Below are 227,731 nucleotides of genomic sequence, written 5' to 3'. Positions count from 1 at the left end.
GGATATGGTTGAGGGCAGCGTGCTTTACCTGCCAGTGGAGGTGGACGGCGCGCTACTCTCGATCGGCGACACCCACGCCGCGCAGGGTGATGGCGAGGTCTGCGGCACCGCGATCGAAACGCCGATAGAGGTAACGGTGCGGCTCGACCTGGAGAAGGGCAACGCGAGCACCTACCCACGCATCATCCGGCCCCACGCCGAAACGGCGCCCCCTGGCCCCGTCGACGTGACGATGGGGATCGGCCCCGACCTGCATCAGGCCGCGCGCGACGCGGTACGCGGCATGATCGACCTGCTCGCAGCCCGTCACGGTCTCGCGCCCGTGGACGCATACATGCTGTGCAGCGTGGCGGGCGGCCTGCGGATTAGCCAGATCGTCGACGCGCCGAACTGGACCGTCAGCTTTCACATGCCGCGCGGCATCTTCGCCGATTAGAAGCGCCGATAGAACGCCAGCGCACCGTAGCCGCCTGTTTCCTCGTCGTAGTTGCCAGCAACGCCGCCGGAGATGGTTACATCGCATCCGCCGCAATGCCAGCGCGCAAATGCTCCGAGCCGGTGCGCGTCGAACTCCCGGTTGCCGAAGACGGACCCCTCCGGGCCGAACGAGATCGCGGCATGAGGATTGAGCCCCAGCTTCACTGCACCGGAATACGCGTCAAGCGTTGTCGCATAGGACGCATCCGCGCTGAGCCAGGCCCACGGCGCAAGATCAAACCAGGTCTCCACCGCCGCCTTTGCGCCGACGTGCTCACCGGCGATAGGGTTCTCAGGGTCAGCCGGGGCGATGACCTGCTCCTCGTAAGCTACGCCGGCGAACAGCTTGGCGGTCATCGCGCCAACGCTGGCCTGCCAGCCGACCAGCGCCTCCGCCTGCAGCACATCGGCGCGCCGGTCGAACTCGATCAGACCAGCCACCGACTCGACGCTCGACCTGTAGGTGTAGTGCCCAACGCCAGCATAAAGGCGAAAGCGCCATCCGTCGTGGTCGCGTCCGCCGGGCGCCAGCGTGAAGCCGCCATAGCTGAACAGCGCGCTGTCCGTGACATCTACGCCAGCGAAGGTGTCAGCACCACCCATCCAGTCGACGGCAGCGAGATCGGGCATGAGTAGCGCAGGGAGATCGAAGGCCCGTGCGGGTGCTGCGGCGAGACATGCTGCAAACCCGATGCCAAATACGACCAGTAGCTTCTCGAACGGGCGCGCGCGTCGGCGCAGCCGCCTGCCCCCCATCGGCCACATGACTTTACGCTTACGCTATACTCTTACCCGCTCACATTTACGCATTTCGTTAACGGACTGTCAAACCAGCACCTCGCATCTGAGCCGACGCATTCGCGCCACAACCTCGGAGCATGATAAAGAGTTTAGAACTTCCGCGCGTGAAAATGGCTTGACGCGCGGGGACCGCAGCCTTTGGTTTGGCGCGGCTTTCTCAGGGCCAGCAAGAACGGGCACGGTAGCGCGTATGCGTTTGATAGGATGGGTGAGGATGCGCCGGGTAGCAGGCGTGATGGCAACGATGGCGCTTGTCGGTGGGCTGTCGGGCTGCGGCTCCGGCCTTGCGGATTTGTCCACCGCCACGGAAGCGGCGGCGCCCACCCAAACTTTCATGGAAGTCGGCGATCCGCCCGTGCGCCTCGCAGTGAACGACGTGGGCGAGGGGCGACCGGTGGTCCTGATCCATGGACTCGGGACAAACAGCTACACCTGGCACGAGGTCGCCCCCGCCCTGGCCGAGCAATACCGCGTCGTCACGATCGACCTCAAAGGCTTCGGCGCATCGGAAAAGCCGCTGGAAGGGCCCTACACCGTCCGCGCCCAGGCTGATCTGGTGCAGGAGGTCATCGACCGTAAGGGACTGCGCGATGCCACGCTTGTAGGCCATTCCTATGGCGGCGGCGTATCGCTGCTGCTCGCACTCGACGACGCGAAGGCACCCCGCCAGCGCATCAGCCGACTGGTGCTGCTCGACAGCATCGCCTATCCGCAGGACACCCCGCTGTTCTTTGATCTGCTTCAGGTGCCGGTCATCGGAGATCTGAGCATGTCCGTTATCCCGGCAGATGTGCAGATCGAGCAGGCCTTGCGACTCGCCTACGAGCAGGAACACGCGATTACGGAGGAGGCGATCGCAAGGTATTCCGCTCCGCTGGCCACGGCGGGCGGCAAACATGCCGTCGTCGAGACAATCCGGCATATCGTGCCGGAGGATATCGAAACCATCGCGCGGCAATATCCCAACGTCACTGCGCCAACGCTGATCGTCTGGTGCGACCGTGACCGGGTCGTGCCCATCGAAATGGGGCGGCGGCTCGCCGCGAACATGCCGAACGCTGCCATGCGGATCGTGCGCGGCTGCGGACACGCGCCGCAGGAGGAGAAGCCCGCCGAAACGCTGGAGGTCATCAAGGCGCACCTGCGCGGCGCCTATGACGCCCAGCTCGGAGTCCAGACGAACTAGCGTGCCGGCTTCTGGCCGAACAGCGTGGCATGCATGATGTCGTAGATCTCGGTGTTGTCCACCACGCCGCGGACCATGTGCGCGTTCAGGCCCGCCCCGCGCACGAGAATGCCACCAGAGACATCGAAATAGCTCGCCCAGGCGATGGCGAAGGGCCAGCGCTTGCCGCGGCGGTCGGGGGCCGACATGAAGGGCGGCGTGCCCGTGCCCGCCTTCCCATCGAGCGGCGCGCCGTTCGGCCCGGATCCCGGCACCACGTCGCCTGGCGCCACGGCGTAGCGCGGATCGGGACCCAGCACCTGCATGCCGCCGGCGTCGCTGTCCGAGGTCATCAAAAGGAGCGTGTCCGGGTTTTCCCGCACGAAGTCGTGCAGCACGCCTACGGCCTCATCAGCACGGCGAAGCGCCTCCAGCGTCCCGCGCGCGTTGTTGGCGTTGGCGAGATTGTCGCTGCCTTCCTCCTCCACGACGAGGAAGAAACCGTCATCGGATCGCGAGAGAACTGCGAGCGCGGCCTCGGCCATCTGCGCGACCGTCGGGGCGCCGGCCACATACGCCCCCTTGCCCTCCCGCGCATTTTCCTGCTCGGCCTGGTCGTTGAAGGTGTGGCCGGAAGCGAACACGCCCAGTAGCTTCTCGACTTCCGACAGATCAAGCGCGGCGAGCTCCGCGGCGTTATAGACGACGGTGTAGCCTGCCGTTTCCGCCTCCTGGATCAGGTTGCGGCCATCGGTGCGCTGGCCCTCGCCATGCGCGCCCTCGACGCCTTCGGGCAGCAGATACTTCTCACCACCGGCCATGATGACCTGCGCCCCGGAGGCAATCACCTGCGCGGCGATATCCTGACGGTTCCCGCGATCCTCCGACGAGGCCAGGAACACGGCCGTGCCCGGCTCCGCGATATGGCCGGTCTGGACGACGCCGACCGCTCGCCCCGCGTCGCGCGCCTGCTCCATCAACGACTGGTCCGCGCCCGAGGCCGCAGTGATCGGTCGGTCGCCGTGCATACCGAAGCTGTCACCCGGCACCTTGACCCCGTAGGCATGCGTGGTGGCGCCGCCATGGGAGGTGCCGGTCAGGGCGTCCTTCATGTGCCCGGTGTAGATCGCCATCGCCGGCAACGCGTCATAGTTCAGCCGGCCGTCCGGTCCGACCTCCCTCATGCGCAGCGCGGTCCAGTGATTCAGACCCGCGCCATCAGGGTGGAAGAAAATGACGTTGCCATGCCGTTGCGCGTGAACGATGTCGAGCGGCGCGATCACGGCGATCAGCAATGCGAGCACCAGACCTTTCATGGCTTTCCCCTTGACTGCCTTCGCGGTGAGGGCGCGAGTGTAGCGAAGATCGCATGACAGTTTAATGTCGCGGCGCGGCGGCGCACACGGTTGACTCGCCAGCACAGCGGGCCGTAAGCCTTGCTGCAACCTCTCCGTGTCAACTGCAGTGTTAGCAAAGGGTTAACGGTCATGACGACGCCTGCGCGCCCGGACATTCGCCCGGCCAATCCGCATTTCTCTTCCGGCCCCTGTGCGAAGCGGCCCGGCTGGTCACCCGAAGTGCTGAGCGGCGCGCTGGTGGGCCGGTCGCACCGCGCAAGTGACGGCAAGGCGCGGCTCAAGGCGGTCATCGAGAAATCGCGAGAGATCCTGCGCATCCCCGCCGACTATCGCGTCGGCGTCATGCCGGGCTCCAACACCGGCGCGTTCGAAGCGGCCATGTGGTCGCTGCTTGGCGCGCGCGGCACGGACATTCTCGCCTGGGAAAGCTTCGGCAAGACCTGGGCGAAAGACGCCGTCGACCAACTCAAGCTGGAGGACGTGAACGTCTACGAAGCGGATTACGGCCAGCTTCCCGACGTGACACAGGTGAGCTTCGACCGCGATGTGGTCTTCACCTGGAACGGTACCACGTCCGGCGTTCGCATTCCCAGTGCCGACTGGATCACCGACAACCGCGAAGGGCTGACGATCTGCGACGCGACCTCAGCCGTCTTCGCGCAGGAACTGGACTGGTCAAAGCTCGATGTCACGACCTGGTCCTGGCAGAAGGTGCTCGGCGGCGAGGCACAGCACGGCATGATTGCGCTCAGCCCGCGCGCTGTGGAGCGGCTGGAAAGCTACACACCACCCTGGCCGGTGCCCAAGCTGTTCCGGCTGACCAAGGCCGGTGCGCTGATTGATGGCATTTTCGAGGGCGCCACGATCAACACCCCTTCGATGCTCTGCGTCGAGGACCATCTGGACGGGCTGGCCTGGGCGGAGCGTATTGGCGGGCTGCCCGCGCTGATCGATCGCGCGAACACGAATCTGGGCGTTATCAAGGACTGGGTGTCGCGCGCCGAGTGGGTCGATTTTCTGGCCGAAGCGCCGAGCGTCCGCTCCAACACCTCGGTCTGCCTGAAGATTGTCGATCCAGAGGTCGCCGACATGGAGGCCGCCAGCCGCGATGCCGTTGCGCGCGACATTGCCGCGCTGCTGGCCGAGGAAGGCGTGGCGTACGACATCTCCTCCCACCGTGACGCGCCGGCCGGCCTGCGCATCTGGACGGGCGCGACGGTCGAGAAAGCCGATCTGGAAGCCCTGACCCCGTGGCTCGACTGGGCCTTCGCAACGGTCAAGCAGCGCCATAAGGAAGCCGCCTGAGGCGTTGCGCCGCGCGCATCCGCGCCTTACCTCACTCACGAGAGGAGGCGGCATGACCGAAGCCGAATTCATGGAGATCGCGCAGCAGACCTGGGAGGCCCTGCCGGAGGAGTTCCGCGCGGCCACCGGCAACCTCGTGACGCAGGTGCAGGACTACGCGGACCGCGAGACTATGGACGCGCTCGGTATTCACCATCCTATGGGCCTGCTCGGGCTTTATCACGGCATCGGCCTGCCCTTCAAAAGCGTGCTGCAGAGCGGTGACGGCCCAGACATGATCTTTCTGTATCGCCTGCCGATCCTGAATTATGCCCACGAGACCGGCGAGCCGATAGACGCCGTGATCCGCCACGTCTACATTCACGAAATCGGCCATCATTTCGGCTTTTCTGACGCCGACATGGAAGCCATCGAACAGGACGCGGACTAAAGCGGTATGCGATCAGATCGGATCGGTACAACCTTCGTCGTTCCGGGCTTGCTTGTGCTCGGGCCTGACCCGAGTAACACGGCAACCCAGGCAACAAATCCAAAAACCTGGATGATTGATGCCAGTGTCCCCCGGGTCGAGCAGGGGGGCAGGCAAGCACGGGCATGACGTAGCACTGGTCGATTGGGAACCTTCTGAAACGACTCGGCTGGGAAAATAGGAAGCATGCGCACATTGCTGGCGATCGCGCTGATTGGCGGGGTGACGGCTGCCGGGCTGGCCGCGACCGCCGCCTTGCGCCACCTTTATGCTGACCCGACGCCGGAGCAGTATCTGGCGTTTATCGAAGGCAAGGGCGAAATCGTTCCCGCTGGCGCCCTTGAGATCGACGGCGCGAGGTTCTCTTGCGGCCATCGCCCTACGGTCGTGGCCGATACGCTGGATGACTACGCAGCTGCCTATTACGGGTTCCTGATCCTGAACGAGAAACGCTTCTCCAAGCTGCCGATGACGCTAAAGCGATATGTCTATGCACATGAATGCGCACATCAGTATGTCGGGCGTGGCGAGCTTGCGGCGGACTGCTATGCCGTGCGCAAGGGCCGCCGCGAGGGCTGGCTTGATGCGCAGGGCGTGGACACCATCTGCGGCTTCATCGGGCAGGCAAAGGCCAGCCCGCGGCATCCGGCCGGGCCGAAGCGCTGCGAATACATCCGCGCCTGCTTCTCGGATTCGCCGGTAGCGAATACCGCCCTGTGATCGCCCCTTGGCCGGGCGCGCAATCTGCGCTAGGTGTGCTGAAACGCAAAAACAACCGAGACAAACGAGCCATGGAAAAGTTCACCACGTTGACCGGCGTGCCGGCGCCGTTGCCGATGATCAACGTCGACACCGACATGATCATCCCCAAGCAGTTCCTTAAGACCATCAAGCGCACCGGGCTGGGCAAGCACCTGTTCCACGAGATGCGCTTTGACGAGAACGGCAACGAGAACCCGGATTTCGTGCTGAACAAGCCGGCTTACCGCAATGCCAAGATCCTGATCGCCGGCGATAATTTCGGCTGCGGCTCCAGCCGGGAGCACGCCCCCTGGGCGCTTCTGGACTTCGGCATCCGCTGCATCATCGCGCCGAGCTTTGCCGACATCTTCTACAACAACTGCTTCAAGAACGGCATCCTGCCGATCCGCCTGCCGCAAGAGGACATCGACAAGCTGCTCGACGACGCTTCGCGCGGGGCGAATGCAACGCTGACTGTCGACCTCGAAAACCAGACCATAACCGGCCCGGACGGCGGCACGATCGCCTTCGACATCGACCCGTTCCGCAAGAAGTGCCTCCTCGAAGGGCTGGACGATATCGGCCTGACGATGGAACGGGCCGACAAGATCGCCGGCTACGAGGAACGCGCGCAAGCCGCCCGCCCGTGGCTGTAGGTCGAGCGGATCGCTCATGGCGCGGCTAGGCAAGCGTCCGGCGCGGCGCTCCAACTGGATGGCGCTCGGCACCCGCGAGCTCGAGGCGGGGCGCCTTCTGCGCGCGCGGCAATTCTTCGAGAAAGCCCACCGCACCGAGCCGCGCAACGCCGCGCCGCTCGTGAAGCTCGCCCGGACGCAGGAGCGCATCGGCGAAATCGACGCGGCGATCGCCAACCTGACGCGCGCGGTCAAGCTCAAGCCCGATGACGACACGGCTACGCGCAGCCTGTCGCGTATCGTGCGCATCTTCGGACTGGATGAATACAGCGACCTTGATCCGGCCGGCCTGAAGGCGGCGCTCGCCGCGCCCAACGTTGACCGTCAGCGGCTGTCGGAAGTCGCCATTGCCTATCTGCGGGATGCCCGCGGGCTCGTGGCGCAGACAGACCCCAGCGCGCTGGTGGTCAAGCGCACAGCGGATGTGCTGGCCGAACCGCTGCTGCACCGCGCGCTCGCCAGCGGTGTCAACAAATCCATCGATGTCGAGTGGCTGCTGACCGGCCTGCGCCGCGCGCTGCTGCTGGACGTGCCGGCTGAGCGTTTCACCGACCGCGATCTCTTCGCCTTCGCGGTTGCACTTGCGCAGCAGTGCCAGCTCAACGATCACGTTTTTCGGACTACGCCCGAGGAAGATGAGCAACTCGCGTCGCTGGAGATCGACTGGCCGGCTGTGAAGGACGGCGACGCCGACGCCGGGCGCCTCCTGTTACTGCACTTGCTGTACGCGCCCGTCCGCGAGGTTGCCGCGCCGCATCTCTCGCCCGCCGACTGCCAGAAAATGCGGCCGAAGGCGCTCGGCGAGATGCTCAAGCCTCTGCTGGAGGCCGAGACCCAGCGCGCGCAGATCGCCGAGAAGATCCCCATGCTCGGCGCAATCGACGACCCCGTCTCGAAAAAGGTCGCCGCGCAATACCAGACAAGCCCGTATCCGCGCTGGACGAGCCTGCATATGCCAGCCCGCGGCCGGGCGAGGCGCACGCTCTCGCGTTTCTTCCCGGACGCGCGGCTCGGCTTCCTGGACGAGCCGTTCGAGGCGCTGATCGCAGGTGCCGGCACGGGACAGCAGGCCATCGCCTCGGCCACGAGTTACGGACCGGCGGCACGCGTCACTGCCATCGACCTCAGCCGGCCCAGCCTGGCCTATGGCCAGTGGATGGCACAGCGCCTGGGCGTTGATAATGTCACCTTCGCACAGGCTGATATTCTGTCGCTACCAGCGGACAGCGGTCCGTATCACATCATCGAAGCGGTCGGCGTTCTGCACCATATGGCCGACCCTTTCGCGGGGTGGCGCGCGCTGCTCGACCGCCTCGCGCCCGGCGGGCTCATGCTGGTCGGGCTCTACAGCAAGGTGTCGCGGGCCAATCTGGGGCCGGTGCGCGAGCATCCCGCCTACCCGGGCCCGGGCTGCACGGATGCCGAGGCGCGGGCCTTCCGCGCGGCGCTGATCGAGGACCGCACGGACGAGACGCTGTTCGATTCCCAGGACTTCTACACGCTCAACGAGTTCCGCGATCTTGTCCTGCACCCGCAGGAAGTCAGCTTCAGTCTTGATGAGATCGCCAGCTTCCTCGATGAGCAGAAGCTGCAGTTCGCGGGCTTCGCGCTGCCCGGGCTTGTCGTGCGGACGTTCCTGCAGACTTTCCCGGATAGCCCGTGGCCTGGCCGGCTGGAAGATTGGGCGGCGTTCGAGCGGGAGAACCCGCGCACCTTTGACGGCATGTACACCTTCTGGTGCGCCCCGGCCGACTGACCCGCGCAAGCCGCTCCAAGGTGAGTCATTGCGAGCGAAGCGGAGCCGAAGGCCGGCGCGCAGCGACGACGCAATCCAGCTTCCGGCTCCAACGCTAGATTGCTTCGGTCCTCCGGGCCTCGCAATGACCACGACGTTCAATTCCGAACGCCTCCCTCCGGCCGTCGGGCGCGGGAAAACGCCATTTCCTGATGGCGCAGATCCTCAGGCGTCCCGACCCAGCAATAGGCCAGGAGGCAGGGTTCGCGGTCGGCGGTGGTAATGCGGTGCATGTGCCCGGGCGGGTTGAAGATCAGCGACCCGGGCGCATAGACGCCAGCGTCGTTCTGCGACACCGCCCCGCTCAAGCAGACGTAGGATTCGGTGATGCCCGTGTGCCGGTGCGTCGGATAAACCGTCCGTGGCGCGAACAACACCAGCCCGACGATCAGGTCCTCCCAGACCACGGGCCCGTTCGGCCCCATGATTTCGGCATAGGCATATTTGTCCGCGAGGCTGCGCGGCATCCGGTCATAACCGTAGCGCCATGACAGGAGCGGCACGATCGCCTCGACCGAACGGATGATGGGCTGCGCCGGCGTCTGATAGCCGCGGCTGAGCGCCCGCGCCAGGAAGCGGCAGACCGGAAGCGTCTCCGGCACATCGACGTGGAACTGGGGGTTACCGTTCAGCGCGCGCCCGATCCGCTCGCGCACATGGCGCTGATGCGTGCGGATGCGGGGACTGCCGCCGGCCGAGCTGGTGCGGTAGTGCTCGTAGACATCGCGCAGCAGGAAAGCCCAGTCGGGCCGCGAATTGAGCCGCTCGTCCGTCACGGCGCATGCTCCGCGCCATTTTCCAGCTGCGTGCGCAGGCGCTCGCGCAGCACATCGATCGGGCGCAGCTCGCCGCCGTCGCGGAAATGCCAGAAGGTCCAGCCGTTGCAGGCCGAGCGGCCCTGCACATGCGCGCCGATCTTGTGGATCGAGCCTTGCGCGCCGGCGCAGGCGAGCGTGCCGTCTGCGCGGACCTGCGCCTTGACCGTCGCACGCGGGTCATAAAGCGCGGTGCCCGGTTGCACCAGACCGCTCTCGACCAGCGCGCCGAAGGGAATGCGCTTTGCCGCGCGCTTCGGCTTGAGCGTGTCCAGGTCTTGCTGAGACAGCGGTTCGACCGCCGCGATCCGCTCGCGCGCCGCCTTCACGTAGTCCGAATCCCGCTCGATCCCGATGAAATGCCGGCCGAGCCGCCGCGCCGCCGCGCCCGTCGTGCCAGTGCCGGCGAACGGGTCGAGCACCACATCGCCCGGCCGCGATGTCCCCAGCAGCACGCGATAGAGCAAGCCTTCAGGCTTCTGCGTCGGGTGCGCCTTGCGCCCGGTGTCGTCCTTCAACCGCTCGGGGCCGGAGCAGATCGGCAGCAGCCAGTCCGACCGCATTTGCAGATCGTCGTTGAAGGCCTTGAGCGAGTCGTAGTTGAAGGTGTAGCGGCTGCGCGGCCCATGCGCGGCCCAGATCAGCGTCTCGTGGGCGTTGGTGAAGCGCCGCCCGCGGAAGTTCGGCATCGGGTTGGTCTTGCGCCAGATCACGTCGTTCAGCAGCCAGAAGCCTTCGTCCTGCAACGCCGCGCCGACACGGAAGATGTTGTGATACGAGCCGATCACCCAGATCGCGCCGTCCGGCTTCAGCACCCGGCGGCAGGCGCGAAGCCAGTCACGCGTGAAGCGGTCATAGGCGGCGAGGTCGTCGAAGCGGTCCCAGTCCTGATGGACGCCGTCCACGCGCGTGTTGTTCGGGCGCAGCAGTTCGCCATCAAGCTGCAGGTTGTAGGGCGGGTCGGCGAAGATCAGATCGACGCTGGCCTCGGGCAGGCGCGCCAGCGCGCGCAGGCAGTCATCGAGGATGATCTGATCGAGGACGCTTTCGAGGCTGTCCCGGCCGTCCGCCGGGCCGGGCGAGGGAGACGAACCACACACACGCATGAACGCACTCGACTTGAACGGGGTACAGACGTTACGAGCTGACCAGCAGCACGGACACCGAAACGCCGCCGCTGCGGCGCTTCGCTGCCCTCATTTTAATCACAAAATCATGCGCGCGTGGGTTAACGATGGGTTAAAAAAGCCTACTCCGCCGCCGCGCGGGCCGGTTCTGCATGCCCCGGAAACTGGCGCTGATACGCCTTGATCATCTGGTTGCGGAACGCCAGCGTCAGCACCACAAACGCCCAGGCCAGCCCGTGGCTGATCAGGATCAGCGGCATCCGGTCGCCGTAATTGACGCTCTGCATCAGCGCGGCGGTGTCCGGCACACGCGCGATCGCCTCGGGGAAGTTGGCCAGCAGATCGGTCCGCAAGTTGTCGAGCAGCGCATAGGTGTCGATCATCGCCTTGCCGTTGATCGCGGAGAAGAAGGTGTAGGCAATCAGCGCGATAAAGCGCTCGATGGCCAGCAGCGGCCGGCGCATGAAGAACAGCAGCCAGAAGATGCCCAGATGCACGCCGATATACATCTGCCACAGGCCGTCAACCTTGTTACTAACCATGACCAGCGTCTGGAAATGCTCGGAAAAATCCATTTGCCCCCCATCACAATTTAAAATGCCTCGATATTGCGTCGAAACGTGCTGAACGGAACAAGTATTGAGCTAATCAAGCTTGCCCCGCCTGCGTCGTTGCCGGGCTCGACCCGGCAACCCAGGCAACAGATCTCGGCAACTCGCGGCAATGGATGCCCGTGTCAAGCACGGGCATGACGTCTTTCCGCTGATCAGACCACGCTTCATAACATCGCCGGAAACACCCGGTCCGGCGGCGCGTGCCCGTCCATGAACGTCTTGATGTTGATGATGACCTTCTCGCCCATGTCGATACGACCTTCGATGGTTGCCGAACCCATATGCGGCAGGGCGACGACGCGGCGGTTGTTCAGCAGGCGCGGGTTGATCGCCGGTTCGTGCTCGAACACATCCAGCCCTGCCCCAGCGATCTCGCCGTTGTCGATCAGCCGGGCTAGTGCGTTTTCGTCGATGACCTCGCCGCGCGACGTGTTGACGATGTACGCGTCCGGTTTGATCAGCTTCAGCCGCCGCGCGGAGAGCAGGTGGTAGGTCGCGGGGGTGTGGGGGCAGTTGACCGAGATGATGTCCATGTGCGCAAGCATCTGGTCGAGGCTTTCCCAATAGGTCGCCTCCAGCTCCTGCTCGATCGGCTCGGGCACCGGACGGCGGTTGTGATAGTGGATCGACAGTCCGAACGCCTTTGCCCGCCGCGCCACGGCGGTGCCGATCCGGCCCATGCCGATGATGCCGAGTCGCTTGCCGTAGATGCGATGGCCCAGCATCCAGGTGGGCGACCAGCCCGGCCAGTCCTGCTGGTTCTTCAGAAGCGTCGCGCCTTCCAGCAGCCGGCGCGGCACGGCCAGGATCAGCGCCATGGTCATGTCGGCGGTGTCCTCGGTCAGCACGCCGGGGGTGTTGGTAATGGTGATACCGCGGTTGCGCGCCGTCTCGATGTCGATATTGTCCACGCCAGTTCCGAAATTGGCGATGAGTTTGAGATTCGGCCCGGCTCTGCTCAGCACCTCCCGGTCGATCTTGTCGGTGACCGTGGGCACCAGCACATCCGCCGTTTCGACCGCCTCGATGAGTTCGGCTTTCGTCATCGGGCGGTCATCCGCGTTCAGGCGAGCATCGAACAACTCGCGCATGCGGACTTCGACCATCTGGGGCAGCTTGCGCGTGACGATGACCAGCGGTTTGGAGGCATTCATGTGGAACTCTCAGGCTCTGCGGCGTTGGGCGTTTCGATGTTCGACGCGGGACCGCGCAAGTCGGTGCCGCGAAAGGAGCATGACGGCTTGTTTATCGCAACTATTATGTGCCGGAAAGACGCGGTGACGCCAGAGCGGCACCAGCCGGGCGATCTTGTCGCGGGCAACCAGGCTGGACCAGGCCGGATGCCCGAAGCACCGAAGGGTGCCGGGGCACGAAAAGGAAATGGCTTGAGGGACGATCTGTGATGGGGCGGCGGCGGAAGAATATCGGCGTGGCACGGTTCGTCATCCTTTGCGCCGTAGCGACCGCGGTTTTGGCGGTCCCGCCGACGGGCGCGCAGATCCAGCGCGAGACGGGCGAAAGCGGCCTGCCGCTGCCGCGCTTTGTCAGCTTGAAGGCGAACAAGGTCAATGTGCGCCGCGGACCGGGCTATGACCACGAGATCGCCTGGGTGTTCCTGCGCGCGGGACTTCCGGTGGAGATCATCGCGGAGTTCGATGCGTGGCGCCAGATCCGCGACAGTGAGGGCGCGGAGGGCTGGGTGCTCGGCTCGCTTCTCAGCGGGCGGCGCACGGCCCTGGTCGCGCCGTGGATCAAGGCGAAGGAGAGCCGGACCTTCCCGCTGCGGGCCGAAGATGACAAGTCCAGCCCGGTCATCTCTCGGGTCGGGCCGCGCGTGCTGGTCAACATCATGTCCTGCGACGGGACCTGGTGCGAGGTTGTCACGCGCGACATTCGCGGCTGGATCAAGCAGGATAGCCTTTGGGGCGTTTATCCGCGCGAGACCATCGACTAAGCGCGAGGAAGGGCTAAGCGAATGGACAAGGTCATGCTCATCACCGGCGCCAGCAAGGGGATTGGCGCCGCCACCGCCCGCATCGCCGTCCAGCGCGGCTGGACCGTGTGCGTGAATTACCGCTCGGACGAGTTCGCTGCACGCCGTATCGTCGAGGAGATTTCCGCGAACGGCGGACGCGCTTTCATCGCGCAGGGCGATGTGTCGCGGGAAGAGGATGTGCTGCGCGTGTTCGAAACGGTTGACCGCGAATACGGGCGGCTGGACGGGCTGGTCAACAATGCCGGAATTCTGGAGCAGCAGACACGTCTGGATCAGATGTCGGCCGACCGGTTCGCCCGCGTGTTCGCCACGAATATCACCGGCGCGTTCCTCTGTGCGCGCGAGGCGGTGCGGCGGATGTCCACCGCCCACGGCGGGCAAGGCGGAACCATCGTCAATGTGTCGTCGGCCGCCTCCCGGATTGGCTCCCCGTGGGAGTATATCGATTACGCCGCATCGAAGGGGGCGCTCGACACGCTGACGCTTGGGCTCTCAAAGGAGGTCGCCGCAGAAGGCGTGCGTGTCAACGCGGTGCGACCCGGCTTGATCTACACTGACATCCACGCAGCAGGCGGAGAGCCCGGGCGCGTGGACCGGCTGGGCGCGACTGTTCCCATAGGCCGGGGCGGCACCGCAGAAGAAGTGGCGCTCTCCATCATGTGGCTTATGTCTGAAGACGCGAGCTACTGCACCGGCTCACTGTTGGACGTGGCGGGTGGGCGTTAGCCCTGCCCCCTACTCGTCCTTGCTGTCCACGAGGCGAATCAGCACGTCGACACGGGACACGCGCTTGCCTGCAGGGACCTCCGGCAACTGGCCGATGCTGATCTGCTCGTCGATGTCGATCAGCTCACCGTTGTTCTCGATATAGAAGTGGTAATGGTCCGAGGTGTTCGTGTCGAAATAGGTCTTAGACCCCTCAATGGCCACCTCGCGCAGCAGGCCGGCCCCGGTGAATTGATGAAGGGTGTTGTAAACCGTCGCAAGAGAGACCCGCACGCCTGCGCGCTCGGCCTCCGCGTGAAGCTCCTCGGCGGTCACATGCCGATCACCCGAGCCGAACAGAAGCCCGCCAAGCGCAATACGCTGACGGGTCGGCCGAAGGCCGGCAGCAGAGAGTTTCTGATGTACGTCGCAAATTTTGGCCGGGGCGCTCATTTGTCCTCAGCAGACAGCGTTTCACTCTTGTCAAACCGCACAAATCGTTAGCATACAGTATAATCATCAGCCTGGGCCATAGCAAGTATGGCCTTGCGCCTGCGGCGATGCGCGCATGCGGGTTTTTTTTCGCTGTTCGGGTGTGATAGAACCGATTGAAACGCCATCTGAGCGGCAATGTTAGAAGGATACCGGACGAAAGAGGACAACGGTTGCTGAAAAACAAGCAAGATCAGCCGGATACGGTCACCCGCAGGGACAGTTACAGCTTTGAGGACCTGCTGGCCTGCGCCCGCGGCGAACTGTTCGGTCCCGGGAATCCACAGTTGCCCCTGCCGCCGATGCTCATGTTTGACCGCATCACACGGATTTCCGAAACCGGCGGCGAGCATGGCAAGGGTGAGGTCGTCGCCGAGCTGGATGTCAAGCCGGGGCTATGGTTCTTCGACTGCCACTTCAAGGGCGATCCGGTCATGCCGGGCTGCCTCGGACTTGACGCAATGTGGCAGCTGCTGGGCTTCTTCCTTGGCTGGGTCGGCGGTCAGGGCAAGGGCCGCGCGTTGAGCGTGGGCGAGGTGAAGTTTTCCGGCATGGTCGTTCCGTCCGTGCAAAAGGTAGAGTATATCGTCAACCTCAAGCGCACGATGATGCGCAAACTGACGCTCGGCATCGCTGACGGTGTTCTCAAGGCCGATGGCGAACCGATCTACAGCGCCCGCGATTTGCGCGTCGGCCTGTTCGAACCCGAGCCGGCAAAGGGCTGATCCCGCCGCCCACACGCTGCACGCCACATCCGAGCACTGCAACGAGAAACGGTCGACACGACACACAAAGGGTTCCGGCAATCATGAGACGCGTTGTCGTCACGGGGATGGGGATCGTCTCCTCGATCGGAAGCAATCCGGAGGAGGTCCTGCAGTCCCTGCGCGAAGGCCGCTCGGGCATCGTGCGCGCCGAGGAGTATGCCGAGCTGGGGTTCCGCTCTCAGGTCCACGGAGCGCCGACCCTCGACTGGCAGGAGGCGCTCGACCGCAAGACGCGGCGCTTCATGGGCGCGGGGTCCGCGTGGAACTATATCGCCATGCAGCAGGCGATCGCTGACTCCGGACTGGAGGAGAGCGAGATCTCGCATGAGCGCACGGGCCTGGTAATGGGCTCTGGTGGACCATCAACCGAGGCGATCGTGCGCGCGGCCGACACAGCCCGCGACAAGGGACCGAAAAAGGTCGGGCCGTTCGAGGTCCCCAAGGCGATGTCCAGCACCGCCTCAGCCACCCTGGCAACGCCTTTCCAGATCCGCGGCATCAATTATTCGATCTCGTCGGCCTGCTCGACTTCGGCCCATTGCATCGGCAACGCGGCCGAAATGATCCAGTGGGGCAAGCAGGACGTGATGTTCGCCGGGGGCAGCGAGGAGCTGCACTGGACGCTGACCGTGCTGTTCGACGGCATGAACGCCCTCTCCTCCCGTTTCAACGAAACACCGGAGACCGCCAGTCGCGCCTATGACGTCAACCGCGACGGCTTCGTAATTGCCGGCGGCGCGGGCGTCGTCGTCCTCGAAGAGCTGGAACGGGCCAAGGCGCGGGGTGCCAAGATCTACGGCGAACTCGTCGGGTACGGTGCCAATTCCGACGGGTTCGATATGGTTCAACCCTCCGGTGAAGGGGCGGTGCGCTGCATGCGCCTGGCGATGGATGGGCTCGACTGCGAAATCGACTACATCAACCCGCACGCCACCTCCACGCCCATCGGCGATCTGCGCGAACTGGATGCGCTGCGCGAGGTCTTCGGCGACAAGTGCCCGCCGCTGTCGGCGACCAAATCGCTGACCGGGCACAGCCTCGGCGCAGCCGGCGTGCACGAGGCGATCTATTCGCTGCTGATGATGAACAACGGCTTCATCTGCCCCTCAGCGCATATCGAGGAGCAGGACCCGGAGACGACCGACATGCCGATCGTGCGCGAGCGGCAGGATGACGTCGAGCTGAATTGCGTGATGTCCAACAGTTTCGGCTTTGGCGGCACGAACGCGTGCCTTGTTTTCAAACGACACCAAAGTTGATGGCTTGCGGGCTTTTTATTTATTGAATTCGGTTCTAAGACAGCCGCACGCCATGGTGTCCGCAAGTGGACGGCGGAGACCACGGCGCCGACAAAGCGTGCTCCGGTTCGGGGCTGAAACACCCTTGCCGGCGGATGCGACAACAACAAGAGCGTGAAACCGTAATCCGCTTCAAATCGAACGGGTTGCGCTCCGGAGCCAGCCACGCGCAGGTGAGACAATGACGGGGACTGACATAACCAAACCCGGGCCGCTGATGGCGGGAAAGCGGGGCCTGATCATGGGCGTTGCCAACGAACGGTCGATCGCTTACGGCATCGCGCGCGTGCTCGCGGGCCAGGGTGCTGAGCTGGCCTTCACCTATCAGGGCGAAGCGTTCGGCCGCCGCGCCGTGCCGCTGGCCGAATCGCTGGGCGCCAAGATCATCCTGCCCTGCGACGTCATGGACATCTCCTCGGTCGACCAGGTTTTTGAGAGGCTGAAAGAGGAATGGGGCACGATGGACTTCGTGGTCCATGCCCTTGCCTTTTCCGACCGGAGCGAGCTGAAGGGCCGCTACGCCGACACCAGCCGGGAGAATTTCATCAACTCGATGGTGATCTCCTGCTTTTCCTTCACCGAGGTCGCCAAGCGCGCCTCCGACCTGATGCCGAATGGCGGCTCGATGCTTACTCTCACCTATGCCGGATCGACCCGCGTCGTCCCACGGTATAACGTGATGGGCGTCGCCAAGGCCGCCCTGGAAGCCTCCGTGCGGTATCTTGCCGCCGACATGGGCGTCCAGAACGTGCGGGTGAACGCGCTGTCCGCCGGGCCGATGCGCACGCTGGCCGGTGCCGGCATCTCCGATGCGCGGGTGTTGTTCAACTATCAGAAGATGCATTCGCCGCTGGGCCGCACCCCGACGCTGGACGAGGTCGGCGGCGCCGCGCTGTACCTGCTGTCCGACCTCTCGACCGCGGTGACAGGCGAAGTGCACTTCGTCGATTCCGGCTACAACATCATCTCCATGCCGGAGCCGGAACGCATTCAGGAAACCGGCGAAGGCACCGCGCCAGAGAACGGCAATTCCAATGGTGAGCGAAGCAAGCCGACCCGCGCTGCCGAGTGAGACGGCCGCTGTGGCGCCATGGCAGCCGCAGCTCATCACGGCTGAGAAGAGCGCCATTTGCGCCAGCATCATCGCCGAACTGCCGGAATGGTTCGCTCGCCCGGAAGCCAACCGGCTCTACGCCAAAACGGCCGCTGATCTTGACATGATCGGCTGTTGCGCAGGCGGTGAGGTCGCCGGCTTTGTCAGCCTGAACCAGCATTTCGATACGACGGCGGAGATCTACCTGCTCGCGGCACGGCCGCGCTGGCATGGCACGGGACTCGGGCGCGCGCTTGTCGGAGCAGCGGAAGCCTGGGCGCGGGCGCGGCGGCTGCGTTTTCTAACGGTCAAGACGCTTGGGCCGTCTCACCCCGACCCGGCCTATGACGCCTCGCGCCGCTTCTACCGGGCGATGGGCTTTCAACCGATCGAGGAAATTCAGGATATCTGGCCGGGCAACCCCTGCCTGCTGCTGCTCAAGACGCTGGACTGATCACGCCGCCTGCGCGTGAACGCTCAGGTCGCGGATCGTCGGGTTATCACCATTGAGGGGGTTTGCCGGATCCCACGGAATGCGCATCGTCTCGAACCGCGTGCCGAGCGCATCGACGATCAAGAGCTTGCCCGCCATCGATTCGCCGATGCCGATCAATTCCTTCAGCACCTCCATCGCCTGGAGCGTACCGAGCACACCCGCGAGCGCGCCAAGAATCCCCGCCTCCTCGCAGGAGCGCACGGTTCCGGGCGCTGGCGGCTCCGGGAACAGGCAGCGATAGCTGGGCCGCGGGTTGCCGTCCGCGTCGGTTTCGTAGGCGCGGAACGTCGAGAGATAGCCATCGAACTGTCCCAGCGCGGCGAAGACCAGCGGCACACGCGCGAAATAGCACGCGTCGTTGACGAGATAGCGCGTGGCGAAGTTGTCCGAGCCGTCGGCAACGATATCGTAGTTGCCGATGATCTCCAGGGCGTTGTCGGCTGTCAGCCGTTCGGGGATTTCATCGACGGTCACATGCGGGTTGAGCGCGCGGATGCGCTGGGCCGCGCTCGTCGTTTTGAGCGCGCCAACGTGATCGCTGTCATGGATCACCTGGCGTTGCAGATTGCTCAGGGAAACGCGGTCGTTGTCGACGACGCCGAGCCGGCCGACGCCCGCCGCCGCCAGATAGGGCAGCACCGCCGAGCCGAGACCACCCGCCCCGATCACCAGCACGCTGGCGGCCTTCAGCTTCTGCTGCCCCGCGCCGCCAACCTGGTGCAGCACCAGATGCCGCTTGTAGCGTTCGATTTCTTCAGGCGTAAAGCTCAAACCATGCCCCGATCTTCGCGGCGCCTCAGCGCCATTTCAGTGTCGGAACATAGTGTTGCGCGCTCACCGGCGAAAGGCAAGATGGCCGGTCACTCGGCTGCCTGCGCCTGCGGTACCCTTGAGACGCGCGCCGCGCAGAACTTGAACTCCGGGATCTTGCCAAACGGATCAAGTTGCGGGTTGGTCAGAACATTGGCCGGCGCCTCGCCGTAGCAGAACGGAATGAAAACCATCCCTGCCGAAACGTCCCGGTCCGCGCGCAGCGTCAGGTCGATCGCGCCGCGACGGGTCTCCACGCGGATCGACTCACCTGCCGTCGCCCCCAGACGCTCAATATCGCGCGGATGCATACACGCTACCGGCTCCGGCTCCAGATCGTTCAGCGTGCCCGCGCGGCGGGTCATCGCCCCGGTGTGCCAGTGCTCCAGCAGCCGGCCAGTGGTCAGAACCATCGGGTAGTCGGCATCAGGCAACTCGTCCGGCGGCAGCAGATCTGCGGGAACGATGCGCCCACGTCCGTCCTTCGTCGGGAAGCCTTCACCGAACAGGATTTCGCGGCCCGGCTCATCCTCGTCATCTGCCGGATAAGTGACGGAGCCTTCCCGCTCGATGCGCGACCACGGGATGTTGGCGAGCGAGGGCATCAGCGCGCGCATCTCCTCGTAGACCTCTGGCACGCCGGAATACCGCCAGTCCAGCCCGATGCGCCGGGCGATCTCGCAGATCAACTCCCAGTCCTGCCGCGCCTCGCCCGGCGGCGAGACGGCCGGGCGGCCGAGCTGCACCTGCCGGTTGGTGTTGGTGTAGGTGCCCAGCTTCTCGGCATGCGCGGAGGCCGGCAACACCACGTCCGCGTGCCAGGCGGTCTCGGTCAGAAAGATGTCCTGCACCACCAGATGATCCAACTTCGCGAGCGCGGCGCGGGCGTGCGTCTGGTCCGGGTCGGACATCGCGGGGTTCTCGCCCAGGATGTACATGCCGCGGATTTCGCCCTCATGGATGGCGTCCATGATCTCCACGACCGTGAGACCGCGGTTCGGGTCGAGCGGCTGGCCCCATGCATCCTCGTACCGGCGGCGGACATCCGGGTCTTCGACGGACTGGTAATCCGGGAACACCATGGGGATCAGCCCGGCATCCGACGCGCCCTGCACGTTGTTTTGCCCGCGCAGCGGGTGCAGCCCCGTGCCGGGCCGCCCGACATGGCCGGTTGTCAGCGCAAGCGCGATCAGGCAGCGGGAGTTGTCGGTGCCATGGACGTGCTGGGAGATTCCCATGCCCCAGAATATGATGGCCCGCTCCGCGTTCGCGTAAGTGCGCGCGATCTCGCGGATATAGTCAGCCTCGACACCGCAGACCGGCGCCATGGCCTCCGGGGAAAACTCAGCGACTTTCTCCTTCAGCGCCTCGAAGCCGCTGGCATGGGCCTGGACATACTGCTCGTCATAGAGCTTTTCTTCGATGATGACGTGCAGCATCGCATTGAGCAGCGCCACATCCGTGCCCGGCTTGAAGCGCACCGGATGGCTGGCGTGGCGCATCAACTCCTGCCCGCGCGGGTCGATGACGATGACCTTCGCGCCGCGCTTGGCCGCCTGCTTGAGGTAAGTCGCCGCGACGGGGTGGTTCTGCTCTGGCCGCGCGCCGATGACGATGAAGCAGTCGGCATCCTCCACGGCGGTGAACGGCGCGGTCACGCCACCCGAGCCGATACCCTCGATCAGCGCCGCTACGGAGGATGCATGGCAAAGCCGCGTGCAGTGATCGACATTGTTCGTGCCGAAGCCCTGCCGGACGAGCTTCTGGAACAGATAGGCTTCCTCATTGGAGCCTTTCGCCGAGCCGAAGCCCGCCAGCGCGCCGCCGCCATGCGTGTCGCGGATGTCGCGCAGGCCGCCAGCCGCGCGCCCCAGCGCCTCTTCCCAGGTCGCCTCTCGGAACACCTCCCATGGATTGCGGGGGTCGACCTGGATGTCACCGCGCTTGGGTGAATCCTCGCGGCGGACCAGCGGCGTGGTCAGGCGCTCCGGGTGGCGGATATAGTCGAAGCCGAAACGTCCCTTGACGCACAGGCGGTTCTCGTTCGCCGGACCTTCGCGGCCATCGACCTGCACGATCTTGTTATCCTTGACGCTGACCTTGGTCTGGCAGCCGACGCCGCAATACGGGCAGACCGAGTCGACCGTCTTGTCCGGCCAGACCGTGCGTGTTTGCGCCTGTTCGTCCATCAGCGATTTCTCGTAGAGCGCGCCCGTGGGGCAGGCCTGCACGCATTCGCCGCAAGCCACGCAGGTCGAGTTGCCCATGGGGTCGTCGAAATCGAACACCGGCTTGGCCTCGTGTCCGCGTAGCGCCATGCCGATCACGTCGTTGACCTGGACCTCGCGGCAGGCGCGCACGCATAGATTGCACTGGATGCAGGCATCGAGATTCACCGCGATCGCGGCATGGGACGGATCTGGCGTGAACCTCTCGCGCGCGGGCAGGCGGCTGCCTTCGACGCCGAGCTCGTGCGCCCATTTCCAGAATTTCGAATCCGGGTCGGGATGGCGAACCTGCGGCGGCTGGTCGGCGGCGAGAAGCTCGAACACCATCTTGCGCGCCTTCGCGGCGCGCTCGCTGGCCGTCTTGACGTTCATGCCGTCCTTGGGCTTGCGGATGCACGACGCGGCCAGCGTGCGCTCGCCCTCCACCTCGACCATGCAGGCGCGGCAGTTGCCGTCGGCGCGGTAGCCCGGCGCGTCGAGCCAGCACAGATGCGGGATTTCCACGCCGGCGCGCTTGGCGGCCTGCCAGATCGTTTCGCCGGCCTCGGCCGTGACCTCGCGGCCATCGAGCGTGAAGCGAATCTCCTCAGTCATGCATGACCCTCTCGGCGATGAAGCGGTGGGCCTGAGGCTCCATCAGATCCTCGCGGAACCATTTGAGCAGGTGGTTGACCGGGTTGGGCGCGGCTTGCCCCAGCCCGCAGATCGAGGCGTCGCGCATCACCTCTTCCAGATCCGCGATGGCGTCCTCGTCGAGCGGCGCCTGCTGCAACAGCTTGACCATCTTCTCGGTGCCCGCCCGGCAGGGCGTGCATTGCCCGCAGCTTTCATCCGCAAAGAAATGCATCAGGTTGAGCACCGCGTCCTTCACGTTGTCCTGCTGCGACAGAACGATTACCGCGTGTGAGCCGATGAAGCCGCCGTGCTCGTTAAGCGCGCCGCCGAAATCGAGCGGCAGTTCGGCCAGCGACGCTGGGAAGATGCCGCCCGATGCGCCGCCCGGCAGATAGGCTTTCAGCATATGCCCGTCGGCCATGCCGCCGCAGTAGTCGTCGACCAGCTCGCGCAGGGTGATGCCCGCCGGCGCCAGCTTCACGCCCGGCTCGCGCACCCGGCCCGAGACCGAATAAGAGCGCAACCCCTTGTGGCCGTGCTTGCCCTGCTCTTCAAACCACTGCGCGCCGCGCTCGATGATGTCGCGCAGCCACCAGAGCGTCTCAACATTGTGGTTGAGCGTCGGACGGCCGAACAGCCCGACTTCGGCGATGTAGGGCGGGCGGTGACGCGGCAGGCCGCGCTTGCCCTCAATGCTTTCGAGCATCGCGGATTCTTCGCCGCAGATGTAAGCGCCCGCGCCGCGGCGCAGCTCGATGGGGCAGTCCGCTGTCAGCCCCGCGGCGTCCAGCGCGGCGATCTCGCGGCGCAGGATTTCCAGCACGGCCGGATATTCGTCGCGCATGTAGAGGTAGATGCGCTCCGCGCCCACGGCCCAGGCGGCGATCAGCGCGCCCTCGAACATCCGGTGCGGGTCGCGCTCCAGATGATAGCGATCCTTGAAGGTGCCCGGCTCGCCCTCGTCGCCGTTGATGGTCATCAGCCGTGGGCCTAGAAAGCCGCGCACGATGCTCCATTTGCGTCCGGCCGGAAAGCCCGCGCCGCCCAGGCCCGCAAGGCCGGCGTCCGACAGTTCAGCAATGATGTCATCGACATTTCGCTGTCCCGAGCGGCATTCTTCCAGCAGCCGATAACCGCCCTCGGCGCGGTAGGCGTCGAAGTCCTTGTAGTGCGGGATCGCGGGCACTGACACGTCGCCGGAGGCGAGGGCCAGCAGCCCCTCGGCCGTTGCGTTGCCGACCTCGACATTGCCGCAGCGCGCAGCCGGCGCCTGAGCGCAACGGCCCATGCACGGCGCACGCAGCACGCGAACGCGGCCAGGATCGCAGCCCTGCTCCAGCGTCTCGATCAAATTCTCCGCGCCGGCCATCGCGCAGGAAAGCGTGTCGCAGACGCGAATGGTAACGGGGGGCGGCGCAGCCTGGCCCTCCTTGACGAGATCGAAGTGGTGGTAGAACGAAGCGACTTCCCAGACTTCAGCCTGCGACAGCCGCATCAGGTGGGCAAGCGCGCGCAGGTGCCGCTCATGCAGGCAGTCGAAGCGATCCTGCAGCACGTGGAGATGCTCGATCAGCAGGTCGCGCTGCTCGATGGGCCGTCCTTCGAGCGCCGTGGACACCTCCGCGACCGCGCCATCCTCGACCGGCCGGCCCTTCGGAAAACCCGCGCGTTTCAGATCGATAACCGTCACGTCGCTCAAGCCTCCTGCTCGGGCCTGGCAGACAGCCCGCCATTCGCCGCATTCTTGGCGACGAGGCTATGCAGACGGGGTCAGTGACGCTCGTCCAAATCCGCCATCGCGCGTCGCGCAGGGTCATATCGATCCGGGCGCGGTCACAACAGCGTGTGCAGCAGATAAAGCCCGGTCGCCACAAGCAGCGCCCATATCATTCTGACGAAAACGCGCTGATTGATGAAGCCGAAAATGAGTTGTCCGCCTGCGACGCCCAGAAGGGTCAGCGGCAGGCAGACGAGCGCTGCCGCGCCGACGCCATCGGCAACCCCGCTTCCGGCCACCTGGAAGGCCAGGCTGCCGCCGTAAGCAAAAAGGAAGAAGGTAAGCGTCGTCGCGCGCGCGACCTTCTTGCTGAACTGGCCGCCTGAGAAATAGAGCATGAGCGGCGGACCGGGCACACCGATGCTCGTCGTCAGCAGACCAGAGGCCGCTCCGATGCCATAGTCGCGGCCGGCCGAGCGAGCGAACCGGAACCTCAGCGCCAGCAACAGTGCCAGCCCGAGCGCGAGCGCGGCCACGATGCCCTTGAGCAGAACTACATTGCCAGACACGAAAATCGCCAGCCCGAGCGGCGCCCCGACGAGCGTTCCGATCACCATGCGCCGAAGCAGGGCCGCATCCGCCTCGCGCGCGGCGCGCGGCAGCATGATGACCGAGACCACCAGCCCGAGGATGATGTTGAGCTGAATGGCCGTCTGCGGCGCATACACCAGAAGCAGCAGCGGCGCGGCGATCAGCGAAAAGCCGAAGCCGGTCGCGGTCTGTAGCAGTGCGGCGAGAAAGGCGATCGCGGGGCCCCACCCCATCAAATCAGCGAAGCCAATGATTTCCGTCATTTTTTGTTTGGCCTAACCGTTATTTTTATTTCCAGCGTCGCGATTTTTTGCTGAGATGCCGCTTCTGAGACCGTTTAACCGGGATAAAATCCGGTATATTGGGCACTCAACCTTACGAAAACAGTTTCATTCATGGGGAGGATTCATGAGCAAACCTGGGCGGCATTTCCTGCATATCCCGGGCCCGACCAACGTGCCGGACCGCGTCCTGCGCGCCATGGACCGGGCCCTGATTGATCACCGTGGCCCGGAATTCGCACAACTCACCCTGCGGCTGCTTCCGCGGCTGCAAAAGCTGTTCAAATGCTCCGGCCCGGTGGTGATCTATCCGGCGTCGGGGACTGGCGCCTGGGAAGCAGCCCTTGTCAACACGCTGTCACCCGGGGACAAGGTGCTAATGGCTGACATAGGCCATTTCGCGTCGCTCTGGAAAGACATGGCCGATCGCCTGGGGCTTGAAGCCGAGTTCCTGCCAAGCGACTGGCGCCGTGCGGCGGACCCTGAAGCTATCCGCGACCGCCTCGCCGCTGATACCGGCCACGAGATCAAGGCCGTGTGTGTCGTCCACAACGAGACCTCCACCGGCTGTGCCGCCCGCCTGCCCGAGATTCGCAGGGCAATCGATGATGTCGGGCATCCCGCGCTGTTCATGGTCGACACGATCTCCTCGCTCGGCTCCATGGACTATCGCCATGACGAGTGGAAGGTCGATGTCAGCGTCGGCGGCTCCCAGAAAGGCATGATGCTGCCGCCTGGTATGAGCTTCAACGCCATAAGCCAGAAGGCGCTCGACGCGTCGAAAACGGCCAGATTGCCTAAGTGCTACTGGGAATGGAACGACATGTTGTCGGCCAACCAGAACGGCTTCTTCCCTTACACGCCGGCGACAAACCTGTTCTACGCGCTGGACGAGGCGCTGACCATCATTGAGGAGCAGGGGCTGGACAACATCATCGCCCGGCATGAACGGCACGCCGAGGCCACCCGACGGGCCGTCCACGCTTGGGGGCTGGAACTGGTCTGCGCCGACCCGCGCGAGTACTCCAGTTCACTGACCTCTATCTTCGTGCCGGAGGGCTACAGCGCCAATGCCCTGCGTGCGCAGATCCTGGAAAACTTCGATCTATCGCTTGGCACCGGCCTGGCGCGGCTTGCCGACAGGGTCTTCCGCATCGGCCATCTCGGCGATCTGAACGACCTGACGCTCATCGGCGCGATCAGCGGGGTCGAGATGGGCCTCAAGATCGCAGGCATCCCGCACAATGCGGGCGGCACCCAAGCGGCGATGGATTTCCTGGCCGGAGCGGAGCAAGCTGAAGAAACAGCTCCGCAGCAGGCCGCGATGGCGTAATCGAAAGGCTCATGACGGCGATATCAGCAACAGAATCGCCGTCATGGTACCCACCGAGAGCGCGGTGCCGAGCGCCACAGCGCCGGATGTCGAGTTGATGACCCGCCCATACTGCTTCGCGAGAATAAAGGCGTTCACGCCGGTGGGGCACGCAGCGAACAGAACGGCCACGCCCGCCCAGAGCGGATCGAGCGGCACCACCCGAAACGCCAGCACCCAGACCAGCAGCGGAAACAGCACCAGCTTGAGCAACAACAGCGCCGTGAGTGTCGGCACCTGCCCGCGGATGGAGAAATCCCGCAGGCTGAGCCCCAGCGCAAACAGGGCGCATGGCACGCCCGCCTGCGCCAGCAGATCAAACATGGCGCGCGGCGCCATGCCCAGCCCGATGCCGGTCTGCCGCCAGAGCGTGCCGGCCAGGATGGCGAGGATGATCGGGTTCGTGAGCAGGTTGACGGCCAGCTCGCGCAGCAGAGTGCGGGTCGTCGTGCGGCCATGCTCGGATACGGTCTCGACGTGCAGCGTCGCCGCCAGCCACAAAAGTGCGGTGTGGATCGAGGTGATCACCGCCACTGGCGTCGCCGCTTCCGGGCCGTAGGTCGCCAGCACGATAGGAATGCCGAGTAGCACGATGTTGCCAAAGCAGGCGCTCATGCCAACCATCGGCTGGTCTTCCTTCGGCCGGCGCAACAGGAAGTGCGTCACCAGCGCGGAGAGCAGCCAGATCGCCACCAGCGCGCCGAAATAGACGCCCCAAAGACGCAGCGTCTCACCGCCCGGCGGGCGCGCATCGACCATCGTGCGGAACAGGAGCGCGGGGATCCCCACGCGCAGCACGAACTCCATCAGCCCGGTCTCGGCCGTGCGCGACATCAGGCCGCTTCGCGCGAAGGCAAAGCCGGCGAGAATCACGAGGAACACCGGCGCGATAGTGCTGATGATCGTCGTCATGGGCGGGGCGGCAGGCTGACCTGGCGGGCGTCGGGCGCGGATCCTGCGGCTGCGGCAAACAACGCCTTAAAGGCGGCGCGGCTCACTTCCGCCAGGGCGAGGCGCCTCGGCGGCGACGCGGCGGCTCGTCATCGTCGCGCTCATCCTCGTCGCGGCGCTCGCGCTCATCGTCCACCGGCTCGTATTCGACATCGATGATTGTTTCCTGACCGCGCCCGCGCCGCTCCTCGTCGCGTTCGCGGCGGCCATGCGGCGGCTCGCCTTCAGGCCCGGCGCCCGCAACGAACACATTGCCCGAGCGCACCATGTGCAGGAAGATGCGCCGTGCCAGCGCCCGCCGGAAGGGGGGTACGAACAGGAGGAAGCCCACCGCATCCGTGAAAAACCCCGGCGTGAGCAGCAATGCGCCGGCAACCAGCAGGCTGATACCGTCGATCACCGGGTCGACCGGTAGCTCCCCTGCCCTCAGCGCCATCTGGGTGCGCCGTATCACCGCGCTGCCCTGCAGACGCAGAAGAATCGACCCGACGAGTGCCGTGACGATGACGATCAGGATGGTGGGCCCAACGCCAATGAATCCGCCGATCTCGATGAACAGCACGATCTCCAGGATCGGCGTGGCGACGAAGATCAGGAAGAAAATCAGAAACATGGGGCCCGCATGTTGCGCTGGCAGTGCGACCGACATCACCTGCCGCGATTATTGGTGGTTGGCTTCAAACCCGCGATGCCGTAAAATGCGGGGCAACAGTGGATGAGCTGTCATCCTTCCTTCCCCGCGAGGTCTGGCGCACGGCGTGATCGAAGCCTATATCAATCGCGTACCTCACGGAAGTGCGGATAGCGCAATCCCGAATCAAAGCGTCGCGACAACATGAGCGGAACAATCGACCTCAGCACCATCATATTTCTGGTCATCGCTGTCCTGATCTTCCTGAGATTGCGAAGCGTTCTCGGCAAGCGAACCGGAAACGAAAAACCTCCTTACGACCCTTATTCCGCTCAGCAGGCCGGTGGCGCGGCGCGTGACAAGGTCGTGCCGCTGCCGGGCACGGAGCAGCAGCAGGGCGGCCATCGGGAAAGCGCCAGCGAGGATCAGCTTCAGGAAATGGTGCGCGACTATGCTCCCAAGGGCAGCCCGCTGGCAGAGAAGCTTGCCGCGATCATGCGCGCCGACCGCAGCTTTGACCTCCGCCACTTCATCGAGGGCGCCAACACCGCGTATGAGATGGTCGTGACCGCCTTTGCTGCGGGCAACACCGCGACGTTGAAGGAACTGCTCAGTCCAGAAGTCTATCAGAGCTTTGTCTCCGCTATCGAAGAGCGCGAGCGCGCAGGGGAGACCGTCGATTTCAAGTTCGTCGGCATCGACAAGACCGAGATTGCTGACGCGAACCTGGTCAACGGCGAGGCGCAGATTACGGTGAAATTCGTCAGCGAATTCATCACTGTCACCCGCGACAAGGAAGGCCGCATCATCGAGGGCGACCCGAAGGAGATTCAGGAAGTTACCGATCACTGGACCTTCTCGCGCGACGTGGGCGCGTCCGATCCGAACTGGGTACTGATCGCCACGGAGACCGAGAGCTAAAGGGCGCGCGCCAGAGCATCGGCCATTTCAGGCGTTTGGGATCATGTCGGCGGCGTGGTACTTTACCCAGGCTTTCCTGTTCACGCTGTTTGTGTTTCTGACCGTGGAACTCTGGCACTGGCAGTTCCCCGATACCGACGGGGACAAGCTCCCGCTTCAGCTTGATCGGGTGAGCTTCGCAGACATCCCCGGCTGGGCCGAGGATGACCACGCCAAGGCGTTTGCCGCGTTCCGGCGCTCCTGTCCGTGGTCGGTCCGCATTGCCAAGCGGCATGATACGGAGCAACGCCAGGCGCTGGCCTGGGTATGCGAGCGTGCGATGGCGCTGTCAGACCCTCTGGAGGCGGGGGCCGCGCGCGACTTCTTCGAGACCTATTTCACGGCCTACCGCGTGCGACCGCAGACTGACCGGCAACTCGTCACCGGCTATTACGAGCCGGAAATCCAAGGCTCGCGCACCAAGACCGAAAAGTTCAACATTCCAATCTATCGGCCACCGGATGACCTGACACTCATCAAGGCCAACGCCCGCGAAGGCCTGCCCGAAGACCTGACCGCCGCACGCCAGACCGAGGACGGTCTGAAAGCGCACTTCACCCGCAAGGAGATCGAACAGGGGGCGCTCGAGGGGTTGGGCCTTGAGTTGGCCTGGATCGCAGATCCGGTAGCGCATTACTCCATGCAGCTTCAAGGCTCGGGCCGCATCCGCTTTCAGGACGGCACGGCGATCCGGCTCGGCTTCGCCGGCAAGAACGGCTTTCCCTACACCTCGATCGGCCAGGAGATTATCTCGCGGGGGGAGTTGAAGCCGCATGAAGCCTCGCTCGCCAACATTTTCGCATGGGCGGAAGAAAACGGCGAGAAGGGCCAGGAGTTGATCTGGTCGAACAAGTCCTACATCTTCTTCCGGGAGCTTTCCGAAGCGGAGGGAGCGGTTGGCCCTGTCGGGGCGCTCGGCACGTCGCTGACGCCGCTGCGCAGCCTGGCGGTGGACCCGCGCTATCACCTGCTCGGCGCGCCGATCTGGGTGGCGGCGCCGAAACTGGACGATGACGAGCAGCAGCCGTTTCGCCGGCTGATGATCGCGCAAGACACCGGCTCGGCGATCCGCGGTGACGTGCGGGGCGACATCTATTGGGGCAGCGGAGTCGAAGCCCACGATGCCGCCAGCCGGACGAAGCATGATGCCGGCTTCACGATTCTCCTGCCGAACGCCGCCCGCTGACAGAAACGCAACGAAGACGCAGACCCTGGCCCATGAACCGCCGTCCGCCACGCAAGCGCGAACTCAGCGAGGAAGAGCGGCGCTTGTGGGAACAGGCTATGCGGGAGACCACGGCGCTGCGCAGGCGTGAGCAGGGAGCGGCGCTCCCGAGCCCGGGCGACGACGCGGCGTCCGCCGCCCGGCCGGCCGAAGTCAGCGATGAGCCTTTGCCTCGCAAGCGGAACGCAGCCCGCCCCGACGCGCCCGCACCGGCTCCGCCGCGGCGCGAGGAGGCGGCTTCGCCGCGCATGACACCGCTCGCCCGCCGGGAAGCGCGGCGCATCGCCCGCGACCCGGAAAGCATCGACGCGCGGCTTGACCTGCACGGGATGCGCCAGCGCGAGGCCTACCCGGCGCTCAAGGGGTTTCTGCGCGCAAGTCAGGCCCGTGGCCACCGCCTTGTCCTGGTGATTACCGGGAAGGGAGTGGCGCGCGAAAGCGCGCGACAACAATATGAAGCGTGGGAGGCGACGCCGTTCTATGAATCGCCGCGGGGGGTCCTTCGCCGCCTCGTGCCCGAATGGCTTGCCAAGCCCGAGTTTCGCGACGTCGTCGCCGGTGTGTCGCCAGCGCATTCGCGCCACGGCGGCGAGGGCGCGCTTTACGTGCGCATTCGCCGGATAGCGACGCAGCCAGCCTCCCGTGGAAAGGGAAAGCACGGATCGTAACAGACCGGGTCCGGCCTAGGCATTCTGCTTGAGGACCTCGGCCAGAGTCTCCAGCCGCTCGAGATTGTCGACGGCCTGCGCCCGCGTCTCCTCATCGCGCGCATCCTCGACATCCTCCTTCGCCCACTGGATTTCCTGGGCGATCTTCTCGGGATCCAGCTCCTCCAGAGGCATCGCCCGCTGTGCCAGCACAGTGAGCTGCTCCGGGCCGCCCTCGGCCAGCCCGCCGCGCACGAAATACTTGCGCTCGCTCCCGCTGCCGCGCACGGTCAGCGCACCGGGGCGCAGCGAGGCGATGATCGGGGCGTGGTTCGGCAGCATGCCGAAATCGCCCTCGTTGCTCGGCACGATCACCTCGCTAACGTCTTCGGACACCAGCACCCGCTCCGGCGACACAAGATCGAAACGGAACGTATCCGCCATGAATAAGCCTCCCCCGGGAGCCGGTTACGCTGCCTCGGCCGCCAGTTCTTCCGCCTTCTGGATCGCCTCGTCGATGGTTCCGACCATGTAGAACGCCTGCTCCGGCAGATCGTCATAGTCGCCGTTCACAAGGCCCTTGAAGCCCTTGATCGTGTCGGCAAGGTCGACGAGCACGCCCGGCTTGCCAGTGAACACCTCCGCGACGTGGAACGGCTGGCTCAGGAAGCGCTCGATCTTGCGGGCGCGCGCGACAGTCAGCTTGTCCTCTTCCGACAGCTCGTCCATGCCCAGAATCGCGATGATGTCCTGAAGCGCCTTGTAGCGTTGAAGCACCTCCTGCACCTTGCGCGCGGTTTCGTAGTGCTCGTCGCCGACAATGCGCGGCTCCAGCACCCGCGAAGTGGAGTCGAGCGGGTCCACGGCCGGATAAATGCCCTTCTCCGCGATCGAGCGGCTCAGCACCGTCGTCGCGTCCAAGTGGGCGAAGGTCGAAGCCGGGGCCGGGTCGGTCAGGTCGTCAGCCGGAACGTAAACGGCCTGCACTGACGTAATCGAGCCCTTGTCGGTCGAGGTAATGCGCTCCTGAAGCTCGCCCATGTCGGTGCCGAGCGTCGGCTGATAGCCCACCGCAGACGGGATACGGCCCAGCAGCGCAGACACCTCGGCGCCCGCCTGCGTGAAGCGGAAAATATTGTCGACAAAGAACAGCACGTCCTGACCCTGATCGCGGAAATATTCCGCAACGGTCAGACCCGTGAGACCAACGCGGGCACGCGCGCCCGGCGGCTCGTTCATCTGGCCGTAGATCAGCGAAGCCTTGGACCCTTCGCCGCCGCCTTCCTTGTTCACGCCGGACTCGATCATCTCCCAGTAGAGGTCGTTGCCCTCGCGCGTGCGCTCGCCCACGCCGGCAAAGACCGAGTAGCCGCCATGCGCCATGGCGATGTTGTTGATCAGCTCCTGAATGAGCACCGTCTTGCCGACCCCGGCACCCCCGAACAGGCCGATCTTGCCGCCCTTTGCGTAGGGCGCGAGCAGATCAACGACCTTGATGCCGGTCTTAAGAATCTCGGTTTCGGTCGACTGTTCGATAAATTCCGGGGCGGAAGCGTGGATCGGCCGCTTCTGCTCGTGCGGGATATCGCCGGCCTCGTCGATGGGCTCGCCGATGACGTTCATGATGCGGCCAAGCGTGCCGTCACCGACAGGGACCTCGATCGCCTCGCCGGTATCGACGACTTCCTGCCCGCGCACCAAGCCCTCGGTCGCGTCCATGGCGATGCAGCGCACTGTATTCTCGCCCAGATGTTGCGCCACCTCCAGCACCAAGCGGTTGCCGTGGTTGTCCACTTCCAGCGCGCTCAGGATTTCCGGCAGCTTCTCGTCGAACTGAACGTCGACGACGGCGCCCGTCACCTGGCGAACGCGGCCGATATTCTTGTCGCTTGCCATAGCCTCTACTTCCCTGTTGCCTGTGTCCGGCCTGTCTACGAGATCGCTTCCGCGCCGGAGACGATTTCAATCAGTTCCTTGGTAATCTGGTCCTGGCGCATCCGGTTGTAGGTCAGCGTCAGATTGTCGATCAGCTCGCCGGCGTTGCGCGTCGCGTTGTCCATCGCGGTCATGCGCGCGCCCTGCTCGCCCGCGGCGTTCTCCAGGAGCGCGCGGAAAATCTGCGTGGCGACGTTGCGCGGGAGCAGATCGCGCAGAATGTCCTCTTCATCCGGCTCGAAGATGTAGTCCGCCGTCGGCGCGCCTTCTTCCGGCGCCCCCTCTTCCGGCAGGCTGGCCGGGATCAACTGCATGTGCTTGGGCCGCTGAGTGAGCGTGTTGACGAATTCCGAGAACACCAGCGTGCAGACGTCGAATTCACCCTTGTCGAACATGGCGAGCACGCGCTGCGCGATGGCGTGGGCATCGTCGAAGCCGACCCGCTTGACGCTCTTCATGTCGATGACATCGACAATGCGCCGGCCGTGGTCACGCTTGAGCATGTCATAGCCCTTGCTGCCGACGCACAGGAACTTGACATCCTTGCCCTCCGCGATAAGCCCGCTCGCGATTTGCCGCGCCTTCTTAGCAATGTTGGCATTGAATGCGCCACACAAACCGCGATCGGCAGTCGCCACGACGATCAGGTGCACGTCCTCTCTGCCCGTGCCAACCAGCAACGGCGAGGCGGCCTCCTTGTTGACCACGCGCGCGTTCAGATTGCCAAGCACCTGATCCATTTTCTCGGCATACGGCCGCGCGGCGTCCGCCGCCTCCTGCGCCTTGCGCAGCTTCGCGGCCGCCACCATCTGCATCGCCTTCGTGATCTTCTGCGTCGCTTTGACGCTAGAGATCCGATTGCGCATGTCCTTCAGACTGGCCATGGGGTCTCCCGATCCTCGGTTGGCGCGTCGGCGATGGGGCGATTAAGCGGCGAAGTGCTCGGCGAACTTGTCGATCGCGCTCTTCAGCTTGTTTTCCAGCTCCTCGGACAGCTTGCCCTCGGTGCGGATCTTTTCGAGGATGTCGTTGTGCTCCTCGCGCATATGGCGCAGCAGATCCTGCTCGAAGCGGTTCACCGCCGAGACCGGTAGCGGGTCGAGGTAGCCGCGCGTGCCGGCGAAGATCACGACGACCTGCTCCTCCACCTGCAACGGCGAGAATTGCGGCTGTTTCAGAAGCTCGGTCAGACGCTCACCGCGGGCCAGTAGCCGCTGCGTCGCCGCATCGAGGTCGGAGCCGAACTGCGCGAAGGCCGCCATCTCGCGGTACTGCGCCAGCTCGCCCTTGATCGCGCCAGCAACCTGCTTCATCGCCTTGATCTGCGCGGAAGAGCCGACGCGCGACACCGACAGGCCCACGTTCACCGCCGGGCGAATGCCCTGGTAGAACAGGTCGGTCTCCAGGAAGATCTGGCCGTCGGTAATCGAAATGACGTTCGTCGGAATGTAGGCCGAGACGTCGTTGGCCTGTGTCTCGACAATCGGCAAGGCGGTCTGCGAGCCGGCGCCGTGGTCGTCGTTCAGCTTTGCGGCACGCTCCAGCAGGCGGCTGTGAAGGTAGAATACGTCGCCCGGATACGCCTCGCGGCCCGGCGGACGGCGCAGCAGCAGCGACATCTGGCGATAGGCCGTGGCCTGCTTCGACAGGTCGTCATAGACGAGCAGCGAGTGCATGCCGTTGTCGCGGAAATATTCGCCCATCGCGCAGCCCGCATACGGCGCAAGATACTGCATCGGCGCAGGCTCGGAGGCCGTAGCGGCAATCACGATGGAGTATTCCAGCGCGCCGCGCTCTTCCAGGTTCTTGACGAACTGCGCCACGGTAGAGCGTTTCTGACCGACCGCGACATAGACGCAATAGAGCTTCTTGCTCTCGTCCTCGGACTTGTTGATTTCCTTCTGGTTCAGGATCGTGTCGAGCGCGATGGCGGTCTTGCCGGTCTGGCGGTCACCAATGATCAGCTCACGCTGGCCGCGGCCGATCGGGATCAGCGCGTCGATCGCTTTCAGGCCGGTCTGCATCGGCTCGTGCACGGACTTGCGCGGGATGATGCCTGGCGCCTTGACGTCCGCGCGGCGGTATTCCTTCGCTTCGATCGGCCCCTTGCCGTCGATCGGGTTGCCCAGGCTGTCGACCACGCGGCCCAACAGCTCCTTGCCGACCGGCACCTCCACGATGTCGCCGGTGCGCTTGACCGTGTCGCCTTCCTTGATGTCGCGGTCCTCGCCGAAAACCACGATACCAACGTTGTCGACCTCAAGGTTCAGCGCCATGCCGCGCACGCCGTTCTCGAACTCGACCATCTCGCCCGCCTGGACGTTGTCGAGGCCGTAGACGCGCGCGATGCCGTCGCCGACGGAAAGCACCTGGCCGATCTCCGCGACCTCGGCTTCCTGACCGAAGTTTTTGATCTGTTCCTTGAGAATTGAGGAAATTTCCGAGGCCCGGATTTCCATCAGCCTACCTCTTTCATAACGTGTCTGAGACGGTTGAGCTTGGTGCGCAGGGAATTGTCGATCATCCGGCTGCCGATCTTGACGATCAACCCGCCGAGGATCGACGGATCCACGCGGATATTCATGCTTACATCCTGCCCGGCGAAGTCACGCAGCGCCTGTTGCAGCGTCTCCTTCTGGTCATCGCTGAGCTGCACGGCGGTGATGACTTCTGCCTCCACCTCGCCGCGGTGGCGGGCGGACAGCGTGCGAAATGCGCGGATGATGTTCGAGATGGCGGAGAGCCGGCGCTTTTCAACAAGCAGTTCGAGGAAGTTCTTGGTCAGCCCGGAGGTACCGGCAGCATCGGCGATCACGCGCACGGCCTTGGCCTGCTGGTCCATCGAGAAGGCCGGACTGTGGGCCAGACGGCGGAGATCCTCGCTGGTGTCGAGCATTTCCCGAAAGTCGGCGAGCTGCGACTCGACTTCTTCCAACTTGCCTTCTTCCAGGGCGAGCTCGAACAGTGCGGTCGCATAGCGCCCCGCGACCCCCGTCACGCTGGTCCCGCCACTAGCCATCGACTTGTCTTCCACGCGCCGCTCCCGAAATGTCCTGGAAGGGTGGACGCGCCGATACGCGCGTGCCGTATCCTGCGTTTCTGGCTTGGAACAGCCGCGCGGCACCGAGCGCAAGACGCATCCTTGCTGAAGTTGGAGGTCATCTATCACAGGCTTTGCCGCCCTTGCAATACGCTGCGCACACCAAGGCGATAGAACCGCGCGCGAACGTAAAGCGCGAAAATTCCCAAGCGTTGCGCCCCGGGTCACAGGAAGCTGTAGGGATCGACGTCGATGATCACGCGCACGCTCCCCTTCGCCAGCGGCGCACGATCCATCCAGGCGCGCAAAAATGCTTGTAAATCCACGTTCCGCGGCGCCTTGACGAGCAGCCGGTAGCGGTAACGCCCGCGGATCAGCACCAGGGGCGCCTCGGCCGGCCCCATGACCTCGATCCGCGCTGCCGGCGGCGCGGCCTTGGCAAGCGCCTGCGCGTAGCGTTCAGCTTCCGGTTTCGCGCCTGCCGAGACGATGATCGCCGCCAGCCGGCCGAAGGGCGGCAGCACGGCGGCCTCACGTGCGGCAATTTCACGCGCCAGGAAGGTGTCGCGATCCCCTGAGATCAGGGCACGCATGACCGGATGGTCGGGCGCGTGGGTCTGGATCAGGCCGACGCCGCCGCTCTCCTCGCGCCCCGCGCGGCCGATGACCTGCTGCATGAGCTGGAAGGTGCGCTCCGCCGCGCGCGGGTCGCCGCCCTGCGCCAGGCTGAGGTCGCCGTCGACGACGCCGACGAGGGCCAGGCCGGGGAAGTGATGTCCTTTCGCGACAAGCTGTGTGCCGATCACGATTCGCGCCTTGCCCGAGGAAATGCGCGCGATGGTCTCCCGCACTTCGCTCAAGTTGGTCGTGAAGTCACTCGACAGGATCGCGGCGGGCACGTCAGGGAAGCGCTCGGCCACCTCCTCCGCGACGCGCTCCACGCCCGGCCCGCAGGGCACCAGCTTGCCGCTAACCCCGCAGGCGGGGCAGTCGCCGGGGCGTGGCAGCACGAAGCCGCAGTGATGGCAGGTCAGCTTGCCGCGCGCGCGGTGCTCGACCAGCGTGGCGCTGCATTGCGGGCATTCGATGCGGTAGCCGCAGGCCCGACACAGCGTTAGCGGCGCATAACCGCGGCGGTTCAGGAACAGAAGCGCCTGTTTGTCCGCCGCGAGCGTGTCGCGTACCGCCGAAACCAGCGCCGGCGACAGCCAGCGGCCACGTTCCGGCGGGTCGGCGCGCAGGTCGATCGCGCGAATGTCGGGCAGCGCCGCGCCCGCGTAGCGGCTGGTCAGGCGGACGTGCTCGTAGCGCCCTTGCCGGGCGTTGACGACGCTCTCGATCGAGGGCGTCGCCGAACTCAGGATCACCGGGTGCTTGCCCAGCTTGCCGCGCACCACCGCCACGTCGCGCGCCTGATACCGCACATAGTCCTCCTGCTTGAAGCTCTGCTCGTGCTCCTCGTCCACGACGGTCAGGCCAAGATCGGCAAACGGCAGGAACAGCGCCGAGCGCGCCCCGGCAACCGCGCGCGCCTCGCCCTTCGCCACCGCGCGCCAGATGCGCCCGCGCTCCGCCGCGCCCATCGCCGAGTGCCACTCCATGGGCCGGCAGCCAAAACGCTTGGCGAAGCGATCCAGAAACTGGCTGGTCAGCGCGATCTCCGGGAGAAGGATGAGCACCTGCTGGCCGCGCGCCAACGCAGCGGCGACGGCCTCGAAATACACCTCCGTCTTGCCCGCACCCGTCACGCCGTCGAGCAGGCACACGGAGAAGCCGCCTCGGCGCACCGCGTCGATCAGCTTGCCGGCCGCTTCGGCCTGCTCGGGCGCGAGTTCCGGCGGCGCATGCTCCGGGTCCGGCAGCGCCGGGCGCGGCGGCGGCATCTCCACGCGGATGAGCGAACCGGCGGCGGCCAGCCCCTCGATCACCGCCGCGCTGACGCCGGCCTCGCGGGCGAGTTCCGCCTTTGCGCGCACGGCACCGTCAGCCGCCACATTCAGCACCTTCTCCCGCGCCGGCGTCATTCGGTCGGGCGGCGGCCCGGCCGCGCGATAGCCGAACCGCGGCCCCTCGGGCTCAAAAGCGCGGGGCGCGCTCATCATCATCTTCAGCACCATCCCGCGCGGGCTGAGCGTGTAGTTCGCCACCCAGTCGACCAGACGCCGAGACACCGCAGGCAGCGCCGGCACGTCCAGCACCTCGATGATGGATTTGAGTTTCTTTGGCGCCACATCCGCCGTACGCGCTGCGCCCCAAACGACCCCAATCCGCCGCGCGGAGCCGAGCGGCACCCGGACGAATGTCCCCGGTGGGGGCGCTTCGCCCTCCGGCGGCTGGTAGTCATACGCCTCTTCCAGCGCCAGCGGCACCAGCACGGGCACCGCGCGCACCTGCCCCTCCTGCGGCTCCTCGAGATCAAGCCGCGCCTGCGCCGCCTGGTACGGCCCGGTCACCATCTGCCCCTGCGGATTAAGACTGCATCAACCATGGCGCCGCTAGGTTAAGGGTTTGTGCCACAGGAAGAAAAGCGGCGTCGCGTCGATGAACACGGTTATTCCGAGAAATCTGGACTTTTCCGCGCAGCCGGACCTCGCCGAGGCGATCCGCGGCTGGCTGGCGTTCCTCAGGCATGAGCGCGGCAGCGGCACAAATACCCTGGACGCCTACGCGCGGGACCTCCGCCAGTTCTGTGTGTTTCTGAGCGAGCATCTCGGCGCGCCGCCTGCGCTGCGCGATTTCAACGCTCTGACCGCGGCCGATTTCCGCGCTTTCTTGGCGTGGCGGCGGACTCAGGGCGCATCGAGCCGCAGTCTTTCGCGCAGCCTGTCTGCGTTGCGGGCGTGCTTCCGTCATTTGGAACGGGCCGGGCACTTGAAGAACCGCGCCGTTCTCGCCGTCGCGTTGCCGCGCGTGCCGCGTGCGCTGCCGCGTCCGCTCACCGAGGACAAGGCGCGGGCCGTCGTGAGTGAAAGCCGCGAGGATGACGGACGCGACCGCGCGCCATGGGTCGGACTGCGCGATCAGGCCGTGATCCTGCTGCTCTACGGCTCGGGGCTGCGTATCTCCGAGGCGCTTTCGCTCAACCGCCGCGATGCGCCGCTGCCACCGCGCGATGTGCTGCGCGTCAAGGGCAAGGGAGATCACGAGCGCGTCGTGCCAGTCCTGCCGATCGCGCAGGAGGCCGTGCTGCAATATCTCGACGCCTGTCCATATTCGCTGATGAGCGATGACCCGCTATTCGTCGGTGTCCGGGGCGGGCGGCTGAGCCCGAGGATCGTGCAGCTTCTCATCGCCAGGCTGCGCGCGGCGCTGGACCTGCCCCCGACGGCGACGCCACACGCGCTGCGCCATTCCTTCGCAACGCATCTGCTCGGCAGCGGCGCGGACCTCCGCGCAATCCAGGAGCTGCTTGGCCATGCCAGCCTGTCGACCACGCAGGTTTACACCGATGTCGACCGCCAGGCGCTGTTGAACGTCTATGCCAAGGCGCATCCGCGCGGGCGGCAGAAATGACAGCGCCCTCCGTGCGAAGGCACCCGCTTCAGACCTGACCGGCCGCGATCAGCTCGACAATCGCCGCGCGCAGGTCGTCGATTCCGAGTCGCTTCTGCGCCGAGGTGGCAATGATATCCGGGTGCGCCGCCGGGTGCTTGGCGAGGTAGGCAGCCGTTTCGCTCTGCACCCGCTTGAGCTGCCCCGCGCTGATCTTGTCGATCTTGGTGAGCACAACCTGATAGGACACCGCCGCCTCGTCCATCAGCGCCAGCACGTCCTTGTCGGTGTTTTTGATGCCGTGGCGCGCGTCGATGAGAAGGAAAACCCGCTTGAGCTGCGGGCGGCCGCGCAAGTAGGCGTAGATGAGCTCGTTCCAGCCCTTCACCTGTGACTTCGGCGCCTTGGCATAGCCGTAGCCAGGCATATCGACAATGTACAGCAGGTCGCCGACGCGGAAATAGTTGAGTTCGCGGGTTCGCCCCGGCGTGTTCGAGGTACGCGCAAGCGCCTTGCGCCCGGTCAGGGCGTTCAACAGGCTTGACTTGCCAACGTTCGAGCGGCCCGCAAAGGCGACCTCGGGCAGCGGTTCGACGGGCAACCCGTCAATACGCACGACGCCCTTGATGAAGTGGATCGGCCCAGAGAACAGCCCTTGCGTGTCCGCCGTCACGGTCAACTCTTGCTGGAGCCGCCGACCCCCAGCCGGTTGAACAGCTTGTCCAGCCCCATGTTCTCGAACAGATTCACCTCAACGCCCTGGCGGTGCATGATGAACCATTGCTGGGCGATGGTCAGGATGTTGTTCCAGGTCCAGTAGATCACCAGCCCGGCCGGGAAGGTCGCCAGGATGAAGGTGAAGAACACCGGCATCCAGGTGAAGATCTTCTGCTGGATCGGATCGCCGGGCATCGGGTTGAGCCGCATCTGCACGAACATCGAGATACCCATGATGATCGGCCAGACGCCGATCTGCAGGAACTCCGGCACGGCGAACGGCAGCAGACCGAACAGGTTGAAGATGCTGGTCGGGTCGGGCGCGGACAGGTCCTGAATCCAGCCGAAGAACGGCGCGTGGCGCATCTCGATCGTGACGAACAGCACCTTGTAGAGCGCGAAGAACACCGGGATCTGGATCAGGATCGGCAGGCAACCCGACATCGGGTTCACCTTCTCCTTCTTGTAAAGCTCCATCAGCTCCTGCTGCTGGCGCATCCGGTCGTCCTTGTAGAGTTCACGGAGGCGCTGCATCTCCGGCTGGAGCTTCTTCATCTTGCTCATCGACTCGTAGGACTTGTTCGCCAACGGGAAGAAAACGAGCTTGATGAGCACCGTCACGATCAGGATCGCGACGCCGAAATTGCCGACCAGGTTGTAGAAGAAGTCCAGCGCGATGAAGAGGGGCTTCGTGATGAAGTGGAACCAGCCCCAGTCGATCAGCAGCTCGAACTGCTGGATGCCGAGGTTCTCCTCGTAGCTGTCGATCAGGCTGCTTTCCTTCGCCCCCGCAAAGAGCCGCGTCGTGACCTCGCCGGTCGCGCCGGCCGGAACCTGCACGGCCGGCAGCAGATAATCGGTCTGGAACCGCGCCTGCATGCCCTGGCCGTCGCCAACAAAACGGGCGTCATAGGCCGCGTCCTGCGGCGGAATAAGCGTGGCGGCCCAGTATTTGTCGGTGATGCCCAGCCAGCCGCCGGTCGCCGAATAGGTGCTCGGGGCGGCCGTCTCCAGCAGGTCGTCGTAATCGAACTCCTCAAGCCCGTCTTCGCCAAGCACGCCGATGGGCCCTTCATGAAGGATGAAGAATCCCTGGGTATCGGGAACGCCATGGCGGGAGATCAGGCCGTAGGGGAAGAGCTGGATCGCCTCGCCGGTGTTGTTCTCAACCTTCTGGGTGACGGAGAACATGTAGTTCTCGTCCACCTCGATGATGCGGCGGAATACCAACCCCTCGCCGTTATCATAGACCAGCGTGACGGGGTTGCCGGGCGATAGTGGGCCAGAGCTTTCCACGCTCCACTCGGTATCCGGGCCGGGCACGCTGACGCCGCTGCCGGCGGTCGTCCAGCCGTGCTGAGCGTAAAAGGCGCGGCTCGGCGCAGGACTGCCGGAGGGTGAGAGCAGCGTGACGTTGTCGCTGTCCTTGGCGACGGCGACGCGGTACTTCTTCAGGGTCAGATCGTCGATGCGCCCGCCCTTGAGATTGATCGAGCCGCGCAGGCTGGGCGTGTCGATCGGGACCCGCTGGGTGGCGGCAATGGCGGCCTCGCGCGAGGAAGTCGCCGCGGGCAGGCCCGGGGCACCGGTTCCGGGAGCTGTGCCAGCACTCGGCTCGCCCGTCGCGGACGGCGCCGGCGTGCCGGTCTGGGACTGCCCCTGCGCGGGCGTCTGTTGCGTGGTCTGCTGCTGGGGCTGTTGCTGCGTCGCCTCGCGCTGAGGCCCGATGACCAGCGCCTGCCAGACAAACAGCACGATGACCGACAGAACGACGGCCAGCAGTAGATTACGGTTCTTCTCGTCCATCAAAGCCGGAACACTCCCGCGCGTCCAATTTGGCCTGCATATAGGCTCCGTTTAGCTTTTCGAAAGCTGCCGCGCCAGCAAATTCAAGCGCCTTTCGCGCGCTGCGACGCTCTGTGCCGCTTCGCCTGCCGTTCGGCGCCGTGCACCTTGGCGAATGCTTTTTGCAAGTCCTTAAGCAGATCGTCGAAGTCCCGCTCCAGCGCGGCCGCCCTTCCGACCACCACATAGTCGAAGTCCGGTCGCGCATCCACCGGCGCCACGCGCCTTACGGCCTCCTTCAGGCGCCGCCGCGCCCGGTTGCGCCGCACTGCGCCGCCGCGCTTGCGCCCTTGCGGCCCCTGATGAGCGACCGCGTGGCGCGAAACGGTGAAGCCAAAGCGGGGTCCCCCGGCCTTGATATCTTCGGGCTGCGGCGCGGCCTGCAGCACAAAAGCCGGCGTCACCCAGCGCCGGCCGGATTTCAACCTGACAAAGTCCCGCCGGTCTTTCAATGTCCTCAGTCGCGCCATGCGAGCCGGCCCTCGGGCGCGGCGTCCGCCGCTTAAGCCGTGAGTTGCTTGCGCCGACGCGCACGACGGCGCGCCAGGATCTTTTGCCCGGCCTTTGTGCTCATGCGCGCGCGGAAACCGTGCCTGCGCTTGCGCCGAAGCTTGCTGGGCTGAAAGCTGCGTTTCACCCTCTGTCTCCCTCGTCTGTAGTCTGTCGGTATCTGGCGTGCTTATAGGATTGCTTCGCTTTGCCTGTCCAGAGCGCCGGCAATCCATGTGGTCATCACCGCCGGGCACATCTCATCACGAGCGCTTGACAGGGCATTCCCGCGACGACGCTCCCCCTCTAGATAGGATGCGCGAGGCCGCGCTCAACGCATCTGCCTTATCCGCTGAGCGCAACGCCCTTGACGATGACGATGCGGACTGGAGCCTGACGCATGACCGGCGGTAAGCTGAACGCTGCCCATTATGGAGCCGAACATTTGACCGACGAAAATACGCCACCCGAGCCCGAAAGCGGCGCGCGCGAACCGGAACTCGGCGAGGCCGTACCGCGCCGCCCCCTGTGGCGCCGGCTGATGCCCCTGATTCTGTTGGCTGCAGCGGCTGGGCTGATCCTTTCGCAGGGGTGGCACAACCTGATCTCCTTCCAGCAGCTCGCGCTGAACCAGCAGGCGCTACAGGCCTGGATCAACGAGAACCTGGTCGCCGCGCTCGCCGTCTATGCAGCAATCTATGTCGTGGTCATCGCCCTGTCGCTGCCGGGCGGGGCGGTGCTCACCGTCGCGGGCGGGCTGCTCTTCGGGTGGTTGCTGGGTGGCGTCGTCACCGTTCTCGCGGCGACGCTTGGCGCCACGGCGATCTTCCTCATCGCGCGCAGTTCGGTGGGTGAGCCGTTGGCGGCACGCGCCGGACCGTGGCTGAACAAGTTCCGCGCCGGGTTTCAGGAGAACGCGCTCAGCTACCTGCTCTTTCTGCGCCTTGTCCCGGTCTTTCCCTTCTGGGTCGTGAATCTCGCGCCCGCCCTGCTCGGCGTGTCGCTGCGCACCTACGTCATAACCACCGCGCTCGGCATCATTCCCGGAACTTTCGCCTTCGCCTTTGCCGGGGCTGGGCTGGACAGCGTCCTGGCCGCACAGCGTGAAGCCTTTCAGTCCTGCCAGGTCGCACGGGACGCAGGTGATCCGCCCTGCAGCTTCCGGTTTGATCCGGGCACGCTCATCACGACCGAACTGCTGATCGCGTTCGCCGCGCTTGGAATCGTTGCGCTGATCCCCGCGATCGTCAAAAAACTGAGGCAGCAACCCAAGGCGTGACGCATCATCGCGCGGGCAGGCCACGACAAACAAAGGGGGCATTCTATGGCGGAGCAGTTGACGCCAGACCTGTGCGTGATCGGCGCAGGCTCCGGCGGGCTATCGGTGGCGGCAGCGGCCGCGCAGTTCGGCGTGGACGTCGTGCTGATCGAGCGCGACAAGATGGGCGGCGACTGCCTCAACTATGGTTGCGTGCCCTCGAAATCGCTGATCGCCGCGGCCAGGCGCGCCCATACAATGCGGGCCTCCGGCCCATTTGGGATCAAGCCTCTGGAGCCGGCTGTGGAGTTCGACCGGGTTCACGATCACATCCACGAAGTGATCGCGGCCATCGAACCTAACGACTCGGTAGAGCGGTTCACAGGGCTGGGCGTCAACGTGATCAAGGGCGAAGCGCGCTTCCGCGACAAGGAAACCGTCATTGCCGACGGGCGCGAGATCAAGGCGCGCCGCTTCGTCATTGCCACGGGCTCCTCCCCGGCCCTGCCGCCGATCCCCGGTATCGAGCGGGTGCCCTATTTCACCAACGAGACGATCTTCGACAACAAGCAGCGGATCGAAAAGCTGATCGTCGTCGGCGGCGGCCCGATCGGGATGGAGCTTGCGCACGCTTTTCGCCGCCTTGGCACCGAGGTCGCGGTGCTGGAGGCGTTCACGCCCCTGGCAAAGGAAGACCCGGAACTGGCCGAGGTGGTATTGCGCCAGATGGAGTCCGAAGGCGTCGAAATCATCTCCGACGCACGCGTGGAGCGTTTCGAGCCGTTCGGCGACCGCGTTCAGGTGCTTTTCGCGCGTGGCGGACAGTCCTACTCCATCGATGGCTCGCATCTGCTTCTGGCGACCGGCCGCCGGCCGAACATCGAGAAGCTCAATCTGGACAACGCCGCGGTGCGCCATGACCGTACCGGCATCAAGGTCGACAAGGGCCTGCGCACAAGCAACAGGCGCGTCTATGCCATCGGTGACGTAACCGGCGGGCTGCAGTTCACCCACGTCGCCAACTACCACGCCAGCGTGGTCATCAAGAATGCGCTGTTCCGCCTGCCTGCGAAGGTCAATGAGGAGATCTTGCCGCGCGTGACCTTTACCGATCCGGAACTGGCGCAGGTCGGCCTGACGGAAGAGGAGGCGCGCAAGAAGTACAGGAAGGTCCATGTCTACCGCTGGCCCTACAGCGACAACGACCGCGCCCAGGCCGAGCGCGCGACGGATGGCTTCCTCAAGGTCATCACCACCAGGCGCGGACGCGTCATCGGCGCGAGCATGGTCGGGGAGCAGGCGGGCGAACTGATCCAGATGTGGAGCCTGGCGATGCACAAGAACATGAAGATCGGCGCACTGGCGAGTATCGTGTCGCCCTATCCGACGCTTGCGGAGATCAACAAGCGCGCCGCGATCAACTTCTACACACCGAGCCTCACAAACCCCATGATCCGGCGCGTGATTGGCTTGTTGCGAAAATTGGGGTAAACCGGAGGCAGTTACGAAATTCCGCTCTCGCGGCGCGGTCGTGGGCGCGGAACACCGAATTCCGAGGAACGCCGTGACCGTGTTGTTGCCCGGCACAGGCGCGAAGCAAGACGGCGAAAGCACCACGTCGGAAACGTCGAACGGAGCCGAGCGCAAGCGCCGCGTCATCCGCATGGGGCTGTCGGCCAAGCTCTTGTGGCTGACCATCCTCTTCGTGATGATCGCGGAAGTGCTGATCTTCGTGCCGTCAGTCGCAAATTACCGGAAGAACTGGCTTGGCGAGCGCCTGATGGCGGCGCGCATCGCGGCGCTTTCGGTCGAGGCCGCGCCGGTCGGCACGCTGCCCCAGGACCTGCGGAGCGATCTGCTCGACACGGCGAAGGTGGAGGCTGTGGCGCTCAAGCGCGAGGATTTTCGCAGCCTGCTGCTCGAGCGGGACATGCCCAGCAGCGTGGATGCGAGCTATGACCTGCGGGACGCCTCCTGGCTCACGCTAATTGGCGATGCGCTCCACACCTTCATCGCGCCCGACGGGCGCATGATCCGCGTGATCGGCCCTGTCCAGGCCGGCGACGGCGCCTTTATCGAGATCATTCTGGATGAAAGTCTGTTGAAAGCGGCGATGGTCCGCTACGGGCTGAACATCCTTGCGCTGTCCTTGCTGATCTCGCTGATTGCCGCAACCCTGGTCTATATCTCGCTGAACGGTTTGCTGGTGAAGCCGATTTCCAGGCTCACGCAGAACATGGTGGCTTTCGGCGAAGACCCGGAGGACCCCGCGCGCGCCATCGCGCCGTCCAGGCGCTCGGACGAGATCGGAATCGTCGAGAGCGAACTGGCCGACATGCAGGGCCAGCTCACCAACCTGCTGCGCCAGAAAAGCCGTCTGGCCGCGCTGGGCCTCGCCGTGAGCAAGATCAATCACGACCTTCGCAACATGCTCTCGAGCGCGCAACTCATCTCCGACCGCATGGGCTCTATCCCGGATCCGACCGTGCAGCGCTTTGCGCCGAAGCTGATCGCCTCGCTGGACCGGGCGATCCGGCTGTGCTCCGACACGCTGAAATACGGCCGTAGCGAAGAGCCGCCGCCCGAGCGCGAGCGCTTCCCGTTACGTCCGCTAATCGAGGAAGTGGGGGATGCGCTGATGCTGCCGCGCGAGGGCATCGCGTGGCACATCGACGTGCCGGCAGGCCTGGACGTTTACGCTGATCGTGACCAAATCTACCGCGTGGTCGCCAATCTCGTGCGCAACGCTTGCGAAGCCCTGGAGGAGAGCCGTGAAGCGCACGAGGCGCTTGTTACCGTTACCGCGCGCCGGCATGGCGACATGATCAGGCTGCAGGTCTCGGATACTGGCCCGGGCATTCCCGCCAAGGCTCAGGAGAACCTGTTCGCCGCCTTCCGCGGTTCAGTCCGCAACGGTGGCACGGGGCTCGGGCTGGCGATTGCATCAGAGTTGGTGCGCGCCCACGGCGGCCGGATCGAGCTGGCCGATAACAGCGCGGGTGCGACGTTCCGTATCGAACTGCCCGACAGCGCGGACCGCGCGTCGCACCAGGAGAACTCGTAGCGGCTCGGCGTCTCAGGGCTGGCAGTCAGGGCTTGCCTTGCAGGACTCGAAGGACTACAACGGCGGTTCGAGGCGCTGGCACGTTATGCGTGCGGCGGCTACGGCCCTTCCCAGGGGCCGCGTGACAACGATCAGCACCGGTAGCTCAGCTGGATAGAGCACCAGACTACGAATCTGGGGGTCGGGGGTTCGAATCCTCCCCGGTGCGCCATCCATCTCGAACATTGTCGACCAGGTTCTGCCTCTTCCCCTCGGCAGGCTGCCCCTGATTTGTCGCGCTGCCGGCTCGGGTATTACGCGCTCCCCTCATCGAATATCTCCGGCCCGCTTTCACCCTTCGCCGCCCCCGCAGATTCCTTCCCGCTCTCTGGTCATGCCGACATAACGAATGACTCGCCGCCGGAATCCCGCCACCTCCGCCTTCGCCTCGACCGGGCGCGGGCGCATCCGACCGCGCCTGCACATCTCCCAAGGCTGCATTTTATTGAAATCCGCGGAGCGTGGCGAATGAACTTTCAAGCAAAACGCGCTCGACTTGAATAATAAAAACACACTCGGCATAATAAAAAGGCAATAATAAATGAACTTCAGCATTGGTCTCGCCCCAAAGTCAAGGACTATTTATCCATATCCGAGAGAACATCGCTGTACCCACTCGGAGGCAGTCCACGATGGGGTTTGGGTAAGGGAGAGAGGCCATGAAGACCCTCGGCAAAGGGAACCAGGATGTATTTGCCTATATGGCAAAACTTTTCGCTGACGAGATTGAGACATTCCACCGAGACGTCGACAAACGGGCCACCCGCGCCGACAAGGACGAAAAATCGGAAAATTTGCGCTTCGATTACGGAAGCAAGACGCATGACTCCCGGGACGATCACGATAACAACGCTTATGACAAGATAGGGCGCTGGGACAGTCTTCCACACTGGCAACCTCAAAAGCCCGACTTTGACAAGCCGGACTTTCACAAGCCGCCGTTCCACATACCCGGTTGGCCTTTCGACGATCCTGACGACAAACCGGACAAGGACCCCGACACCCCGCCCGATCAGAGCGGCGACCCCCATGAGGCGTTGAGGGATCTTGAAATGCGCTCGATGGACGGGTCGGGAAACAATGACGCTTATGAGAACTGGGGCGCGGCGGACAGCCAGTTCTTGCGGCTGACCAAGGCCTATTACGAATATCACGGCGACTCGACGGAGCCGCTTGAGCCGCGCACGAACTATCGCGCGCTCTCCAATGACGTCATCAAGCAGGATGCGCCAATCGAAAATTCGTTCGGGGTGAACGACCTGTTCACCTTCTTCGGACAGTTCATCGACCACGACATCGACATCGCGGCCGAGGGCACCGAGGAAGGCCCGTACATCATAGCGCCCGAGGACGAACCAAACCCGAATTTCGTGGGCGCCAAGCTTGGCATAGAAAGCTCGACCAAGGTTGACGGAACAGGCAGCGACGCGAGCAACCCGCCTCAACATGCGAACGGGATTACGAGTTTTGTCGATGCCAGCAGCGTGTATGGCTCCGACCAAGCGACTCTCGCGAGCTTGCGCGACACTGACAAACCCTGGCTGCTCGCAACGAGCGCAGGCGGCGATCTGCTGCCGATCGGTGACTCTCCCCGCGACCAGTTTCAGGCCGGTGACGTCCGTGCCGGTGAAAACAGTGCACTCACCTCAATGCACACGATCTGGGTCAAGGAGCATAACCGCATCGCGGAGGAGCTTCGGACGAAATTCCCGGATTGGTCAGCCGATGACATTTTCGACGCCACGAAAATCAAGGTCGAAGCCCTCATGCAGCATATCGTATTCGACGAGTGGTTGCCGTTGCTGGTGGGCGCTGAAAACATCCCGGAATACGGAGGCTACGACCCGACGATCAATGCCGGCATCTCCCATGAGTTTGCCACTGCGGCTTTCCGGCTCGGTCACAGCCTGCTGTCGTCGCAAGTTCTGCGTACGCGGGAGAACGGGGACTCGGCCGGCGACCTCGCGCTGTCGCAGATGTTCTTCAATGCTGCCATTCTGAAGGACGCCGGCTCGGTCGACACGCTTGTGCGGGGTATAGCGGAGCAGACCGCGCAAGAGATTGATCAGCATCTGGTTGAAGACGTGCGGAGCCTCCTGTTCCCGAGCCCCGGAGGCGTGCAGGTCCGCGATCTTTCGGTCCTCAATCACCTCCGCGGCCTCGACCACGGCCTGGGGACATTGAATGAAGTTCGCGACGAGTTGGGTCTCGGCAAGCATCAGAGCTTCCTGGACCTCACGGGCGGGAATCGTGACCTCGCCGATGCGCTTGCCGGGCACTATGACACCGTGGACGACGTCGATCTCTGGATCGGCGGCCTGATCGAGGAGCCGGTGGAGGGCTCACAACTGGGGGAAAGCTTCCAGACAATCGTCGTTGACCAATTCGTCCGGCTGCGGGACGGCGACAGCTATTATTTTGAAAAGCGCTTGGCGGACAACCCGCTGCTTCTGGACGAGATCAAGCAAACTTCGTTTTCCGAAATCATCAAGCGGAACACAGACATCGCGTATCTGCAGGATGATGCTTTCATCGCGCACGACCGGATCGGCGGCGATGATCATGACGACTTTCTTGTGGGCACATCGAGTCATGATCTCGTGATTGGCTTCGAAGGCAACGACCGCCTGATGGGCCGCCAGGGCGACGATGACATCTACGGCAGCGAAGGCCACGACCGGATGTATGGCGGCCTCGGTGACGACCTGATGAACGGCGGCCACGGAAACGACGTCATGTTCGGCGGCTTCGGCTCCGACACGTTCGTGTTCGAGCAGGGTAGCGGCCATGACAAGGTCATCGGCTTCGGCCGGCACGACAAGCTCGACCTCTCGGACTACGGCTTCAGTTCGGTCGACGAGGTGAAAACGGCTTCCACCCACAAGCGCGGGGGAACGACCATCGAGCTGAGCGAAAATGGCGACAAGGTCGAATTGGTCGGTGTGAAGCTCTGGCGGCTGGACGAGGACAACTTCATCCTCGATCAGGACTCTGACGGTCTCTACGTCTGAGCGGGATTTCTTACCGCTTGCTCAGGCCGGGCTCCGCAGGCATCCGCGCCGTGGGTCCGCGCCTGATCCGAAGTCGCCGCGGTCGTCTGGCCGCCGAGCTTGAAAACCGTCATCGGGTGCCGGCCAACAGCATGAGCCATCAACATAACCCTCTGAAAAAGGCATTCAGGTCGTTACGCGGGGCCTTCTTCATCGTTGCGGTGTTCAGCCTGTTCATCAACATCGCGATGCTCACCGTCCCGCTCTACATGCTGCAAATCTACGACCGCGTGCTCGCCTCGATGAGTACCGACACGCTGATCATGCTGAGCATCCTCGCCGTCGGCTTGCTCGTCCTGAACACATTGGTGGATATCGCGCGCTCCCGGGTTCTGGTGCGCGTCGGCGCGGTGCTCGACGAGAAGCTCAGCAGCCCGCTGTTCCGCGCCGCGCTCAACAAGCCCGGATCTGCGGCGGGCCAGCCGCTGCGCGACCTGGCAACGCTGCGCAGCTTTCTCTCCGGCTCCGGCATGCTGGCGCTGATGGATGCGCCGTGGACCCCGCTCTATCTGGTCATCATCTTCCTGTTCAGCCCGCTGCTGGGCACGGTCGCGCTGGTTGGTGCGCTCATCATTCTGGGTCTTGCGATCCTCGGCGAAGTTGCCGCGCGCGGACCGATGCAGACCGCCGCCAGCGACAGCCGCAAGGCCAACGAGTGCGTCGACGTCATGGCGCGTAACGCCGAAGCGGTTACCGCCATGGGCATGGTCGGCGCGCTGGAACAGCGCTGGTTGGACAACCACGAGAGCGGGCTGGCCTTTCAGGCATCGGCGAGCGACCGGGTCGCCGCGATCAACGCGGTGGCCAAGACGGTACGGCTCCTCCTGCAGATCGCCATTCTCGGCTTTGGTGCCTGGCTGGCCTTGCAGCAAATCATAACACCCGGCGTCATGATTGCCGCGTCCATCATCATGGGCCGGGCGCTGGCGCCGGTGCAGGCGGCGATCGGCGGCTGGAAACAGGTGATCGACGCGCGCGCGGCCCATGCGCGGCTGAAGGAGACGCTCGCCGATACAGGGGGCGATCTGCCGGCGACCAAATTGCCGCCGCCCGAAGGCCGGCTCCTCGCGGATGACGTAACGCTGCGCCTGCCCGGCCAGGCCGAGCCTGTGCTCAAGCGCGTCTCCTTTGAACTGCACCCGGGCGAGGCCATGGGCCTGATCGGCCCCAGCGGCGCCGGCAAGACGACGCTTGCGCGGCTGCTCATCGGTTTCTGGCCGGCCACGACAGGGTCGATCCGCCTGGACGGCGTGGAGATAAGCGGCTGGCCGAAGGCGGATCTCGGCCCGCATCTCGGCTACATGCCGCAGGATGTCGAGTTGCTTGAAGGCACGGTCAGCGAAAACATCGCGCGCTTCGACACACAGGACGACGCGCGCATCGTGGAGGCGGCAGAAATCGCCGGGGCGAGGGAGACGATCCTGCATTTGCCCAGCGGCTTCGATACGGTTATCGGCGCTGGCGGGCACGTGCTCTCCGGCGGGCAACGCCAGCGTATCGCGCTCGCCCGGGCCGTGTATCGCCTGCCCCGGCTGATCGTACTGGACGAGCCGAACGCCAATCTCGACTCCGACGGGGAAGTCGCCCTGGTGAAGTGCCTCGACAGGCTCCGCGAGCACGCCTCCACAGTCATCATCATCACGCACAAGCCGGCGCTGCTTTCACGCGTCGACAAGATGCTCGTCCTGCGCGATGGCACCCGCGCCTTGTTCGGCGCACGGGACGAAGTCATGGCCTCACTTGCCGGGCGCTCGGCGCCGTGCGCCCCGAGCTATTTTACGCGATCCCGCGAGCCATCGCTCGCAATGAGCACGGTGGGCGGTCATGCGACAGGTTGACCGGAAAAAGCGCCCCGCGCCGCCACGCAACATTCTCGCTGCGGCGGCGGCAGGGCTGGGGATCGTCGTCCTGACTTTCGTCGCGATCGGCGCTTGGGGTATCACCGCGCCCCTGAACAGCGCCATCGTCGCGCATGGAAGCTTCGTGGCGAGCAGCCGCAACAAGATCATCCAGCATTTCGAGGGCGGCATCGTGCGCGAGATCCTCGTCAAGGAGGGCGACATCGTGGAGCGGGGCCAACTCCTTCTACGGTTGGACGAGACGGCCGCGCGCGCCAAGCTCCGTCGGCTGGAGCTGAAGCATTACAACCTCCGCGCGCGCGAAGCGCGACTCGTGGCGGAGCAGCACGGCCGCTCAGAGCTTCGCTTTCCCGCGCAACTCTTGGCGAGCGAGGATGCGGACCTGCAGGAAATCCTTGAAGGCCAGCGCGCCGAATTCGCCGTCCGCCGGGAGGAGCTTGCCAACGAGATTCTGGTGCTGCGTCGCCGCAAGGCCGCGATTGACGAGGAAATCGCGGGGCTGGAAGCGCAACGGGAGGCGGTGTCCGCCGAGCTGTCCCTCGTCGAACAGGAGCTTGAGGGCGTCGAGACGCTGTTCGATAAGGGGCTCACGTCGATCACGAAACTCCTCGCCTTGAAACGGTCGCGTGCAAAGCTGAGGGGCAATGTCGGCGCACTCACCGCCCAGATCGGCCGCGCCAAGGAGCGGATCCAGGAGATTCGCTCGCAGATCATTCACCTCAAATCGAAGCGGGTGGAGGAGGCGGTCGAGCAACTTCGCGAGGTGCGCAGCCAGCGCGACGATGTCGGCGAGCAGCTGCGCCAGGCGCGCAGCGTGGTAGAGCGGCTGGAAGTACGCGCGCCGGTCAAGGGCATCGTCGTCAAGCTTACCGAATACACCGCAGGCGGCGTCATCTCTTCGGGCCAGGAGATGATCGAGCTGCTGCCGCTGGACGACGACCTCGTGATCGAGGCCGAAGTGCGGCCGCAGGACATTGATCTCGTGCGCGTTGGCCAGGAAAGCTGGGTCCGTCTGAGCGCCCTCAACCAGCGGGTGACGCCGGTCGTGGCGGGCGAAGTCATCTATGTCTCCGCCGACAAGCTCACCAATGCCGAGCAAAAGAAGCCGTATTATGCCGTGCGCGTGGCGCTGAAGCCCGAAGAGCCGGACAACGCCATCTCGCGCCAGACCCTGCCCGGGATGCCTGCGGAGGTCTACATCAAGACGGGCGAGCGCACCCTCGTCGAGTACCTGCTGCGCCCGATCTTCGACAGCCTCGCGCGGTCGATGCGGGAGGCTTGAACCATTGTCGGGGATCAGACCATCCCGTCAGGTGTGTAGCTAGCTGCGAAAGCAAGAACCTCCGTGGCCGGCATTTCGCATGGCTTGAGCAGGACGCCACTATCAAGCACGTAAAGATTGCAGCTCACCCGGCCCCGACCGCCGAGCTCCTCTGCATACAGCTTCCATCGCCGGCCGTCGCGGGACACCGAAACAGCCGCACGGAAGCGCCGGCCGTCATACCATCCTTCGCTGTAGCCCTTCGGCAGCGCCCGGAGCCGGACCAGCAAAGTCTCCGTCCCAGCGCTTGATACGCAACCGTGCATGGACCGGCTCAAACCGCGACACATCACCCCGACGCGGTCGTCGCCGCGCCCGTTACGTCGCATCCGAGATCATGCAACAGCCCGTCATCAAGCCCGTATATCCAGCCATGCACCGCGATGTCCTCGCCGCGCTCCCAGGCACGCTGCAGGATCGGCGAGTGGGACAGGCTGCGCACCTGTGCGCGCACATTCAGCTCGCAAAGCCGGTCCGCCCGCGCTGCGTCTGTCTCCAACCCGGCCAGCTCGTCGGCGTGATCGCGCGCTGTCGCCCTGACGGCATCCAGCCAGTAGTCCACGAGTTCGTGCCCTGGCGGCGCCATCGCCGCGTGCACGCCGCCACAGCCATAATGCCCGCAGATGATGATATGCCGGATACCAAGATGCTCGATCGCGTATTGCACGACGGACATGCAGTTCATGTCCGTGGCATGCACGACATTGGCGACATTGCGGTGCACGAAGACCTCTCCCGGCTCCAGCCCGGTAATGACATTGGCCGGCACGCGGCTGTCGGCGCAACCGATCCAGAGGTAGTCGGGCTTTTGCAGGGTGGAGAGACGGTGAAAGTAATCGCGGTCCGTTTCCAGATGCTGTGCGGCCCAGAGGCGATTGCGCTGGAAAATGTCAGGGAGTGATGTGGTCATGAGGTTCAGGTCCCGGTCGCGGCATTCGCGGACGCGATGGCCGGTCTCATGGGCGCCTGCGGACAGGGCCTGCGCTCATCGGAGCGATGGAGCGGGTGATCGGAATCGAACCGACGACATCGACCTTGGGAAGGTCGCGTTCTACCACTGAACTACACCCGCGAATTTCTTCTCAACCTGTTGACGTTATTATGTTTTCTGAATGTGAACAGAGTGTTAACGCCTCCACTACGCCAGATTGCAGCCCGCGCAGATATCGCGAAGATGGGGCGCGTGCTTTTAAATGTGGGGCAAATCGAGGCACAGTGTCAACTTCACACTAAACCGGAGGATTATGGCCCAACGGCATGACGCGTTCCGCCTAGCGCCACCCTAAAGGGCTCCGCATTCAGTTCACCGTACGCAGGCGACCCAGGTGACAACCTTTTCCAGCAACGCCCTTGTCTTAGGAGGCTGACCTGTTCTCCATCGCTAGGCGAATAAGATCAGCGAAGGATTTCACGTTGAGCTTGCGCATGAGGCGCGCCCGATGCACTTCAACGGTCCTCTGGCTGATGCCCAGTTCGTGTGCAATCATCTTGTTGCGGTATCCGCTCACCAAGAGGGCCAGGACCTCCCGCTCTCGACACGTCAACCCCTGAAGAGCTTCCTCTTTGGCGAAGCGCTCGCTTGATCCGACGCGTTCTTGCCCCCTGCCATTGGCCAGGGCCAGCTCGATCGCCTGCAAGAGGTTGTTCCGGGTTAACGGTGGCCTGATAACGCCCGCAACCCCGAATCCCGTAGCGTTCAGCGTGACACCGGCATGCATTACCGTGTCAACCAACAAGACGGGGCACTCGCATACGCCCTTCAAGAGTTTGTCAAGAATGTCCGCGCCCTTACCGTTTTGAAAGAACGCATCTGCCAAAGCGCAATCGATTTGTGACGAATTGAGTGCGTTCACAAATTCCTTCGCCTGCGAATAGGATCTCAGCGCAAAACGCGAACTGGACAGCTCATTGACGATATTCGCTCGCACATCATCATTATATATGAAAATTCCAACTGTTGTGTAACTTATCATAGCGATCGAATCTGAAGAATTACAATTGGAAAAGACATAACTTGAATAATCATAACGCTGTCACACCCCCTGAACGAAACCATCATCTTCGTATAATCAGACCGTTATTATTCAACTCGTTACGCGCGCAGCCTTGAGCAATTTGGCGCATCGCAAGGAACTTTGCGCCGGGGAGCGACCTTATTCGCCCTCTGCCCCTGCAGCACTGAAGGTGGAGCCGCGGTTTCCATTCCACGCGTGAACTGCGACCGGCCCGGCATTACAGGCGCACGTGTTCAGTCCGTCCCGCCTGCTCCGCCATACGCGGACGGAAGACACTGACACCTTAGGAACTTTTTCTCGCGCGCCGGTTGCTCTTTATCACATCGCGGCAACCAGAAAGGTCTCAGGACCACACGGAGCTTGCGCACGCGCCTGCTTGCATCGCCCGACAAGCACGCAGCCGGGTGATCAGTGATTGTGTGGGGCGGGGGGCGAATTACCCCGTTCAGGCGACCGGGTGCCAACGTTTGTATTCGCACAGATCAGCCAGCGCCTCAGCGTCGCGCAGATGGACGACCTGCTGGTTCAACTCGACCCAACCGTCAGTCCGGAGACGCCGTAGTGTGCGGTTGACATGAAACCTCGTCATGCCGAGGGCGTCTGACAGGACGATCTGGTTGATAGGCATCTGAAAGCGCCCGTTTGGCGCGAGGCCGATCACATTCAGTCGGTCGTGAATCTCCAACAGGAAGTGCGCAACGCGCTCATATGCGGTCAACCTCGACAACCGCATGACATGCGCCATGAGCCGTAGACTGTCGGCCTGAGTGGTCATGGCGATCGCCTTGCCGAATTCGGGATTCGCCTCGCTCAGCCTTTTGAGCTGGGCCTCGCGAACGAAGACGAGGTCCAATTTATTGCTCGCCGCTGCAGCGAGGTCCGACTCCATCGCGGGAGTCGCGAGTTCGATGAGATCGCCGGGCAGCAAAACGTCGAAAACAACCCGCCGGCCATCTGCCAGCATACGGTAGCGGTATGCCGATCCCCACGCGACGACGGCCATCGTGCCGGCATCAGCTCTTATTTCTGCGTCTGGCGGCAGTGTTCTGCCGAGGCATTTCAACTCACCCACCAGGGACGCCGCTCCTTCCGACAACGGACTAACGGAGCCGAGACGCCGAAGAAAAAGGGAGCGCCATCCAACGTGATCTTTAGCACTCATCTCTTTCTTTCTGTCCGGGGGCCGTCGCAAAAGCGCCGCGGCTTTCTTCACGACCGCCTGTCAGGGACGTCACCAGACGGATCTTTTGCCCCACCGGAACGCTCATATGGAGACGACAACCATCCGGCGGGAGCAGCAGCTTGGCCTCACCGCCAAGCTGATGCGGAACCGCTTCCTCAATGAGCCGGCGGCCGAAACCTGGATTGCCCCCATCAGGCGCAATGCTGACCCCGGTCTCCCGCCAGTCGAACTGGAAATACGGCTGCGGCTCGCGTTCGTGAATCCCCCAGCGCACGGAAATACGACCGTCTTCGGAACCGAGCGCGCCGTGCTTGATGGCGTTGGTGATCAGTTCGTGGATGACCAGGGCGAATGTCTGGGCCGCGTCCGGTTCCAGCAGAACATCGGGGCCGTCCGTCGAGACGGCATCAGGGTGGGCCGCGGCATCTGACAAGAGTTGTTCAAGGACGAGATCGGTGAGATTCACCATGCCGTCCTTGCGCGCGCCGAGCATGCCCTGGGCCAGCGCGAGAGCCTGCAGTCGCCCCTCGAAAGCTTCGTAGAATTCGTCGAGAGTGTCGCTGTTGCAGTAGGTTTGAGCCGCGAGCGCGCGAATGTTCGCCAGCATGTTCTTGATGCGATGTTGAAGCAACAGCGCGGATGCCTGACGGTTTTCAAGCTCGTCACAAGCCAACCGCTCTTGCTCCTTCGGCCCACCGGGCAAATCTGAAATCATGGATGCACAGTCTCCTGGCCTTCTCCCGGTGGCCTCAGCTTCCCAGTACCCCGTCGAGACAGGCATGGAGGCGTTGCATCACGACGGGTTTGTCGAGCAGCGGGGCGGTTGCGTATTTATCACTGATCCCTTCACGACCGAAGCCGGAGATGAAGATGATCGGAATCCCCCTTTCCAGAAGCGCGTCGGCGACGGGATAAGCCATCTCCCCTCCAAGGTTGATGTCCAGCAGTGCTGCGTCCACGGAACCGGCGGTGCGCAACAGGTGCAGGGTCTCGTCGATCGAGGCGGTCGGACCGAGGATTTCTGCGCCGGTCTTTTCAACCTCCTGCCGCAGTTCCATTGCGATCAGGTACTCGTCTTCGGCAACCAGGATCCGCCGCCCCGCAAGCTTCGACATGTCTGTTTCTCCGGCTCTGGTGCGACAACGGAGTCCTTTATCGCCAGGCAGGCCGGACGTCCTCGCCGATCGGGCTACCTAGCTGCATGGTAGAAAGCTAGCATGGCCCATTTGAACGGGTCCACAAAGCAACGCTCACTCCGCTGATGACCAAACGAAAGGGAAAGCCCGCGGCTCTTGATGGCCATCGGGCCCTCCCAGTGGGGGAATGACTCGTTTCTGACGCTGAGCTTCAAGAAATGCGCTAAAGGCCGTGGATCGCCTCTCGGATCGCGCAGACTGTTAACCAGTCTGCGCGCCTAAAAGGCTTGAAGTTCGGGGAGCACAACTTACACTCGCAAGACTGACGTCCTCCCGACAGCCAGGAAGGATTAGGGCTTTCCAGTTAAGCCGGCACAGGATCGACCATCTTCCGGCAGCAGAAAAGCGATTTCTCTGCAAGGTCACCGGAGCAATCACCTTGCGAGCGATGCATGGCTCGCAGGCTGGCAGTCGTCCTTACGGATCAAAAAGCGAGCGTTGTGTATGAATTCGCAGGGCAAGTGTGCGGCGGCTACAGCCAACGCTCCATTGCGCAACTCGGGACTTGAACCCATCGGCGATCTACCTTGGGGGACCCATTTCTGCAAGTTTTATACAAATCGCGCTGAACTCGTCGAAACGCTTGTCCGTTATTTCAAGGCCGGCCTGGAGGCTAATGAGTTCTGCCTCTGGGTGACGTCAGAGCCGCTCCGGGCTGACGAAGCGACGAATGCTCTGCGCAAGGCTGTGCCCGGGCTGGATCAATTCATCGCCGATGGTCAAATCGAGATTCTCGATAACAGCCACTGGCGCACGCTCCACGGCGACTGCGACGCGGATCGGGTGCTCGATGTCTTTTGCAGCAAGCTTGATGCGGCCCGTCAGCGCGGCTTCGAGGGCTTGCGCCTGAGTGGCGACAGGTCTTGGCTGGCGTGCAACGACCGCGACGAGCTCACCCGCTACGAAGCGAGGATGAACAGCGTCATTGGCTCGTTGCGCGTGCTGGCGCTTTGCACCTGCGCGCTTGAGGAATGCACCCCCAGAGAAGCCCTCGACCTTGTGGGAACTCACGAATTTGCCCTCATTCGCGATGGCGCAAAGTGTCGCGTTCTGGGCAACCTGGCGCGGCTCAAGGCCGAGCGGGAACTGAAAGAGAGCCGGGAAGATCTGGCACGCGCCCAGGCTGTTGCTCAGACGGGCAGCTGGCGGCTCGACGTGAATCATAACGCCTTGACATGGTCCGCCGAGACTTTCCGCATCTTCGGTCTCCCGCGCGGCACACCGCTGACTTACGAGACCTTTTTGTCTGCCGTCCACCCCGATGACCGCGAATATGTGGACCGAAACTGGCAGGCGGCGCTGCAGGGCGCACCATACGATATTGAGCACCGCATCCTCGTCGACGGCCAAACGAAATGGGTCCGCGAGCGGGCTGAGCTGGAATTCGACGAGCAAGGCAGGCTTCTCGGCGGTTTTGGCACGGTTCAAGACATCACCCCAAGAAACAAAGCGAGGAGGCGCTGCGGGAAAGTGAAGCGTGGTCGGGCCAGCTTGTGCAGGGCATCGCACAAGCCGTCTGGGAAACCGACCCGCACGGAGCCGTGACGCAGGACTCGCCGAGCTGGCGGGCCTCCACCGGTCAGACGCTTGAGGAATGGCGCGGCTACGGGTGGCTTGATGCCATTCACCCGGAGGATCGCGCCCAGGTGGAACGCCAATGGCGTGAGGCCGTCGCAGCCGGGCGCGGCGTCGACACCGAATACCGTCTCCGGTGTGCATCCGGGGGCTGGCGCTGGACGGGCGTCCGCACCGTCCCCGTACACGACGACGAAGGCCGGATCCTCAAATGGATCGGGATGAACGTCGATATTCACGCGCGCAAGCAAGCAGAAGCCGCCTTGCGCGAAAGCGAAAGGAAATATCGGGAGAAGGCGGAGGAACTGGGCCAGATCATGGAAGTCGTTCCCGCGGCGATTTTCGTGTCGCATGATCCCGAGTGCAGAGAAATCTTCGGGAACCGGCTGGCAAACGAGTTCTATGAAGCTGGCGAGGGCGAAAATGTCTCGGCGGGCCCTGTCGGAACGCTAAGTATGACGAATCTGAAGCGACGCTTCTCCAATTTGAAAGGACGGGAGCTTTCCCCCTTCGAGCTTCCAATGCAGCGAGCGGCATCGAAGAACAGCCTTTTGCAGAATGAAGAAATGGTCGTGTCGCTGCCGTGCGGAAAGTCCTTCACGATGCTTGGCTCCGCCGCGCCGCTACGCAATGCCGACGGGAGCGTGCGGGGAAGTGTCGGCGCGTTTCTGGACATTAGCGAGCGCAAGGAAGCAGAGGCCGCGCTCGAGGAGAGCCGCGGCCTGAGCGAGGCCATCCTCGACTCGCTCAAGTCAAGCATCGCGATCATCGACCGCGACGGGCGCATCACCGCCGTTAATGCTGTCTGGCAGACCAGTCGAGAGGACTGCGACAGCTGGCTGGGCGTCAACTACCTGTCGGAGTGCGAACGGGCAGCGAAGGCGGGCGACGATCTTGCGGGCCAGGCACTGCGCGGGATCAATGAGGTGCTCAACGGCACCGCCAAAGATTTCAGCCTGGAGTATCCCTGCGATACCCCGAGCGGCCCTCTTTGGTTTGCGATGACGGTGACGCCGCTCAGCGGCCGAAACAGTGGTGTCGTTATCGCACACGAGGATATTACGGAACGCAAGCAGGCGGAGGACCGGCTTCGCGCAAGCGAGGAGCGCTATCGCGGCATCTTCCAGAACGCCGGAACGGGGATCACCATCACTGATCTCGACGGCCGCTTCCTGTCCTGCAATCCGGCCTATACGGCCATGCTCGGCTATACCGAGGCCGAACTTCGCGATCTTCTGTGCCCCGAGATCGTGCATCCGGAAGATCAGGAAACCAATAACGCGGAGATCCGCCGGCTCCTCGCCGAGGAGATTCCTGCGTTCGAGATGCTGAACCGTTACGTGGCAAAGGACGGCGCAGTGCTCTGGGCGCACAGACATGTCTCGCTCTTGCGGGATGCCGCGGGGCGTCCGAAAAACATCATTTCTCTTGTCTATGACCTGACCGAGCGCAAGCGCCGCGAGCAGCGCATCCAGCTCTTGATGCAGGAGGTCAATCACCGCGCCAAGAACATGCTGAGCGTGGTGCAGAGCATCGCGCGCGCGACAGCGGGCGACGAGGGACAAGAGTTCGCGCAGAAGTTCGAGCAGCGGATACAGGCGCTTTCCGCCAACCAGAGCCTGCTCATAAGCCACGAGTGGAAAGGCATCGCCCTTGATGAGCTTGTGCGCTCGCAGATGGCGCCTTTCGCGGATATGCTCGATAACCGCATCAAGCTCAGCGGCCCGCCGATCATCATCAAGGCTTCGGCGTCCCAGTCACTCGCGATGGCGCTCCATGAGCTGGCGACCAATGCGGGAAAATACGGCGCGCTGTCCGCATCTGAGGGGGTCGTGCACATCGCATGGCACCTTGAGCCCGAGCAGGGGCGGTTCAAACTCGCCTGGCGCGAGACCGGGGGGCCGGAGGTCGCGCCACCGTCGCGCAGTGGCTTCGGCTCCGTCGTTATCGGCAACATGATCCGCATGAACCTGCGCGCCGATGTCCGGCTGGATTACGCGCCCTCCGGCGTCGTCTGGGAACTCGAAAGCCCCAGGGGGCACTGCCTTGAGTCAGGGGGCGAGGTGGCGCACATCGTGGAGGAAATTGGCAGCGCAAAGCCCAAAGCGAGTGGCGAAGCGCAGCGCCGCATCCTCGTCGTCGAGGACGAGGCGCTGGTTGGCATGGCCCTTGCCGAGGAATTACGGCGCGCCGGATACCAGGTGCTCGGGCCGACCGGCTCCGTCAGCGTTGCACTGGCGCTGCTGCGTGAGGGGTGCGAGGCGGCGATTCTCGACGTCAATCTCGGTGACGAAACCTCGGAGCCCATCGCGGAGAAGCTCTCGCGTGAACAGACACCGTTCCTTGCGGTGTCGGGATACGAACACGCCCAGTTGCCGCCGGCCTTCCAGAATGCGCCGCTGCTCTCCAAGCCCGTGAGGCCCGATATCGTGGCCAAAGAGATCGACCGCTATCTAGTTGATGGCGTCGCTTCCGAACACTGATTTGACGGGGGAGCCAGTATCACTGATAAGTCCAGAGTGCTGAAAAACAGAAATGGTGAGCCAGACGGCGATGCTCCGTTGCGCGACGACGTTCTCTATGGAGAATTTTTCAGACACATAAGCAGCGGCATCGCGGTTTATACTGCCGTTTCGGACGGTCACGACTTTGTTTTTGTCGACGTCAACCCGGCAGCAGAAAGGATCGACGGGATCAGCCGCGCAGACGTCGTTGGTCGCCGCGTGACCGAGGTCTTTCCCGGCGTAGCGGAATTTGGCCTCGTCGACGTCCTGCGCAGGGTTTGGCGCACAGGTGCAGCCGAGCGCCATCCCGTGACGCTTTACTGTGACGACCGGATCTCGGGATGGCGAGAAAATGAGATTTTCCGGCTGCCGGGCGGCGAGGTCGTGGCCATTTACGAGGACCGCACACGAGAGATCGAAGCCGAGAACCGGTTTCGCGCCACGTTCGAACAGGCTGCCGTGGGTATGGCGCATGTCGGACTGGATGGCCGGTTCCTCCGCATCAACGCCAAGCTCTGCGACATCACGGGCTACAGCCGTGAAGAATTGCAGCAGCTAACATTTCAGGAGATCACGCATCCCGACGATCTGGACGCCGACTTGAACCTGGCGAACCAGTTGTGGGCGGGGACAATTCCGTTCTACCAGATTGAAAAGCGCTATCTCCGTGCCGACGGATCCTATGTGTGGATCAATCTGACCGCATCCGCCGGGCGCGACCCCAACGGCCAACTCAACTACGGCATCGCGGTCATCGAAGACATCTCCGCCAAGAAAGAGGCCGAGGCGCTGCGTGCGGACGAGGAGCTGCAGCGCATGGCTCTGTCTGCCGCCAACGCGGGCGCCTGGACCTACGATTTCGCCATCGACAAGCAAGCCTGGTCGGCGGAAACCCACGAGATATTCGGTGTCGCACCAAGCGCGCCTCCCCCGAACTACGAGGCCTGGCTGTCAAGCTGCGTCGACCCGCGGGACCGGCACCTTTTTGATGCCGCCCTCAGTGACGCGATATCAGGCTACCGTAACGACTTCAGTATCGAGTTTCGCTTCTTGCACCCGAACAAGGGGCCCCGCTGGCTCCTCTCACTCGGTAAAATTGTCTGTGATGCCGAATCCAAGCCCATCCGCGCGTATGGCCTCAATCTCGATGTCTCGGAACAGCGGGAACTTCAACAGGCATTGCGCGAGAGCGAGGCCCGGCTGCGCATGGCAATGGCTGCCGGTGAGATCGGCGTTTGGGACTGGGATATTGCCTCGGGCCGGGTGAGATGGTCCGAGAACCTCTCCTGCTTCATGCGTATGGAGCCTCAAGTCTACGAAGGCAGAATCGAAAACTTCCGCGATTTCTTGCATCCCGACGACAGAGACCGTGTCGAGGCCGCGATTCAGGACGCCCTGGCCGGCAAAAGCGACTATCAAATCGAATTTCGGATGCAGAATCCGGAGGGCCGGGTCCGCTGGACAGAAACGCGGGCGATCGTCTTGCGCGATCGGGACGGCCGGCCGACCCGGATGATTGGCGTCGACATGGAGATTACGCGGCGCAAGGCCGAGGAAGCGCATCGTGACTTGCTTGCGGCGGAGTTGAACCACCGCGTCAAGAACATCCTCGCGCTGGTGGAAGCAACCATGATGCTGACCTGGCACTCCGCACCCTCACCGGAAGCGTTCCGGGACGCCTTCTCCGCGCGATTGCATGCGATCGCCCGCGGCAATGATCTGCTTGTACAAAGCGAGTGGCGCCCCGTACACCTCGCGAATGTGGTGGAATCCGCGCTTGCGGCCTTTGGTTCCGCCCATCGGATTGCCCTGCCGGATGTCCCGGTTCATCTGGCACCGAAGGCAGCCCTGGCCTTGAACCTCATCCTCCATGAGCTGGGGACGAACGCCGCGAAGTATGGCGCGCTGTCGGTTCCAGAAGGCGTGGTGTCCGTAGCGTGTTCGCTGCGGGAAGGAGAACCGGACACGCTGGTTTGCAAATGGAAGGAAACCGGCGGTCCGCAGGTGCATCCACCATCCCGGAAAGGCTTCGGCTCGACCCTCATAGAAGAGACCGCAAGATCCGACCTTGGGGGAACGGCTTCGCTTTCTTATCCGCCCGATGGCGCGGAATGCGTCATCCGCTTTCCCTTTCGGTGAGCGGATAACGCGTTTGATTGCCTGGAGGCTTGGAGGGCCGGCCGGATATTCTGATTGAGCCGCAGTACGTTTTGCGGACCCAACTGCGCTTCAGTTCGAGCGTCGCTGCGCCCGGGCGCGTCTGCGCGCGATGTTGCTGCCCTCGCGACGCCGGGCGATGCGTCCCGCCGGTGTTCGGCGATCAGGTCCGGGGGCTCAGGCTGTGAGACACTGCGTCAACGAGGAAATCCCAGACACGCTTGATCCGGGATGTCTTGTGCATCGCGTCATGGGCCGCGAGCCAGATCGGAAGGGGCGGCAGGGTCCAGCTGGACATGCAGCGCGCCTATGCGGACAGCGGCGTGCAGACGATCGTGCTGCGGGCGGGCAATTTCACCGACCCGGAACGCCGCGGCTGCATCATGTCGGAAATCTATCTGCGTGACATTGCGCGGCAGGATAACCCTTCCCGGCCCAGCGGAGACCCGTCAGGCCATGTGTTACCTGCCGGATTGGGGCCGCGCCGCGGTCGCTCTGGCCGAAAAGCGCCGTGCGCTTTCGCGCTTCGAGGATATTCCGTTTCCCGGGCACACCCTCTCGGCGCAGGCGATCAAGTCCGAACTGGAGCGGATCACAGGGCGCAGCCCGACGTTCAAGCGGTTTCCCTGGTGGCTATTCACGATGGCCGGTCCCGTTTGGGAGCGGGCGCGTGAACTGAGCGGAATGTGGTATCTTTGGCAGACGGACCATGCCTTGTGTGAAAGACGCCTCAATAGCCCTGCTGCCGGACTTCGAGGCAATGCCGCTGGATGAGGTCATGCGCTCTGCATTGCCGTCGTAAGCCATCACGCGGTGCCAGTTCGGGCCCTCGAACAGCGTCTCTGCAACGCTCCGGGCCCCGATCACGGCCGGCCAGCGCCGACGCCCGCCTGGGCCCATTACGAGATCGATGCCATCGAGAAAGGCCCTCCATTTCAGCATCGGGAAAGGTCTCTCAGATCAGTGGGCAAAAAAGACGGTGGGGTGCTGCCAACGGTTACCTTGCGGTGAGCGGATCGAGCCTGGGGATCTCATCGCCGCGGCTTCGGAGCGCCTTTTTAACCGCCAGCCTTCATCATCGACAGCCGGGCACGCTCTTACGCCTGCGAACGCGCGGCCAAAGGCCATGACAAAGATTCCGGTTTACTACTTGATCAGCGATCTTCATATCGGCGGCGAAGAGGCGCTCGGCGTGTGCGATTTCGAGGATGAACTCATTGGTTATCTTCTGGAATTGTCAGGCCACACCGAAGAAGATGTCGAGCTGATTATCGTCGGAGACGCTTTTGGTCTCTGGGAAATCACCACCGTCCAGGGATCGGAAAAGCTTGACGCTATCGTCGCGCAGTTCCCGCGCATCTTCGAGACTTTCCGGCAGGTCGGCAGAGACATCAAGATCACGCTGCTGGCCGGAAATCACGACTACGAACTCGCCTGCTATCCTGAATTTGGCGAAAGGCTGAAAGCCTATAACATCCACCTCGAACAAACGCCTTCAATCATAAGACGAATTGGGCATCAGCGCCTGTGGATCGAGCACGGCAGCCAACACGACCCGGCCAATCGTGTTCCGGATTACGGCAATCCCTACGCGCAACCAATCGGCTATTTCATCACGCGCGATGTCGTCGGCGTTGCAGCGCAGCGGTCGCGTCTCGGCCGGTACAATTGGCTCAAGGACATACAGTCGGTTTATCCTACCGAAGCGATCCCGACCTGGATTTTGTCCAACTATTTCTATCGCGAAATGAGCCCGATCCTGCGCTGGATTGCGCTGCCGTTCCTTATGTTTTTCAGCTTTTCCGTTTTCGTTGTCATCGGCGCCGGGATGGAGTTCGCCGGGGTGTCCGACACCAACATATTCCTCAATAATCAACTGTTTCGGTCGCTTGGTTTGCTCGGAAGCCTGCTGCAACTGGTTCTGACGGCGAACGCCGTGATCCTCGCCGTTCTGATCGTTCTGGCGTTCCCGGGCTGGTTCATCCTGCGCGACGTCAGACAGACCGCCAGGAGGTTTGGTCTGGTCCTCGATCCAACAAAGCTCACGGGCCAGAAGGAAGACGCTTACCTCGATGCAGCCCGTGCTGTGTTTCAGGAGAACCCGGACGTTGCGGCCTTCATCTACGGGCACACCCACGCTCCGTCGGTGCGAAAGATCGGCGATCGGGCGGTCATCAACACGGGGACATGGATCAAGCAGTTTCAACCCGTGAAGGTCCGCTTCGGCATCCTCCCGCGAATTTACGTTCCCAGATATTGCCTCAGCAGCTTTCGGATCAGTGCGCAGGGCAAGCAAATCGTCGTCGCCTATCGCGAGGTCAAAAAGGCTCCGGGACGCGAGCTGACATGGCTGCAACGGATGTTGATGTCTCGCCGGGTGTCGTCGCTGATGGAGCCGGTGCCGGAGCATACGATCCTGGAAGCGCATTGCGACGTGTTCGAGGATACCCGATCCCGACGGTGACAAGCCTCTCTTGGGGCAGGCGCGTCCCCCGGTTTCAAGGCGTCGGGGTCGCCCAGCTCCAACGGCGTGACATGAAACGGGAAGCCGCCGCCGCCTTCACGGCTTTCGGGATGCAACGAAGCACTCCTCAGACATTGCCAACCTGCATCGCGCAACACGCGCCGTCACCAATCCGGTCGTTGCGATCGACATCGCAGCCCTTGCCCCGACCTGTGTGCGGCTGGTTCGTCCGGTGGCTTGCCCCCGCAGACCGGGCAGAGAGCGAAAGCGCGATGCCCTGCCAGCTAAGGCCGTGGCGTGTTCTGGCGGAGCAATGTGTCGGCCGAGCGTGCCACCACCTCGGAAATCTGCAGAAGCTGGCCGGCGAGCGGACTGGTCTTGCGCCAGACCATGCCGATCGTGCGCGAGGGCTGCGGATTGTCGAAGCGGGCTACGGAGACCGTCGCCGAGCGTGTTTCCACGCCCACGGCCATTTCGGGGATAAGAGTAACACCGATGCCGGCACTCACCATCTGAACGAGGGTCGAGAGAGAACTGGCATCCAGCACCTCGCGAGGGCGCGCTGATTGCATGTTGCAAAACGACAGGGCCTGATCGCGGAAGCAGTGCCCCTCTTCCAGCAGAAGCAGCCGCTCCTGGCGCAGGGTTTCACCATCCGGCACGGGCGTGGCCTCATCCGTACCGGGACGAACCAGCAGGAAGTTCTCGGTGAACAGCGGCACCTCGGCGAGCGATGGCTCGGATACCGGCAGCGCAACGATCGCCGTGTCCAGCCGGCCTTCCGTCAACTCCTCGATCAGTTTCGGCGTCACCGTCTCGCGGACATGGATGTCCAGTTCCGGCGCCGACTGCGTGAGGTTGCCGATCACCCGCGGCAGCAGATAGGGCGCGACTGTCGGAATGACACCAATGCGCAGCCGACCCACAAGCCGCTCTCGCGAGGCGCGCGCCAGATCTCCAAGTTCGTCCACAAGCCGCAGGATATCGCGCACACGCTCGCTGGCTTCTTCGCCGAATTTCGTCAGCCGGACCTGCCGTGCGTCGCGCTCCACCAGCACGGCCCCCAGTTCCTCCTCCAGTTCCTTGATCTGCATCGACAAAGCCGGCTGCGAAATGGCGCAGGCCTCGGCGGCGCGCCCGAAGTGGTTGTGCCGCGCAAGCGCATCGAAATAGCGAAGCTGTTTAAGGCTGATCTGAGCCATAATATAATCTTATCGCAGCAATCATAAAATGTAAATTTACCTGATGGCCAGCCTCTGCTAATAATTCTGATAGAGGACGGTCGGAGTAGTCCTGTCGCACCTGCGGCGCCCGCGCGGGCGTCCAACGGCTGACGCAGGGCCTGCGCCGACATCCGCCCTTGCTGACGGACGACCACGTCCGGGAGGAATGCACAGCGACCAGATTATTCCATGTCACAAGGTATCGGAGACTGCTGCGGGACCGTTTGGTCACCGTCAGCAGTACCATTCCTGATCATGGACCAGCTTCAAGAAGCACAGCGCGCAAACGGAGAGAAACATGGACGCGAAAAATCCCGATGCCGGCAGTTGCCCGGTAATGCATGGCGCAATCACGAGGAACAGTGCGGACGTGATGGACTGGTGGCCGAACGCGCTGAACCTGGACATCCTCCATCAGCATGACACGAAGACGAACCCGCTGAAGGGCTTCAGCTATCGTGAGGCGCTGAAGGAGCTCGACGTCGACGCGCTGAAGGCCGACCTTCGCGCCCTGATGACCGAGAGCCAGGAATGGTGGCCGGCCGACTGGGGCCACTACGGCGGCCTGATGATCCGCATGGCCTGGCACGCCGCAGGGTCCTACCGCGTGGCTGACGGCCGTGGCGGCGGCGGCACCGGCAACCAGCGCTTTGCGCCGCTGAACTCCTGGCCGGACAACACCAACCTGGACAAGGCTCGCCGACTGCTCTGGCCGATCAAGAAGAAGTACGGCAACAAGATTTCCTGGGCTGACCTTATTATCCTCGCCGGCAACGTCGCCTATGAGACCATGGGCCTCAAGACCTACGGCTTTGCCTTCGGGCGCGAGGACATCTGGCACCCCGAAAAGGACGTCTATTGGGGCAGCGAGAAAGAATGGCTCGCCCCGTCCGACAACCGCTATGAGGATGTCGAGAACCCGGCCACGATGGAGAACCCGCTGGCCGCGGTGCAGATGGGCCTCATCTACGTCAATCCGGAGGGCGTGAACGGCCAGCCCGACCCGATGAAGACCGCCGCGCAGGTGCGCGAAACCTTCGCCCGCATGGCCATGAACGACGAGGAGACCGCCGCGCTCACGGCGGGCGGGCACACCGTCGGCAAATGCCACGGCAACGGCGACGCGGCGCTTCTCGGCCCCGATCCCGAGGCGGCCGACGTTGAGGAACAGGGCCTCGGCTGGATGAACCATCACGCGCGCGGGATCGGCCGTGACACGGTCACCAGCGGCATCGAGGGCGCCTGGACGACCCACCCGACCAAGTTTGACCAGGGCTACTTCTCGATGCTCCTCGACCACGAGTGGGAACTGAAGAAGTCGCCCGCCGGCGCCTGGCAGTGGGAACCCAAGGACATTGCCGAGGAGGACAAGCCGGTCGACGTCGAAGACCCCTCGATCCGGTACAACCCGATCATGACCGACGCCGACATGGCGATGAAGGTCGATCCGTCCTACCGTCATTACATGGAGAAGTTCCGGGCCGATCCCGAGTACTTCCAGGACACCTTCGCCCGCGCCTGGTTCAAGCTGACTCATCGCGACATGGGTCCGAAGGCGCGCTGGTTCGGGCCGGAGGTGCCGCAGGAGGACTTGATCTGGCAGGACCCCGTTCCGGCCGGCCCCACGGACTATGACGTCGCCGCCGTCAAGGCGAAGATCGCCGACAGCGGGCTGTCCGTGGCCGAGATGGTCGCTACCGCCTGGGACAGCGCCCGCACCTTCCGCCAGTCCGACTATCGCGGCGGTGCCAACGGCGCCCGCATTCGCCTCGCGCCGCAGAAGGATTGGGAAGGCAACGAGCCGGAGCGTCTCCAGAAAGTCCTCTCTGTGCTGGAGCCGATTGCGGCCGAGACCGGCGCGAGCGTGGCGGACGTGATCGTCCTGGCCGGCAATGTTGGCGTCGAACAGGCGGCCAAGGCCGCGGGCGTCGACATCGAGGTGCCCTTCACGCCTGGCCGCGGTGATGCAACCGAGGAGATGACCGATGTCGACTCCTTCAAATGGCTGGAGCCGGTGGCCGATGGCTACCGCAACTGGCTGAAGAAGGATTATATCGTCGCCCCGGAAGAGTTGATGCTCGACCGCACACAGCTGCTGGGCCTGACCGCGCCGGAGATGACTGTCCTTGTTGGCGGGATGCGCGCCATGGGCACGAACCACGGCGGCACGAAGCACGGCGTGTTCACCGACCGCGCCGGCGCGTTGACCAACGACTTCTTTGTGAACCTCACCGACATGAAGTGGAAGTGGGTTCCCAAGGACACGAACCTCTACGAAATCGTCGACCGCAAGACCGGTGACGTGAAGTGGACGGCAACCCGCGTCGACCTGGTCTTCGGGTCGAACTCGGTCCTGCGCAGCTATGCGGAGGTGTACGCCCAGGACGACGCGCAGGAGAAGTTCGTGAAGGACTTCGTGGCGGCCTGGACGAAGGTGATGAACGCGGACCGCTTCGACACTGCCGCCTGATTTCGGCGGCCGACCGACGGATCAGGGCCTGCACGGGCGATGCGGCGGCGGAGGCTGTGCAGGTGCCCATCGCGCTCAAGGACGGGGCGGCGCCATGAAAGCGTCGCCCCGTTTTTCGTGCCCAATCCAATGACTAATCCCCCGAACAAGCGCAGCGGGCAAAGCCTCTAGGCGGCCTGTGAGGTGTGTGGCATGTCCGTGATCGGTTCCAGGGACAGCGTCGCCTGCCAGACCAGGCCTGCAGCCTGAAAGGTCAGCTCGACCCGCGCGTCAAGCGCGAACTCGATAACCTCGACCGTGACGGAGCTACCGAAGCCCTGCTTTTCGTGCCGCGACACTGCCGGACCGCCCGTCTCGCGCCAGGTGATTTCAAAGACCGGACCACGATCCCGGGGCATTGACGCCTTGCTCAAGGGAATTGACACAAGAAAGTTGCTTCCTTTGCTTCCAAAAGGTCGGCAACGTTAGTCTCTGACCAGCATCTAACTCAACGCTTGCTGAGAAGATGAGCGAAACATTGTTACTTGCACCTATCAAATTGCACCAAATCGACACAGGCCGAAAAGGGTTGTCGAATCGAAAATTCAACGTTTTAATCTGCCCTTCGACCAAATCGAATGAGATTCATCCCGGAAATGCGGCATACACGTAGAGGTGGAACGCCAAAGCGAGGCGCTTCGTGAGCCATTTTCCGCCGGAGCATCAAAAGGAATGGCTATCGTGAACACCACGAAGCGCGACACCGGCCTTTCAGGTTTCAGAGTTCTGATCGTCGAGGACGATTTTCTGCTTGCAAGCTACATCGCGAAACTTCTGGAGAACGAAGGCTGTCGCATTGTCGGGCTGGCCAGGAGCGTGGATAAAGCACTGGCGCTGGTGGACAATTCAATGCCCGAGGCTGCCATTCTGGATGCCAATCTCGCTGGCGCGTCCACGGCTCCCGTGGCAGAGGCGCTGCGCGCGCGGGGGGTGCCGTTCCTTCTCGTCACCGGTTACGGTGAGAACGATCTGAGCGCCGAGGTGCTGCGACAGGCGCCGCGTCTGGAAAAGCCCGTCCAGGCGGAGGCAATGATCCGCACGCTGTCCGCGTTGACGCGCTGGGCGCCGCGTCCACCCCAGCCAGCTCCCAGGCAGCCAACGCGATAACGTCGCCTTTCTGCGGCCGGACAGTTGCTGCGCGCGGCGATTGTGCTGCCGACCTTCCTACCGGCGCTTACGCCCTTCGTGCTAAGCTTCCGGGACAACAAGCGCGCCGGCGCAGCGAACTGTGGATCCGGAGCGCCGCGCGGGACCATGAACCACGCCGCGCAGGCGATGCGGGCTCGGTTCTAGCGAGAGAGCGCCAGCGTACCGCCCACGTTTGCGAATCCACGGGAGTAAAGAAATGGCACGAAGGTTTCTGCTTACCATCATCCTGGCTGTTGCGATGGCTACGCCGACGATCCCGGCCTCGGCCCATCACGGCTGGAGCTGGACGACGGGCGACAACATCGACCTCACCGGCATCATCAAATCCGTCAGCCTGGGGAACCCTCACGGCATCGTGCAGGTGGATGTCGATGGCGAAGCGTGGACCGTCGAAGTCGGCCAGCCCTGGCGCAATGACAGAGCCGGCTTGAAAGACGGCGATCTCGCCCAAGGCGTCGAGCTTCGGGTGATCGGCGAGCCGTCGGCCGACATCTCGGATCGGCGCGTGAAGGCCGAAAGGCTGTATCTGAACGGCCGCGAGTATGTTCTCTACCCGCGCCGCGACTGATGGATGGCCTGCTCACGGCGTTTTCCCAGTCAGATATCGCCACCTACCTGCGGTTTTCCCGATGGGCCTATGCCGCCGTGAATACCAGCCATGTGCTCGGGATCGCGCTCCTGGTGGGCGCGGTGATGCCATTGGATTTGCGGCTGCTGGGCGCGTGGCGGCACATTCCGCATCAAGACCTGGCGCGGGTGCTCGTGCCGGTGGCCGCCACGGGGCTGTTACTCGCGATGCTGACAGGAACGCTTCTGTTCAGCGTCCGTGCGAACGAGTACGCCGCTGTTCCCGTGCTCTGGCTCAAGGCGATGTTGATCCTTGCTGGTATCGCATCGGCAATCGCCGCGCACGCGCGTTACGGCGCCTGGCTCGACCATGCCACCCGCCCGCAACTGATACGCACAGCAGCGATTTCGATGGCCTGCTGGATGGGGGCCCTCATCAGCGGGCGACTGATCGCTTTCTCCGGCCCCTGAGTTCGCGGTGCGTCTTGGCGCAAAACACTCTGCACCTCAACCGGCCTCTTCTGCTCGCCAGCGCGCAGGCGGAGCGCGGAACCGCCAAGCGGCGGCTCCGCGGTCCTGCTCGGCTTCATTGGCCGGCGAACATCGCGTCGACCTCCTGACGCCAGGTCTCGTCATCGTACTCCGAGCCGTTGAGCATCGTGCTCCACTGGCGAACAAGTGCGGACGATGCCAACGCGTCCTTGATCTCGGCCTGCGACGCTCCCTGCGCCTTCGCCGCAGCCGTGTGATAATGGACGCAGTAATCGCATGGTATCTGTGCGGCCACGGCCAGCGCGATCAATTCCTTGGTCTTGGGTTCGAGCGCCGTGCCCGGGCCCATCACGGCCTGAAACTCCTGCCAGGCCGCCTCGACGCCCTGCTCCGGGAAAGTCTTCTTCATGAAAGTCGGCGGTTCCTGACCCTGAACGTTGCTGGCAGGAACGGCAGCCATGACCAGTGCCATGAGAACAGTTGGCAGCATCAGGGTTTTCATCCTTCCCTCCCCTTTTCTCGCGTTTTTCGCTGAAAAGCACCCAGCTCGGCGCGCGGTGGAAACCGCTTCCTCAACCCGGGCTCCGTGCCGTCACTTTCCAAGAGCTGGACTGCATGAGGATGCCTTCATCGGTCTCGTATCGCGCCAGTTCACTCTTGAGGGCGGCAGTGATCTGCTCATGCCGCTGCTCGGCGATCTCGCCGGCCTCGCGGTAGATCTCGCCCGCCGGCCCTAGCGCGAGCTGGAACGCGACCGCATCGTCCGGGGTGGCGCCGACAAGGACGGGCGCGTCGATCCGTTCGAATTCGACGTCCTCGTATCCGGCGCTCTTGAGCTGAAGCCTCACCTGGTCCGGATCGGCCATGGAAAACGGCCCCGGTCCGCAAGTCCGCGCATCATCACCGGGCGGAGGCAGATAGTCGGCGACGATCTGCTTCGGCAGTCCGAGCCAGGGATTGTCCTCGATGGTGCGCCACACGATCATTGTCATCGTCCCGCCGGGCTTGAGGCTCTGGCGCATGTTCTTCAGGGCTATGACGGGGTTCTCGAAAAACTGCGTGCCAAAGCGCGAAAAGCAGAAGTCATGCTCCGGCGCAAAGGGGTAGGTCTGCACGTCGGCTTCCACGAAGCGTACGTTCTCGATGCCCTGCGCGCGGGCGTCGTCGCGGCCGAATTGGAGAAAAGCATCGCAACAGTCCAGCCCGAGCACTGAGCCGGACGGGCCCACGGTCCTTGCCAGTTCGATGGCCGTATCACCGAAGCCGCAGCCAACATCGACCACCTTGTCACCGGGCTTCACATTCAGCGTCGGGAAGACCTGCCGGCTGTGGTGTGTGAGGCCGTCGACGAGCACGTGCTTGAAGCGGACGAATTTGGGAACAAGAATTTCATTCCAGAAGTCCACGAATTCGTTCCGCGATGACATTTCCTGGGCCATTTTTCCGACACCTTGTGGATATTGCTGCAGCGCAATACTGTTTAGGGAACGCCATCTCGTATACGTAAGCTTCTTCTCGCTGACGTTACTTGACGATGACGCCCACCAGCGCATTCTGTTTGCCTTTTGCCTCAAGTGTTTTCGGCATCATGCTGGTTGACGATTAGAATTGTGAAGGGTCAAACTCGCCGAAACCGGTTCGATTCCGGCAGGGAGTTCAGATATGACGATCATCCAGCGGCCGATTCACGTCAGTCTGGCGGGCCTGTCAGGCGCCCTCTCCACGCCGATAACCGGGCTTTACGAAAGCCTCCACGCCTTCCCGCTGCTTCGGGGGTTGTTCGACGACATCCCAAGCGAGTCGCCGTTTGATGTCGACATCGTCGCTGCGCGGAAAACCAAAACGATGACTGCGAGTGGATTGCCACTGAGCATCCACCGCACGATTGACGAACTGAATGAGACGGACATCGTCATCGTTCCCTCGATGCTGTGCCCGGAGGGATACGAATGGCGAACCGGCGATCACCCGGAATTAGTTGCCTGGATGCGGGACATGCACGCAAACGGCGCGCTCTTGTGTTCGGCCTGCTCCGGCGCGTTGGTGCTCGCCGAAACCGGGCTGCTGGACGGCCGGTGTGCGACAATCCACTGGGCCTTCGCGCCCACCTTTGAGCGCAATTTTCCGTCGATCAAGTTGTGCGTCGAGGAAGTGCTGGTTACGGCCGGCGATCGGAGCGAACTGGTCATGTCGGGCGCGAGCGCATCATGGACCGATCTGCTTCTTTACCTGGTCGCCCGGTTCACGAAGCCATCGACTGCGCGCGCGCTCGCCAAGTTCATGCTGATGCAGTGGCACACTGAGGGTCAGGCACCTTTCCTCCCGTTTTGTCCGCCGAGTCGTCACGGGGACAGCATGGTCCTCAGTTCCCAGCAGTGGCTGTTGGGGAACTACTCGGTCGGCCGCCCGGTCGAGGCAATGACGCGCATGGCCGGCGTTTCCGGGCGCACTCTGGAGCGCCGCTTCAAACAGGCGACGGGTTACAAGCCGATCGAATACGTCGCCCGCATCCGCGTGGAAGAAGGAAAGCGCCGCCTGGAGCAGAGTGACGCACCGATCGAGCAGATCAGCTGGGAAGTGGGCTACGAGGATGCAGCGGCATTCCGCCGCCTGTTCAAGCGGATAACACGCCTGACGCCGAGCGAGTATCGCAAGCGGTTCCAGGCGCCGAAACTCCACTAACCCGGGTGGGCGAATGGGCTGTCCCCTCCGCTGGCACCGCAGCCCCGGGAGGAAGGCCGGACCATTTCGGAGACGCCGGGTCTGCCGAGGCATGCGCGACGGCCATCATTCCTCTTTCAGAGGCGTCGGGATCGTGAGGCCGCGATCGAGCATCACCTGCCAAGCCTCTTCAGCGCTGTCGACGAACTGAAAAAGCTCGACGTCCTCTTTCCCGATCATGCCGAACTGAACCAGAGCGTCGAAGTCGACGATGCGTTTCCAATAGTCGCGGCAGAACAGGATGACGGGCAGACCATCCGTTTTGCGAGTCTGCTTCAAGGTCAGGATCTCGAACAATTCGTCGAGCGTCCCAAAGCCGCCGGGGAACGCCACCAGCGCATTGGCGCGCATTGCAAAATGCATCTTGCGGATGGCGAAGTAGTGGAAACTGAAGCACAAGCCCGGCGTAATGTATTCATTCGGGGTTTGCTCTGAGGGGATCTCGATATTCAGGCCAATCGTTGGCGCGCCCGCCTCATACGCTCCCCGGTTCGCTGCTTCCATGATGCCGGGGCCGGCGCCGGTGGTCACCACGTTCTGGTGCATCCCGCTGTCCGATGCGAAGGCGCCGCCCCTTTCCGACGCAATGCGTCCGAATTCTCGTGCAACCTCGTAGCTCTGCGCCAGCAGGGCGCCGATACCATTCGGGGGTTGCTCGGTTCGCGGCTCAGCGTCGCCGCCGGCGCGGCCGGCAACCGCCCGTGCACTGCCAAAGACAACGATGGTGGACTCGATAGCGCGATCCTGAAGGCCGAGTTCAGCCCTTTCGAATTCAAGCGCGATACGGTGGCTGCGCATTTCCTCGCGCCGCAAAAAGTCGCGGTCGTCAATCGCAAGCCTCTCGCCACTCGAAACTGGCTTACCGGAACGGGAGGACAACAGAGACTCTCCTTTCTCAGTCACGGACAGCGGCGTTCCCGACATTTGAAGGCTGAACGCGCGCAGCTCCGGCGCCCGGACACGACTGAAAGCGAACGACGATCAGGGCCGCAAGGCGGATATGAAACCCAACTTATACGTCTTATGTGGCGCATGTAGGCAAGCACGGATGCGGTCCCCGCGGCTCGCGAAGCGCGCCCCCGCCCGCGACCACGCCGCGGCGCCAATTGACAATAGCAGCAGCCAGAGCGATGTCCCGAGCGGCCGCGCATTCGCAACTGGCGGCAGGACGGGCCGGAAGGCAGAGAATAGCACTTATCCAGCCGCCTCGGTTTGCTGAACTGGACCCATCTTCCTCAATCCCATTAACATGAAGACATGCGTTCGCCATCAGGTCTGCACGCAATATCCCTGCAAAGTTTCAACAGGAATTGATCCATGTCGGGCAAATGGGAAGTGATCGAGCGGAAACCGAAGAACATTGTTCGTTGGTCAGTGGAAGCAGTGGTCGAAGAAGGCGTCGATCGACCCAACCCGGCGTCGCCGGCCGAATTCGTCTATGAGCTCCGGCACGTCGACACGCACGAAACAAAGCGTGTGCTATCCCATCAGGTGTTCGAAATCGGTGACCGTATTAATGAAGAGGGCTGGTTCCGCGAACTGTAGCGCATGATCGCAGATTGACTCCGGGGACAGGGTCAAACGTCCTGAACTCTCCCGGCATTGACGCTGTTCGCAACACCGTGTCCTGAACCGCCATATGGACCGATCTCGGCGCCCTGACGCCGGGATGCAGGCGCGGGTAACCAAGACGATTGCAACCCTAAGTATTCAGGCGCAAGTCATCAGGGCTGCAAAGGCGCGGCTCAGGGTGGCCCAGTCTCGCTCGACAGGGTGAGCTGGGGTCATCCCAAAACATCCTTAGCTATGCCTTGCGGTTGAATTTGCTTTGCTTGAGGGTGCCGTAGACATTTGCAGGTTCTGCCCCTAATTGTTCAGGATAGCTGCTCGCGCCCATCTCAGAGTTCGTTCACACTGATCAACCGGGACCCGTGGATTCAAAGCGTCAACCAAAAGACAGGTCCGTCCTGCTGGCAGAATTGCGCCGTACGCCGCTTTGGGCGAGCTTGCCCGAAGCCGATCAAGAATTGATCCTGCCCAAGCTGGAGTTGCTCAAAGCGGGTGCGAACGAGACGATCGCGGCCCAGGGCGAGGGCGCCCAGAGCTTGTTTTACCTGCTGACTGGAACGGTTCGCTTAGTCCGCCTGGACCAGAACGGGCGCCGCATCGTATCCGGCTTCGGGTTTGGGGGCAATTTGTCAGCAGATCGCGGTGATTTCCTTGGCCTCGGTTTCGATGACGTCTTCCCGTACTCTATCGAAGCAGTGACCGATGCGGCCTTGTGGCGGTTTCCGCGTGCCGAGTTGATGGCTCTGAATGAGGGAAATCTGGATCTGAAGGAGCAGATTTCCGGCATGGCGTCACAGGAGTACCACAGAACGCAGACGCACCTCGACACCATCATGGAAGGCGCGGTCCAGGCGAAGCTCGCCAGGTTTTTACTGGTTCTCGCTGAGCGTATTGGCCACGCTGACCCAGGAGGGACGAAGGTATCGCTGAGCATGACCCGCCAGGACATTGCCGATCACCTCTGGCATAGCATCGAGTCCATCAGCCGCGCATTCACGACCCTGCGGGATGCGGAACTGATTGGATACCAGGAAGATCAGCCTCATCTGGTCGTCTTTAATAAGACCAGTCTGTCCAGCATAGCTCTCGACGCCGACTGACAAGTGGCGGTCCGGAAACTGTCATCAGGCTTTATGCCAGAGTTGGAAGAAGGACCTGACGTCTGCCCGAAACGGCGTCTTGGCAGATCGGCGTCCGCTTTTATCGCTTGTGAAATTGGCGAGCGCGCTATCTGGTCTGCAGGGGCTGCTGAAAATCGTCGAGACAGATCGCCGTTCAACCGCTTGCGTTAGAAATGGCCACCCACCTCGTCTGAGCCGGGTGCGCGCTGTCCGAACGTGAAAGTCCCGCTGTTGCGGACCTCGGCCGCGGCGCGGACAAGTTCGCCATAGGCCAGCCGCGCGAGGCTGGAACCAACGCTGATACGCTTTACCCCCGCCTGCGACAGTTCGGCGACGCTGAAGCTTGGGCCGGATAGCCCCATGACCACGTTGACCGGCTTCGAGACCGATGCACAGACCGTGCGGATCTGCTCAAGATCCTTCAAGCCCGGCGCATAAAGGACATCCGCGCCCGCCTTCTCGAAGGCCTGCAGCCGTCGGATTGTGTCCTCGAGATCAGGCCGGCCATGAAGGAAGTTCTCGGCCCGCGCCGTAAGCACGAAGTCCGCCTCGAGCCCGCGCGCAGCGTCCACGGCTGCAGCGATGCGTTCGACCGCATGATCGAACCCGTAGATCGGGGCATCGGTCTGCCGCGTGTAATCCTCGATGGAGCCGCCAGCGAGACCCGTCGCCCCGGCGAGTGCGATTGTCTCGGCAACCTGCTCCGGGCTGTCGCCGAAGCCGTTCTCAAGGTCGGCGGAAACCGGGAGCGGCGTAGCGCCGACAATCTCCAGGCAATGCGCAATAACGGCATCGCGCGATACGTCGCCGTCCTTGCGGCCTCGCGAAAAAGCGAACCCCGCGCTGGTCGTGGCGAGAGCTTCAAACCCCATCGAGGCCAGTATGCGCGCCGATCCGACATCCCAAGGGTTTGGGATGACGAAGGCATGATCCCGGTGGTGTAACGCCCTAAAAGCAGACGATGATTCTGCATCAGAAGACATCTTGTGCCCCTCCCGAGCGCACCCGGTGCCGCGTTTACATGGCCGCCACGTCTTCCTGCTGCTGCGCCGAGAAGATCGAGGTGTAGCCGCCGCTCCAGTCCGGCGGCAGACGATAGCTACCCGGCTCATGGTGCGCGAAACGGGCCGGCTCACCTCGAATGATCGCCTGCTCGTAGCGTGATTTCAACGGCTGCGCGGTATAGGGCATGGCGTCTGCAGCCGAGATCACGAACAGCAGCAGCGGCCTGCCAAGATCGGACTCGTTCTTCCGCGAGGCATGAAGCGTCCTGTAGTTATGCATGGTCACCGACCCCACGGGGCCGGACAGCTCGACGGCACGATCCGCCGGCACCTGCGCGGCCGCGCTCTTGCGCAGTTCTCCGCGCCAGACGCCCGCGTCGTCGTAGTGATCGTAAATCTCGCCCTTGTGACTGCCGGGGATGCACATGAGCGGCCCCTGCTCCGGTCCGCAGTCGTTCAGGTAAATGCCGCAGGTCAGAACGGCGTGGTTGGTGTGCGGGAAGAACGGCTGATCCTGGTGCCATGAGACTTCGGCGCCGCCCTTGGCCCATTTGAAGTTCAGCTTCGCCTGGTAGAACTTTACATCCGGTCCGACGACATCGGCGAGGGCGTCGGCCAGCCGACTCTCGGTGAGGAAGCGCCAGAAGATGTCGTCCTGATCGCACGGGCTGGAGACACGGCGCAACCGCGGATTTTCCGGGGTGTGGTCCGGCTCCAGGTCAAATACGGAATCCGAGGCCGTGACCGAACGGCTGCGCTCCACGAGCTTCCCGACGGCATCATTGAGAGCCGCGATCCATTCCGGCTCCACGAAAGACGGCAGCAGGGTGAAACCATCGTCGAAATAGCGGGCACGCTGCTCCGCGGTCATGGCACGGCAGGCATGTTTCTGGATGTCCTCGGCAAGCATGATGACCTCCCTGGTCAGTTGAAACCCAACACCTGGTTGGGCAGCCACAACGCCGTCTGCGGGAACGCCGCGACGATCGCCAGTGCGATAAGCTGGATCACGATGAAGGGTATCACGCCGGCATACATGTGACGCAGCGTGATATCCCGCGGGGCGACGCCGCGCAGATAGAAGATGGCCGGGGCCATCGGCGGCGTCAGATAACTCGTCTGGATCATCACCAGCAGCAGCATGCAGAACCAAACCGGCTCGAAGCCCAGATCGCGGACGAAGGGCATGAAGATCGGCACGAAAATGAGCAAGATCGAAATCCACTCCAGGAAGAAGCCGGCGATGAAGACGAGCAGCAGGAAGATGACCAGCAGCATCGCGGGGCTCAGCTCCAGCGCGCCGATCATGTCGCGCATGATGCTCATGCCGCCCGAGCCGACAAAGACCCCGGTGAACAGGCTGCCCGCCATCAGGATGAACATGATCATCGAGGTCACGGTGATGGTCTTGACCAGCGCCGCGCCAAACATGCCGAACGAAAAGCGTCCATAGAGGATCGACATCAGGAAGGCGCCCACCGCGCCCAGCGCCGCCGCCTCGGTCGGGGCCGCCCACCCCAGCATGATCGAGCCGAGAACAGCGAAGATCATGACAAGCGGCGGAACCAGCGCCTTGACCGTAATGGTTACCTTTTGCAGGAAAGGCGGGTCGTCAGCACCGTCGTCCACGCGCGGCGCCGTTTGCGGCCGCAGGATGCACAGGCCGACGATGTAAATGATGTAAAGCCCGGAAAGGATCAGCCCGGGAAAGATCATGCCGACCATGAGATCGCCAATCGAGACATCGGCGATCGGCCCCAGCACAACCACCACGACGGAAGGCGGAATGATTGTTCCAAGCGATCCGCCCGCGCAGATCGTGCCGGATATCAGCGACTTGGAATACTGGTACTTCATCATCGCCGGAATCGCGAGCAGGCCGACGACCGTCTCTGTCGCGCCAATCACCCCCCGTGGAGGCGGCGAAGATGATGCACATGATCACCGTGCCGATAGCCAGCCCACCCGGCAGACGGCGCGTCCAGAGATGCACGGCGCTGAAAAGCTGCTCGGCGATACCTGAACGCTCAAGCATCGCGCCCATGAAGACGAAGAGGGGTACCGCCGCCAGCACGAAGTTGGAGGCGACCTCCTCGATCTTCTGGGTGAACTGGAAGAACACCGCGTCGCCGAAGGTGTAGATGCCGAACGCGAACGCCACGCCGAGCAGCGAGAAAGCGACCGGAAACCCGAGGAAAATCAGCACGAAGAGTGCCGGAAACATCAACAATCCGGTCATTGCTGCTGCTCCGTGGCGGCGGGGGTCTCAGGATAATCGGCGCGCCCGAAGATCGCGCGGACCGCTTTCAGACATTCCGCGATGACCTGCAGAAGGAGCAGCACGAAGCTGAAGGCGATGATCGCACGGAACGGCCAGATGACCGGGTTCCATGCCGAATTGCCCGAACGCTCGCCGGACTGATAGGCGCTGCTGGCGTACTCAATAAGCCGATCCGAAATCAGGTAAAGACACGGCAGGATCAGCACCAGGTAAAGCGTCAGGTCCAGTACCGCGCGCATGCGCGGGGAGAGCCGGGCGTAGATGAGGTCTATGCGGACATGTGCCTGCTTCTGCAGCGTGAGCGCGCCGCCGAGCAGGAAATGCACGCCCATCAGCGTGTAGCCAAGCTCGAACGCCCAGATGGTCGGCGCGCCGAAGAAGTAGCGCGCGAACACCTCATAGCTCACCCCGAGGGCAAGCGGTATGACGACCAGCGCAGCCGTGTACCCCACCGCGCGGGTGATCGTTTCAATGAACCGGATGATGGAGATCATGACCCCGCCGAACGCACAGTTACAAGCCCGCACGAAAAAGGATTTGCCGAAAAGCCAGAGGCGACTTTCGCGGCAAATCCTTCAGATTCCTGCTCGGTCTCTTATTGGCGAACCTTCACATTGCGGTAGCGGCCCGAGTCTTTCCAGAGGTCGGCGAATTCCTTCTGGCTCTCAAGCACGCGCTTGAACCAGTCGTTCTCCGCGGCCTTCTCCTCGGCCCAGGCAAGGCCGGCCTCGCGCGCCTCGTACTGCACCTCCGGATCGAGCTCGATCACCTCGTTGCCCTGCTCGCGGAAGAAGGCGAGAGCCTTCGCGTCCTCCTGGCCGATCGTGAGCCAGCTGTCCATGGTGGTCTTGAACGCTGCGTCACGGATCAGCGCCTGGTCCGACTCGGACAGGCTGTTCCACGCGTCATTGTTGATGACAAGTTCGAACGGCGCGGTGGGTTGATGTACGCCAGGTATGATGACGTACTTGGTCACGCGGTGGAAACCGGGCGAAATGTTCTCCCACAACGTGCCCCATTCGGTCGCGTCGATCGCGCCCCGCTCCAGCGCCGGATAGACGTCGCCGCCCGGCATCGTGACCGGCGCTGCGCCCATGCTCTTGGAGATTTCCAGCCAGGCGCCGGCCGTGCGCAGCTTCAGACCCTGCAGGTCTTCCAGCGTGCGGACCGGTTTGCGCGAGTGCAGGAAGACCTCGGAGGTCCGAATGAACAGCGGCATGGAAACGAGGTTGAACCTCTCCATGCGCCACGCGGCCTGCATATCGGCCCCGCCTCCGCGATACAGCCAATGCAGCATACGCTCGCTGTCGAACGAGCCGGCGAAGCCTCCGAACAGCACCGCGGTCGGGTCGATGCCCCAGTCGTAGCCGATCCAGGTATGCCCCATTTCGGCGACACCGTTGTTGACTGTCTCGGAGACCTTCAAACCCGGCCCAAGCGTGCCCGCGGGGAAAACCTCGATCGTGATCCGGCCGTCGGACATGCGCTCGACGTTCTCCGCGAACGCCTTTGCGCCGATCTCCATCAGCGGTCCGCCAGACCAGCCCGTGGCCATCTTGAAGGAGTGAGTATCCTGGGCACTCGCGCTGGCACCCGCCAGGGCGAGCCCGGCGGACAGCGCCGCGCCCGCCAGGAACGCGCGTCGGGGAAACTTGAGCTTCATTTACGTCCTCCCTAGACTTGTTTGTGAACGCTGTGAACTTGGCCCCTTGGAGCGGGTGCTTCTCGTTTTTGTGCTTTTTTCGCAAGTGAAAAGCTTTTTTCCTGTTGCTTGAGGTCTGCTGCTTTTTTTTGAGACGTTATACTTCTCGGGGACAGAGCGGGTCCCCGTTTTAAATTTGGCGACGCTTGGCGATTGCATCGGCGAACGCGTCGAGGACGTCCGGATCAGCGCCGTAAGAATGATCCTCGTCCGGGAACACGCCCTCCTTGACCTCCCTGACGTACTGGCTCAGGCCGTTGACCGCGACCTCGGTCAGGTTGGCGTAGCGCTTGGTGAACTTTGGCTTGAAGTCGGTGAAAACGCCAAGCAAATCGTACGACAACAAGATCTGCCCGTCCGTGCCCGCGCCGGCTCCGATGCCGATTGTCGGGATTTCGAGTTCCTGCGAAATCATTGCGGCGATCGGACCGGGCACGGCTTCGAATTCGAGCATGAAGCAGCCGGCGTCCTGGATCGCCAGGGCGTCCTCCAGGATCTTCATGGCCCCGTCGACGGTCCGCCCCTGAATCTTGAACCCGCCAAACATGGCGATGGTGTGCGGCGTCAGGCCTATATGGGAGGCCGTCGGGATACCTGCGTCCACCAGCGCCTTGAGAATATGCGCCTGCGACCGGCCGCCTTGCGGCTTCACGGCGTCGCAGTCGGCGTCCTGCATGAAACGCGTGGCGTTCGTCAGGGCGCGGTCAACAGTGTTGTAGCTCTGGTAGGGCATGCAGCCGAGGACGAAAGTGTTGGGCGCGCCGCGCCTGACGGCCTGCGCGTGCATGACCATCATATCCATCGTGGCGGGGATCGTGCTCTTGTGGCCATGGGCAACCATCGCCAGCGAATCGCCGACAACGCACACGTCGACGCCCGCCTTCTCCGCCCAGGACGCGGAGGTGTAATCCGGAACGGAGGTGTACACCATCCGTTCGCCGGTTTTCTTGGAATTGCGAATTTCCGTGATTGTGCGCTTCTTTCGTTCCGCCGCGTCCGCCATGCTTGATCAACCCATAACCGACAAATGATATATTAGTTAGCACCGATTAAATATGTGTCGTCAAGTCAGCGCTTCGCGGAAAGGAGAGAAGGTTCGGAATGTCGGAAACGGAAGGCGCGGTATCAGGCCCATCGACAGAAGGCGCAACGCTGACCGAGGTGGCCTACAGAGAAATCGAGGAGCGCATCGTCACGCTCAGATTGCTGCCCGGTGAAGTCCTGTCGGAGGCGCGGCTGGTCTCGACCCTCGGCATCGGCCGCACGCCGATCCGCGAAGCGCTCCAGCGTCTCGCGCGAGAAGGGCTTGTTGTAATCATGCCGCGGCGGGGTGTGGTCGTCTCGGAGATCAACGTCAAGAAACAGCTGGAATTGCTGCTGGTTCGCCGCGAGCTGGAGCGGCTGATGGCGCGGCTGGCGGCCCGGCGCGCGACGAACGAGGAACGCGAGCACTTCGCCCGGATTGCGGCCGACATGCGCGAAAGCGCCGACGCCAACGACGATGTCATGTTCATGCGCCTGGACGGCGAGCTGAACCACCTCCTGTCGGAGACCTGCCGCAACGCCTACGCGCAGGGCGCCATGTCTCTCATGCAGGGCCTCTCCCGCCGCTTCTGGTACGTCCATTACAAGCAGGTGCTGGACCTGCCGAAATGCGCCAGCCTCCATGCCGATCTGGCCGATGCGATCGCCTCAGCCGATGAGGAGGCGGCCGCACTGGCCTCGGACCGTCTGATCGACTACCTCGAAACCTTCACGCGCGCCTCGCTTGATGCACCGCCGCAGATCCAAGGCGCGAAGGTCAGTCCAAGCTAGCGGCGACAGCATTTGAAAAAGCCCGCCTCTACACGGAGGCGGACTTCCTCCTCTGATGTGTCCTGCGCGCTACTCAGCAGCCTTCAGCCCGCTGTCCTTGTCCTTACGTACGCGCGGTGTCGCCGAGGTCTTTCGCATGTCTTTCTTCACGAACTGGTTGTCGTATCCGTTGAAGATATGGCCGATAAGGCCCCTGTTCAGGTCCGACGTACCAAAGAGCCAGTCCATGATGGGGAATGTGAGGTTCATGTTTCGCTCCATCATGATGTTCTGGTCATGATGCGCGGTGTGGTGCCGCCGGATCGTGTTTACGAACGGCATGTTGCGCACAAACCAGTTCTCATCCACGTGGCAGCAGAAGTGCATGAACTCGTAGATCAGATACATGGACGTTGTCGTCGTGATGAACAGCCAGCCGACATTCGGCGACAGCGCCCAGCCGAGGAACAGCGCCGCAGGGATCGACATCAGCGTGAAGACGACGAGCGCATACGGCGGGAAGAAGGTCACGCGCCAGTCGTGATGATCCGCGAAGCGCATCTCGGTGTCGGTGAAGAACTGGTGATGCATCAGCGTGTGGCGCGAATAGACCGCCCGGAACAGCGGGATCTTCGAGGGCCGGTGCATGATGTAGCGATGAAGCCACCATTCGAAGAAGTTGCAGACCAGGAATGTCACGGGAACGGTCAGCAACTCGAGAGCCGTAACGGCCGTGATATTGGAAAGGTAGATGTAAAGCGCAGTGAAGCCGATCGTGTAAATGATGATGACGTGAAGCCAGCCATTGTACCACCCCGCGACCCGCGACCGGTACGTTTCCCGATACGCCCGCTGGCGGTCCGTCATCTCGGTATTTGCAAGTTCCATGTCCAACCTCCCTGAGCAGAGCGAGGCGGGGCGCACCGATTGCCGGCAACCTGCCCCCTGAAATCCGATCGCGGGGCCAAGCACCCCGCGGTGACCGCGGACAGCCGCGCGCGTCATCGAGGAGCCTGCGCGAATGGCCTCGCAGCAACCCTCATACTAACTGATATATCAGTTGTGTTCAACTGGAGGACCGTATCAACCACATGATTAGGACGTGCCCTCGCTCAAGGCGTCGATGGCCTCGTCAATGTCGTCGCTGGTAAGGACCCATTCGTTGGAAAAATTAGCCACAACCTCCTCCATGAAAGGCTCGTAGAGTCGCAGCGCCTTTTCCTCGTCGCCCAGGTGATCCACGAGGATCGCCAGCGACAACTGCGCCGAAGCCGGGCCCTCGAAGCTCCATTCGAAGCCGTCGTCGCTCAACGCCTTGACGTCCAGGCGCTGCGGCAGCGGCTCGTCATTAACGGTCACGACCACGCCGTCGATCGTGCGATCGCCTTTGTAGACCTTCATTCGCCTCCTCCCCATACGGACCAAGCACGGGCTTTCTTGCCACTGATATATGAACTGTATATCATAGCGCGACGAACTCAAGAATATGGCATTTGTCGTGGATGCAATCGAGCCGAACTGGACCGCACTGATCGTTTTCGCCGCCGTCTGGGGCGTCGGCTGCGCCGGCCTTTTCTATCTTATCGGGATCCTGCCGCTCAGCGCCGCTCCTGCCGAGGTTCGCCGCGGCGCGGGGCCGATGCTGGTTCTGACCAGTGTCGGCTTGGTGGGCGCTTTATTGGTCTTCTCGCTGTTGTTCGCGTTTGCCGAGTTGCGCTGGACATCTCTGGTGGTAGCCGGCGGGATGGTCTTTCTGTTTTCGCCTTTTGTCATTCAAGACCTCCCCGAGAAATTGAAAGATAACAAGGCCGGGCTGTCGATCGTTTTGGTTTTGACGCTTGCCGGACTGTTTTTGCTTTATTTCGTGGATGGCGTGGCAAGCGTGCGGTCAATGTTCGCTTAATGCTTGCCCGGCCTGGCTGACTTCAGGGAGGAAAGAGTGCCGGTTAAAATAAAGATCGGTTTTTCGATCGTCGTGCTCATGGTCGCCGTAGCAGGCTATTTTTTCCTGCAGTGGCTCGGACAGGACTTCACGCCTTATCTCGCACTTTTTCTGGGTGCTTTTTGCATTTTTGCGTTCTGGGTGTTCCCTGAGGTTTCGCACAAGAAAAAGTGACTCGCTGCAAAGCATGTGCCGTTGCGGGCGGTTCTGATGGATGCTTCGCTGCGATCACCGTTTGGCGAAGGCGGTGCTTTGAAGATTGGGGCCCGCTCGCGAAACGGGCCTAACGCGCCCAATCGAGGCAGTCCAGCGTCGTGACAACGCCCCCGGCTGCGCTGAGTTCGCTTGTGACGGCTCGGACGCGCGAGGGCCCTTCGGCACATACGGCATGGCTACTGCTGCGGCTCCCGGTCAAGTCTTCCAGCAATATGACCCGATCCGTCCCAGCGCCGCTTGCAGGCTCGAAAAACCCCAGGACGGCCTTGCGGACACAACTTGTCAGAATGAACCCGATTATGAGGAAGGTGTGGCGCCCGTCCCGCTTTAACCTGTCGACGCACGACCTGAACGCCGGCGCTTTCCAGGCATCCATGCACGGCTTGTCGACACGGTACCAGTGCGGCCGCGGGTTCAGTCCCGCGATGAGCGCGCAGTCGGTATTTGCCCCGGGCAAGCACAGGCCGTGCAGGGGGTCGGCGGCGTCACCCGGCGCGAACTGGCCCGGCGCATAGCGCGATGTCACGAGCACGACAGCGACATCGTCAGGAAGCCGCTCCAGAAATGCTGTCAGGCGTGCAGCAGCCCGGTGCAGCGTCGCCGTTTCTTCGAGGCCGTACTTTCGCGCCAGACTGCCATCCGGCGAACAGAAGCCGACCTGTGGGTCAATGACCATCACGCATGCTGAGCGGGGATCAACGGTAATCGTCTCCGGAGCGGCTGCAGGTCTGGGCGTCGAGCTCATGCTGGAGCCAAAATTCCTGGCACTCGGCGAGGCGAAACGCCCCCCGCCTCGGCGAACCACATACTTGTGAGCTAAGTCCCTTTTCGGATCGTGCAATGCTCGTTCAGAAGGCCAATGCACTGTCGCGCCCACTCTTGCTGCGGAACGCTGCGGCCTCTGGGTGCGAGCAGCGCCGCCTTGTCGCCCCTGGGCACGACGAGAAAATTTGTTGCCTTGCGGGACCGCCAAAGGCTAATTTGTACTAATAGTAGTATGATAAGCAAACTTGCCAGGCCATCCGGTCCGGCCCGTGTTGGGATCGACCCATGGGACCATTCAACTTTCCGACCCAGATTGACGATGCGCGCGTCTACGGCCGCGCCGTTGAGTGGCTGAAATCCCGCAACGTCCTCCTTCCCACGTTCTCCCAGCTTCGCAACCCGCACACGATCCCCGCTGACATCGAGGAGCAGCTTGCCACCATTTCGCCGGACGATGCTCATCCGCTCAACCTGTTTCGTGTTCATTGGTACAACGATGTCTCACGCAGCGGGCGCGCCGAGGTGCCGGTTCATCTCGAACTGCCGAAAAGCCTGACCGGCGTGAACGCGCGCATCGTCGTGGCGATCGGGGCGCTGTTTCCGATGATCACGGCGCACAAGGTGCTTGCCGCCTATTCCTGCCTCGTGCCGCGGATCGTGACCGGCCGCTTCGATCCCGCGCATCATCGGGCCGTGTGGCCCTCCACCGGGAACTACTGCCGCGGCGGCATCGCGATCTCGCGCATTCTCAACTGCCATGGCGTCGCCGTGCTGCCGCAGGGCATGAGCCGCGAGCGCTTTGCCTGGCTGGAACAATGGGTGACGGACCCGGCCGATATCGTGCGCACCCCGGGTACCGAGAGCAACGTCAAGGAAATCTACGACGCCTGCGCCGAGCTGGAGCGCGACGAGACTAATGAGATCATCAACCAGTTCAGCGAGTTCGGCAATTACGCCGGACACTACACGGTCACGGGCGGCGCGCTGGAGCACGTCTTCGAATCGCTAAAGGCGAAGGACCCCAATCTCGAACTCGCCGCGTTTGTCGCCGCCAGCGGCTCATCGGGCACGCTCGCGACGGGCGACTACCTGAAGCAGCAACTCGGCTCGCGAACAGCGGTCGTCGAGCCGGTGGAGTGCCCCACCCTGCTCTATAACGGCTACGGCGAGCACAACATCCAGGGCATCGGCGACAAGCATCTGCCACTCATTCATAACGTGATGAACACGGACTTCTTCGTCGCCGTCAGCGACCGGGCGACGGACGGGCTGAACGCGGTGTTCAACAGCGATGAGGGCAAACGCTACCTCGCCGACAGCATGAATGTGCCGGCCGAGACGGTCGCGAAGCTCGCATGGCTCGGCTTTTCCGCGATTGCCAACGTTCTCGCAGCCATCAAGCTGGCGAAGTATCTCGGTCTTGGCCCGGACGATGTCGTGATGACCGTGGCGACCGACGGCGCCGATCTCTACGAGAGCGAGCTTGCCGCCTATTACGCTCGGAACTTCCCGGAGGGCGTCACGGCCCGAGACGCGGCGGCGATCTGCGGCGAGCATCTTGCCGGGCAGGACACCTCCCACCTGCTGGAAGCCTCGCATACGGACCGCCGCCGTATCTTCAATCTCGGCTACTTCACCTGGGTCGAGCAGCAGAACATCGACCTGGCGGACTTCGACAAGCGCGCGGACCAGGCGTTCTGGCGCGATCTGCAGGCGCTCGTGCCCATCTGGGACGAACTAATCACCGCATTCAACAAGGAAACCGGCCTCGGTTAGCACGCCCGGCAGCGATTGGCTCTCTCGAGGCCTTGCAGCCGGGCGCGCCACTGAACCGATTGGGGGAAAGCAGCAAGTCATGGACCAGAACCCTCTAGTGAAATCCTATCTCGATCTCCGGGCCGAAACCGAGGCGCGTGATCGCGGCCTGCGCGAAAAGGTCATGTCGCTGTCCGAGGCGGCCTCGCTGGTGCATGACGGCGAGCATCTGGCCGTGGGCGGTTGCACGATGTCGCGCACGCCGATGGCGATGATCTGGGCGCTCGTGCGCGCGGGGCGAAAGGACCTGACCGTCTCGCGCAGCATCGTGTCGTCCGAGGGCGACATTTTTTATGGCTCCGGGGTCTCGCCCCACATCATCACGAGCTGGTTCAGCCAGGGCATCGTCTGGGGCGTCTCGAAGGTGATGCGCCACTACACCGAGAACCGCCTCGCCCGCTTCGACGAGTGGAGCCACATGTCGATCGGGCTGCGCTACCGCGCGGGCGCGATGGGCGTGCCCTTCATGCCGGTGCGCTCCATGATCGGCTCCGACGTCGCCAAGCGCCGCGGCGACGAGGTCAAGACGATGGAATGCCCGTTCACCGGCGAAACGGTGATGCTGCTGCCCGCGCTCAACCCGGATGTCGCGATCATCCACGTGCAGCGCGCGGACTGCTACGGCAATGCGCAGCTCGACGGGCTTCAGTTCATGGACATCGACATGGCCATGGCCGCCAAGCGCGTGATCCTGACGACCGAGCGCATCATCACCAACGAGCGGATCCGCCGCACGCCGGACCAGACGCGCATTCCCTTCTTCACCGTGGACGCGGTGGTGGAAGCCCCGTTCGGCTGCGCGCCCCATGAGTGCTACGGCGTTTACGAGCCGTTCTTCGATCATCTCGACGCCTACGCCAAGCGCGTCGCGAGCGACCCGGTCGCGGGCATCAAATCCTATCTCGACGAGTATTTCCACGAACCGGAGGAATGGACCGATTACCTCGCCAAGCTGGGGGTGAAAGACATGCTCGATGCGAGCCGGCGCGGACGGAGTATCTACAATGACTGAGCGATCGCATTACACCGCATCGGAGCTGCTGGCCGTGATGAGCGCACGGCTCCTTCATGACGGCCAGATCGTGTTCGCGGGCGTGGGTATCCCGCTTCTGGCGGCGACGCTGGCACAGCGTTTGCACGCCCCCGGCCTGACGATCCTGTTCGAAGGCGGCGTGGTCGGTCCGTTCGTGGTGCCCGGCGAGCTTCCGCCGTCCACGAACGAACAGCGCTGCACCCGGCGCGCCAACATGGTGATGCCGATCACCGACGTGCTGCTGCTGCTCCAGCGCGGCTACGTGGATGTCGGCTTCATGGGCGGCGCGCAGATTGACCGCTTCGGCAACCTCAACAGCTCCTTCATTGGTGATCCAGACGACCCGAAGACCCGGCTGCCCGGCACCGGTGGCGGCAACGACATCTCCAGTCTGACGCAGATGATCGTGGCCATGAAGCACGAGAAGCGCCGCTTCGTCTCCGAAGTGGATTTCATCACGAGTCCCGGTTTCATCAGCGGTGGCGACAGCCGCGCGCAGTCCGGCCTGATCTCCGGGGGGATGTATCGCGTCGTGACAGACCTCGCCGTGCTCGGCTTCGACAAGGACACGCGCGAGATGTGCGTGCTCGGGCTGCATCCGGGCGTGAGCGCGGAAGAGGTACAGGACAACACCGGGTTCGACCTGCATATCCCCTCCGACGTGCCCCGGACCCAGCCGCCGGAGTCCAATGAGCTCGCCGTGCTGCGCGAACTGGACCCGGACAGGCTCTACACCGCCAACTGAACCGGCGAGCGCTGCCCTCGCCTTCGCCCCGACAGGAGTTGATCAATGGCCAAGAAACCGATCTCTTTTGGAGTTGCGATGCGCAACTTCCAGACCTACCCGGAACTTCCCGACGCGCAGAAGCTCATCAACTACGGCGTGCGCATGGAGGAGCTCGGCTTCGAGTCGCTCTGGGTCTGGGACCACATCCTGCTGGGTGTCGATCCGCATTTCCCGATCATCGACTCTCTGTCGCTGCTGACGGCCGTGGCCGCGCGCACCAGCAAGATCAAGCTGGGCACGGGCATCCTCGTCCTGCCGCTGCGCAACCCGGTGGTGCTCGCCAAGCAACTCGCCAGCATGGACCAGATTTCCGGCGGACGGCTCGTGCTGGGCATGGCCAGCGGCTGGTACAAGCGCGAGTTCGACGCCGTCGGCATCGACTTCCACAAGCGCGGCAAGATCATGGACCAGAACCTAGAGATCATGCAGCGGCTGTGGGAAGAGGACATGGTGGCGGGCGAGTATCCGCCGCATAACCTGCGCAACGCTGTCATGTTCCCCAAGCCCGTCCAGCGCCCGCGCCCGACGATCCTGATCGGCGGTTATGCCGACAAGGTCCTAAAGCGGGCCGCGACGGCCAGCGATGGCTGGCTGACCTACTTCTACACCCCCGAAGGCTTCAAGGAGGACTGGGCGAAGATCTGCAATTTCGCCGAGGAAGGCGGCATCGACCCGGCGAGCCTCAACGCGACCAACCAGCTTCCGATCATGGTCGGTCGGCGCAGCGAGGTGGAAGGCCCGATGCGCGAATGGCTCGACGCGGAATGGGACTTCGCCTCGTGGAGCAAGTCGACGCCGGAAAGCGCGATCATGGGCACGCCTGAGGAGTGCGTCGAGCAGTTGCAGGAACACATCGACGCGGGCATCGACCGCATCATCTTCGTGCCCTACAAGTATCAGGACGAACAGGTCGACGCGATCGCCAAGGACATCATTCCGCGGCTGTCGTGAAGCGCGCCTGCGCCGGTCCGCGGTCCCGCGGATCGGTATTGACCAGCGAATAGTCGGTGCGCCGCTGATGCGGAATCCGCCCGCTTGCGCGGATCAGGGTTTCGATATCGGCGGCGCGCAGTTCCTGTCCATGGCTGGCGCCCGCTGCACGCGTGATCGACTCGTTCATCAGCACGCCCCCGAAGTCGTTGGCACCCGCATCGAGACACAGCGCCGCGCCCTGCCGGCCCATCTTCACCCAGGACGCCTGGATATTCGCGATACCTGGCGAGAGGACCAGCCGGGCGACCGCGTGCATCAGCACGGCCTCGCGGAAGGTCGGGCCGGGCCGCGCCTGTCCGCGCAGATAGATCGGCGCTTCCATGTGGACGAAGGCCAGCGGCACGAACTCCGTGAAGCCGCCCGTGCGCGCCTGCAGATCGCGAAGACGCAGCAGGTGATTGGCCCAGTGGACGTAGGAATCGACGTGCCCGAACATGATCGTGGACGTGCTTTTCAGCCCTACCTCGTGGGCTGTTCGCATGACCTCCAACCACTGCGCCGTGTTGATCTTGTCCGCGCAGAGAATGTCGCGCACCTCGTCATCGAGCACCTCCGCCGCCGTGCCCGGCAGGCTGGCGAGCCCCCCATCCTTCAGGCGGCGCAGGTAGTCGCTCAGCGGCAGGCCGAGCGAGGTTGCGCCGTGCCAGACCTCAAGCGGGGAAAATGCGTGGACGTGAATGTCCGGCACCGCCGTCTTCACCGCATCGAGGATCGCCAGATAGGTTTCGCCGGTATAGCCGGGGCGAATACCGCCTTGCAGGCAGACCTCCGTTGCACCGCGCTGCCAGGCTTCTCGCGCCCGCCCCGCGATCTCGTCAAGCGGCAGGTCATACGGCTTGTCACGGTGCTGCTGGCTCAGGCGTCCCTTGGAAAACGCGCAGAAGCCGCAGCCATAGGTGCAAATGTTGGTGTAGTTGATGTTGCGGTTGACGACGTAGGTGACGGCGTCGCCGGACTGTTCAGCGCGCAGGCGGTCGGCGGCCTCGCAGACGGCAGCGAAGTCATCGCCGCGGGCATCGAACAGCCCGGCGACCTCCTCGCGCGTGAGGCTTTCGCCGCCCTCGGCGCGGCTGAGGGCGCGCGCGATGTCCGGCGACACTGGCGTCGCCCTGCCCGCGCGCGACAGCGCCGCCGTCGCCCATCGCGGTGCGGCGTCGCTGGCCCCCGCGTACCAGTCATCTTCGCGCGCATTGAGGTCCGTCCCGCACATACGCAGCGTTTGTGATCGCATTTCGGGGGCAATCCAGCGCTCGGGGTCGGCAGCATATTCGCGATAGATGGGCAGCCGCTCGGTGAGCGTGCGCCCGGTTTCGCGGGTCGCCTCCGCCAGCCGGTCGAGATGGGGCCACGGCGCTTCCGGGTTTACGTGATCGGGCGTCACGGGCGAGACACCCCCCAATCGTTCAGCCCAGCGCGCACGAGCGGTGCGAGACCTTCTGGGCGCAGGTTCGGCGGTGACTGGATATTCATCTGCGGCCCGAACATCAGCCGCGCGACCGCGATGGTCCAGACCTGCTCATCCAGCGCGGGTTCCGCCGCGGCGCTCATCCGCGTCCCGGGCTTGGCGCGGAAGTTCTGGACGATCACTTCCTGGATATGGCCGTACTGCTCATGCAGCGCGCGAATCGCCAGCAGCGTCTCGATGCGCTCGCGCCGTGTCTCGCCGATGCCGATCAGGATGCCGGTGGTGAACGGCACGCCGGCGCGTCCTGCGGCCGCGATCGTCTCAAGCCGCGCCTTCGGCGCCTTGTCGGGCGAACCGTAATGCGGACCGCCCGGCTCGCAGAGCCGCTCGGAAGCAGATTCCAGCATGATGCCCTGTGACACCGAGACCCGGCGCAGCCGCCGCATGGTGTCCTCGTCCATCAGTCCGGGATTGAGATGCGGCAGCAGCCCCGTCTCCTCGATCACGCGGCGCGCGGCCTGTTCGAGATAATCGAGCGTCGTGGCAAAGCCCATCGCGTCGAGCGCCTCGCGCGCGGCGCGATAGCGCAGTTCCGGCTTGTCCCCCAGCGTGAACAGCGCTTCGTTGCAGCCCGCGTCCGCCCCGGCGCGCGCGATCTCCAGCACTTCGTCCTCGCTGAGGAAAGCGGGCGTGCCGTCGCGCGGCGGGTGGGCGAAGGTGCAGTAATGGCAGACGTCCCGGCAGAGCTTCGTGAGCGGGATGAACACCTTTTTGGAATAGGTGATCGCGTGGCCGTGCCCTGCAAGGCAGAGCGCTTCGGCCGCCTCGCTGAGTGCCTGGGGCGTCGCGATATCAAGAAGGGCAAGCGCCTCCGCATCGCTCAGCCGCTCACCGTTGCGCGCAAGAGCCAAGCTCTGCTCTGCCGATCGCGTCATCATAGCGTTTCCTCGCTGTCGGCCTGAAATTGATACGTCGTAGAGGAAGCCCCACGCAGCCGGGCCGTTTCGCCGCCGAAATTCACAGAACCCAGCCTCCCGCGGGGAACGCGCCCAGAATCGCGCAGGAAATCGTAGCGCCCCGCGCAATCGCGGACCGCGAGTTCGTGGAGATCCGTTGGGAGATCGATATCCCGGCCGATCCCGGTCAACCGCAAGCTGCACGCCGTCAGGCCGCGCGCCTTCGCCTGGGCGAGATGCCGGGCATGACTGCACATGCCGAACAGCGGCGCAAAATCCACGCCTGCCGCCATCGCCAGCGCATTGGTACCGAGCCCGTCATGCGCCGGAACCACCGCGATGTCGTGCCCGGCGTCCAGAGCTTGCAGCACTGTCGAGAATTCATCCGCGCTCGCCAGCGGGATGTCGCCCGGCACAATCAGGAGCCGCTGGGCGCCACCTCGCCGCACGCGGACGCAGGCGCGCGCAATGGCCGGGTTGAGGCCGCGCATGGCTCGTTCGCGGATGACACTGACGCCCCGCGCCTCTGCCAGTTCGGAAATCGTTTCATCCGGCGTCACGACCAGCGTGGATGACACGGCCTGACAGGCTCGCAACGCTGCGAGGACATCCTCGAACATGGTGACCACCAGCCGTTGTCGTGTCTCGTCGGGCAGCACATCGGCGAGGCGCGACTTCGCGCGTTGCAAACTGGACATCGGAAGGATGGCGACGGTCATACCGCACCTCCAGCGTGCCGATCCGCGTTGGCCGCGCGAGCGAGTTGGTGGCAGCACCCGATGACGAAGCGCGCCAGCTCGATCCTGTCACGCTCGCTGGTCATGACCGATCCCGTCGTCCAGGTCGGGACCGCGAGCGGCGCATCCTTCAGCGCCTGCGCGTCCGCATCATCGGCCACCATGCCGTCGAGCAACGCACCGTAGTGCTCGGCCACGCTCCCGACGCTCGGGGCCACACCAAGTTCCCTCATGATCTTGGCCGTGGGTCCCTTGATCGCCGCGCCGCCCACGATCGGGCTGACGGCAACGAGAGGAACCCTGCGGGCTTCGAGGGCGGCGCGAAGCCCCGGAATGGCCAGAAGGGGATCGACGCTGAGATACGGATTGGATGGGCAGACGATGATGCCGGCCAGATCATCATGCGCCAATGCCGCAAGCACCCCGGGCGCCGGCTGTGCGACGTGGGCACCTTCGAAGGTGATTTCGGAGACGGCAGGCCCGCTCTTGCGGCGAACGAAATAGTCCTGGAAGGCAAGCCGGCCCTCGTCGGTGCTCACCATGGTGCGGACCGGATCATCGCTCATGGGCACCACGGCATGGTCGATACCGAGGCGCTGACAGACATGCGCGCAGACTTCGGACAGTGACTCCCCCGCCCTCAGGCGATGGGTGCGCGCGACATGCATGGCGAGGTCGCCATCACCGAGCTGGAACCAGTCCGGCTCGCCCAAGTCCGACAGCACGCGCATGAAGGTCCATGTCTCCCCCGCACGGCCCCAGCCCGTTTCCGGATTGGCGAGACCCGAAAGCGTGTAGATGACGGTGTCGATATCCGGGGAGATGTGCAGGCCGAGATGCTCGAAATCGTCGCCGGTGTTGACCACGATCGTGAGCCGTCCGGGCGACAGCACCTGCGCCAGGCCATAGGCGAGCTTGGCCCCGCCAACGCCGCCGCAAAGGGCGACGTAGCTGCCCGATGGCGTGTCTGTGTGGTCTGGCCCGCTCAACGGAACATATCCTCCTGCTTCGGTCGGATGAGGGCGCTGGCGGGAAGCGATGTGTCGCGCGGCCAGTCCAGCCCGCTCACGAGCACCGCCGGACAGCCTTCGGCCCCTTCGCCCATCACGAGGCCAGCCGCGGAGGCGATGGAGTCAGCATAGCCGAGCATCGTGACTTCCAGCGGACGGCCGTAAAGGTCGCGCGCCCCACGCCGGTCCAGGAGCGCGGGCAGGCCCGCCGCGCCAATCGCGAGCCCGACCGTCCCGTTGCGCCAGGCGCGGCCGACGCTGTCGGAGATGACAACGGCAGGGGACTCACCATACCGCTCCAGAAGGCGCGTGCGCAGGGCCTCGGCGGAGGCGTCGGGATCGCGCGGAAGCAACAGCACGAGATCGGCATCCACATTGGAGCGGTCGATGCCCGCATTCGCCATGACGATCCCATGATGCGTTTCGACGACGATCACGCCCGGCCGGTAACGCACGACCTCGACGGATTCCGCGAGCACCGCCTCGACGAAACGCGGGTCCTTGCCCGTCGCGGCCGCCAGCTCATACGCGCGCGGTCCCGGCGTCAGGCTGTCGAGCCGCAGAAAGCGGCCCTCGGTCTTGGAGACCACTTTCTGGGCGACGACGAGGACATCGCTAGCTTTTGCTTCAAAGCCGGCACGGTCCATTCCCACGCAGATATGGCCCGCAAGATCGTCGCCTTCGGCGATCAGGGGGATGCCCTCAAGCGCGGCGATCGTCACCTTTTGCGGGACCATGTCCGTCTCTCACATCACCCTTGCAGCGTCACTCCGCCGCGATGCCGGTTATTTGGATGCCCGCCCCGTCGACCTTGTAGCGCTTGTTGATACCGATGAGAATCGAGGTCAGGGCTTCCGCCGCCACGGCGTTGTCGAGCGGCCCGGCGTGAATACCGCGCAGGCCCGCCGCCTCGGCGAGTTCCACGACAGGCCCGCGATCGTCCGGCTCACCGAACACAAGAACGTCGCAGTCCACCGGCGCGTCGCGCTGGAGCTTGTGCGCGGCGACATTGTGAAAGGCGCTCACGAGGCGCGCGCCATCGCCCAGAATGCGCCGGGCGCGCGCGGCGGCCGAGCCTTCGGGCGGCAACTGGACGCGCATAACCTTGGGCGGCACGAGCGGGACGGTCGTATCAACCACGATCTTGCCCGCCGATGCAGCCTTGATGTCCTCAAGCATCTGCTCCTGGCTGACGAAGGGCACCGTCACCACGACGAGATCGGCAGCGCCAGCGGCCGATGCGTTGTCCATACCGGCGGGCCGCGGCGCGTCTTCGGGCAGTGCCATTTCCGCCGCCGCGGTCTCGGCCCGTTCTGCTGCGCGAGAGCCGATAATGATATGATACCCCGCCATCGCCCAGCGCCGCGCCAGTGCCGAACCCAGCGCGCCGGTGCCGCCGATCACGCCGACCCTTGGTCTGCTTTCACTCATTTGCGTTCCTGTCTTTCATGATTGGCCGGCCGACCGGCTGCCTTCTGTCCCGCCCCGATCAGTACGGGAGGTCCATGTCGATAAGCGGCACGATTTCGACGCCGGCCGCCTCCAGCCCTTCCCGGACCTTGCCGGCGACATGAACCGCCGTCGGCTCATCGCCATGCACGCAGATGGTGTCGACCTCGACCTTGACCGTCTTACCGCTCATCGAAACCACTTCACCTTCGGTCACCATACGCACGACCTGCGCGCTCGCCTGCGCGGGGTCCTTGATCACGGTATTGGGCAGCATCCGCGAGGCCAGATTGGCATTGTCGTCGTAGAGGCGGTCGGCGAAGCCTTCACGCGCGAGCGGCAGGCCGAGGCGCTCCGCGGCGCGCTGCATCTCGCTGCCGGCCAGCGCGACATAGATCAAATCCGGGTCGACGGTCTTGATGGCGCGGCCTATGGCCATCGCCAGGTCCTCATCCTCGGCAGCCATGTTGTTCAGCGCGCCGTGCGGCTTGACGTGCGTAACGGGAACGCCGGCATAGCAGGCCATCGCCTTGAGCGCGCCGATCTGGTACGCGACCATGTATTCGAGATCCTTCGGCTCCATGTGAATCCGGCGACGGCCAAACCCCCACAGGTCGTTGAACCCCGGATGCGCGCCGACACTGACACCGAGCTGGCGAGACTCCGTCACCAGGCGGTGCATGGTCTTCGGGTCGCCTGCGTGGAAGCCGCAGGCCACGTTGGCGGACTTGATGATCTTCAGCAGGGCGGCGTCGTCGCCTATGTCATAGGCACCATGGCCTTCCCCAATATCGGCGTTGAGATTTATCTTCTGGACCATATCGCAGCTTCTCGATTGCTCCTGTTGCCGGGCGACGACCGCGCGAGCACGGCGCCTGAGCCAAAACCGGGGCGCCAGACATGTGTTACTATTTATAGTATAACCATATAAGCTAAATTGGGCGCCGCGTGAAGCGCGTTTCTGACTCACAAGAGGAGAGCATGACCGAACCCCGCCTTCTGGCAAGCGGCGATACCGTCCTTGTCCTGGAATTCGGCGACGCGATCGACTGGCGCATCAGCCGGCGCGTCAACGCGCTCGAACGCCGTCTGCGGCGCGATCCGCCGGCCGGTGTCATAGAGACCGTGCCGACTTTCCGGTCCTTGGCGGTTCATTACGATCCCGACACCGTCAGCTTCGATGCGCTGGGTGAGCAGCTCTGTCTGATGGCCGAGGAGGTGGAGGCCGAAGACGCGCATACCCTGCTCTGGCGCATTCCCGGCTGCTATGACGCCGAATTCGGTCCCGATCTGCTGGCCGTCGGCGAAAAGGCGGGCCTGACCACGGATCAGGTGGTCGAATGCCACGCTTCCCGCGCGTATATCGTTTACATGATGGGCTTTCTTCCCGGCTTTCCCTACATGGGCAATGTCCCCGACGCCATCGCGCTGCCAAGGCTGGAGACGCCGCGCACGCGCGTGCCGAAAGGCTCCATCGCGATTGCCACCAGCATGACCGCCGTCTACACGCTGGAGAGTCCGGGCGGATGGCATATCCTGGGACGCACGCCCATCCGCTTCTTCGACGTCGCCGACCCATCGCCCGCGCTTCTAAGCCCAGGTGACAAGGTCATCTTCGAACCGGTTTCCCGCGACGTGTTCGAGCGCATCACCGCACAGGTCGCGGCGGGGGAGTACGCGTTGACGCCGGAAAAGGTTACGGCATGACGGCTTCGCTCAGGGTCGTTGCACCCGGCATGCACACGAGCATTCAGGATCTTGGCCGTACTGGCTTTCAGCACCTCGGCGTGCCGGTCTCGGGCGCGCTTGATACGGAAGCCCTGCGCCTCGCCAATCTGCTGGTCGGTAACGCCCATGGTGAGGCCGCGCTGGAAATCATGCATCTCGGGCCGACGCTCGAAGTCTGCTCGGAGTCGGTGCGCATCGCTCTGGCCGGCGGCAGCGGCACTATCGAGGTCGAAGGACAGGCGCAGCCCGTTCCGGGCTTTCACAGCGTGCGGCTTCAGCGCGGCGACCGCTTTCGGGTGACCGCTTCGGGCGAGTCGGCCACGGCCTACCTTGCTGTGGAAGGCGGCTTCGACATAGCGGAAGTCTTGAGCAGCCGCTCAACCTATGCGCGCGGCGGCTTCGGCGGGCATTTCGGCCGCGCGCTCGACGCGGGCGATGTCTTGCCCCTGCGCAGATGTCAGGTCGAGACACGGCCGGAGCGGATGCTGACGCAGGGGGGTCTGCCGCGGCCCGAGAGAGTTCGCGTGATCCTGGGCCCTCAGGACGACTATTTCACCCATTCGGCCATCGACGCCCTGCGCGAGAGCACGTACCGCGTCAGCCGCGCGACGGACCGCATGGGAATGCGGCTCGAAGGCCCGGCGCTGTCCCACCGCGACCAGTTCAACATCGTCTCGGACGGCATCGCGCCCGGCGCCATACAGGTGCCCGGCGATGCGCAGCCGATCATCCTGCTCGCCGACCGCCAGACGACCGGCGGCTATCCGAAGATCGCCACCGTGATCTCCTGCGATCTGCCCGCGCTGGGCCGGTTGCGTCCGGGCGACGAAATCCGCTTCGAAACGGTCACGCTCGAAGCGGCGGCCGAAGCGCGTCGCGAGGCGAAGAAGCGGTTTGCCCGGTTGTGCAAAACCCTGACGCACGTAAATACCGAATGGACACCGGACGAATACCTGCTGCATTCCGAAAACATAATCGGCGGTGTGGTGCACGCCACAGAGGTGGACTGAACCAGACGGGCTGAAAATCAGGTATCAAGTGGTCGGGATCGGCGGGACATCACGGGGCACGTGGAACGTCCCGCGTGCTGAGGCACACCGCAATGGCTTCGACCGCGCGCCCGGCCTCCGTTAGGCCTTTGGACATATGATGCCGAGCGCGACCCCGCCCCATTAGTAAAGCGAGACGATGAAAAAGACGATCCGAAGAAAGAGCGAACTGGATGCGCACAACCGGGTACCGCGCTATCTGCAGGTGGCCTCCGCGCTGCGCCAGCGCATCAAGAACGGCAAGTGGGCCGTAGGCGAGAAAATTGCGACATTGGAGACTCTGGAACAGGAATTCCAGGTCGCGCGTGTCACGGTTCGCCAGGCGATCGACCTGCTACAGAGTGAGGGTATCCTGCGGTCACACCAGGGCAAGGGCACCTTCGTCACCCGCGTGCCCGAAAGCCGGCGCTGGCTCGAACTCGCGACCGATTGGGACGAGATGGTCCGTCCCATCAAGCACAACGTTCCCCGCTTTCTCCAGATCGAGCATGCTCCCACCTTGCGGGTCGAACCGGACGAAGGCGAGCCGGCATCCGGCTACATGTTCTTTCGCAGCATCCAGATGCGCGGCGAGGACCCCTATGCGCTCGCCGATGTCTATGTCGCTGACCACATTTATAATCAGGCTCCAGCAGAATTCGGCAAGCACGCCGCCTTGGCGGTGATTGCTGAATTCCCCGACCTTGAAATCGCCCGTGCGCACCAGATCCTGACGATCGGCGCGGCGGATGTCGAAGTGGCCGAGCACCTCGAGATCGATCTGAATGCGCCTGTCGCAGAGGCGCGCTGTTTCGTCACCGACACCGAAGGTGTGCTGATCTATCTGGGCGAGATCATCTATCCGGGCGACTGCGTTCAGCTCAATATCGAGTTGTTCAATCGCGGACAGAATGAGGGCTGAGCCGGCGAGACCGGCTGCCGCCACCCACGACCGGGAGCCCGACCGGGACGGATTGCCGCTTGAATCCAGCGCGGCCAGCCGGTAGCATAGGTCTTATTGTTCTAATATTAAGCAAAGTTCCTGCGTTCGCCCTTGCCGGGTGGTCGCATGAGCGTTGGCCGCAACATTCGCGGGAGAGGGGCGGTTGACCGGTTCGGGCGTCGGCGCACGGGTTCTGCGCAAGGAAGACGACCGCTACATGCGCGGTCAGGGCGAATATGTCGGCGACATCCAGCTGGCGGGCATGCAGGAGGTCGCGTTCGTCCGCAGTCCGATCGCGCACGGCCTCATCCGTGATGTTCACATCCCGGAAGAACACGTCGAGCGCGTTTTCACCTGCCGCGACATGGAAGGCGTGGCGCCCATCTATGCGCGCTCGGCCCTGAAGGGCTTCAAGGTCTCGGGCCAGCCGGCGCTTGCCGACAGAAAAGTCCGCCACGTCGGCGAACTGATCGCGATGTGCGTCGCTCCGACCCGCGCGGAGGCCGAGGACATCGCCGAATCCGTCTCGGTGGATTTCGAGGAATTGCCCGCGGTCCATGACATGCTGCAGGCGCGCGAGGCCGATGCGCCGCTGGTGCACGAGGAATGGGGTGACAACCTCTTCCTGGAAACCTTCATTGACGGCGACATCGACGCCGTCCGAGAGCGCGCAGCCGCCGTTGTCACACGCGAATTCCGCACCGCGCGCCAGTGCATGAGTCCGATCGAGGGACGCGGCGCGATCGCGCAGTGGCAGCCCCGGATGGAGCAACTCCTTGTCTATTCCTCCACCCAGATGTCGCACATCGTGCGCTCCGGTTTGTCGGAGTGTCTCGGGCTTGAGGAAGGACAGATCCGCGTCGTGGCGCCGGATGTCGGCGGCGGGTTCGGCTACAAGGGCATTCTGCTGCCCGAGGAGGTCTGTCTCGCCTGGGGCGCGCGGCGGCTCGGCTTCCCGCTGCGCTGGCTGGAGGACCGGCGGGAGAACCTGACCGCCTCGGCCAACTGCCGGGAGCATCACTACGTCATTACCGCCTATGGCGATGCCGACGGCAAGCTGCTCGCCATAGACGCGGAGGCGACCGTCGACTCCGGGGCCTATTCCGCCTACCCCTTTTCCGCCTGTCTCGAGGCCGCCCAGGTGGGCAGCATCCTGCCCGGCGTCTACGATTTCGATGCCTATCGCTGCCGCACCTATTCGGCCGCCACAAACAAGCCGCCGATCCTTCCGTATCGAGGGGTGGCGCGCACCGGGGTGTGCTTCGCAATGGAGTTGATCATCGACGCGCTCGCGCGCGAACTCTCGCTGGAGCCGACGAAGGTGCGCCACGCCAACCTCGTCCGCCCGGATCAGATGCCGTTCGACAATATTACGGGAAAGCATTTCGACAGCGGCGACTACCCGGAATGTCTCAACCGCACTATCGAGGCGATCGACCTTGAAGGGGTGCGCAAGCGCCAGGAGCAGGGCGAGCCGGACGGCCGGCTGATCGGCATCGGCTTTGCCATGTACTGCGAGCAGGCCGCGCACGGCACCAGCGTCTATGCGGGATGGGGCATTCCCATGGTGCCCGGACACGAGCAGTGCAGCGCCCGCATGACGCCCGATGGCGGGCTGGAGTTGCGCATCGGCGCGCACTCGCATGGTCAGGGCATGGAAACCACCATGGCGCAGGTCGCGAACGAAATCCTTGGGCTGCCCATCGAGCGCGTGCGGCTGGTTCACGGCGACACCAGCCTGACGCCGTATTCCACCGGAACCTGGGGCTCGCGCTCCATGGTGATGTCAGGCGGCGCGGTCGCCCGCGCCTGTCATGAGCTGGCCGACAGGCTCAAGCGCATCGGCGCGGCGCTGCTGCAATGCGACGAAGCAAGCGTGCGGCTTGAAAACGGCGAAGTCATCGGCCCGTCCGGCAGTATCCCGATCACCGAAGTCGCGCGCACCTGGTACCGCAAGCCGCAGGACCTGCCGCCGGACGTCAACCCCGGCGGGCTCGACGTAACGGCGGGCTACAAGCCGGAGAGGGATTCCGGCACCTTCAGCTACGCCACCCACGCCGTGACGGTCGCCGTTGATCCGCAGACTGGCGAGGTCGAGCTTCTGGACTACGTGATCGTCGAGGATGGCGGCGTGCTCGTGAACCCCATGATCGTGGACGGCCAGATCATCGGCGGCGTCGCGCAAGGGGTCGGCACCGCGCTCTACGAAGAGATGCTCTTCGACGCGCAAGGCCAGCCGCTGGCCTCAACGCTGTCCGACTACATCCTGCCCGGTCCGACCGAGGTGCCGCCGCTGCGTATCTTCCACATGGAGACGCCCTCGCCTTACACCCAATTCGGCGTGAAGGGGATCGGCGAAGGCGGCGCGATCGCCCCGCCGGCGGCAATCACCAATGCCATAAACGACGCCCTGCGCCCGCTCGGCGCGGAACTGGCCGTTTCGCCGGTGACGCCGCGGCGCATCGTCGAGGCGATCGAGGCCGCCAGGGCTGGCCAGCAACGGGCCGCGGAGGCGCGCGCATGAAGGCAGCGGCTTTCGACTATGAATGTCCCGCGCAACTCGACGAAGCCGTGAGTCTGCTCACCCAAGCGCCGGGCGCCAAGTTGATCGCGGGAGGCCAGACCCTCGGACCGATGCTCAATCTCCGGCTGGCAAGGCCGGACCTGCTGATCGACATCACCCGTATCAAAGACTTGCTGCGGGTCGAGGAGAAAAATGACCGGATTACCTTCGGCGCCTGCGTATCCCATGCCGCGGTGGAGGATGGCCTCGTGCCTGATCCGGCCGGTGGCCTGATGCGCCGAGTGGCTTCCGGCATCGCCTATCGTGCGGTGCGCACGCGCGGCACGCTCGGCGGGAGCCTCGCGCATTGCGACCCGGCGGCGGACTGGCTGTCCTGTTTCCTGGCGCTCGACGCATCGCTGCACCTGACCGGGGCGGCCGGCGCGCGCACGCTCAAGCTGTCGGACTTCGCGCGTGGCGCGATGATGAGCGATCTCGGCCCCGACGAAATCATCGACGGTATCTCGATCCCGCGGCTCTCGGCCAGCGCACGCGGTGGCTATGCCAAGATCTGCCGCAAGACCGGCGAGTTTGCCGATGCGATCGGCGTGGCGGTCAGCGATCCCGAACGCGACGTTATGCGCTTCGTCGTCGGGGCAACGCAGGGCGCCCCCATCGTGCTCGACGCAGAGGCGCTCGGGCTGGCGGCGGATCAGCCGTTGCCGCCACCGGACGCGCAGCTTTCAAACGCGGCACGGGAGGCTATCGCCGCCCATGAGCCGGGGCTGGACGCCTATGAGCTGCAAACCCACGCGGTCGCGCTGACACGCGCCATCACGGAGGCCTGCCGCGCATGAAGACCATCGCGCTCAACGTCAACGGCAAGGATATGCGCGTGGACGTCGCGCCGCGCACCCACCTCGCGGATTGCCTGCGCGAGCAATTGCTGCTCACCGGCACGCATCTGGGCTGCGAGCACGGTATCTGCGGCGCCTGCACGGTGGAAATCGACGGAGAGATCGCGCGCTCGTGCATCACCTATGCCGTGGCATGCGACGGCGCGAACATCCGCACGATCGAGGGATTCGACACCGACCCTCTGATGGCGCGGCTGCGCCGGGCTTTCTCGGAGAACCATGCGCTGCAGTGCGGGTACTGTACGCCGGGGATGCTGATCGCCGCACGCGACCTCATCCGGCGGAAGAAGGGGTTGAGCGACCAGGAAATTCGCAAGGAGATGAGTGGCAATCTGTGCCGCTGCACCGGCTACATGGGCATTACCGCGGCGATCGCCAGCGTGATGCAGGATGCCGGCGCGGGGGCAGACGCCGACGCCACAGTCCGGCGTCTTGGGCCCGCACCCGGCCCGGACGCGCCGCGGTTTGCCGCCGGTTCCGGCGAAAGGGCCCCCGCCCCCGGACCGGACCAAACCGCGCCCCCTGCGACCTCCGCGACGACCGCCGCCCCGGCGCACGATATCGAGGTGGAGGTCGGTGAAATCCGCGAGGAAGGCGGTTTCACACGGCTCAGCCAGAGCTTCGTCGTCGCGTATCCGCGCGAGGCCGTTTGGCGCACCATGGCCGATGTCGAGAAGGTTGCAACCTGCATGCCCGGCGTGACGCTGGACGGCCCGGTCAGGGACGGCAAGCTGGCCGGGCGCATATCGGTCAAGCTTGGCCCCATGACCCCCAGCTTCGCCGGCGAGGGCGAGGTAGCCATCGACGATGCGCACTATCAAGGAGTTGTCGAAGGCGCCGGGCGCGACAGCAAGAGCGCCTCGCGCGTGCGCGGACGGGTCGATTACCGGCTCGAAGAGACGGACGGCGGCAACGCCACCCGCGTTCATGTCGATCTGGCGTATGCGGTCGCCGGCCCGCTGGCACAGTTCAGCCGCTCCAGATTGGTGCGCGATCTTGTCTCGCGCATGGCGGCGGCGTTCGCCGCGAACCTCGAAGGCCGGCTTTCTGGCCGCGGCGAACAAGCGCGCGGCGAAGCACAGGCGCTGGACGCCGGTGGGATGTTCTTTTCGGTGGTCTGGCAGCGCATCCGCGCGTTCTTCGTCCGGCTCTTCGGCCGTTAAGTTCGCAAGCGCCCCCGCCGTCGCGACCAGCCGGTTGCCGGCGAAGGATTAGCCGCCCAGATACGCCTTGCGCACGTGCTCGTCGCGAAGAAGTTCCTCACCCGTGCCCTGAAGCGTGGTCTCCCCGGACTCCAGGACGTAGGAGTGGTCGCACAGTTCCAGCGCCGCAAAGGCGTTCTGCTCGACCATCACCACCGTTACGCCGTCCTTCTCGCGGATTTCGCGCACGATCTCGAAAGTGCGCTCCACGAGGTTGGGCGCGAGGCCGAGCGACGGCTCATCGAACAGGATAAGTTTCGGGCGGGACATCAGCGCCCGCGAGATCGCCAGCATCTGCTGCTCGCCGCCCGAGAGCGTGCCGGCGGCCTGATCGCGGCGCTCGCGCAGGACGGGGAATCGCGCGAAGATATTTTCCATGTCGTCCTGGATCGCCGGATCGCTACGCAGGAAACAGCCCATCTCCAGGTTTTCACGCACACTCATATAGGGAAAGACCCGCCGTCCCTCGGGGCAGTGAGCGATGCCCAATTCGAGGATACGCCGCGGCGAGGCATTGGTGATGTCCTCACCGTCGAAGACAATGCGGCCCTCGGTCGGGGGCAGGAGGCCGGAAATCGCCTTCAGCGTCGTCGTCTTGCCGGCCCCGTTTGCGCCGATGAGCGTGACGAGTTCACCTTCCGCCACCTCCATGTTGAGGTCGCGGACGGCACTGACCTTGCCGTAGTTGCAGTGGAGTCCTTCAACCTTCAGCACGCTGATACCTATCCCCCAGGTATGCCCGGATCACATCGGGGTTGTTCTGCACGTCCTCGGGCGCACCGTCAGCGATGATGCGTCCCTGGTTGAGGACAATGACGCGATCGGAAACGCCCATGACCATGCGCATGTCGTGCTCGACCAGAAGCACGGTCACATCGAGCTTGCGGATCTCGGCCAGCTTGTCCATGAAGCTGGAGGTCTCCGATGGGTTCATCCCGGAAACCGGTTCGTCGAGGAGAAGAAGCGTTGGCTCGGCGGCCAATGCAATGGCCACTTCAAGCAGCCGCTGCTCGCCATAGGGGAGCGCGGCCCCGAGTTCACCGGCCCGTTTCTCCAGTCCGATGAAGGCGAGGATCTCCATGGCCCGCTCGCGAAGCTGACGCTCTTCGCGATACACGCTCGGCAATCCGAGGATGATCTGCCACGCCTTCTGGCGCGACTTGCGGTGCAGCCCGATCAATATGTTGTCGAGCACGGTTTCCCCGCCGAAGACGCTTGTTTTCTGGAATGTGCGAATGACGCCGCGCTCGGCGATCTCATTGGGCGGAAGGCCGGTGAGCGGTTCCCCACGGTAGCGAATCTCGCCTCTGCTCGGCTGGAGATACCCCGTGATCGCATTGAAGGCGGTGGTCTTTCCCGCGCCGTTAGGACCTATCAGGCTGAGCACCTCGCCCTCGTTGACATGAAAGCTCATGCTTTCGATAGCGAGCAGGCCGCCAAACCGCACCGACAGGGAGTCCACGACGAGGGCCTGCGTATAGTCATCGCGCGGAGCAGAAGGGATAGCTTCAGCACTCATTGACCCGCCCTTTCTCCACCTTGTTCGGTGAGCGCGCCGCCTGGCGAGGCGCTTTCCTGAGACCGGAAGATCGACATCAAGCGTTTCCAGGCCGAGACCGCGGCGGGCGCGATCCCCTGCGGCAGGAAGAAGACCACCAGGATCATCAGGATGCCGTAGATGATCCACTGGACCTCCGGCGCGGCGAACTCACGGAGCACCTCCGGCAGGATCCCGAAGATCAGGCCTCCGACAACCGGACCGGCAAGTGTCCCCTTCCCGCCGGTGATGACCATGATGACCATCGTGACGGTGTAGATGAACAGGAACACATCGGGATCGACGATCCGGACATAGTGCGTGTAAAGCCCGCCGGCGGCGCCCGCGAGACCGGCGGCGACAACCGTCGCCAGCACAAGATATTTCGTGACGTCCACGCCCACGGAGGTCGCGAGGGGCTCGTTTTCGCGCAGCGCGACCATGGCACGCCCGGCGCGGGAATTCACAAGCCGGTAGATGATGAAATACGCGATGATGCAGAAAACCAGCACGAGGTAGTAGTTCGGCTCTTTCTGCCAGAAGGTCATGCTCCAGACGCCGGGGATGGACAGCGAAACGGGCGGTATGTTGTTCAGCGCCATCGGCCCCTCCGTCAGGTCGACCCAGTTGAGCGCGACGAGGCGCGTCACTTCGGCAAAGCTGATCGTGACGATGACGAAGTAGGCGCCGCGGACCTTGAAGGACAGCTTTCCGATAAGCCAGCCGAAGAACGCGGCGACGAGGATGCCGCAAAGCATGGCGAACCAGACCGGCTTGGGATCGAACACGTAGGTGTACGTATCGGAGATCCGCAGGTCGAAGCCGAGGGATATCAGGGCGCTGGTATAGGCGCCGATGCCGAAGAACGCGACATGGCCGAGGCTGAGCTGCCCGGTGTAGCCCAGCAGCAGGTTCAGGCTCATCGCCGCGATGATGAAGATGCCTGTCGAGATCAGGATGTGCAGATAATACAGGTTGTCCAGCCACAGCGGGATGGAGAACAGGAAGGCGATCAGCAGGCCGTTGACGACGTATTTCACCCGATCCGCTCCTTCTGTGCAAACAGCCCTGTCGGCTTGAACAACAGGATCAGAATGATGAGCAGGAAGCCCATGGCGTCACGGTAGCCCGAAGACACGTAACCGGCCCCGAGTTCTTCCATGAAGGCAAGGATAAAGCCGCCGATGGTCGCGCCGACCAGGTTGCCCAAGCCGCCAAGGATGACGATGGCGAAGGACTTGAGCGCGGCCAGATCGCCCATTGTCGGGTAGACAACGAAGACAGGCCCAAGCAGAGAGCCCGCCGCCGCCGCAAGGCCGGAGCCGAGAGCAAAGGTCGCCGTATAGACGCGATTGATCTTCACGCCCATGAGCGCGGCCGTCTCGGGGTCCTGAAAGGTGGCGCGCATGGCCTGTCCGAGCTTGGTCCGATTAATGAGCAGATAAGTCCCGATGATGAGGGCGACCGCAACCACGATCACGAAGACGCGGCTCCACGCCACCGACACGGGTCCGATGACGAGCGGCTCGGCCGGAAACGGGGTATCGATCGACTTCGCAATACCGGTCCACACCCACTGCTCGGTATTCTGAAGCGCGATCCAGGCACCGATCATCACAAGCATGGTGGTGTCGATGTCGGCCCCGCGAATGGGCCGCAACAGCGTGATCTCGATGGCCGCGCCAAGCAGCATGCCCAGCAGGACGGCGAGCACCAGCGCGAGAAAGAAATTCACGCCGATCGACATCACGAACATGAACATCATGTACGCGCCGAAAGTGTACAGCTCGCCGTGCGTGAAGTTCACCACGCGCATGATGCCGAAAATCAGCGTCAGGCCGATGCCCAGGAGAGCATAGGTTCCGCCGAGAACGACCGCGTTCAGCAGGTGCTGCAGTAGCTGATCCACGTCAGCGCCTCATGTTGATGCAAGGACGCCGGCCCTTGATCCCGTGCCCGTCTTGCATGGTGGAAAGGAAACTTCAGCCCGATAAGATTCGTTGACGTCGGACCGCCTGAAGCGCGAAGGACGACCCGGGCACGAGACCCGGGCCGCCTACTTCTCGCTATGGCTTGGTGACCTCGCCGTCTTCGATCTTCACGATGTAGACGTTCGGAACGTTCTGACCGCTTTCGCAGCCCTCCGGCCCCTGCTTGATGAACGAGATATCGCCGTTCACGCCATCGACCTCGACGCCCCAAAGCGCTTCCTGGATTGCCTTGGGCTCGGCTTTGCCAGCGGCCTCGATGCCGGCAGCAATCGTCATGATGCCGTCATAGCCGCGGAAGCCTTCGGTCAGGCCGGCAAAGTTGTAGTCCTTGGCGTTCCAGGCTTCGACGAACTTCTTCGCCACCTCGGGGTTCGGCGCGGTTTCCGGGAACCAGGGCGCGAAGAACAGGAGATGATACGAGCCGTTCGCGGCCGGACCGGCCTGGTCGATGAGCTGGCTCGGAGAGGAAGAGCCGCCCGTCGTGATGATGCGATGCCCGAGCTGCTGCGCCGCGGCTTGCTTCAGGACAAGCGTGATCTGTTCGACACCGGTGGTCAGGAACGAAACTCAAGGATTGCCCGGGTGTTGGAAGACTTGAGACCGGCACCGGGGCCCGCAGCCGACACCGGCTTCTTTCACTGAGCCGAATATGCACGCTCACCCATCGCTCGTTGGCGATGCTGTAGTGGCAACTGGTACCGCTTTGAGCGGCGGATCACATTGCGTAAAATTTTGGCCATCTGATTGCCAGACACCATAAAGCTTCAACGCAGCCGTTCTGTGATCGCGATCAGCCAAAAGCCGTTGCAGAATACCGGATTGTTCAAGAGCCTGCTCCTTCCTGGGCAAGGCGAGTCTTGGGTGAACAGGCTCGGTTGTGTCTTCAGCATCTCCCGGAAAGGGGGCACGTATGAGAAAATCCGGCCTTGATGCAGCCGATATTCGTATCCTTGCCGCCATCCAGAAGCATGGCCAACTGAGCAAGACCAAGCTGGCCGAGATCGTCAATCTGTCGCCCACGCCGTGTTGGGCCCGTCTGGACAAATTGAAGGCGGCGGGTTTCATACGCGGATACCATGCTGACCTCGCCCTCGATCGGATCGTGGACTTCACACAAGTCGTGGTGACTGTCGCCTTGCGGCAACATCGCAAATCGGACTTTGACAAGTTCGAGGCCTACATCCGGGACCTGGACGAAATTACCGAATGTATGGCCACGGGCGGCGGCATGGATTACGTCATGAAGGTGGTCGTCCCTGGACTGCCGGACTTCCAAAACCTCATGGACACGCTGCTCTCGGCTGATCTCGGCATCGACAGGTACATGACCTACATCGCCACGCGGCAGATCAAGGCCGGTCACCCCAACCTTGCCAAGCTGGTCGCGACGGCCGCCCCATAGACGGACGCGACCGAGCGGCCTGTCTCGCCTTCCATAATGGCCTGTTTAGTCTTCGCGCCGTTTGTCTTTAGTCCGCTATAAGGCGCCTGGGGCGTTATTCTTCGCCATTACTGAGATAGTCCACGGCACTCTGACCCCGCCGATTGGTAAGGGCGAACGACATGACCCAGTCAGATTCCTTCGGCTTCGGCACGCAGATCCGCAAGTCCCCCTATTTCGACGCGACCGTCCGCTGGGGCGCCCAAGGGTTTTCGGTTTATAACCACATGTATATCCCGCGCGATTTCGGGGATCCGGAACAGAACTTCTGGAACCTCGTGAATACCGCGATCCTGTGCGACGTGGCCGTGGAGCGGCAGGTCGAGATCACGGGGCCGGATGCGGCCAAATTCACGCAGCTTCTGACACCGCGCGATCTGTCGAAGCTGCGCGTCGGGCAATGCAAATATGTTCTCATCACCAACGCGGACGGCGGCATCCTGAACGATCCGGTGCTGTTGCGGCTCGGTGAAAACCATTTCTGGCTATCCCTTGCCGACAGCGACATCCTGCTGTGGGCGCAGGGCGTGGCCGTGCATTCGGGCCTGGATGTCACGATCCGGGAACCGGACGTTTCGCCACTCCAGTTGCAAGGTCCGAAATCCGGGCAAATCATGAGAGTGCTCTTTGGAGAGAGCATCATGGACCTGCGCTATTACTGGCTGCGCGAGGTCGAACTGGACGGCATTCCGCTGGTCGTCTCGCGCACCGGCTGGTCGAGCGAACTGGGTTATGAGCTCTACCTGCGGGACAGCGCGCGCGGTGACGAGTTGTGGGAAAAGATCATGGCGGCCGGGAGACCCTTCGGCTTGCAACCTGGCCACACCTCGACCATCCGCCGCATCGAAGGCGCGATGCTGTCCTATCATGCCGATGCAGACATCCACACGAACCCTTACGAGCTTGGGCTGGACCGCCTGGTTGACCTCGACATGGAGGCCGACTTCATTGGGAAGGCCGCCTTGCGCCGCATTCGGGAAAACGGGGTCAGCCGCAAACAGGTCGGCTTGCGCATTTCAGGCGAACCGCTCAGGCGACCAAACACCACCTTCTGGCCTGTCAGCAAGGACGGCAGCACGATCGGCAAGGTCACATCCGCGGTCTATTCCCCCCGTCTCCAACAGAACATCGCCCTGGCAATGGTCGCCGTGGCGTATGCCCACATCGGTGCGGGAGTCGAGGTATCCATGCCGGATGGGGCCGTTCAAGCCACGGTCGTGGAACGGCCATTCTTCGACCCGAAGAAGAAACTGGCCGCCGCCTGATCATATCAACCAGATTCGAGCCCAAAATGTCCGAGCTTTCTATCGAGCTGCACTGGCAGCGCACAGAGCCTGAACTGAAGACAGGCAAATATTCCAATGCACACACTGTCGAATATAACGACAGCCATGACGTGCGCGTCGACGCTGCCCCCGATTGGGGCGGGGACCCCGGCCACACCAATCCGGAACAAGCATTGGCATCGGCGCTGTCCAGCTGCCACATGATGACGTTCCTGGCCCTTGCCGCCAAAGCCGGCTGGCCAGTGGCGAGCTATCGTGATCGTGCTGTCGCCCATCTCGGAAAGAATACCATGGGTCAGATGTCGGTGACGCGCATAGACCTGCATCCGGTCGTGCGTTTTGACACAGGCTTTACGGTCGATCCAGCCGAGTTGGAACAGATGCAGGACAGGGCGCATCGCTACTGCTTCATCGCCAACACGCTCGCAGACGGCGTCGAGATCAACATTGTTTCCGATTGAAGAAAGGAACAGGGCCAATGGAAGCGAGCGACATTCTGCTGCGCGATCTGGACAATAACGGCGTTCTGCGTCTCACCCTGAACGATGCAGCGCGGCGCAATGCGTTGTCCGCAGCGATGCTTGAGCAATTGGGCGCCACCTTCGCCGAGGCTGGCGACGACCCAACGGTCCGCGTGATCGTGCTGGCCGCGAACGGGCCGGCCTTCTGTGCGGGGCACGACCTCAAGGAAATGACGGCCGGTCGCGACGCTCCTGACGGTGGACGGGCGTATTTCACAAAAGTCATGGCGCAATGCTCCAGCGTCATGCAGGGGATTGTGAATTGCCCCAAACCCGTCATTGCCGAGGTTGCGGGCGTAGCGACCGCTGCGGGGTGTCAGCTCGTTGCGAGTTGCGATCTCGCCGTGGCGGCGGATACGGCGCAGTTCAGCACGCCGGGCGTGCATATTGGTCTGTTCTGCTCCACCCCGATGGTCGCCCTGTCGCGCAACGTCGCTGGCAAGCATGCCATGGAGATGCTCCTCACCGGCGATATGACCTCTGCGCACCGCGCGGCCGAGATCGGGCTGGTGAACCGGGCTGTCGCGCCCGACGACCTTACCGAGACCGCCATGGAGATGGCGCGCAAGATCGCGTCGAAATCCAGCATGACGCTCGCTACCGGGAAAAAAGCCTTCTACGCGCAGCGCGAGATGGACCTGGCCGCGGCATATGATTACGCGTCCAACGTGATGGTCGAGAATATGCTGGCCCGCGACGCCGAGGAGGGCATCGGCGCCTTCATCGAGAAACGCGCGCCCCAGTGGCAGGATTCATAATCTCATGCCGGCAAATCCCTACAACACCGACCTGGATCGCAATCCGGCCAATTTCCAGCCTCTGACCCCGCTGACTTTCCTTGAGCGCGCGGCAAGCGTCTTTCCTGATCACACAGCGATCGTTCACGGCGGTTTGCGGCGCAGCTATGCGGCGTTCTACGCGCGCTCGCGGCAGCTTGCTTCTGCCCTGGCGCAGCAATGCGGCATCGGACGGGGGCATACCGTATCCGTATTGCTGGCGAACACCCCGGCGATGCTGGAGTGCCACTACGGCGTGCCCATGTCCGGAGCCGTCCTGCATTCGATCAACACCCGCCTGGATGCCGGCACCGTCGCGTTTCAGCTTGATCACGCGATGTCCAGAGTGCTGATCGTCGACCGTGAATTCATGCCGCTGGCGAAGGAAGCGCTCGCGCTGGCATCCGTCGCGCCTGCTCTGATCCAGTATGATGACCCGGAATATGCGGGACCGGAGACATCCGCTGGAGCCGTCGATTACGAGGCGTTCCTGTCTGGCGGTGACCCGGACTTCGCATGGCTGATGCCGGAAGATGAGTGGGACGCGATCTCGATCAACTACACCTCCGGCACGACCGGGAACCCGAAGGGCGTGGTGTGCCATCACCGGGGTGCGTACCTGCTGGCGCAGGGTAACGCGCTGACCACGTCGATGGAGAAACATGCGGTCTACCTCTGGACCCTGCCGATGTTTCACTGCAACGGCTGGTGCTTCCCCTGGACGCTGTCCGCCATCATCGGGACCCATGTTTGCCTGCGTCAGGTGCGGGCCGAGCCCATCTGGGCGGCGCTTGCGGACGAGAGCGTGACCCATCTGTGCGGCGCGCCGGTTGTCATGTCCCTGATCATCTCGGCGCCCGATGCGGTCAAACGGGATCTTGAGCGTACCGTACAGTTCTTCACCGCCGCCGCGCCGCCCCCGGAAAAGCTTCTGGCGGACATGAATACCGCCGGATTTGACGTGACCCACCTCTATGGCCTGACGGAAACCTACGGCCCGGCGGTGGTCAACGACTGGCATCAGGACTGGTCAGCACGACCTGCGGCCGAGCAGGCCACGCTGAAATCCCGCCAGGGGGTTCGGTATCTGCCGCTGGAGCAACTGGACGTTCTGGACCCGGAAACCATGACCGCTGTGCCACGTGACGGGGAAACCCTCGGCGAGGTCATGTTCCGCGGAAACGTCGTGATGAAGGGATATTTCCGCGACGCCGAGGCGACGCAAAAGGCCTTCGCCGGCGGCTGGTTTCACTCTGGCGATCTCGGGGTGATCCATCCCGACGGTTACATCCAGCTCAAGGACAGATCAAAGGATATCATCATCTCGGGCGGGGAGAATATTTCCTCCATAGAAGTCGAGGAAGCGCTTTATCGGCATCCGGCGGTCGCGGTTGCGGCAGTCGTGGCGATGCCCGATGACAAGTGGGGCGAAAGACCGTGCGCCTTCATAGAACTTGCTGCCGGAGAGCAGGCTGACGCCGATGATCTCCGCCAGTGGTGCCGCGAGCAGTTGGCCTCTTACAAAGTCCCTGACAGGTTTTTGTTCACCCCCATCCCGAGAACATCGACCGGCAAGATTCAGAAATTTGCATTGCGGGAGAAGGCAAAAGATATTGCGCGAGAAATGCAGAGCAATGCTTCATAGTTCCTCTCACTTGGGGCAGATGTTTCCTCAGAAAGGAATCTGAGACTATATCGTTACGGGCCGCGGAACTCTCAAAGCCGCACGGAGTGTCACGTGAGCCGGGCAAAGGTTTGACGGAGCGCGCCTGGTGCTCCGCCGGTGCAGCCAAGAGCAAGAAGGTGCCGACCAAGGCGGCGTTCTGAAGCCTCGTCGGTGGCCACGCGTCCGCTGCGGGCAGTGGAGCATTTGAGCGGTCGTCGGAATACCTCTTGTTCAGGTGCGGGCCCTGATATCGCTATCTGGGGCAGATCACCCCGGCTTTCTCGCAATGAAACAGGCCCACGTAATGTGACCGCCATGGAGCGCCTTCTGCCACCGCCCTATGCTTGCGGCGATTTTCTTCGCCGTCTCGGCTGCAAGCCCTGTGTCCGACCCCGCAAGCTGTTCGGCCAGCTTGTCATAGTGGGTTCGAATATCGGCCGGCCGTTCTTCGGCGTGGGTGACCTGAAAGCCCGCCGCAACCGCCATGTCCTTATAGTCCCGCGGCGTCGCCCCTCCTTTGACGCCCAACCGCTCGAAAGCCTGGTTCACAAGTTCGAGGTCGGCGCCCTCTGCTGTCATGATGTCGGAAAACGCGAAAATGCCGCCGGGACGCAGGACCCGGAAGACCTCCGAGAACACCCGCGGGCGATCGGTCGAATGAATTAGCGAGTCCTGGCAAATCACAGCATCCCAACTGTCAGCCTCAACGGGGATGTCATGAAAATCGCCAACCACGGCGTCGATCCTGTCGGCAAGGCCCTGTTCGGCATTCGCCCTGCGTGCTTCGTCCACGCAGACCGAGGAGATGTCTATGCCGTTCGGCTTACATCCCATGTGCGCCAGCATTCTCAATGTGCCGCCATAGCCGCAGGCGATATCCAGTACCTTGTCCCCTTCGTCCAGACCTGCCAGCCCGATGAGATAACGCGTCATCGCCGCCGAGGCGTCGGCAATGCTTTCGTCGCCGCTGTCGTACCGGCCAATGTGAATATCGCTTCCACCCCAGAAGAGACGGTAAAACTCTGCGACATTCGCGTCGTCGTAGTATGCTGCCGAGGCCTCTGCGTTCGTCTCTGATCCAGTCATTCCGGCTCACATGAATCTCCGCGCCTTGCGGCGCGCAATTGTCTTGATGGGGGCGCCGCGCAAACGGCCCAACTTCGATATCAGCTAGCACGGCTTCTGCCCCCAGCCGAGACCAATGCCCTGTCTTTCCTGACGGGTACTTTACCGGCGAGCGAGGCGCCTGTCTCAAAAATGCTGAAGCGCCGGAGAAGCGTGTTATTCAATCGCGCTGGCGCAATCTTATGCCCGACGGCGGATCTGGGGAAGGAGGGTTTGGGTATGAAAAACTGAATGTCAGCATGCATTGCTCACGATACGTCTGCCGGTGGCACGCTGCCTCCTTGCCGCCAGCTTCTGCGCGTTCTTGGCGTCCTCGGTCCATGCTGAAGAAGCGCATCTACGCGGAGAAATTCAATCCATCCGCGTGACGGGCGTTGCGTCAAACGACATCCTTACCTCGGAGATCCCGAAACGCCGAGACGCGGCGTTTCGGCATCACGATTGGCGAACGGCGGGCACCTCTTGTTATCTCAAGCTGCATCGCAAATTCGTAGCGAATACAACGGGCACGTTTTTCCTTCGGTCTCGATACATTTGGCGACGACGAACCGACGAACAGATCGCTCGCATTCGTCGGCTGGGAGCGCGACATCAGATTTCTTGATTCTGGTGAAGGCGCCTTCACGCACGCAATTGATCCAAGCAAATTCTTCGTACGAGGAATAGATGCGTGCCTCAATAACGGTAAAGTAAAGGGCTTGATGTTATTCAGCACACGGCTTTTACCGGATTGCTCCAGCAAATCGTGGAGAAGGCCGTGAATGGGCACCTTGCGCCGAGTGACTTTCCACGGGAGATCAGCGGCGTCAAGTTATTGTGTCAACAAGTGTTCTTGTCCTTGCCGATCCTTGTCGACCAACACTGACCTAGTTGCGGATGACCGGCGACGGCCCGGCTCGACATTTTCGAGGCGGCGTTCCCGCAGCAGCGTCAGGTAAATTTCCGGAACAGTCGGGTCTGATCGAAGATGTCTTCGAGCGTTTGCATCCGCCCGCGGGCCTGTGCCCAGGCCTTTTCCTCCACGCCGCCGACGAGAGCTTCGACCACGAACAGAAGGGCCAACGTGGAATCCCACGCCGAGGGCGCCTCAACCCGGCATGCGAACCGGTGCTGCGCCAGTGGCGCGATCGGGGACCCCCACTGGTCGGTCAGGAGCACGATTTGTGCGCCGCGACCATGAGCCATTTCGGCAAGTCGTTGAAGGACGGTTTCATACCGCCGGATGTCGAACAAGACCAGCACGTCGCCCTCTGCGATGTCCAGAAGGTAGTGCGGCCAAACTCCGGGGGCGGTGCCGAGCTGCGTGACACCCGGGCGCAACACCTGCAGGTGAGTGAAAAGATAATCCGCAAGAGCGCGCGTGATACGGCCGCCCGTTACAAACACGCGCCGCTTGGGATCGGAAATGATCTGCACTGCAGCGTCGAAACCTTCGCTTTCCATCTGGGCAAGCGTGCCTTGAAGGTTTGTGACGGCCGCCTCAGCAAAGCGGTTGAGGATGTGCCCGCCAGGTGCCCCGGTGGAGCGCAGGGCGCGTTTGTCCATCGGGCCCGACATGCGCGCCTGCAGTTCCGTGCGCAGCGCATCCTGAAAAGCGCCAAAACCGTCGTAACCGAGCTTGTGCACCAGCCGCAGCACCGTCGGTGTCGACACTTTCGCGGTCGCCGCGAGATGCGTGATCGAGGACAGTCCGAGCGCCGGGTAGCTTTCAAGCAGGGCCGCAGCGACCTGGCGCTCGGCGCGGGTAAGCCGGTCGTAGCTGGCTCGCAGACGTTCCTCGACGGTGGTGGTATCGGTCATTGCCGTGCGCGCCCGATGAGGCTGGAGCATTCTCTTATAAAATAATTGACAGGCCGCAGCAGCCTGAACAATTCTTTACACATGGTGCTGGACGGGAGCAATTTAAATCCGCTGTTAACGCCCTCCGATGGCCCGCCGGTGATGGTAGAGAACCAGACCGGCAAGGGCGATGTGCTGCTGGTCTGCGAACATGCGAGCGCTGCGCTGCCGGAGGCATTGGGCGATCTGGGGCTGTCGCCCCGGGCACTGGAAAGTCATGTGGCTTGGGACCCCGGAGCGCTCGCCGTCGCGCGAACCATGGCCAAGGACCTCGACGCTGCTCTGGTTGCTGCGCGTTTCTCCCGCCTTGCTTATGACTGCAACCGTTCACCCGAACGCGCTGATGCCATCACCGCAAAAAGTGAGCGGTTCGAGGTGCCCGGAAACGCCGGTATTTCGGATCAGGAGCGGGAAAGACGCGCGGCGGCGATCTTTCAGCCGTTTCGCGACACCCTCGTCGCGATGATCGAGACCAAGGCGCCGCGGGCGTTGGTCAGTGTCCATACCTTCACGCCGGTCTATCACGGCCAGCGGCGTGAGGTGGAGCTTGGGGTTCTGCACGACGCGGACAGCCGTCTCGCCGACGCGTTGCTGGCCCGCGCGACGCAGGTCACCGGGCTAAGATCCGAACGCAATGCCCCATACGGCCCGGCTGACGGCGTTACACACACCCTGCGCAGTCACGCCCTCCCTCGGGGCCTTCCAAACGTGATGCTCGAAATTCGCTCGGACCTTGTGGCCGACGCGCACTCGCAGGATCGCGTGGGGCGGGACCTCGCAGCACTGGTACGTGCCGGCCTCGACGCACTGGACGAGGAGGACTGAGCCATGCCGGGATGGGCGCGCGCTTATGTCCGCTGGGTTGAAGGTCTCAACTATCGGATCGGACGCATCGTCATCTACCTGCTTTTCGTGATGATGGCGATCCTGCTGTGGTCCTCCATCTCCAAGACCTTTTTCCTGCCCTCGCTCTGGACGCTGGAGATGGCGCAATTCACGCTTGTCGCCTACTACATGCTCGGCGGCCCTTACTCGATGCAGATGGGCATGCATGTCCGCATGGATCTCCTTTACAGCCGCTGGACACGGCGTCAGCGCGCCTGGGTCGACGCGTTCACGATCGTCGCGCTGCTGGTCTATCTGAGCGTTTTCATCTGGGGCGGGATTTCATCGACGACCTACGCCCTTGAATACAACGAGCGTAGCTATTCCGCCTGGGCGCCCCTGATGTGGCCGATCAAGAGCCTGATGGTCCTGGCAGGCGTCTTGATGCTTCTGCAGGCCATAGCGTGCCTGATCCGTGACATCGCTATAACCCGCGGCGAGGAGATTTGAGCGTGTCATACGAGGCGATCGCGCTGACCATGTTCGCTTCCATGATGGTGATGCTGCTCACGGGGCAGCGGGTCTTCGCCGTCATAGGGTTCGTCGCGGTGGTTGCAGCGCTTGCTCTCTATGGCGAGGGAGGCGGACAGTTCGCTTTCACGGCCGCCATGAAGGCCATGAAGTGGTATCCGCTGCTGACCCTGCCGATGTTCATATTCATGGGCTACATCATCGCCGAGAGCCGGCTTGCCGATGACCTTTACCGGATGTTCCACGTCTGGATGGGGCCGGTAAACGGCGGGCTGGCGATCGGCACGATCGGGCTGATGGTCCTGATCTCGGCGATGAACGGGCTTTCCGTCGCGGGTATGGCCATCGGCGCCACGATTGCCCTGCCGGAGCTCCTGCGCCGCAACTATGACAAGCGGATGGTCACCGGCGTAATCCAGGCGGGCTCATCGCTTGGTATATTGGTTCCGCCTTCTGTCGTACTTGTTCTTTACGCCATGATCGCGCGCCAGCCGGTGGGTCAACTCTGGCTTGCCGGTCTGATCCCGGGGCTGATGATGGCGACGCTGTTCATCCTCTATATCGCAATTCGCTGTCGCTTTCAGCCCAAGCTGGGCCCCGCCCTTCCAGCGGACGAACGCAATGTGTCGCGGGCTGAGAAATTCCGGTTACTGCGCGCCGGCATCCTCCCCCTCGCGATCTTTGCGGTCATGATGGTGCCCTTCGTGAATGGATGGACTTCCCTCGTGGAGAGTTCCGCATTGGGGGCACTCACGGCGCTGATCGCCGCCGCCCTGAAAAGACGTCTGACCTGGGAAGTCTTCGAGAGTTCGGTCACCAAGACGCTCGGCATCTCCTGCATGTTCATGTGGATCATCGTCGCGGCGCTGTGTTTTGCGGCCGTGTTCGATGGTCTTGGGGCGGTCCGGGCCATCGAGACGCTGTTTGTCGAGCGGCTCGCGCTTGATCCGCTGATGATCCTGATACTGATGCAGCTCTCGTTTCTGCTGCTCGGCACCTTTCTCGATGACACCGCCATGCTGGTGATCGTGGCCCCGCTCTATGTTCCGTTGGTGGCGAGCCTTGGCTACGACTTAATCTGGTACGGGGTCCTCTACACAATCACCTGCCAGATCGCGTACATGACGCCGCCGTTTGGCTACAACCTTTTCCTGATGCGCGCGATGGCGCCCCCGGAGATCAGCATCGGTGACATCTACAGGTCCATCGTCCCGTTCGTCGGAGTCATGATCCTGGCGCTGGCGATCGTGATAGCGTTTCCGCAGATCGCGCTGTGGCTGCCGCAGACGGTCTACGGGAAGTGAGCGTAGGTCGAGAGTCAAAAAAGGAGGACATCATGACCACAAGGCGCGACTTTCTCCGTAAAGCCGGTGTAGCCGGTGCCGCCGTTGGAACCGGCGCGCTTGCGGCGCCATACGTCAAAGCGCAGTCCCCGATCCGCTGGCGTCTGCAAACTTATGCGGGGCCCGCTCTGGCCGAGCACGTGATCAAGCCAGCCGTAGACAGCTTTAACAAGATCGCGGAAGGCCAGATGGAGATCGAGCTGTACTTCGCTGATCAGCTTGTTCCGACAGGTGAGCTGTTCCGCGCCATGCAGCAAGGCACAATCGACGCGGTTCAGTCGGACGATGACTCCATGGCCTCGCCCACGGATGTACGCGTGTTCGGCGGTTACTTCCCCTTCGCGCTGCGCTACTCGCTGGATGTGCCTGTGCTGTTCAACCAGTACGGCCTAGGCGAAATCTGGGATCAGCAGTACGCGGATGTCGGCGTCAAATGGATCTCCGCGGGTGCCTGGGACCCCTGCCATTTCGCAACCAAGGAACCGATCCGCAGCCTAGCGGATCTGAACGGCAAGCGTGTTTTCACGTTCCCGACGGCTGGGCGCTTCCTGAGCCGCTTCGGCGTGGTGCCGGTGACGCTGCCGTGGGAGGACATCGAGGTCGCGGTTCAGACCGGCGAGCTCGACGGGATCGCCTGGTCCGGCATCACGGAGGACTACACCGTGGGCTGGGCCGATGTGACCGACTACTTCCTCACAAACAACATCTCCGGCGCCTGGATCGGTCACTTCTTCGCCAATATGGACCGCTGGAACGAGTTGCCCGACAACCTGAAGGAACTCCTGCGCGTCACGTTCGACTCAAGTCACTACTACCGGCAGTGGTGGTACTGGGGTGGCGAGGCCGAGCTTCGCGTGCGCGGCGAGAAGATGGAGCTGACCTCCATTCCCGATGAAGAATGGGCAAAGGTCGAGGAAGAGGCCAAGGCTTTCTGGGACGAGATCGCGGGCGACAACGCAACGCGGCAGAAGGTCGTCCAGATCATCAAGGACTATAACGACGTGATGCGTAAGGCGGGCCGGCCTTACCGGTACGCCTGATGTCATCGGCCCCGGGGCCTCTCTGCTCCCGGGGCCGCTTGGATTCTGTTCCGGCGGCCTCTGAGGGCACCGGAAGGTCGTTCAAAAACGCGTATGAGGACAGGACATGCCGGGAAACCTAACCGTCGAACAGCTGGAGGAAGCCTTGGCGGCGGGCGAAATCGACACGGTCGTGATGGCTCAGGTCGATATGCAGGGCCGGTTGATGGGCAAGCGCTTCCACGCTCGGCATTTCCTTGATAGCGGCGTGCACGAGACCCACTCCTGCAACTACTTGCTCACCGTCGATGCCGAGATGGAGCCGGTGCCGGGTTACAAGTCGGCCTCCTGGTCACAGGGCTACGGCGATTACATGATGAAGCCGGACCTCTCGACATTGCGCCGCACGCCGTGGATGGCGGGGACGGCCGTCGTTCTCTGCGACATCCTTGACCATCACGGTCACCACGAAATCCCCGTGTCGCCGCGCGCGATCCTGAAGCGCCAGATGCGCCGGCTCGCCGAAAAAGGGCTGACGGCGAAGTTCGCTTCCGAGCTTGAATTCTATCTTTTCCAGGAAAGCTTTGAGGAGGCGCACGCAAAGGGCTATCGCGATCTGAACCCCATCGCGCCTTATAATGAGGACTACCACGTCTTCCAGACCTCGAAGGAAGAGAATGTCATGCGCGCCCTGCGCAACGGCCTCTATGGCGCGGGCATAGCGGTCGAGAACACCAAGGGCGAAGCCTGGGCCGGCCAGGAGGAGATCAACGTCAGATATTCCGATGCTCTGGAGGCTGCGGACACCCATGTGCTCGTCAAGAACGCGACAAAGGAGATCGCATGGCAGCAAGGCCGCGCTGCCACCTTCATGGCCAAGTACGACTACGCCGCGGCAGGCTCGTCCTGCCACCTGCACCAGTCGCTCTGGCGCGGGGACACGCCGGCATTCTTCGATCCTGCTGGTGAGTACGGCATGTCGGCCATGATGCGCGCCTATCTTGCGGGACAGCTGGCGCATGCGGATGAGATCACCCTCTTCCTTGCGCCGAACATCAACTCCTACAAGCGCTTCCAGGCACAAACCTTTGCGCCGACCAAGGCGGTCTGGAGCCGCGACAACCGCACCGCGGGCTACCGCATCTGCGGAGAAGGAACAAAAGCAGTGCGCGTCGAATGCCGGGTCGGTGGTGCTGATCTGAACCCGTACCTAGCATTTGCCGCGCAAATCGCAGCGGGCCTGGCAGGCATTGAACGAGGTTACGCGTTGGAACCGGAGTTCGAGGGGGACGCCTATTCCGGCGACGGTCGGGTGATCCCGGGGACCCTGCGCGATGCCGCGGCGGCAGCGGATCGCTCGGAGATGCTGCGCGCCGCCTTTGGCGACGATGTGGTTGACCACTATGTGCACGCCGCCCGCTGGGAGCAAAGCGAATATGACCGCCGCGTTACCGACTGGGAGATCAACCGCGGGTTCGAGCGGTCCTGACCGCGCAAACGCGCGAACTTGATCTTGCCGTACCGAGGCTTGCCGGGGGCCGAGTGCTCGGCGCCGGCTCTACCTTCGAATGACCGAGGACCATGACCACGTTAAGCTGTGTGTCGCCGATTGATGGCGCCGTCGTCGCGGAGCGCGAGGCCTTGACCGAAACGCAGGCCGGCGCACTCCTCGAGCGCGTCCGCCGCGCCCAACCCGAGTGGGCTGCTCGGCCGCTGGAAGACCGGGTAACAGCTGTCCGCGAGGGCGTCGCGCGCCTTGCGGGCATGGACGACGCTGTGGAGGAACTTGCCCGCATGATGGGCCGCCCCGTGCGATACGGTGGCGAATTCGGCGGCGTGACCGAGCGTGCCTATTACATGTGCGACATCGCGGCGGAGGCGCTTTCACCGCTCGTTGTCGAGTCCTCCGAACGCTTCGAGCGGCGGATCGAACGCGAGCCCCACGGTGTTTGCCTTGTCATCGCCCCCTGGAATTATCCCTACATGACCGCCATCAACGCGGTCGCACCTGCGCTAATCGCCGGAAACGCGGTGATGCTCAAGCCGGCGACGCAGACGCTGCTGACCGCCGAGCGCATGGTCCGCGCCTTCGCGGATTGCGGCGTCCCTGAAGAGATCTTCGCCCCGTTCTTCGGAGATCATGCAACGATAGAAGCCCTGATTGAGGCGCGCGCGTTCGACTTTGTGTCCTTTACCGGATCCGTCGCTGCCGGCCGGCGGATAGAGCGCGCGGCAGCCGGAACATTCCTGCCCCTGGGACTTGAGCTGGGAGGGAAGGACCCTGGGTATGTGCGCGCCGACGCCGACCTGGACAGCGCTGTAGACGGGCTCATGGACGGTGCCATGTTCAACGCCGGCCAATGCTGCTGCGGCATCGAGCGTATCTATGTTCACGCCGATCTTTTTGAGGCCTTTGTCGAGAAAGCCGTCGCATGGGCTCGGGCGCTCAAGCTGGGCAACCCGCTTGATCCCGAGACGACCCTCGGCCCGATGGCACACCCCCGCTTTGCGGAGGAGGCCCGGGTCCAGGTGGCAGAAGCGGTCAATTCCGGCGCGACCGCCCACATCGACCGAGGCGACTTCCCCGAGGACGACGGCGGCGCTTACCTGATGCCGCAGGTTCTCACCAACGTCACCCACCAGATGCGCGTGATGCGTGAGGAAACCTTCGGGCCGGTCGTCGGTATCATGCCCGTGGCAGGCGATGACGAGGCGATCGAGTTGATGAACGACAGCCCTTACGGATTAACGGCTGCGATTTACACCGCTGACAGCGAAGCCGCTTCTCATATCGGCGCCGCGCTGGACACGGGCACGGTCTACATGAACCGCTGCGATTATCTGGATCCGGCGCTGTGCTGGACAGGCTGCAAAGACACCGGCCGCGGCGCAGCGCTTTCTGTGCTCGGCTTCCATTCCGTGACCCGTCCGAAATCCTATCACCTGAGGAAAGGCGAATGACGCTTACTGCGACTTGGTCCTATCCAACCGAAATCCGATTCGGGGCCGGGCGGATCAGCGAACTGGCCGACGCCTGCCGCTCCGCCGGGATAGGGAATCCGCTGCTGATCACAGATCGGGGCTTGAGCAATCTGCCCATCACCCAGCATGCCCTCGACGTCCTCGAAGGTGAGGGGCTCGGCCGGGCGATGTTCAGCGAAGTGGACCCGAACCCCACGGAGGTGAACCTTGCAGCAGGAATTGACGCCTTCAGGCGTGGCGGGCATGACGGCGTCGTCGCCTTCGGCGGCGGATCGGGTCTCGACCTTGCGAAATGCGTCGCCTTCATGCAGGGGCAGACTCTGCCCGTCTGGGAGTTCGAGGATATCGGTGACTGGTGGAAGCGGGCCGATGCCGACGCCATCGTTCCCAATGTAGCGGTGCCAACCACCGCCGGGACTGGTTCGGAGGTCGGGCGCGCCTCGGTCATCACCAATTCCGCCACGCACAGCAAGAAGGTGATATTCCACCCCAGGATGCTCCCGGCGGTAACAATCTGCGATCCGGAGCTGACCGTTTCGATGCCGCCTGCGATCACGGCCGGGACAGGCATGGATGCGCTGGCGCATTGCCTCGAAGCCTATTGCAGCCCACACTATCACCCGATGAGCGCCGGGATCGCGCTCGAAGGTCTACGGCTGGTCAAGGAGAACCTTTTGACCGCCTTCCGGGACGGGCAGGACATCAAAGCGCGCGCGCATATGATGAGCGCGGCGGCGATGGGGTCTGTCGCCTTCCAGAAAGGATTGGGTGCGGTTCATGCGCTGTCCCACCCCGTCGGCGCGGTCTACAACACCCATCATGGCACGACGAACGCGGTGGTCATGCCCACCGTTCTGCGCTTCAACCGCCCCGAAATCGAGGGCAAGATGGCGCGCGCAGCAGCATATCTTGACCTGGAGGGCGGGATCGACGGCGTCATTGCCTGGATCGAGGCGCTTAACGCGGAATTGGGCATTCCTGCGCGGCTTTCCGAGCTTGGCGTTGACACCAACCGGATCGAAGAAATGGCCGATATGGCGGTGGTCGATCCCACAGCCGGCGGGAATCCCCGAAGCTTCACGAAGGATGATGCCATTGCCCTGTTCAACCGGGTCATCTGAACGGGAGTATCATTCGCCGGCTGCCAGCGGGCGAACATTTGCTCCGGCGAAGGGTTCGCCACGGACTCATCAACGCCTGCTCGGCCATAAAAATGCGCGCGAATTTCTCAAAGCGCCATTCCAGCCCTAGAGCGGCACGAAATTGCGCTGTCGCACCATGATGGCGGGACCAACGGCGACAGCATTGCGCATCGCAGCCAGGCGGCTTGCTGGACTGCATGCCGAAGCCGACACCCGCTTATTGGAGAGCATCGGCATTCCTTTGCCCTCGGCGTTCAGCCTTTCGCCCCTAACCCGTGTCACTGCGGGCTATTCGTGCTCAGGACCTGCAATTCTGACAGGACGCTCATGAACGACGCGGTCGAGCATGGCTGCTGCGGTGATCGCCGGCAGGAGCGCCGTGCCAAGGAACATCGCCTCGGCTCCGAAAGCGTCGGAAACGACCCCGGCGACCGCCGGGCCGATCACGTTGCCCGTGGCGGTGGCCAGCAGCGCCGCCGTGAAGCTCAGCGACGGTAGCGTTGGAAAAAGACGGTCCGACCAGAACGCGAGAACCGCGCTCGTCATCATCACGTGCAGCCCCTGAAGCCCGGCCGACAGGACCAACCCGCCCCATGTCGGCGGCAGAACTGCCACAAGCGCAACCGAAGCCGCTCCAGCCAGCATGATCAGGCGCAGGAGCATTGGCAGGCCAAGGGCGGCCTTCGCGCGCCCCGTGCCAAGCGCGGCGAGACCGAAGACACCGTAGGAAATGAAGAGGAGGGCGGGCGTCGCAGCCGTCGGAAGGCCCGGCACGCCGCCCCCACCGACCAGGTGGTCCGCAGCGAAGGCGATGTAGACCGCAGAGTTGGCCCCGTAGGCAAAGGCGACCGCGTAGAGAGGCAGGGCCGCGAAATCCAGAAGCTCCTTCCAGGCGTCCGGCGGTCTGCCGTGGCGAGCCTTGCCGATGCCGCGCAAGGCCGCGCGGTTGCCCAGAAGCACGACGCAGCTTGCGATCGCAAACAGCGTCCAGCAAACGCGCCATGAGAGCCCCGTGAGGACCAGCGCCAGCGCCGCGGCGCCGGCCGCCGCGATGCCCACGCCGGTGCCCGTGCTGATCATCGACAGCGCGGCGGGCCTCTGCGCGTCATTGACCGTGCGATGAACCGCGTCGTTGAACGGGGTCCATGCAAACCCCGCGCTTGAGGTGGCGAGGAACACCCCGATCGCGAGAATGTAGGTGTTCGTGGCGAGGGCCACGATTATCATGCCGAACGTGGCGGCGAAGAGACCGCTCAAAATGGGCAATCTCGGTCCCAGCCGCATCAGCAAGGTCTGAGCTGCGATCAGTCCCAGAAAGAAGCCGAGGAACCCGAGAGAGGAGACAAAGCCGACGGCGGACGTCGAGATCGAGAACGCCGACCTGAACTCGGGCACGAATAGACCAAACCCCATTCGCGCCGGTCCGAAGCTGATGGCGGTCGCGGCAAAACCGGCTGCTGACAGCCGCCAGAAATAAGTGATGGCTCTGCCCTCCGTACCCTTAAAACGTCACCGACCGCCGCTGTGTTCCGTGTTGGCCGCTGCCGGGAACGCGGCAAATTGACCCCCAATGCGGCCAGCTTCGGGCGGCGGAAATCAGGATTACGGCATCGACGGGCCGTCATGGGGGCGCCCGGCAGCAAGACGCCCATGATACGGAGCAGCCGTCATCTTTCGGCCAACCCGCCAAGGGCCCGGCGGATGAGAACGGCGCCGCCCAGGGCGGATATCCCCGCTGTCCACACCCTTGGGTTGCATCTTTCGCCAGCACACTTACCCTCGCTTACGCCCAGTCCACAATACCGAGTGAGGGACTTCACATGCCGAGAGCACAAGAGAGTGCTGGCCTTTCAAAGGCCGCGACCATTGATCTGCCTGTTGGCGCAGATGCCGGCGCCGGCGCGAGCACAACATTTCTCGGCGAGCTCCATGACAAGGCCTCCGCCATCAGCGCGCTTATCGAAAGAGAGTATGCCGGCAATATCGCTTATGCGGCCAACTTTTCGCGCGCACAGGGCCTGATAACGGGTATGGCCTGGTCGCCCGAGGACGCGGCTACATCGTGGCCCTGGCCGCCCGACGCCAGCGCCGATTAATCTGAATCCCGCTTGGCGCACCGATTGGCGGTGAGCCACCTGTCATGTTCCTTTTGATCCGCAGCTGATGTTCGCTTTCGCTGTCCTATCCACATCCAGGCAAAAAACGGATCGACAGCGGCCGCTTTCGGGTCAGCCGCGGAACAGCTTGTGGTCAAGCGGCAAGTCCATGGTGCACAGAAGACCCTCGGGGCGGTAATCGAGGTTGACCGTCCCGCCGAACTCGTAAGCCAGCGCCCCTTTGAGCACCTCCGAGCCGAAACCGCGGCGCTCCGGGGGAGAGACGCTTGGTCCGCCCTGCTCGCCCCATTCCAGATGGAGGCGGTCCCCGCCAGCCGGCTCACTCTCGAACCGCCAGGTGATATTGACATGGCCCCCCGGTTGTGACCAGGCGCCGTATTTGAGCGCGTTGGTGCCGAGTTCGTGCAGCGCCATCGCCAGTGTCGTCGCCGCGTCAGGGGTCAGCATCACCGTGGGACCGTCGATGCCCACGGTCGTGCCCTCCTCACAGAATGTCGAACCGACCTCGCGCACCAAATCCTCAAGGCTCGCGCCTTCCCAGTTGCTGCGGGTCAGTAAGCTGTGCGTTTCGCTGTAAGCACGCAGGCGCTGACGAAAGCGCTCAAGGAAGTCCTCTTCTGTTTCCGCGGTCCGCCATGTTTGCTCCGCGAGGGATTGCACAACCGCAAGCATGTTCCGAACCCTGTGATTGAGTTCACGGATCAGGAGTTGTTGTTGCTCTTCGAGCATCTTGCGATCGGTTTCGTCGCTTGCGGCACCGAACCACTCGCTGATCTCGCCGTCCCGGACGATGGGCACCGCGCGCGAGAAGGTCCAGCCGACTGTACCGTCTGACCTGCGAACACGATGTTCGAGTTCGAAAACACTTTTGGTCCTGATGGCATCGCGGATCGCCGCCATAACCTCGGGCTGATCCTCCGCGGGAATATATTTGTCCAGCCAATTGGTGATCGGGCCCGGCGTATCTGCGAGGAAACCGCCGCCGGAGAGTTGTCGCATCTCGCTCCAGTCGGGGCTCATCTGGTAGATCACATCGCTGCTTGCCTCGGTTAAGGCGCGGAACCGCTCTTCACTCTTCCGCATGATTTCCAGGGCTTTGCGCCGTTCGGTGATGTCGACGAAGGTCACCACCACGCCGTCGATCCGGTTGTCCACCGTGCGGTAAGGCCGCAGACGTGCGGCGAACCAGCGCCCGTCATCGCTTTGCACCTCGCGTTCGACCGACGTAAGGTCGCTCAGGACCTGCTCCGCATCCCTGATCAAACCCTTGTAACGTAGCTGGTGGGTGAAGTCGGAAAGCAGCCGGCCGGCATCCGCCTCGGTCACGTTGAATAGCCCCGCCACCGGCGGCGTCGTCATGCGAATCCGGAGTTGAGGGTCCAGGAACAGCGTACCGATCTCCGTCGCCGCGGCGAGGTTGCGCAAGTCGCTGTGCGCTTGTGAAATGCTTTCAAGCTTGCTTTTCAGCTCGCTGTTGACGGTCTGCAACTCCTCGTTCATCGACTGCAGTTCCTCTTTCGAGGTCTCCAGTTCTTCCGAGGCGGAACGGTACTCCTCGTTGGTCGATTGCAGTTCCTCGTTGGCGATGCGCAATTCCTGAATTGTGTCTTCCTGCTCCTTCTGGCTTGCGGCCAGCCGCTCCTCCGCCGCGCGCAAATCCTCGCGCAGGCGCCGTATTTTTTCTTCGTCCGCCGTCTCTGTCGGCGACTCTGCCGGCATCTCCTCGATGGGGCCGCCATCGAGGAAGAAAACCAGCGCCTGCGGCGGACCCGCGTGGGTGTCCGTCTCCTCGCGCACAGGGACCGCGTGGATCGCGACGCGGCGCTTCGTTCCGTTGAAGCCGACGGCAACCGGCGCCGTGAGCATCGACTCCCCGTGTTCCAGCGCACGTCTCAGCGCCATGGCGACGTCCATGCGCAGCTCGGGACGCACAAGCGTACTCAAATCGGCCGAGAACGGCCCGCCGGGTGGCCCCATGAAGTAGCCGGCCCTCGGCGAAAGATGCTGGACGTTGCGCATCTCATCGACGAGGACGCTGGGCGGCGCTTCCTCTTCGAGAGCCGCAAGGTGCATTTTGCCGATACGCTGGTCGCGCTCGGCGCGCCCCCGGAACGCCAAACCCGGCTCCTCATGCAGACCATATCGGTATGACAGGTGATCCGCGGATCGCTGCAACTGGGGCAGGGCGACGGCAGTGCCGATACGGGGCCGGTAAATACGCTCCTTCTGGCGGACCGGCGTGAACAGTTCCGGCACACTGTCAATCGACTCGGCCGAGCCGAGGAAAAGACATCCTTGCGGCATGAGCGCGTAATGGAAAATCGAGCAGGCCAGGCGCTGCATCTGCCGTTCAAGATAGATCAGCAGGTTTCGGCAACTGATCAGGTGCAGGCGCATGAATGGCGGATCCTTCAGCACGTCATGCACGGCGAAGATGATCAGTTCACGGACCTCGCTCTTGACGCTGTACACGGAGCCATCCTTGTCGAAGAACCGCCGCAGCCGCCCCTCCGAAACGTTCGCCTCGATGGTCGCCGGGTACCGGCCCTCCCGCGCGGTCTCCAGGGCCGCTTCATCCAGGTCCGTGGCGAATATCTGGATCGGCACCCTAATTCTGCGCCGCTCCGCTTCCTCGAGCAGCAGGATCGCGATGCTGTAGGCTTCCTCACCGGTTGCGCAGCCGACCACCCACACGCGAATGCCTTCTTCGCCCACATTGTCGAACAGCGGTGTGATGGCCTGTTCGGCCAGCGCGTCGAAGGCTTCCGGGTCCCGGAAGAAGTGTGTGACCGAGATCAGAAGGTCCTGCAGCAGCGCCTGGGTCTCGGCGGGTGTTTCGCGTAAATATACAAGGTATTCGTTCAGGCTTGAGCAGCGGGTCACCTGCAAACGCCGCGCCATTCGGCGCAGCATTGTGTTTCGCTTGTAGCCCGAGAAATCGTGTCCGGTCCTGTTGTGAAGAAGGCCAAGGATTCGCGGTACGACCTCATCCGCGTTTTCCGTGGCTTGACGCTTCAGTTCCGTCTCGCCCCGCGCAAGTTCACCGATCCGCTCGGCAATCCGGCTGGCCGGGCCGATAAAGTCAGCCCCGCCGGTTGTGATGGCCCCGCGGGGCATCATGCCGTACTCAGCTTCCTCAGGGTCCTGCACCAGGATGATGCCACCCGCTTCCTTGATCGCGCGCACGCCAAGCGCGCCGTCCGAGCCGGTACCGCTGAGGATGACGGCCATGCCATCGCCGCGCCCCGAGGCGATCGAGTTCAAGAGCATGTCGATCGGCGCGCGCTTGCCGTGCGGTTCCTTGAAGGGCGCGGGCGATAATTCATTGCCGTCGATCGACAGCGCGCGATCCGGCGGAATGACGTACACGCGATTTGGCTCGAGTTTGGTGCTGCCCTTCACCTGCTGCACTGGCATCGTGGTGAAACCGCCCAGAATGCTTGCAAGCTCGCTCGGCTGCTCGGGCGCCAGGTGGACGACAACGACGTAAGCGAGGCCTAGATCCGGCGCGAGGTTGTTAAACAGGTCTTGAAGGGGAGCAAGACCACCGGCTGATGCGCCGATGGCGCATACTGGTATCACGCCGGCTTCCAGGCCCTTCAGGCCATTATCGTTATCCATTGTACCTTTGTTGCCTTGAGGGTCGTTCTCCAGCACGGCGCATTGGCCGGGTTTTCATCTAACGATTTGGCAGATGCTAGATTGACCGGAAAATTTTGTCACGCGCAGACCCATTTTCGGGCTTTGCAGACTTTTTCAGCCGGGCCATGATAGCTGTTTAAAACTTATCCTGACTGCGGCGAACTCGTCGGGAAGATCGGGTGGAATGATGTTCACGCGCACCGTTATTGCACAGGAGCGGGAGAAAAGGTGACGAATCTTGAGGGACGGCGAATTCTGGTTGCCGAAGACAAATTTTTCATTGCCACGGAGCTTCGGCAGGAACTGGAAAAGAACGGAGCTGAAATCCTTGGGCCGAGCGCCTCGATCGACGCGGCGCTGCGCCTGTCCCGCACGGCCGACTCGTTGGACGCGGCACTTCTGGACATCGATCTCGGCGGAGAAATGGCTTACCCTGTCGCGGATGCTCTTCTGGAACGCAACGTCCCTTTCATCTTCATTTCAGGTTTCGGGCGAGAGGGACTCAGCGAGAAATATGCTGATACGCCGCTGCTTGACAAACCCATTGTAATGCACCGTCTTCATGCCTTCCTCAGCGGTTTATTCCCATAATGAGTCTGCTAGAACCGACTCAACTTGATCCGGGGCAAAACCGGAGGCGGCAAAGCTATTGGCGCATCTGGTTGGTGTGAGAGCGTCGAGGCTTGGGGGGATAGCCTCCCACGGCTCATCGGCCGACCGGGCGGCAGTGTTTTGCTGCAAGACCTTGAGCCTCGTGAAGGCGATCTCAACGCAGTTGAAATCGGGCAACCAGGGCAGCAGATCGAGCAGCCCGCGCCGCCGGATTCGGCTCCCGCGCGTGCCAGCGCCCTCGTGAGCCGGGATATTGTCTGTCATCACGACATCCGCAGACCTCGCCTCAGTGGGGGCGGAAGGCGGCCCCGGTCAGGTAACCTCATGACAGTCAAATGCGCGTCCGGGGGGCGAAACGCCTTTTCCGCGAAAATTCGGCTCAGTCAGCACAGGCCGAGCGTCGCAGAAAAACCGGACAGAAACAGTAGCTTGCGGGATTCTGCATGGCTTGGGATTTTTGCCATGCTTCGGGGCCTCAGCTCCGGTAAGAGCAACACACAAACCCGGCCCGGCCCTTGGCAGCAAGTACCTTGGCGCTCTTTCCAGTACCGTTCCGACACGAACAGAAAGCGGAAACGTCTATTCGGCTGCAGACTGCCACAACCCTGAAACTTATTGGTGCCGGCTGCAGGATTCGAACCCGCGACCTACTGATTACAAATCAGCCGCTCTACCAACTGAGCTAAGCCGGCATAATCGGCCCTGCGAGGTAACCGGACAACGGCCTCATCGCGCTGTACGGCGTTGCGGCCTTCCACGCGCCCGTGCGCTCACTCCTCGGCAGGCTCCAGGCGCAAAATCCGCCCGTTCGCTGCGTCTGTCAAGACGTAGAGCATGCCGTCAGGCCCCTCGACAACATCGCGGATGCGCGCGTTCAACGCTGTCAGCAGTTCCTCCTGGCCGATAACCTCGTTACCTTCCATCTCAAGGCGGCGCAGATGCTGGTGCGCCAGCGCGCCCAAAAAAATGTCGCCGCGCCAGTTCGGAAATGCCTCGCCGTTATAGAACGTCATCCCGCTCGGCGCGATCGACGGGTCCCAGTAGACGACCGGCTGTTCCATGCCCGGTGCTTCGGTCTTCTCCGAGATGATCGCGCCGGAGTAGTCGATACCGTAGGTGATCTCCGGCCAGCCGTAATTTACGCCAGCCTGGAGAATGTTCAGCTCATCACCGCCGCGCGGCCCGTGCTCGTGAAACCAGATCGTCGACGTGCCTGGGCGCAGCGCGATGCCTTGCACGTTGCGATTGCCGTACGTGTAGATTTCCGGCTGAGCATCCTCACGTCCGACGAACGGGTTGTCTTCCGGCACGCTGCCATCCGGGTTGATGCGCACGATGGTGCCGAGATGGTTTTCGAGGCTCTGCGCCTGATCCATGTAGCTGTAGCGGTCACCGAGTGTAACGAAGAGCGTGCCGTCCGGGTGAAACTGCAGCCGCCCGCCGTAATGCGCGCCGCCCGGCGTCTTCGGCTCGACCGCGAAGATCGTCTCCACGTCGCGCAGCGTCATCGCGTCGAGATCAAGCCGAGCGCGCGCGACTTCCGTTCCCGCATTGCCGGGCCGCCCGCCGGCATAGGCGAAGTAGATCAAGCCGTTCTGTTCGTAATCCGGGTCGAGCGCCACATCCAGCAGGCCGCCCTGCCCACCGACCATCATGCGCGGTAGCCCGGAAACCGGCTCGGGATCCAGGTTGCCGTCGCGCACCACGCGCAGGCGCCCGTCCCTCTCGGTCACAAGCATCTCGCCGCCGGGCAAGAAGGCCATGCCCCAGGGGTGCGCCAGCCCGCTTGCGACCGTTACAACGCGGTAGTCATGCTGTTCGGACTGATAGACCTCCGCGACTGCCGGGCCGCGCCACAGCACCGCCGCGAGCAGCGCGAAGGTGATCACTGATGCAAATCGGCTTGTGCCACGCGCCGGCGAACTGTTGCTGAGGTCGGCCACGGTTCTCCCCTTGGCTTCAATGTACGGTTCTTTTTCAGTTAGGGTGTCAGCGCGCCGCGGTCTAGCGCCCGCCTGCGCGATTTCGCCTTGTTGCAGCGCAGAAGCCGGTTTAAAGGGAGCCTGCGGCGCCACACCTGTTGTCTGCACGCAAGCTCAACTGCCGGACGGGATCACCGACCACGGGACAAGCCAAAATGACGACCGAACACGCGCTGGCGCGGGTCGATGACATCGCGCGGCACCTCACCCGTCAGGCGCATGTCATTTGCCTGGATTACGATGGCACGCTCACGCCGATACGCCCTTCGCCGCCGGAAGCAGTCCTGGGTGACGAGATGCGCAAGGCGCTGGTCAAGCTGGCTGAGCAGAGCCCGGTTGCCATCGTGACCGGGCGCGAACTGAGCGATGCGCGGCAGATGGTCGACATCGACCTGATCTACGCCGCGAGCCACGGCTTCGAACTGAAATTCCCCGATGAACCCGCGCAGGCCTATGAGCCTGCCGAAGCCTATCGCGAGGCCATTTCCGACACCGCGGATTCGGCCGAGGAAGGAGCAAGTGACATCGAAGGCGTCATGATCGAGCGCAAGCCCTTCTCGACGGCTGTGCATTTCCGCAAGGCCGCACCGGAGGACATGCCGAAGGTCAGCAAACTGGTCGCGGAACTGCAGGAGCAGCATCCGGGCCTGCGCGTGCTGCAGGGCAAGAAGGTCTCCGAGTTTCAGCCCCGCATCGACTGGGACAAGGGCCGCGCGGTGGCGCTGCTGGCCGAACGGCTGGAGGTGCCGCTTGAAGGCGTGCTCTATATCGGTGACGACGTGACGGACGAGGACGCATTCCGGGCCATCGCGGGCAAGGGCATCGGCATTCTGGTCAATGAAACCGACCGCGAGACTGCGGCGCAATATCGGCTGGACGACCCGGACGAAGTGCGCGTCTTTCTGAAGCGGCTGGCTGAGGCGCTGAGGGGTGCGGCGTGAGCGAGAGCTTCCAGCGCTACGCCATCTTCTGGCTGCCGCCGGCGGATAGCCCGCTGGCCGCATTCGGGCGCGAATGGTTCGGAACGTGCCCGGAGCGGGGCGAGGTCGGAGCGCCGGCGACTTTTGGGCTGCCCGAAGAGTTGGCGGCTGAGGCGATCCAGCGGCCGCGTCGTTACACGCTGCATGGCACGGTCGTCGCGCCGTTCCGGCCAGCCGAGGGCGTGAGCGGCGAGGCGCTAGCCGACGAACTACGGGTGTTCTGCGCGCGGCGCGCGGTCCGGCGAACGGGGCCGCTGGGCTTTTGGCGGCTCTCGCGCCATCTGGCGCTGATCCCGGAGGGCGGCACGGCGCGGCTTGACTGGCTGGCGGCCGAGGCGGTGACGCATTTCAACGCCTTCCGCGCGCCGACCACGGAAGCCGATCTCGCGCGCTACCCGGCCGAGCAGCATTCGGAACGGCAGCGACAGAATGTGCGCGACTTCGGCTATCCTTATGTGCTGAGCGAGTTCATCTTTCACATCACGCTCGCCGGCCCGCTCGCGCCGGAGCAGCTTGACCGGGTCCAGGCCACGCTCGCCCCGCGCCTCGGCCCCCTCACCGGCGAACCGCTTAACATTGGCGATCTCTGCCTGCTCGGCGAGCCGGATCAGGCCGCGCCCTTCCGGCTCATCGCGCGCTGCGCCCTGTCCGCCTGAGCTTCGAGCGTGTCGATGAAAGCGCGCGTGGCGTGCTCCAGCGGGCCGGAATTGTCGATGACGGTAGTGCCCTCCGGCGCATGGCTCGCGGACCCGGCCATTGTCGCGGCACGAGAGAGGCGGGCCCCGATCTGCTCGGCGGTCTCGCGCCCCCGGCGCTGTAGCCGGGCCTGCAAGATCTCCTGCGCGACATGGACGTACACGGCATGGCTGCGCGGCCAGACGCTGAACGCCGCCCGGATAATCCGCCGCGAGACGTTGACGACGACCACGCGTCCTTCGCCAAGATGATCGCGGGCGTCAACTGGCACGCCATAGGCCAGCCCATGCGCGCGCCAGGCGAGGAAAAGCCCGCCACGATGCTCCATCGCATCGAATTCAGCCAACGAAACTTCGCGGACCTGTTCGGTGCCATCGCTCGCCCGGGTCACGATGCGCCGCGGGAATGCGAACCGCTCATCACCGTGAAAATGCGCGCGGGCCGCGCCAATCAACGTGTCCTTGCCCGCCCCCGATGGCCCAGCCACCAGCACCAGAACGCCCGGCCCGGCTTCCTTCGCGCCCGCCATCACGCAATCCGTTCGCCCACGCACCAGACGGCGCGCACGCCCGGCATCCCGTCGCGGTCATGCACGCGGACCAGGTCGGCGCGCTGCCCGGCCGCGATCTCACCGCGATCCTCCAATCCGATCGCCCGCGCCGGGTTGCGCGTCGCCATCGCGACCGCCTGCGGCAAGCTGATCTGTTCGCATAGCCGCGGCAACAGCAGCATCGCGTGGCCCAGCGCCGCCGGCACGTAGTCGCCGGAGAGAACGTCGAGCGTCCCGGCCTCAGCCAACTCAAGCGCGTTCACGTTACCGGAATGCGAACCGCCCCGGACGATGTTTGGTCCGCCCATGAGCACAGCCTGCCCGGCTTCATGCGCGGCGCGTGCGGCTTCCAGCGTTGTCGGAAACTCTGCAACCGCCACGCCGTCCGCTGCGGCTTCGGCCACATGCGCGAGCGTGGCGTCATCATGGCTCGCCAGCACCAGACCGCGTTCATGCGCCCAGCGCACCGTCTGCGCCCGGTTACGCTGGCTGTAGCGCTGCTGGTCCGACTTGCGCTCCGCGATAAACGCGGCCAGGTCGGCATCCGACATGTTGAACTTGCCTTGGTAATAGGTCGCGTAGCGCTCTTCGTCGGTGAACTGGCGCTGCCCCGGCGTGTGATCCATCAGCGAAAGAATGCGCAGGCGCGAATGCTCCAGCAGCGGCTCAAGCAACTCCAGCAGCCCACCGTAGCTCAGCTCGCATCGCCAGTGCAGGTGATGGTCGGCCTTCAGCGTGCCCGCAGCGATCTGGCGGTCGAGCCCGCTCGCCATCTCCTCCAGAAGGGCCAGCCGCATCGCCTGACTGTGAACCTCGCCGACGGAGAGTGCATTGCAGACCGTTGTCACCCCGAAGGCGGTCATTTCACGGTCGTGGTTGAGCACCGCAGCATCCACCGGCCACTGCGTACCCGGGCGCGGCATCACATGGCGCTCCAGGTTGTCGCTATGCAACTCGACGAGACCGGGCAGCAGCAAATCCCCTTCAAAGTCCTCCGCGCCGGGCAGGTGGCTCGGCGAATCATCGACCGCCCTAATCGCGCCGTCGCGAAGCACGACCGATCCTTCGATTACGGAGTTGCGCAGCACGACGCGCGCATTGGTCAAGACGTGTTCTTTTTCGGACAAACCTATCGGCATCAACGAACTCAAACTGCGATCTGTTGGGCGTTTTGACGCCAAGACTAACCTATGCGCACCAGTCTGCCAGCGACGTATGGCTGCTGGATGAAAGGAGCGCGCCGTTCTCCCCAACAACGCAGTGTCGCATCGGGGCCGCAGTGTGGCTGTGTGGTGTTTGCACGTGTCAAGATATTTTCTCGCCTCGGCCTTTTTTTCGTCACACGCGCGGGACACAAATATCACAACAGACAGCGCAGCAACCGAATACACGACCAAGCAAGGCGCGAAACAGCAGCGGAACGGGTCGAGCGAGATGCCTGATTACGGTGAAATTCTGCGGTTCCTGGCACAGACGCCGCCCCAGACGAATGCAGAGCGGCAGATGCACGCCTCGCTGCTGGAACTGATTGCAGAGTGCCTGCGCTCAGACGATCCCGAGGCGTTGCAGGAAGCGCGCCAGGTGCGCGACCGCTTCCCGGATCCCTCGATGGCTTTGCGGCTCTCCTGAGAGTCGCCACGGGTCGCGTAAGCGTTGCGTCGGCGTAAGCGTTGCGTTGCCCGCGTGTTAAAGTTGCGTGAAGTGCGAGTGGCGTCAAAGGCCTTTATCCGAGACGCCGAGCAGGTTTGCGGCGCAGGGAGGCAGCGGTGAGTGGCCGTTCTGCTTCCGACTGACCGGCAACGGCCAAGCGTCTCTGGCCAATACAAAGCCAGGCTGGTTCAGGCGAAAAGCCGCGGATCGGCCTGGCGACTATAACAACTGCGTATCCCTGCCGCGCGTTTTTGCGGCTCCCGCGTGCCCCTGATAGCGCCGTGCGCAAGTTCGCCCCTCACTTGTGCACGGCGCGCCCAGAACACCGAGTTGAGAGACGGAGCCACCGTGCCCGTCATACCCCGCCCCCCGCTCGGGCTCCGTCTCTCGCCCTTCTCTCCACCATATTCCCGAAACTTTGCCGGTTCTCCCGCGTTATTCGGCCAGGCATTCCGTGTTATCCTTTGGCACAGTTCTGACGGGTTCGGGAGGCTAGTATGTTTCGCGTCCTCACGGTGCTTGTCACCGCTTTGACGCTTGTCCTGATGGTTGCGCCGGCCTCCGCCGGTATTGTTGCCCGCATCGACCTCAGCGCCCAGCAGATGAATGTTTACGTGGATGGCCGCCTGCGCCACTCGTGGCCAGTCTCCACCGGGCGGGGGCGCTACCGCACGCCGCGCGGCACATTCCGCCCGACGGTCATGCGGCGGATGCACTATTCCAGCCGCTACAACAATTCGCCGATGCCCTATTCAATCTTCTTCCATCGCGGCTATGCGATCCACGGCACGCATGAGGTCAGCCGGCTTGGGCGGCGCGCCTCCCATGGCTGCGTCAGGCTGCATCCGCGCGCGGCACGCACGCTGTTTTACCTTGTCCGAAGGCACGGCCCAGGCCGGACCCGCATCGTCATCCGGCGTTAGACGGCTCGGTGCGCGCGGCGCGGCGCTCGCGGCGGATAAGATCAGCGATGAGCGCGCGCAAACGCGGCGGCGGCGCTTCGATATAGGGCAGCGGGCGGCACTGCGACAGCGTGGCAATCCCGATCCGCGCGGTGAAGGCGCCGTTCACGATCCCCTCGCCCAGCCGGGCCGAGAGCCGCGCCGTCAAGCCGTGGCCGACGACCTGCTGCACGACATCGTCGCCCATGGCCACACCGCCCGTTACGGCCAGATGGGCGATCACCATGCGCGCTAGCCGCATCAAACCGAGAAAGCCGGGCCGGCCACCGTAGAGCGTTGCCAGCCGGCGCATCAACCGCAGGTTCTCGTAGGCTGCAAAACCGACATCGACGAGCGCCGACGGGCTGATCGCCGTGATGACGGAGACTCGCCGGGCGGATGCAGCAATCATGGCGCTGGCCCGCTGATCGAGCGGCTGGAGCAGCTCGCGCTCAGCCAGCACCATTATCCCGCGCGGGGCTATGACATCGCCGCGATGCTCGCGGAAGCGGCGGAGCTGCCACGCGGTATCCGATCGGTCATCAAGCAGCCGCTCAAGGCCGCTGACGACGCCCCGGACCGTCTTCAGCCGGCGTCGCTCCGGCTCTGCGGCGTCCTCCGCCGCGGCCAGTGCGCTTTCGGCCTTCGCGCGCAGCCGCGTGACGCGCCCCAGACGCATCAGCCCGGCAATCTCGGCAATGAGCAGCATCAATGCTGAAAAACCCGCGAGGATCGCCAGACCGAGCGCCAGCCAGCCCAACCAGCCGCCCCTGACGAACAGCGCTGACACGGTCTGCGTCGCCCAGGAGGTCAGCGCCAGCACCACCAGGCCGCCCAGCGCGGACAACAGCAGCGCGCCCCAGCGCCACCCGCGCTTCGGAGCCGGTTCGGGCGCGTGCAGTTCGGCCTCTGGATCCTGCTCAGGCGGCGCGCTCACGCGAATCGCGGGGTCGTCGGCGCTGAACACGGCGGGCTTGCGCGGCTTGCTCATGCGATGCGGTCTCCGATCAGGAAGTTGAGCGCGCGGTCCAGCCGGATATGCGGCAGCGGCGGGAGTTCGCCAAGGGCGCCTCGCTGCAGTTTCGGCGGGCGGAAGCGAACGAAAGCGAATTCGCCACCAGACGCATCCGTGAGGGTGAAGTCCGGCGCGAGCGCGGCGGCCGGGTCCGCCGGCAAGTCGCCGGGGAAGATCGCCGCCTCGCGCGTGCCGTCGAAGCTCTCGCCGCCGACCTGCTCGCCTGCGCGGGGGCAGCCCACCACCGTTGGCAGCGGCTCGCCTCCCTGGCGCACCTCCGCCTCCCGCGTCGCGCGCACCGCCGCCAGCGCCACCGCATCGACGTCCGCCCCCGCGCCTTCCGCCCGTCCGGACGCCGCGCGCACCATGTGCCGCAGGATCGCCTCCAGCCGGTCGTGGCTTTCACTGTGAACATGATCGGCCTTGGTCGCGGCGAACAGTACCCGGTCGATCCGTCGGCCCAGCACCAGCTCCAGCCAGCTCTTGGCACCCGGATTGAAGCATTCGAGAATGCGTGCCAGCGCCCGCTCCACCTCGGCCATTGCCTGCGCCCCGTTCGCCAGCGCGGACAGCACGTCGACCAGCACGATCTGCCGGTCCAGCCGCGCAAAGTGGTCGCGGAAGAAGGGACGTACCACCGCGGATTTGTAGGACTCGAAGCGCCGGTCCATCATCGCCCAAAGCGTGCCGCGCCCCGGCTTTTGGCCCTCCGGCGGCGGCAAGGGACAGAATGTAACGGCAGGCGTCCCCTCGAACTGGCCGGGCAGCAGGAAGCGCCCCGGCGTTGCCACCAGCCCGAGCGCGGCATCCCGGCTTGCACGCAGATAGTCGGTGAAGAGTTGCGCGCCCTCCCGCGCCTGCGCCTCCTCCTGCGCGCCGGATGGATCAACCTCGCGCAGAAACCGTCGAAACGGCGCGGCCGCCTGAGCCCGCTCGGGCCGCTCGGCCATCTCCAGCGCGAGGCGCGACCACGTCTCATAGCTCATGTCCAGAAGCGCCAAATCGAGCAGCCACTCGCCCGGATAGTCGACGATGTCGATGTGCAACCGCGCCGGGCCAAGCTGCCGCCGCCAGAACGCTTCCGGCTCGTATTCGATCGTCAGGCGCAGTTCGCTGATATGCCGCGTGCTCTCCGGCCAGTCTCGGTCCGCGCCGGTCATGGCGGCCAGGTGGTCCTCATAAGCAAAGCGGGGTACGTCGTCGTCCGGCTGCGGCTCCAGGTACACGCGCACGATCCGGCCCTGCGCCATCGGATCGAAAAACGGCAGGCGCCCGCCATGCAGCAGGTTGTGCACAATTGAGGTGATGAACACCGTCTTGCCCGCGCGCGCCAGCCCCGTCACACCGAGACGCACGGTCGGCCGTATGAGGTCGCTGGCCAACGCGCCGGCGTTGCGCAGCGCATCAGTCGGTTTGCCGGTGAAATCGGTGAGGCTCATGCACGGCAATCCGCTGGCCGGGGTGAGTCATGCGTTGTCAATTCGTTAATCACTTTCGTGTCAAATTGAAATTTGCCGCCTTGGGTAGCGCACGGCACCGGAGATTGTCGGGAGTAGCGACATGTGGGCCTATCGCCTGTTCAGCACCGCGATGAGCCAGATCGGCAAGCCGATCTCACGGCTTGAGGATATTGCGCGCTATCTCCAGCCCGATGCGCCTTCCGCCCCCTGGACCGCACAGCCGCCGCGCGAGGAAGCTCCGGCGCCGCGACCGGTTTACGCCGGCGCGCCGGTCGCCATGGAGGACGATCAACTCATCTTCGATACCACGCCGCGCTTGACAAGCCAGCTTGATTTCGTGCCCGACCGCCTCGGCTATCTGGTCAATGACGAGGGCCTGGTGCTGATGGGTCGGGCGGACGATAGCGACGGGCCGGCGCAGGGGCTGCGCCTAACACCGATCCGCCTGGAGGAAGGCCCCGTCATGCCGGCGCGCGGCACAAGCACGATCCGCTACAAGGCGAACCTGCCCAGCAACCCGGCGACACAGCCGGGCGAAGAATTGGACACCGCGCCCGACACGCTCGCGCAACAGGCGCTGGCTGGCGGCGAGATCCGCATTTTCGACAGTCGCGGGCGCGCCGTCACAGTCCGGCTACGCTGGGCGAAAATCGGGGCGGATCGCTGGCGGCTGCTTTACCGCGTCATGAGCGATGCGCTCACGACGCCGGCGGCTGCCCGCGGGTGGCAGGCCGTGGATCAGGACTTCGCCTTCGATGCGCGCGGGCGACTGGCTGACCACGTCCCCGTGATGCTGGATCTCGGGCGCGGACTTGATCCAGTGAGCTTCGAATTCGGTCGCTGTGGCCTGACGCAATTCCCGGACAGCACAGGACTGATCAAGGTGCTCGCCTGTTCACAGAACGGCTGGCCGCAGGCCGCCCTGCGGGAGGTGGCGTTACGCGAAGACGGCCGGGTTCTGGGCTGTTTCGATAACGGTCGGGTCGGTCTTCTGGGCGTCGCTGCCTTTGCCGACAGCGGTCCGCGCGAGGACATGCGCTGGGCAGCGTGATGCGGTTCGGCGCAGGAAGCTGACCTGCCTTCCGCTTGAACCGCCCCCCTTTCCCAAGACTTGACACCCTACGGCATAACGGTACATAGACAGCGGAAATCTGTGGCATCGGTCCCACACAAAGACCGCTTCGTTTTGGGCAGATGAGAAGCGTCGGACGCCGGCGAGCAGAGGGAGAGCCTCCCCAGGGCTGGATGAAGCCACGAACCGCCAGCTTCAAGCGACCGTGGATCGGCCCCGCGCCGGCCGAATTCGAAACGTGTGCGTTGAGACGCCAATCACTTTCAAAGAGGCATGCATGGGCGTGACGGACCTGCCGGACGATTATCGGCCGTCGGAAGACGAACCGTTTATGAACGACCGGCAGCGCGAATATTTCCGGAGGAAACTCCTCGACTGGAAAGACGAAATTTTGCGCTCAAGCCGTGAGACACTCGACAATCTTCAGGACTCCGAACAGCATCCCGACCTGACGGACCGCGCCTCCTCGGAAACCGACCGGGCGCTGGAACTGCGCGCGCGGGATCGGCAGCGCAAGCTAATCGCCAAGATCGACGCGGCGCTGGAGCGGATCGAGGACGGTACCTACGGCTATTGCGAAGAGACGGGCGAACCCATTGGCGTGAAGCGGCTTGATGCCCGGCCGATCGCGACGCTGAGCGTCGAGGCGCAGGAGCGGCACGAGAAGCGCGAGAAGATCTATCGCGACGAATAGGCGCCTTACGACCGAAAAATATCGAAAGAAATAAAAAGGGCGCGGTGATCGCGCCCTTTCTTTTGCGGTGCAGGGCCATCCCTTACCGCTGCGGCGAAGGCCGGGGACGGTCTCCGACCGCCCCCGTTTTCACGATTACATCGCGGCTTCGCGCGCCTTCTTCATCCAGCCGTCGACCAGGTCCGAGTTGTTCTCGATCCACTCGGACGCGTGGCGCTGGATGTCTTCCGGGGAATCCTCGCCCTGGTTCATCTTCGCGTTCTGAGCGAAGATGTCATCGAGCGGGATGCGGGCTTCTTCCAGCAGGGTCTTTACGGCCGGGTTGTTGTTCAGGAACTCGTCGTTGGCGACCGGACGGATGTCGTTGGCCTTCCAACCGAGAGCGCAGGGATCATTCACACAGCCCTCGACACCGGCAACCGTGGTTTCCTCGGTCGCGTTCGGCATCTCGATCCAGACGACGTCCTTGCCCGGCTGAAGAATGCCGACCGTCCAGTTCGGCGTCCAGGTGTAGAACAGGATCGGATCACCCTGCCTGAAGCGGCCGAGCGCGTCCGCCATCGAGGATGAATAGCCGGCCTTGATCGGGTTGATGTGATCGCGAAGCTCGAGTTCGTCGAGGTCATTGGCGATCTTCTTCTCGCAACCCCAGCCCGGCGGGCAGGCAACCAGGTCCGCCTTGCCGTCGCCATTGGCGTCGAAGGCTTCCTTAATCTCGGGCTTGGTGAAGTCCATGATGTTGGTGATGCCGTACTCTTCGGCCGACTTCTTGTCCACGAGATAGCCCTGAAGCGCGCCGCCCTTGGCAACGTAACCGATGATCGAGGCGCCTTCCTCGAAGGCATCACGATAGGTGTCGTGCAGCGGGAACCAGCCGTTCACCCACAGGTCGATGTCGCCCTGGCCGACAGCCTGGTAAAATGGTGGGTTGTCAAGCGTACGCACCTGGCCGACGTCATAACCGAGCTTCTCGAAAAGCTGCTTGTAAATCTCGGCCTGGAACCAGCCGGTGTCCCAGGTGGCACGGGCCATCGAAACCGACTTGCCTTCACCCGGCTCCTGGGCAGCGACGTCACTCGTAATGGCGGTCGACGTGATCGCGAACGCCGCCGCGGCGCCGAGAGCAAGCCGCGACAAGAACTTAACAGCGTTCATGCTAACTCCTCCTCTGTTCAAATCTGCTTCTGCAATAAAGAACGGCGTGGCAACCATTTGCGGCCGTCCACGTCGTTTAACGAACCCTGCGGCCCGCTCGCCGCAGGATGCCGCGTTATTCCGCGGCTGAAGAGGCCGCCTTCCCTTCCCGTTCTTCGGAAGAGGACTCGCGGCCCTGACCTGTCAGCATTCGCAGGATGCCCTTAAAGGTCCATCCGGGCTGTTTTTCCTCGCCCTGCGTGCCAAGCGCCTGCGTAATCCGGTCAAGCACGATGGCCAGCAGCACGATGCCGAGACCGCCCAGGAAGGCCTGGCCGACGTCCAGGCGTCCAAGACCCGTGTAGACGGTCAGGCCCAGTCCGCCCGCGCCGATCAAGGCAGCGATAACGGCCATCGACAGCGCCAGCATGAGTGTCTGGTTGAGACCCGCCATGATGGTGCGTAGCGCCAACGGAATCTGGATTTCCCAGAGAACCTGGCGCGGCGTTGATCCGAAGGCGTAGCCCGCCTCCACGAGCTCACCCTGCACTTGTCGAATCCCAAGATTGGTAAGACGCACGATTGGCGGCAGCGCGAAGATGATCGTCGCGATAACCCCCGGCACAAGCCCGACGCCGAACAGCATGACGATCGGCACCAGATAAACGAAGGGCGGTATCGTCTGCATGATGTCGAGCACGGGGCGGATGCCCGATGCGAACCGGTCGCTCGCGGCGGCGGAAATCCCCAACGGAATGCCGATCACGGCGCAGAACACCACCGCTGTCAGGATCATTGCCAGCGTGGTCATCGTCTCGCTCCAGACGCCCACAGCGTCGAGCACCAGGAACGAAATGATCGTGAAGATGGCCACGCCGCGGCCTGCCAGCCGCCATGCCAGGAGCGCCACGAGGACGGTAAACACGATGAAAGGCGTGGCCTGCAGCAGTCCGTCAAGACCGTTCAGCACCTTCTCGACCGGCCATTTGACCGCCTGGAAAGCCGGGCGGAAATTGTCGACCAGCCAGTCGACGCCACTGTCCACCCAATCATCCATGGGGACGCGGAAATAGTTCGAAGGACGCAACACTTCCATGCTGGCCGTCACCTGCGCGTAAGTCGCATTGGTATCAGACATCAGGCCGTCTCCTGCGCAACGGGCTGGGAAGCCGCCTCCAAGTCATCGGGGCGCTCGCCCGGACGGCCGCCCGGCTGAACCGCATCCTCCTCGGTGGGCGGCTCGAGATGCTGGAAGACATTCATCGGATCGACCACGCCGCGCAACTTGCCCTCGCGGTCGACCACGGCGAACAGCTTGTGATCCCCAAGCCGGTCGAAGCTTTCACAAATGTAGCTCGAGCGGCGCACCTTGGCGAAATGCCGATCCATCAGGCTGCGGGCCGTCGCGCCCTCCTCGGCTTCGCCGATCCTGTCGCGGTCGACCAGACCAACCGGCTTGTTCTTGTCATCGACCACGAACATGCCCTTCAGATTCTCGTTCGCTTCAAAGCGCCGCGTGACCTCGTCCAGCGGCTCCTCGCCCGTCAGCGTCTCGGCCTCGTCCCGGATGCTGCCGAAGGTGAGCACCCGGCTACGGTCGACATCGCGCGTAAACTCGAAGACGTAGTCGTCGGCCGGGTCCATCACGATTTGCTGCGGCGTGCCGACCTGCACGAATCGGCCGTCCTTCATGATGGCGATCTGGTCGCCGAGCTTCAGGGCCTCCTGCAGGTCGTGCGTGATGAAAACGATCGTGCTGCCCAAACGTTCCTGAATTTCGATCAATTCGTCCTGGGTGTCGCGGCGAATGAGTGGGTCGAGCGCGGAAAACGGCTCGTCCATCAGCAGCACTTCCGGCGAAACCGCCAGCGCCCGCGCAAGGCCGACGCGCTGTTGCATGCCACCGCTGAGGTTTTTCGGATAGGAGTCTGCCCAGGCATCCAGTCCGACCGATTTCAGCGCCGCGACCGCCTGCTCTCGACGCTCGGAGACATCGGTGTTGCGCGCCTTGAGGCCATAGGCGGCGTTCTCCCACACACTCATGTGGGGGAACAGCGCGAAATGCTGAAACACCATCGCCATCCGCTTTAGCCGGACCTGGCGAAGTTCCTCCTCGTTAGCGGCGGTGATGTCGAAATCATCAATGTAGATCTTGCCGGCGGTGGGTTCGAACAAGCGGTTCAGGCAACGGATCAGCGTCGACTTGCCCGAACCGGACAAGCCCATGACCACGAAGATCTGGCCCTCGGGCACCTTGAAGGAGACATCGTTGACGGCAACCACGCTCTTTGTTTCGCGGAAGACCTCGTCCTTGCTAGCGCCCTGCTGGGACATCTCCAGCGCTCTGTCCGGCTCAGGGCCGAAAATCTTATAGACGTTTTCTGCGGTGAGTTTATAGCTCATGCGTTTCGCTATTTGGTCGTTGGTGATGTGACAATAACAGCATCAGGGAGCAGCCAGCGGCCGAGCCAGATGCGCCATCCAGCGGCGCGATTGCGTCATATCAGGACAGATGATGTTGCTCAGCCCGCGGTTGAAGCCGTTGAAGCAGTAGGTGTGTGTGCATTCCGGCTCAGACGGTACACCGCTTCCCGCCGGCAGTCAAACCGACAAATTTGCGCAGCCCCAAATGCCGCGAAAAGACAAGCCGAGCACACCCGCCACCCCTAACAAGCAAAGCCGAGAATCAACCTCTGCGGTCAATCAGGACGGTTTGCAGTTTAATGGCGCAATCGGCTGGCAGCGCGCCTTCAAGCGTCTCGTTATACAGAGACCCTTCGATGAATACTTCAAAAATCTCTGCGAATACGATGAGCGTTCAATCCCTCCGACCGCGGGCCATCGCGCCGCTCCTGGAGGTATCCGCAAGCTTTCAGCATAGCGGAAAGCTCGGCTCCCGCAATGACAAAACACGGGTCTGGCAAGCTTGCGGAGGTCATTTACACGTGCGGATGGTAAAGAATAACTTGCGAGCTGCAGGATCAGGCGGCGTTTTCCTTGCTTAGCCGGCTGTCTTCGCCGCTTTCCAGCGCCTCACTATTTGAGCGGCCAATGAGCCGTTTCCAGCTGAAAATGACGATGGCGGTGGTACCCTGCCCTTCACGCGTTTCCAGTTCGAGCCGACCATCGTGCAACTCCGCCAAGCCTTTGACGATCGGCAGACCAAGGCCGCTGCCGCCCTCCGCGTTCTCGCGCGCAAAGGCGCCCTGGCCAAAGGAGCGCAGGACCAGCGGCACCTCGTGCTCGGGAATGCCAGGGCCGTCGTCCGATACGCTCAGGAACGGCTCGCCCCCCTCGTTGACGCTGCAGCGTAGCGTGACGGTCCCGCCGCGCGGCGTGAACTTGATCGCGTTCGACAACAGATTCAAGCAGATCTGGCGCACGGCGCGCTCGTCAGCCCAGATCGCCTCGGGCATCCCATCGTAGTCCTCGACGAAGTCGATGCCTTTCTCCTCTGCGCGCATGATCATCAGCCGCCGGCAATCCTCCATAACCTCCGCCAGTGGCACGCGGCTTTCATTCAGTTCGTAGCGCCCGGCCTCGATGCGCGAAAGGTCGAGGATCTCGTTGATCAGGTGCAGCAGATGCTGCCCGCTGTCGTAGATGTCGGCGGCGTAATTCCGATAGGTGGGGGTTGTGTGCGGGCCGAGCACTTCGTCCTTCATGACCTCGGAAAAGCCGAGGATGGCGTTGAGCGGCGTGCGCAGTTCATGGCTCATCGTGGCGAGAAAGCGTGATTTCGCCATGCTGGCATTCTCCGCGCGCCGCCGCGCTTCTTCGGAAACGGCCCTCGATTGCTCCAGTTCGGCGATGAGCGCATCCTTCTGCGCGCGGTACGACAGCATGTCGAGCAGGGTAGCATTCAGTCCGCGCGCCAGAAGGATGAAGTAGACGTGGATGGCCGTGGCCACGATTGCTAATGAAAAGTAGAACATCTCGCCCATGAGCGCGGAGCGCAGGACAAGCGCAGCCGTCAACGGTATCGTGCCGGGATAGAGTAGCGGCATGACCGTCGAGGCGAAGATCATCCGGCTGGCGACGACGATGACGAACGCCGCGAAGATGAGGAAATAGGCCGCCTGGTGATGGCTGGTAATGTCGACAAAGGCGAGCCCCGCCCAGGTCATGCCGTACAGGAATTCAGCGGCCCAGAGCTTCCCGCGCCAAGCGTCAGCATCGGCCGGCCCGTTTTCAAGTTGCCGGCACAGCGCCAGGACGATGCCTTTCGCCATGAGCACGGCGGCCAGCCAAAGGCCGAGTTGTTCGATCGGCGCCCAGTTCACGAGCGCAAGACACACCACCAGCGCCAGGAGGGGCATCGCCGGCCAGGCCGACAACTCGTTGGCTGCGAACATCCGCAGCCGCTCATACTCGAAGCTGGGCCCAGTCGCGGCCGCGTCCCGGTCAACGGCGTTGCGGTGGTCGTCGTTTTCCCGGAGCAAAACTCTTGGAACCGGGCGACCGTCCCCGTCGAAGGTCGCCTCGGCGGCGTGGTCCACACTCATGATGTTGCAATGCCGGTTGGCGCGGCGCGAAGCCGCTCATTTTCTGCAGGCCCGGGACGATAATCGCGGCCACTGACCGGATGAAGGCACCGAGCCGAATTGGTACAGTTTTCAGTGAGAATGCCTAATAGACGGTTTACGTGTGGGGTCGAATTGCACAATCTCCGGCTGTCGCCGCGTCAAATTGCGTCATTCTGACGCAAATGCGGCCTGGGGCGGAGATGAGTGCGCCGGCAGACAGCGAGGTCATTGCGCATGAAAATCATCGAGGCGCGGGGCGCACCGAATCCCCGGCGGGTCCGCATTTTCGCCGCTGAGAAGGGGCTGGACATCCCCTGTGAGGGCATCGACCTGATGGCCGGCGAACACAGGAGTGACTGGTTCGAGAAACTGAATCCCTATGGCGGCGTGCCCGTGCTGGTCCTTGATGACGGCGAAGCGCTGAGCGAGACGGTCGCCATTTGCCGCTATCTGGAGGCGCTGACGCCTGAGCCCGCGCTGTTCGGACGGGAACCGCTTGAGGCCGCGCGAATCGAGATGTGGAACCGGCGCATGGAGTTCAGCCTGTTCTGGCCTGTCGCCAATGTGTTTCGTCACACCAATCCGCGCATGGCCGCCCTCGAATCACCGCAAATCCCGGAATGGGCCGATGTGAATCGTGAGCGCGCTGGCCGGGGCTTGCGTTTGTTGAATGACCAGCTCGTGCAGAGCGACTATGTAGCAGGCGGTACATTCACGATTGCCGACATAACTGCCTTCGTGGCGGTCGGCTTCATGAAGCCGGCGCGGATGGCGCTGCCCGAGGGGCTGGGTCATCTCGCGCGGTGGTACGACGCGGTCAAAGCGCGCGAAAGCGTAGCGCAAGCAGGAATCTAGCGCATGAAACTGACGATCACCGGCAGCGGCGATGCCTTCGGGTCGGGCGGCCGACTCAACACCTGCTTCCATGTTCAAAGCGGCGAAACAGGCTTCCTGATCGACTGCGGCGCGTCGGCGCTCATCTCGCTCAAAAAGGCAGGGCTGAGCACGAACGACGTCGACACCGTCTTCATCACCCATTTGCATGGCGACCACTTCGGCGGGCTGCCGTTCTTCCTCATCGACGCGATGTTCATGGCCAAGCGGACCAAGCCGCTCACGCTGGTCGGCCCGGCGGAGTTGGAGGCGCGGTTTCATATCGCCTGTGAGGCGATGTTCCCGCTGGCCACCGAGAACCAGCGCGATTTCGAGATGACCTTTGTGCCGCTGCACGCGGGCGAAACGACCAGGGTCGGGGCGGTGAGCGTCACCCCGTTCGAGGTCAAACATTACTCCGGCGCTCCGTCCTACGCGCTGCGCTTCACCTTGGAGAATAAGGTGCTGGCCTACACGGGCGACACAGGCTGGGTCGATTCCGTGGTCGAGGCCGGGCGCGACGCCGACCTCTACATTATGGAATGCTTCCAATACGACAAGCGGCTGGATATGCATCTCGATTATCTCACCATTCACCACCGCCTTGACGACATTGGCGCGAAGCGGGTGCTGCTGACTCACATGAGCGATGCCATGCTGGCGGAACAGCACGAGGTGACAGACGCACGTTGCTCGCTTGCTGAGGACGGCATGGTGATCGAGGTTTGAGCGCGCCGATGACCGACCGGCTGGAGGCGCTGGTCAAGCGAATCCGCGCCTGCCGCGTCTGCGTCGAAGAGCCGATCGGAGAACCGCTCCCGCATGAGCCGCGACCCGTCCTGAGCGTCAGTTCCACCGCCCGGCTTTGCGTTTGCGGGCAGGCGCCGGGGACGCGCGTGCATGAAACCGGCATTCCGTTCAACGACCCTTCCGGCGACCGGCTGCGCCACTGGATGGGCGTCACGCGAGAAGAGTTCTACGATGAAAGCCGGGTCGCCATCGTGCCAATGGGCTTCTGCTTCCCCGGGACGAACGGCAAGGGCGGTGATCTGCCGCCGCGCAAGGAGTGCCCGCCAACCTGGCGAGCGGAGCTGTTCAAGGCCCTGCCCCGGTTCGAGTTGATCCTGCTGATCGGCCAATACGCACAGAAATGGCATCTGGGCAGTGAAGCCCGCCCGACGCTGACCGAGACGGTCGCCGACTGGCGCCATTACGCCGAGCGGCACGAACGGCCGCGCCATCTTCCGCTGCCGCACCCGTCTTGGCGCAATACGGCCTGGCTGAAGCGCAATCCTTGGTTCGAGGACGAGGTCGTGCCCTACCTGCGCGCCGAGGTCCGCAGACTTCTCTAGCCGCTGGTATCCAGCGCATCGCGGATCATCAGCAGGTCACGCCAGGCCAGCCGCTTGCCGAGGGGATTGCGCAGCAGATAAGCCGGATGCAGCGTGGCGATGGCGCGGCACGCATGTCCGCCAATCGTGACGTCGCGCCACTTGCCGCGCAGCTTCATGATGCCGTCGGTCGCGCCAAGTATGTGCTTCGCCGCCGCGCCCCCGAGGAGCACCATGATTTCTGGCGCGACCAGCTCGACCTGCCGCGTCAGGAACGGGCGGCAAGCCTCGACCTCCTGCGGCGAAGGGTTGCGGTTGCCCGGCGGCCGCCAATAGACAACGTTCGTGATATACGCGTTGTCCGCAGTCAGGTCGATCGCCCGTAGCATCCGGTCGAGAAGCTGGCCGGCGCGGCCGACGAAGGGCAGACCCTGCAGGTCCTCGTCGCGGCCCGGCGCTTCGCCGATGAGCATGACGCGGGCATCGGGGTTGCCGCGCGCAAAGCAGAGCGACTTGGCCGTGCGTTTCAGGCCGCAGCCCTCGAATGCGGCGACTTCGGCGCGCAGCGCCTCCAGCGTGTCGATATGCGCGAGTTTGCCGCCGGCGCTTTGGGTGGGCGTCTGCATTGGCCGAGGCATCTCGAACCGCGCCTTGGCCCAATCCAGCGGGGTCTCGGCTACGGCGTCGTCCACGCCCATGGCCTGATACCACTCAAGCATCGCGCGGACCTTGTCCGTGTGGGAGATGTCGGCCATCGGGTCTACCAATCCTGCGCCATGCCGCCCGCGCGCCAAGAGCAGGTCGCAAAGCGCCCTTCAACGCCCCCGGAGCGGTGATAATGTGCCGCGGAACGCGCGCGGGGCGCAAGCGGAGTTGACGCATTGACGCCACCGCAACCCGCAAGTATCTCCGGGCATTCAACAGGGAGTTTCCATGAGCGAACAAGACACGCAGTTGCCCGAACGCGAAGCGATGGAGTTTGACGTCGTGATCGTCGGCGCCGGCCCGGCCGGCCTGTCCGCCGCGATCCGGCTCAAGCAGCTTGCCGCCGAAAAGGATCAGGACATCTCCGTTGTTGTGCTCGAAAAAGGATCGGAGGTCGGCGCTCACATCCTTTCGGGCGCCGTGGTCGACCCGATCGGGCTGGATACGCTCATTCCGGACTGGCGCGAGAAGGGCGCGCCGCTGGACACGCCGGTTACGGACGATCGCTTCCTGTACCTGCGCGAGAAGAGCGCCATCCGCCTGCCGAACTTTGCCATGCCGCCGCTGATGAACAATCACGGCAACTACATCGTCAGCCTTGGCAACGTCTGCCGCTGGCTGGGCGAGCAGGCCGAAGAACTGGGCGTGGAGGTCTATCCCGGCTTCGCGGCGAGCGAACTGGTGACCGACAGCGAGGGGTCGGTGATCGGCGTGGCGACCGGCGACATGGGTCTCGACTCACGCGGCCAGCCCAAGCCCGGCTTCGAGCGCGGCATCGAGTTGCACGGCAAGTATACGCTGATCGCCGAAGGCGTGCGCGGCTCGCTCGCCAAGCGGCTGATCCGGGCGTTCCACCTGAACGAGGGCCGCGAGCCGCAGAAATACGGCATCGGCATCAAGGAGCTTTGGGAGCTGCCGCCGGAGAAGCATCAGCCGGGGCTGGTGCAGCACACGCTTGGTTGGCCGCTCGATGATCGCACGGGCGGCGGGTCGTTCATCTATCACTGGGGCGAGAACTTGGCCTCGGTCGGCTTCGTGGTCCATCTGAACTACGAGAACCCGTACATCTCGCCATTTGACGAGCTACAGCGATTCAAGACGCACCCTTCGATCGCACCGATGCTGGAGGGCGGCAAGAGGATCGGCTATGGCGCGCGCGCGATCAGCGAAGGCGGTTATCAGTCGGTGCCGCAGCTCACCTTCCCTGGCGGGGCACTGATCGGCTGCAGCGCGGGCTTCGTGAACGTGCCGCGCATCAAGGGGTCGCACAACGCCATGCTGTCGGGCATCCTGGCGGCTGAGGCCGCTTTCGAGGCGGTCAGCGAAGGCCGCGCGAACGACCGGCTGGAGGCTTACGAGCGCGCCTATGAGACCAGCGCGATCGCCAAGGATCTGAAGAAGGTGCGCAACGTGAAGCCGCTGCTGTCGAAGTTCGGCACACGCCTTGGCACGGTGCTGGGCGGCATGGATATGTGGGTGAACACGCTGATCCCGTCTCTCAGCTACACCCTGGGCCATGGCAAGCCGGATCATGAGACACTCAAGCCCGCCTCGGAGTTCCAGCCGATCGAGTATCCGAAGCCGGACGGCGTGCTGACCTTTGACCGGCTGTCATCGGTCTATCTGTCGGGCACGAACCACGAGGAGGACCAGCCGGTCCACCTGCAGCTCAGCGACGAGTCGATCCCGATCGAGGAGAACCTGCCGAAATTCGACGAGCCGGCGCAGCGCTACTGCCCGGCGGCGGTCTATGAGGTGGTCTCGACGGAAAACGGAGTGAAGTTCCAGATCAACGCGCAGAACTGCGTGCACTGCAAGACCTGCGACATCAAGGATCCGGCACAGAACATCAACTGGGTTCCGCCGGAAGGCGGCGGCGGCCCGAACTACACGAATCTCTAGAAAAAAATCGCGCTGCGCTACTTCTTGCGGAAGGCGTCGAGGTGGACCACTTCGGCGCCTTTCTTCTCGTCATCGGACTCCTCGTCCGTTTTCTGGCCCTCCCTGGGGGCCGCGGAAGTATCACCGGTTTCGCCGGCCGTCTCCGCATCACCAGCACCCGCAAGCGCCGGTTCGCTCGGGCCCGGCAGGGCGGGCTCGGCCGGGCTCGGCAACTTCGAACCACTCGGCGCCGAAGTCTCCTCGCTCGGTATACCTTCTGTCTCCGCCTCTTCGCGCGCTGCCGACTCGCCCAGCCCCTCGAGTCCGCCGAACTGCAGCATGAAGCCGACGCTCGGATCCTGGAAGCTCTTCATCGCGCGGAAGGGGATGACCAGCGTCTCGGGCACGTTGTTGAAGGACAGGCCGATCTCGAAGGCATTCTCGTACACCTTGAGGCCCCAGAACTGATACTGGATGACGATCGTCATCTCGTGGGGATAGCGGTCGAGCAGCCGCTTGGACAGCGAAACGCCCGGCGCCGTGGTGTCAAAGGTGATAACGAAATGATGGTCGCCCGGAAGGCCCCGCTTCTCCACACGGCGCAACACGGTGCGCACAACGCCGCGCAAAGCCTCTTGCGCAAGAATGTCGTAACGGAATTCGTCGTTGGACATCTTTCGGACCAGGCTGAGATCAGCGTGCCCATACAAGCCGGCACATAATAAGATGGAGGGCTTCTGTTGCCCGGTGCCCTCCGTACCGCGCCTGGGCGTGCTTAGTGCCCAGGACTTTGAATTTCGGTGCCTAAGCTGCCTTACGCAGCCTGAGCAACCGGAGCATAGTTGTCGTTCGCAACTACTGTTTGTGGTCCTGTAACGGCGGTACCATGCCGGGCGAAGGTCCGTCCTTTACACCCTCGTCGATCCTAGTTCGCCCCCATCAAAAACCCGCGTCCGCCCGTGCAGCGCGCCTGTGGAGAGCGGGTTTATGGTGGAGGCGCCGGGTACTGCCCCCGGGTCCGATGGGCTTATTCCGACGGCCGTTTATCGCCATAGTCAGCCAAGCTGACACACGTAATATAGATAGATTTGAGGCCAAATAAAAGGACCGTCGCGCAAAACGCGAACAGGGAATCGGACTTCGCCTGAGCGTTGCCCCTGGAGGGCGCTACCAGCAGACGGGCGCTTCGGCGCGGCAGGTGTGCTCATCAAAGAAGCCAAAGTCGAGAAACAGCTCGCAGGAAACTTCCTTCTTGCCGACCGTGTAATTCGTGATGCCGCGCTCGGCGGTCCACTCCTTGATGTACGCGTCAAGCAGGCGCTGGGAGTCGCGACGGGGGATCTCTATGCCGTAATCATTCACGGAAAAGGCCAACCGCGTGCATTCGCGCGCCTGCACGTCCGAGGCCGTCGCATGGCCTAGCCCCAGAACGAACGCCACAACCCAAACCCGTTTCGCCTTGAAAAGCATTGCCATTCGCCCACCTTGTTTGCCATCGGCGCACCGCGCGCAGCTTGCCTTTAGGCGCACTGCGGGCCATCCGGCAACATGTTCCGACCGGCTGGCTCGCATTTTCGCTTTCCATGGCGCCAAAACGCCACGCTGCGGCGCAACAAAACGGCGTTTCTCGCACGCCAAGCCCCTTGCACGTCAAGGCGATTGGATATAGTTTCACGCACCGTTAAGCCGTCCGGCGTACAGGGCATGCCGAGGCGGCTTTTAACGCTTTTCACCAAAGCAAAGCGGCGCGGACCTCGACGCCTCGGGTGCAGGCATCGCGCGGACGAGAAAGATCGGGCCGGTTGGCCTCTTCCAGACATCAAAAGGAAAGCAAATGCCCAAACTCAAGACCAAAAGCGGGGCGAAGAAGCGATTTCGCCTGACGGCGACCGGCAAGGTCCGCGGCCAGCACGCGGGCAAGCGCCACGGCATGATCAAGCGCAGCAACAAGTTCATCCGCCAGATGCGCGGCACGCGCATCCTGGAGGACTGCGACGCGCGGATCGTCAAGAAGTTTCTCCCCTACGCAAAGCGTTAGGAGCGGCGCAGCAAGCGCGCGACATCCTGACTTGAAGGAGTTTCAGCAATGGCTCGTGTCAAACGCGGCGTGACCACGCACGCTCGCCACCGCAAGGTCATCAAGGCCGCCAAAGGCTATTATGGCCGGCGCAAGAACACTTTCCGCATCGCCAACCAGGCCGTCGAGAAGGCCGGGCAATATGCCTATCGCGACCGCAAGACCCGCAAGCGCAATTTCCGCGCGCTCTGGATCCAGCGGATCAACGCGGCGGCGCGTGAACACGGCATGACCTATGGGCGGTTCATTCACGGCCTGTCGAAAGCCGGTATCGAGGTGGACCGCAAGGTGCTGGCCGATCTGGCCGTGCGGGAGCCGGACGCCTTCGCCTCGCTCGTGACCAAGGCGCGCGACGCCGTCAGCGCCTGATCGTGCCGCTCTGGCGGCTTCGACCACACTTGCACCGAACGGGACCACGATGAGCGTCGCAACTGCATCCGGCCAGGATCTCAAGGCGCTGGAAAAATCCGCTCTGAAGAAAGTGCGCGGCGCCAAAACGCTCGCCGAGCTGGAGGACGTGCGCGTGGAGCTTCTGGGCCGAAACGGTGAAATCCAGGCGCTCACCAAGCAAATTGGCACTCTCCCGCCGGAGGAGAAGCAGACCTTCGGCAAGGCGGCGAACAAACTCAAGCGCAAGGTCAGCGATGAGATCGAGGCGCGCAAGGCCGAGCTGAAGGAGCGCGAGCTGGCCGAGAAGCTGGCACGTGAAAAGGCCGACGTAACCCTGCCCGTCCGCCTCGGCCCGCAGCTTGAAGGGCGCATTCACCCGCTCAGCCAGGTCTGGGACGAGGTGACCGAGATCTTCGCCGATATGGGCTTCGAGGTCGCCGAAGGCCCGGACATCGAGACCGACGAAAACAACTTTACCAAGCTCAACATCCCCGAGGAGCATCCGGCGCGGCAGGAGCACGACACCTTCTATTTCCACCCGAAGGACGACGGCTCGCGCCCGCTGCTGCGTACCCATACCAGTCCGGTGCAAATCCGCGCGATGCAGGAGCGGAAGCCGCCGATGCGCATTATCGCGCCAGGGCGCGTCTACCGCTCCGACTCCGACCAGACCCACACGCCGCAGTTCCACCAGGTCGAAGGACTGGTGATCGACGAGACCACCCATATGGGCCACCTGCGCTGGGTGCTGGAGGAGTTCTGCCGCGCGTTCTTCGAGGTCGACGACGTGAAGATGCGCTACCGCGCGTCCCACTTCCCGTTCACCGAGCCGTCGATGGAAGTGGACATCAGCGCGGAGGCGATCGGCAAGCAGGACGACTGGCTGGAGATCCTGGGCTGCGGCATGGTTCACCCGAACGTGCTGCGGGGTGTCGGCCTCGATCCGGAGAAATATCAGGGCTTCGCCTTCGGCATGGGGCTGGACCGCATCACCATGCTGAAATACGGCATCCCGGACCTGCGAACGATGTTCGCCAGCGATCTGCGCTGGCTGCGCCATTACGGCTTTTCCATGCTCGATGTGCCGACGCTGGCCGGGGGTCTGAGCCGATGAAATTCACGCTGTCCTGGCTCAAGGATCATCTGCAGACCGAGGCGAGCCTCGACGATATCCGCGCCACGCTTGACCTGATCGGTCTGGAGGTGGAGGAAATCGTCGATCCGACGGAAAAGCTCGCGTCGTTCAGTGTCGCGCGCGTGCTGGAGTGCGAAAAGCACCCGAACGCCGACAAGCTGAAGGTGTGCAAGGTCGACACCGGCACGGACACAGTGCAGGTCGTCTGCGGCGCGCCGAACGCGAAGGCCGGAATGCTAGGCGTGTTCGCGCCGCCCGGTTCGTACATTCCCGGCAGCGACCTGACGCTGTCCAAGGCGAGCATTCGCGGCGTCGAATCTTCGGGGATGCTGTGCTCGGAGCGCGAGCTTCAGCTTTCCGATGAACACGAAGGCATCATCGAGCTTCCGAAGAAATATGCCGCAAGCGTCGGCGAACCCTACGCCGAAGCGGCCGGGCTGGACGATCCGATGATCCATATCGCCATCACGCCCAACCGGCCGGACTGCCTCGGCGTGCGCGGCGTGGCGCGCGATCTGGCGGCCGCGGGGCTGGGCAAGTTGAAGCGCGCGGACCGCGGCTATGACGGCGAGGGCGAATTCGATTGCCCGATCGACATCCTGCTGGAGTTCGATCCGGAACACGCCGACGCGTGCCCCGTCTTTACCGGGCGTGTCATTCGCGGCGTGAAGAACGGACCGAGCCCGGACTGGCTGCAAAAGCGCCTGCGCGCCATCGGCTTGCGCCCGATCAACGCGCTTGTCGACGTCACCAACTACATCTCCTACGACCGCGCGCGTCCGCTGCATGTCTATGACGCGGACAAGCTGCGCGGCGCGATCCGCGCGCGGCTGGGCAAGGAAGGCGAGACGTTCCTGGCACTCGACGATGCCGAGTACGAGGTCGATGAGAGCATGTGCGTGATCGCCGATGATCGCGGCGTGCTGGGCCTGGGCGGCGTGATCGGGGGTGCGGAGACCGGCTGCACCGAGGAGACCACCAACGTCTTCATCGAGTCGGCCTATTTCGACCCGGTGCGAACCGCGATGACCGGGCGCAAGACCGGCGTACAGTCCGACGCGCGCTACCGCTTTGAGCGCGGCATCGACCCGACCTCGCATACCGTGGGCGCGAACCTCGCCACGGCGATGATCCTGAAATTCTGCGGCGGAAGCCCAAGCAAGCTGGAGCAGGCCGGCGCCGCGCCGCCGACGGGGCATATGGTCTCATTCGATACGCGCCAAGTAAAGCGGCTGACCGGCGTCGACCTGAAGCCCGCGCAAATCACCAAGACCCTCACCAAGCTCGGCTTCAAAATCACGGGGCGTGAGCCGTCGCTGCAGGTGAAGGTGCCGGGCTGGCGGCCGGATGTCGGGGCGAGCGCCGATCTGGTCGAAGAGGTCATTCGCATAACGGGCGTCGATCAGGTGCCAAGAGCGCCGCTGCCGCGCTCTTCGGGTGTTGCGAAGCCTGTGCTCACGCCGACACAGCGCCGCATGTCGCGGGCGCGGCGGCTGCTGGCCGCGCGCGGCATGGCCGAGGCAGTGAACTGGGCGTTCATCCCCAAGGCGCAGGCGGAGCTTTTCGGCGGCGGACAGCGCGAACTGGAACTGGCGAACCCGATCTCCACCGATATGTCGGACATGCGCCCGAGCCTGCTGCCGGGCTTGCTGACGGCTGCGCGGAGCAACGCCAATCGCGGTTTCCGCGACGCCGCACTGTTCGAGGTCGGCAATATCTATCAGGGCGACAAGCCCGACGACCAGATCATGGCGGTGGCCGGGGTGCGCACGGGAACGGCGCGGCTTCAGGGCGCGGGCCGGCACTGGGATGAGACCGGCGCGGCGGTCTCGTGGATCGACGCAAAGGCCGACGCGCTTGCGCTGCTGGAGGCGCTGGGGCTGTCAACCGCCACGGTGAAGCTCTCGCGCGAGGTGCCGGACTGGTTTCATCCAGGCCAGTCGGCGGCGATTCAGCTCGGCCCGAAGAACCGGCTGGGCGTGTTCGGCGTGGTCCATCCGGCAGTCGCACAGCAGCTTGACGTGGCGCTGCCGGTCGTGGCGTTCGAGATTTATCTGGACGCGCTGCCAAAGCCGAAACGCAAGGGCACGCAGCGCCCGGCGCTGGAACTGAGCGACCTGCAGGCGGTCACGCGCGACTTCGCGTTCGTCGTGGACCAGGATGTGGCGGCGGGCGATGTGCTGACGGCCGTGCGCGGCGCGGACAAGAAGCTCATCACCGAGGCGAGCGTCTTCGACGTGTTCGAGAGCGAGGAGGCGCTCGGCAAGGGCAAGAAATCGCTGGCGGTTGAGGTCACATTGCAGCCGCGGGAAAAGACACTCACCGACGACCAGATCGACGCCGTCGCGAAACGGATCATTCAGGCGGTGCAAAAAGCGACCGGCGGCGTTATCCGCAAGTAGCGGCACGCGCGCTTTGCAATCGGTTTGCCCCTCGGCATGCCCGTGCTGCCTGCCCCCGGACGGCGATCCGGGGAACACGGGCATCCATAACGGCAGCCGTAGAGCCTACAAGCTGGATTGCCGGATTACTCGGGTCAGGCCCCGAGCACAGGCAAGTCCGGCAATGACGACGCTCGGGTCGTTTCTCACAGATTCAAAACGCCCTAGCAGCCGGCCAAAGCGCGCTTACTGCTCGCAGGTACGCACGCCGAACAGCGCGTAGGCCGGGCAGATGCTGAACACCGCTGTCGCCAGCAGGACCGCACCGACGATGCCCAGGATCCAATCCCAGGGCGTCGTCACACCCGCGCCGAGATAACCGAGGCCGAGCGCCAGCAGAACCACACCGACAACAGCGCGGATGATCCGGTCGATTCGTCCGACATTCGCAGTCATTTCAATCGCCTCCCTTGACCCAGCGGTTCTCGGGAACCTTTGCAGGTTTATGCTATTTTGTAGCGTGGGAAGGCACAATCGTCCTTAACAATCCGCAACCGGGGGCGGCTGCCAGGGCGGTTCGTCGCTTCATTCACTCACATGGTTCATGACCTGGACGGCGCTCGCGGGTGGCCAATCTTTCGTCACCATCGGCCGTGCCTGTCCCCGGACACCGATCCGGGGAACCCGGGGATCTACCCATCAGGGTTCGGCGCAACCTCTGGATTGCCGAATCACGTCCGGCAATGACGTGGCAACAGTCTCCGACGTCATGCCCGGACGAAGATCCGGGCATCCAGCGGCCAGGCCTCGGCGCGTTTCTTTGGATTGCCGGGTTAATCGTGTCAAGCCCGAGCACAGCTTGGCCCGGCAATGACGTAACAGCAGTGTCCGGCGTCACCACCGGCCGTGCCTGTCCCCGGACCCTGATCCGGGGAACCCGTTGATCTACCCATCAGGGGTCGGCGCAACCTCTGGATGCCCGTGTCAAGAACGGGCATGACGGTAGAGCGCGCCTCAGCGTCAACGCCGTGCTGCGCTCGCGATGACGGCGTAACCGTCATTGCGAGGCCGTCAGGCCGAAGCAAAGAGGTCGCTTCGCCGCTTCGCGTCGGCCTTGCGGCTCCGCGCCCGCCTTCGGCTTCAGCGGCACGGTACGGCGTTCTTGGCTGGATCGCGTCGTCGCTTCGCGCCGGCCTTCGGCTTCGCTACGCTCGCGATGACAGCAAAGCGTGCCGTACCGTCCTTGCGAGACCAGAAGGGCCGAAGCAAAACAGCGCTGGTGCCCGAAGCTAGATTGCGTCGCTTCGCTCGCAATGACGGAGCGCGTGGGCGTTTCGTCGGCGCGGGCGGAGACGAAAAAAGGGGCCATCCGAAGATGGCCCCAAGTTGCCGGCTCAAGTCCGGCGGCCCCGCTAGGAAGGAGGAAACGCGAGCCTAGAATTTGATCCGGGTGCCGAGATAGGCGGTCCACATGTCTTCGAGACCGTTGACCTTCCCGTTTTCGACTTGGGCTGGATCTGTCGTATCATCAGTGGGATCTGTATCGGCACGATAGGAGATGCTATCGACCTCCCAGTAGTTGTAGTGGGCGTAGAACTCAAGCGCCGCGGCGTCGTAGTCCTGCTCGATACCGAAGCCCCAGACGTTCACTTCGGAATCGGTGATGAAGCCATTGATATTGTCCTCATCGGTTGCAACGACCCCGTCGGCCAGTCCGAAGTAGCCGTACTGGCCTGCACCAAAGCCCTCATAGCTGATATAGCGGCCGAAGAAGGAGGTCAGGCCGTAGCCGGTCCAGTTCTTCTCGATACCGCCGAAGACCTGCCAGTAGGTCGCGGAATCCTCGGCAAACCGGGCATCAGCGTCAGTGATCGCTGCACCATCGAACTGGACCCCCTCGGCGAGAGCCTGATCGACAATTTGCGCATCCAGTTCGTCACGATCCTGCTGGACCCAGACACCATTCAGGAAGATGCCGGACGGGACGTGCTTGATACCCGCCGCGAGGATCAAGCTTTCCTTATCGCTGACCTCGAAGGCATCGCCGCCATCAAGACGCGTGCCATCAAAGAACGATTTGTCTGTATCGCCCTCATACCGGTATCCGGCCGCGGCCACGAACTGGATCGAGTTCCATTCCTGCTTAAAGCGCAGGGCGACGTCCCAATTGTCGCTCTCGCCCCAGGCCGCGGAGAGGATGAACCCGTAGAGCGACGGGCTGTCATAGCGCACGCCGTCCCAGCGGCCGATATCGGTGTCCGTCGCGATATCGGACAACGCAATCGAGCCGGTAAAGTCTTGCTCGAAAGGAATATTCGTCCCGGCAAAACCGCCATCGCTGGTGCGGACGCGCAGCCCACCGCCGAAAAACTCGGCGCCCGTCACATTGACGCTGCCCAGATAGGTATAGACGAGGTCGTCCGTGGCGGACGAGGTCAGACCCATCGTGGCACGCCCGAACCGATCGCTATCAACATAGACCGAGGCGCGGCGGGTCGCGATGTCGCCCTCGCCGTCGACGCCATCGTCACCCGGCAGGCCTGCGTAATCCTGGCTGACCTCGTTCGAAGGCGCCGACTGCATTTCGATCTCGATCCGGTAGCCAGCAGTCCAGCCCGGGTCGATCGTGCCGCTGCCGCGGAAGCCGAAGCGCGTGGACGAGATGTCACTGTCGACCACGTACAGGTCCGATTCGACACCGTCGTCCCAGGCGAACAGCGCCTTGTTGACCTGGCCGTAGAGCTGGACCGAGACCACGCGGTTGCCCTTGCGGACCGTGGTCGCTTCCAGTTCCGCGACGCGCTCCTCCAGGTCGGCGCAGCAGTCGCCGCCCAGGTCTGCCGCCTTTGCCGGCGTGAACGCGAGCGCGCCCACGAACAGACCAGCCGCCGCGGCCAGTGCGTAATGGCTTGTTTTCATAAGTCCCCCGATCATCCTTTTCTCCACTCGGTGGTTGCAGTCAGTTGATCCGTGCAGAGGTCGACGCGCTTTTCAGTTTTGCGCTTGCCCTCAAGCGATGGACGCGCTTAACGGGAGCCACGCCCAGAACCGCATCTTCAGGTTGCAGATGCAGGCGTACCGCGGGCTCATGGTTGCTTCAATCATAAACCGCAACTTGCGCGGGAAACACTTATAAGTTGTTGTGTTTCTGCATCATCCACTGTGAGGTGTGGATAACACCAGCGCCTGTGGAGCGCGCCGGAAAGGGGCCGCAGGGGATTCAGCGGGCTGGAACGGCGGGAAAAGCCGACTCAGCCCGTCGTCACGAGGGCTTTGGACGATTCGCTGGTGAGCAGATGGCTGCGTACGGCCTTCGAGGCGGCGACGGTGCCCTGATTCACAAGGGCTTCGTGATTCCGCTCAATGTCCTTGAGCACGTATTGGTAGTTGACCATCAGGCCGTAGGATTCGCGCAAGCCCTTCTCGGACACGTCGCCCAGCCAGTTGATCCGCTCCAGCCGCGCGCCGTTGCCGAGATGGAAGCGCGCCACCGGGTCCGCCGGCATCCCCGATGGCGTCTTCGCCAGCAGCAGGTAATGCGCACAGGCAGCCATCAGCACGGGCCGCAAGGCCTCCGCGCTGTCCTCGTCGCTCCACCAGTGGTCGTTGTCGGCGATCTCCAGCGCGGCACGCTGTTGCTCGTTCAGGTAGTCGAGGTCGTGGCCTTCGCGGGCGCGCTCCAGCCAGCGGCGGAAGCCGGGCAGCGGTGACAGCGTGACGAAGGTGCGCAGCGAGGGGATTTCCTTTTCAAGGTCTGCGGCCACCTGCTTGATCAGGAAGTTGCCGAACGAAATCCCGGCCAGCCCCTTCTGACAGTTGGAAATCGAGTAGAACACCGCCGTCGAGGGCTCGCGCGCGCCGTCCATCTTGCTTTCTTCGGACAGCAGTTCCTGGATCGAGCCGGGGATTCGGTCCGTCAGCGCGATCTGCACGAAGATCAGCGGCTCGTCGATCAGCGAGGGGTGGAAGAAGGCGTAGCAGCGCCGGTCACGCGGGTCGAGCCGGCGGCGCAGGTCGCTCCAGTCCTTGATCTGATGCACCGCCTCGTAGCGGATGATCTTCTCCAGGATGTTCGCCGGCGTGGACCAGTCGATCCGCTGCAGCACCAGGAAGCCGCGGTTGAACCAGGAGCCCAGCAGGTGGACGAAGTTGTCGTCGACCGGCTTGAGCTCCGGGTGCTCCTTCAGGAAGTCGAGCAGGTCGGTACGCATCGCGACGATCTCGGCTGTTGCGCCCGGCGCCATGTTCAGGCGGCGCAGGAATTCCTGCATCGGCGGCTCAACGCTTCGGGTCAACTCCTGCAGCGTCTTTTCGCCCGGCTCGTTCAGGTATTGCTCGGCTGCTTCACGCACGCGCTCCGAATCAGGTGTGAAGGCCTCATTCAGGAAGCTGAAGAACGCCAGGCGCTTCTCGCGCGGCAGCGCCGCGTACGCGTTAAGGATGCGCCGCGCCAGCGCCACACCTGCCGCCTCCCCGCGTGACGACATCAGCGCGCGGGAGAGCTCCTCAATCGAATCGGTGTGGCCGTGGCCACCGATGGACAGATCGATCAGCTGGCGACCGCGCTCGGCGATGCCGCTCAGCAGTTCCTGAAAGAACGAGGTGTTCATGTCGCCGCGTTCGCTATCTGATTGCCGCGCCCATCATCTGATTGGGGAGCCAGGTGGCGATCTCCGGGAAGATGCACAGCAGGATGATCCCCGTCACCATGCACAGCATGTAGGGCAGCGAGCCCAGCAGGATCGTCCGCAATGATACTTCCGGCACGATACCATTGATCACGTACAGGTTCAGCCCCACAGGCGGCGTGATCAGGCCGATCTCCATGTTGATCGTCAGCACGACCGCAAACCAGTAGGGGTCGAATCCGGCCTGCGTAACGATCGGCAGCAGGATCGGCGTGGTCATCAGGATAACGGCGACGGGCGGCAGGAACAGCCCGGCGACCAGCAGGAACACGTTGATGACACCCATCAGCACCCAGCGGTTCAGGTCGGCCGCGACGATCGCCTCGGCGATCGACTGAGTGACGAACAGCCAGGACAGCGTGAACGAGAACAGCGCCGAGGCGCCGATGATCATCAGGATCATCACGCTCTCGTTCATGCTGGTCGAGAGAATGCGCCAGATGTGGGAGGGGCGCCAAAGGCCGTAGATGATGATGGCCAGCAGGATGCAGAACAGCGCGCCGACGCCTGCGGCTTCCGATGGCGTGGCGACGCCGCCGTAAAGCACATAAAGAATGCCGACGATGATTGCGATGAAGGGGAGAACGCGCGGCAGCACGCTGAACCGCTCACGCCACGAAAAGTTGCGCAGGCCGGTGAGCTTGTAGCCGTTCCACCAGGCAAAGAACAGCGACCAGGCGATGAACAGCCCGGCAAGCATCAGCCCCGGCAGGATGCCCGCGATGAACAATCGGCCGATCGACGTCTCGGTGGCGATGCCGTAGACGATCATCGTAATCGACGGCGGCACCAGAATGCCGAGTGTACCGCCAGCGGCAATCGCTCCGGTCGCCACGCCATCCGGGTACCCGCGATTGCGCATCTCGGGGATGCCCATCTTGCCGATGGCCGCGCAAGTCGCTGGCGACGAGCCGGACAGCGCCGAGAAGATGGTGCACGCGCCGATATTGGAGATCACCAGCCCGCCGGGCACGCGGTTCAGCCAGCGATCCAGCGCCTCATAAAGATCGCGGCCCGCGGGCGAAGCGGCGACGGCCGCGCCCATGACGATGAACATCGGGATCGACAACAGCGAGAACTCGCCCAGCCCGGCGAAGAAGGTTTCCGCAACGCCGGGCAGCGCGCCAGTGCCCTCAAAGGCCACGAGAAAGATCAGCGCGGTCAGCCCCAGCGCGAAGGCGACCGGCACCCCGATGATCATGAGGCCGATGAGCGTCAGGGCGATCAGCAGCCCAATGGTTTCCGGCGCCATGAACTAATGCCCCTCTTTGATCGCAGCGGTCTGCTCCTCGCCGAGTTCCTCGGCGGCATGAACTGCGGCCCCGTGCACATCTACCGCGCGCGGCGTATCTATGATCTGCGCAAGCGCCTGAAGCGCCAGAAGCCCGAAGCCGACCGGCATCGACAGGAACGGGATCCACAATGGAATCTCCGCGACCGTTTCCGACAGCCAGTTGCCCTCCCAGGCCTGCCAGAAATAGTGCCCGCCGGTAACCGCCAGCACGGTTGCGAAAAGGAATGTGCCGATATTGGCCATTACACGCAAAAAGCGGCGGGTTGCCTGACCGGCGGCCTCCCAGGCCAGGTCGATCGTCACATGTCCGCCCTGGCGCAGCACATAGGCGCTGCCAAGAAGCGTGGCGGCGATGAGCATGAAGATGACGGTGTCGGTCTGCCAGGCAGTCGAACCGTTCAGCACGTAGCGGACGAAGACCATGTGGCAGACGATGAGGATGGCCGCGCCGATCAGGGCTGCGGCGATCATCCCGAAGAAAACGGACAGCGCGTTAACGGCTCTTACGAAAGCGCGCACGGTCTCTCCCCGTTGGTTCCGTAGCCCCGATCATGCCCGGTGAAAAGCGAACAAACCGTTCGCGCCGGCCGGCGGCATGTGTGAGTTGGTGCCACGGGGCCGCGCCGCGCGCAGCCCCGGTGGCGGTGTGTGGCTTTACTCGACGGCGAGCGCCTTATCAATCAGCTCCTGGCCGCCTTCCACGTTCTTGGCGAACTCGGCGTAGGAGGTCTCCTGGGCGATGTCGCGCCACATCTGCGCCTGCTCGGCGTTCATGGTCACGACCTCGACGCCGGCTTCCTTGAAGGTGTCGACCATCGTCTTGTCAAGCTTCTTGGCCTGCTCGAAGAAATACTCTTCCGACACCTGCCCGGCCGCCATGAGCGCTTCCTGCTGCTCCTCGGTCAGCGCGTCGAAGCTCTTCTTCGACATCAGGATCGGTTCGTACATGAACCACAGCGCATGATCGCCCGGCGCGGTCAGGCACTTCACCTGCTCATAGATGCGGTAGGAAACGAAGCTGCCCGAAGAGGTATTCGCCGCATCCAGAACGCCGGTCTGCATGGCAGTGTAGATTTCCGAGGACGGCATCGAGGCAATAGAGGCGCCCGCGCCCACCAGCATCTGCTCGAACGCCTTGCCGGCCGCGCGCGAGACCTGCCCTTCGATGTCTTCCGGCTCCAGGATGCAGTTCTCCTTCGAGGCGAAGCCGCCGGCCAGCCAGGTATCAGCCAGGACGATCACGCCCGAGTCATTGATGATCTGCTTGATCTCCTGCATGAACTCGGAGTCGTTCAGGCGCTTGGCATGGTCGTGGTTCTTGACTAGGCCCGGCATCAGCGTCGCGTCGAACTGCGGGTGCCGGTCGGCCGCGTAGGCGAGCGGGAAGGCGGAAATGTCGAGCTGGCCGGTGGTCAGCGGCGCATACTGCTCTTTCGGCTTGTAGAGCGAAGCGGACGGATAAATCCGCACGTTCAGACCGACATCGGCCTTTTCGACCTCGGTCTTGATGATCTCCACCATCTTGTGGCGGACGTCGTTGGTGTTCCACTGGTGTGACGCACGCAGGGTCTCGGCCTGAGCGGTCCCCGCCACAAGCGCGAATGCGCCCACGGCGGCGAAAATTCCCTTAAAAAGCATGGACATATGACGTCTCCTCCTTTGGCTGCGCGGCGCTTATTGAACGCGCCTGTCGAATTGTGTACATCATATTGAACGAAGTATACAACACTTCCATGATTGGCACACGCCGGCGCGAATGATCCGCGCGCCAGAGCACCACCGGGTGACCGCAAAAACCTGTCTGAGAGGATCGGACGGAGTTCCTAAGGGAAATGACGCAATCGACTGCTCAGCGTGTGCGGCTCGCCCTCGAAAAGGACATCTTCCTGCTCAGGCTGCAGCCGGGCGACAAGCTGGACGAGGCTGGTCTTGCCCAGCGTTTCGGGACATCGCGCACGCCGGTGCGTGAGGCCCTCCGTCAGCTCGCGGCCTCCGGTTTGGTGGAGATCAAGGCACATCGCGGCGCGGAGGTGTCGCGCCTGAGCATTCCGCAGCTTCTGGAAATGTTCGAGTTCATGGCCGCGCTTGAAGGTGTCTGCGCGCGCTTCGCGGCCGAGCGTGCCTCGGCGGAAGAGATCGCAGCCATTCGCACTGCGCATCAGCACTGCCTGAGCTATGCCGAAGCAGGCGATGCGGACGGCTTCTACCACGCCAATACGGCCTTCCACGAAGCGATCTATAGCGCCAGTCACAATGGCTATGCCGCGCAGCAGACCATGTTCCTGCGAAACCGGCTGGCGCCGTATCGCCGCTTCCAGCTGCGCCGCAACAATCGTCCGCTGGAATCCTTCCGGGAGCACGGTGACATACTTGAAGCGATCGCCGCGGGCGACGCGCCGCGCGCCGAAGAGGTCACCCGCAAGCATATCGATGTGCAGGGCAGCAACTTCGCCGCGCTCGTCTCCAGTGTGCCGCCGGAATACCTGCAGTCGCCCGGCGACATGGCCAAGGCCGGCAGTGGCTAGGCTGGGCAAGCCGACCAACAAGACAAGAACCGAGGACAACGCCAGCGAATGCCCAACGAGAATCTTTACGACATCCTGGCCCGCCGCTTTCCCGAAAGTGATGCGCTGGCCTTCGATCAGCCCGCGACGGCTGACGCTCCGGCCTTTCGGATGACCTATGCCGAATTGGTGGGACTGACGAACCAGTACGCGAACGCGCTGCGCAATCTGGGCGTGCAGCCGGGCGACCGCGTGTCCATCCAGGTCGAGAAGTCGATCGCCAATGTGGCCCTGTTCCTTGCGGTGCTAAAGATTGGCGCGATCGGCAACCCGCTGAATACGGCCTATACGCTCGCCGAAATGGCCTATTTCATGTCTGATGCCGAGCCGAGCCTCGTCGTCGTGCCACCCGACAAGCACGAGCCGATCCGGCAGATGGCCGGGGAGTACGGCGTGAAGGCCGTTGAGACGCTGGACAGCGCCGGCCAAGGCTCGCTGGCCGACAAGGCCGATGTCGAGCCAACCGAGGCGGGCACGGAGCCGCGCAGCGCGGATGATACCGCCTGTATCATCTACACCTCTGGCACGACCGGCCAGCCGAAAGGCGCGATGATCACCCATGGAAATGTCAGCACGAACATTCACGCGCTGTGGGAGGTCTGGCACTTTCAGCCCGGCGATGTGCTGCTGCATATCCTGCCGATCTATCACGTCCACGGGCTTTTCGTGGCGATGGGCACCGCCCTCTACAATGGATCGCCAATGATCTGGCTGCCGAAGCCGGACTTTGACCAGATTATCGCGGCACTGCCACGCGCGACTGTGATGATGGGCGTGCCGACGCATTACACGCGCCTGCTGGAGCGGCCCGAGCTCAACCGGGAACTGACCGCGCATATGCGCCTGTTCACGGCGGGTTCGGCACCGCTGCTCGCCGCGACGCACGAGGCCTTCGAGGCGCGCACCGGCCACAAGATCCTGGAACGCTACGGCATGACCGAAGCCGGCATGATCTGCTCGAACCCTTATGATGGTGAGCGTATCCCCGGCACGGTCGGCTATCCCCTTCCGGGCGTGAGCGTGCGCGTAACGGACAAGGATGGCCATGTGCTGCCCGCCGGTGAGATCGGCATGGTCGAGGTGAAGGGACCCAACATCTTCAAGGGTTACTGGCGCCGCCCGCAAAAGACCGCCGAGGAGTTCCGCGCCGACGGCTTCTTCATCACGGGCGATCAGGGCGTGCTCTCCGAGGACGGGCGCCTTTCGATCGTGGGCCGGGAGAAGGACATGATCATCAGCGGGGGCCTGAACATCTACCCCAAGGAAGTCGAGCGCGAGCTGGACGGCCTGGAAGGCATCGGCGAATCAGCCGTGATCGGCGTGCCCCATCCCGATTTCGGCGAAGGTGTTGTGGCGGTCGCCACGCGCGGCGAGGGTACGCCGCCGAGCGAGGCCGACATTATTGGGACGCTGGCCGCACGGCTTGCGAAGTTCAAGGTCCCCAAACGCGTGATTTTCGTGGATGTCCTGCCCCGCAACGCGATGGGCAAGGTGCAGAAAAACGAACTACGCGACCAGTACGCAGAACTGTTTTCGGGCGAGTGATCCTGCGCGCGGCTCAGCGCGGCGCCAGGACCATGATCATCTGCCGGCCTTCGAGCTTCGGCTCAAGTTCGACCTTGGCGAAATCCTCGGTGTCGTCGCGCACCTTGTGCAGCAGGTCCATGCCGATTTGCTGGTGGGCCATTTCGCGTCCGCGGAAGCGCAGCGTCACCTTGACCTTGTCGCCCGCCTCGAAGAAACGCCGCATGTTGCGCATCTTCACTTCGTAGTCATGCGCGTCGATGTTCGGGCGCATCTTGATTTCCTTCACATCGACGGTCTTGGTTTTCTTGCGGGCTTCGGCGGCCTTCTTCTGCGCCTGATACTTGTATTTGCCGTAGTCCATGATCTTGCAGACCGGAGTCTCGGCTTGACCCGAAACCTCCACAAGATCAAGGCCGGCCTCTGCCGCGCGGTCCAACGCCTCCTGCAGATCGACCACACCGTGGTTCTGCCCTTCCTCGTCGATCAGTTGGACCTGACGAGCTGTAATCGCGTCGTTTATGCGCGGCCCCTCTTCCCGCTGCGCGGGCCGCTTGAATGGTCGGCGTGCTATGGTTGGTATCTCCTCTGTTGCTGAAACGAGAACAAATGCATCCTCCCGCCTTTCACGAGAAAAGACGGGTTTCATCGCACTTTGAGTCTATTTATAGAACCAAGCCTGCAACGAAACAAGATAAGAGCCGCGCGCTCGAGGCCAGCGCTGGAAAATCCACCCGGCGCTGTTAGCCAAGTACAACAGCGTGCGGGCGCATCTGTGCGAGGGAGCATCATGAACGAGCGGGTTCTGGCGCGCATCCTGACCTTCGCGGGCGCGCTGCCCTTCATCGCGGCGGTCGTGGCGCTGCCTTTTGCGCCTGCAGAGGCGACCGCGTCGATCTGGCAGGCCGTGCTGGGCTACGGCGCGGTGATCGCCAGCTTCGTTTCCGGTATCCATTGGGGCCTTTTCCTGTACCGCAATGCCGCGCTGCCGCTGAATCTGTTCATCTCCAGCAATATCTGCGCGTTGGCCGCCTGGGCCACTCTGCTGCTGCCATCGCTTCGGCTGGCGCTGTTGCTGCTGATTGCGGTTTTCGCCGCTCTGTTCGCGATCGACCACACGGTGTGGCGCGCGGGCGGGCATGAAGCGTGGTTCTATCAACTGCGCGCGGCGATCACGGCGATCGTTATTGCCGCGCTGATCGTATTGCTACTGATGGCCTGAGGAGGCGCAGTTGGATATTGCGATCATCGGTGCAGGGCTGGCGGGCGTCATGGTCGCCCGGCGGCTCCACGAAGCGGGGCACGCCGTCACGCTCTTCGAGAAATCGCGCGGTGCGGGTGGCCGCATGGCGACCCGGCGCACGGAGGGCTTCGCGTTCGACCACGGCGCGCCGTATTTCTTCGCCGAGAGCGCGGGCTTCCGCGCGTTTCTCGCCCCGCGTATCAAGAGCGGGCTGGTTGCGCGGTGGCGAGGGCGCTTTGTGCGGCTCACAGCGGACGAGACCGCGCACGCTGTGGATCAGGAACGCTTCGTCACGGTGCCCGCGATGAACGCGCTGTGCAAGACCCTCGCCGAAGACACGCCGCTGCGAACGCAGGTTCAGATCGCGCCGATCCAAAAACCGCATGAGTTGCACGACAGCGACGGCAACGCGCTGGGCCGTTTTGACTGGATTGTCAGCACCGCGCCGGGGCCGCAGACCGCGGCTCTGTTCGGCGATTTGGCGCCGGTCGCGCTTGCGCCGGATCACATGACCGGCGGGTTCACGACTATGCTCGGCTTTACGCAGGCGCCGGAACCAGGCTGGGACGTAGCGGAGGTCGATCACCCGATCATCGCTTCGATCATCCGCAACTCGGCCAAGCCGGGGCGAACCGGCGACGGCGCGGCTTTTGTGATCCATGCGCGCAGCGACTGGTCGGAGCCGCGGATCGACGAACCGCCGGAGGCTGTGCAGCCGCTTCTGGCGGACGCTTTTACGCGGATCACCGGGATTGACGCGGGCGCGGCGGCCTACGCGACAACCCATCGCTGGCGCTACGCTCACGCGCATGCGGGCTTGCCGGACGGCTGCATTTTTGCGCCGGAGGTCGGCTTGGCCGCCTGCGGCGACTGGTGCGTCGGCGGGGGCGTGGAAGCCGCCTTTCACAGCGCGAGCGCGCTCGCGGATCACCTGACGGAATAAGCGCGTGCAGGCGGCTCGCATGAAAAAGGCCGGAGCGAGACGCCCGCGCCGGCCATGATCGCTGGTCTATGCCCGCAAAAGCTTAGCGGGACTGCTGCATCGTTTTCCGCTTGAGCGCGGCCTGCGCCTCCGCGTTGCGCGCCGTCCGGTGACGCACAAGCTCGACAGCGCTAAGCAGAATGATGGCGAAGAAAGTTGTCGCCGCAAGCGGAGGCAGAGCAAATTCAAACCACATGATTTCTCCTGAGCGTGGTTACGAACTGTTATGTTTACGCGCCCAGGTTGTCCGCAGATTTTTCGAAGAAGTATTTTGGTTAATCGCTGCGACGACTTGTCATATCCGTCTCATTACGAAACAAATCTTCCAGCCCCTCGCGCGTGGCCGCGCAGACGCCGCGCTCGGTGATGAGCCCGGAAACGAGCCGCGCCGGCGTGACATCGAAGGCCGGGTTAGCCGCCGGACTACCCGGCGCGGCGATGTCGACCGTGATGACTTCGCCGTCAGCCGTGCGCCCGTTCATGTGCGTCACCTCATCTGCGCCGCGCTGCTCGATCGGTATGTCCGCGCCGCCTTGCAGCGTCCAGTCGATCGTACTGCCCGGCAGCGCGACATAGAACGGCACGCCGTTGTCCCAGGCGGCGAGCGCCTTGAGGTAGGTGCCGATCTTGTTGGCAACATCGCCGTTGGCGGTGGTCCGGTCGGTCCCGGTGATGCACATATCGACCTTGCCGGCCTGCATCAGGTGCCCGCCGGCATTGTCGGCGATGATGGTATGCGGCACGCCATGCGCGCCCAGTTCAAAGGCGGTCAGCGCGGCACCCTGGTTGCGCGGACGCGTCTCATCCACCCAGACATGGACCGGCAGCCCGGCGTTATGCGCCATATAGATCGGCGCCAGAGCGGTGCCCCAGTCCACGCAGGCGAGCCACCCGGCATTGCAGTGCGTTAGGATGTTGACCGTCTCGCCCGGCTTGCGCTCGGCGGCCTCGCGGATCAGCGGGAAGCCGTTTTCACCGATCCTGCGGCAGGTCTCGACATCCTCGTCGCACAGCGCGGCCGCGCGGGCATAGGCGCTAGCGACCCGGTTCTCGCGCGGCTGGTTGCGCACCGCGGCCAGCATCTCGTCGAGCGCCCAGCGCAGGTTCACCGCTGTGGGCCGCGTCGCCAGCAGCGCCTCGCATGCTGCTTCGAGCGCCGCGTCGGAGGCGTCCGCGCGCAGCGCCAGACAGACGCCATAGGCCGCCGTCGCGCCGATCAGCGGGGCACCCCGCACCTGCATCGTCTTGATCGCGCGGGCAGCATCGTCCAGCGTCGTTAGCCGCGCCGTCTCGAAGCTGAACGGCAGCTTCGTCTGGTCGATGATCTCCACCGACCAGCCGTCCTCGGCCACCCAGATCGTCCGGTAATGCCGCCCGTCGATTTTCACCTTAGTCGCCCTCGAATTCCATCAGGGTGTGGCATTTCACGCCCTGTTTGCCCAGCCGCCGGCACCCGCCCAGATCCGGGAGATCAATGATGAACGCCGCGCCCGCGACCGTGCCGCCCGCCTTCTCGATCAGCCGCGCCGCGGCGGCCGCCGTCCCGCCCGTGGCGATCAGGTCGTCGACCAGGAGGATCTTCTCGCCGGGCCGGATCGCGTCCTCGTGAAGTTCGACCGCATCGACGCCGTACTCAAGCTCGTATTCCTCGCCGATCGCCTTGGCCGGGAGCTTGCCCTTCTTGCGGATCGGGATGAAGCCGGTGTTCAGCCGATCGGCCATTGCGCCACCCAGGATGAAGCCGCGCGCCTCAATGCCCGCGACCGCCTCGATACCGGCATCCAGATAGGGCGCAGCGAGCCGCTCGATGCTGCTCTTGAAGCCCTGCGCATTCTGGAAAAGGTCGTGATGTCCCGGAACATGATGCCGGGTTTCGGGAAGTCGGGAATCGTGCGCACCAGCGCCTTGAGGTCGTCATTCGCTCGGTGGGTCGTCATCGCGATCTCCGGTTCTGAGGTGGTCACGAAGCATTGAGGACGCGGCCAGCCACGGCGTCGAGCTTGGCCAGCAGCGCGGGGTCACGCGCCTCGGGCGCGGTGATCAAGGCGTGGTCGAGCGCGCGGTCGGACCCCAGCGGACAGGCGGGGTGCTCGCGCGGGAAGTCGCGCGCCAGGCAGGCGATCAGGCGGGCGGCCTTGCTGGCGTTTTCGCGGACGACGCGCAGGATGTCGGTGATGTCCACGTCGCGGTGCTCGTCGTGCCAGCAGTCATAGTCCGTGACCATCGCCACGGTTGCGTAGCAGATCTCCGCCTCGCGGGCGAGCTTGGCCTCGGGCATGTTGGTCATGCCGATCACGTCGCAGCCCCAGGTGCGATAGAGCTCGGATTCGGCGCGGGTGGAGAATTGCGGGCCTTCCATTACGAGATAGGTGCCGCCGCGCTTGTAGCTGATCGATTCCGCCTGCGCCGCAGCCTCCAGCCGGTCGACGAGGCCAGGGCTGACAGGATCGGCCATAGCGACATGCGCGACGCAGCCCGCGCCGAAAAAGCTCTTGGCGCGAGCAAAGGTGCGGTCGATGAACTGGTCGACGAGGACGAACGTGCCGGGCGAAAGCTCCTCGCGGAACGAGCCGCAGGCGGACACGGAGATCAGATCAGTAACGCCGGCGCGCTTCATCGCATCGATGTTGGCGCGGTAGTTGATGTCCGTCGGCCCAAGCCGGTGGCCCTTGCCGTGCCGCGCCAGAAAGACGACCGGCAACCCGTCGATCTCTCCGCGGACCGGCGGCGCCGAGGGCTCGCCCCATGGACTTTCTATCGCAAGTTCCTGCGGGTTTGTCAGGCCAGGCAGGTCATAGACTCCGCTGCCGCCGATGATGCCGAGAACAGATTGCGTCATGAGCCGGCGTCCCCGTTGTTAACGCTGTTGCGAAGGCTATAGCAGGCGAGTGCTGCGCAGGACAATCACGTCACTGGAGATGTTCGCCCCCGTCCAGGGTGATCATCTGGCCGGTCACTGAGCGCGCGCGCAGGAGGAAGACGACGGCATCGGCGATCTCTTCGGGCTTTGCGCCATGGCGCAACAGTGTTGACTCCCACTCGCGCGCGAAATCGGCCTCTGTCTGGTAATGGTTGGGCAGGACCGGCCCGGGCGCGATGGCGTTGACGCGGATGCGCGGCGCGAGCGCCTGAGCCATGGTGCGCGTGGCGGTCCAGAGCGCGGACTTGCTGAGCGTGTAGGAGAAGAAGGTTGGCGTGAGCCGCAGCACGCGCTGGTCGATGATATTGATGATGTTGCCGTCCTGCCCGGCGGGCAGCGCCTTGTCGAAGGCCTGGGCGAGCATGACCGGCGCGCGGAGGTTGGTGTTCTGATGCGCGGCCCAGCTCTCCGCCGTGAAGTCACGGACCGAATCGCGCTCGAAGATCGACGCGTTGTTGACGAGACAGTCGGGCGGGCCGAGCGCCTCGGCACAGGCCGGCACGAGACGCCGCGTCTCGTCGTAATCGCTCAGGTCTGCCTTCAGCGGTGCAACGCGGGCACCCAGCGCGCGTAGCTCCTCGGCGAAGCTCTCAGCCTCATGGCGCGAGCGATTGTAATGCAGGCCGATCGCCCAGCCCTCCTCGACGAGCCGACGCGCAACGGAGCGGCCGATACGCTTGGCGGCGCCAGTCACGAGAGCGATGGGCGGACTGTGATCGGTCATCGAAACTGCTGCATCTGTCGACTGGCGTTCCCGGGTCGTGCGGCGGGCCTATTGCACAACCGCCAGACCGGCCTGCGCGCCCGGGCTGAGCAGAAAGCCGATATAGGCGACATAGGCCACAAGGAACGCGATACCCGCTATACGACCGATGGGCACCTCCCAGACCACGAAGGGCACCAGAATCACGGTCGCCGCCAGCATGACCCAGATATCCAGCCGCAAAATCTCGGCCGGGATTTCGATCGGCGTGACCATAGCTGTAATGCCGATGATGGCCAGCATGTTGAACAGGTTGCTGCCCAGCACGTTGCCGAGCGCCAGCGCCCCGTGTTGGCGAATCGCGGCAATGACCGTCGTAGCCAATTCGGGCAGCGAGGTGCCGATCGCCACGACGGTGAGGCCGATCACCGCGTCGGAGACCCCCCAGACACGCGCGACAGAGGCCGCGCCATCGACCGTCAGATGCGCGGCAACCGGCAGGCCGACCAGCCCGAGAACAAGCGCGCCAATGGACACCCAGATAGGTCCCGCCAGCGGCTCGACATCATCGTCGATCGGAACGAGGCTCCCATCTGCCCGGCTGCGCATCGCCCGGCGCGCGGAGAGCCACAGAAAGGCGATCAGCAGGCCGAACAGGAGCGCGCCGTCCCAGAAGGTCATCGGCGTCAGGAAACAAAGGACGGTGAAGAGGATGCTCGTGCCCAGCACGATGTAGGTGTTGCGGTCGAGCGCGTGATGGTCGCAGCGCGTTGCGCTGATGATCGCGGGCAGGCCCAGGACCAGCAGGACGTTGGCAATGTTGCTGCCCACGACGTTACCGATCGCGATGCCGGGCAGGTCATCAAGCGCCGCCTTGACCGAAACCACCAGTTCCGGGGCCGAAGTACCGAAAGCGACAACCGTGAGGCCAACGATCAGCGGCGGGATGCCGAGGCGGTAGGAAATGTCTGCGGCACCGCGCACAAGGACGTCGCCAAAGACGACGAGCAAGACGAGACCACCGGCGAGCTGCACGTAGATCATCCTGCTGCGAAAGCCTCCCGAAACTGAAAGACCGCCCGGTCAGAGCGAGTTGGATCCAGCCACCACACGTTGCGACGAGGGATGCCGCGCATGGCGTCCACAGAGTTTTCAACAAGGCTGTCAGCGGCCCGCGCCGGCCTCATCACGCTGCTCGCGGATTTAAGCTGCCCTGCCGGTATTTCCAAGCGTGGTGTCCGCCCGGGCCTTCGCTATCGCTCAAGTATGTGAAATCGCGGCGATTCCAAGCGCCTGTTTGACGAAGGTGGTATCGCTGCAGGCTTTTTGGCACATCCGCACAACCTGTGCGCGAAAGATGCCGCCGGCACGTCACCCCGCGGAGAGTCCGCCGGACACGGGGAAACCCGGCCATCGGCTGCGGCAAACAATCAAAGGTTGCATAATTTTTTGCTTGCAAGCGTAATAATGCGCGTATAAGGTGCAGACATCTGAACGACACAACTGGTTTGTGGTCGCGACGGGCAAAAACATCCTCTCGTGCACGCGGGAGGTCGAGATTGACAATCGGCACCAAAGGAGTTCGGGGATAACAGAGACCGCGCAGATGTTGAGGGACACTTGCCGGTCTTTACACCTGAAACATTCAGGCGCCGCATTGTTTTTCATGGCCGGATCGTTCCCTTCGGCCAGTCACCATTGCCCGACGTCTCCACACCGGTTGGTTCAGACCCTGCGGATCAGGGCATTCACGATAAGGATGTCCGGGTCCAAAGGGTGCGAACATACGGTTTAGTACCGTGTGCGTAGCGTAGAAGTACCGCGTTTGGGACAAGGCAAGAATGCGCCGGACTGATCATCTGGCGTTTTCATAGCCCAGTCCTCTCCCTCTCTAGTGCCCAAAACGGCCGGATCCTTACCCCCATCGGGATCCGGCCACCTCTCCCCCTTCATGAATTAACCACTGATTGAAAGCCGCTTGTGGCGACGCGGAGCGCATTCCATGTGTCCGGTGCCCGACTAAGCTCTCCCGTTCCGGCATGCCAGTCATGCGCTCGCGCACCCCTGAATCGGTGGCTAAGGGGTCTTACCGAGGCCACATTCCCCAGTGTATGCTGCAGCGCAGCAAAGCCGGGCGCCGCCCGGTTTCTGCCATGACGCAACGCAACCCGGGAGAGGTTCTCATGACTGAGTCTGACTTCTGGGGAGGAACGTTCAGAAAGCTCTGGCCAACGGAAACAGAGAAGTTCCGTGACCACCTGCTGAGGCTGGATAAGGAAACCCGGCGCCTTCGCTTCGGCATGCCGGTCAATGATCAGTTCATCAGCGACTACGCCGCGCGCGTTGGCGATTGGGACAGCATCATCCACGCCTTCGTCGTGAACGGCGAGGTGCGCGCCGCGGCCGAGTTGCGCCGGATCGGCGATCACTGGTCCGGCGAGGCCGAGGCCGCGTTTTCGGTCGAGACCGATTACCAGAACAAGGGCATCGGCAGCGAACTGCTCGGGCGTGTGGTGCGTTCAGCGCGAAATCGGGGCATCGACCGGCTCTACATGAACTGCCTGCTGGAGAACCGGAAGATGCAGCGCGTCGCCAAGAAGTTCGAGGCGTCCCTGCAGTTCGAGCACGGCGATGTCATCGGCCGCGTCCAGCCGGGCGTCCCGACCTACTTGTCAATCTGGAGCGAGGCCATCGAGGACGGCAGCAACTTCATGATGGCGGTGCTCGATCTGCCGAAGCGTCGCGCCGCCTGAGACGGAGCGCGGTCTACCCGCCGGGCTTCTTGTTAGGCCGCAACGGTCTGGGCGCTTCCCGGCTGGACCGGCGGATGAAGCTCATCAAGCGGCACCGACCGGCCGCTGGGCTGGACCATGCGGCAGTGATACCGCTTCAATGCGCGCGCGTGCGGTACGCCGCAGGAATGCGCAATAATCCCGACATCCTTGCGCATCTTCTCGACGTACTGCATGACCCGCACCGCCTTATCCGTCGGGTCGAGCCCCCGTTGGAGACGCGGATTGTGCGTCGTGATGCCGGTGGGACAGGTGTTCTTGTTGCATTTCAGCGCCTGGATGCAGCCCAGCGCAAACATGAAGCCGCGCGCCGAGACAACCGAATCGGCGCCGGCGCAGTAGGCCCAGGCAACCTCCGACGGCGTCACCAGCTTGCCGGACGCGAACAGCTTGATACGCTCTCGCAGTCCGTACCGTGTGAGCACGTCGGCGACCAACGGCAGCGCCTCCCGGATCGGCAATCCGACATGATCCATGAGGGCCATGGGGGCCGCGCCCGTGCCGCCGTCCCCCGAATCGATGGTGATGAAGTCGGGCGCGCTCTCAACGCCACGAAGATTTACCTCCTCGCACATCTGCTCAAGCCAGCCATAGGCGCCGACGACGCTCTTGAAGCCGGTCGGCTTGCCCGAAACCGCGCGTATATGCCCAATGACGTCAAGCATCTGCTGGACATTGTCGATTTCCGGGTGCCGGTTCGGCGAGACGGAATCCTGATAGGCGGGGATGCCGCGAATCTTCGCGATTTCGGGTGTCACCTTCACGCCGGGTAGCAGACCGCCTTTGCCGGGTTTCGCGCCCTGGCTCATCTTCAGCTCGATCATCTTCACCTGCGGGATTGCACCGACCTCGCGGAGCTTTCCGTCATCAAGCCGCCCGTCCAGCGTGCGGACGCCGTATTTCGCCGTGCCGATCTGCAGCACGATATCCGCACCGCCTTCGAGATGTTGCGGCGCCAGCCCGCCCTCGCCCGTATTGAGCCAGCATCCCGCCATGCCAGCGCCTTTCGACAGCGCGCGCACGGCCGGGTCGGAAATCGCGCCATAGCTCATGCCGGAGATGTTGATGAGAGAGGCAAACTCGTAAGGGTTGGGCGTGTATTCGCCAACGACGACCCTGGGCGTGGGCGCTCCGTCACTTTCCAGTGTCGGGAACGGACAGTTGACGAACACCGGTGAGCCGGCCTCCGTCAGGTTATGGGTCGAGCCGAAGGCAACTGTGTTATCGCTACCGGCTGAAGATTTGTAGACCCAGTCGCGCTGCGCCCGATTGAAGGGCATCTCCTCCCGGTCCATAGCGAAGAAATACTGGCGGAAAAACTCACCGAGTGTCGTGAAAATGTGCCGGAACCGACCAATCACCGGATAATTGCGCCGGACCGCATCCTGAGTCTGCGCAACGTCGATAACGAACAGAATCACGATGGCCAGTGCCCCGAGCCCGACCGTAAACACGAACAGCTTGGTCAGGAGGTCAAGACCCTCCATGGTCATGTAACTGATCCAGTCCAATTCCATTCCCATGACGCTCCCCTTAACGGCGCGGCGGAGGTTCGCTCCGCATCTGCTGCCGGGATACCATCTCGCGGGTCAGGAGTGCTGTCACATCGCCTCAAATCCGCGCGATGTGCGCGCGAGGCAGATCAACAGGGGAGCGGAAGCAGAAAAAGCAAAGGACCTCCACGGGTGCGCCGCGAGGTCCTCGCATACTCTTTCGCTTTGGCCGGCTCAGCGGCGCGGCTTCTTGCGTCGCTTCGGTCAAACTGCCTGCGGGCCGTTTGTCAGGGCCCCGCACGGCATCGGCGCAATAGCACCGCCTTACCGGCCGACTGATCTTAACCAGTTCTCACAGGCGGCATTCACAGTAACCACCAGGTAACGCAAACGCCTTCACCTGTCGTTTCAGGTCGTTTTTTCGAAAATTCGCCCTCCAGCACGAGGGAAAGCCAACGCAACTGTCAGGCGGCCGGAGAAACCTTGGGCGGAGTCATTTTCCTAGACCTCCTTTCCTTGGTTACGAAAAGTATGCGCCTCTGATTCGTGCGCGTCAATACTGTTGTTGAAATGCCCGGCCAGCCGCCTTAGGCTACACGGTCCACACGCGTCTCCACAGCCAATGCGGGAGCATGTTCATGGCCGTAAAAACCCCGATCTGCGACTTCGGCTGGAAGGCACCGGCATTCGAGCTGCCGGGCACCGACATGCGGCTCTACACGCTGTCGGATATTCAGGGGACGAACGGCACGCTGATCATGTTCATCTGCAATCATTGCCCTTATGTCCGCGGGGTCATCGACCGGCTCGTGCGCGATGTGCGCGAATTGCAGGCGCTCGGGATCGGGGTGGCGGCCATCTGCTCGAACGACGCTGAGAATTACCCCGAGGATTCCTTCGAGAACATGAAGCGCTTCGCCGCCGAACACGGCTTCACATTCCCCTATCTCCACGACGAGAGCCAACAGGCGGCGCAAGAATATGGCGCGGTCTGCACCCCCGACTTCTTCGGCTTCAACCGGGAGCTTGAGCTGCAATACCGCGGCAGGCTGGACGAAAGCGGCAAGGCGCCGGCGCCCCCCGACGCGAAACGTGAGCTTTACGAGGCGATGAAGCAGGTTGCCGAGACCGGACACGGGCCTGTCGAACAGACACCATCCATGGGCTGCTCGATCAAATGGAAGGCGGCCTGAGCCTCGGGCCGTTAACCTTTCATTAACCCTGTTTAAGCCGTTAGCGATAAATTTAGACGAATGCCGTTTACTCTCCCGCGTCGCTAGGGGGAGGTGCGCATGACGCTGGCGGATTACGCCCGCTTTGCCTTATTGATCGCGCTCGGCGTCCTGTCCTTCATCGTGTTTCTGGTCGCCGGAACGCTGGTGGGGTTGATGTTCGTCGACCCCTACGGCTGCCGGTGCGTCTACCCGTTTCCCCCGGTTGGGCTGTATGTTCTGGGGATCCTGGGCCTCCTGCTTCTCATTCCGATGGTCCGCACCGCCGTGGTGGACGCGCCCGAGGCGCTTGAGAGGATCGGGCTGACGAGCAATGCGGCCATCGCCACGAGCATCATTTCGGTGCTCGTGCTGATCGTCGTCCTATAGCTTCGGCCTTGCCATCAGGCGCCCCGATCAGCCTCGCCGAGCGCGACCGCTTGCTGCTCGAAATCTTGGCGCTGGCCGGGGTAGCGCCGGTCGAAGGCGTCCAGCTCCAGGGCGCGCCCTGTCGCATCGAAGGCGAGCGTCACGCCGCTGCGGCGGATGAGGATGGCGAGGGGCCGCTTCGTTCCGTGAAATGACGGCGCATCGCCCGCGTGGAATGCTTGGACTTTTTGCTCCACGACTGCGGTAACGGCCATGTCGCCAACGCGCAGCACCGTGTCAAGCGCAACCGTCATCGCCCTGGCCCGAAGCTGCGCCAGGCAAAGCGGATCACTGGCGACACGAACGTCACCGGGATGAAACTCAGGTCGGCGCTGAGCCGGCCGGCCAGTCGCAACTGCTCGAAATCCGGCCGGACCTGAACGGCCACGCGGGGTGCAGCCGGGCAAGCGTATCGAACCGCCTGAAACAGCCCGAAAAGCTGTCCGGTGTCGGCGGGGTCGCCGAGACCCAAATCCGCGTCGACCGTGAGCTGGCGCAGGCGCACGCGGGTCAGCAGATCGGCCAGAAGCGTCGGCACCTCTCGCAGTACGCGGGAGATAGTGCGAGGTCGAGGCGTCCGGGATGGCCTTGTGGGTTCCCGCCTTACGGCGCGCTTCGCCTCTCGCCGCGCGCTGTCAAACAGGCGGAGCGGCGGGATCAATCCTGCGAACAAGCGCACCACGACGATCGCCCGCGCCTGCGGTTCGCTGGAAAAGACGCAACGGAGCCTGACCGGCGTCACGGTGACCGCGACGATCCCCGCCAAGATCAGCAAAAGGATCGCCAGCAGCGCCCAGAGCAAGCCTGCGATCATGGTGCGCGCCCGTCACTGCCCCTCTTGTCGGCTTGCCTGCCGCTCCATCACGCGGCTCGCCGCCTCGCCGATCGTCTCGACCAGGCTGGTCATCGCGCCCTTCATGCCTTCCACGCGCGCGCCATGCTGGTCGATCACGATCGCCCCGACCGGCTTGATGCCGCCGGCCCCGCCGGTGCCGGCGCCCTGGCCTTTCTTCTGGTCCGCACCGCCGCCCGCGCCAAAGCCAAAGCCGTAGCTGACCATGGGAATGATGGTAACGCCGTCGCGTTCGATCGGCTCGCCCAGCACGTTCTTCGCGTTCAGCAGGCGGTCGAGTTCATCGACCGTTCCCTTCAGCAGGCGTTCGACATCTTCCATTACGGTCTCCAAGAGGTGGTTGGCACGGGGCGACATTACCCTCGGGCCGTTTGATGCGCGTTACCCTAGATCATCAGGGCACACAAGGCGCCGCTTTTCGACGTCCCGGCCTGGCCAGGCGTTATGGCGGCGGGAGAGCCCAACCTACCTCGCTGAAGGTAACTGACCGTCAAATCACGCCCTAGCGGCTGGCCGCAATGAGCAATGGAGAGAGAAACAAATGACGTTTCCTGTCGACAATGAAACGCTGATGATAAGCGAGCGCCACGGAATCGAGATCGATTAATACCCGAAATGTCGGGGCGTGAGGCTCGACCGCGGCCAACTAAACAACACCATAGAGCGCTCCATGGCCGCCACCTCCTGCACTGCGCCGGCGCGGGAGCCGGAGCGGCCCTGCAAGAAGAAACGCGAATCCTTCCTCGGCGAGCTGTTCGCCTTCTAGCCATTCACGCCATGAAAAAAGGGCGGCCACCCGGGGCCGCCCTGTCAGGGGAGGAAGAAAAACGCCTCAGCGCCTTCTGACTTTAAGCGCGATTTTTCCGAAAACCGGTGTCCATCCCGGATCATGTCCGGGACAGGCTTTTTCGGATCGCGCTTTAGACGCTGTAATACAGGTCGAACTCGACCGGATGCGGCATCTGCTCGAAGCGCTCCACCTCTTCCATCTTCAGCTCGATGTAGCCGTCGATCTGGTCGTCGGTGAAGACGCCGCCACGCTTCAGGAATTCGCGGTCCTTGTCGAGCGCGTCGATGGCCTCACGCAGCGAACCGCAGACGGTCGGAATGCCTTCCAGCTCGGCCGGCGGCAGGTCGTACAGGTTCTTGTCCATCGGATCGCCCGGATGGATGCGGTTCTGGATACCGTCCAGGCCGGCCATCAGCATCGCGGAGAACGCCAGGTACGGGTTCGCGGACGGGTCCGGGAAACGGATCTCGATGCGCTTGCCCTTCGGGCTGGCCACGTGCGGGATGCGGCACGAAGCCGAACGGTTCCGCGAGGAATAGGCCAGCAGCACCGGCGCCTCATAGCCCGGAACCAGACGCTTGTAGGAATTGGTCGTCGGGTTCGAGAAAGCGTTGATGACGCGCGCGTGCTTCAGGATGCCGCCGATGTAGTACAGGCAGGTCTCCGACAGGTCGGCATACTGGCTGCCCGCGAAGACCGGCTCGGAGCCGCGCCAGATCGACTGGTGCACGTGCATGCCGGTGCCGTTGTCGCCAAAGACCGGCTTGGGCATGAAGGTCGCCGTCTTTCCGTAGGCCTGGGCGACGTTATGCACCGCGTACTTGTACTTCTGGATGCGGTCGGCGACGTCAACCAGGGTCGAGAACTTCAAGCCCAGCTCATGCTGCGCCGCGCCAACCTCGTGGTGGTGCTTCTCCACATCGACGCCCATGTCCGCCAGCACGCTCAGCATCTCCGAGCGGATGTCCTGCGCGCTGTCGACCGGCGGAACGGGGAAATAACCGCCCTTCGTGCGCGGACGATGGGCGAGATTGCCCATCTCGTACTCGGTGTCCGTGTTGGCCGGCAGCTCCATGCTGTCCAGGCGGAAGCCGCAGTTGTACGGATCCGAGGCGAAACGGACGTCGTCAAAGATAAAGAACTCCGGCTCCGGGCCGAAAAACGCCTTGTCGCCGATGCCGGTCTGCTGCAGGTAGGCTTCGGCCTTGCGGGCGGTGCCGCGCGCGTCGCGCTCGTAGCGCTCGCCCGTGGTCGGTTCGAAGATGTCGCAGAACAGCACCATCGTGGACTGCGCGAAGAACGGATCGATGTAGGCCGTGCCGGCATCCGGCAAGAGCTGCATGTCGGACTGCGAAATGTCCTTCCAGCCAGCGATCGAGGAGCCGTCGAACATGATGCCGTCGGTGAAGGAATCCTCGTCGAACGCCGAGACGTCCATAGTGACGTGCTGCATCTTTCCGCGCGGGTCGGAAAACCGCAGATCGACGAACTTCACGCCCTCGTCCTTGATCCGTCTCAGAACTTCAGCTTGATCTGCCATGACACTCCCTTTTGCTTCTCATGACTTGGGTTGGCCCTAGGGAAAACCGCCGCGCCAGCGCGACCGGTATCTCGAAAATGCCTGCTTGCGAATGTTCGCCTCGCGCCGACTGTCAAAGCGCGTCGGTGCCCGTCTCGCCCGTGCGTATGCGCACCGCGTCCTCGATCGTGGTCACGAATATCTTGCCGTCGCCGATGCGCCCCGTGCGCGCCGCGCTCTGAATCGTCTCCAGCGCCTTGTCGAGCATGTCATCGGCCAGCACCAGCTCCACCTTCACCTTGGGAAGAAAGTCGACCACATACTCCGCGCCCCGATACAGTTCCGTGTGTCCCTTCTGCCGGCCGAAGCCCTTGGCCTCGGTCACGGTAATGCCCTGAAGCCCCATCTCCTGCAGCGCTTCCTTCACTTCGTCGAGTTTGAACGGCTTGATGATGGCCTCGATCTTTTTCATGTCCCTGGCGTCCTTCCGCGTGATTTCTGCGGCGCGGCCGCGCGGCTTCGCTGCGCTGCGCCTTTCTCCGCCGTGAGAAGCATAAGTCGTGCCAAAAACGCAGTGTGCCGCTTTGTGAGGCGCAAATGGCGCGTGTGACCTGCTCAGGACAGCAATTCTGCCCATATCGCAGGCGTTGTGACTATTTATTGGGCATAACTCCCTTTCGGGCGGGTGAATCCGTCCCTGTGCACGTGATGCGTGTGGCCGGTTTCTTTAAATGTTGCGGCGTCACAGTATTGCTCCTAATGTGCCTCGCGCGGCCTGTGACGGATTGGCTCACCGCATTATGCGTGGGTGTCCCGGCGCGGCGCTGCGGCTCGCTGGTCTTGCCTGCCCTTCGGTCTGCCGGCATTCGCATCGGCGCCGTTGCAGGCGTCCCTCTCGACGTTTTCCGGATAGTGCATGGGCTGACAAGTGCTTGAGTTATTGACCACCGAAGAGATGATCCGTGCCGAGAAACTCGCCATGGAGAACGGCACGTCGAGCCTCATCCTCATGGAAAACGCGGGCAACGGCGTCGCGGAAGATGTCGTCAAGCGCTTCCCGCGGGGCAGCAAGGTGGTGGTGCTCTGCGGGCCCGGGCGCAATGGCGGAGACGGTTTCGTCGCCGCGCGACGCCTGCGTGAGCGGGGCTATCATATCCGCCTGGCGCTATTGGGAGACAAGCACAAGCTGCCGGCCGAGTCCCAGGAGATGGCCAAACGCTGGGACGAGACCATCGAGCCGATGACGCCGGACTGTCTCGACGGCGCACAGCTTATTGTTGACGCGATATTCGGCTCCGGCCTCAAGGATGACGTGCGCGACGTCCCCGCCCAGATGATCGAGGATGCCACACGGCGCAACCTGCCGGTGGTGGCCGTCGACATGCCGACGGGCGTTGATGCGACCTCGGGGCAGATTCGGGGCACAGCGTTCAAGGCGACCAGCACGGTTTCCTTCTACCGGCGCAAGACCGGGCAGGTGCTGTTTCCCGGTCGAACCTATTGCGGCGACGTCACGACCGTCGACATCGGCATTCCGGCCTCGGTGATGAAGGAGGTGGGCCCGCGCGCCTTCTCCGATCAGCCTGAACTGTGGCTGAAATACTATCCGCGCCTGAAACTGACGGGTCACAAATACGATCGCGGTCATGCAGTCGTCGTCTCCGGCGACATGGAGCGCACCGGGGCGGCGCGGCTCGGGGCGCGCGCTGCGCTGCGTATGGGCGCCGGGCTGGTCTCGCTGGCCAGTTCGAAATCGGCCTTTTACATCAATGCGGCGCAGCTCACGACCGTCATGGTGGATGCCTATGACGGACCCGAAGGACTGGCCGACCTGCTCAATGATCAGCGCATCACAGCGGTCATGATTGGGCCCGGCGCAGGAGTCACCGAGGAAACCCAGCAGAACGTCGGCGCCGTCCTGAACAGCACTTCGGCGGTCGTGATCGACGCGGACGGGCTGACCTCCTTCGAGGATGATCCCACCGTTCTTTTCGAGCAGATCAATTACCGCGAGCCGCCGGTCATTCTCACCCCGCACGAGGGCGAGTTCGCTCGCGTCTTCCCGGAACTGACGGAAGAGCCCTCCAAGCTGGAGCGCGCTCGAGCCGCGGCGGAGCTGTCCGGGGCCGTTATCGTGCTGAAAGGGCCGGACACCGTGATCGCCGCGCCGAATGGAGTCGCCGGGCTTGTCGAGAACGCGCCACCCTGGCTGGCCACTGCCGGGACGGGCGACGTGCTCGCGGGCATCATCACCGGCCTGCTGGCCCAGGGCATGGACGCGCTGGACGCTGCGATGGCGGGGGTGTGGATCCACGGGGAGACGGCGAAGGAGATCGGACCCGGCATGATCGCGGAGGACATGAGCGAAGCGCTGCCCCAGATCATCCGCCGGCTCGATGAGCGCGCCGACCTGTTTTCCGGCACGAACTGATCAGCCTGGACGGGTTCTGACCGGCCGATCACGGGACCATCTGCGCAAGCGGCAAGGCCGGCGTATCCTTGCTTGAAAATGCCTCGCTTGCGCCATGCCTTGGGTCGGTGCCTGATGCCCCCCTCTGTTGAAACGCCCGAGAGACACTGCCCATGTCACTGCCGCCCGGGGTCGCTTACCTGAACGGCGAATTCGTTCCCATCGCAGAAGCAAAGATCTCCGTTCTGGACTGGGGATTTCTCCACTCCGATGCCACGTATGATGTCGTCCATGTCTGGAAGCGCCGGGTCTTCAGGCTGGATGCGCATCTGGACCGCTTCTGGCGCTCCGCTGAAAAGCTGCATCTGACGATGCCAGTCGAGCGCGGCAAACTCGCGGAGATCCTGGCCGAGTGCGTTGTGCGATCGGGACTGGAGGATGCCTATGTCGAGATGATCCTCACGCGGGGCATTTCCCCCACCTTTTCACGCGATCCGCGCGATGCGGAAAACCAGCTCATCTGTTTTTCCATCCCTTTCGTCTGGGTCTTGCCGCCCGAAAAGCACGGTACCGGCCTCTCTGTCGCCGTCTCGGAGGTCCAGCGCATCCCACCGGAGTCGGTCGATCCGACCGTGAAGAATTACCACTGGCTCGACTTCGTAACAGGCTTATATGACGCCTATGACCGCGGCGCGGGCAGCGTGATCCTTCAGGATCGCAGCGGAAATCTCGCGGAAGGTCCCGGCTTCAACGTCTTCGTGGTCAAGGACGGCACAATCGCAACGCCTGATCGCGGCGTTCTCGAAGGAATCACACGCCGATCGGCAATCCAGATCGCCGCCAAGATGAATATCCCGATGGAAGAGCGTCCCGTGTCGTCAACAGAACTCTTCGCGGCTGACGAGGCGTTTGCCACATCGACAGCCGGCGGCATCATCCCGATCACGCAGGCCAACGGAGCGCCTGTCGGCAGCGGGCACCCAGGCCCGATCACATGCACGCTCGCGAAGGCATACTGGGACAAGCATTCTGATCCCGACTGGTCAGTGGCCGTTGAAGACTTTCTGGCCGAAACAGGCGGCTAGATGCGGCCCGGGCCGGGCAGCGCCAGAAGGTCCGCGACACGTTCGGACCACCAGCCCCTGAAGAAGCGCCGCTCGTGTTCGGCATACGCGTCGCAGACCATGCGCAGCTTGTCGGCGTCGGCGGCCAGCCGCTCGACCTCGACCCAGCGGTTCCACTCGCGGGTGATCGTCCAGTCTGCCATCCCGAAATTCGCGTCCGGTAGCCGGTAGTGGAAGGTAGGCCGGCTCTTCACCCGTGTGTCTGTCACCGCCGCGCGGACCCGCGGCTCGTCCAGCCAGGCGAACAGCGGCAGCAGGTCGAGTTCGCGATTGCGGGTCGGGTTGTACCAGACATAGTCGTCAATGAGCTGCGGGAAGCCGGGCCAGTAGTCGGTGGCCGTCACGCGGCGCATATACGTTTTCGGGAAGGGATCAGCGAAGGCGAACACGCGCCGCGTCATATCGACCGCGATCACCTCCCGCAGCCAGGGCGACAGCAGCAGATACGCCTTCAATATCGCCGTGACGTAAGCCGCGTCCTTTTGCGCAATGTCCGGGTTGAGCTGCGCGCCAAAGGCGTACAGCGGGTTTTCGCGTGTGCCGGTCGCCCCGCGACGATTCAGCGCGTCGACCGTTGCGTCGAGCAGGTGCATGTCCGCCAGGCTCATTGGCGGACAGACGATCTCGCACGGGATTACGGTCGCAGCCAACTCCCCGACGATCTCGCCAAGCGAGCTCTGGAACCAGCGCAGCCACTCGTCGAGCTGTGCCGCGAGGATTGGTGACTCCTGCGGCGATTCGAGGCGGTGAATGTATTGCGAATCCAGCTCGACCTGGAAGTCGCCGTGGCTGGTGCCCGTCACCTGAATGCGGTGCGAGGTCAGCGTCTTGATGTCGCCGCCGAAGATTTCCTGGACGCACTCCGCGGCCTGGCGCGGCGAGACCGTGGCGAACTCGATCTCCACCCCGACCTGGCGGGGCTCGCCTTCCCAGTTTTCCGGGAATGGAGGCGCGGCCGGGCTCAACTGGCCCTGGCCGGTTTGCTGCTGCTCAAAGCTCATGGGTCTGCATTATCATTGTTCTGTCGGCCGCGCGAAAGACCGCTCACGCGCGGTTATATCATAAAGCCGGGCTATTTACGTCACCGCCAAAACCTGAAAAGCTGCCGCGCAGCGAAAGGCGTATCGTTCAGATATCGAGCTGATGCGGGCTGGAACGCAATGCGCCGATAACCCTTTGCGGTAGAGGGGAGAGCCGCAAGCGTGTTCGTGGATTTCAAGCAAACCCCCGATGGCCTGCTGAACGCGGTCTTCGCCAATCTGTTCGATGCTGTTGCGGTGGTCGACGGCGAGACCGGACGGTTTCTCGGCGCCAACCAGGAGGCGCTCGACTTTCTCGGCTACTCGCCGGAGGAACTGCGCGAACTGCGTCCAGACGATATTCACCCTCATGAGATTCCGCGGCTGCGCGACTTCATGGAATCCGTGCGCACCAAGGGGCGCTGGTTATCCGGCGAGCTCTCCTGCCGGCGCAAATGCGGCGATCTCGTTCCCGCGGAAATCCGGGCCACGCGCGCGTTCGAGGATAACCGCGAACTCATCATCATCGTGATCCGCGATCGCCGCGTCGACCAACTTGCCGATCTGGGCCGGTCCATCCGGAAGATCGCGCACGATCTGCGCAACACGCTCGCGACCGCCCAGCTTCTCAGTGACAGCCTGATGAGCCACAGCGACCGCACCGTCCGCCGCAATGCCGAGACGATCACCCGCGCGATCGAGCGCGCCCTGCACATGAGCCGGCAGGCGCTTGGGGCGGGCCGCAGCAGTGCGCCGGCGCCGCAGCACGAGCGCTTCCTTCTGATCGACGTGGTCGAGGAGGTGCGCAACTCGCTGGGCATCGACTCGGACAACGCCCAGATCCAGGTGCCGGACGCAGCGGCGGGAGTCGTTCTCGATGCCGACTTCGACCAGATCTATCGCATCCTTCTGAACCTTTCGCGGAATGCGTTGGACGCCGGGGCGACGAGGGTCAGTCTGGCCTGCGAGCAGAGCCACGACAGCCTGAAAATCCGCATCACCGACAACGGTCCCGGATTACCGCAGGAGATCGTCGATCAGCTTTTCGAAGAAAAATCCGGCGCGTCACAGCCGGGCAAGACCGGGCTCGGTCTCATCATTTCACGGGAACTGGCTCAGAACCATGACGGGGAGCTGGTTCTGGCCCAAACGGGACCACAGGGCAGCACCTTTGAATTGACGCTTCCCGCAAACGCGCCCGTCACACCCGGTTAACTTTCACCGCACACGTCGTCTGGCGGCAGCCGGAACTCGGGATCAATGCGCGTGCGCATCAGATTGTTCGTGTAGGTGGCCAGGGTGTAGGCCGAAACGATCGTTATGATTTCCAGGAGTTTGGCCGCGTCCAGCCCCTGCTCCTCGAACTCGACGATCTCGTGACGGCCGAGCCGGCCATGTGTTTGAGTGATTCGCCGAGTTGCCAGGATCAGCCCCTGCCGCGAGCCAGCAGGCGGCGTTTCGCCAGAACAGATCGACTTGATCGCCTGGTCCTCCACGCCAAGTTCGCGTGCCCGCCCGACGAAAACCGACTCGCAGTAGGAGCAGTCGGTCTGCACCGAGACCTCAAGGGCCACGAGCGCCTGTTCAGCCGGGCTCAAATGGCCGTCGGCATCCAGCGCTTCCTTCATCTCCACGAACGCGCGCAGCGCCGCCGGACTCTTGGCGAGCACCCGATAAAGATTCGGAACTGTCCCCCCGAACAGCCCGGCTATTCGTTCCATAAGCGGGTCCGACGAATCGCCCATGTCTTCCGACGCCATGCTTGTTGTTATCTCCACGCTCGTTGAACCGCCACCCTACAAGTTTCAAACGAGGACGCTACTCAATCCAGCGTGACACATGTGTGAACGCGCAGATGCAATAATGGCGGGGGGCTGCACAACAACATGACGGGAATGGTGGGCGCGACTGGGATTGAACCAGTGACCTTTCCGGTGTGAACGGAACGCTCTCCCGCTGAGCTACGCGCCCTGTTGCCTGCGGAAACTGCGGTGAGTACCGGCATGTCGGTATCTAGTGCGCCAGGGCGCGGCCGGTCAAGCCTTTCGCACCGGCGCCCGCCGATCTAGCGCGGGCCAAGGTCGGCCAGAAGCGCCATCACCGCCTCGGGTAACGCGGACAGATCATCGACGATCCGGTCCGGCGCGAGGCTTTCCACCGGCTCCGGCGAATAGCCATGCGGCACCGCAATGGCCGGGACCCCCGCAGCGCGAGCGACTTCGATATCAGGCCGGCTATCACCTACCATGACGGCCCGCGCCGGATCACCCCCGCTGCGCCTGATCGTCTCCAGCAGGTGCTCCGGGTGCGGCTTGCGCACTTCAAGCGCGTCCGCGCCGACGATTGCGCCAAAGTATCCGTCAAGCTGCAACGTCTCCAGCAGCAGCGTGGCGTTGGCGTGACGCTTGTTCGTGCATACGCCCATGAAGACGCGCGACGCCGCGAAAAAGTCCAGCGCGTCGATCAGCCCCGGGAACGGATGGCTTTCCTCGGCGATATTGGACATGTAAAACTGCGAAAAAGTATCGAGCAGCGGTTCAATCTCCACCTGGTCCGGCGGCCGGCCGGCCGCATGAAGCGCCGCCGTGATCATTGCGCGCGCCCCACCGCCGACTGCTGGTGTGATCACTTCCGCTGGCGCGGGTGGCAAACCGGACTGAGCCATGACATGGTTCGTCGCGCGCACCAGATCGGGCGCCGTGTGGATCATGGTTCCGTCGAGATCGAAAACGACCGTCGCGCCGGCAAGGCCGCTTGTGCTGGGATGAATGTCCATTGGCTAAGTTTTGCGCGCCGCGCGCGGCTCCTGGGTTAGGGTGACAGCGATTGTCGCAACCGGCATCATGAACATAAACACGCCCGCCAGCCACGCAACCGGCATGGCGAGGCCGACCCCGACATAACGACAGGAGGACAATATGGATCAGATTGCACAGAGCTTGGTCCGCCAGCAGTGCTATGTTAACGGCGAGTGGACCGGCCAACCCAGCGTGCCCGTGACCGATCCGGCCACCGGCGACGAGCTGGCCCGCGTGCCGAACTTTGGCGCGGCCGAGACCAAGGCGGCCATCGACGCGGCCCATGCCGCCTTTCCCGAATGGGCGGCCAAGCTGGCCAAGGAGCGCAGCCAGATCCTGCGCCGCTGGTTCGACCTCGTGCAGGCCCACTCCGAAGAGCTTGCGCATCTGATGAGCGCCGAACAGGGCAAGCCGCTGACCGAGGCACGCGGCGAGGTGGCCTATGGTGCGTCCTTCATCGAGTTCTTCGCCGAAGAGGCCAAGCGCGTCTATGGCGAGACCATCCCTTCCCCGCGGGCGGACGCGCGCATTCTCGTCATTAAGCAGCCGATGGGTGTCGTCGCGGCGATCACGCCGTGGAACTTCCCGCTTGCCATGATCACGCGCAAGGTCGCTCCGGCGCTCGCGACGGGCAACACGGTGGTGTGCAAGCCCGCGCCGGATACGCCGCTGACCGCCCTGGCGCTGATGCAGCTTGCAGAGGAGGCGGGCGTCCCGGCGGGCGTGCTGAATATGGTCACAAGCGACATGGAGGGCGCCGCGGCAATCGGCGCGGAGATGACGTCCAACCCGCTGGTACGCATGATCGGTTTCACCGGCTCAACCCGGGTCGGCAAGCTGCTGATGGAGCAGGCCGCAGGCACGGTGAAGAAGGTCGCGCTGGAGCTGGGCGGCAACGCGCCGTTCATCGTCTTCGACGACGCCGATCTGGACCGCGCTGTCGCCGGCGCCATGGCGTCGAAATACCGCAATACGGGACAGACCTGCGTCTGCGCCAACCGCATCCTCGTACAGGATGGCGTGTACGACCAGTTCGCGGCAAAGCTGGCCGAGAAGGTCCGCGAAATGAAGGTGGGGCGCGCCACCGAGGCGGAGGTGATGCAGGGCCCGCTCATCAACGAGAAGGCACTCGAAAAAGTGGAGGCGCATGTGGCCGACGCGGTCGAAAAGGGCGCCAAGGTGCTTACCGGGGGCAAGCGTCATTCGCTCGGCCGCACCTTCTACGAGCCGACGATTCTCACCGACGTCACCAGCGAGATGCGACTGGCGAACGAGGAAACCTTCGGCCCTGTGGCGCCGCTGTTCCGTTTCCACACGGAGGAAGAGGCGATCGCCACGGCAAACGACACGCCCTCGGGCCTCGCGGCCTACTTCTACACAAACGACCTGGGCCGGGCCTGGCGCGTGTCCGAGGGGCTTGAGTTCGGCATGGTCGGCGTCAACGAAGGCGTGATCTCGACCGAACTTGCACCGTTCGGCGGCGTGAAGGAGTCCGGCCTCGGCCGCGAGGGCTCGCATCACGGCATCGAGGAGTTCGTCGAGATGAAATACATCATGATGTCGGGGCTCGGCCGGTGAGCAACGGCGACGACCTCAAACGCCAGGTGGCCGACGCCGCGCTTGGGCTAGTCGAACCAGGCATGAAGCTCGGGCTCGGCACCGGCTCCACTGCAGCGGCCTTCATCGCGGCGCTGGGCGCGCGGGTGCGTCAGGGCCTTGACGTCGAGTGCGTGGCCACCTCCTCTGCGACGGAAGCGCAGGCGAAGGCCGCCGGCATTCCGATCGCCACCCTCAACAGCGCCGGCGAGCTGGACCTCACGGTGGACGGCGCCGACGAGATCGACGCGTCGCTCAGCCTCATCAAGGGCGGGGGCGGGGCGCTCTTGCGTGAGAAGATCGTGGCCATGGCCTCCCAGCGTTTCGTCGTCATCGCGGATGAGAGCAAGCTGGTCGACGGCCTCGGGGCCTTCCCGCTGCCCATCGAGGTGGAGCCGTTCGGCGCGCAATCCACGCTGAGGATGATCGGCATGGTCGGCCGCGAGGCAGGCTGCGACGGCGAGGTGAAGCTGCGTGAAGGCGCGGACGGCCCGTTCCGCACCGACGGCGGCCACTACATCGCCGACTGTGCCTTCGGCGCGATTCCAGACGCGGCGCTGCTCGGCGACATGCTCACGATGATCCCGGGCGTTATCGAACACGGGCTGTTCATCGACATGGCGGATGCGGCACTGATCGCCGGTGCCGAGGGCGTGCGCGTTCTCGAGCCGGCGGCCGAAACCTGACAGGCGGGGCGAAACCGCATGAGCGATTACGACTACGATCTGTTTGTCATCGGTGCCGGCTCCGGAGGCGTGCGCGCGGCCCGGCTCACCGCACAGCTCGGCAAGCGTGTGGCCATCGCGGAGCAGGATCGTGTCGGCGGCACCTGCGTCATCCGCGGCTGCGTGCCGAAGAAGCTGCTGGTCTACGCCAGCCAGTTCGGCGAGGCGATCGAGGATGCCGCGGGCTTCGGCTGGACGGTTGAAGGCGCGCGCTTCGACTGGCCGACGCTGATCGCCAACAAGGACCGCGAAATCGACCGACTCAACGCCGCCTATACCCGCAACCTGGAGCGCGCGGGCGTCAAGCTGTTTCAAAGCCGCGCCGAGCTGACCGGGGCGCACACGATCCGCCTGACGGCCGACGGCCGCGAGGTGACCGCCGAAACCATCCTGATCGCCACGGGCGGGCGGCCGTGGATCCCGGACATTCCGGGCGCGGAACACGGCATCACCTCTGATGAGGCATTCCACCTGCCCGAGCTGCCGAAGCGCATCCTGATCATCGGTGGTGGTTATATCGCGGTGGAATTTGCCGGCATCTTCGCCGGTCTCGGCGCTGACGTGAAGCTGGCCTATCGGGCCGATCAAATCCTGCGCGGCTTCGACGACGACATGCGGCGCGCCTGCGCCGATCACATGCGCCACAAGGGCATCGACATCCTGACCCACACCGAACTTGCCGAGATCGAGCGCGAAGGCGACGTTTACCGGGCACGGCTTCGCGGGGGCGGCACGATCGAGACCGATCTGGTGATGTTCGCTACGGGCCGCATCCCGAACACGGAAGGGCTGGGCCTGACCGAGTTGGGCGTTGAGCGTGGCTGGAATGGCTACGTGGTGGTGGATGAATATTCGCGCTCATCCGTCCCGCATATCTATGCGATCGGCGACGTGACGCACCGGGTCGCCCTGACGCCGGTGGCGATCGACGAGGGCATGCGCTTTGTCGAGACCGTGTTCAAGGACAACCCGCAAGAAGTCGATCACAGCTACATTCCGACAGCCGTGTTCTCCCAGCCGGAGATCGGCACCGTCGGCCTCACCGAAGCCGAGGCCAGCGAGCGCGAGACCGCCATCGACATCTACATGGCGCGCTTCAAGCCCATGAAACACACGCTGTCCGGCCGGGACGAGCAAATGGTCATGAAACTGATCGTGGATCAGGAGTCGGACGTGGTGCTGGGCGTGCACATTTTTGGCCCCGACGCCGCGGAGATGGCGCAGATCGCGGCGATCCCGATGCGCATGGGCGCGACGAAGGCCGATTTCGACGCGACGATGGCTCTGCACCCGTCGGCGGCAGAGGAACTCGTTACCATGCGCGAGAAATGGCAACCGCGCACGGCGCAGGTAGCGGAATAAGTCACCATGCCAGAACAGGATAAAGCGAGCCGACCAGGAGCAGGGCCATCACGCCGTTGAAAATCTTGCGACGGGCCGGATTCGTCAGCACGCGTTGCGCCTGCTTGCCGAGCATTGTCCAGAAGCTGATTGAGGGCAGGTTGATCATCCCGAAGACTGCCGCCACAAGCAGTACGCCGACCAGGCTCTTCGAGGGCGCATAGACGCTGATCGCCGTCAGCGCCATCGCCCAGGCCTTCGGGTTTACCCACTGGAACAGCGCTGCCTGAATGAAGGTCAGGGGCCTGCCGGATCCGGCCTCACCATTCGGCGCTGTGGCAATGGTGATCTTCCAGGCCAGGTAGAGCAAGTAAACGACGCTGAACACCTTCAGGACCGTGTAGCTCGCGGGATAGGCCTCAAACAGCTCCATCAGCCCAAGCCCCACCAGCACGATCATCACGGTAAAGCCGATCGCCACGCCAAGCATGTGCGGCACCGTCCGGCGCAAACCGAAGTTCGCGCCGGAAGCCATCAACATGAGATTGTTCGGTCCCGGCGTGATCGAGGAAACAAACGCAAATGCCGCAAGGGCAACGACAATTTCGTAGCTCATGTTTTCATGGTATGCGATTATTGACGCAGGTTTCTTGCTTTCTTTGGGCCGACGAAAGGCTTTTTGCAATAAATGGCGAATTTAGACGCGATAGACGACAAAATATTGCGCGAACTGACGCAAGACGGACGGATCAGCAACACAGAGCTGTCCAGACGCGTCGGATTGTCCTCCTCCGCCTGCCTGCGTCGCGTCCAGGAATTGGAGCGTAGCGGCGTCATCCGCAAGTACCGCGCCGTGCTGGATCGCAGCGTTCTGGGAACGGGTTTCACCGCGTATGTCGCCGTCGGGCTGTCCGATCACTCCAAGGGCGCGCAGGAAGCATTCGAGCGGTCGATCGCGACAGCGCCGGAAGTTTTGGAGTGCCACAACGTGACGGGCACGATCGAATACCTGCTGCGCGTCGAGGTCGCCGACCTCGCGGCCTACAAGGTTTTCCACACCGACGTGCTCGGCACGCTGCCACAAGTTACGTCGATCACCTCCTACGTCGTGATGGAATCGCCAAAGGACGAACGCGCCTGAGGACGACCGCGCAGGGCACTTGCCTCCGTCCCCGCGCCGCGACATGTTGAGCTTTCACAAGCTGCATCAATCGCAAGGGAGACTGCGGTGGGCCGTCTTGCAGACCGTATCGCGCTCGTGACCGGCGCCGCCGGCGGGCTCGGCCTCGCCATGTGCAAGCTGTTTGCCGCGGAAGGCGCGCATGTGATCCTGACCGATCGCGACGAGGACGGTATTCAGTCTGGCGCGCAAGCAATCCGGGCCGAAGGCGGCCGTGCATCACACACATCGCTGGACGTAACCGATCGCGATGCCATCGCGCGGGTGTTCGCCGATATCGAGCGTGAGCACGGGAAGCTCCACGTCCTCGTCAACAACGCCGGCAACCTGTTGCGCGCCGACTTCCGCCATATGGAGGACGCCGATTGGGAGCGCGTGCTGAACCCGCATCTGTGGGGCACGGTGCGCGTGACGCGCGCGGCCTTTCCGCTGCTGAAGGCCGCCGACGGCGCCGCGATCGTGAACCTCTCCTCGATCATGGCGACCCAGCACGCGCGCCAACTCTCGGCCTACTCGACCGCAAAGGCCGCCATTGCCGGCCTGTCGCGCAGCCTGGCCGTGGAGTTCGCGCCCTACAATATCCGCGTCAACTATCTCTGCCCCGGCTTCATCCCGACCACGCTGACCGACCGCTACACGAACAACCCACATCTGTCGAAGGCGCTGCTCGCCCAGATGCCGATGCGCCGCTTCGGGACACCCGAAGAGGTCGCCAAGGCAGCCCTGTTCCTTGCCAGCGACGACTCCGCCTACACCACCGGCGAAGGCATCATGGTCGATGGCGGCATGAGCCTGAACCTCGCCTGAGTCGTTCAAACTTTCGTGACCGCGGCCGGCTTGATCTGCCGCAATAGCAGGATACCTGCATGGCGACGGCCGGTGACAGGATCAACGGTTGCGTCCCGGCCTGCCGGCGAAATCATTTGAGAAAAGGGAGAGTTTGATGGCTTTGATGAAGTTTCATGCCGCGCGTTCGTTCGCCATTGCCGGGCTGTTCGGCGCCGCGCTCATGGCGCTGCCCGACCCGGACGCCCAGGCGGAACCTCAGACCTACCAGTTCGACAAGGGCCACACGCAGATCCGCATTAGCTGGAATCACGTCGGCCTGAGCGAGCAATCGCTACTGTTCCGGGAGTATTCCGGCAGCGTGACCTTCGATCAGGAGGACGTCTCGAACAGCTCCGTCAGCGTGACCATCGACCCCGCAAGCGTGGACAGCGGCGTGCCGGATTTCGACGACCATCTCAGGAGCAGCGACTTCTTCCACGTGGAAGAGCATCCCGAGATCACGTTCGAGACCACCGAAGTCATCAAGACAGGGCCGAACTCCGGCCGCATGACCGGCGACCTCACCATCAAGGGCATTACCAAGCCGGTGACGCTCGACGTGACGCTCAACTACGCTGGTGAGCATCCGCTCGCCCCGTTCAACGAGAAATACAAGGGCCGGAAGGCCGCAGGTTTCCAGGCCACGGGGCGCGTGCTTCGCAGCGACTTTGACCTCGGCCGTTTCGCGCCGCTGGTGTCTGACTGGGTCGATATCGAGATCAACACCGAGCTTTATTACGAGGCCGAAAGCTGAGCCGTGGGAGGCCGGGGCCTTCGTCCCGGCCTACTCCGCCGTCACGGCGGCGCCCGGACCGAGCGCGGCGGAGGTGCCTGCAACTGTCTCCTCGATAAGCCGGTCGACGACGGCGTTCTGCGCGTCCCGCTCGGTCAGGCCGCTGGCGAGGGCAGCCTGATAGACGGCAAGCTGGCGATCCGCGCTCGTGCCGCGCGCCAGGATCGTGTGCACATTCTCGACTTCCACGCGCATCCCCAGCGCATCGGCATCCTCGCCGATCAGCACAAGCAATTCCTCCATGAGTTCGCTGAAACTGATAATCTCGCCGCGGCCGAAGTCGATCATGCCCTTCTCGATCCCGTAACGCTGCGCGCGCCAGCGGTTCTCGGTCAGCAGGAAATTGGTGTAGGAGCGCCAGCGCTTGTTCTCGCGGCGCAGGCGATAGAGCATCCGGCAGATGCAGGCGAACAGCGCGGCGATGGTAATGGCGTCGTCCATCAGCGTGCAGATGTCCGGCACGCGCATTTCCAGCGTCGGGAACTTCGCGGACGGGCGCAGGTCCCACCAGACCTTGGTGGCATCCTCGATGACCCCGGCCCGGACCAGCACATCGACCGTGCGCTGATACTCCCCATAACTGTCAAACTGGGCGGGCAGGCCGGTGCGCGGCAGCTCGTCGAACACCGACAGGCGATAGGATTTCAGCCCCGTCACCTCCCCTTTCCAGAACGGCGAGGAGGAGGACAGGGCCAGCAGATGCGGCATGAAATAGACGGCCTGATTCAGCAGATCGATGCGCGTATCGTCGTCATCGATGCCGATATGCACATGCATCCCGCAGATCAGCAGCCGGCGCACCACGACCTGGAGATCCTCCGCCAGCGTGTTGTAGCGGTCGCGATCCGTGTGGGCCTGGACGTTCCACTGCGCGAACGGATGCGTCGAGGCGGCGACAAGCGCCATGCCGTGCTGCCCGGCCATCTTCGCGAGCGTCGCGCGGATTTCGGCAAGTGTCTCCCGCGCCTCCTGGATCGAGGAGCAGACCCGCGTACCGATCTCGATCTGCGAGCGCAGGAACTCCGGGCTGACTTCACCGAGCGTGGTGTGACTGAGCGCGCTCTGGCACGCCTCCATCATCTCCGCGGGTGGATCAGCCACCAGATCGCGCGTGGCCGGGTCAACCAGCAGATATTCCTCTTCGATACCGATCGTGAAATTCTTGTCGTCAAAAAGCATTAGCGGACCGTCCGCCATCGAAGCCGCGCCTTTTCTTATTTTACACGATTGTCTTCAACAAATCACCGATGGCATACGCGGCCCCAGCGGCCAGCAACCCGATCGACAAGGTCTCCAGGCCGGCCACCCACCATGGCCGAGGCGACCAGAAAGAACGGATCGAGCCTATCGCGAAGAACGTCACAGCCGTCATCACCAGCGCGTAGATCGGGGCATTCGCCAAGCCGAAGAGATAGGGCAGCAGCGGCACCGACCCGCACAGCACGAATGCCGCGAACACGGCCAGCGCCGCCTTGGACGGCAGGCGGTTTACCAATGGCATCCCGTGCTCCTCGGCCATCATGGTGTCGATCCAGCGGTGCTGTTCCTCGGTAATGATATCGACCACCCGATCAAGGTCCTGGCCCTTGAAGCCCTTGGCCTCGAAGATCTGGCGGACCTCCTCGCGCTCGCCTTCGGGGTGCAGCGCGACGTGGCGTTCCTCCATCTCACGGATTTTCTGGTATTCCTCGTGCTCGGCCTTTGTTCCGGTATAGTTGGCGGCGGCCATCGAGAGCGCGTCGGCGATCAGCTTCGCCAGGCCGAGGATCAGTACCACGCGCGACGACATATCGGCGCCCACGGCGCCAGCCACAATGGCGAAGGTGGTTACCAATCCGTCGATGCCGCCATATATCCAGTCTCGCAGATAGCTGACGGATGGACCGGCACTAAGCCGATCGGCGATCGCTTGCGGGGAATGGCTGTGTTCAAGACGCATGGCTGTTGGTTTCGCTAAGGTTGCGGGGGCTGGTCAGCCCGGTTGTGATGACGTATACCATCCGCTAAACGGCGATGTGAACGCGGGTCCGCGAGCCCGCGATGGTCGCCCTGCATAACGCACGTTCGAGAGGATTTGGATATGGCAGCTCCTTGGTCGCCGCAAAGCTGGCGCGACAAGCCTGCGCAACAGCTTCCCGCCTACCAGGACGAAGCCGCGCTGAAGGAGGTCGAGGCGCAGCTTGGAAACTTTCCGCCGCTGGTGTTCGCCGGCGAGGCCCGCGAGCTGATGGACAAGCTTGCTGATGTGGCACACGGGCGGGCGTTCCTGCTGCAAGGCGGCGACTGCGCCGAGAGCTTCGCCGAGCACGGACCGAACACGACACGCGATTTCTTTCGCGTTTTCCTGCAGATGGCCGTGGTGCTGACTTTCGCCGGGCGCTGCCCCGTGGTCAAGGTCGGGCGCATCGCCGGTCAGTTCGCCAAGCCGCGCTCATCCCCGGTGGAACGCCAGGGCGAAGCAGAATTGCCGAGCTACCGCGGCGATATCATTAACGACATCAACTTCGCGGAAACGAGTCGCGAGCCTGATCCGCGCCGGATGATCGAGGCGTACCGACAGGCGGCCGCCACGCTGAACCTTCTGCGCGCACTTTCACAGGGTGGCTATGCGGATCTGGAACGTGTGCATCAGTGGACGCTCGACTTCGTCAAGGAAAGCCCGGCAAAGGAGCGCTACCGCGAACTCGCCGACCGCATCAGCGAAAGCCTTGACTTCATGCGCGCCTGCGGCATCACGCCGGAGAGCCAGCCGCAGCTTCATCGCACGAGCTTTTACACCAGCCATGAGGCACTTTTGCTCGGCTACGAGGAAGCGTTCACGCGCGTCGATTCGCTGACCGGCGACTGGTACGCGACCTCTGGCCATTTCCTCTGGGTCGGTGACCGGACGCGGCAGCCGGACCATGCGCATATCGAATACGTCCGCGGCATCAAGAACCCGATCGGGCTGAAATGCGGGCCGAGCATGAGCCCGGACGAACTGCTGCGGCTCATTGACGTTCTCAACCCGGACAATATCCCCGGGCGGCTGACGCTCATCACCCGCTTCGGTGCGGACGTGGTCGACGATCACCTGCCTGAACTGATCCGCGCGGTAAAGCGGGAAGGGCGTAACGTGATCTGGTCCTGCGACCCGATGCATGGCAACACGATCAAGGCGGCCAGCGGCTACAAGACGCGACCGTTCGGCGCGATCATGCGCGAAGTCGAGCACTTCTTCGACATCCATGCAGCCGAGGGCACACATGCGGGAGGCGTGCATGTGGAGATGACCGGCAACAACGTCACCGAATGCACAGGCGGCGCCATGTCGATCAGCGAAACCGACCTTTCGGACCGCTATCACACGCACTGCGATCCGCGGCTGAACGCCGATCAGGCGCTGGAGCTGGCCTTCCTGATCGCCGAGCGTCTTCGCCGCGAGCACATCGAAGATCTGCCGCGCGTGGCCAGCGCCGGATAACATCACAGGGCCGCCTTCGGGCGGCTCTCTTTCATTGGATCGCCTGTACGGGGGCACGGGGCGATGTCACGGCGTTCACAGGGACGGCCGACGGTCGTCAATCCGATCTTCAAGAAATCAGTCGGCGATGTCATGCACGAGGCGGCCGAGGCGCGTCGTACGCGCGGTCCGGCAGACGCACTCGCGCCCGAGGCCGAGACGGCCGCGGAAGTGCTGCGGCCCGTCGAGGCGCCGCCGGCACCGGACCCCGCCGACGCGGCGGAATGGCCCATGCCCGTCGAGCAGTTCCGCAACGGCAATTTCCTGCACTGCGGCGATGTGGTGCTTACCTCGCGGATGGGCAGCTTCTTCTCCTTCTTGAGCCGCAAGATCGACAGCTCCGACTTCGCGCATACCGCGCTTGTCTTTGCCACCAAGCGCTCCGAAATCGGCCTCGACGACAGCTACGTCATCGAAACAACCTTTGGCGGGGTCGAGTTGGGCGCGTTCGGGGAGTTCGTCGCACCGGCCAAGGTCTATTCGGACACGGGCCGCCCGCCGGAATACATCGTCGGCATCAAGCGGCTGGAACAGCCCTGGGCGACGCCGCAGGTCCGTGCGATGGTCTCCGGGCGGATGCTGCGGTTCCTCGACATCGACGATTACGACTTCTCGATGCTCGCCGCCCTGGCCTCGCGCAATACCCGTTTCTGGTTCCGGCTGCGCAGCTTCCTGTTCGGCCGCGCCCCGTCGCTGGGCGAATATCTGCGTCGCGGTGGGTTTTCGCCGGCCGAGTTCATATGCTCCGGTTTCGTCCAGTTCGCCTTCATCGACATGGTGCGCGAGGCGGTCGAGCGCGGGCATATCCCCTCAGAAATGGCCGAGGAGGCGTGGCGCAATGTGGTCTTCGCGCCCTGGGTCGATGACAAAACGACCATGGAAGACCTGATGGGCGTGCGCCCACTGGAACTGGCGAAGACTGACCAGCTGGGCTGGAAATACCTCGTCTATGGCGGCATGGTGCACAGGGTCGACAGCACCGAACAGGTGGACGCCCTGCTCAAGCGCATCCGCAATCAAGCCAAAGAGCGCGCCGCCGCCGCAGCATGACCCTTGCGCGACAGCGCGGCGCGGTTACGTTTGGCGGGTGATTTGCCACCTTCCGACAATGCCGGCGCAACCGACAAGGCGACATGACCGACCACCTGAGAATCGCACTAGCCCAGCTTAACCCGACCGTTGGCGACCTCAAGGGCAATGCCGAGCGCGCCCGTTCAGCCCGCGCGCAGGCGGCGGAGGCGGGCGCGGACCTGATCTGCTTTTCGGAGCTCTTCATCTGCGGCTATCCGCCCGAAGACCTGATCCTCAAGCCCGCTTTCATCGACGCCGCGCGCCGAACGGTCGAGGAGCTTGCCGCCGAAACCGGTGCTGGCGGCCCGGCCATGCTGATCGGCACCCCATGGCCCGGCGAGGACAAGCCGCACAACACTGTGGCGCTGCTGGAAGGCGGTGAGGTCCGCGATGTCCGCCACAAGGTCGAGCTGCCGAATTATGGCGTATTCGATGAAAAGCGCATCTTCAGCCCCGGCGAGATGCCCGGCCCGATGAGCTTCCGCGGCGTGCGCCTCGGCGTTCCGGTCTGCGAGGACATCTGGATCGAGGATGTCTGCGAGTGCCTGGCGGAGACCGGGGCAGAGCTGCTGATCGTGCCCAACGGCTCGCCCTTCACGCTGACCAAACGGGAAACCCGGCAGAACGTCGCTGTCGCCCGGGTGGCCGAGAGCGGGCTGCCCCTCGTTTATGTCAACCAGATCGGCGGGCAGGATGAGCTGGTATTCGACGGCGCATCCTTCGTGCTGAACGCCGGCGGGGCGCTTGCCACGCAGATGCAGGACTGGCGCGAGCAGATCGCCATCACCGAGTGGCAACGTAAGCCGGAGGGCTGGACCTGCGCGCCGGGCGAAAAGGCCGTGCTGATCGAGGGCGACGCCGCAGCCTATCAAGCCTGCGTACTTGGCCTGCGTGACTATGTCGAGAAGAACGGCTTTCCCGGAGTCGTGCTCGGCCTGTCAGGAGGGATCGACTCCGCGCTCTCCGCCGCCATCGCCGTCGACGCACTCGGTGCAAGCCGCGTCCACTGTATCATGCTGCCCTACAAGTACACCTCCGAGGCAAGCCTGAGCGACGCTGCGGCCTGCGCAGAGGCCCTCGGCGTGCGCTACGACACCGTGCCGATCGCAGGGCCGGTCGAGGGCTTCATCTCCGCGCTCGACCCGCTGCTCGACGGCGGCGGGCATGGCGTCACGCTGGAAAACCTGCAGTCCCGCACGCGCGGCACCATCCTGATGGCGGTCTCCAATGAGACCGGCGCGATGCTGGTGACGACGGGCAACAAGTCGGAAATGTCGGTGGGCTACGCCACGCTCTACGGCGACATGAACGGCGGCTTCAATCCGATCAAGGACCTGTACAAGACGCAGGTCTACGCCGCCGCGCGCTGGCGCAACGCGAACCAGCCTATCGAAGGGCTCGGTCCGGCGGGCGAGGTCATCCCGGAGCACATCATCACCAAGGCGCCGAGCGCCGAACTCAAGGCCGATCAGACCGACCAGGACACGCTGCCCCCCTATGACGCGCTCGATGACATCCTGCGCTGCAAGATCGAGCATGAAATGCCGCATGACGAGATCGTCGCGCGCGGCCACGGGGACAACATCGTGCGCCAGGTCGAGAACATGCTGCGCATCGCCGAATACAAGCGCCGTCAGTCCGCGCCGGGCGTGAAGATCACCGAGCGGGTGTTCGGCCGCGACTGGCGCTATCCCATCACGAACAAGTTCCGCGAAGGCCAGTCCTGAGATGAGCGAGATCGCCGTTCGTTTTGCGCCAAGCCCGACGGGACTTCTTCATATCGGGAACATCCGTCCGGCGCTGTTCAACTGGCTGTTCGCGCGCAAGCACGGCGGGCGCTTCGTGCTGCGGCTCGACGACACGGACATCGCGCGCTCGTGCGAGGAATACGCCGAGGCGATCCGCGAGGACCTGCACTGGCTGGGGCTGGATTGGGATGAGGAAGTGCGCCAGTCTGACCGGCTCGATCTCTATGCCGAGGCGGCGGAGAAGCTCAAGGCCGCCGGCCGGCTCTACCCGGCTTATGAAACGCCCGATGAACTTGAACGCCGCCGCAAGCGTCAGCGGGCGCAGGGTCTGCCGCCAATCTATGACCGCGCCGCGCTGAAGCTCACGGACGAGGACCGCGCCAAGCTGGAAGCGGAGGGCCGGAAGCCGCATTGGCGGTTCAAGCTCGATCATCGCGAGGTCGCCTGGGACGACCTGATCCGCGGCGAGCAGACGATCGACGCCGGCTCGCTCTCCGACCCGATCCTGGTGCGCGCGGACGGCACATATCTCTACACGCTGCCGAGCGTTGTGGACGACATCGCGCTGGGCATCACGCATGTCATCCGCGGTGAGGACCACGTCGCCAACTCGGGCGCGCAGATCCAGATTTTCGAGGCGCTGGGCGGGTCGGTGCCGTGGTTCGCGCATCACAACATGCTGGTCGGCGCGGAGGGCGAGTCGCTTGGCAAGCGACTGGGCACGCTGTCGATCCGCCAGATGCGCGAAGACGGGCTGGAGCCGCTGGCGATCCTGAGCCATTCGGCGGCTATCGGCACATCCGACCCGGTCACCGCGCATCAGAGCCTGGATGAACTGATCGAGAGCTTCGACCTCGACAAGGTTTCGCGCGCGCCGGCACGCTTCGATATGTCGGAACTGCGCGGGGTGAATGCGAAACTTCTGCACGAACGGCCATATGAGAAAGTCGCAGACGAACTGTCCGCGCTGGGGGTCGGCGGAGGCGAGGCTTTCTGGCTGGCCGTGCGCGGCAATGTCACGGTGCTCAGCGACGCGCTGGAATGGTGGCAGGTGGTGCAAGGTCCGGTCACGCCGGTGATCGAGGACGAAGAGTTGTGCGAGGCGGCTGCCGACCTGCTCCCGCGGGAGCCTTGGGACGGGACCACCTGGAAGGCTTGGATCGACGCGGTGAAGGCCGAAACGGGTCGGAAGGGTCGCGCACTGTTTCACCCCCTGCGCCTGGCGATCACCGGGCGCGCGGCCGGACCAGAGCTTGGCGCGCTCCTGCCGCTCATCGGCCGCGAGAAGGTTGCCGTCCGTCTGCGGGGCAATGCGGCGTAACCTTAGCCCGTCAGTGATGGTAACGCCGGCCAGCGTCGCCCCAGGCGCTCTCGGTGATGGGGAAATCCGGGCAGATCTCATCCTTGCGCAGGTAAGCGATCGGCAGCCGTCCGCCCGACCCGGTGCGCAACGCGCTCTGCGCCGTCATAACATAGCCCAGCCGCTTGAAGAATGGCGCCTGCTGGATAGTCGTGCGCACCCTGACGCTGCGATAGCCAGCGGCGTGCGCGTCGGCCTCCGCATGCGAGACGAGGAGCCGGCCAATCCCCGCGCCGGCGAACAGCGGCCAGACGAACAGCATCTGCAGGCGGGCAACATCAGGCGCGGCGCCTGTCGGCTTCCAGCCAACCGTACCGACCAGTTCGCCCCCGACCCAGGCGGCCGTCAGATCGCTACCGGCAACGGCGTGGACGTATTCCTCGCGGTTGATTGCTGAGGCCAGTGTTTCGACGTCGTCGTCGCCAAGATGATGCGCAGCACAGGCACGTGTTGCCGCGCTGTGAACATAGCGGATAGCAGAAATATCATCGATCTTTGCCGGTCGGAGCGAAATCCCGGCCAAGAACAACTCTGGGTTACGCACACGCTGAGACATAGAAACGACTTTTGCGTTCGGACAAACCGGCAAGACTTTTGGCGGCAAAAATGGCATAAAAACGCCCTGCACGAGGAAACACCCGAGTTTTTCTTGTTGAAATCAGCGTGTAAGCGCGCACTTCGGGATTGACAGGCCTACCGCCGACGCGGGTCGAAGCTGTCGTCTTCGGGCGCGTCGCGGTCAGTGTGCGCGTCACCGCTCTGCTCGCGGGCGGCGGCCCCTTCACCTGCTTGCCCTCCCGCCCCGGGCGCGCCCTGCGCACTACCTTCCTCGAGCCGTGCGCTCGGGCCGTCCAATTCGGCCATCGACTGCGCGATTTCCGCCTCGGAATACTCCGCCGCGTCGCAGGAGCAGCCGTCGATGAACTTCTTGCGGTACAGCCAGGCGTTTTTCAGCTCGGTGTAGGGCTTGCCCTCCAGCGAGACCATGCTCTCCACGTCCTCGCCGGGGTTGCGGTAGACGAACAGCTCGGTCGGTGCGGCGCAGCGCTGTTGGCACTGCGCCTCATCGGCCTGGAACTGGCTAGGCAGCGTCGAGAAGCTGACCGGGAAGTAATAGCCGTCGCACTGACGCACGCACATGGTCCGATACGTGGCGAACGGAAGTTCGGACGGGGAGCGCCGCTGCCGCGGCTCGCGGACGCTAGGGCCGCGGTCGTCAAAGAACGAGAAGAAGCTGGGTCGCCGCGCCTCGTATTGGCGCTCGTAATCCTCCCCGCAGCCGTAGCGCGCAAGCTCGGCGATCAACTCGTCCTGACGGCTTTGCGCGCTGCCCGAGCGCCGGATGCGGTCGATCCGATCGCGCAGCGAATTGACCTGCCGCTGGGCCTTGCGGGCCTCGCGGTCGAGTTCGACGCATTCTGGCGTGCGGCGCAGGGAGCGGCCGAAGAAGAAGGTGTTCTCGTAGCAATTCCGCCTGTCCGCCTTGGCCTTGGCGGCACGGAAGGCGTCCTCCGCATCGCGCAATTCCTTGCGAAGTTCCGGGAGTTCGCTCCGGCTCTGGTTGGTGCGACGCCACTCCTGCACCAGCCGCTGTTCCAGTTTCCGGCAGTAATCGGCGCGGCGCTGCTCGCGTGAGCGGCGGTCTTCCTCCTGGCGGCGGCCGTCGCGCCAGGCATCACGCTCCCACTCGAAGAGCGATTGCGCCTGCAAATGCGACGAAGGCCCCGGCATCGCAACGACGCCAGCCAGCAGCAGCGCCAGCGCCCCCAGCCAAAGCGCACAGCCGCCGTCCCCGCCGCAGCGCCCATAAGCCCGTCGAATTCGCTTCGCCTCGTGCCGCATCGCCTTCAACGGTCCACCGTTTTCATGGCCCGGAGATTACAGATTTTGCCCCCTTGTTGCGAACACTATATGGCGGTTGTGCGATGTCCACAGAGAGGGAGCCGCCGGGCGCCACACCGCAACGCTTGACCCGGCGCGCAAAACCTGCAACACAGCCTACATGACCGCGCTGGCGCACATCTGCTGCATTATTATCGCGAGCTGACATAGGAAGCTGGCGCGCGGCCGTCTTTTGCCTCATCTCAAAATCCAGACGCACCGCCCGCCAGCCGGGAGGGGCGAGACGTGAGTTTGAGGCTTTACAATACCCGCACCCGAAAGAAGGAAGACTTCCAGCCGCTCGACCCGGCCAGGGGCGTGCGCATGTATGTCTGCGGGCCGACGGTCTACGACTATGCGCATATCGGCAACGCCCGCCCCGTGATCGTGTTCGACGTGCTTTATCGCCTGCTGCGGCATCTGGCCTCGCAGGGCGAATGGGGCGAGGGCGTCGGCGTCAAATACGTGCGCAACATCACCGACGTCGACGACAAGATCAACGCCCGCGCGGCGGAAGAGGGTGTGCCGATCCGCGAGCTGACCGAGCGCACCACCGCGCAGTTTCACGCCGACATGGACGCGCTGGGCTGCCTGCGCCCCGATGTCGAGCCGCGCGCGACCGAGCATATCGATGACATGAAGGCGATGATCGAGCAACTGGTGGAGGTCGGGTGCGCCTATGTCGCCGAAGATCATGTGCTGTTCGATGTGTCATCGCGGCCGGACTACGGCAGCCTGTCGCGCCGCTCCGTCGAGGAAATGAAAGCCGGCGCGCGGGTGGAGGTCGCGCCTTATAAGCGCGATCCCATGGATTTCGTGCTCTGGAAGCCGTCAAAGGACGGTGAGCCCGGCTGGGACAGCCCCTGCGGTATCGAGGGGAAGGGGCGACCCGGCTGGCACATCGAATGCTCCGCGATGGCCGAGCGGCATCTGGGCGAGGTCTTCGACATCCACGGCGGCGGTATCGACCTGCAATTCCCGCATCACGAGAACGAGCGCGCGCAAAGCTGCTGCGCCCACGACACCGAGGTGATGGCCAATTTCTGGCTGCACAACGGCTACTTGATGGTCGAGGGCGAGAAGATGTCCAAGAGCCTGGGCAACTTCATCACCGTGCGCGAGCTGTTCGAGGGCTGGCATGATGTCCGCTGGCCCGGTCCGGCGATCAAACTGGCAATGCTGTCGACGCAGTACCGCCAGCCGATCGACTGGACCGTGCAGAAGCTGGAAGAGGCTGACGCATTCCTGATGAAGGCAAAGGCGCATGCGGAATTCGATGACAAGACTCCGCCGGGCGGCGACTTCGTCTCCGCGCTCAGCGATGATCTGAACACGCCAAAGGCCATTGCCATCCTGAATGAGCTTCTGGACGCGGCAAAGCACGGAGAGCCGGCAATTGTCGCCGGAGCGTCGGCGGCACAGCAACTGGGCGCCAACCTCCGCCTGATCGGGATCGACGCGCAAGCCTACGAGGGTGCCAAGCACCTGGCCGAGGACCGGGTCGATCACGCGCAGGTCGAAGAGATGATCGCGGCGCGCAGCGAGGCGCGCAAGGCGAAGAACTTCGCCGAGGCCGACCGCATCCGCGACGAACTCAAGGAGATGGGCATCCAGCTCAAGGACAGCCGCGACCCGGAGACCGGCGAGATCAAGACGACATGGGAGATCGCCCGATGACAACCTCAAAGACTGGCGGGGGCCCATGATGCACTGGCTCATCCTGCTCAGCTCGATCCTGTTCGAGGTGCTTGGCACGTCCTTCCTCAAGCACGCGTTTCAGCCAGACCGGATCATCTACGCGGTGCTGGCGCTGGTCATAACCTCCTATGTCGCGAGCTTTGCGCTGCTCGGCTTCGCGCTGCGCCATTTCGATCTGAGCGTGGCCTACGCGATCTGGGCGGGGCTGGGCACGACGCTGGTCGCGCTCGTCGGCGTGATGTTTTTCGGCGATCAGATCAGCGTGCTGAAACTCGTATCCATCGCGATGATCGTCGCTGGAATCGTCGGCCTCAATCTCTCGGGTGTTTCACATGGCTGAGGGCAACGCACCAAAACCAAGACGGGCAAGACAATGAGTACAGGAACAAACGGGCAAGAGCGCCTCTATCTGTTCGACACGACGCTGCGCGACGGGGCGCAGACGCTGGGCGTGGACTTCTCGACCGAGGACAAGCGGCTGATCGCCGAACGGCTGGACACGCTGGGCATCGACTACATCGAGGGCGGCTATCCCGGCGCGAACCCGACGGACACGGCCTTTTTCGAGAACCCGCCGGAGCTTTCGAACGCGAGGCTCGTTGCTTTCGGCATGACAAAGCGCGCCGGGCGCTCCGTCTCAAACGATCCCGGCTTCGCGGCGCTGCTGCAATCCAGCGCCCCGGCGATCTGCCTGGTGGCGAAGTCTTGGGACTATCACGTCGAACTCGCGCTCGGGATCAGCAACGAAGAGAACCTGCAGGCGATCGCGGAATCGACGGAGGCCATCATCGCCGATGACCGCGAGGCGCTGGTCGACTGCGAGCACTTCTTCGATGGCTACAAGGCCAACCGGGAATACGCGCTGGCCTGCGCCAAGGCCGCCCATGACGCCGGCGCATCGTGGATCGTTCTGTGCGACACCAATGGCGGCACCCTGCCCCACGAGGTCGAAGAGATCGTGCGCGACGTGGCCCATGAACTGCCCAGCGCGCGGCTCGGCATCCACACCCACAACGACACCGAGAACGGTGTTGCCAACACCTTCGCCGGCGTTGAAGGCGGCGCGCGGCAAGTGCAGGGCACGCTGAACGGCCTGGGCGAACGCTGCGGCAACGCCAACCTGACCTCGATCATCCCGACGCTGACGCTGAAGGAGCCGTATCGCAGCCGGTTCGTCACCGGCGTGACGTCGGAGCGGCTCAAGACGCTCACCCATGTGTCGCGGTATCTGGACGAGGCGCTCAACCAGGCACCGAATCGCAGCGCGCCCTATGTCGGCACTTCGGCCTTCGCCCATAAGGGCGGCATCCACGTTTCGGCGGTGCAGAAAGACCCGCGCACCTATGAGCACGTCTCGCCGGAGGCAATCGGGAACGCGCGCAAACTGCTGGTCTCCGATCAGGCGGGGCGGTCGAACATCCTCGCGGAGCTTGAACGCCTTGGAATCCCGGTCGCGCCGGACGATCCGCGCGTGCGCAGCCTGCTGGAGGAGGTCAAGCGCCGCGAGTCGCTCGGCTACAGCTATGAGGGCGCCGATGCCTCCTTCGAGCTGATGGCTCGGCGGCATCTGAGCAACGTGCCGAGCTATTTCGATGTCGAGCGGTTCCGCGTGATGGTCGAGCGCCGCCATAACGCGCGCGGCGAACTCGTCACGGTGTCGGAAGCCACCGTGAAGGTGCGGATTAACGGGGATGCGGTGCTATCGGTCGGCGAGGGCAACGGCCCGGTCCATGCGCTCGACTGCGCGCTACGCAAGGATCTCGGCGTCTACCAGCAATACACCGAGGAGCTGGAACTGGTGGACTACAAGGTGCGTATCCTCACAGGCGGCACCGATGCCGTGACCCGCGTCCTGATCGAAACGCTGGACACCAAGACGCGCGATCGGTGGTTCACCGTCGGCGTCTCCCCGAATATAGTCGATGCCTCGTTCGAGGCGCTGATCGACTCGATCACCTACAAGCTGATGCGGGAGAATGTCGTGGCGCACTGATCCAGTGCGTCCCGAAAAAGGGGGGCGGATGTCGTACAGGTTCTGGGTCTTTGCCGCCGCGGCGCTGGGGATGCTCGGCGTCCTCGCCGGCTCGGTCGGGGCTCACGCCCTTCTCGGCTATCCGCCCGAGGCCAAGCGTGTTTTCGATACCGCTCTGCGCTACCACATCATGCATGTGCCCGCGCTTCTTGCCGTAGCCTGGCTGGCCTCGCTCGATGCGCGGCGCAAGGCCGGAAGTGGCTGGCTGACCCAGATCGCCGGCGTGGCGTTCATCGCGGGCGTCGCGCTGTTCTCCGGGGTCTTGTACCTGCGAACCGTCTCAGGCCTGTCGATCGGCCTGCCGCTTCCCCCGATTGGCGGCCTGATGCTGATCATAGGCTGGGTGGCAATGGCGCTGGCCGCGTTCGGGTTGCCCGATTTACGCGGGCCGGCGCAAGGTGAAAGGAATCAGAGCGATGATTGATCCGCGCGAAACCCTGCGGGAGGGCGATGCCCTGCTGGTCATCGACGTGCAGAACGACTTCTGCCCCGGCGGCGCGCTGGAAATCCCCGAGGGGCACAAGATCATCCCGCCGCTGAACAAGTGGATCGCCGCGGCCAGGGAGCTTGGCGTTCCCATCTACGCGTCGCGCGACTGGCACCCGGAACGGCATCCGAGCTTTGAGCCCCATGGCGGGCCATGGCCGCCGCATTGCGTGCAGGACACAGAGGGCGCGGCGTTCCACGACGAGGTGGACGTCGGTGACGCCATCGTCGTGACCAAGGGCACACGGTTCGACAAGGACCAGTATTCCGCCTTCGACGAAACCGGGCTGGCCGAGGAACTCAGGCGCCGCGGCATCAAGCGCGTCTGGATCGGCGGGCTGGCGCAGGATGTTTGCGTGAAGGCGACGGCGATCGACGCGGCCAAGGCCGGCTTTGAGACGCATGTGCTGCCCGAGGCGACCCTGCCGGTCACGCCGGAAGGCGGCGCCGAAGCGGTCGCCGAGATGCGCAAGGCCGGCGTCACGATCGAGAGTTGATGCCCGATGTACGGCGCTCCAGCCCCTTGAGGTAGGTGCGGACCTCTTCCGTGTAGGCTTCGAGTTTGGTGCTGATCTTCACCGGGTAAGGCGGGTCGGCCGGTTGGATCGCGCGGATCTCCGGCGGCAGTGCCGCGATTTGTTCGGCGGCGTAGGTGCGGATCGCGTTCAGGTCCGTGTCGGGCTTCAGCCGCTTGCCCTCGCGCATGACGCATTCGGACAATGGGCGGCCTTCAAGGGACTCGCTGTGCAGGGCCAGCGTGTCGCGGATCGCGTGCCCCTCCGGCGACTCGTGGCGAAACACCTGCTTGAGACCGGGATATGACGCCTTGCCCGGCGACAGCTTGAGCCGCCCCTGCCCTGCGTACGCCGTCAGCTTGTAGGCGATCTCCAGAGAGGGCGCATCCTCCGATACGCCCATAGCCGTACCGACGCCAAAGCCGTCGATCGGCGCACCGGCCTCCAACAACTCGGCGATCTTGTATTCGTCCAGCCCGCCGCTGGCGAAGACGCCGACATCCTGCAGCCCGGCCTCGTCCAGCATGGCGCGGGCCTTGCGGCTCAACGCCAGAAGATCGCCGCTGTCCAGCCGGATCGCGCGCACCTGGAAATCCTCGCCGAGCTTGCGCGCCAAGTCGATCACGTTCTGGACACCCTGCACCGTGTCGTAGGTGTCGACGAGCAGCACCGTCTCGGGATAGCTGCGCGTGAAGGCGGCAAATGCTTCGGCCTCGTTGGCAAAGGCCTCGATGTAGCTGTGCGCCATGGTGCCGGAGACCTCGATGCCGTAGGCCCGGCCCGCCTCGACGTTGGAGGTCGCGTTGACCCCGGCGATATGATAGGCGCGCGCAGCTTTGATCGCCGCATCGCGCCCGTGAATGCGCCGGGCGCCGAAATCCACGACGGCCTTGCCCTTCGCAGCCTCGACGACGCGCGCGGCCTTGCTCGCAAGCAGCGTCTGGACATGGACGATATTCATCACCGCCGTCTCGACGAGCTGCGCCTGAGCGATCGGCGCCTCGACCTCAAGGAGAGGCTCGTTTTCGAAGACCGGCGTGCCCTCCGGCACGGCATAGACATTGCCCGTGAAGCGGAAATCCTTCAGCCAATCAAGGAAATCCGGCGTGAACTGCCCCAACTCGCGCAGATAGGCGATGTCCGCGTCGTCAAAGCGGAGGTTTTCAAGATAGGACAGGGCGTCGTCCAGGCCTGCGGCGAGCAGATAATTGCGGTTCTCCGGCAACTCCCGTACGAACAGCGAGAACGCCGCACGATCATGCATGTCCTCGGCATAGTAGGACTGCATCATCGTCAGCTCGTAGAGATCGGTGAACAGCGCGTCTGTGCGCGCCGGGCCGTCGGTCTCGGCCATGGATGCGCCCTCTTTCGTTCGTGGTCAGGAGCCCTGCGGTTAATACCACAGCCCGCTTATCCAATGATAACGCGGCCCTCCGAAAAAGCGTCCCAGTTCCGCAAGCTGCTCGAACGGGCTGGTCGGCAGCGGCAACGGCTCCAGATCACGCTTGTCCAGGTCGCGCAGCCGCTCGACCCGGTCTTCGGTCTTCGGATGCGAGCGCAGCAGGGACGGCGCCGGGTTCTTCCGCCCCGGCATGAAGATATTTTCCCAGAACTGGCCTTGATACCGCTCCAGCTTTATCAGCGCAGAGGCCAGCGCGTCCGGGTCGCCCGAAAGCCGCGCGCCTTCGAGATCCGCATCGTATTCCCGGGCCCGCGACAGCGCCAACTGCAGCACCGCCGAGATGGTCGGCGCAAAATAGAGCAACAGGACCGCAGACCACGGAACGGTCTTTTCGCCCATCATCACCAGCGGCAGATTGACGGCCACGAGAAATACCGCGAGATAGCTCATGAACAGCGTCAGCCGGCTGAGAATATCGGCGATGCCCATGATATACAGGTCGCCGTTGCGGACATGGCTGATCTCGTGCGCCAGCACGCCGGCCAGCTCGCGGGTCGAAAGGCGGTTCAGAAGCCCCGTCGTCACGCCGATCGAGGCGTCGTCGCGACGTCCGGTCGCAAAAGCGTTCATCATGTTGCTGGGGATGATGTAGACCTTCGGCTGCACCTCCAGCCCGGCGCGTCGCGCCAGCGCGTTGATGACCCGCATGAGCGCGCCGCCCTGGCCCGGCGGCACGCGCTGCGCATTGTACATGCGCATGATCGCTTCCGGCGCAACGCGAGGCCCAAGCAGCAGCACGATCGCCACGGACACGAACGTCCAGACGACGCCCGCACCGCCGAAAAGCAAGTACGCGCAGAGCGCCGTCAGCGCTGCAATGCCGCCGACCAGCACGATCGAGTGTAGAAGATTGCGCAGCTTCGGGGGCACATTGTCGTCAATTGCCGCAAACAGAGAAGTCATTTGGCTTGTCCCGCGTGGGGCTGGCGAAATTGCTGTCTTGGGAGATAATCAGGTTGGCACGCAGGACAAGCTGCTCGCATTCTCAAGCAAGGTGATCGAGGCTGCTCACCGCTTGGCTGGAGCCATGTGCCAGCAGGAACGGCACCACGGATGCGGCCTCCTCCAGCACGTGAAAGGCGGGTTCCAGTCCCTCGCGGATGAAGCCTTCCGCACGCATCTGCTCCATAAGATCGAGGAACTGGCGCCAGTAATCATCCGTGTTCACGATCACGACCGGTTTCTGGTGATGCGCAAGCTGCACCCAGGTGAGCTGCTCGACCAACTCCTCCAGTGTGCCAATGCCGCCGGGCAGTGCGACGAAGGCATCCGAGCGCTTGAACATCAGCATCTTGCGCTCGTGGAGGTCCCTGGTAACGACCAGCTCATTCAGATCTTCGTAGGGCTTCTCAATTGCAACCAGGCTCTCAGGGATAATCCCGGTCACCGCACCGCCATGTTCCATGACAGCGCGGGCGACCGTGCCCATCAGCCCGTTGCTGCCCCCGCCATAGGTGAGACGGATGTTGGATCCCGCCAGGTCCTTGCCCAACTGGCGGGCCGCCTCGACATAGCGCGGATTTGTTCCGCAGCCGGACCCGCAATAGACGCAGACGCTCCTGATGGTTTCGCTGAGCGCGCTTGTCTGGCTCATCCCGTTGTCTTTTTGCTGTTTCATTATCTCGCTTGCCTTTTCGCCAAGACCATCAGATGTAAAGCGCAGCACCCGCTTCGACAAGCGCCAGCCCGCGAGGACGTTGCAAGCATGGAAGGCTCTCGTTTTCGCAGAAGAAACCAAAGCTTGACAACGGGGTTTAACAAGCGGGTGCTTTTGTGAACGCTTTGCGCTAACCTATGGGCTAGCGCGAGTTTCCGGGTCGCCGTGACGAGGGCGACCAATTTTAACGGGATGCGCCATGGATTGGTTTGGACGCGTATTGCTTTTGGCCCTGCTGGTCGCTGCGGGCATCGCGACATGGGCGTTGTTCGATGGCGAGAGTTGGTGGCGCTCGCAGACGGGCGAGCTTGCGGTCGAAACGGCTGGGCCGACCGTTGAAAGTCCCCTGCCAACAGAGCGGAATACGCAAAAGCAGCCCGAAGCTGCCGATAAAGGGCCCTCGCGGCCGGCTTTCGACATCGTGCGTGTGGAGGATTCCGGCGAGGTGGTGATCGCGGGCGTCGCGCCGGCGGGCTGGACCGTACGCGTGGAGACGCCGGAGCGCGTGATCGGCAAGGTGAAGGCCGGCTTCGACGGCTCCTGGGTACTGCTCCCCGAAGCGCCGCTGCCTGCCGGCGATCATTCCCTTAGCGTAACCGCGCTTGCGCCGGATGGCTCCGAGACGGTCAGGGGCGCCGAGCGCGTCGCCGTTTCCGTGTCGCCGGAGAGTGCGCCAGCCGTCGTGGCGCTGTCGCAGGATAACCAGCCGACGCGGATACTGCAGTCCGGCCAGCCCGTTGCGATCGCCACGGAAAGCCTGAAATCTGCGGAACAGCGGACGATCACGTTTTCTGCCGTCGACTACGAGGACAAGCAACAGACCGGCCGGCTCTATCTGAGCGGCACGGCCGCGCCGGGCGCGCGGATCGCGCTTTATCTCGATAACCGCTTCATCGGCTCGACCCAGGCCGAGGTGGACGGGTCCTGGGCGTTTGCGCTGACCGATATTCTCGATGGGGGACAGCACTTGCTGCGCGCTGATCACGTCGATCTCGACCGCGGCGACGTTCTGTCGCGCGCCGAGGTCCGCTTCAATCCGGAGGCAGTGACCGTCGCTTCAGTGCAGGGCGGCGAAACTCGCATGGCACGCTCGACCGAGGACAGCATCGCGCAGGAGCAACGGCTGAGCAAACCGATCGACGAGGGAGAGGCCACACCGGCGGAAACGGCATCTGCTGACGCTAGGCAGCCGAAAGAGCCTCGTAAAAGCGCAATCATTGTCAAGCGCGGCGACACGCTCTGGCATATCGCCGAGGAGCATTACGGCAGCGGCGTACGCTACACCAAAATCTTCCGCAACAACCGCGAGCAGATCCGCAATCCGCACCGGATCTATCCGGGCCAGCACTTCGAGCTACCCCGCTAGCTTCGCCTCGCGCGCCCCGACCCGGTTTGCGTAAGCCGGGCACGTCCTCTATATCTGTTTTGAATTGTTCAAAACGGGACAGGGCTTGATCACTCGCCGCGCGCGACGTCGCGCTAGCGCCGCTTATTTGCTCATGACCTGACCTTCGCGGCCGGCGATGCGGCCCCACGGGATTTCAGTTTGAGGAGTTTCGCCCAAAAATCCCCCGCACCGACGGGTGAGGAGCTGCTTTCCGAGCGCAGCAGCCACTGGTCCGTGTTGCGGGCACTTGCACCCTATGTCTGGCCCGATGACCGCCCTGATCTCCGCTTGCGCGTGGTGCTGGCGGTTATCGCGCTGGTGCTCGCCAAGGTCATTACCGTCACCACACCGCTGGCCTACAAGGCGGCAGTCGACTGGCTCACGGGCAACGCCAGCGGCGAAGACGCCGTAAGCGCCAGCACCCTGGCTTACCTGCCGATCGTCCTGATCCTCGCTTACGGCGCCGGGCGGGTGCTGATGATCGGCTTCAATCAGCTCCGCGACGTTCTCTTCACCCGCGTCGGCCAGAACGCCGTGCGCGCGCTGTCAAACCAGGTCTTCCGGCATCTGCATCGCATGTCCCTGCGCTTTCATCTTGAGCGGCGCACGGGGGGCCTGAGCCGCGTGATCGAGCGCGGGAAGTCGGCGGTCGAACTCATCATCCGCATGGGCGTGCTCAACTCCGTGCCAACAGTCCTGGAGCTGACGCTCGTCTGCGGCATGCTCACCTACTATTTCGGCCCGGAATATGCGCTGGTCATCCTGATGACCGTGGCGGTCTACATACTCTTCACTTTCAAGGCCAGCGAATGGCGCATGGCGATCCGCCGCGAGCTGAACGCCTCCGACAACGACGCGAGCACCAAGGCGATCGACAGCCTGCTGAACTACGAGACCGTCAAATATTTCGGAAACGAGGGCTGGGAATCACGGCGCTTTGACACCTCGATGGCGCGGTATGAAAATGCGGCGATCCGCACCTATTACACGCTCGGCCTGCTCAATGCAGGCCAGGCGTTGATTTTCAGCATTGGGCTGACGGTGTGCATGCTGATGTCGGCGAATGGCGTCGCGGCCGGGACGCAGACGGTCGGCGATTTCGTGCTCATCAACTCGCTGCTGATCCAGCTCTACATTCCGCTCAACTTCATGGGCATGGTCTACCGGGAGATCAAACAGGGGCTGGTGGACATCGAGACAATGTTCGCGCTGCTGGAAAAGGACCCGGAGATCACCGACAAGCCCGGCGCAAAACCGCTCGTTGTGGAGGACGGCACGATCCGCTTCGAAGACGTCGAATTCTCCTATGACGGTAAGCGCCCTACTCTGCGCGGCGTGGACTTCACCGTGCCGGCCGGGGAGATGGTTGCCATCGTCGGCCCCACTGGCGCGGGCAAGTCGACCATCTCGCGGCTGTTGTTCCGTTTCTACGACGTGAGCGGCGGTCGTATCCTCATCGACGGGCAGGACATCCGCAACGTGACGCAGGAGAGCTTGCGCGCGGCGATCGGCATCGTCCCGCAGGACACGGTCCTGTTCAACGACACCATCGAATACAACATCCGCTACGGCCGGCCGGACGCTACCGACGAGGAAGTCCGGGAGGCCGCGCGCATGGCGCAGATCGACGGGTTCATTCGCGACTTGCCTGATGGCTACCAGTCGATGGTCGGCGAGCGCGGCCTCAAGCTTTCGGGCGGCGAAAAGCAGCGCGTGGCCATCGCCCGCACGATCCTGAAAAGCCCGCCGATCCTGATGCTGGACGAGGCGACCTCCGCGCTCGACAGCCACACGGAAAAGGAAATCCAGGACGCCTTCGACCGGGTCGCCGAAAACCGCACCACGCTGGTGATCGCGCATCGCCTCTCAACGATCGTTCACGCCGATAACATCATCGTGCTGGATAATGGGCGAATCGTTGAGCAGGGGCGTCATACGGACCTGCTGGCGCGGGATGGCCTCTACGCCAGCATGTGGCGTCGCCAGCGCGAGGCCGAGGCAGCCCGCGAGCGCCTCGCCGAGGTGGGCGAGGACGGCGATCAGGTCGTGCCGTCGTTTTACAGCGAGCCGGCCGAATAGCGCCCGCGGGAGCCACCGGCACGGAAAGGACAACAAAAATGAGCGACTCCAAGCCATCACACAAATCTATTTGGGACTCCGTCGTCGGTGCGTTCGACCCGATCCACCGCGAGGGCTACAAGTTCATCATCATCAGCGCGCTCGCGACGCTGGTGCTGTTCCTGATCTGGCCGCCGCTGGGCTGGATCGCACTGATCGTCACGCTGGCGATGGCCTATTTCTTCCGCGACCCATCGCGCGCCACGCCGGTGGCCGACAACCTTTTGATCGCCCCGGCAGACGGCAAGCTGATCGCGATTCGCCGCCGCCCGCCTCCCCCGGAGCTTAGCGCGCTGGGCGAAGCGCCAATGACCGTGTTTTCGACCTTCCTGTCCCTTTTCAACGTTCACGTGGTGCGCGCCCCGGTGAGCGGCAGAGTGATTTCCTCGCGCCACGAGCCGGGCCTTTTCCTGAACGCGGAGTCGGAGGAAGCCTCGGAGCAGAACGAGCGCCAAGCCATGGTGATCGAGCGGCCGGACGGTGAGCGCATCGGCGTCGTGCTGATCGCCGGCTATGTCGCGCGGCGGATTGTGCCGTTCGTGAAGGAAGGCGACACCCTGAGCGCGGGCCAGCGCATCGGCATCATCCGCTTCGGTAGCCGGGTTGACGTCTATGCCCCTGGCGAGCGCAAGATGATGGTCGGCGAGAACCAGCGCATGGTGGGCGGCGAGACGGTCCTGACGGACCTGGCCGGCATGCCTTCTGGCTATGAGGTGCGGGTGCGTTGAGCGACGGCGCGGACAAGGGGAACGGCAGGGATCGCGCAGGCAGGCGTCGCGTCTTTCTCAAGCGCGGCACGCAGGTGCCCGTTCGGGCGCTGATCCCCAATCTCGTGACCCTTCTGGCCCTGTGTGCGGGGCTGACAGCGATCCGCATGGCGATCGACGCACGCTATGAGCTTGCCATCGCAGCGATCCTCTTGGCGGCCGTGCTCGACGCGCTGGATGGCCGGCTGGCCCGAATGCTCAAGGCCACCTCGCGTTTTGGCGCGGAACTGGACAGCCTCGCGGATTTCGTCAATTTCGGGGTCGCGCCCGCGGTGATCCTCTATGTCTGGGCGTTCGTGTCGGTGCCGAGCCTGGGTTGGCTGGCGGCACTGGTCTTCGCGCTGTGTACGGCGCTACGCCTGGCCCGCTTCAATACCGAGCTGGATGAGGTGCGACCGCGATGGCGGGCAGCCTATTCCACCGGCGTGCCTGCACCGGCCGGGGCGATTGTCGTGCTGCTGCCGTTCTACGCGGCGGGGATCGGGGCGCCTGAAGGCCCCGTTCTCACCGCCTTCGCCTTCCTGCATACCTGCATCATGGCTGGGTTGCTGGTCAGCTGGCAGCCAACCTTTTCGGGAAAATCGGCGGGCCGCAACATTGACCGCAAATATGTCCTGCCGCTGTTCGCGGTCGCAGCAACCTTCGCCGCGGTCCTTGCCACTTATCCGTATCTGAGCCTGCTGGCCGGTTCGCTCGCCTATCTGGTGTCGATCCCGATTGCCGGGCGCCGGTTCGCCGCGCGGCAAGAGTCGGAAACCGCGTCTGAGACACCCTCAGCTGTGCCTGGCGAGCCTGCTACGACGACCGCACCCAGCGAAATCCGGGCTGACGACCCAGCCCGACCGCACTAGCACGGTGGCAGCACCCGGCTCAGTCCAGCTCGCGGCGCAGGCGCGCCAGTCCGCGATCCAGCAGTCTGTGCCGGATAGTACGGGCGCTGGGCAGGGACATCTGGAAATTGCTGGCAAGAAGCTCTACCTGACCGCGGGGCGTGATCCGCACGGTCATGGCCTCGCGGCAGGCCAGCCCGTAATTCAAGAGTTTCGCGGAGTGATCGTCTGGCAATTCGGCCGTCAGACAGGGACGGGTCGAGATCTTGCGAAGTGAAGACGCTTCTGACGCGGACAAACGGATCGGCGGCATGACTCACCACTCTGAACAGTTGCACAGGTACTGATGTTTTCCTTACGCATGGCCCGTACGCTTGAACCTGAACCCGAGCGATGGATACCATTCCGCGGTTAACAGGATTACCTGTTCCGCACAATCTGGAAGGCGGCAACTGTGAATATCTTGACCGGTTGAACGCCTATTTTCGGTTGTAGAGTGACGCTCCTGCAACAGTGCCCCAGGATCTCCCACAGAACGCAGGCAAAAGGACGTTTCAATGAACCAACAGGACCAGAGCGCGACGGTGCACCCGGAAGAGATCCGGCTGAACCCCGACAAGGATCAGCTCACGGTCACCTTCCCCGACGCTACCTACACGCTGACCGCAGAGATGCTGCGCGTAACAAGCCCAAGCGCCGAGGTGCAGGGCCACAGCCCATCCGAACGCGTCACGGTCGGAGGCAAACGCGACGTGAAAATCACGCGGATCGAGCCGGTCGGCAACTATGCCGTGAAGCTGGTTTTCAGCGACGGGCACGACACCGGAATCTTCTCCTGGAGCTATCTCCGCAAGCTCGGCGTGGAGCGCGACGAGATTTGGCAGCAGTACCTGAACGAGTTGGCGGAAAAGGGTTTAAGCCGGGACAAATGAATTGCGATGCGCGAAAGCGGGCCATAAGGTGTTGACCGCCCAAGCACGTTCGGGCGTTCTCCGCGCCCGCTAAAGCGGGTCCGTTTGAGACCGCGATGGGCACTTTCAGTTCACATGGAACCCGATTCCAGCATTTTTCGGAGGAGTGATACGCCATGACCTTTAAGTCTCTCGCTAGGACGTTGTCTGTGGCCGGCGCGCTGACGGCCGCCGCAGCCCTCTCGCTGACGGGCGCTGCAAACGCGCAGCAGCAGTTCATCGCCATCGGCACCGGCGGCCCGACCGGCGTGTATTTCGTCGTCGGCAACGCGATCTGCCGGATGGTTCACAAGGAAGCCGCAGAGGGTCGTGAAGCCGGCCGCAAGCACGGGCTGCGCTGCGCTGCACCGTCGACTGCGGGTTCGATCTACAACATCAACTCGATCCGCCAGGGCGAGCTGGAGTTCGGCGTCGCTCAGTCTGACTGGCAGTATCACGCCTTTAACGGCACCAGCCGTTTCGAAGAGAACCCGTATCCGGAACTGCGTGCGGTGTTCTCCGTGCATCCGGAGCCGTTCCAGATCCTGGCTGCGCAGGACAGCGGCATCGAAAGCTGGGAAGACCTGGAAGGCAAGCGCGTCAACATCGGCAACCCGGGCTCGGGCCAGCGCGGCACGTTTGAAGTGCTGATGGAAGCGCATGGGATCGACGAGTCGTGGTTCGGTCAGACCACCGAACTGACCTCGACCGAGCAGTCCGGCGCGCTCTGCGACGGCAACATCGACGCCTACGGCTACACGGTCGGCGTGCCGAACGCGGGCGTGGCCCAGGCGGCTGACGGCTGCGGCGCCTACATCATCGACCTGCAGACCGACGCCGTGAAGAAGCTGGTGGACGAAAACCCGTTCTACGCCTTCACGACGATCCCGAAGGACACCTACTCCTCGATGAAGAAGGACGCGACCACCTTCGGCGTGATGGCGACCTTCGTGACCAGCGCCGACGTGCCGGAAGATGTGGTCTACGAGGTGACCCGCGCGGTGTTCGAGAACCTGGAGGATTTCAAGAAGCTGCACCCGGCTTTCGCCAACCTGACGCCGGAGCAGATGATCTCCAAGGGTATTTCCGCGGACATCCATCCGGGCGCCATGAAGTACTACAAGGAAAAGGGCTGGATGTAAGATCCGCCTGATTCCCGAATGAACAAGGAGATGGGGGATCAACGGACGGCGCCCGCCGCCCGCCCCCTCTCCAGCTTTTCGCTCTCCTCTTTACGTACTTTCAGAGCAGCGCAAGCACGGAGCAGCAGATGAGCGACGACAGCGGCAAACCGTCCCCGTCGGCGCCCGCGGCCAACGATACCGACAACATGGCTGAGGAGATGCTGCGCCAGGACACCGGTCAGGTCACAATGGCCGGCACCTGGGCCTGGGTATTCTCCGGTATCGCGCTCGCCTGGTCGCTGTTCCAGCTCTGGATCGCCTCCCCGTTGCCGTTCATGCTGCAGTTCGGCCTGATCGACGGCGTCGAGGCCCGTGCGCTGCATCTCACCTTCGCGCTCGTCCTGTGCTTCCTCGCCTTCGGCGCCGTCCGCAAGTCCGGCATCCGCGCGCCGAGCTGGCTGGACATCGGCCTCGCCTTCGCCGGCGGATTTACGGCGTCCTATCTCTACTGGAATTACGACAGCCTGGCGCAGCGCGCCGGCATCCTGCTCGAATACGACGTTTACGGCCTTACCATTCCTGTAGAGGTCATCCTCGGAACCGTCGGCATCCTGGTGTTGCTGGAAGCAATCCGCCGCGCCATCGGTCTGCCGCTGGTCATCGTCGCAATCGTGTTTCTAGTCTACTCGCTGTTCGGCCAGTCGATGCCGGACCTGATCGCGCATCGCGGCCTCTCGCTGGAGCGGCTGGTCGGCTATCAGTGGCTGACAGGCGAGGGGATCTTCGGCATCCCGATCGACGTCACGACGCGCTTCGTCTTCCTGTTCGTGCTGTTCGGCGCGCTGCTGGACCGCGCCGGCGCCGGGCAATACTTTATCGACCTGGCCTTCGCGCTCGTCGGACGCTATCGCGGTGGGCCCGCCAAGGCATCGGTGCTCGCCTCCGGCATGACCGGCATGATCTCGGGCTCGTCCATCGCCAACACGGTGACGACCGGCACCTTCACCATCCCGGTGATGAAACGCACCGGCATGCCCGCCCGAAAGGCTGGCGCGATCGAGGTCGCGGCCTCGACCGACGGGCAGATCATGCCGCCGATCATGGGCGCGGCGGCCTTCGTCATGGCCGAGTTCATCGGCATCTCGTATTTCGACGTGGTCATCCACGCCTTCCTGCCAGCGATCCTGTCCTATATCGGTCTTTTCTATATCGTCCACCTTGAGGCGACAAAGCTGAAGCTGCGGCCGTTGCCGGCAGCGGAAATCCCGCAAGCGGGGCGTATCTTCTGGCGGGGCGCCCACTTCCTCCTGCCGATCGCCCTGCTCGTCTACCTGCTGATGGTCGAACGGATGACGACCGGAACGGCGATCTTCTACTCGACGATCTTCCTGATGGCGGTGATCGTCGCGCAGGAAGTCCAGCGCACCGTGAGCGGGGGCTCCGGGCTCTTGAGCGGCATAGCCGACGGCTTCTGGATCGTGGTCGCCGGACTGATCCAGGGCGCAAAGAACATGATCTCGGTCGCCATCGCGGTCGCGGGCGCGGGCATCATCGTCGGCGCGGTCGGCTCCACCGGGCTGAACAACGCGCTCATCGGCGTCGTCGAGGCGATCGCGGGCGGCAATGTCTACATCCTGCTGGCAATGACGGCCGTGCTCTGCCTGATCCTCGGCATGGGCCTGCCGACGACGGCGAACTACCTCGTCGTCGCCTCGCTGATGGCGCCGGTGCTGGTGGAACTGGGCAGCGCGGCCGGACTGGTTCTGCCGCTGATTGCCGTGCACCTGTTCGTGTTCTACTTCGGGCTAATGGCGGACGTCACGCCTCCCGTGGGCCTTGCCGCCTATGCTGCCTCGGCCATCTCGCGTGCCGACCCCATCAAGACCGGGGTGCAGGCCTTTATCTATTCGATCCGCACGGCAATCTTGCCGTTCATCTTCATCTTCAACCAGACGCTGATCATGGTGGGGATCGAGAGCATTCCATACGCGATCATGATCATCGCGGTCTCGCTGATCGCCATGCTCTGCTTCACCTCCATCACCTTCCGCTTCATGTTCGTCAAGCTGAACTGGCTGGAGATAATCGCGCTGGCGCTGATCGTTGTCGCGCTGTTCCGGCCCGGCTTCTTCATGGACCGCATCTATCCGCCCTATGAGCCGCTGACCGTCCAGGAACTGAGCGAGGGCGTGAAGGCTGACCAGGTGCGCCTGCACGTCACCCGCGAGACGCCCTACGGCGATCGCTTCCGGCTCTACGTCTTCCAGCGTGAGGGTGACGCACCGCTGACCTGGAGCGCGCTGGGCATGAGCGTCGAGCAGACCGAAGACGGGAATATCCGCGTAACAGATCCGGGCTTTATGAGCCGCGCCGAGAACGCGGGCGTGGAGATCGGCGATATCATCACGCGGGCCGATCGCAGCGTTGCGGGCCAGCCGGCGAAGGAACTGATGTTCATTCCCGCACTGCTGCTTCTGGCACTGGTTGTGGCTTGGCAGCGGCGCCGGCTCCGGGCGCAGGCACACACGGGCGAAGCGCCGGCTGCCGCTTCAGCAGAGTAGCTGAGCGCGAAGCGCAGCCGCATCGGCTGGCGCCATGACGCCCCTGCCGCTCTCGCGTGCCGCCTCGGCGGCCAGGGCCACCAGCGCGGCATTCGACTCCGCCACGCCTCCGTCCGGCAGCCAGAGATTGTTCTCGAAGCCCACGCGCACATGCCCACCCGCGGCGATCGCGGCCTCGGCGCAAGCGTGTTCCTGAGGCCCGAATGCGCAGGTCATCCAGGTGGTCGGAACGCTGCCGAGCGCCTCGAGAAACGGCGGCAGGTCGTCCGGCGTCGCAACCTGCCGCTCGCTGTACCGGCCAAGCACGAAAAGCAGGAACGGCTCGATAAACGGGATGTCGCCGTCGGCATGAAGGCGCAAAAGCGTCTCCACCTCTTCCGGGCGGTAGAGGATGAACTGCGGCCAGACCGCATGCGCCTGCATCCATTCGCACAGCTCGCGAAAGCGCGTCCGCGCCGGACCGTCTGTCGGATCTGGCAACAGCTCGCTCACCGCGATCGACACGACCGCGGGGCACAGCGTCTTGATGAGCGCGATTTGCGCCTCCGGCGTGTATCGTCCGGCGGCCTCGGTCGTTGCCTGGACGAAGAAATCCGGCCCGGTGCACTCGGCAATCCGCGCAATCACCCGCTCGTAGAGTTCGACATCGAGCGCGTGCTGGCCATAGCCGTCGCGTACGTGAACGTGCGCCATCGCCGCGCCGGCGCCCGCGCAGGCCGCGACATCCTCCGCGATCTCCGCGACGGATATCGGCAACGCGGGATGATCCGCCTTCGTGCGCCGCGCGCCATTAACGGCGGCCATGATAAGCGTTTTCGCCATCCGTTGCTCTCAGCTTTGCGCTTCCGCAGCCGGGGTGGTCTGCGCGAGGCTTTCTTCGATGCTGCGGCCCAAACGCTCGACCAGCAGCGTGAGTTCATCCTCGCTGATGTTGAACGGCGGCGCCAGCAGAACGTGATCGCCCGAAACGCCATCCGCCGTGCCGGAAGCCGGATAGCAGATCAGGCCGTTTTCCATCGCCACATCCTTCAGGGTCGCGGCGAATTTGCGGCGCGGGTTCAGAGGCGTCTTGCTCTCGCGATCCGCGACAAATTCCATCGCCAGGAACAGCCCCCGCCCCCGAATATCGCCGACATTCGGGTGATCGCCGAGACGCTCGCTCAGCATAGTGCGCAGCCGCGCTCCCGACGCACGCACGCGCGGCAACAGGTCCTCGTCTTCGATCACTCTTTGCACGGCCAGCGCCCCGGCGCAGGCGGCTGCGTGCGCCATGTAGGTGTGGCCATGCGCCAGCGCGCCACTGCCCTTGGTGATGGTCTGGACGTGCTCGTCACGCGCAAGCATCGCGCCAATCGGTTGATAGCCCGCGCCGATCCCTTTCGCCACGGCGATGAAGTCCGGCGAGACGTCGTCTTCTGCGCAGGCAAACAGATGCCCCGTGCGGCCCATCCCCGACATGACCTCATCAAGGATCAGGAAGACACCGTACTTGTCGCAGATACGCCGGATATGCGCGAGATAGCCCGGCGCAGGCGGGGCCGCGCCGATGGTCGAGCCGGACACCGTTTCCGCGACAAACGCGGCGACCTGCTCGGGGCCAATGCGCAGGATTTCCGCCTCAAGCTCCGCCGCCGCACGCAGACCGTAGACTTCCGCCGTTTCGTCCGGCCGCTGATGGCGATAGGCATAGCATGGCGCGATATGGCTGACCGGGAACCGGCCGATGAGCCCCTCGTAAGGCGCGCGTCGCGCGGGATGATGGCCCAGGGCGAGCGCGCCCAGCGTGTTCCCGTGGTAGGACTGCCGCCGCGCGATGAAATGCACGCGCCCGGTATCGCCGCGCTCGTAATGCACCTGACGCGCGAGCTTGACCGCCGCCTCGACAGCCTCGGACCCGCCGGAGACAAACATCACCCTGCCAAAGCCCAGAGGAGCGCGCCGGACCAGCCAGTCGCCGAGTTCCTCGGCCGCGTCGGAGGTGAAGAACGCGCTGTGCGCATAGGCGAGCGTGTCGAGCTGGGCCTTGATCGCGTCGATCACACGAGGATGCCTGTGCCCGAGCGCGCAGACCGCCGCGCCGCCAGAGGCGTCGAGATAATCCTTTCCGCTGGCGTCATAGAGAAAAGCGCCCTGTGCCGAGACAGCGCGTGGATAAGTCTTGTTGAGCTGGCGGTGCAGGACAGAGGTGGATGCGGAGCGGGCAAGGGCCGCCTGACTGGGCCGAGGGGAAACCATTTGAAATCAAGCCCCTTTTGCTCTTAATCGGTGGCTTGTGCAGGCCGCGCCTGCGCCTTTTTTAGACATGACCACTGTGATCTCGCGAATCCAGTGAGCTTTGTGCAGAGCTGCCGCCCGGCTTCGGCATGCCCGGTGCCTTTGGCGCTTTGGCGAATCTGTCGCATTTCCATGTTACAAGTGGAGCGAATTGCGAATCGTGCCCCCCCCTGCACGCGGTCGAACCTGTCTGATCCGCGCATCGTGCAGCCGGTGGCAAGAGAGGACAACAAATGTCGGTCGATGGCCAGACCCAGCGACCAGAAGATGAGACTCCGCGAATCCTGCGCCGGTTGAAGCGCTGGCGGCGGCGCCTGTACCTGCGGCGCTGGCTCGTCGCGGTCGTGGGTTTGATCACGCTGATCTACGCGGTGTTTTTTGGTCTGAACCCGCTCATCGGGCTGACCGGCGTGGCCGCCGTGGCGTTTGCCGCGGGCGCCCTGCCCCGCGAAGGCATCCTGAAGCCCCGGCCCGCGCGGGACCGTGATCGGGACCGCGTGGTCGACCCGCTGGATGCTATCGGTCGCCTCATCGACGGGTTGCCAGAGCCCGCGATGGTCCTGTCGCGGCAGGGAGTCGTTCTGCGCTTCAACACGCAAGCGGCGCAGGCCTACACCGCC

The 227,731-nt window shown here is 63.6% G+C and carries 215 protein-coding genes, 4 tRNA genes, 1 other RNA gene and 2 pseudogenes (2 of these 222 only partly in view); 112 read left to right on the top strand and 110 right to left on the bottom strand.

Going from position 1 to position 227,731, the window contains the following annotated elements:
- Positions 1–436, top strand: the 3' end of a protein-coding gene (locus tag BXY53_RS11350) for an acetamidase/formamidase family protein (RefSeq protein ID WP_119062100.1). It extends 497 nt beyond the left edge of the window; only the last 436 of its 933 coding nucleotides appear in the window; its start codon lies off the left edge, out of view; it ends in the stop codon at positions 434–436.
- On the opposite strand, the gene bcsS is transcribed toward BXY53_RS11350, so the two are convergent.
- Positions 433–1,233 carry a cellulose biosynthesis protein BcsS gene (gene bcsS / locus BXY53_RS11345; RefSeq protein ID WP_170144428.1) on the bottom strand — a complete coding sequence of 267 codons (801 nt, stop codon included), beginning with the start codon at positions 1,231–1,233 and terminating at the stop codon, positions 433–435. The two genes, BXY53_RS11350 and bcsS, sit on opposite strands and share 4 nt — an antisense overlap.
- Before the next feature lie 259 nt (positions 1,234–1,492).
- On the opposite strand from bcsS, the gene BXY53_RS11340 reads away from it, so the two are divergent.
- Entirely contained in the window at positions 1,493–2,464 is a 972-nt protein-coding gene (locus BXY53_RS11340) for an alpha/beta fold hydrolase (protein ID WP_170144427.1), read from the top strand.
- Here the strand turns inward: BXY53_RS11340 and BXY53_RS11335 are convergent.
- Complete coding sequence (locus BXY53_RS11335; protein ID WP_119062098.1) at positions 2,461–3,759, bottom strand: alkaline phosphatase; 1,299 nt, start codon at positions 3,757–3,759, stop codon at positions 2,461–2,463. The genes BXY53_RS11340 and BXY53_RS11335 overlap by 4 nt on opposite strands.
- A 171-nt stretch (positions 3,760–3,930) precedes the next feature.
- Between BXY53_RS11335 and BXY53_RS11330 the strand changes: the two genes are divergently transcribed.
- The 5 genes from BXY53_RS11330 (at position 3,931) to BXY53_RS11310 (ending at position 8,767) form a co-directional block, all read left to right on the top strand.
- A complete protein-coding gene (locus BXY53_RS11330; RefSeq protein WP_119062097.1) occupies positions 3,931–5,106 on the top strand; it encodes a phosphoserine transaminase in 1,176 nt (391 codons plus the stop codon).
- A 52-nt stretch (positions 5,107–5,158) separates the two neighbouring features.
- Positions 5,159–5,536, top strand: a complete 378-nt coding sequence (locus BXY53_RS11325; RefSeq protein WP_119062096.1) for a metallopeptidase family protein — start codon at positions 5,159–5,161, stop codon at positions 5,534–5,536.
- A gap of 225 nt (positions 5,537–5,761) precedes the next feature.
- Entirely contained in the window at positions 5,762–6,295 is a 534-nt protein-coding gene (locus BXY53_RS11320) for a hypothetical protein (protein ID WP_119062095.1), read from the top strand.
- A 71-nt stretch (positions 6,296–6,366) separates the two neighbouring features.
- A complete protein-coding gene (gene leuD / locus BXY53_RS11315) occupies positions 6,367–6,972 on the top strand; it encodes a 3-isopropylmalate dehydratase small subunit (RefSeq protein WP_119062094.1) in 606 nt (201 codons plus the stop codon).
- A 16-nt stretch (positions 6,973–6,988) separates the two neighbouring features.
- The gene (locus BXY53_RS11310; RefSeq protein ID WP_119062093.1) at positions 6,989–8,767 is read left to right on the top strand and encodes a class I SAM-dependent methyltransferase; all 1,779 of its coding nucleotides are present in this window, start codon (positions 6,989–6,991) and stop codon (positions 8,765–8,767) included.
- A gap of 137 nt (positions 8,768–8,904) precedes the next feature.
- Here BXY53_RS11310 and BXY53_RS11305 read toward each other — a convergent pair whose 3' ends face one another.
- From BXY53_RS11305 to BXY53_RS11290, 4 genes are all read right to left on the bottom strand, one after another.
- Positions 8,905–9,582, bottom strand: coding sequence for a dimethylsulfonioproprionate lyase family protein (locus tag BXY53_RS11305; protein ID WP_119062092.1), 678 nt, complete (start codon positions 9,580–9,582; stop codon positions 8,905–8,907).
- On the bottom strand, positions 9,579–10,727 hold the full coding sequence (locus tag BXY53_RS11300) for a site-specific DNA-methyltransferase (RefSeq protein WP_119062091.1): 1,149 nt from the start codon (positions 10,725–10,727) through the stop codon (positions 9,579–9,581). Before BXY53_RS11300 ends, BXY53_RS11305 begins: the two co-directional genes overlap by 4 nt.
- A gap of 143 nt (positions 10,728–10,870) precedes the next feature.
- Positions 10,871–11,323: a hypothetical protein gene (locus tag BXY53_RS11295; RefSeq protein ID WP_119062090.1), complete on the bottom strand. Its 453-nt coding sequence runs from the start codon at positions 11,321–11,323 to the stop codon at positions 10,871–10,873.
- Between the two features lie 203 nt (positions 11,324–11,526).
- Positions 11,527–12,516 (bottom strand): 2-hydroxyacid dehydrogenase, encoded by a 990-nt coding sequence (locus BXY53_RS11290; protein WP_119062089.1) that lies wholly within the window; start codon positions 12,514–12,516, stop codon positions 11,527–11,529.
- 248 nt (positions 12,517–12,764) lie between these two features.
- Between BXY53_RS11290 and BXY53_RS11285 the strand changes: the two genes are divergently transcribed.
- Positions 12,765–13,316: an SH3 domain-containing protein gene (locus BXY53_RS11285; RefSeq protein WP_119062088.1), complete on the top strand. Its 552-nt coding sequence runs from the start codon at positions 12,765–12,767 to the stop codon at positions 13,314–13,316.
- Between the two features lie 21 nt (positions 13,317–13,337).
- Positions 13,338–14,084, top strand: a complete 747-nt coding sequence (locus BXY53_RS11280; protein ID WP_119062087.1) for an SDR family oxidoreductase — start codon at positions 13,338–13,340, stop codon at positions 14,082–14,084.
- A 9-nt stretch (positions 14,085–14,093) separates the two neighbouring features.
- Here the strand turns inward: BXY53_RS11280 and irrA are convergent, their stop codons facing one another.
- The gene (gene irrA, locus BXY53_RS11275; RefSeq protein WP_119062086.1) at positions 14,094–14,516 is read right to left on the bottom strand and encodes an iron response transcriptional regulator IrrA; all 423 of its coding nucleotides are present in this window, start codon (positions 14,514–14,516) and stop codon (positions 14,094–14,096) included.
- A 212-nt stretch (positions 14,517–14,728) separates the two neighbouring features.
- Between irrA and fabA the strand changes: the two genes are divergently transcribed.
- The 4 genes from fabA (at position 14,729) to BXY53_RS11255 (ending at position 18,167) form a co-directional block, all read left to right on the top strand.
- Positions 14,729–15,280: a 3-hydroxyacyl-[acyl-carrier-protein] dehydratase FabA gene (gene fabA, locus BXY53_RS11270; protein WP_245410450.1), complete on the top strand. Its 552-nt coding sequence runs from the start codon at positions 14,729–14,731 to the stop codon at positions 15,278–15,280.
- 83 nt (positions 15,281–15,363) lie between these two features.
- Positions 15,364–16,581 carry a beta-ketoacyl-ACP synthase I gene (gene fabB, locus BXY53_RS11265; RefSeq protein WP_119062085.1) on the top strand — a complete coding sequence of 406 codons (1,218 nt, stop codon included), beginning with the start codon at positions 15,364–15,366 and terminating at the stop codon, positions 16,579–16,581.
- A gap of 220 nt (positions 16,582–16,801) precedes the next feature.
- A complete protein-coding gene (fabI, locus tag BXY53_RS11260) occupies positions 16,802–17,692 on the top strand; it encodes an enoyl-ACP reductase FabI (RefSeq protein WP_119062084.1) in 891 nt (296 codons plus the stop codon).
- Entirely contained in the window at positions 17,655–18,167 is a 513-nt protein-coding gene (locus BXY53_RS11255) for a GNAT family N-acetyltransferase (RefSeq protein WP_119062083.1), read from the top strand. The genes fabI and BXY53_RS11255 overlap by 38 nt, the downstream gene beginning before the upstream one ends.
- Here the strand turns inward: BXY53_RS11255 and BXY53_RS11250 are convergent, their stop codons facing one another.
- The 4 genes from BXY53_RS11250 to BXY53_RS11235 form a co-directional block, all read right to left on the bottom strand.
- Positions 18,168–18,980 carry a HesA/MoeB/ThiF family protein gene (locus BXY53_RS11250; protein WP_119062082.1) on the bottom strand — a complete coding sequence of 271 codons (813 nt, stop codon included), beginning with the start codon at positions 18,978–18,980 and terminating at the stop codon, positions 18,168–18,170. It lies immediately after the preceding gene.
- 89 nt (positions 18,981–19,069) lie between these two features.
- Positions 19,070–21,841 carry a formate dehydrogenase subunit alpha gene (gene fdhF / locus BXY53_RS11245; protein WP_119062081.1) on the bottom strand — a complete coding sequence of 924 codons (2,772 nt, stop codon included), beginning with the start codon at positions 21,839–21,841 and terminating at the stop codon, positions 19,070–19,072.
- Positions 21,834–23,552 carry an NADH-ubiquinone oxidoreductase-F iron-sulfur binding region domain-containing protein gene (locus BXY53_RS11240; RefSeq protein ID WP_119062191.1) on the bottom strand — a complete coding sequence of 573 codons (1,719 nt, stop codon included), beginning with the start codon at positions 23,550–23,552 and terminating at the stop codon, positions 21,834–21,836. Before BXY53_RS11240 ends, fdhF begins: the two co-directional genes overlap by 8 nt.
- Positions 23,553–23,695: 143 nt before the next feature.
- The gene (locus tag BXY53_RS11235; protein ID WP_119062080.1) at positions 23,696–24,433 is read right to left on the bottom strand and encodes a sulfite exporter TauE/SafE family protein; all 738 of its coding nucleotides are present in this window, start codon (positions 24,431–24,433) and stop codon (positions 23,696–23,698) included.
- Between the two features lie 145 nt (positions 24,434–24,578).
- On the opposite strand from BXY53_RS11235, the gene BXY53_RS11230 reads away from it, so the two are divergent.
- The gene (locus BXY53_RS11230) at positions 24,579–25,784 is read left to right on the top strand and encodes a pyridoxal-phosphate-dependent aminotransferase family protein (protein WP_119062079.1); all 1,206 of its coding nucleotides are present in this window, start codon (positions 24,579–24,581) and stop codon (positions 25,782–25,784) included.
- 9 nt (positions 25,785–25,793) lie between these two features.
- Here the strand turns inward: BXY53_RS11230 and BXY53_RS11225 are convergent, their stop codons facing one another.
- Positions 25,794–26,735: an AEC family transporter gene (locus BXY53_RS11225; protein ID WP_119062078.1), complete on the bottom strand. Its 942-nt coding sequence runs from the start codon at positions 26,733–26,735 to the stop codon at positions 25,794–25,796.
- A gap of 82 nt (positions 26,736–26,817) precedes the next feature.
- A complete protein-coding gene (locus tag BXY53_RS11220) occupies positions 26,818–27,387 on the bottom strand; it encodes an FxsA family protein (RefSeq protein ID WP_170144426.1) in 570 nt (189 codons plus the stop codon).
- 222 nt (positions 27,388–27,609) lie between these two features.
- Between BXY53_RS11220 and BXY53_RS11215 the strand changes: the two genes are divergently transcribed.
- The 3 genes from BXY53_RS11215 to BXY53_RS11205 all read left to right on the top strand — a co-directional run bounded on the left by BXY53_RS11215 (position 27,610) and on the right by BXY53_RS11205 (position 30,258).
- Positions 27,610–28,326 (top strand): Tim44/TimA family putative adaptor protein, encoded by a 717-nt coding sequence (locus tag BXY53_RS11215; RefSeq protein ID WP_210209226.1) that lies wholly within the window; start codon positions 27,610–27,612, stop codon positions 28,324–28,326.
- A gap of 43 nt (positions 28,327–28,369) precedes the next feature.
- The gene (gene mltA / locus BXY53_RS11210) at positions 28,370–29,551 is read left to right on the top strand and encodes a murein transglycosylase A (protein ID WP_119062076.1); all 1,182 of its coding nucleotides are present in this window, start codon (positions 28,370–28,372) and stop codon (positions 29,549–29,551) included.
- 98 nt (positions 29,552–29,649) lie between these two features.
- Positions 29,650–30,258, top strand: a complete 609-nt coding sequence (locus tag BXY53_RS11205; protein ID WP_245410449.1) for a Smr/MutS family protein — start codon at positions 29,650–29,652, stop codon at positions 30,256–30,258.
- A gap of 15 nt (positions 30,259–30,273) precedes the next feature.
- Here BXY53_RS11205 and BXY53_RS11200 read toward each other — a convergent pair whose 3' ends face one another.
- From BXY53_RS11200 to BXY53_RS11175, 6 genes are all read right to left on the bottom strand, one after another.
- The gene (locus BXY53_RS11200) at positions 30,274–30,681 is read right to left on the bottom strand and encodes a F0F1 ATP synthase subunit epsilon (RefSeq protein ID WP_119062074.1); all 408 of its coding nucleotides are present in this window, start codon (positions 30,679–30,681) and stop codon (positions 30,274–30,276) included.
- A gap of 24 nt (positions 30,682–30,705) precedes the next feature.
- Positions 30,706–32,133, bottom strand: a complete 1,428-nt coding sequence (gene atpD, locus BXY53_RS11195) for a F0F1 ATP synthase subunit beta (protein WP_119062073.1) — start codon at positions 32,131–32,133, stop codon at positions 30,706–30,708.
- 35 nt (positions 32,134–32,168) lie between these two features.
- Positions 32,169–33,056 carry a F0F1 ATP synthase subunit gamma gene (locus BXY53_RS11190; RefSeq protein WP_119062072.1) on the bottom strand — a complete coding sequence of 296 codons (888 nt, stop codon included), beginning with the start codon at positions 33,054–33,056 and terminating at the stop codon, positions 32,169–32,171.
- A gap of 42 nt (positions 33,057–33,098) precedes the next feature.
- Positions 33,099–34,631 carry a F0F1 ATP synthase subunit alpha gene (gene atpA, locus BXY53_RS11185; RefSeq protein ID WP_119062071.1) on the bottom strand — a complete coding sequence of 511 codons (1,533 nt, stop codon included), beginning with the start codon at positions 34,629–34,631 and terminating at the stop codon, positions 33,099–33,101.
- A complete protein-coding gene (locus BXY53_RS11180) occupies positions 34,631–35,191 on the bottom strand; it encodes a F0F1 ATP synthase subunit delta (protein ID WP_119062189.1) in 561 nt (186 codons plus the stop codon). The genes atpA and BXY53_RS11180 overlap by 1 nt, the downstream gene beginning before the upstream one ends.
- Positions 35,192–35,436: 245 nt before the next feature.
- A complete protein-coding gene (locus tag BXY53_RS11175) occupies positions 35,437–37,668 on the bottom strand; it encodes a primosomal protein N' (RefSeq protein ID WP_119062070.1) in 2,232 nt (743 codons plus the stop codon).
- A gap of 85 nt (positions 37,669–37,753) precedes the next feature.
- On the opposite strand from BXY53_RS11175, the gene BXY53_RS11170 reads away from it, so the two are divergent.
- Positions 37,754–38,725, top strand: coding sequence for a tyrosine recombinase XerC (locus tag BXY53_RS11170; RefSeq protein ID WP_119062069.1), 972 nt, complete (start codon positions 37,754–37,756; stop codon positions 38,723–38,725).
- 28 nt (positions 38,726–38,753) lie between these two features.
- On the opposite strand, the gene yihA is transcribed toward BXY53_RS11170, so the two are convergent.
- From yihA to rpmH, 4 genes are all read right to left on the bottom strand, one after another.
- Positions 38,754–39,383: a ribosome biogenesis GTP-binding protein YihA/YsxC gene (gene yihA / locus BXY53_RS11165; RefSeq protein WP_119062068.1), complete on the bottom strand. Its 630-nt coding sequence runs from the start codon at positions 39,381–39,383 to the stop codon at positions 38,754–38,756.
- Positions 39,380–41,227: a membrane protein insertase YidC gene (gene yidC, locus BXY53_RS11160; RefSeq protein WP_119062067.1), complete on the bottom strand. Its 1,848-nt coding sequence runs from the start codon at positions 41,225–41,227 to the stop codon at positions 39,380–39,382. The genes yihA and yidC overlap by 4 nt, the downstream gene beginning before the upstream one ends.
- Before the next feature lie 83 nt (positions 41,228–41,310).
- Positions 41,311–41,736 carry a ribonuclease P protein component gene (locus BXY53_RS11155; RefSeq protein WP_119062066.1) on the bottom strand — a complete coding sequence of 142 codons (426 nt, stop codon included), beginning with the start codon at positions 41,734–41,736 and terminating at the stop codon, positions 41,311–41,313.
- Positions 41,737–41,768: 32 nt separating this feature from the next.
- Positions 41,769–41,903 (bottom strand): 50S ribosomal protein L34, encoded by a 135-nt coding sequence (rpmH, locus tag BXY53_RS11150; RefSeq protein ID WP_119062065.1) that lies wholly within the window; start codon positions 41,901–41,903, stop codon positions 41,769–41,771.
- A 297-nt stretch (positions 41,904–42,200) separates the two neighbouring features.
- On the opposite strand from rpmH, the gene BXY53_RS11145 reads away from it, so the two are divergent.
- The 4 genes from BXY53_RS11145 to BXY53_RS11130 all read left to right on the top strand — a co-directional run bounded on the left by BXY53_RS11145 (position 42,201) and on the right by BXY53_RS11130 (position 46,288).
- Complete coding sequence (locus BXY53_RS11145; RefSeq protein ID WP_210209225.1) at positions 42,201–43,034, top strand: TVP38/TMEM64 family protein; 834 nt, start codon at positions 42,201–42,203, stop codon at positions 43,032–43,034.
- Positions 43,035–43,079: 45 nt separating this feature from the next.
- Complete coding sequence (locus tag BXY53_RS11140; protein WP_119062063.1) at positions 43,080–44,504, top strand: dihydrolipoyl dehydrogenase family protein; 1,425 nt, start codon at positions 43,080–43,082, stop codon at positions 44,502–44,504.
- A 73-nt stretch (positions 44,505–44,577) separates the two neighbouring features.
- Positions 44,578–46,077: a sensor histidine kinase gene (locus BXY53_RS11135; RefSeq protein WP_245410447.1), complete on the top strand. Its 1,500-nt coding sequence runs from the start codon at positions 44,578–44,580 to the stop codon at positions 46,075–46,077.
- Between the two features lie 134 nt (positions 46,078–46,211).
- Positions 46,212–46,288 (top strand) — tRNA-Arg (locus tag BXY53_RS11130).
- Positions 46,289–46,407: 119 nt separating this feature from the next.
- On the opposite strand, the gene BXY53_RS11125 is transcribed toward BXY53_RS11130, so the two are convergent.
- A complete protein-coding gene (locus BXY53_RS11125; protein WP_119062062.1) occupies positions 46,408–46,671 on the bottom strand; it encodes a hypothetical protein in 264 nt (87 codons plus the stop codon).
- A gap of 104 nt (positions 46,672–46,775) precedes the next feature.
- Between BXY53_RS11125 and BXY53_RS11120 the strand changes: the two genes are divergently transcribed.
- From BXY53_RS11120 to BXY53_RS11110, 3 genes are all read left to right on the top strand, one after another.
- Positions 46,776–49,127, top strand: a complete 2,352-nt coding sequence (locus BXY53_RS11120) for a peroxidase family protein (RefSeq protein ID WP_119062061.1) — start codon at positions 46,776–46,778, stop codon at positions 49,125–49,127.
- A gap of 131 nt (positions 49,128–49,258) precedes the next feature.
- Positions 49,259–51,004 (top strand): type I secretion system permease/ATPase, encoded by a 1,746-nt coding sequence (locus BXY53_RS11115; RefSeq protein WP_147361555.1) that lies wholly within the window; start codon positions 49,259–49,261, stop codon positions 51,002–51,004.
- Positions 50,991–52,307, top strand: a complete 1,317-nt coding sequence (locus BXY53_RS11110) for an HlyD family type I secretion periplasmic adaptor subunit (protein ID WP_119062059.1) — start codon at positions 50,991–50,993, stop codon at positions 52,305–52,307. Before BXY53_RS11115 ends, BXY53_RS11110 begins: the two co-directional genes overlap by 14 nt.
- Before the next feature lie 328 nt (positions 52,308–52,635).
- On the opposite strand, the gene BXY53_RS11100 is transcribed toward BXY53_RS11110, so the two are convergent.
- The 6 genes from BXY53_RS11100 to BXY53_RS11075 all read right to left on the bottom strand — a co-directional run bounded on the left by BXY53_RS11100 (position 52,636) and on the right by BXY53_RS11075 (position 56,659).
- A complete protein-coding gene (locus tag BXY53_RS11100; RefSeq protein WP_119062058.1) occupies positions 52,636–53,256 on the bottom strand; it encodes a carbonic anhydrase in 621 nt (206 codons plus the stop codon).
- Positions 53,257–53,343: 87 nt separating this feature from the next.
- Positions 53,344–53,418: transfer RNA gene (locus tag BXY53_RS11095), tRNA-Gly, on the bottom strand.
- 283 nt (positions 53,419–53,701) lie between these two features.
- A complete protein-coding gene (locus tag BXY53_RS14320; RefSeq protein WP_119062057.1) occupies positions 53,702–54,319 on the bottom strand; it encodes a response regulator transcription factor in 618 nt (205 codons plus the stop codon).
- A gap of 487 nt (positions 54,320–54,806) precedes the next feature.
- A complete protein-coding gene (locus BXY53_RS11085) occupies positions 54,807–55,364 on the bottom strand; it encodes a Crp/Fnr family transcriptional regulator (protein ID WP_170144425.1) in 558 nt (185 codons plus the stop codon).
- 148 nt (positions 55,365–55,512) lie between these two features.
- Positions 55,513–56,325 (bottom strand): sensor histidine kinase, encoded by an 813-nt coding sequence (locus tag BXY53_RS11080; RefSeq protein ID WP_119062055.1) that lies wholly within the window; start codon positions 56,323–56,325, stop codon positions 55,513–55,515.
- Positions 56,294–56,659, bottom strand: a complete 366-nt coding sequence (locus tag BXY53_RS11075; RefSeq protein ID WP_119062054.1) for a response regulator — start codon at positions 56,657–56,659, stop codon at positions 56,294–56,296. Before BXY53_RS11075 ends, BXY53_RS11080 begins: the two co-directional genes overlap by 32 nt.
- Before the next feature lie 525 nt (positions 56,660–57,184).
- Here BXY53_RS11075 and BXY53_RS14315 point away from each other — a divergent pair.
- The 5 genes from BXY53_RS14315 (at position 57,185) to BXY53_RS11050 (ending at position 65,440) form a co-directional block, all read left to right on the top strand.
- Positions 57,185–58,285: an MEDS domain-containing protein gene (locus BXY53_RS14315; RefSeq protein ID WP_245410446.1), complete on the top strand. Its 1,101-nt coding sequence runs from the start codon at positions 57,185–57,187 to the stop codon at positions 58,283–58,285.
- Positions 58,234–60,798 (top strand): PAS domain S-box protein, encoded by a 2,565-nt coding sequence (locus tag BXY53_RS11065; RefSeq protein WP_119062053.1) that lies wholly within the window; start codon positions 58,234–58,236, stop codon positions 60,796–60,798. The genes BXY53_RS14315 and BXY53_RS11065 overlap by 52 nt, the downstream gene beginning before the upstream one ends.
- Positions 60,799–60,834: 36 nt before the next feature.
- A complete protein-coding gene (locus BXY53_RS11060) occupies positions 60,835–62,958 on the top strand; it encodes a PAS domain-containing protein (protein ID WP_119062052.1) in 2,124 nt (707 codons plus the stop codon).
- Between the two features lie 420 nt (positions 62,959–63,378).
- Positions 63,379–63,750: a Rossmann-fold NAD(P)-binding domain-containing protein gene (locus tag BXY53_RS11055; protein WP_147361552.1), complete on the top strand. Its 372-nt coding sequence runs from the start codon at positions 63,379–63,381 to the stop codon at positions 63,748–63,750.
- A 136-nt stretch (positions 63,751–63,886) separates the two neighbouring features.
- Complete coding sequence (locus BXY53_RS11050) at positions 63,887–65,440, top strand: metallophosphoesterase (RefSeq protein ID WP_119062050.1); 1,554 nt, start codon at positions 63,887–63,889, stop codon at positions 65,438–65,440.
- Between the two features lie 284 nt (positions 65,441–65,724).
- Here BXY53_RS11050 and BXY53_RS11045 read toward each other — a convergent pair whose 3' ends face one another.
- Positions 65,725–66,642, bottom strand: coding sequence for a LysR substrate-binding domain-containing protein (locus tag BXY53_RS11045; RefSeq protein ID WP_119062049.1), 918 nt, complete (start codon positions 66,640–66,642; stop codon positions 65,725–65,727).
- A gap of 319 nt (positions 66,643–66,961) precedes the next feature.
- Between BXY53_RS11045 and katG the strand changes: the two genes are divergently transcribed.
- Entirely contained in the window at positions 66,962–69,133 is a 2,172-nt protein-coding gene (gene katG / locus BXY53_RS11040; protein WP_119062048.1) for a catalase/peroxidase HPI, read from the top strand.
- A gap of 167 nt (positions 69,134–69,300) precedes the next feature.
- Here katG and BXY53_RS11035 read toward each other — a convergent pair whose 3' ends face one another.
- On the bottom strand, positions 69,301–69,531 hold the full coding sequence (locus BXY53_RS11035) for a hypothetical protein (RefSeq protein ID WP_119062047.1): 231 nt from the start codon (positions 69,529–69,531) through the stop codon (positions 69,301–69,303).
- A gap of 322 nt (positions 69,532–69,853) precedes the next feature.
- Here BXY53_RS11035 and BXY53_RS11030 point away from each other — a divergent pair, with 322 nt between their 5' ends.
- The 3 genes from BXY53_RS11030 (at position 69,854) to BXY53_RS11020 (ending at position 71,359) form a co-directional block, all read left to right on the top strand.
- A complete protein-coding gene (locus tag BXY53_RS11030) occupies positions 69,854–70,279 on the top strand; it encodes a response regulator (RefSeq protein WP_170144424.1) in 426 nt (141 codons plus the stop codon).
- A gap of 238 nt (positions 70,280–70,517) precedes the next feature.
- Entirely contained in the window at positions 70,518–70,889 is a 372-nt protein-coding gene (locus BXY53_RS11025) for a DUF6152 family protein (RefSeq protein ID WP_210209224.1), read from the top strand.
- Complete coding sequence (locus BXY53_RS11020; protein WP_119062045.1) at positions 70,889–71,359, top strand: hypothetical protein; 471 nt, start codon at positions 70,889–70,891, stop codon at positions 71,357–71,359. The genes BXY53_RS11025 and BXY53_RS11020 overlap by 1 nt, the downstream gene beginning before the upstream one ends.
- A gap of 115 nt (positions 71,360–71,474) precedes the next feature.
- Here the strand turns inward: BXY53_RS11020 and BXY53_RS11015 are convergent, their stop codons facing one another.
- Entirely contained in the window at positions 71,475–71,882 is a 408-nt protein-coding gene (locus BXY53_RS11015) for a carboxymuconolactone decarboxylase family protein (RefSeq protein ID WP_170144423.1), read from the bottom strand.
- Positions 71,883–71,952: 70 nt separating this feature from the next.
- Entirely contained in the window at positions 71,953–72,819 is an 867-nt protein-coding gene (locus tag BXY53_RS11010) for a class I SAM-dependent methyltransferase (protein ID WP_119062044.1), read from the bottom strand.
- 223 nt (positions 72,820–73,042) lie between these two features.
- Between BXY53_RS11010 and BXY53_RS11005 the strand changes: the two genes are divergently transcribed.
- Positions 73,043–74,062 carry a GlxA family transcriptional regulator gene (locus BXY53_RS11005; RefSeq protein ID WP_119062043.1) on the top strand — a complete coding sequence of 340 codons (1,020 nt, stop codon included), beginning with the start codon at positions 73,043–73,045 and terminating at the stop codon, positions 74,060–74,062.
- A 105-nt stretch (positions 74,063–74,167) separates the two neighbouring features.
- Here BXY53_RS11005 and BXY53_RS11000 read toward each other — a convergent pair whose 3' ends face one another.
- Positions 74,168–75,025 (bottom strand): LOG family protein, encoded by an 858-nt coding sequence (locus tag BXY53_RS11000; protein ID WP_119062042.1) that lies wholly within the window; start codon positions 75,023–75,025, stop codon positions 74,168–74,170.
- Between the two features lie 393 nt (positions 75,026–75,418).
- Here BXY53_RS11000 and BXY53_RS10995 point away from each other — a divergent pair, with 393 nt between their 5' ends.
- Entirely contained in the window at positions 75,419–75,646 is a 228-nt protein-coding gene (locus BXY53_RS10995) for a hypothetical protein (RefSeq protein ID WP_119062041.1), read from the top strand.
- A gap of 461 nt (positions 75,647–76,107) precedes the next feature.
- Positions 76,108–76,770 (top strand): Crp/Fnr family transcriptional regulator, encoded by a 663-nt coding sequence (locus BXY53_RS10990; protein ID WP_147361551.1) that lies wholly within the window; start codon positions 76,108–76,110, stop codon positions 76,768–76,770.
- A 188-nt stretch (positions 76,771–76,958) separates the two neighbouring features.
- Here BXY53_RS10990 and BXY53_RS10985 read toward each other — a convergent pair whose 3' ends face one another.
- From BXY53_RS10985 to panB, 7 genes and pseudogenes are all read right to left on the bottom strand, one after another.
- A complete protein-coding gene (locus BXY53_RS10985; protein ID WP_119062039.1) occupies positions 76,959–77,774 on the bottom strand; it encodes an isocitrate lyase/PEP mutase family protein in 816 nt (271 codons plus the stop codon).
- 34 nt (positions 77,775–77,808) lie between these two features.
- Complete coding sequence (locus BXY53_RS10980; RefSeq protein ID WP_119062038.1) at positions 77,809–78,705, bottom strand: phytanoyl-CoA dioxygenase family protein; 897 nt, start codon at positions 78,703–78,705, stop codon at positions 77,809–77,811.
- 14 nt (positions 78,706–78,719) lie between these two features.
- Positions 78,720–79,652 carry a TRAP transporter large permease gene (locus tag BXY53_RS14310; RefSeq protein ID WP_280985266.1) on the bottom strand — a complete coding sequence of 311 codons (933 nt, stop codon included), beginning with the start codon at positions 79,650–79,652 and terminating at the stop codon, positions 78,720–78,722.
- A 115-nt stretch (positions 79,653–79,767) separates the two neighbouring features.
- Positions 79,768–80,019: pseudogene (locus tag BXY53_RS14370) on the bottom strand (TRAP transporter large permease subunit); the annotation flags it as partial.
- A gap of 11 nt (positions 80,020–80,030) precedes the next feature.
- A complete protein-coding gene (locus tag BXY53_RS10970; protein ID WP_119062037.1) occupies positions 80,031–80,570 on the bottom strand; it encodes a TRAP transporter small permease subunit in 540 nt (179 codons plus the stop codon).
- 101 nt (positions 80,571–80,671) lie between these two features.
- Positions 80,672–81,739 (bottom strand): TRAP transporter substrate-binding protein DctP, encoded by a 1,068-nt coding sequence (dctP, locus tag BXY53_RS10965; RefSeq protein WP_119062036.1) that lies wholly within the window; start codon positions 81,737–81,739, stop codon positions 80,672–80,674.
- A 169-nt stretch (positions 81,740–81,908) separates the two neighbouring features.
- Positions 81,909–82,781 carry a 3-methyl-2-oxobutanoate hydroxymethyltransferase gene (gene panB / locus BXY53_RS10960; RefSeq protein ID WP_119062035.1) on the bottom strand — a complete coding sequence of 291 codons (873 nt, stop codon included), beginning with the start codon at positions 82,779–82,781 and terminating at the stop codon, positions 81,909–81,911.
- A gap of 98 nt (positions 82,782–82,879) precedes the next feature.
- Here panB and BXY53_RS10955 point away from each other — a divergent pair, with 98 nt between their 5' ends.
- Positions 82,880–83,593 (top strand): GntR family transcriptional regulator, encoded by a 714-nt coding sequence (locus BXY53_RS10955; protein ID WP_119062034.1) that lies wholly within the window; start codon positions 82,880–82,882, stop codon positions 83,591–83,593.
- Between the two features lie 69 nt (positions 83,594–83,662).
- Here the strand turns inward: BXY53_RS10955 and BXY53_RS10950 are convergent, their stop codons facing one another.
- Together BXY53_RS10950 and BXY53_RS10945 are read right to left on the bottom strand one after the other, a co-directional pair.
- Positions 83,663–84,460, bottom strand: coding sequence for a sterol desaturase family protein (locus tag BXY53_RS10950; protein ID WP_119062033.1), 798 nt, complete (start codon positions 84,458–84,460; stop codon positions 83,663–83,665).
- Positions 84,461–84,667: 207 nt separating this feature from the next.
- Positions 84,668–84,973, bottom strand: a complete 306-nt coding sequence (locus BXY53_RS10945; protein ID WP_119062032.1) for a DUF6166 domain-containing protein — start codon at positions 84,971–84,973, stop codon at positions 84,668–84,670.
- Positions 84,974–85,058: 85 nt separating this feature from the next.
- On the opposite strand from BXY53_RS10945, the gene BXY53_RS10940 reads away from it, so the two are divergent.
- Complete coding sequence (locus tag BXY53_RS10940) at positions 85,059–85,475, top strand: hypothetical protein (RefSeq protein ID WP_119062031.1); 417 nt, start codon at positions 85,059–85,061, stop codon at positions 85,473–85,475.
- 36 nt (positions 85,476–85,511) lie between these two features.
- Positions 85,512–85,688, top strand: coding sequence for a hypothetical protein (locus BXY53_RS14165; protein ID WP_170144406.1), 177 nt, complete (start codon positions 85,512–85,514; stop codon positions 85,686–85,688).
- Between the two features lie 109 nt (positions 85,689–85,797).
- Here the strand turns inward: BXY53_RS14165 and BXY53_RS10935 are convergent, their stop codons facing one another.
- A complete protein-coding gene (locus BXY53_RS10935; protein ID WP_170144422.1) occupies positions 85,798–86,406 on the bottom strand; it encodes a cysteine hydrolase family protein in 609 nt (202 codons plus the stop codon).
- Positions 86,407–86,780: 374 nt separating this feature from the next.
- On the opposite strand from BXY53_RS10935, the gene BXY53_RS10930 reads away from it, so the two are divergent.
- From BXY53_RS10930 to BXY53_RS10915, 4 genes are all read left to right on the top strand, one after another.
- Entirely contained in the window at positions 86,781–88,271 is a 1,491-nt protein-coding gene (locus BXY53_RS10930; protein WP_119062029.1) for a pyridoxal-phosphate dependent enzyme, read from the top strand.
- A 79-nt stretch (positions 88,272–88,350) separates the two neighbouring features.
- Positions 88,351–89,322, top strand: coding sequence for a CoA transferase subunit A (locus tag BXY53_RS10925; protein WP_119062028.1), 972 nt, complete (start codon positions 88,351–88,353; stop codon positions 89,320–89,322).
- Entirely contained in the window at positions 89,315–90,088 is a 774-nt protein-coding gene (locus BXY53_RS10920) for a CoA-transferase subunit beta (protein ID WP_119062027.1), read from the top strand. The genes BXY53_RS10925 and BXY53_RS10920 overlap by 8 nt, the downstream gene beginning before the upstream one ends.
- Positions 90,089–90,133: 45 nt before the next feature.
- The gene (locus BXY53_RS10915; RefSeq protein ID WP_119062026.1) at positions 90,134–91,081 is read left to right on the top strand and encodes an LLM class flavin-dependent oxidoreductase; all 948 of its coding nucleotides are present in this window, start codon (positions 90,134–90,136) and stop codon (positions 91,079–91,081) included.
- Here BXY53_RS10915 and cofH read toward each other — a convergent pair.
- The 7 genes from cofH to BXY53_RS10885 are packed head-to-tail and all read right to left on the bottom strand — an operon-like array spanning position 91,062 to position 97,500.
- Positions 91,062–92,504 carry a 5-amino-6-(D-ribitylamino)uracil--L-tyrosine 4-hydroxyphenyl transferase CofH gene (gene cofH / locus BXY53_RS14395; RefSeq protein ID WP_342634974.1) on the bottom strand — a complete coding sequence of 481 codons (1,443 nt, stop codon included), beginning with the start codon at positions 92,502–92,504 and terminating at the stop codon, positions 91,062–91,064. The two genes, BXY53_RS10915 and cofH, sit on opposite strands and share 20 nt — an antisense overlap.
- Positions 92,501–93,466, bottom strand: a complete 966-nt coding sequence (cofG, locus tag BXY53_RS14390; protein ID WP_342634973.1) for a 7,8-didemethyl-8-hydroxy-5-deazariboflavin synthase CofG — start codon at positions 93,464–93,466, stop codon at positions 92,501–92,503. The genes cofH and cofG overlap by 4 nt, the downstream gene beginning before the upstream one ends.
- Positions 93,463–94,203 carry a 2-phospho-L-lactate guanylyltransferase gene (cofC, locus tag BXY53_RS10905; RefSeq protein ID WP_119062025.1) on the bottom strand — a complete coding sequence of 247 codons (741 nt, stop codon included), beginning with the start codon at positions 94,201–94,203 and terminating at the stop codon, positions 93,463–93,465. The genes cofG and cofC overlap by 4 nt, the downstream gene beginning before the upstream one ends.
- Complete coding sequence (gene cofD, locus BXY53_RS10900) at positions 94,200–95,210, bottom strand: 2-phospho-L-lactate transferase (RefSeq protein ID WP_119062024.1); 1,011 nt, start codon at positions 95,208–95,210, stop codon at positions 94,200–94,202. Before cofD ends, cofC begins: the two co-directional genes overlap by 4 nt.
- Positions 95,207–95,968, bottom strand: coding sequence for a coenzyme F420-0:L-glutamate ligase (gene cofE / locus BXY53_RS10895; protein ID WP_119062023.1), 762 nt, complete (start codon positions 95,966–95,968; stop codon positions 95,207–95,209). The genes cofD and cofE overlap by 4 nt, the downstream gene beginning before the upstream one ends.
- Positions 95,969–95,996: 28 nt before the next feature.
- Positions 95,997–96,662, bottom strand: coding sequence for an NADPH-dependent F420 reductase (gene npdG, locus BXY53_RS10890; RefSeq protein ID WP_119062022.1), 666 nt, complete (start codon positions 96,660–96,662; stop codon positions 95,997–95,999).
- Between the two features lie 58 nt (positions 96,663–96,720).
- Positions 96,721–97,500, bottom strand: a complete 780-nt coding sequence (locus BXY53_RS10885; RefSeq protein WP_119062021.1) for a LamB/YcsF family protein — start codon at positions 97,498–97,500, stop codon at positions 96,721–96,723.
- 161 nt (positions 97,501–97,661) lie between these two features.
- Here BXY53_RS10885 and pxpB point away from each other — a divergent pair, with 161 nt between their 5' ends.
- The 6 genes from pxpB (at position 97,662) to BXY53_RS10855 (ending at position 104,962) form a co-directional block, all read left to right on the top strand.
- Complete coding sequence (gene pxpB, locus BXY53_RS10880) at positions 97,662–98,387, top strand: 5-oxoprolinase subunit PxpB (protein WP_119062020.1); 726 nt, start codon at positions 97,662–97,664, stop codon at positions 98,385–98,387.
- Positions 98,384–99,418, top strand: coding sequence for a 5-oxoprolinase subunit C family protein (locus tag BXY53_RS10875; protein ID WP_119062019.1), 1,035 nt, complete (start codon positions 98,384–98,386; stop codon positions 99,416–99,418). The genes pxpB and BXY53_RS10875 overlap by 4 nt, the downstream gene beginning before the upstream one ends.
- Positions 99,419–99,596: 178 nt before the next feature.
- Complete coding sequence (locus BXY53_RS10870) at positions 99,597–100,358, top strand: GntR family transcriptional regulator (RefSeq protein ID WP_119062018.1); 762 nt, start codon at positions 99,597–99,599, stop codon at positions 100,356–100,358.
- A 238-nt stretch (positions 100,359–100,596) separates the two neighbouring features.
- Positions 100,597–102,903, top strand: coding sequence for a xanthine dehydrogenase family protein molybdopterin-binding subunit (locus tag BXY53_RS10865; RefSeq protein WP_119062183.1), 2,307 nt, complete (start codon positions 100,597–100,599; stop codon positions 102,901–102,903).
- Positions 102,900–103,739, top strand: coding sequence for an FAD binding domain-containing protein (locus tag BXY53_RS10860; RefSeq protein WP_119062017.1), 840 nt, complete (start codon positions 102,900–102,902; stop codon positions 103,737–103,739). The genes BXY53_RS10865 and BXY53_RS10860 overlap by 4 nt, the downstream gene beginning before the upstream one ends.
- Positions 103,736–104,962: a xanthine dehydrogenase family Fe-S subunit gene (locus tag BXY53_RS10855; RefSeq protein ID WP_119062016.1), complete on the top strand. Its 1,227-nt coding sequence runs from the start codon at positions 103,736–103,738 to the stop codon at positions 104,960–104,962. The genes BXY53_RS10860 and BXY53_RS10855 overlap by 4 nt, the downstream gene beginning before the upstream one ends.
- A 48-nt stretch (positions 104,963–105,010) precedes the next feature.
- Here BXY53_RS10855 and BXY53_RS10850 read toward each other — a convergent pair whose 3' ends face one another.
- The 5 genes from BXY53_RS10850 to BXY53_RS10830 form a co-directional block, all read right to left on the bottom strand.
- Positions 105,011–105,715 (bottom strand): ABC transporter ATP-binding protein, encoded by a 705-nt coding sequence (locus BXY53_RS10850; RefSeq protein WP_119062015.1) that lies wholly within the window; start codon positions 105,713–105,715, stop codon positions 105,011–105,013.
- Positions 105,702–106,520, bottom strand: coding sequence for an ABC transporter ATP-binding protein (locus BXY53_RS10845; protein ID WP_119062014.1), 819 nt, complete (start codon positions 106,518–106,520; stop codon positions 105,702–105,704). The genes BXY53_RS10850 and BXY53_RS10845 overlap by 14 nt, the downstream gene beginning before the upstream one ends.
- Positions 106,517–107,578, bottom strand: a complete 1,062-nt coding sequence (locus BXY53_RS10840) for a branched-chain amino acid ABC transporter permease (RefSeq protein ID WP_119062013.1) — start codon at positions 107,576–107,578, stop codon at positions 106,517–106,519. Before BXY53_RS10840 ends, BXY53_RS10845 begins: the two co-directional genes overlap by 4 nt.
- Positions 107,575–108,447, bottom strand: a complete 873-nt coding sequence (locus tag BXY53_RS10835; protein WP_119062012.1) for a branched-chain amino acid ABC transporter permease — start codon at positions 108,445–108,447, stop codon at positions 107,575–107,577. Before BXY53_RS10835 ends, BXY53_RS10840 begins: the two co-directional genes overlap by 4 nt.
- 157 nt (positions 108,448–108,604) lie before the next feature.
- A complete protein-coding gene (locus BXY53_RS10830) occupies positions 108,605–109,054 on the bottom strand; it encodes an ABC transporter substrate-binding protein (protein ID WP_245410456.1) in 450 nt (149 codons plus the stop codon).
- Between BXY53_RS10830 and BXY53_RS14160 the strand changes: the two genes are divergently transcribed.
- From BXY53_RS14160 to BXY53_RS10805, 6 genes are all read left to right on the top strand, one after another.
- Positions 109,022–109,171 carry a hypothetical protein gene (locus BXY53_RS14160; protein WP_170144421.1) on the top strand — a complete coding sequence of 50 codons (150 nt, stop codon included), beginning with the start codon at positions 109,022–109,024 and terminating at the stop codon, positions 109,169–109,171. The genes BXY53_RS10830 and BXY53_RS14160 overlap by 33 nt on opposite strands.
- A 268-nt stretch (positions 109,172–109,439) precedes the next feature.
- Positions 109,440–109,931, top strand: a complete 492-nt coding sequence (locus BXY53_RS10825; protein ID WP_119062010.1) for an Lrp/AsnC family transcriptional regulator — start codon at positions 109,440–109,442, stop codon at positions 109,929–109,931.
- Positions 109,932–110,092: 161 nt separating this feature from the next.
- Complete coding sequence (locus BXY53_RS10820; RefSeq protein WP_119062009.1) at positions 110,093–111,235, top strand: glycine cleavage T C-terminal barrel domain-containing protein; 1,143 nt, start codon at positions 110,093–110,095, stop codon at positions 111,233–111,235.
- Positions 111,236–111,261: 26 nt separating this feature from the next.
- Entirely contained in the window at positions 111,262–111,717 is a 456-nt protein-coding gene (locus BXY53_RS10815) for an OsmC family protein (protein WP_119062008.1), read from the top strand.
- Between the two features lie 17 nt (positions 111,718–111,734).
- Positions 111,735–112,535 carry an enoyl-CoA hydratase gene (locus tag BXY53_RS10810; protein ID WP_119062007.1) on the top strand — a complete coding sequence of 267 codons (801 nt, stop codon included), beginning with the start codon at positions 111,735–111,737 and terminating at the stop codon, positions 112,533–112,535.
- 4 nt (positions 112,536–112,539) lie between these two features.
- Positions 112,540–114,198 (top strand): acyl-CoA synthetase, encoded by a 1,659-nt coding sequence (locus tag BXY53_RS10805; protein WP_119062006.1) that lies wholly within the window; start codon positions 112,540–112,542, stop codon positions 114,196–114,198.
- A gap of 288 nt (positions 114,199–114,486) precedes the next feature.
- Here BXY53_RS10805 and BXY53_RS10800 read toward each other — a convergent pair whose 3' ends face one another.
- Together BXY53_RS10800 and BXY53_RS10795 are read right to left on the bottom strand one after the other, a co-directional pair.
- Positions 114,487–115,305 (bottom strand): SAM-dependent methyltransferase, encoded by an 819-nt coding sequence (locus BXY53_RS10800; protein WP_119062005.1) that lies wholly within the window; start codon positions 115,303–115,305, stop codon positions 114,487–114,489.
- Between the two features lie 969 nt (positions 115,306–116,274).
- Complete coding sequence (locus tag BXY53_RS10795; protein WP_119062004.1) at positions 116,275–117,144, bottom strand: MurR/RpiR family transcriptional regulator; 870 nt, start codon at positions 117,142–117,144, stop codon at positions 116,275–116,277.
- An 81-nt stretch (positions 117,145–117,225) separates the two neighbouring features.
- On the opposite strand from BXY53_RS10795, the gene BXY53_RS10790 reads away from it, so the two are divergent.
- The 7 genes from BXY53_RS10790 (at position 117,226) to BXY53_RS10760 (ending at position 125,004) form a co-directional block, all read left to right on the top strand.
- Complete coding sequence (locus BXY53_RS10790) at positions 117,226–118,008, top strand: N-formylglutamate amidohydrolase (RefSeq protein ID WP_245410445.1); 783 nt, start codon at positions 117,226–117,228, stop codon at positions 118,006–118,008.
- A gap of 3 nt (positions 118,009–118,011) precedes the next feature.
- Positions 118,012–118,518 carry a TRAP transporter small permease subunit gene (locus BXY53_RS10785; protein ID WP_119062003.1) on the top strand — a complete coding sequence of 169 codons (507 nt, stop codon included), beginning with the start codon at positions 118,012–118,014 and terminating at the stop codon, positions 118,516–118,518.
- A 2-nt stretch (positions 118,519–118,520) separates the two neighbouring features.
- The gene (locus BXY53_RS10780) at positions 118,521–119,843 is read left to right on the top strand and encodes a TRAP transporter large permease (RefSeq protein WP_119062002.1); all 1,323 of its coding nucleotides are present in this window, start codon (positions 118,521–118,523) and stop codon (positions 119,841–119,843) included.
- A 32-nt stretch (positions 119,844–119,875) separates the two neighbouring features.
- A complete protein-coding gene (dctP, locus tag BXY53_RS10775) occupies positions 119,876–120,922 on the top strand; it encodes a TRAP transporter substrate-binding protein DctP (protein WP_119062001.1) in 1,047 nt (348 codons plus the stop codon).
- Between the two features lie 106 nt (positions 120,923–121,028).
- Positions 121,029–122,390 carry a glutamine synthetase family protein gene (locus BXY53_RS10770; RefSeq protein ID WP_119062000.1) on the top strand — a complete coding sequence of 454 codons (1,362 nt, stop codon included), beginning with the start codon at positions 121,029–121,031 and terminating at the stop codon, positions 122,388–122,390.
- A gap of 92 nt (positions 122,391–122,482) precedes the next feature.
- The gene (locus BXY53_RS10765) at positions 122,483–123,862 is read left to right on the top strand and encodes an aldehyde dehydrogenase family protein (protein WP_119061999.1); all 1,380 of its coding nucleotides are present in this window, start codon (positions 122,483–122,485) and stop codon (positions 123,860–123,862) included.
- Positions 123,859–125,004, top strand: coding sequence for an iron-containing alcohol dehydrogenase (locus tag BXY53_RS10760; RefSeq protein ID WP_119061998.1), 1,146 nt, complete (start codon positions 123,859–123,861; stop codon positions 125,002–125,004). The genes BXY53_RS10765 and BXY53_RS10760 overlap by 4 nt, the downstream gene beginning before the upstream one ends.
- 309 nt (positions 125,005–125,313) lie before the next feature.
- Here the strand turns inward: BXY53_RS10760 and BXY53_RS10755 are convergent, their stop codons facing one another.
- Positions 125,314–126,459, bottom strand: coding sequence for an MFS transporter (locus BXY53_RS10755; RefSeq protein WP_280985265.1), 1,146 nt, complete (start codon positions 126,457–126,459; stop codon positions 125,314–125,316).
- A 386-nt stretch (positions 126,460–126,845) separates the two neighbouring features.
- On the opposite strand from BXY53_RS10755, the gene BXY53_RS10750 reads away from it, so the two are divergent.
- On the top strand, positions 126,846–127,121 hold the full coding sequence (locus tag BXY53_RS10750; RefSeq protein ID WP_119061996.1) for a hypothetical protein: 276 nt from the start codon (positions 126,846–126,848) through the stop codon (positions 127,119–127,121).
- A gap of 132 nt (positions 127,122–127,253) precedes the next feature.
- On the opposite strand, the gene BXY53_RS10745 is transcribed toward BXY53_RS10750, so the two are convergent.
- Positions 127,254–130,763, bottom strand: coding sequence for a CheR family methyltransferase (locus tag BXY53_RS10745; protein ID WP_119061995.1), 3,510 nt, complete (start codon positions 130,761–130,763; stop codon positions 127,254–127,256).
- A gap of 249 nt (positions 130,764–131,012) precedes the next feature.
- On the opposite strand from BXY53_RS10745, the gene BXY53_RS10740 reads away from it, so the two are divergent.
- Positions 131,013–131,375, top strand: a complete 363-nt coding sequence (locus BXY53_RS10740) for a response regulator (protein ID WP_170144420.1) — start codon at positions 131,013–131,015, stop codon at positions 131,373–131,375.
- A gap of 637 nt (positions 131,376–132,012) precedes the next feature.
- Here the strand turns inward: BXY53_RS10740 and BXY53_RS10730 are convergent.
- Positions 132,013–132,088 (bottom strand) — tRNA-Thr (locus tag BXY53_RS10730).
- Positions 132,089–132,166: 78 nt separating this feature from the next.
- A complete protein-coding gene (locus BXY53_RS10725; protein ID WP_245410444.1) occupies positions 132,167–133,339 on the bottom strand; it encodes a PQQ-dependent sugar dehydrogenase in 1,173 nt (390 codons plus the stop codon).
- A 194-nt stretch (positions 133,340–133,533) separates the two neighbouring features.
- Between BXY53_RS10725 and otsB the strand changes: the two genes are divergently transcribed.
- A complete protein-coding gene (gene otsB / locus BXY53_RS10720; protein ID WP_119061991.1) occupies positions 133,534–134,319 on the top strand; it encodes a trehalose-phosphatase in 786 nt (261 codons plus the stop codon).
- A complete protein-coding gene (locus tag BXY53_RS10715) occupies positions 134,316–135,014 on the top strand; it encodes a DUF1045 domain-containing protein (protein WP_119061990.1) in 699 nt (232 codons plus the stop codon). The genes otsB and BXY53_RS10715 overlap by 4 nt, the downstream gene beginning before the upstream one ends.
- Here the strand turns inward: BXY53_RS10715 and phnN are convergent.
- Both phnN and BXY53_RS10705 read right to left on the bottom strand, forming a co-directional pair.
- Complete coding sequence (gene phnN / locus BXY53_RS10710) at positions 134,966–135,583, bottom strand: phosphonate metabolism protein/1,5-bisphosphokinase (PRPP-forming) PhnN (RefSeq protein ID WP_119061989.1); 618 nt, start codon at positions 135,581–135,583, stop codon at positions 134,966–134,968. The two genes, BXY53_RS10715 and phnN, sit on opposite strands and share 49 nt — an antisense overlap.
- Entirely contained in the window at positions 135,583–136,710 is a 1,128-nt protein-coding gene (locus BXY53_RS10705; protein WP_342634972.1) for an alpha-D-ribose 1-methylphosphonate 5-triphosphate diphosphatase, read from the bottom strand. Before BXY53_RS10705 ends, phnN begins: the two co-directional genes overlap by 1 nt.
- A 328-nt stretch (positions 136,711–137,038) precedes the next feature.
- Here BXY53_RS10705 and BXY53_RS10700 point away from each other — a divergent pair, with 328 nt between their 5' ends.
- Complete coding sequence (locus BXY53_RS10700) at positions 137,039–137,233, top strand: hypothetical protein (protein ID WP_119061987.1); 195 nt, start codon at positions 137,039–137,041, stop codon at positions 137,231–137,233.
- A gap of 518 nt (positions 137,234–137,751) precedes the next feature.
- Positions 137,752–138,177, top strand: a complete 426-nt coding sequence (locus BXY53_RS10695) for a L,D-transpeptidase (RefSeq protein WP_210209222.1) — start codon at positions 137,752–137,754, stop codon at positions 138,175–138,177.
- On the opposite strand, the gene BXY53_RS10690 is transcribed toward BXY53_RS10695, so the two are convergent.
- Together BXY53_RS10690 and BXY53_RS10685 are read right to left on the bottom strand one after the other, a co-directional pair.
- Positions 138,164–139,186, bottom strand: a complete 1,023-nt coding sequence (locus BXY53_RS10690; protein WP_119061986.1) for a YcjF family protein — start codon at positions 139,184–139,186, stop codon at positions 138,164–138,166. The two genes, BXY53_RS10695 and BXY53_RS10690, sit on opposite strands and share 14 nt — an antisense overlap.
- Positions 139,183–140,649, bottom strand: coding sequence for a YcjX family GTP-binding protein (locus BXY53_RS10685; RefSeq protein WP_119061985.1), 1,467 nt, complete (start codon positions 140,647–140,649; stop codon positions 139,183–139,185). The genes BXY53_RS10690 and BXY53_RS10685 overlap by 4 nt, the downstream gene beginning before the upstream one ends.
- A 121-nt stretch (positions 140,650–140,770) precedes the next feature.
- Between BXY53_RS10685 and BXY53_RS10680 the strand changes: the two genes are divergently transcribed.
- Positions 140,771–141,721 (top strand): flagellar hook protein FlgE, encoded by a 951-nt coding sequence (locus tag BXY53_RS10680; RefSeq protein WP_119061984.1) that lies wholly within the window; start codon positions 140,771–140,773, stop codon positions 141,719–141,721.
- Between the two features lie 298 nt (positions 141,722–142,019).
- Positions 142,020–142,436 (top strand): RNA polymerase-binding protein DksA, encoded by a 417-nt coding sequence (gene dksA / locus BXY53_RS10675; protein WP_119061983.1) that lies wholly within the window; start codon positions 142,020–142,022, stop codon positions 142,434–142,436.
- 135 nt (positions 142,437–142,571) lie between these two features.
- Here the strand turns inward: dksA and proX are convergent, their stop codons facing one another.
- The 4 genes from proX to BXY53_RS10655 form a co-directional block, all read right to left on the bottom strand.
- Positions 142,572–143,591, bottom strand: a complete 1,020-nt coding sequence (gene proX, locus BXY53_RS10670; RefSeq protein ID WP_119061982.1) for a glycine betaine/L-proline ABC transporter substrate-binding protein ProX — start codon at positions 143,589–143,591, stop codon at positions 142,572–142,574.
- A 115-nt stretch (positions 143,592–143,706) separates the two neighbouring features.
- Positions 143,707–144,708, bottom strand: a complete 1,002-nt coding sequence (locus tag BXY53_RS10665) for an ABC transporter permease (RefSeq protein ID WP_245410443.1) — start codon at positions 144,706–144,708, stop codon at positions 143,707–143,709.
- Entirely contained in the window at positions 144,708–145,973 is a 1,266-nt protein-coding gene (locus BXY53_RS10660) for a quaternary amine ABC transporter ATP-binding protein (RefSeq protein WP_119061981.1), read from the bottom strand. The genes BXY53_RS10665 and BXY53_RS10660 overlap by 1 nt, the downstream gene beginning before the upstream one ends.
- 578 nt (positions 145,974–146,551) lie before the next feature.
- A complete protein-coding gene (locus BXY53_RS10655; RefSeq protein ID WP_119061980.1) occupies positions 146,552–148,075 on the bottom strand; it encodes a sensor histidine kinase in 1,524 nt (507 codons plus the stop codon).
- Positions 148,076–148,330: 255 nt separating this feature from the next.
- Between BXY53_RS10655 and BXY53_RS10650 the strand changes: the two genes are divergently transcribed.
- The 3 genes from BXY53_RS10650 to BXY53_RS10640 are packed head-to-tail and all read left to right on the top strand — an operon-like array spanning position 148,331 to position 150,321.
- The gene (locus BXY53_RS10650) at positions 148,331–148,951 is read left to right on the top strand and encodes a glutathione S-transferase family protein (RefSeq protein ID WP_119061979.1); all 621 of its coding nucleotides are present in this window, start codon (positions 148,331–148,333) and stop codon (positions 148,949–148,951) included.
- 3 nt (positions 148,952–148,954) lie between these two features.
- Positions 148,955–149,698 (top strand): MBL fold metallo-hydrolase, encoded by a 744-nt coding sequence (locus tag BXY53_RS10645; RefSeq protein WP_119061978.1) that lies wholly within the window; start codon positions 148,955–148,957, stop codon positions 149,696–149,698.
- Between the two features lie 8 nt (positions 149,699–149,706).
- Positions 149,707–150,321 (top strand): uracil-DNA glycosylase family protein, encoded by a 615-nt coding sequence (locus BXY53_RS10640; RefSeq protein WP_119061977.1) that lies wholly within the window; start codon positions 149,707–149,709, stop codon positions 150,319–150,321.
- Here BXY53_RS10640 and BXY53_RS10635 read toward each other — a convergent pair.
- On the bottom strand, positions 150,318–151,055 hold the full coding sequence (locus tag BXY53_RS10635) for a uracil-DNA glycosylase (protein ID WP_119061976.1): 738 nt from the start codon (positions 151,053–151,055) through the stop codon (positions 150,318–150,320). The two genes, BXY53_RS10640 and BXY53_RS10635, sit on opposite strands and share 4 nt — an antisense overlap.
- Before the next feature lie 178 nt (positions 151,056–151,233).
- On the opposite strand from BXY53_RS10635, the gene BXY53_RS10630 reads away from it, so the two are divergent.
- Positions 151,234–152,907: an electron transfer flavoprotein-ubiquinone oxidoreductase gene (locus BXY53_RS10630; RefSeq protein WP_170144419.1), complete on the top strand. Its 1,674-nt coding sequence runs from the start codon at positions 151,234–151,236 to the stop codon at positions 152,905–152,907.
- Positions 152,908–152,924: 17 nt separating this feature from the next.
- Here the strand turns inward: BXY53_RS10630 and BXY53_RS10625 are convergent, their stop codons facing one another.
- The 3 genes from BXY53_RS10625 to BXY53_RS10615 form a co-directional block, all read right to left on the bottom strand.
- A complete protein-coding gene (locus tag BXY53_RS10625; protein ID WP_119061975.1) occupies positions 152,925–153,560 on the bottom strand; it encodes a ClpXP protease specificity-enhancing factor SspB in 636 nt (211 codons plus the stop codon).
- A gap of 51 nt (positions 153,561–153,611) precedes the next feature.
- Positions 153,612–153,994, bottom strand: a transfer-messenger RNA (tmRNA) gene (gene ssrA / locus BXY53_RS10620).
- 59 nt (positions 153,995–154,053) lie between these two features.
- Positions 154,054–154,362 (bottom strand): hypothetical protein, encoded by a 309-nt coding sequence (locus BXY53_RS10615; protein WP_119061974.1) that lies wholly within the window; start codon positions 154,360–154,362, stop codon positions 154,054–154,056.
- A 358-nt stretch (positions 154,363–154,720) separates the two neighbouring features.
- Between BXY53_RS10615 and rpmI the strand changes: the two genes are divergently transcribed.
- From rpmI to pheT, 4 genes are read left to right on the top strand one after another with little or no spacing between them, the layout of a single operon-like run.
- The gene (gene rpmI / locus BXY53_RS10610) at positions 154,721–154,924 is read left to right on the top strand and encodes a 50S ribosomal protein L35 (protein WP_119061973.1); all 204 of its coding nucleotides are present in this window, start codon (positions 154,721–154,723) and stop codon (positions 154,922–154,924) included.
- A 48-nt stretch (positions 154,925–154,972) separates the two neighbouring features.
- A complete protein-coding gene (rplT, locus tag BXY53_RS10605; protein ID WP_119061972.1) occupies positions 154,973–155,332 on the top strand; it encodes a 50S ribosomal protein L20 in 360 nt (119 codons plus the stop codon).
- A 49-nt stretch (positions 155,333–155,381) separates the two neighbouring features.
- Positions 155,382–156,467: a phenylalanine--tRNA ligase subunit alpha gene (pheS, locus tag BXY53_RS10600; protein ID WP_119061971.1), complete on the top strand. Its 1,086-nt coding sequence runs from the start codon at positions 155,382–155,384 to the stop codon at positions 156,465–156,467.
- Positions 156,464–158,890, top strand: a complete 2,427-nt coding sequence (gene pheT / locus BXY53_RS10595; protein WP_119061970.1) for a phenylalanine--tRNA ligase subunit beta — start codon at positions 156,464–156,466, stop codon at positions 158,888–158,890. The genes pheS and pheT overlap by 4 nt, the downstream gene beginning before the upstream one ends.
- A gap of 225 nt (positions 158,891–159,115) precedes the next feature.
- Here pheT and BXY53_RS10590 read toward each other — a convergent pair whose 3' ends face one another.
- From BXY53_RS10590 to dctP (BXY53_RS10560), 7 genes are all read right to left on the bottom strand, one after another.
- The gene (locus tag BXY53_RS10590; protein ID WP_119061969.1) at positions 159,116–159,325 is read right to left on the bottom strand and encodes a YgaP family membrane protein; all 210 of its coding nucleotides are present in this window, start codon (positions 159,323–159,325) and stop codon (positions 159,116–159,118) included.
- Between the two features lie 601 nt (positions 159,326–159,926).
- Positions 159,927–160,238 (bottom strand): hypothetical protein, encoded by a 312-nt coding sequence (locus BXY53_RS10585; RefSeq protein ID WP_119061968.1) that lies wholly within the window; start codon positions 160,236–160,238, stop codon positions 159,927–159,929.
- A gap of 65 nt (positions 160,239–160,303) precedes the next feature.
- Positions 160,304–161,803 (bottom strand): porin, encoded by a 1,500-nt coding sequence (locus tag BXY53_RS10580; protein ID WP_210209221.1) that lies wholly within the window; start codon positions 161,801–161,803, stop codon positions 160,304–160,306.
- Positions 161,804–162,120: 317 nt separating this feature from the next.
- On the bottom strand, positions 162,121–163,479 hold the full coding sequence (locus BXY53_RS10575) for a malonyl-CoA decarboxylase (RefSeq protein ID WP_119061966.1): 1,359 nt from the start codon (positions 163,477–163,479) through the stop codon (positions 162,121–162,123).
- Between the two features lie 13 nt (positions 163,480–163,492).
- Positions 163,493–164,809: a TRAP transporter large permease gene (locus BXY53_RS10570; RefSeq protein WP_119061965.1), complete on the bottom strand. Its 1,317-nt coding sequence runs from the start codon at positions 164,807–164,809 to the stop codon at positions 163,493–163,495.
- Positions 164,810–164,812: 3 nt separating this feature from the next.
- The gene (locus BXY53_RS10565; RefSeq protein WP_147361550.1) at positions 164,813–165,370 is read right to left on the bottom strand and encodes a TRAP transporter small permease subunit; all 558 of its coding nucleotides are present in this window, start codon (positions 165,368–165,370) and stop codon (positions 164,813–164,815) included.
- A gap of 135 nt (positions 165,371–165,505) precedes the next feature.
- Positions 165,506–166,489: a TRAP transporter substrate-binding protein DctP gene (gene dctP / locus BXY53_RS10560; protein WP_119062178.1), complete on the bottom strand. Its 984-nt coding sequence runs from the start codon at positions 166,487–166,489 to the stop codon at positions 165,506–165,508.
- Positions 166,490–166,683: 194 nt separating this feature from the next.
- On the opposite strand from dctP (BXY53_RS10560), the gene BXY53_RS10555 reads away from it, so the two are divergent.
- Both BXY53_RS10555 and BXY53_RS10550 read left to right on the top strand, forming a co-directional pair.
- Entirely contained in the window at positions 166,684–167,376 is a 693-nt protein-coding gene (locus BXY53_RS10555; protein WP_119061963.1) for a GntR family transcriptional regulator, read from the top strand.
- Positions 167,377–167,424: 48 nt separating this feature from the next.
- Positions 167,425–168,960 (top strand): malonate--CoA ligase, encoded by a 1,536-nt coding sequence (locus BXY53_RS10550; RefSeq protein WP_119061962.1) that lies wholly within the window; start codon positions 167,425–167,427, stop codon positions 168,958–168,960.
- A gap of 13 nt (positions 168,961–168,973) precedes the next feature.
- Here BXY53_RS10550 and infC read toward each other — a convergent pair whose 3' ends face one another.
- Complete coding sequence (gene infC, locus BXY53_RS10545; RefSeq protein WP_119061961.1) at positions 168,974–169,588, bottom strand: translation initiation factor IF-3; 615 nt, start codon at positions 169,586–169,588, stop codon at positions 168,974–168,976.
- Between the two features lie 141 nt (positions 169,589–169,729).
- Here infC and BXY53_RS10540 point away from each other — a divergent pair, with 141 nt between their 5' ends.
- Positions 169,730–170,161, top strand: coding sequence for a DUF3429 domain-containing protein (locus tag BXY53_RS10540; protein ID WP_119061960.1), 432 nt, complete (start codon positions 169,730–169,732; stop codon positions 170,159–170,161).
- 10 nt (positions 170,162–170,171) lie between these two features.
- Positions 170,172–171,125 (top strand): NAD(P)/FAD-dependent oxidoreductase, encoded by a 954-nt coding sequence (locus tag BXY53_RS10535; protein ID WP_119061959.1) that lies wholly within the window; start codon positions 170,172–170,174, stop codon positions 171,123–171,125.
- An 82-nt stretch (positions 171,126–171,207) separates the two neighbouring features.
- Here the strand turns inward: BXY53_RS10535 and BXY53_RS14155 are convergent, their stop codons facing one another.
- The 6 genes and pseudogenes from BXY53_RS14155 to BXY53_RS10510 all read right to left on the bottom strand — a co-directional run bounded on the left by BXY53_RS14155 (position 171,208) and on the right by BXY53_RS10510 (position 175,831).
- The gene (locus BXY53_RS14155; protein WP_170144418.1) at positions 171,208–171,360 is read right to left on the bottom strand and encodes a hypothetical protein; all 153 of its coding nucleotides are present in this window, start codon (positions 171,358–171,360) and stop codon (positions 171,208–171,210) included.
- 79 nt (positions 171,361–171,439) lie between these two features.
- Positions 171,440–172,552 carry an S-methyl-5-thioribose-1-phosphate isomerase gene (gene mtnA, locus BXY53_RS10530; RefSeq protein WP_119061958.1) on the bottom strand — a complete coding sequence of 371 codons (1,113 nt, stop codon included), beginning with the start codon at positions 172,550–172,552 and terminating at the stop codon, positions 171,440–171,442.
- Between the two features lies 1 nt (position 172,553).
- Positions 172,554–173,101 (bottom strand): annotated as a pseudogene (locus BXY53_RS10525) (adenine phosphoribosyltransferase).
- A 23-nt stretch (positions 173,102–173,124) separates the two neighbouring features.
- Positions 173,125–174,003, bottom strand: a complete 879-nt coding sequence (locus BXY53_RS10520) for an S-methyl-5'-thioadenosine phosphorylase (protein WP_119061957.1) — start codon at positions 174,001–174,003, stop codon at positions 173,125–173,127.
- Positions 174,004–174,073: 70 nt separating this feature from the next.
- Positions 174,074–174,808 (bottom strand): SDR family oxidoreductase, encoded by a 735-nt coding sequence (locus tag BXY53_RS10515; protein WP_119061956.1) that lies wholly within the window; start codon positions 174,806–174,808, stop codon positions 174,074–174,076.
- 48 nt (positions 174,809–174,856) lie between these two features.
- A complete protein-coding gene (locus BXY53_RS10510) occupies positions 174,857–175,831 on the bottom strand; it encodes a calcium/sodium antiporter (protein ID WP_119061955.1) in 975 nt (324 codons plus the stop codon).
- Positions 175,832–176,970: 1,139 nt separating this feature from the next.
- Between BXY53_RS10510 and BXY53_RS10505 the strand changes: the two genes are divergently transcribed.
- Positions 176,971–177,540: a GNAT family N-acetyltransferase gene (locus BXY53_RS10505; protein WP_119062177.1), complete on the top strand. Its 570-nt coding sequence runs from the start codon at positions 176,971–176,973 to the stop codon at positions 177,538–177,540.
- A 32-nt stretch (positions 177,541–177,572) separates the two neighbouring features.
- Here the strand turns inward: BXY53_RS10505 and BXY53_RS10500 are convergent, their stop codons facing one another.
- Positions 177,573–179,102, bottom strand: a complete 1,530-nt coding sequence (locus tag BXY53_RS10500) for an FMN-binding glutamate synthase family protein (protein ID WP_119061954.1) — start codon at positions 179,100–179,102, stop codon at positions 177,573–177,575.
- A gap of 608 nt (positions 179,103–179,710) precedes the next feature.
- Here BXY53_RS10500 and BXY53_RS10495 point away from each other — a divergent pair.
- Positions 179,711–180,265 (top strand): thioredoxin family protein, encoded by a 555-nt coding sequence (locus BXY53_RS10495; protein WP_119062176.1) that lies wholly within the window; start codon positions 179,711–179,713, stop codon positions 180,263–180,265.
- Positions 180,266–180,364: 99 nt separating this feature from the next.
- A complete protein-coding gene (locus BXY53_RS10490) occupies positions 180,365–180,673 on the top strand; it encodes a hypothetical protein (RefSeq protein WP_147361549.1) in 309 nt (102 codons plus the stop codon).
- A 14-nt stretch (positions 180,674–180,687) separates the two neighbouring features.
- On the opposite strand, the gene BXY53_RS10485 is transcribed toward BXY53_RS10490, so the two are convergent.
- From BXY53_RS10485 to BXY53_RS10460, 5 genes are all read right to left on the bottom strand, one after another.
- Positions 180,688–180,966 carry a hypothetical protein gene (locus tag BXY53_RS10485; RefSeq protein ID WP_119061952.1) on the bottom strand — a complete coding sequence of 93 codons (279 nt, stop codon included), beginning with the start codon at positions 180,964–180,966 and terminating at the stop codon, positions 180,688–180,690.
- Positions 180,963–181,526: a DUF2953 domain-containing protein gene (locus tag BXY53_RS10480; RefSeq protein ID WP_119061951.1), complete on the bottom strand. Its 564-nt coding sequence runs from the start codon at positions 181,524–181,526 to the stop codon at positions 180,963–180,965. Before BXY53_RS10480 ends, BXY53_RS10485 begins: the two co-directional genes overlap by 4 nt.
- A gap of 12 nt (positions 181,527–181,538) precedes the next feature.
- A complete protein-coding gene (locus BXY53_RS10475; RefSeq protein WP_119062175.1) occupies positions 181,539–181,886 on the bottom strand; it encodes a GerW family sporulation protein in 348 nt (115 codons plus the stop codon).
- A gap of 599 nt (positions 181,887–182,485) precedes the next feature.
- Positions 182,486–183,895 (bottom strand): type I glutamate--ammonia ligase, encoded by a 1,410-nt coding sequence (gene glnA, locus BXY53_RS10465; RefSeq protein WP_119061950.1) that lies wholly within the window; start codon positions 183,893–183,895, stop codon positions 182,486–182,488.
- A 112-nt stretch (positions 183,896–184,007) separates the two neighbouring features.
- Positions 184,008–184,346, bottom strand: coding sequence for a P-II family nitrogen regulator (locus BXY53_RS10460; protein ID WP_119061949.1), 339 nt, complete (start codon positions 184,344–184,346; stop codon positions 184,008–184,010).
- A 456-nt stretch (positions 184,347–184,802) separates the two neighbouring features.
- On the opposite strand from BXY53_RS10460, the gene BXY53_RS10455 reads away from it, so the two are divergent.
- Both BXY53_RS10455 and BXY53_RS10450 read left to right on the top strand, forming a co-directional pair.
- Entirely contained in the window at positions 184,803–186,305 is a 1,503-nt protein-coding gene (locus BXY53_RS10455; protein ID WP_245410442.1) for an NAD(P)H-hydrate dehydratase, read from the top strand.
- Between the two features lie 152 nt (positions 186,306–186,457).
- A complete protein-coding gene (locus tag BXY53_RS10450; protein WP_119061947.1) occupies positions 186,458–187,369 on the top strand; it encodes an aminotransferase class IV in 912 nt (303 codons plus the stop codon).
- Here BXY53_RS10450 and BXY53_RS10445 read toward each other — a convergent pair.
- On the bottom strand, positions 187,366–188,409 hold the full coding sequence (locus tag BXY53_RS10445; protein ID WP_119061946.1) for an amidoligase family protein: 1,044 nt from the start codon (positions 188,407–188,409) through the stop codon (positions 187,366–187,368). The two genes, BXY53_RS10450 and BXY53_RS10445, sit on opposite strands and share 4 nt — an antisense overlap.
- A gap of 201 nt (positions 188,410–188,610) precedes the next feature.
- Here BXY53_RS10445 and BXY53_RS10440 point away from each other — a divergent pair, with 201 nt between their 5' ends.
- Positions 188,611–189,642 carry an ATP-binding protein gene (locus tag BXY53_RS10440; protein WP_119061945.1) on the top strand — a complete coding sequence of 344 codons (1,032 nt, stop codon included), beginning with the start codon at positions 188,611–188,613 and terminating at the stop codon, positions 189,640–189,642.
- Here BXY53_RS10440 and BXY53_RS10435 read toward each other — a convergent pair.
- The 3 genes from BXY53_RS10435 to BXY53_RS10425 all read right to left on the bottom strand — a co-directional run bounded on the left by BXY53_RS10435 (position 189,639) and on the right by BXY53_RS10425 (position 191,203).
- Positions 189,639–190,148: a carboxymuconolactone decarboxylase family protein gene (locus BXY53_RS10435; RefSeq protein ID WP_170144417.1), complete on the bottom strand. Its 510-nt coding sequence runs from the start codon at positions 190,146–190,148 to the stop codon at positions 189,639–189,641. The genes BXY53_RS10440 and BXY53_RS10435 overlap by 4 nt on opposite strands.
- 175 nt (positions 190,149–190,323) lie before the next feature.
- Positions 190,324–190,398 (bottom strand) — tRNA-Val (locus tag BXY53_RS10430).
- A gap of 94 nt (positions 190,399–190,492) precedes the next feature.
- Positions 190,493–191,203: an HAD family hydrolase gene (locus tag BXY53_RS10425; RefSeq protein ID WP_119061943.1), complete on the bottom strand. Its 711-nt coding sequence runs from the start codon at positions 191,201–191,203 to the stop codon at positions 190,493–190,495.
- 142 nt (positions 191,204–191,345) lie between these two features.
- On the opposite strand from BXY53_RS10425, the gene BXY53_RS10420 reads away from it, so the two are divergent.
- Genes BXY53_RS10420 through gor form a run of 3 tightly spaced genes read left to right on the top strand, consistent with a single transcriptional unit; the run spans position 191,346 to position 194,908 of the window.
- Entirely contained in the window at positions 191,346–192,803 is a 1,458-nt protein-coding gene (locus BXY53_RS10420) for an NAD-dependent succinate-semialdehyde dehydrogenase (protein ID WP_119061942.1), read from the top strand.
- A complete protein-coding gene (rpiA, locus tag BXY53_RS10415; RefSeq protein WP_119061941.1) occupies positions 192,800–193,507 on the top strand; it encodes a ribose-5-phosphate isomerase RpiA in 708 nt (235 codons plus the stop codon). Before BXY53_RS10420 ends, rpiA begins: the two co-directional genes overlap by 4 nt.
- An 18-nt stretch (positions 193,508–193,525) precedes the next feature.
- On the top strand, positions 193,526–194,908 hold the full coding sequence (gene gor / locus BXY53_RS10410) for a glutathione-disulfide reductase (protein WP_119061940.1): 1,383 nt from the start codon (positions 193,526–193,528) through the stop codon (positions 194,906–194,908).
- A gap of 1 nt (position 194,909) precedes the next feature.
- Here the strand turns inward: gor and BXY53_RS10405 are convergent, their stop codons facing one another.
- Positions 194,910–195,503 carry a LysE family translocator gene (locus BXY53_RS10405; protein WP_119061939.1) on the bottom strand — a complete coding sequence of 198 codons (594 nt, stop codon included), beginning with the start codon at positions 195,501–195,503 and terminating at the stop codon, positions 194,910–194,912.
- Positions 195,504–195,575: 72 nt separating this feature from the next.
- Here BXY53_RS10405 and BXY53_RS10400 point away from each other — a divergent pair, with 72 nt between their 5' ends.
- From BXY53_RS10400 to BXY53_RS10390, 3 genes are all read left to right on the top strand, one after another.
- The gene (locus BXY53_RS10400; RefSeq protein ID WP_119061938.1) at positions 195,576–196,028 is read left to right on the top strand and encodes an Lrp/AsnC family transcriptional regulator; all 453 of its coding nucleotides are present in this window, start codon (positions 195,576–195,578) and stop codon (positions 196,026–196,028) included.
- Positions 196,029–196,115: 87 nt separating this feature from the next.
- Positions 196,116–196,874, top strand: a complete 759-nt coding sequence (locus BXY53_RS10395) for an SDR family NAD(P)-dependent oxidoreductase (protein ID WP_170144416.1) — start codon at positions 196,116–196,118, stop codon at positions 196,872–196,874.
- Between the two features lie 136 nt (positions 196,875–197,010).
- Positions 197,011–197,649, top strand: coding sequence for a YceI family protein (locus BXY53_RS10390; RefSeq protein ID WP_119061936.1), 639 nt, complete (start codon positions 197,011–197,013; stop codon positions 197,647–197,649).
- A 30-nt stretch (positions 197,650–197,679) separates the two neighbouring features.
- On the opposite strand, the gene BXY53_RS10385 is transcribed toward BXY53_RS10390, so the two are convergent.
- A complete protein-coding gene (locus BXY53_RS10385) occupies positions 197,680–198,885 on the bottom strand; it encodes a carboxylate-amine ligase (RefSeq protein ID WP_245410441.1) in 1,206 nt (401 codons plus the stop codon).
- A gap of 22 nt (positions 198,886–198,907) precedes the next feature.
- Positions 198,908–199,627, bottom strand: coding sequence for a VIT1/CCC1 transporter family protein (locus tag BXY53_RS10380; RefSeq protein WP_119061934.1), 720 nt, complete (start codon positions 199,625–199,627; stop codon positions 198,908–198,910).
- Positions 199,628–199,768: 141 nt separating this feature from the next.
- Between BXY53_RS10380 and BXY53_RS10375 the strand changes: the two genes are divergently transcribed.
- From BXY53_RS10375 to gltX, 4 genes are all read left to right on the top strand, one after another.
- Positions 199,769–201,151, top strand: coding sequence for a class II 3-deoxy-7-phosphoheptulonate synthase (locus tag BXY53_RS10375; RefSeq protein WP_119061933.1), 1,383 nt, complete (start codon positions 199,769–199,771; stop codon positions 201,149–201,151).
- 63 nt (positions 201,152–201,214) lie between these two features.
- Positions 201,215–202,240: a hypothetical protein gene (locus tag BXY53_RS10370; protein WP_119061932.1), complete on the top strand. Its 1,026-nt coding sequence runs from the start codon at positions 201,215–201,217 to the stop codon at positions 202,238–202,240.
- An 83-nt stretch (positions 202,241–202,323) separates the two neighbouring features.
- The gene (locus BXY53_RS10365; protein ID WP_119061931.1) at positions 202,324–203,988 is read left to right on the top strand and encodes an NAD+ synthase; all 1,665 of its coding nucleotides are present in this window, start codon (positions 202,324–202,326) and stop codon (positions 203,986–203,988) included.
- A gap of 1 nt (position 203,989) precedes the next feature.
- The gene (gene gltX / locus BXY53_RS10360) at positions 203,990–205,330 is read left to right on the top strand and encodes a glutamate--tRNA ligase (protein ID WP_119061930.1); all 1,341 of its coding nucleotides are present in this window, start codon (positions 203,990–203,992) and stop codon (positions 205,328–205,330) included.
- Between the two features lie 10 nt (positions 205,331–205,340).
- On the opposite strand, the gene BXY53_RS10355 is transcribed toward gltX, so the two are convergent.
- Both BXY53_RS10355 and BXY53_RS10350 read right to left on the bottom strand, forming a co-directional pair.
- A complete protein-coding gene (locus BXY53_RS10355) occupies positions 205,341–205,892 on the bottom strand; it encodes a GNAT family N-acetyltransferase (RefSeq protein ID WP_170144415.1) in 552 nt (183 codons plus the stop codon).
- A 170-nt stretch (positions 205,893–206,062) separates the two neighbouring features.
- On the bottom strand, positions 206,063–207,211 hold the full coding sequence (locus BXY53_RS10350) for a DUF2865 domain-containing protein (RefSeq protein ID WP_170144414.1): 1,149 nt from the start codon (positions 207,209–207,211) through the stop codon (positions 206,063–206,065).
- 285 nt (positions 207,212–207,496) lie between these two features.
- Here BXY53_RS10350 and cysS point away from each other — a divergent pair, with 285 nt between their 5' ends.
- Genes cysS through BXY53_RS10325 form a run of 5 tightly spaced genes read left to right on the top strand, consistent with a single transcriptional unit; the run spans position 207,497 to position 211,963 of the window.
- Entirely contained in the window at positions 207,497–208,927 is a 1,431-nt protein-coding gene (cysS, locus tag BXY53_RS10345) for a cysteine--tRNA ligase (protein WP_119061927.1), read from the top strand.
- A 25-nt stretch (positions 208,928–208,952) separates the two neighbouring features.
- A complete protein-coding gene (locus BXY53_RS10340) occupies positions 208,953–209,288 on the top strand; it encodes a DMT family transporter (RefSeq protein ID WP_119061926.1) in 336 nt (111 codons plus the stop codon).
- A 33-nt stretch (positions 209,289–209,321) separates the two neighbouring features.
- Positions 209,322–210,941 carry a citramalate synthase gene (cimA, locus tag BXY53_RS10335; protein ID WP_119061925.1) on the top strand — a complete coding sequence of 540 codons (1,620 nt, stop codon included), beginning with the start codon at positions 209,322–209,324 and terminating at the stop codon, positions 210,939–210,941.
- 28 nt (positions 210,942–210,969) lie between these two features.
- On the top strand, positions 210,970–211,404 hold the full coding sequence (locus tag BXY53_RS10330; RefSeq protein WP_170144413.1) for a DUF423 domain-containing protein: 435 nt from the start codon (positions 210,970–210,972) through the stop codon (positions 211,402–211,404).
- The gene (locus BXY53_RS10325) at positions 211,397–211,963 is read left to right on the top strand and encodes a nicotinamidase (RefSeq protein ID WP_119061923.1); all 567 of its coding nucleotides are present in this window, start codon (positions 211,397–211,399) and stop codon (positions 211,961–211,963) included. The genes BXY53_RS10330 and BXY53_RS10325 overlap by 8 nt, the downstream gene beginning before the upstream one ends.
- Here the strand turns inward: BXY53_RS10325 and BXY53_RS10320 are convergent.
- The 3 genes from BXY53_RS10320 to BXY53_RS10310 form a co-directional block, all read right to left on the bottom strand.
- Positions 211,947–213,335 carry a nicotinate phosphoribosyltransferase gene (locus BXY53_RS10320; protein ID WP_119061922.1) on the bottom strand — a complete coding sequence of 463 codons (1,389 nt, stop codon included), beginning with the start codon at positions 213,333–213,335 and terminating at the stop codon, positions 211,947–211,949. The two genes, BXY53_RS10325 and BXY53_RS10320, sit on opposite strands and share 17 nt — an antisense overlap.
- A 39-nt stretch (positions 213,336–213,374) precedes the next feature.
- Positions 213,375–214,346, bottom strand: a complete 972-nt coding sequence (locus BXY53_RS10315; protein WP_119061921.1) for a zinc metalloprotease HtpX — start codon at positions 214,344–214,346, stop codon at positions 213,375–213,377.
- Between the two features lie 82 nt (positions 214,347–214,428).
- Positions 214,429–215,037: an LOG family protein gene (locus BXY53_RS10310; RefSeq protein WP_119062174.1), complete on the bottom strand. Its 609-nt coding sequence runs from the start codon at positions 215,035–215,037 to the stop codon at positions 214,429–214,431.
- A 262-nt stretch (positions 215,038–215,299) separates the two neighbouring features.
- Between BXY53_RS10310 and BXY53_RS10305 the strand changes: the two genes are divergently transcribed.
- The 4 genes from BXY53_RS10305 (at position 215,300) to pssA (ending at position 220,223) form a co-directional block, all read left to right on the top strand.
- The gene (locus BXY53_RS10305; RefSeq protein ID WP_119061920.1) at positions 215,300–216,466 is read left to right on the top strand and encodes a LysM peptidoglycan-binding domain-containing protein; all 1,167 of its coding nucleotides are present in this window, start codon (positions 215,300–215,302) and stop codon (positions 216,464–216,466) included.
- Between the two features lie 180 nt (positions 216,467–216,646).
- Positions 216,647–218,566, top strand: a complete 1,920-nt coding sequence (locus BXY53_RS10300; protein WP_119061919.1) for an ABCB family ABC transporter ATP-binding protein/permease — start codon at positions 216,647–216,649, stop codon at positions 218,564–218,566.
- 38 nt (positions 218,567–218,604) lie between these two features.
- On the top strand, positions 218,605–219,333 hold the full coding sequence (locus BXY53_RS10295; RefSeq protein ID WP_119061918.1) for a phosphatidylserine decarboxylase: 729 nt from the start codon (positions 218,605–218,607) through the stop codon (positions 219,331–219,333).
- Positions 219,330–220,223, top strand: a complete 894-nt coding sequence (pssA, locus tag BXY53_RS10290) for a CDP-diacylglycerol--serine O-phosphatidyltransferase (protein ID WP_119061917.1) — start codon at positions 219,330–219,332, stop codon at positions 220,221–220,223. The genes BXY53_RS10295 and pssA overlap by 4 nt, the downstream gene beginning before the upstream one ends.
- Positions 220,224–220,242: 19 nt before the next feature.
- Here pssA and BXY53_RS14025 read toward each other — a convergent pair whose 3' ends face one another.
- On the bottom strand, positions 220,243–220,515 hold the full coding sequence (locus BXY53_RS14025; protein ID WP_147361548.1) for a hypothetical protein: 273 nt from the start codon (positions 220,513–220,515) through the stop codon (positions 220,243–220,245).
- 244 nt (positions 220,516–220,759) lie between these two features.
- Here BXY53_RS14025 and BXY53_RS10285 point away from each other — a divergent pair, with 244 nt between their 5' ends.
- From BXY53_RS10285 to BXY53_RS10275, 3 genes are all read left to right on the top strand, one after another.
- Positions 220,760–221,134: a gamma-butyrobetaine hydroxylase family protein gene (locus BXY53_RS10285; RefSeq protein WP_119061916.1), complete on the top strand. Its 375-nt coding sequence runs from the start codon at positions 220,760–220,762 to the stop codon at positions 221,132–221,134.
- 155 nt (positions 221,135–221,289) lie between these two features.
- Complete coding sequence (locus BXY53_RS10280) at positions 221,290–222,294, top strand: TAXI family TRAP transporter solute-binding subunit (protein WP_119061915.1); 1,005 nt, start codon at positions 221,290–221,292, stop codon at positions 222,292–222,294.
- A gap of 128 nt (positions 222,295–222,422) precedes the next feature.
- Positions 222,423–224,837, top strand: a complete 2,415-nt coding sequence (locus BXY53_RS10275; protein ID WP_119061914.1) for a TRAP transporter fused permease subunit — start codon at positions 222,423–222,425, stop codon at positions 224,835–224,837.
- On the opposite strand, the gene BXY53_RS10270 is transcribed toward BXY53_RS10275, so the two are convergent.
- Positions 224,826–225,659 carry a beta-keto acid cleavage family enzyme gene (locus tag BXY53_RS10270; protein ID WP_119061913.1) on the bottom strand — a complete coding sequence of 278 codons (834 nt, stop codon included), beginning with the start codon at positions 225,657–225,659 and terminating at the stop codon, positions 224,826–224,828. The two genes, BXY53_RS10275 and BXY53_RS10270, sit on opposite strands and share 12 nt — an antisense overlap.
- Before the next feature lie 9 nt (positions 225,660–225,668).
- Positions 225,669–227,072 (bottom strand): aspartate aminotransferase family protein, encoded by a 1,404-nt coding sequence (locus BXY53_RS10265; RefSeq protein WP_119061912.1) that lies wholly within the window; start codon positions 227,070–227,072, stop codon positions 225,669–225,671.
- Positions 227,073–227,344: 272 nt separating this feature from the next.
- Between BXY53_RS10265 and BXY53_RS10260 the strand changes: the two genes are divergently transcribed.
- A protein-coding gene (locus BXY53_RS10260) for an ATP-binding protein (RefSeq protein WP_119061911.1) crosses the window boundary here: on the top strand, positions 227,345–227,731 show its start. It continues 972 nt past the right edge of the window; the window shows 387 of its 1,359 coding nt (coding positions 1–387); the start codon lies at positions 227,345–227,347; its stop codon lies off the right edge, out of view.

Source organism: Dichotomicrobium thermohalophilum (genome assembly GCF_003550175.1).
Lineage (GTDB): Bacteria > Pseudomonadota > Alphaproteobacteria > Rhizobiales > Rhodomicrobiaceae > Dichotomicrobium > Dichotomicrobium thermohalophilum.
The sequence above is the reverse complement of the archived record's forward strand: the minus strand, read 5'-3'. Positions and strand labels throughout refer to the sequence as shown.

Coding starts and splice junctions, on each gene's coding strand:
- bcsS (WP_170144428.1), bottom strand. CDS start 1,233: ATGGGGGGCAGGCGGCTGCGCCGACGCGCGCGCCCGTTCGAGAAGCTA.
- BXY53_RS11340 (WP_170144427.1), top strand. CDS start 1,493: ATGCGCCGGGTAGCAGGCGTGATGGCAACGATGGCGCTTGTCGGTGGG.
- BXY53_RS11335 (WP_119062098.1), bottom strand. CDS start 3,759: ATGAAAGGTCTGGTGCTCGCATTGCTGATCGCCGTGATCGCGCCGCTC.
- BXY53_RS11330 (WP_119062097.1), top strand. CDS start 3,931: ATGACGACGCCTGCGCGCCCGGACATTCGCCCGGCCAATCCGCATTTC.
- BXY53_RS11325 (WP_119062096.1), top strand. CDS start 5,159: ATGACCGAAGCCGAATTCATGGAGATCGCGCAGCAGACCTGGGAGGCC.
- BXY53_RS11320 (WP_119062095.1), top strand. CDS start 5,762: ATGCGCACATTGCTGGCGATCGCGCTGATTGGCGGGGTGACGGCTGCC.
- leuD (WP_119062094.1), top strand. CDS start 6,367: ATGGAAAAGTTCACCACGTTGACCGGCGTGCCGGCGCCGTTGCCGATG.
- BXY53_RS11310 (WP_119062093.1), top strand. CDS start 6,989: ATGGCGCGGCTAGGCAAGCGTCCGGCGCGGCGCTCCAACTGGATGGCG.
- BXY53_RS11300 (WP_119062091.1), bottom strand. CDS start 10,727: ATGCGTGTGTGTGGTTCGTCTCCCTCGCCCGGCCCGGCGGACGGCCGG.
- BXY53_RS11295 (WP_119062090.1), bottom strand. CDS start 11,323: ATGGATTTTTCCGAGCATTTCCAGACGCTGGTCATGGTTAGTAACAAG.
- BXY53_RS11290 (WP_119062089.1), bottom strand. CDS start 12,516: ATGAATGCCTCCAAACCGCTGGTCATCGTCACGCGCAAGCTGCCCCAG.
- BXY53_RS11285 (WP_119062088.1), top strand. CDS start 12,765: ATGGGGCGGCGGCGGAAGAATATCGGCGTGGCACGGTTCGTCATCCTT.
- BXY53_RS11280 (WP_119062087.1), top strand. CDS start 13,338: ATGGACAAGGTCATGCTCATCACCGGCGCCAGCAAGGGGATTGGCGCC.
- irrA (WP_119062086.1), bottom strand. CDS start 14,516: ATGAGCGCCCCGGCCAAAATTTGCGACGTACATCAGAAACTCTCTGCT.
- fabB (WP_119062085.1), top strand. CDS start 15,364: ATGAGACGCGTTGTCGTCACGGGGATGGGGATCGTCTCCTCGATCGGA.
- fabI (WP_119062084.1), top strand. CDS start 16,802: ATGACGGGGACTGACATAACCAAACCCGGGCCGCTGATGGCGGGAAAG.
- BXY53_RS11255 (WP_119062083.1), top strand. CDS start 17,655: ATGGTGAGCGAAGCAAGCCGACCCGCGCTGCCGAGTGAGACGGCCGCT.
- fdhF (WP_119062081.1), bottom strand. CDS start 21,841: ATGACTGAGGAGATTCGCTTCACGCTCGATGGCCGCGAGGTCACGGCC.
- BXY53_RS11235 (WP_119062080.1), bottom strand. CDS start 24,433: ATGACGGAAATCATTGGCTTCGCTGATTTGATGGGGTGGGGCCCCGCG.
- BXY53_RS11230 (WP_119062079.1), top strand. CDS start 24,579: ATGAGCAAACCTGGGCGGCATTTCCTGCATATCCCGGGCCCGACCAAC.
- BXY53_RS11225 (WP_119062078.1), bottom strand. CDS start 26,735: ATGACGACGATCATCAGCACTATCGCGCCGGTGTTCCTCGTGATTCTC.
- BXY53_RS11220 (WP_170144426.1), bottom strand. CDS start 27,387: ATGTTTCTGATTTTCTTCCTGATCTTCGTCGCCACGCCGATCCTGGAG.
- BXY53_RS11215 (WP_210209226.1), top strand. CDS start 27,610: ATGAGCGGAACAATCGACCTCAGCACCATCATATTTCTGGTCATCGCT.
- mltA (WP_119062076.1), top strand. CDS start 28,370: ATGTCGGCGGCGTGGTACTTTACCCAGGCTTTCCTGTTCACGCTGTTT.
- BXY53_RS11205 (WP_245410449.1), top strand. CDS start 29,650: ATGCGGGAGACCACGGCGCTGCGCAGGCGTGAGCAGGGAGCGGCGCTC.
- BXY53_RS11200 (WP_119062074.1), bottom strand. CDS start 30,681: ATGGCGGATACGTTCCGTTTCGATCTTGTGTCGCCGGAGCGGGTGCTG.
- atpD (WP_119062073.1), bottom strand. CDS start 32,133: ATGGCAAGCGACAAGAATATCGGCCGCGTTCGCCAGGTGACGGGCGCC.
- BXY53_RS11190 (WP_119062072.1), bottom strand. CDS start 33,056: ATGGCCAGTCTGAAGGACATGCGCAATCGGATCTCTAGCGTCAAAGCG.
- atpA (WP_119062071.1), bottom strand. CDS start 34,631: ATGGAAATCCGGGCCTCGGAAATTTCCTCAATTCTCAAGGAACAGATC.
- BXY53_RS11180 (WP_119062189.1), bottom strand. CDS start 35,191: ATGGCTAGTGGCGGGACCAGCGTGACGGGGGTCGCGGGGCGCTATGCG.
- BXY53_RS11175 (WP_119062070.1), bottom strand. CDS start 37,668: ATGGTGACCGGGCCGTACCAGGCGGCGCAGGCGCGGCTTGATCTCGAG.
- BXY53_RS11170 (WP_119062069.1), top strand. CDS start 37,754: ATGAACACGGTTATTCCGAGAAATCTGGACTTTTCCGCGCAGCCGGAC.
- yidC (WP_119062067.1), bottom strand. CDS start 41,227: ATGGACGAGAAGAACCGTAATCTACTGCTGGCCGTCGTTCTGTCGGTC.
- BXY53_RS11155 (WP_119062066.1), bottom strand. CDS start 41,736: ATGGCGCGACTGAGGACATTGAAAGACCGGCGGGACTTTGTCAGGTTG.
- BXY53_RS11140 (WP_119062063.1), top strand. CDS start 43,080: ATGGCGGAGCAGTTGACGCCAGACCTGTGCGTGATCGGCGCAGGCTCC.
- BXY53_RS11125 (WP_119062062.1), bottom strand. CDS start 46,671: ATGCTGAAGTTCATTTATTATTGCCTTTTTATTATGCCGAGTGTGTTT.
- BXY53_RS11120 (WP_119062061.1), top strand. CDS start 46,776: ATGAAGACCCTCGGCAAAGGGAACCAGGATGTATTTGCCTATATGGCA.
- BXY53_RS11115 (WP_147361555.1), top strand. CDS start 49,259: ATGAGCCATCAACATAACCCTCTGAAAAAGGCATTCAGGTCGTTACGC.
- BXY53_RS11110 (WP_119062059.1), top strand. CDS start 50,991: ATGCGACAGGTTGACCGGAAAAAGCGCCCCGCGCCGCCACGCAACATT.
- BXY53_RS11100 (WP_119062058.1), bottom strand. CDS start 53,256: ATGACCACATCACTCCCTGACATTTTCCAGCGCAATCGCCTCTGGGCC.
- BXY53_RS14320 (WP_119062057.1), bottom strand. CDS start 54,319: ATGATAAGTTACACAACAGTTGGAATTTTCATATATAATGATGATGTG.
- BXY53_RS11085 (WP_170144425.1), bottom strand. CDS start 55,364: ATGGCCGTCGTCGCGTGGGGATCGGCATACCGCTACCGTATGCTGGCA.
- BXY53_RS11080 (WP_119062055.1), bottom strand. CDS start 56,325: ATGCCTGTCTCGACGGGGTACTGGGAAGCTGAGGCCACCGGGAGAAGG.
- BXY53_RS11075 (WP_119062054.1), bottom strand. CDS start 56,659: ATGTCGAAGCTTGCGGGGCGGCGGATCCTGGTTGCCGAAGACGAGTAC.
- BXY53_RS14315 (WP_245410446.1), top strand. CDS start 57,185: ATGAATTCGCAGGGCAAGTGTGCGGCGGCTACAGCCAACGCTCCATTG.
- BXY53_RS11050 (WP_119062050.1), top strand. CDS start 63,887: ATGCCATCGAGAAAGGCCCTCCATTTCAGCATCGGGAAAGGTCTCTCA.
- BXY53_RS11045 (WP_119062049.1), bottom strand. CDS start 66,642: ATGGCTCAGATCAGCCTTAAACAGCTTCGCTATTTCGATGCGCTTGCG.
- katG (WP_119062048.1), top strand. CDS start 66,962: ATGGACGCGAAAAATCCCGATGCCGGCAGTTGCCCGGTAATGCATGGC.
- BXY53_RS11035 (WP_119062047.1), bottom strand. CDS start 69,531: ATGCCCCGGGATCGTGGTCCGGTCTTTGAAATCACCTGGCGCGAGACG.
- BXY53_RS11025 (WP_210209224.1), top strand. CDS start 70,518: ATGGCACGAAGGTTTCTGCTTACCATCATCCTGGCTGTTGCGATGGCT.
- BXY53_RS11020 (WP_119062045.1), top strand. CDS start 70,889: ATGGATGGCCTGCTCACGGCGTTTTCCCAGTCAGATATCGCCACCTAC.
- BXY53_RS11015 (WP_170144423.1), bottom strand. CDS start 71,882: ATGAAAACCCTGATGCTGCCAACTGTTCTCATGGCACTGGTCATGGCT.
- BXY53_RS11010 (WP_119062044.1), bottom strand. CDS start 72,819: ATGGCCCAGGAAATGTCATCGCGGAACGAATTCGTGGACTTCTGGAAT.
- BXY53_RS11005 (WP_119062043.1), top strand. CDS start 73,043: ATGACGATCATCCAGCGGCCGATTCACGTCAGTCTGGCGGGCCTGTCA.
- BXY53_RS11000 (WP_119062042.1), bottom strand. CDS start 75,025: ATGTCGGGAACGCCGCTGTCCGTGACTGAGAAAGGAGAGTCTCTGTTG.
- BXY53_RS10995 (WP_119062041.1), top strand. CDS start 75,419: ATGTCGGGCAAATGGGAAGTGATCGAGCGGAAACCGAAGAACATTGTT.
- BXY53_RS10985 (WP_119062039.1), bottom strand. CDS start 77,774: ATGTCTTCTGATGCAGAATCATCGTCTGCTTTTAGGGCGTTACACCAC.
- BXY53_RS10980 (WP_119062038.1), bottom strand. CDS start 78,705: ATGCTTGCCGAGGACATCCAGAAACATGCCTGCCGTGCCATGACCGCG.
- BXY53_RS14310 (WP_280985266.1), bottom strand. CDS start 79,652: ATGAAGTACCAGTATTCCAAGTCGCTGATATCCGGCACGATCTGCGCG.
- BXY53_RS10970 (WP_119062037.1), bottom strand. CDS start 80,570: ATGATCTCCATCATCCGGTTCATTGAAACGATCACCCGCGCGGTGGGG.
- dctP (WP_119062036.1), bottom strand. CDS start 81,739: ATGAAGCTCAAGTTTCCCCGACGCGCGTTCCTGGCGGGCGCGGCGCTG.
- panB (WP_119062035.1), bottom strand. CDS start 82,781: ATGGCGGACGCGGCGGAACGAAAGAAGCGCACAATCACGGAAATTCGC.
- BXY53_RS10955 (WP_119062034.1), top strand. CDS start 82,880: ATGTCGGAAACGGAAGGCGCGGTATCAGGCCCATCGACAGAAGGCGCA.
- BXY53_RS10950 (WP_119062033.1), bottom strand. CDS start 84,460: ATGGAACTTGCAAATACCGAGATGACGGACCGCCAGCGGGCGTATCGG.
- BXY53_RS10945 (WP_119062032.1), bottom strand. CDS start 84,973: ATGAAGGTCTACAAAGGCGATCGCACGATCGACGGCGTGGTCGTGACC.
- BXY53_RS10940 (WP_119062031.1), top strand. CDS start 85,059: ATGGCATTTGTCGTGGATGCAATCGAGCCGAACTGGACCGCACTGATC.
- BXY53_RS10935 (WP_170144422.1), bottom strand. CDS start 86,406: ATGGTCATTGACCCACAGGTCGGCTTCTGTTCGCCGGATGGCAGTCTG.
- BXY53_RS10930 (WP_119062029.1), top strand. CDS start 86,781: ATGGGACCATTCAACTTTCCGACCCAGATTGACGATGCGCGCGTCTAC.
- BXY53_RS10925 (WP_119062028.1), top strand. CDS start 88,351: ATGGACCAGAACCCTCTAGTGAAATCCTATCTCGATCTCCGGGCCGAA.
- BXY53_RS10920 (WP_119062027.1), top strand. CDS start 89,315: ATGACTGAGCGATCGCATTACACCGCATCGGAGCTGCTGGCCGTGATG.
- BXY53_RS10915 (WP_119062026.1), top strand. CDS start 90,134: ATGGCCAAGAAACCGATCTCTTTTGGAGTTGCGATGCGCAACTTCCAG.
- cofG (WP_342634973.1), bottom strand. CDS start 93,466: ATGATGACGCGATCGGCAGAGCAGAGCTTGGCTCTTGCGCGCAACGGT.
- cofC (WP_119062025.1), bottom strand. CDS start 94,203: ATGACCGTCGCCATCCTTCCGATGTCCAGTTTGCAACGCGCGAAGTCG.
- cofE (WP_119062023.1), bottom strand. CDS start 95,968: ATGGTCCCGCAAAAGGTGACGATCGCCGCGCTTGAGGGCATCCCCCTG.
- npdG (WP_119062022.1), bottom strand. CDS start 96,662: ATGAGTGAAAGCAGACCAAGGGTCGGCGTGATCGGCGGCACCGGCGCG.
- BXY53_RS10885 (WP_119062021.1), bottom strand. CDS start 97,500: ATGGTCCAGAAGATAAATCTCAACGCCGATATTGGGGAAGGCCATGGT.
- pxpB (WP_119062020.1), top strand. CDS start 97,662: ATGACCGAACCCCGCCTTCTGGCAAGCGGCGATACCGTCCTTGTCCTG.
- BXY53_RS10875 (WP_119062019.1), top strand. CDS start 98,384: ATGACGGCTTCGCTCAGGGTCGTTGCACCCGGCATGCACACGAGCATT.
- BXY53_RS10870 (WP_119062018.1), top strand. CDS start 99,597: ATGAAAAAGACGATCCGAAGAAAGAGCGAACTGGATGCGCACAACCGG.
- BXY53_RS10865 (WP_119062183.1), top strand. CDS start 100,597: ATGCGCGGTCAGGGCGAATATGTCGGCGACATCCAGCTGGCGGGCATG.
- BXY53_RS10860 (WP_119062017.1), top strand. CDS start 102,900: ATGAAGGCAGCGGCTTTCGACTATGAATGTCCCGCGCAACTCGACGAA.
- BXY53_RS10855 (WP_119062016.1), top strand. CDS start 103,736: ATGAAGACCATCGCGCTCAACGTCAACGGCAAGGATATGCGCGTGGAC.
- BXY53_RS10845 (WP_119062014.1), bottom strand. CDS start 106,520: ATGAGTGCTGAAGCTATCCCTTCTGCTCCGCGCGATGACTATACGCAG.
- BXY53_RS14160 (WP_170144421.1), top strand. CDS start 109,022: ATGCCCGAGCTGCTGCGCCGCGGCTTGCTTCAGGACAAGCGTGATCTG.
- BXY53_RS10825 (WP_119062010.1), top strand. CDS start 109,440: ATGAGAAAATCCGGCCTTGATGCAGCCGATATTCGTATCCTTGCCGCC.
- BXY53_RS10820 (WP_119062009.1), top strand. CDS start 110,093: ATGACCCAGTCAGATTCCTTCGGCTTCGGCACGCAGATCCGCAAGTCC.
- BXY53_RS10815 (WP_119062008.1), top strand. CDS start 111,262: ATGTCCGAGCTTTCTATCGAGCTGCACTGGCAGCGCACAGAGCCTGAA.
- BXY53_RS10810 (WP_119062007.1), top strand. CDS start 111,735: ATGGAAGCGAGCGACATTCTGCTGCGCGATCTGGACAATAACGGCGTT.
- BXY53_RS10805 (WP_119062006.1), top strand. CDS start 112,540: ATGCCGGCAAATCCCTACAACACCGACCTGGATCGCAATCCGGCCAAT.
- BXY53_RS10800 (WP_119062005.1), bottom strand. CDS start 115,305: ATGACTGGATCAGAGACGAACGCAGAGGCCTCGGCAGCATACTACGAC.
- BXY53_RS10795 (WP_119062004.1), bottom strand. CDS start 117,144: ATGACCGATACCACCACCGTCGAGGAACGTCTGCGAGCCAGCTACGAC.
- BXY53_RS10790 (WP_245410445.1), top strand. CDS start 117,226: ATGGTGCTGGACGGGAGCAATTTAAATCCGCTGTTAACGCCCTCCGAT.
- BXY53_RS10785 (WP_119062003.1), top strand. CDS start 118,012: ATGCCGGGATGGGCGCGCGCTTATGTCCGCTGGGTTGAAGGTCTCAAC.
- dctP (WP_119062001.1), top strand. CDS start 119,876: ATGACCACAAGGCGCGACTTTCTCCGTAAAGCCGGTGTAGCCGGTGCC.
- BXY53_RS10770 (WP_119062000.1), top strand. CDS start 121,029: ATGCCGGGAAACCTAACCGTCGAACAGCTGGAGGAAGCCTTGGCGGCG.
- BXY53_RS10765 (WP_119061999.1), top strand. CDS start 122,483: ATGACCACGTTAAGCTGTGTGTCGCCGATTGATGGCGCCGTCGTCGCG.
- BXY53_RS10760 (WP_119061998.1), top strand. CDS start 123,859: ATGACGCTTACTGCGACTTGGTCCTATCCAACCGAAATCCGATTCGGG.
- BXY53_RS10750 (WP_119061996.1), top strand. CDS start 126,846: ATGCCGAGAGCACAAGAGAGTGCTGGCCTTTCAAAGGCCGCGACCATT.
- BXY53_RS10745 (WP_119061995.1), bottom strand. CDS start 130,763: ATGGATAACGATAATGGCCTGAAGGGCCTGGAAGCCGGCGTGATACCA.
- otsB (WP_119061991.1), top strand. CDS start 133,534: ATGACGACCGAACACGCGCTGGCGCGGGTCGATGACATCGCGCGGCAC.
- phnN (WP_119061989.1), bottom strand. CDS start 135,583: ATGGCGGGCGCGAAGGAAGCCGGGCCGGGCGTTCTGGTGCTGGTGGCT.
- BXY53_RS10700 (WP_119061987.1), top strand. CDS start 137,039: ATGCCTGATTACGGTGAAATTCTGCGGTTCCTGGCACAGACGCCGCCC.
- BXY53_RS10695 (WP_210209222.1), top strand. CDS start 137,752: ATGTTTCGCGTCCTCACGGTGCTTGTCACCGCTTTGACGCTTGTCCTG.
- BXY53_RS10690 (WP_119061986.1), bottom strand. CDS start 139,186: ATGAGCAAGCCGCGCAAGCCCGCCGTGTTCAGCGCCGACGACCCCGCG.
- BXY53_RS10685 (WP_119061985.1), bottom strand. CDS start 140,649: ATGAGCCTCACCGATTTCACCGGCAAACCGACTGATGCGCTGCGCAAC.
- BXY53_RS10680 (WP_119061984.1), top strand. CDS start 140,771: ATGTGGGCCTATCGCCTGTTCAGCACCGCGATGAGCCAGATCGGCAAG.
- dksA (WP_119061983.1), top strand. CDS start 142,020: ATGGGCGTGACGGACCTGCCGGACGATTATCGGCCGTCGGAAGACGAA.
- proX (WP_119061982.1), bottom strand. CDS start 143,591: ATGAACGCTGTTAAGTTCTTGTCGCGGCTTGCTCTCGGCGCCGCGGCG.
- BXY53_RS10665 (WP_245410443.1), bottom strand. CDS start 144,708: ATGTCTGATACCAATGCGACTTACGCGCAGGTGACGGCCAGCATGGAA.
- BXY53_RS10660 (WP_119061981.1), bottom strand. CDS start 145,973: ATGAGCTATAAACTCACCGCAGAAAACGTCTATAAGATTTTCGGCCCT.
- BXY53_RS10655 (WP_119061980.1), bottom strand. CDS start 148,075: ATGAGTGTGGACCACGCCGCCGAGGCGACCTTCGACGGGGACGGTCGC.
- BXY53_RS10650 (WP_119061979.1), top strand. CDS start 148,331: ATGAAAATCATCGAGGCGCGGGGCGCACCGAATCCCCGGCGGGTCCGC.
- BXY53_RS10645 (WP_119061978.1), top strand. CDS start 148,955: ATGAAACTGACGATCACCGGCAGCGGCGATGCCTTCGGGTCGGGCGGC.
- BXY53_RS10640 (WP_119061977.1), top strand. CDS start 149,707: ATGACCGACCGGCTGGAGGCGCTGGTCAAGCGAATCCGCGCCTGCCGC.
- BXY53_RS10635 (WP_119061976.1), bottom strand. CDS start 151,055: ATGGCCGACATCTCCCACACGGACAAGGTCCGCGCGATGCTTGAGTGG.
- BXY53_RS10630 (WP_170144419.1), top strand. CDS start 151,234: ATGAGCGAACAAGACACGCAGTTGCCCGAACGCGAAGCGATGGAGTTT.
- BXY53_RS10625 (WP_119061975.1), bottom strand. CDS start 153,560: ATGTCCAACGACGAATTCCGTTACGACATTCTTGCGCAAGAGGCTTTG.
- BXY53_RS10615 (WP_119061974.1), bottom strand. CDS start 154,362: ATGGCAATGCTTTTCAAGGCGAAACGGGTTTGGGTTGTGGCGTTCGTT.
- rpmI (WP_119061973.1), top strand. CDS start 154,721: ATGCCCAAACTCAAGACCAAAAGCGGGGCGAAGAAGCGATTTCGCCTG.
- rplT (WP_119061972.1), top strand. CDS start 154,973: ATGGCTCGTGTCAAACGCGGCGTGACCACGCACGCTCGCCACCGCAAG.
- pheS (WP_119061971.1), top strand. CDS start 155,382: ATGAGCGTCGCAACTGCATCCGGCCAGGATCTCAAGGCGCTGGAAAAA.
- pheT (WP_119061970.1), top strand. CDS start 156,464: ATGAAATTCACGCTGTCCTGGCTCAAGGATCATCTGCAGACCGAGGCG.
- BXY53_RS10590 (WP_119061969.1), bottom strand. CDS start 159,325: ATGACTGCGAATGTCGGACGAATCGACCGGATCATCCGCGCTGTTGTC.
- BXY53_RS10585 (WP_119061968.1), bottom strand. CDS start 160,238: ATGGCCCCTTTTTTCGTCTCCGCCCGCGCCGACGAAACGCCCACGCGC.
- BXY53_RS10580 (WP_210209221.1), bottom strand. CDS start 161,803: ATGATCGGGGGACTTATGAAAACAAGCCATTACGCACTGGCCGCGGCG.
- BXY53_RS10575 (WP_119061966.1), bottom strand. CDS start 163,479: ATGAACACCTCGTTCTTTCAGGAACTGCTGAGCGGCATCGCCGAGCGC.
- BXY53_RS10570 (WP_119061965.1), bottom strand. CDS start 164,809: ATGGCGCCGGAAACCATTGGGCTGCTGATCGCCCTGACGCTCATCGGC.
- dctP (WP_119062178.1), bottom strand. CDS start 166,489: ATGCTTTTTAAGGGAATTTTCGCCGCCGTGGGCGCATTCGCGCTTGTG.
- BXY53_RS10555 (WP_119061963.1), top strand. CDS start 166,684: ATGACGCAATCGACTGCTCAGCGTGTGCGGCTCGCCCTCGAAAAGGAC.
- BXY53_RS10550 (WP_119061962.1), top strand. CDS start 167,425: ATGCCCAACGAGAATCTTTACGACATCCTGGCCCGCCGCTTTCCCGAA.
- infC (WP_119061961.1), bottom strand. CDS start 169,588: ATGAAACCCGTCTTTTCTCGTGAAAGGCGGGAGGATGCATTTGTTCTC.
- BXY53_RS10540 (WP_119061960.1), top strand. CDS start 169,730: ATGAACGAGCGGGTTCTGGCGCGCATCCTGACCTTCGCGGGCGCGCTG.
- BXY53_RS14155 (WP_170144418.1), bottom strand. CDS start 171,360: ATGTGGTTTGAATTTGCTCTGCCTCCGCTTGCGGCGACAACTTTCTTC.
- BXY53_RS10520 (WP_119061957.1), bottom strand. CDS start 174,003: ATGACGCAATCTGTTCTCGGCATCATCGGCGGCAGCGGAGTCTATGAC.
- BXY53_RS10515 (WP_119061956.1), bottom strand. CDS start 174,808: ATGACCGATCACAGTCCGCCCATCGCTCTCGTGACTGGCGCCGCCAAG.
- BXY53_RS10510 (WP_119061955.1), bottom strand. CDS start 175,831: ATGATCTACGTGCAGCTCGCCGGTGGTCTCGTCTTGCTCGTCGTCTTT.
- BXY53_RS10505 (WP_119062177.1), top strand. CDS start 176,971: ATGACTGAGTCTGACTTCTGGGGAGGAACGTTCAGAAAGCTCTGGCCA.
- BXY53_RS10500 (WP_119061954.1), bottom strand. CDS start 179,102: ATGGGAATGGAATTGGACTGGATCAGTTACATGACCATGGAGGGTCTT.
- BXY53_RS10495 (WP_119062176.1), top strand. CDS start 179,711: ATGGCCGTAAAAACCCCGATCTGCGACTTCGGCTGGAAGGCACCGGCA.
- BXY53_RS10490 (WP_147361549.1), top strand. CDS start 180,365: ATGACGCTGGCGGATTACGCCCGCTTTGCCTTATTGATCGCGCTCGGC.
- BXY53_RS10485 (WP_119061952.1), bottom strand. CDS start 180,966: ATGACGGTTGCGCTTGACACGGTGCTGCGCGTTGGCGACATGGCCGTT.
- BXY53_RS10480 (WP_119061951.1), bottom strand. CDS start 181,526: ATGATCGCAGGCTTGCTCTGGGCGCTGCTGGCGATCCTTTTGCTGATC.
- BXY53_RS10475 (WP_119062175.1), bottom strand. CDS start 181,886: ATGGAAGATGTCGAACGCCTGCTGAAGGGAACGGTCGATGAACTCGAC.
- glnA (WP_119061950.1), bottom strand. CDS start 183,895: ATGGCAGATCAAGCTGAAGTTCTGAGACGGATCAAGGACGAGGGCGTG.
- BXY53_RS10460 (WP_119061949.1), bottom strand. CDS start 184,346: ATGAAAAAGATCGAGGCCATCATCAAGCCGTTCAAACTCGACGAAGTG.
- BXY53_RS10450 (WP_119061947.1), top strand. CDS start 186,458: ATGTCACTGCCGCCCGGGGTCGCTTACCTGAACGGCGAATTCGTTCCC.
- BXY53_RS10445 (WP_119061946.1), bottom strand. CDS start 188,409: ATGAGCTTTGAGCAGCAGCAAACCGGCCAGGGCCAGTTGAGCCCGGCC.
- BXY53_RS10435 (WP_170144417.1), bottom strand. CDS start 190,148: ATGGAACGAATAGCCGGGCTGTTCGGGGGGACAGTTCCGAATCTTTAT.
- BXY53_RS10425 (WP_119061943.1), bottom strand. CDS start 191,203: ATGGACATTCATCCCAGCACAAGCGGCCTTGCCGGCGCGACGGTCGTT.
- BXY53_RS10420 (WP_119061942.1), top strand. CDS start 191,346: ATGGATCAGATTGCACAGAGCTTGGTCCGCCAGCAGTGCTATGTTAAC.
- gor (WP_119061940.1), top strand. CDS start 193,526: ATGAGCGATTACGACTACGATCTGTTTGTCATCGGTGCCGGCTCCGGA.
- BXY53_RS10405 (WP_119061939.1), bottom strand. CDS start 195,503: ATGAGCTACGAAATTGTCGTTGCCCTTGCGGCATTTGCGTTTGTTTCC.
- BXY53_RS10400 (WP_119061938.1), top strand. CDS start 195,576: ATGGCGAATTTAGACGCGATAGACGACAAAATATTGCGCGAACTGACG.
- BXY53_RS10390 (WP_119061936.1), top strand. CDS start 197,011: ATGGCTTTGATGAAGTTTCATGCCGCGCGTTCGTTCGCCATTGCCGGG.
- BXY53_RS10385 (WP_245410441.1), bottom strand. CDS start 198,885: ATGGCGGACGGTCCGCTAATGCTTTTTGACGACAAGAATTTCACGATC.
- BXY53_RS10380 (WP_119061934.1), bottom strand. CDS start 199,627: ATGCGTCTTGAACACAGCCATTCCCCGCAAGCGATCGCCGATCGGCTT.
- BXY53_RS10375 (WP_119061933.1), top strand. CDS start 199,769: ATGGCAGCTCCTTGGTCGCCGCAAAGCTGGCGCGACAAGCCTGCGCAA.
- BXY53_RS10370 (WP_119061932.1), top strand. CDS start 201,215: ATGTCACGGCGTTCACAGGGACGGCCGACGGTCGTCAATCCGATCTTC.
- BXY53_RS10365 (WP_119061931.1), top strand. CDS start 202,324: ATGACCGACCACCTGAGAATCGCACTAGCCCAGCTTAACCCGACCGTT.
- gltX (WP_119061930.1), top strand. CDS start 203,990: ATGAGCGAGATCGCCGTTCGTTTTGCGCCAAGCCCGACGGGACTTCTT.
- BXY53_RS10350 (WP_170144414.1), bottom strand. CDS start 207,211: ATGCGGCACGAGGCGAAGCGAATTCGACGGGCTTATGGGCGCTGCGGC.
- BXY53_RS10340 (WP_119061926.1), top strand. CDS start 208,953: ATGATGCACTGGCTCATCCTGCTCAGCTCGATCCTGTTCGAGGTGCTT.
- cimA (WP_119061925.1), top strand. CDS start 209,322: ATGAGTACAGGAACAAACGGGCAAGAGCGCCTCTATCTGTTCGACACG.
- BXY53_RS10330 (WP_170144413.1), top strand. CDS start 210,970: ATGTCGTACAGGTTCTGGGTCTTTGCCGCCGCGGCGCTGGGGATGCTC.
- BXY53_RS10325 (WP_119061923.1), top strand. CDS start 211,397: ATGATTGATCCGCGCGAAACCCTGCGGGAGGGCGATGCCCTGCTGGTC.
- BXY53_RS10320 (WP_119061922.1), bottom strand. CDS start 213,335: ATGGCCGAGACCGACGGCCCGGCGCGCACAGACGCGCTGTTCACCGAT.
- BXY53_RS10315 (WP_119061921.1), bottom strand. CDS start 214,346: ATGACTTCTCTGTTTGCGGCAATTGACGACAATGTGCCCCCGAAGCTG.
- BXY53_RS10310 (WP_119062174.1), bottom strand. CDS start 215,037: ATGAGCCAGACAAGCGCGCTCAGCGAAACCATCAGGAGCGTCTGCGTC.
- BXY53_RS10305 (WP_119061920.1), top strand. CDS start 215,300: ATGGATTGGTTTGGACGCGTATTGCTTTTGGCCCTGCTGGTCGCTGCG.
- BXY53_RS10295 (WP_119061918.1), top strand. CDS start 218,605: ATGAGCGACTCCAAGCCATCACACAAATCTATTTGGGACTCCGTCGTC.
- BXY53_RS14025 (WP_147361548.1), bottom strand. CDS start 220,515: ATGCCGCCGATCCGTTTGTCCGCGTCAGAAGCGTCTTCACTTCGCAAG.
- BXY53_RS10285 (WP_119061916.1), top strand. CDS start 220,760: ATGAACCAACAGGACCAGAGCGCGACGGTGCACCCGGAAGAGATCCGG.
- BXY53_RS10280 (WP_119061915.1), top strand. CDS start 221,290: ATGACCTTTAAGTCTCTCGCTAGGACGTTGTCTGTGGCCGGCGCGCTG.
- BXY53_RS10275 (WP_119061914.1), top strand. CDS start 222,423: ATGAGCGACGACAGCGGCAAACCGTCCCCGTCGGCGCCCGCGGCCAAC.
- BXY53_RS10270 (WP_119061913.1), bottom strand. CDS start 225,659: ATGGCGAAAACGCTTATCATGGCCGCCGTTAATGGCGCGCGGCGCACG.
- BXY53_RS10265 (WP_119061912.1), bottom strand. CDS start 227,072: ATGGTTTCCCCTCGGCCCAGTCAGGCGGCCCTTGCCCGCTCCGCATCC.